Below are 226,524 nucleotides of genomic sequence, written 5' to 3'. Positions count from 1 at the left end.
CCGACTGGCCTGCCAGGGGCGCGGGCGCCGTGGGCGAGTGCTGCGTGGGCTTTGTTTGCGGCGCGGCCATGCTCTGGCGCATGGAGCGTTTTACCGACGTGGGCTGGTTTGACGAGCGCTTTTTTCTCTACTACGAAGACGATGACTTGTGCCTGCGCCTGAAGCAGGCCCGGCGGCCCATGATCATTGCGCCGCAGGTGCGGGCGCGCCACCGCTCGCGCGGCTCGGTGCGGGGCCAGCGCCCGTGGCGGGCCGAATATCTGCGCGGTTACCACCACGCACAGTCGAAACTCATTTTTTCGCGCCGCCACATGGGGCAGGCACAAGCTCTGCGCCTGCGCTGGCGGCTGCTGCTGGGCACGGCCCTTTCGCTGCCAGTGCGCCTGCTGCTGCCCAAGCCGGGCCTGGTGGCCCGCATGTGGGGCCGCCTGCGCGGCGCCTGGGACTGGCGCTGGCAGCGCGGCCTGCTGTCGCTTGCTGCTCCGGCGCAGCCTTCCAACCACGATCACGAATCCGACATGCCACAAGCCCTCACGCTGCATCGCAACCTGGCGCCAGACCAGGCATTTGTTCCGCAGGCGGATCACGTTCCCGATCGCGCAGCCTCCGCCTTTGACGCGTCGCGCTGGAGCGAGCCGCCGCTGGGCAAGGGCACGCTGTGCATTGCCGTGCTCACGCTCAATGAAGAGCGCCATATCGAAAACTGCCTGCGCAGCGCCGCCTTTGCCGACCAGGTGGTGGTGGTGGACAGCGGCTCTACCGACCAGACTTGCGCCATTGCCGAGCGCATGGGCGCGCAAATCGTGCACCGGCCCGACTGGCGCGGCTTTGGCCCCCAGCGCAACCACCAGATTGCCGCCTGCCAGGCCGAATACATCTTTTTTCTGGATGCCGACGAAGAAATCGGCCCCGATCTGCGCGCTGAAATCCAGGCCGTGGCCGCCAGCGGCGACGACGCCATTTGGGAAGTGCTGTGGGAGCAGGTGGCCTATGGGCGGCCGCTGACGCTGATGAAATCCACCGGCGGCGTGGTGCGCCTGTTCAAAACCGCCTCGCTGCTGCGCTATGAAGGCGCGGTGCACGAGCACGCCGTCACGCGCGCCGGCCTGCCGCACCGCCTGCTCAAGGCCAAGCTGCTGCACCACTCGCGCGAAACCGTGCGCGGCAGCCTGGAAAAGCTCACGCAATACGCCATGCTGGGCGCGGCCAAGCGCGCGCGCCAGGGCAAAAAGGGCGGCGTGCTGCGCGGGTTGGGATCGGCCTTGTCCATTTTCTTGCGCCTTTACGTGCTGCGGCGCGGCTTTCTGTGCGGCGGCGAAGGCTTTCTCTTTTGCTACATCGTGGCGCAGGAGTCGTTCTTCCGCTATGCCGCGCTCAAATACGATGCCGCGCACCTGACCGAGTGCGTGCGCCGCTGATGCCGCCCCTGCGCTGTGCCCTGGAAAAAGGCATTCCCGCCGGCATCCGGCTGGGCGCTTTCATGGTGCCGGGGCTGGCTTTGTGGCTGCCTTCGGGCTATTCGTGGGGCGCGGCATGGCTGCTGCTGCTGGCCTTGCTCACCTGGCCGCAGTGGCGGCGCGCCCGCGTGGCGGCCAGCACCTGGGCGCTGGCGGCGGCCATGTGCGGCATGGCCTGCTACTTTCTGGCTGAAACCGGCCTGCAAGGCAGTGCGGCGCTGGATCGCCCGGCCAAATACATCGCCGCGCTGCCGTGCCTGTTCATGCTGGCCTGGCGTGGCCCCAGCGTGGCGGCGCTGTGGAACGGCATGGCCGCCGGGGCCTGGGGCGCGGGCGGCATTGCCCTGTGGCAAACCTTTGTTCAGCGCCTGCCCCGCGCCACGGGCTACACCAACGCCATCCAGTATGGCGACCTCAGCCTGCTGGTGGGCCTGTTGTGTCTGCTGGGCCTGGCCGCGCTTTGGCAGACGTGGCCGCGCTGGCAGCGCGCCGCGCTGGCGGGCGGCGCTTTCATGGGGCTGCTGGCCTCGCTGCTGTCGCAAACGCGCGGCGGCTGGCTGGCACTGGCGCTGCTGCTGCCCGTGCTGGCCGCACTGATGGCGCGCCACCTGCCCGCGCGCGCGCTCAAGGCCAGCGCCGCTGCTTTGCTCGCGGGGCTGGCCGCCCTCGCGCTCACCCTGCAAACGCCTTTGCTGGAGCGCATGGAAACCGCTGCGCAGGAAACGCAGCAATTCATGGAAACCGAGCAGGCCGATACCTCCGTGGGCCATCGCTTTGCGCACTGGCAAATGGCCTGGCGCATGGGTCTGCAAAAGCCCCTGTCGGGCTGGGGCCGCGCGGGTTATGAACGGGAAAAGCAGGCCCTCGTCGAACGCGGCCAAGCCCCGCCTTCCGTGTTGCGCTTCAGCCATGCCCACAACGAAGTGCTGGATGCTTTCGTGCGCCGGGGGTTGGCGGGCGCGCTCGCCGTGCTGGCTTTCTACGCCGTGCCACTGGCCGTGTTCTGGCCCACCCGCGAGCGGCAGCAGGCCGCTCCTGCCGCCGCTCGCCGCCGCGCCTTTACCCTGCGGCTGGCGGGCGTCGCCCTCGTCATGGCTTACATGGGCTTTGGCCTGACACAGGTCTTTTTTTCGCATAACAGCGGCAATCTGTTCTATCTGTTCATGCTGGCCTTGCTGCACGGCGCGCTGCTGGAGCTGGCGCGGGCATCCAATCAGGTGCAGTCCAATGGTTGCCAGTGGCGCATGCAGCGCGCTTTGCCTGCTTGAGTCAGCCGCTCTGGCTGGATAGGGGCGCCCCAGCTTTGACAGAGAGGCATGCGCCAAGCGTGCCTGCTCAAGGCGCTGGTTTGAGCGTCAAGGCAGATGGTCTCTTGATGAAATCAGCGCCGCAAATCGCTTTTCAGAAGCCAGAACGATCCGTCTGTTGTCATGAGGCTATTCGGGATACACGCGTATTGAAACAGCAGGCTCCGTGCTAGACTTGCGCAAATGCAATTCATTTGCATTAAATGTCTTCTCTTCCTGATGGAGCCTGCGGCATGACTTCCACTCTTTTCGCACTGACTGGCGGCCTGGCGTTTGTGCTGGGATCGCTGGTGTGGGTGTTCAAGCGCTGAAAAGCCGTTTTTGGGGAGCAGAAGGCGCGCCTGCTGGCGGAACGAAATCAATATAATTTCTCGTTTACGTTTCAAAATCCGCGCTTTAGCCTGCTGCCGTTCTTGAAGCGATGAGCGGCGCGTCAAAGTGTGTTCAAGAGTGCGCAGCCGCACTCTTTTTTGTAGCTGCGCTTTTCCCTTTCTATGAGTGATTCCAATCCATTCGCACAGCCAATGGAGCTTGGCCGCGATTTGCTGGTGGCTGGCATTGTGGTGCTGGCGCACGGCGGTGCGCTTTGGGCCGTGCAGCGCGGCCTGGAGCGCCCGCCGCTGGAGCCGCCCAAGGTGCCGGTCATTGCCGCTGAGCTGATCACGGCGGCGGTGCCCATCATTGAGGAGGTGCCGCCTTCTCTGCCGGATCCGCCCGCGCCAACGCCGCCCAAGCCGCCGCCGCCTGCTCCCCCGCCGCCCGAGCCACCGCCGCCGAAGCCCCCCAAGCCCAAACCCAAACCGCCGAAAAAACAGCCCGCGCCGCCCAAGCCAGCGCCTGTGCCTGCGCCGTTGCCAGTGGCGGATGCCTCACCCACGGCCATGTCAGTGCCGCCTGCGCCTGCGGAAAACGTCCAGCCCGATCCGGAGCCAGCGCCGCCCGTTGCATATTCCGGGCCGCCGGGACCGCCTGGCCCGCCCTCCGGCACATCCGGCTCTGGCGAGCCGCATGTGACGCTGCCTTCCAGCAAGGCCTCCTACCTGAACAACCCGAGACCGCAATACCCCCCCATGAGCAAGCGGCTGGGCGAAACGGGAACGGTCATGCTGAAAGTGCTGGTCGGCGCCGATGGCACCGCCAAGGACGTCCTCATTCACAAATCCAGCGGCTTCGAGCGGCTGGATGTGGCAGCCCTGGAAGCCGTCCGCAAATGGCGTTTCGTGCCCGGCACCCGCTTGGGCGTGCCGGAAGACATGTGGTTCAACGTCCCGGTGAAATGGGTGCTGAACGATTGATCAATCTGAACAGTTTTATCTGGAGCAACAAGAAATGAATTCCGAATTTGGCCTGATGCACCTCTGGGCGCAGGGCGACATCGTCACCCGCATCGTGTTCGTCATTCTGGCATCCATGTCCGTGCTGTCATGGTGCGTCATCATCATCAAGGGGCTGGGCATTCTGCGCGTGCAAGGGCAGGCCAGGAAGGTGCCTGGTTTCTGGCACAACGCTGACCTGGATGCCGCCCTGGGCAGCCTGGGAAGCGGCGCGGGCAACCCGTTCAAGCTTGTGGCGGAAGAAGGCCGAGAAGCCGCAGCCCACTATCGCGCCACCACGCCTCAGCTGCATGATTCGCTCGACATCAATGACTGGATACGCAGCGCGCTCAACCACAGCATCGACAACATCACGGCCCGCCTGCAATCGGGCCTGGTCATCCTGGCCTCGGTCGGCTCTACAGCACCATTCGTGGGGCTGTTTGGCACGGTTTGGGGCATTTATCACGCGCTCATGAGCATTGGTCTGTCGGGGCAGGCCAGCATTGACAAGGTGGCCGGCCCCATTGGCGAGGCGCTCATCATGACCGGCTTTGGCCTGGCCGTGGCCATTCCCGCCGTGCTGGGCTACAACGTGCTGGTGCGCGGAAACAAGGCCATTCTGGGCCGCCTGCACCGCTTCGCGCATGACCTGCACGCTTTCTACATCACTGGCGCCCGGGTCACGGCCGCTTCGGTCGAAGGCAACATCATCCGCATGAAGAAAGCCTGAAGGAGAGCGCCGTGGCCGGACAAGTCAGCGACAACACCGATGAAGTCATGGGCGAGATCAACATGATCCCGTTCATTGATGTCATGCTGGTGCTGCTCATCGTGTTCATCATCACCGTTCCGGTGATGAAGCACTCCGTCACCATCGAGCTGCCCAAGGCCAGCAACGAGCCGGAAGACACCAAACCACAGACGCTCAGCCTGGCCGTGCAGGCAGATGGCGCGTATTTCATAGATGACGCTCCCGTGCCGGACGGCGAGCTTTCCAGCCTCTTTGCCAAGGCCGCCGCCAGAAATCCTCAGCCTGACTTGCACATTCGCGGCGATAAAGACGTGCGCTACGAGCGCGTGGCGAAGGCCATGGCTGCCGCCCAGCAGGCTGGCCTGAAAAAGATAGGTTTCATCACCGAGCCAGAGAAGCAGCCCTGAGGCTGCTGCCTGCCTTTCCCATCAGCCAAGGAGTCTTCAGCCATGTCCTCGCCTCATGCCAGCGCCGCCGCTGTTGCAGGCAAGCCAGCCTCCCAGCCATCTGCGCCCGCCGCCGCCCTGGCTGCCATTCGCAGCGAGCAGCTTCTCCAGGGTCGCAAGCAGGTCGAAATCATCCATAACGGCGCGGTGTACCGCCTCCAGGCCACCCGGCAGGGAAAGCTCATCCTGACCAAATAGGGCGAGGTTTTCGCCTTTCACTGCAAACGCCTCCTGCGGGAGGCGTTTTTCATATGAAGCGGGAATGCCTTTCCCGCCAGATTTCTGACGTCAAGAAGCGCGCTAGCCCTGAAAAGGATAGGACGGGCCGTCTTGCAGTGATTGACTTCGTTCAAAGCGCAGCCGCAATTGCGGCATGGCATGGATCGTCTTCTTGACCGCAGCCGTTCTGGACGATGAGCCATCCCGTTTTGTGTTCCGGCGCGCTGGCCAGCCATAGACCTTGCCAACGACATTGTTTTATGCAATTCAATTGACAGCAATTTGATTGCCAAAAATAATCCCCCTCATGACTTCCGCCTCCTCCGACGAAACACAGCTGCTGGATCAGCAGCTGTGTTTTGCCGTTTATGCCACCTCGCTGGCGCTCACGCGCCGCTACCAGCCGTTGCTCGGTGAGCTGGGGCTGACGTATCCGCAGTACATCACTCTCATGGCGCTGTGGGAGGAAGACGGCATCAGTGTTTCTGCTCTGGGTGAGCGCGTGGCGCTGGATTCAGGCACCCTCACGCCGCTACTCAAGCGCATGCAGGCCGCAGGCTGGTTGCAACGCCAGCGTGATGCGCAGGATGAGCGCCGCGTGCGCATTGTTTTGACCCCCGCAGGCCGGGCGCTGCGCGAGCGTGCGGCCCACGTGCCCGCCTGCATGCTGGCCGCCACCGGCCTGGCTCCATCCGAGGCGAGGGCGCTTGCTTCGCAATTGCACGCCCTGCGCCAGCAACTCGTTTCTTCAACCCCTGTCGAAAGGAAAACACCATGACCACTACCCTTGACAAAGTGCTCTACACCGCCCGCACGCACACCACCGGCGGCCGCGACGGCCAGGCACGCAGCGATGATGGCCGCCTGCAAGTCACCCTCAGCTCGCCTGGACAAGGCACGGGAACCAACCCCGAGCAAATGTTTGCAGCGGGCTATTCGGCCTGCTTCATTGGCGCCATCAAGGTCGTGGCGGGCAAGCAGAACGTCACTCTGCCCGCCGATCTGGCGGTGGATGCCGAAGTCGATCTCGGCCCTACCGTTCATGGCTTTGGCATTGCCGTGCGCCTGACGGTCAGCCTGCCCGGCATGGACCGCGCCGCTGCGCAGGCCCTGGTGGATGGCGCGCACCAGGTTTGCCCTTATTCCAATGCCACGCGCGGCAATATCCCCGTGGAAATCAAGCTGGCCTGATGCTTTTAGGAGCAAGTCGGAGCGGGTTCGTCTTGCTCTTTTACCAATAGCATGATTCCCAGATTCGACTAGGACATCAAGGGATTTTGGCTCCTCAAATTTGCTCCTGTTTCAAAAGCGGTCTTCCGATTGTTCCGGTTTGGCGCTGCCTGCAGCGCCATTGCCGTGTCCGCTAGAATCCGCCGCTTGCCCTTTGCGGAGAGATGGCAGAGTGGTCGAATGCGCCGGACTCGAAATCCGGTATGCGGTTCTCCCGTATCGAGGGTTCGAATCCCTCTCTCTCCGCCACTTGCCGCGCTCATGCGCCGAAACGCCCGCAAGGGCGTTTTTTTATGGCTGCGCGCCTGGCGTTGGGTCCGGCCCGTCTTCTGCAGCTGTCTGTCTGCGCTTGCTGCGGCGCAGCCAGCCGAACCACACGCATGCCAGCACGGGCGCGGCCAGGCAGGCAGAGGCGAGCCAGTCGCCAAAGCCGCCTTCGCTGAACAGGGCCGCCGTCAGGCCCGTGAGAGTGACAAAGGCCAGCGCCAGAGGCCATCCCCATAGACGCCAGAAGCCCTGACGGGCCGAAGCCTGTTTTTCGTGTGTCATGCCGCCTCCTGGATGTCTTTGCTATGGGCCGCTTTGCCGCTCTTTTTCTGCCACGAATCAGTCCGCTGCCTGGCACGATGATGGAGAGCGCGTTGAACAAGGCCCGTGGCGCTTGCATGGGCCAGCCGCCATCGTTGCCGAAGTGCTTGGGCGTCAGGACTGTTGGGCAGACAAAAACGCCGCCAGCGCCCGTGGATAGGGCGCTGGCAGCTATCGAAATTGCAGCGAACTGGCGGAAAGGCTGCCACGGGGCAGATGATCAGCGGATGAGCAGCACGGGCGTGCTGCAACTGGCCAGCACCTTGGTGCTGACAGAACCCATGACGAGCTTGCTCAAAGGGCTGTGGCCGCGCGCGCCCATGACGATGAGGTCGAATTGGCCCTGCTCGGCGTATTTGGCGATTTCTTCGCCCGCACTGCCAATGGCGGCCACGGTGGCGGGCGTTGCGCCATGCTGGGCCATGAATTTGGCAACGGGGTCAAGCACTTTGGCGGCCTCTTCGGCATAGTAGCCGTCCACCATTTCCTTGCTCAGGGCGGCGCGGGCGCGCGGGGGCAGGGCGGCCTGCACGGTGATGACGGTGTAGGCATGCCGGGCGCCGTTGCCCAGCAGTTCATCGTGCGCGGCCAGGTAGGCCAGCATTTTCTTGGTGTAGGGGCTGCCATCGACGGCGAGAAGGATTTTCATCATGTCGTGCTCTCCTGTCTGGATTTCAGAACCTGTTCGCGGCCTGGCCATTCAAAAAAGGAGCAAAAACGGCTCCAGTCCTTTGAATACGGGCGCGGGCAGCTATCAAAACAACAGCATCTTTCCGGGACTGGCCTTCAAGGTCTGGCGGCAGGGCCAGCCTGCATGCCCTTGAAAAAGTCAGAGGCCGCAGGGTCGATGACCAGAACGTCGCCCTGTTGGCCGACGCTGGCGCGCCAGGCGTCCAGGCTGCGCCAGAACTGGGCGAATTGCGGGTCTTTGCCAAAGGCTTCGGCGTAGGCGGCGTTGGCGGCGCTGTCGCCTTCGCCCTTGATTTTCTGGGCTTCGCGGTAGGCGTCGGCCAGGATGACTTCGCGCTGGCGGTCAGCTTCGGCGCGGATTTGCTCGCCTTCGGCGGCGCCCGTGGCGCGCAGCTCCTTGGCCACGCGCTCGCGTTCGGCTTCCATGCGGCGGTAGACGTCGCTGGTGATGGATTCGGCGTAGTCGATGCGGGTGATGCGCACGTCGGTGACGTCGATGCCCCAGGGCTTGCTGCCCCGCACGGCGCCGAGCACTTCTTTTTTGACGTCGGCCATCATTTCGTCGCGCCGGGAAGAAAGCAGCTCGCGCACGTTGCGGCGGTTGATTTCTTCCTGGAAGGCGTTGCGCACCACGCGGTTGAGCTGCTGCGCGCCCGCGCCTTCGCTGGTGCTGCCGAAGTTGCGCACGTAGGCTTGCGGGTCGGTGATGCGCCAGCGCGCGTACCAGTCGATGACGATGCGCTGTTTTTCCTTGGTGAGCAGCGGTTGCAGGTCCTGGCTGTCGAGGGTGAGCAGGCGCTTGTCGATGTAGGCGACGGTCTGGATGAGGGGAATCTTGCCGTACAGGCCCGGTTCGTTGATGACGCGCTGGATTTGGCCGAACTGGTAGACCACGCCGAACTGGCGCTGGTCCACCACGAACAGGCTGGAGGCCAGCGCGGCCAATGCGAGCAAGAGGCTGGCGCCGATGAATCCGGTTTTGTTCATGGAAGGCGGGTGGTCGGTGGGTTAGCGGTAGTCGCGGCTGCGGGCGTTGTCGCGCGCGCGGGTGTCGAATGTGGCGGAGGCGGCAGGCGCTTGCGCGGGCTGGGCGGCTTGGGCGTTCGCGGGGCTTGCGGCCTGGTTTGCGGCGGCGCTGCCGGCTTCGCCTGGTGCGCCGGTTTGCTGCATGAGCTTGTCCAGCGGCAGGTAAAGCAGGTTGCCGCCAGCGCGGCTGTCCACCAGCACTTTGCGGGCGCGGGCGTAGATGTCCTGCATGGCGTCCAGATACATGCGCTCGCGCGTGACTTGCGGCGCTTTCTGGTACTGGGCCAGGACGGCGGCAAAGCGCTGGGCGTCGCCTTCGGCTTGGGCGGTGATGCGGGCCTTGTAGCCTTCAGCTTCCTGCGTGAGGCGGGCGGCGGCGCCTTTGGCGCGGGGCACCACGTCGTTGGCGTAGGCTTGCGCCAGGTTTTTGGCGCGCTCGCGTTCCTGGTTGGCCTTGTTCACGTCGTCAAACGCGGCTTTCACCTGCTCGGGCGGCTGCGCGCCGCCTTGCTGCATGTTCACGGCGATGACTTCAATGCCGATGCGGTAGCGGTCCAGGATTTTCTGGGTCAGCTCGCGCACGCGGGGGGCGATCTGGTCGCGCTCTTCCGACAGGGCAGCGTCCATCTTCATGTTGCCCAGCACTTCGCGCACGGCGCTTTCGCTGGCCTGGCGAAGGGCGTCGTCGGGGAGCTTGCTTTCAAACAGGTAGGCGCGCGCGTCGCTCAGGCGGTATTGCACGGCGAACTTGACTTCAACGATGTTTTCGTCCGACGTGAGCATGGCCGAGGTGCGCAGGCCCGTGGCGGGGATGATGATGTCGCCGCCCACATCGACCGAGCGGATTTGCGTGACATTGACGGTTTCCTGCCGCTGAATGGGCCAGGGCAGCCGCCAGTGCAGGCCCGCGTCCATCACGGTGGAGTGGTACCGGCCGAACTGGGTGATGACGGCGTTTTGCCCTTCTTGCACGATGAAAAAGCCCGTGCCCAGCCACACGAGCGCGGCCGCGCCCGCCAGCAGGGCCAGGCCCGCGCCCGCGCTGCCGGGCGAAACCGGTGAAGAAGGCGAAGAGCGGCCACGGCGGCCAGGCGGCTGGCTGCCGCCGAAAAGGCCGCCGAGCTTGCGGCTGAAGTCGTTCCACAGCTCATCCAGATCAGGCGGCTGCTGGCCGCCGCCAGACGAATGCGGGCGGGGCAGCTCTGGCGGCTGCGGGCGCTGGGGGTCTTGCGGCTGGCCGCCTTCAGCGCCTTCGGGAGGCGGGCTGGCGTTGGACTCGTCAGGGCGGTCTTCATGGCCCCGGCCCCAGCGCGGGTCATTCAGGTTGAGCGTGGCGGCGGGGCGGCGGCCCGGGAGGCGGCCCGAGAGGCGGCCTAAAAGGGAAGAAAACAGGCTGGATGTCATGCGTCTGGCAAAAACCGGGGATCGCCGGGCGTGCAAGCGGAAGGGAAATGGGGTGGATTGTGCCCAAGCGTTTCAGATGCAGATTCAGACACAGGCTGGGCTTGCGGCAGCCGCGCCGTCTGGCCGTGCGGCCTGGCCCATTCGGACAAAGCCGCGCGCAACCCGGGCAGGCCCTCGCCGCTGCGGGCGCTGACGAACAGGCGCGGCAGGCGGCGGCCTTGCATTTCCATGCTGCCCGCCAGTTGTGCGGGGCGCTGGCTTTCGGGCAGCGCGTCGAGCTTGTTGAAGATGAGCCACTGCGGCACGTCAGCCGCGCCAATTTCGCCCAGCACGCGGCGCACTTCATCCATTTGCTCGAGGTGGCCGGGGTTGGAAGCATCCACCACATGCAGCAGCAAATCGGCATCGGCCGCCTCCTGCAAAGTGGCCTCGAAGGCTTCAATCAGGCCGTGCGGCAAATCGCGGATGAAGCCCACGGTGTCAGACAGGGAAACGACGCGCCCGGCCGCCCAGCCTGTTTCTGTGCCGGCTCCGTCTGCTCCGCTGGCTTCGTCCGCGCCCGCCAGATAGAGCTGGCGCGTGGTGGTGTCCAGCGTGGCGAAAAGCTGGTCGGCAGCGTAGGCGCGCGCCTTGGTCAGCGCATTGAACAAGGTGGACTTGCCGGCGTTGGTGTAGCCCACGAACGAGACGGAAAGCGTCTCGCGCCGCTGGCGCTGGCGGCGCTGCGTCTGGCGCTGGCGCTTGACTTTGGCCAGGCGCTCCTTGGTGCGCTTGATGGCCTCGCCAATCATGCGGCGGTCCAGCTCAATCTGCGTTTCGCCGGGGCCGCCGCGCGTGCCAATGCCGCCTTGCTGGCGCTCCAGGTGGCTCCAGCGGCGCACCAGGCGCGTGGCCAGGTATTGCAGGCGGGCCAGCTCCACTTGCAGCTTGCCCTCGTGGCTGCGGGCGCGCTGCGCGAAGATGTCCAGAATGATCAGCGTGCGGTCATTGACGGGCAGCCCGATGGCCTGTTCCAGATTGCGCTGCTGCACGGGCGAGAGCGCCTGATCGAACAGCACCTCCTTTGCGCCATGCTCAATGGCCAGCATGCGGATTTCCTCGGCCTTGCCGCTGCCCACGAACAAGGCGGCATCGGGCGCGCGCCGCTTGCAGGTGATGCGCGCCACGGGGTTCAGGCCCGCCGTGGCGGCCAGCAGGCCCAGCTCCTGCAAACCGGCATCGAAATGAGGCTCGCCAAAGTCCACGCCCACCAGCACGGCGGCTGGCGGCGCTTCAGCGGCGCGGGAGGAAGTGAAGGAAGAGGCGTTTGAAGTCAAGGTATCTGAAGAAAGAGGCTGGGGCCGCTGTGCGCAGGCTGTGTCATGAGACGGATTGCTACTGAAAGAGAAGCTGATTCAGGGGCCTTGAAAAGCCGTTTATCGCATGTATAGCGTGAAAGCTTGCTACGAATAAAGGAGCTGATTGAAGGTGTGCCTTTGCCTGTTTGCCTGAGCCGTGCGGAGCGGGCAGGCGAATGAGCCGCCAGAAACGGCAAACGCTCCTGGATCAGGAGCGTTTGAGGCGGTCATACCGGGCGCGGGAGGGCGGTTTTCACGGCGCTTCGGCGGCGGGCGTTTCGGCTGCCACGGAGAAGCTGACGGCGCGGCCCGGCACGATGGTGGAAATGGCGTGCTTGTAAACCATTTGCGTGACGGTGTTGCGCAGCAGCACGACGTATTGGTCAAACGACTCAATCTGCCCTTGCAGCTTGATGCCATTGACCAGGTAGATGGACACCGGCACGTGCTCGCGGCGCAGGGTGTTGAGGAAGGGGTCTTGGAGGAGTTGTCCTTTGTTGCTCACGATATTCTCCGTGTTCAAAAGTAATGGAAAGGAAGCTACACCATAGCACGGGGTTTCAGAGCCTGTCTGGCTCCGCGCGTGAAGCCCGCGCCAACGCGGCAGCCGCTGGCATCTGGGGATGCGGGCCGCCGCTTCAAGAGGGGCAGTGCGTCAGGGCGCCTTGTCCGCATAGGGGTTGCGGGCGCTTTTCAGCTCGATGCGCAGCGGCGTGCCTGTCAGATCGAACGCCTTGCGAAAGCGTCCTTCCAGGTAGCGCTTGTAGGCGTCGGTCACGCCTTCGAGCGAGTTGCCGTGAATGACGACGACGGGCGGGTTCATGCCGCCCTGGTGCGCGTAGCGCAGCTTGGGGCGGTACATGCCGCTGCGCTTGGGGGCCTGGAACTGCACGGCTTCATGCAGCAGGCGCGTGAGCTGCGGCGTGGGCAGCTTGCGCATGGCGGCCTGGCGGGCGCGGGCAATGGCACCCCACAGCGGGGCCAGGCCCTGGCGCTTTTGGGCAGAGATGAAATGCAGCTCGGCGAATTTCATGAAGGCCAGCCGCGCCTCGATGCTGCGCTGCACGAGCTGGCGCTGGTAGGCGTCCACCGCGTCCCACTTGTTCACGGCCAGCACCACGGCGCGGCCCGTTTCGTGGATGAAGCCGGCAATGTGCGCGTCCTGGTCGGTCACGCCTTGCGTGGCGTCCAGCAGCAAAAGAACGACGTTGGCCGATTCAATGGCCTGCAAGGTTTTGACGACGGAGAACTTTTCCACGGCCTCGAACACGCGGCCCTTGCGGCGCAGGCCCGCCGTGTCGATCAGCTCGAACATCTGGCCGCCGCGCTCGAAGGGCACGGTGATGGCGTCGCGCGTGGTGCCGGGCAGGTCAAAAGCCACCAGGCGCTCTTCGCCCAGCCAGGTGTTGATGAGCGTGGACTTGCCCACGTTGGGGCGGCCCGCCACGGCCAGGCGGATGGGGCTGTGATCGTCTTGCGCCGGCTGTTCGTCGTCAGGCTCGGGCAGGCCCAGCGCGTCCAGCGCGCGGTCGAGCATGGAGCGCACGCCTTGCCCGTGGGCGGCGGAGACGGCGATGACTTCGCCCAGCCCCAGCTCGTAGAACTCGGCCAGCTGCGCGCCTTCGCGCATGCCTTCGGCCTTGTTGGCCACCAGCAGACAGGGCTTGCCCAGGCGGCGCAGTTCATTGGCGATGTCGTGGTCTTGCCCGGCCAGGCCCGCGCGCGCGTCCACCACGAAGATGACGGCATCGGCCTCGGCAATGGCCTGCCGCGTCTGGCGGGCCATTTCGCGAAAGATGCTGCCTTCGCCCGCTTCCGGCTCGAAGCCGCCGGTGTCGATCACGATGTATTCGCGCTGCCCCATGCGGCCCGTGCCGTAGTGGCGGTCGCGCGTGAGGCCCGCAAAGTCGGCCACGATGGCGTCGCGGCTTTTGGTCAGGCGGTTGAACAGCGTGGACTTGCCCACATTGGGCCGCCCCACAAGGGCCAGAACGGGTTTCATCGCGCGCGCAGCCTGCAATCAGTCCATCAGTCGGGGCGGAAGGCGAACACGCCGCCGGAGCGGGTGACGGCCACCAGCGCGCCGCCTGCCGCCACGGGCGCGGCGGCAATGGGCGAGCCGTCGGTTTTCAGCCGGTTGACGGGGCTGCCGTCTTCGCGCGAGAGCATGTGCAGCCAGCCTTCTTCGTCGCCCACGATGATCGAGCGGCCCAGCGCCAGCGGCGCGGTCAGGCGCCGCCAGAGCAGCTCTTTGGTGCTCCAGATGCGCTCGCCAGTGGCGGCCTTCCAGGCCACCAGCTGGCCGTCGGACTCCGCGCCGAACAGGCTTTGCTCGTTGCCGCGCACGCCCGCATCGCCCTTGGCGGGCTTGCTCCACAGCAGCTTGCCGCTGGCTGCGTCCACGCAGCCCACGGCGGCCTGAAAGGCGCGGGCGCAAATGACGCTGCCTTGCCGGCTCACGGGGCCGACCAGATCGACGAGTTTTTCCACATCGTTCACGCCGCGCGCAGCGGCCAGCGGCACTTCCCAGCGGGAAGCGCCCGTGTCCGGGTCGACGCCCGCCAGGCGGCCCGACAGGCCCGCCACCAGCGTGTTGCCCACGGCCAGTAGCACGCCCGACTGGCGCAGCACCAGCGGCTCGGCCTGGCGGTCGGCGCGCCACAGGCGCGCGCCTGTGCGGCCATCCAGCGCCGTGAGCGAGCGGTCTGCGCCCAGCACGAACACGCGCCCGCCCGCCACCAGCGGCGCGGTGTAGCTTTGCGTGCCCAGCTTGTGTTTCCAGAGCACGCGGCCCTCGGCCAGCGCCACCACTTGGTTGCTGCGGGTGACCACGGCGCTGGTGTGGCCGTCGCTGCCCACGCCGGCGGTGAGCGCGTCGCCTGCGTTCGCGCTCCACAGGCGCTGGCCGTTGGCAGCGTCAAACTCGGCCACTGTGCCGTCATCGGCGGCCAGCACCACGCGATTGCCCAGCACCTGCGGCTGCAAGGGGAAATTGACCGTGCTGCCGAGCTTGGCCGCCCAGGCCTGGCTGACGTCAATCACGGGATCAATGGCTTGCAGCTTGGCCGGTTCAGGCCGGGGCGAGCCAGACGAGCACGCCGCCAGCAGCGCGGCGGCCAGCGCGGCGGCGCAGAGGGAAAAACGCGGGGCTTTCATTTCGCTTCTCCCGACTTTGCCGCCCCCGCTTCGGGGTCGATGCCCAGCGCCGTCAGTTTGACGCCCACCAGGCGGCCATATTCGCTGCGCGCTTGCGTCAGGCCCTGGTAGGCCTTGCCGTATTCGGCAATGGCCAGGTCTTTTTTGCCTTGCGCCAGCAGCACGTCGCCACGGCGGTCGGCCGCCAGCGGCGCGAAAGCGGGGTCGAAGCGGGCCGAGAGCTGTTGCAGCGCCTCGTCATACGCCTTGTCGGCGTACAGAAGGGAGGCCAGGCGCAGACGGGCTGTGGCTTGCAGCCCGCTGTCGGCCGCCTTCTCGGCCACCCAGGCCAGCGCCGCCTTGGCTTCGGCGGTTTTTTCTTTTTCCACCAGCGTTTTGGCGGCCAGCAGCGCGGCTTGCGCGGCGTATTCGGCACCGGGGTAGCTGGCCTGCATGTCAGCGAGCACGCGCGTGGTGCGCTCCACATCGCCGGCTTGCGTGGCCGCTTCCATCTGGTCATACAGGGCGGCGGCCTGCACGGCTTGCCGCTGCTGCCAGAAGTTCCAGCCGTTCCAGGCGGCGAACGCGCCAAGCACGGCAATGAGCGCCCAGGTAATGAGGTTGCCCCAGCGGTTCCAGAAGTGTTTGAGCTGGGCGAGCTGTTCCTGCTCTTCAAGGTCCAAGTGCTGTGTTGCCATGATGCGGTGTCTTGCGCGCGGCGCGGGGGTCAAATGAAGCGGCGCATTCTAGGGCGAGCCGCCACCGCCGCGCTCAGCGGGAAGCAGCTCAAAAAGAGGAGCGAATTAAAGAGGCTGAAAACGGCTTCAGCGCACTTTCCACTAGGACGTCATGCTCTTAATAAAGGAGCGAATAGGGCCTTCTTCTTGCCAGCTTGTCAAGCTCACGCCAGCAGCGCGCGGCTCCAGGCGGCCACGCCGTCCAGCGGCTGGCGCGTTTGCTCGCCCACGCCGTCGCGCAGGGCTTTGAGCGTGACCTGGCCGGCGGCCAGCTCGTCGGCGCCGAAGATGAGGGCAAAGCGCGCACCGCTGGCGTCGGCCCGTTTGAACTGGCTTTTCATGCTGCCCGGCGCTTCTTCGGCGCTGGCGTGCATTTGCACGGCCACGCCTTGTGCGCGCAGCGCGTGCAGACAGCGCATGGCCTGCGGCAGCGCGGCGGCGTCGGGGATGATGGCGTAGGCATCCGGCACGCTTTGCGGCGCGGCCACGCCTTCTTCTTTCAGCAGCTCTAGCACGCGCTCCGCGCCGATGGCCCAGCCCACGGCGGGGGCGGGCTTGCCGCCCATTTGGCCAATCAGATAGTCATAGCGGCCGCCGCCGCAGATGGTGCCTTGTGCGCCCAGGCTGTCGGTGATGAATTCAAAAACAGTGAGGTTGTAGTAATCCAGCCCGCGCACCAGGCGCGGGTTCACGCTCCAGGGCACGCCAGCCGCATCCAGCATGGCCTGCACGGCGTGAAAGTGAGCCAGCGAAGCCTCGCCCAGATAGTCCATGAGCCGTGGCGCGCCTTCCACCAGCGCCTGCATGGCGGGGTTTTTGGTGTCCAGAATGCGCAGCGGGTTGGCGTGCAGGCGGCGGCGGGCGTCTTCGTCCAGCTCGCTGGCGTGCGCTTCAAAGTAGGCGATGAGGGCGGCGCGGTGCTCGCGGCGCTCTTCGGGCTGGCCCAGGCTGTTGAGTTCCAGCCGCCAGCGGCTGATGCCCAGCTCGCGCCACAAGGCCACGGCCAGCAAAATCATTTCGGCATCCACCTGCGCGCCCGCAAAGCCCAGTGCTTCCGCGCCAATCTGGTGAAACTGCCGGTAGCGCCCGCGCTGGGGCCGCTCGCGCCGGAACATGGGGCCCATGTAATACAGACGCTGGCCGCCGCCATACAGCAAGTTGTGCTCAATGGCGGCGCGCACCACGCCGGCGGTGTTTTCAGGACGCAAGGTGAGGTGGTCGGCGTCGCCGTATTTGTCGTTGCGGTCCTGAAAGGAATACATCTCCTTTTCCACCACATCGGTGTTTTCGCCCAGCCCGCGCGCAAACAGCGCCGTGTGCTCCACGATGGGCGTGCGGATGTTGGCAAAGGCAAAGCGCCGCATGGTGCGCCGCACCACCTCTTCCAGCCACTCCCAGCGGGCGGAGTCGGGCGGCAGGATGTCGTTCATGCCTTTGATGGCGGCCAGGGAGGAGAGCATTTCAAAAATCCATCCAGTCAAAATGTGTCGCAGAAAAATTTATTGAAACAAGATATTTGTTTCAATGCACGAATAATCTGGCGATTATTGCCGTTTGGCATAGATCACTTGAAACAAATGTGAACTGCCGATAGGATGCGCTTCTTTTCATTTTCTTCATGTGGAATATTGATATGAAACAAACATGCGCGGATGCCGTGCGCTGCGCAAGGCTGCGCCTGGCTGCTGGCCTGTCTGTGCTGGCAGCGGCTTGCATGGCTTCGTCAGCTCATGCGGCCGTGAGCGACTTTGCGATGGGCATGGCCGCTTCCGGCTCGCTGCCGTTCGACGGCTCGGCAGGCGTGGGGCTGGACAACTCCCCTTCTGATGCCATCGTGCGCACCAATGACCAGGTGATGTACCGCGTGAGCTACACGCTCGCTCCCGAAGCGGCCAACAGCCTGGTTACGCTGGAGATGGGCGCCACCACGCTGCCTGCCGGCTACACCGGCCCGGCCAATCCGCGCATTGCGTACTTCCGCGTAACCGACATTCCTTCCGGCGCGGACGGTTGCCAGAACATTTCGGCCACGCCCGTGAGCGATCCGCCGCCTGCAGGCGTATCGGGCGTCACGGCCGACGGCCTCAAGCTCTTTTGCGCCCAGCCGCAGCTGCTCAGCGGCAGCAATCTGTCTTTCAGCTACACCGTCAGCGGTGATGCGCCCAACGGCGCCACCATTGCCGCCCCCACCGTCACGTATCAGTCCGACGGCAACCCGGCGCGCTCCAATCCCCGCACGCTCAATGAACCCTCGCACCCCAGCACGCCCACCTACGGCGCGCCCGTGGTCACGGTTTCCGCCGCGCCGCGCTGGAAGGTGAAGAAAACCCGTTCTTCAGGCGGCGGCGTGTTCATACCCCGCTCCGGCCCCAATGGCGAAGATGGCTACGTGATGGGCTACAACATCGGGATTTATGCCGAGGGCGCGCGCCGGGGACTGGAGGCGCTCAAGCCCGATTTCACGCTGGAAGACAACTTTGACAATGGCGCCAAGTTTCCGAACCTGCGTCTGGTTGATTGGAACATTGACGTGCCCGGTTTCGCCCGCGCGCTCATGGGCGCAGGCAAGCACGACGGTTGCGGCAACTGGGATTACTCCCTGACCCGCCTGGGCAACGGGTTTGACAACACCTATTTCGAAGTCAATGACACCGGTGCGGTTTCCACCGACAACACCACCGTGGCCAACGGCGGCGACTGCAAGGCCACCAGCGTGAATGTGGGTGCGAAGACGGCCACGCTGACGGTATCGGGCGTGGACTTCTCGCTTAAGCACTACCCCACGCGCAAGGGCACCGGTCCGGGCACCGTGGTCAATACGAGCAACCTGCTGGATTCGGCCAACCAGTGGTGGGTGGCCAGCAAGTCCGTGCTGCTGTGGGCTCCGGTGACTGATTTCACGCCCAACGTTTACGAAGAAGTCATCAACAAGGTCTCGCTTAACGGCACATCCGTTACCGGGCAGGCCAATCCGCCTTCCAGCGGCGAGGACAAGGCGCTTGTGCGCCGCACCACGGGCGGCTCGCTCAGCAAGCTGTATTCGCTGCGCCCCGGCGGCTCGCGCAAGGCGGGCGTGACCTACGCCATCGCAGACCCTTCCCTTTCGGACGATACCTACGTGCGGCAGGCTGGCCCCGGCCAGCACTTTGACGCGCGGCTGCACGTCATCAACGCCGGCACTGACGACATGCCTGCCGGCTACATCTGCGAGCGCATCGACAACACGCGCCTGAGCTTCGCCAACGCCTTGCCGTCCAGCGATTCCCGGGTGGACGTGAAAACGGGCATCCTGACCTTGCCGCAAGCAGGCTCGGCCGCCGTGACCTGGGAGCTGGGCGTGGGCGGCAATGGCATCTCCGCCAGCGGCACCTGGAACAGCTACAACACCACCACCACGGAATATCCCGACACGTGGCCTAGCGTGGCCTGGAGCGGCTCGGCCCAGTCCGACAGCACTTGCGGCGACTCGGACGGCGTGACCTGGTACGACTCCATCGCCTCGCTGCAGGCCGCAGGCAAGAGCCTGAAAGACATCACCCGCGTTCGCGGCTCCTACAGCACCTACGGTAAGGCGGTCAATACCCTCTACTACATCCCGTTGCAGGCCAATGCCACCTATGCCTTCTCCGGCACGGACAACGCGCCGGGCCGCGCCTTCGCGCAGGGCGACTCCACGCTGGGCGCCATCGCGCCCAACCAGGCCATGTGGCAAATAGCGCCAGGCAACATCAGGCAGGGCAGCGACGTGATGCGCATCCGCGAAACGGAATACATCGCCGTCAGCAAATCGGAAAACGACGCTTCACTGCTGGATGGCCGCGCCGTGGCCCCCGGCAGCCTGCTGGACTACAAGATCACCGTCAACGCCGCCAGCTCCACGGCTGACCACACCACCACCGTCACCGTGTGGGACGTACTGCCGCAACACATGAGCTACATGCCCGGCACCAGCACGCTGGGCGGCACGGCCATTGCCGATCCCGACTGCTCTGCCGCTGGCACAACGCCTTCCGGCGGCCCCTTTGACGCCAACTCGGTGCCCACAGGCTACACGGCGTGCAAGTGGACGCTGCCCAACCAGCCCGTCAAGCACACCGAGCTGGGCAGCGCGGCAGCCAATCTGCCGCCCCTGCGCTATCAGGCGCAGGTCAGCCTCTCGGCGCCCAATGGCGTGCAGCTGCTCAACTCCACTTTTGCCGACTCCACGGCCAATGGCCGCCTGAAGGCCATCTACCGTGGCGCCAACGGCTTTGTCTGCAAAAGCGGCCAGAGCTGCAGCTTCAGCAACTGGAAAGTGCGCACGCGCGCCGAAACCACCGTGCTGCTCAAAAAGAGCGTGAGCCACGCTGAAGTGCCGCTCAACACGGGCTTCACCTACACGCTGTACTATGCCGCCACCGGCACCCACCTGGACCAGCTGCGCATTCTTGACGTGCTGCCCTACGCCAGCGATGGCCGCAGCAGCAGCTACGCGGGCGCGCTCAAGCTCGCAGCGCCCATTGCCGCCCCCGTGGCCGGGCATGCGCTCACAGCCGACCCCGCGATGGTGGTGCTCTACACCAGCAACGCCCCGGCCCACATCAACCGCAACAGTCCCAACGACGCCAGCCACAACGTGCAGGGCACCGGCAGCAACAGCGCCAGCAGCACCAACTGGTGCACCGTGGCGCAATTCGGCTCGGCCAACTGCCCGGCCGCCATTGGCGATGCCACAGCCTTCATGGCCCTGGCCTATGGCCGCACCGGCACCGTGCCCATCAACACGGCGTATGAACTCATCGTCCCGGTCATTGCCAGCGGCAACAGCGACGGCAACCAGTACGTGAACGACTACCGCGCCGACTCCGCCACCCTGCTGGCGCGCAACCCTGGCTCCAACCGCGTGCTCACCAAAGTGAAGGACACGAGCACCTTCATCGCCGGCCGCGTCTACCGCGAAGCCAGCTCGCCCGCCAATACCACCGATGACGGCAACGCCACCGACCCTGGCATCAGCGGCGTGACCCTGACGCTGGCCTGCACCAACCCCGTGCACACCGCCACAACCACAACGGGCGCTGACGGCTCCTACCGCTTTGGCGGCCTGACCGCAGGCGCGCAATGCACCGTGGTGGAAACCCAGCCCACGGGCTACGCCAACGCCTACAACACGCGCGGCACGGCCGCCACGGGCGACACCGGCAGCAGCGGCACAGGCAACAGCACCATCACCATCGCCAACCTGCCTGCCACAGGCTCGACCGGCAACAACTTTGCTGAAACCCAGATCGGAGGCGGCTCCGGCGTGACGGTCTCCGGCCGCGTCTACCGCGAAGCCAGCTCGCCCGCCAACACCACCGACAACGGCAACGGCACTGACCCTGGCATCAGCGGCGTCACCGTGGCGCTGGCCTGCACCAGCCCGGCGCACAGCGCCACCACGACAACAGGAGCTGACGGCAGCTACAGCTTCGCCAACGTGCCCGCAGGCGCGAGTTGCACCATCACCGAAACACAGCCATCGGGCTACACCAACGCCTACAACACGCGCGGCGCGGGCGGCACGGCTGACACCGGCGGCAGCGGCACGGGCAACAGCACCATCACGCTCACGGTGCCTGCCACAGGCTCGACCGGCAACAACTTTGCTGAAACCCAGATCGGAGGCGGCTCCGGCGTGACGGTCTCCGGCCGCGTCTACCGCGAAGCCAGCTCGCCCGCCAACACCACCGACAACGGCAACGGCACTGACCCTGGCATCAGCGGCGTCACCGTGGCGCTGGCCTGCACCAGCCCGGCACACAGCGCCACCACGACAACAGGCGCTGACGGCAGCTACAGCTTCGCCAACGTGCCCGCAGGCGCGAGTTGCACCATCACCGAAACGCAGCCATCGGGCTACACCAACGCCTACAACACGCGCGGCGCGGGCGGCACGGCTGACACCGGCGGCAGCGGCACGGGCAACAGCACCATCACGCTCACGGTGCCCGCCACGGGATCTACCGGCAACAACTTTGCCGAAACCCAAAGCGGCCCGCCAACTCCGGGCGCTCCGGTTTCCGTGCCCACGCTGGGCTGGCCCATGCTGGCGGCGTTGTCAGCGCTGATGGCAGGCGTGGGCGGCTGGCGCCGCCGCCGCGCAGGCGCCTGACGCAGCTGTTTGCGTCCATGCCGAAAGGGCCGGTTTTCACCGGCCCTTTTTCATGAGTGAGGGCCGATTGCGTTGGGAGCGGAACATGCACCTGCCCCCGGTTTTGCCTGGCAGAAGGCGGAAAAAGCAAGGCCCCTCAAAGCCTGCTCACGGTTTGGCCGTGAGGCGAAAGAGCAGGGCAGGGCGCAGGTCAGGCATGCGCGAGGAATGGATGGCAATATTTAGCTCCCTTATCCATAGCATGAGGTCCTAGTGGACAAAGCGTGGAAGGGTATTTCAGGCCCCTTGAATTTGCTCCTGTTTTTTTGGTTATCTGGTCAGCGAAGGGCCATGCTGGAGGCGCTGATCCACTCATTGGCCGCTCGCCCGGGGGCCTGCTTGCGGGCGGGTCTCAAGCGGCTTTCCAGCGCGAGCTTTGCACGGGATGCGCCAGCACATCCACCCGGGCGGGGGGCAGATTGAACACAACGCGCTCTCTTGACAGCAATTGCAGCCCCGCCTGCTGCCAGGGCGAAGGCGCGCGCAGGGCGTAGGTGAACTGGATGAGCCGCCCCTGCGCGGGCAGCGCCTGCATGCCTGCGGCAAGAATGCGGCGGCGCGCGGGCAAGGGAATGGACAGCAGGGGCAGGCCGGAGACGATTTGCGCGATGGGCAGGGGCCGCCCCGCTTCGTCAGCGGGCCAGTCGCCGCCGCGCAGCATGCGGGGCAGGTCTGCGGCGTCACCGTGGATGACGCACACGCCTTCAAAGCGCTGGCGCAGGTGTTGCGCCAGGCTGGCCGAATGCTCAATGACGACCAGGCGGCTGGCGGGCAGCCCGCTGGCGCGCAAAGCGGCGGTGATGGCGCCCGTGCCGCCGCCCAGCTCGACGACGACGGAAGGGGCGTCCGGATGCGGGTCAATGTGCGAAGCCATGCAGGCGGCCAGGCGGCGGGAGCTGGCGCAGATAGCGCCCACGGAGCCGGGCCGCCGCACCAGTTCGCGCCACAGCAGGGCGTTTTGCTGTTGCTGGGCGCGGAAAACGGATGCCAAGTGTTTCATCAAGGGAAATATGGGTGGCGAGAGTTCGCCGGAAGCGGCGAATTGCATCACAAAAGCCCAGGGCTGACGCTGCACGCATTTCGAGACCCAAGAAAAGCAGCGTTCGCGCCCTTTCCATCAAGACATCTCGCTATGCCTTTTGAAGAGGTTGGCCTATGCCGAAGACAGCGGCAGCGCACGCAAGATGGCGGCCGGGCGGAAACCGCATAGCCGGGCCAGCAGGCTGGCCGGAAACTGACCGATGGCGCGGTTGTAGGTCAGCACGGAGGCGTTGAAAGACTCGCGCAGGGGCAGACTTTGGTGCAGCAGGTGTGTGCGGCGGTTGGCCAGGCGCGTGGCGTCAACGCCGGGCGTATCTGCTGCCAGGTATTCAAGCGCCCGCTGCCAGGCAGCGCCCAAAGTGTCATGAGCGGTGGCCAGTCCTTCCATCAGCTCAGGGGTATAGGGGTTGTGGCGGGTTTCAGCCAGCGCGGCAGCCAGTTGCTCGCAGGCTGCCCACAGGCGCACCAAGGCGGCATGGCTTTCATCTTGGAGTGTCAGCGGCGCAGGCATTGTGCCGCCGCGCATGGTATCGGGCAGGCAGCCTTGCACCCATACCAGTTCGCGCAGCATGAACGCATCCAACGCGGCAAACTGCTTTTTGACCTTGGCGCGCAGCCGCATGAGCCGGTTGTAGGCGCCAACAGCCCAGAAAAGCAGCACGGCACAGGCTATGCCGACAAGCAGGGGATGAGTCCAGGTCATGTCAAGAAGGAGTGAAGCAAGCAGGCGGCCGCAGGGCCTGCATTGTCCTGCCTCCGGCGAACCGGGGAAAGGGGTCTGGTTTGCCGCTTTAAGACGTCAAGAGCCTGTCAACGGTCTGACGTGCAGCAGGCGTATCGGCATGAAGCTGGGCTGAAAGCATGGGTTGTTTGCTCCTGCATCCATAGCATGATGTCTTGGTGGGAACTGCGCGAAACGGTATCCCTGTTCCCTATATTTGCTCTTGTTTTTGATTGGGAAGCGGGTTTTCGAAACGCTTTCCTGCGACTTTGAACAGGCTTAAAAGAAAACGCCCCGCCGGAGAACCGGCAGGGCGTTTGCATTTGGTGGCCTGGGGCGGGATCGAACCACCGACACAAGGATTTTCAGTCCTCTGCTCTACCAACTGAGCTACCGGGCCATAAAGAAGGCGGATTCTAGCACGGCTTTCAGGCGGCCTGGCTGTGCTTGCGGTTGCGGGAAAGGTCGATACCCAGCTGCTTGAGCTTGCGGTACAGGTGTGTGCGCTCCAGGCCGGTTTTTTCGGCCACCCGGGTCATGGAGCCGTTTTCCATGGCCAGATGGTATTCAAAATAGGTTTTTTCAAAGTGATCGCGGGCCTCGCGCAGGGGGCGGTCCAGATCGAAGCTTTGGCGGCTTTGAGGGCCTGTGGGCGCAGGGTCGGGCTGAACAGCGGGCGCTTGCGGGTGCCCTGCCAGGGGCATGGTGACGGCGGTCAGCGCGGGCGTGACCGGACGCGGGGCGCTGGCGAGCTTGGGCGCAGGGGGCGGGTCACGGTGCAGGGCCTGCTGCACGGCCTTGAGCAGTTTTTGCAGGGTGATGGGTTTTTCCAGGAAATCCTGCGCGCCGATGCGGGTGGCTTCGCTGGCAGTGTTCAGGGTGGCATGGCCGCTCATCATGATGACGGGCATGGTGAGCAGGCCGGCGGCGCGCCACTCTTTGAGCAGGGTCACGCCGTCGGTGTCAGGCATCCAGATGTCAAGCAGCACCAAGTCAGGCTGGGATTCCAGGCGGGCGGCGCGGGCGCTGGCGGCGTTTTCGGCCAGCTGCACGGTGTGGCCTTCGTCATTGAGGATTTCGGAGAGGAGATCCCGGATGCCCAGCTCGTCATCAACCACCAGAATATTTGCCATGGTTATTCGTGTTTTCTCAGATATCAAACGTCGCTTTTGAATGATAACGACACCAATGCGCCGCACGCCGCGCCGTTTTCGCAGCGGTTGGACAGGTCGATGCGCGCGCCGTGTTCGTCGGCGATTTTCTTGACGACAGCCAGCCCCAGCCCGGTGCCTTTGGCCTTGGTGGTGACGTAAGGCTCGAAGGCGCGCTGGAGAATGGCGTCGGCAAAGCCGTGGCCGCTGTCGGCGATGGTCATGCGCACGCGGTGCAGGCCGTCTTCGGCTTGCAGGGTTTGGGTGCGGATGATGACGGGGACGCTGCGTCCGGCCGCTTCCGTGGCGTCCTGCGCGTTTTGCAGCAGGTTGTGGATGACCTGGCGCAGCTGCTGCGCGTCGCCCAGGATGCGGGGGTTGGCCGCGTCCAGCTCGGCGCGCACGGGCACGCTGCGCGCGCCTTCGCCGGATTCGTAAAGCGCCAGCACGTCGGTGATGAGCGCGTTCAGATCCAGCGGCTTCAAATCGGCGCGGGGCAGGCGGGCGTAGTCGCGGAATTCATTGACCAGCCGCTTCATGGCTTGCACCTGATCGACGATGGTGGCCACGGCTTTGTCCAGCATCTGGCTTTCGGCCTCGGGCAGCTTGCCGGCCAGCTTGTGCGCCAGCCGCTCGGCCGAGAGCTGAATGGGCGTGAGCGGGTTTTTGATTTCGTGCGCCAGCCGCCGCGCCACTTCGCCCCAGGCGCGCGCGCGCTGGGCAGAAACGACTTCGGAGATGTCGTCAAACACCAGCAGCCGCAGCCCGCCGGGCAGGAGCGCGCCGCGCGCCACCAGGGTGATGGCGTTATCCGCCACGTCGCCTTCGGCGGCGTGCAGCTCGAAGGTGTGCTGCCAGTGCTTGAGGCTGCTGTGCTCGGCGCGGGCGGCCTCGAATTCGGCGAACTGCGCCTGCACGCCTTGCGCCAGCTCTTGCAGCGCGGGCAGCGTGGAAAGAGGCTTGCCCAGGCAGTAGTCGGCCAGCGGCAGGCCGAGGATGCGGTCGGCGCCGGGGTTGCCCGACTGCACGGCGCCAGCGGCGTCCAGCACGATGACGCCGGCGGTGAGGTTGTCCAGAATGGTTTGCAGGCGCGTGCGGTGCTGGTCGGCAGCGCGGCGGGCGTCGGCCAGCTGCTGCGTCATGTCTGAAAAAGAGCGGGTCAGGCCCACCAGTTCGTCTTTGCCCGCCAGCACCAGCTTGGGCGTGAGATCGCCTGCTGCCACCTGGCGCATGCCCTTGGCCAGCATCAGCAGCGGCGTGGCCAGCTGCTTGCCCAGCAGCACGGCCAGCAGCACCGCGCCGAACACGGCCAGAAACAGGCTGAGCGTGAGTGTGCCGATGTACATGCGGCGCAGCGCCCCCTGGCCGAGCGCGCGCTCCTGATATTCGCGGTTGGCTTCCTGCACGGCCAGCGCGTCGGCCACCAGCGCGCTGGGCAGCGGCTGCACGGCCTGCACGAAGCGCTGCTCATCCACCAGACTCACGCCGGGCGCGCTCACCAGCACTAGCGCCTTGATGCGGGCGCTGCCGCCAGGCTCGTCCAGCCCCTCCACTTGCGTGGCCACGCCTTGCGCGCGGGCCGTGCGCAGCTGCTGGGCGGCGGGGCGTTCGGGATTGATTTCAAAGTGCGCGCCGCCTGCGCTGCCCACCATGCGCAGCGGGCTTCCGCCCCACAGGGCGATGTCGGTCGCGCCGGTCTGCTCCTGAATGCGCTCCAGCGGCAGGGCCGTCAGCCCGTCTGGCGTTTGCGCCAGTTGCGTGGCGGCGGCGCGCAGCTGGTTGCCAAAATCACGCGCCTGCGTGTCCAGCGAGGTGCGGGCCAGGTTCAGCCCGGCTTCCAGCGCGCCTTCCACCTTCACGTCAAACCACGATTCGATAGAGCGCGAGACGAACTGATACGACACCACGTAAATCAGCAGCCCCGGCAGCACGCCCACCAGCGCGAAGATGGCCGCCAGCTTGGTCAGCAGCCGGCTGCCAAAGCGCCCGCGCCGCCACTGCCGCCACAGCCAGCTCACGCCCCAGCCAATGCCCAGCGCCAGCATGAGCGCTACCAGTGCATTCATGGCCACCAGCGGCGCGTAATAGTTCTGATAGAGCAGCAGATTGTTGGCGGCCTGCGCCAGCAGAAACAGCAGCATCAGCCCCACGGACAGCATGACGGCGGCGGCGGCCAGCAGCGCGCGGCGCTGCACGCGGTTCCACAGCCGGGCAAAGCGCGTGGCTGAAGGGGTGTTCAATGGCGTGGCGGGCGAAGAAGCGTCTGGCCTGCCGTTCATGCCGCGCCCTCCGGCGTCAGATCCATGTCGCGCTGCACCTCGATGCGCTCGGCCGCTTGCAGCGGGCGCGGCAGGCCCTCGTCTTGCAGCAGGTAGCGAAAGCGCAGCGTGTGGCGGCGGCCCGGCTCGAAGTGCGCGGCATTCATGATGCGCCAGTGGCTCACGCGCTGCACGGCGTCCAGCGCCTCATCCAGCGTGTCAAACAGGCGGGCCGTGGTGGTCTCGGATCTGGGCGCTTCCACGCCCGCCAGCGGCTGGCTGCTGATCAGCACGCGCCAGCGGCGCATCAGGGGCAGATAGGCCAGCCGCCAGTAGCACTGGCGCGCGGCCAGGCGGCGGTCGCGCCAGTACCAGCGGCTGCGCAGCACCACGGCTTCGGCCATGAAGTGCAGGGGCACGCCTTTGAGCAGCGCCTGCTCCAGCGCGGGCGCCAGCGCAAAGCGCACGCGCGCCGTCAAAAGCAGGCTGCCATCGGCTTCGCGCCGGGTGCGCAGCTCGGCCAGCGTGGCGGTGCTGGCAGGCTGCGCCGGGCTTTCGGGCAAGGCGCTTTCGGCTTCCTGGCTTTCGGATTGCCTGGCATCAGAGGGCCTGTTTTCCGTGCTCTCTGGGGTTGAAGCGCCAGCTTCCGCCCGCCCGGCCACTTTTGCGGCAGGCGCGGCGGGCGGGCGATCCGGCCCCGTCTCCACGCTCATCTCCGCTTCCATTCCTGCCCCCGTCTCAACGCCCATCTCCGGGCTTGTTTCCGGCTGCGCTTCATCCGCCTGCGCCCAAGCGGGCAGCGCAGACAGGCAGGCCAGGGCCGCGCCCGTGCGCAGCAAGGCGCGGCGGCGCGCGGCGGCAAGGCCCGTGAATTCAGGCAGCGCTTTTTTCAAACAGGGCATAGAAAAAGCCATCTTCCGTGCAAGGTTCGTGTGCGTCCGTATCTTCACCGCATTTTTCAGCCGGATTCCTGCCGGGCGCCAGCGCAGGCAGCAAGTGGCCCGGCGCGGGCAGCGCCAGCGCGTCAGGGTGGGCCGCGCGAAAGTGATCGGCCTGCTCCTGCCCCTCGGCGCGGAACACCGAGCAGGTGGCATACAGCAGCCGCCCGCCCGGGCGCAGCAGCGGCCACAGCGCCGCCAGCAGCCGGCGCTGCGTGGCCGCCAGCGCGGCAAGGTCGGATTCGCGCCGCAGCCAGCGCGCGTCCGGATGGCGGCGGCTGATGCCCGAGGCGCTGCACGGCGCATCCAGCAAGATGGCATCAAACGGCCGCCCGTCCCACCACTGCGCGGGCCGGGCGGCATCGGCGGCGCGCACCTCGGCGGCCAGCCCCAGGCGCGCCAGATTGCCGCGAATGCGCTCGCAGCGCGCGGCGTCCACATCCAGCGCCAGCACTTCAGCGCCGGGCCGCAGCTCCAGCAAATGCGCCGTCTTGCCGCCAGGCGCAGCGCAAGCGTCCAGCACGCGCAAAGCGGGCGCGCCGCCAGCGGGGGCCAGCCCCTGGAGCAACAGCGGCGCGGCCCGCTGCGCAGCGCCGTCCTGCACGGAAACGCGGCCCTGTGCGAAGCCCGGCAGCGCCTGCACCGGCGCGGGGCGCACCAGCACGATACCCGCCGGATGCGCCGGCCCCAGCGCGCGCGCCGCCAGCTGCGCCTGCGCCAGTTGCTGCAAATACGCCTCGCGGCTGCCCTGGCGCAGATTCACGCGCAGCGCCATCGGCGGCATCTCTTGCGCCTGCTCCAGCAGCGCCTGCCAGTGCGCCGGGTGATCGCGCTGCAAGCGCTGCACCCACCACAGCGGGTGATTCCAGCGCGCCACAGGGTCAGCCTGCACGGCGGCCAGCAGCGCCGCCCGCTCGCGGCCAAAGCGGCGCAGGCAGGCATTGAGAAAACCGGCTTGCGCCCGCAAACCGCGCTGGCGGCGCGCGGCTTCCACGGCCTGATCGGCCAGCGTGAAATCGCTATACGGCGGCGGCTCGCAGCAGGCCAGCGCCAGCGCGCAGCACAGCAGCGCATCCAGCGGCGGCGGCGGCGCGCGGCGCGCCAGCAGCTGGCGCAGCGCCTGCGCCCGCCCCCACTGCCGCAGCGCCTGCGAAGCCAGCGCCTGCACGCCCGGGCGCTGCGCGGCAGGCAGCGCCGCCAGCCAGGCCGTCAGCGACTGGCCCTGCCGCACCGCCTGCAAGGCGGCGGCCGTGGCCTGCAACTGCTGCCAAAGCGGCGTTTTCGGTTCATTCATGGCAATGACTTGGGGCAGAATTCATCAATAAAAGGAGCAAATTGAAGGGGGTGAAAATGCCGCCTTGCGCAATTTCCACTAGGACATCTTGCTATTGAAGGAGGAGCGAAATCTTTGCCCTTCTCATAGCCTTTCATGTGCCCCGCACGAAGGGGTTGTGCCGCCGCTCGTGGCCGAAAGTGCTGCCGGGGCCGTGGCCGGGCACAAAGGCGGTGTCATCACCCAAGGGCCAGAGCTGGCGGGTGATGCTGTCCATCAGCTGCGCGTGGCTGCCTTGCGGAAAGTCCGTGCGGCCCACGCTGCCCGCAAACAGCACGTCGCCCACAAAGGCCAGCCGGGCTTCGGGCGAGTGAAAGATGACGTGGCCCGGCGTGTGCCCCGGGCAGTGCCGCACCGCCAGCTCGCAGCGGCCCAGCTGCACGGTGTCGCCGTCATGCAGCCAGCGCGTGGGCGTGAAGGCGCGCGCGGGCGGCAGGCCAAACAGGCGGCTTTGCTCGGCCAGCGCGTCGATCCAGAACTGGTCGGCCGGATGCGGGCCGACGATGGGAATTTGCCAGCGCTCGGCCAGCTCCGCCGCGCCGCCCGCATGGTCGATGTGGCCGTGCGTGAGCCAGATTTGCCCGGGCTTCAAGCCCAGCGCCTGCGCGGCCTGTTCGATGCGCGGCAAATCGCCGCCGGGGTCAATCACGGCCGCCTCGCGCGTTGCATCGCACCACAGCAGCGAACAGTTTTGCGCAAAAGCCGTTACGGGAATGATTTGATAATGCAAAACGGACATGGCAATGGGCCTTGTTTCAGAATATCGCACGCCAAAAAATCAAGCCTGCATGGGAATATCACAGCGCCATTTCATATTCAATCGTCAGCGGCGCGTGGTCGGAAAAGCGCTGCTCCTTGTAAATGGCGCTGCGGCGGGCCAGCTGGCCGGTGGCCTCGGTGGCCAGGTGGTAATCAATGCGCCAGCCCACGTTGTTGGCCCAGGCCCGGCCCCGGTTGCTCCACCAGGTGTAGGCCTCGCCAGTGGCTTGCGGGTGCAGGCGGCGGTACACGTCCGTCAAGGGCACTTCGGCCAGCGCGCGGCTCATCCAGGCGCGCTCTTCGGGCAGAAAACCGCTGTTTTTCTGGTTGCCTTTCCAGTTTTTCAGGTCAATTTCCTGGTGCGCGATATTCAAATCGCCGCACAAAATGAATTCGCGCCCGCTCCTGAGTTGCTTCAAAAAAGGCAGGAAACCTTCCAGAAAACGGAATTTGGCCGCCTGCCGCTCTTCACCGGAAGAGCCGCTGGGAAAATAGCTGCTGATAATGGAAAATTTGCGCGCGGGCGTATCAAACCGCAATTCCACATAACGGCCTTCCGCATCGAATTCCTCGCTGCCGTAGCCTGCCAATACCTCGCTGGGTTCGTGGCGCGTATAGATGCCCACGCCGGAATAGCCCTTTTTTACGCTGGCCAGATGGAAATACCCGCGCATGCCCGCCAGCGTTTCAAAGCGGCCCGCCACGTCGGGCATTTGCGCCTTGACTTCCTGCACGCAAATACAATCGGGCCTTTGCGCCAGCAGCCATTCGCCCAGCCCCTTGCCGGCGGCCGAGCGTATGCCATTGAGATTGAGGCTGGTGAGTTTGAACAAAGTGAATCACTCCATGAATGCCCTGTTGAACAAGACTGAATGCGAAGAAAATGCGCTGGCGCAGGAATTCGTGCAATTTGCCATTGATTGCGGCGTGCTGCGTTTTGGCGAATTCAAAACCAAGGCCGGGCGGCTTTCGCCTTATTTTTTCAATGCCGGGCTGTTTGATGATGGCGCGCGCCTGGGGCGGCTGGCGCAATTTTACGCACGGGCCATTTTGGCCAGCGGCATTGAATTCGACATGATTTTCGGCCCCGCCTACAAGGGCATTCCGCTGGGCAGCGCCGTGGCCGTGGCGCTGGCCGCTGCCGGGCACAACAAGCCTTTTGCCTACAACCGCAAGGAGGCCAAGGACCACGGCGAGGGCGGCTCGCTGGTGGGCGCGCCGCTCAAGGGGCGCGTGCTCATCGTGGATGACGTGATGTCGGCCGGCACCGCCGTGCGCGAATCCATCGCCCTCATCCGCAGCGCGGGGGCCACGCCGCATGCGGTGGCCATTGCGCTGGACCGGCAGGAAAAAGCCACGGAAAACGGGCAGGACGCACCCTGGAGCGCCGTGCAATATGTGCGCGAGAAACTGGGGCTGAAGGTGTGCGCCATCGCCAGCCTGGCACAGCTTTTGCAGTATCTGGAGCAGGACCCGCAGTCCCTGCCATACTTCAAGGCCGTGGCGGCCTACCGCGAACGCTATGGCGCGGCCTGAGCCGCTGTTCTGAGAGCCACCCCAAGGGGGAAGCCGTATTTTTGCTCCTGTCTTCATAGCGTGAAGTCCTAGTGAAATGTGCGCAAAACGGAATTTCATCCCCTTGAATTCGCTCCTTTTTCTGATGCCAAAACCTGCCGCCTTGCACGATTGCTTGATGCCTGAACCCGCGTTTTCCATCTTCCGCCTGGGCCGCGCCGCTGGCGCGGTTGCCGCCGCGTGGCTGGCGACGGGCCTGGCCGGGACGGCGCTGGCCGCCGATCCGGGCAAGAGCGCGGGCGGCATCTATACCTGTGTGGATGCCTATGGCCGCCGCATCACTTCCGACCGGCCCATTCCCGAGTGCATGGACCGCGAGCAGCGCCAGCTGTCTTCCAGCGGCGTGACGCGCCGCGTGCTGCGCCCGGAGCCGACGGTGAGCCAGCTCAAGGAGCAAAAGGCCAAGGCCGAGCAGGCCAAGCAGCGGCTTCAAGAGCAGGAAAACCAGCGCCAGCGCGATATCGCCCTGGCCATCCGCTATCCCAATCTGGAAGCGCACGCCAAGGCGCGGCGCGACGCGCTTGAGCCTTCCCAGCTGCGCATGGGCCTGATAGAAAAGCGCCTGCAAGCCTTGCAGCAAGAGCGCGACGAGCTGCAAAAGCGTCTGGACAGCTTTGCCGACCCGAAGAAGATTCCGGCCTATATCAAGCGCAACGCGGAAACCAACCAGAAGAATCTGGAGGCGCAGGAGCGCGCGATGGCCAACGAGCAGGAGGAGCGCAGGCTGCTCAACGCCCGCTTTGATGACGAGCTGGCGCGGCTGAAAAACATCTGGCATGCCCAGGAAGACGCGCCTTGACGGCGCTGCGTGCGGCAGGGGCCGGGCAAAAGGGAGCTTGCATGCTCCTTTTTTTCATGCCTGCTGGCTGGGCAGCATCACGGCGCGCAACAGCTTTTCTTCGGGCAGACCCAATAGCTGCGCCACCTTGCGGGCTTTCCAGGCCAGGTAGGCCTGGCGGCCGGGGCTGTCGGGCGCGTCTTGCCAGGCGCGCACTTGCTGGCGGAATTCGTCGTCGAACACCTGCGGGCTGGGCCAGATTTGCACGGCGCGGCCCCGGTAGCTGATTTCAAAGACGAACTGCCCGCCCAGCGAAAACGGCGCGTGCGGGTGGCAGGTGACGGGCTGGCACAGGCAGCGGTTTTCGCGCACGGCGCGCGAGAGCAGCGTTAAATTACCTGCATTGGGGCATGTTTGCCCCTTTCCTTTAGTTGAAGCGAAAGAAACTATGGCAAAACCAAATAAAGGATATTGCTTAGAAATTGAGTTTGATTGTACTCAAACTACAGAAGCTATCCCTGCATGGGCTGCCGAGGAAGGCTATGAAGTGACAAATTATGAACAAATTGATGACGCCAAATGGACGATTACCGTGATGAAACAGACCTCAAAGTGCGGTCAAAAAACAAAATTTATGTAGCCGTAGCACAACGCTGAAATGACGACTTCTGAGCTTGTTGGCGTGTAAGTAAGGTTAGCGCCACACAAATAAGCTGGACGGCATTCTGTATTTCTTTTAGTATTACGCCTCTTTATTGATTTCGTGATGATTTATGACCCGAATCAATCTTGTCCCGCCGAGTGAATTGTGCGATCAACATTTGCTTGCCGAACACCGCGAACTTACCCGTATTCCCAACGCTGTTGCCAAAGGGAAATTTCACCTAAAAGGCCAACCGGCGGAATATAAACTGGGTGAGGGCCATGTGCGGTTTTTCTTTAATAAAATGGCCTTCTTGAAGAAACGTTATGATGCGCTTCATGCCGAATGCAGAGCGCGTGGTTTCAACGTGACATATATTTGGCCGCAAGAACTCAGCACCGATGCCGCATTATGGCTGGATTATACCCCCACTGAACAAGCCCTAGCCACCAATCGCCAACGGATTGAGGAAAGAATGCCGGCAAAGGCCAGATTTACAGACAGGAAGATTCTCTTGGAAAATGATTCGTAAATCACTGACTGTGATTTATTCCTCTAATCAAACGTGGAAATAATGCGGAGTACGAATGGTATAAGCAGAGGTGCTTTCCACTTCCACGCAATCCACCAGCCCGGGGCCGGGAAAGCCCAGCCGCCAGTACAGCTCGCGCCGCTGCACGGGTTCTTCGGGCGAGAGCAGGCGCAGGCCCAGGCCAGCCACGCGCGCCATGAGCGCGGCGGCAATGGCGTGGGCGTGGGAGGCGTACTTGATGAAATCGGCGGGGCCGATTTCGATCACGCCGTCTTGATCGGCCACCCGCACGATGTGCGAGCCGGCGGGGATGGGGGCGGGCGGGTTCATTGGGCGCTGGCGCCATCCAGCGCGGCGGGGGCGACGAGGGCGCGCACGTCCACGCGGTTGCGCATCATGCCGTTGTCCAGCATGAACTGCATGTCGGCTTCCAGGGCGCGGAAGTCGCTCTCGCTCAGGCGCTGGGTGAAGTGCGTCCAGTCGTAGAGCTGGCGGGCTTCTTGCTCGCTTACGTTTTGCAGGCGCGCGCCCAGGGCAATGGCCTCTTCGCGGTGCGCCTGAATCCACTGCCAGGCTTCGTCATGCGCGGCCACCACGACCTGCACGCAGTCGGGGGTGCGCTTTCAGGAATTTTTCGCTGGCGGTCATGGTCAGCAAGGGCGCGAGCAAATCGGTGGCGCGCGCCAGCACATGGGCGCCGTCTTTTTGCGCGTTGAGCACGAAATTGGCCGCCAGCAGCGCCGCGTCGGCCTTGCCGCTTTGCACGGCAGCAAAGGCCTGGGGCAGGTCCATCTGCACGAAATTGACTTGCTGCACGCTCATGCCCTCGCGCGCCAGCGCGGCGGCCAGCAGCTGGTGCAGCACGGTGCCCTTGGGGCCGGCGACGGTCTTGCCCTTCAGATCAGCCACCGCGTGCGGGCCGCCCTTGGCGGCCACGATGGCGAAAACGTCCGTCGGGCGCGCAACGCCCGCGATGATGCGCACAGGGTTGCCTTCGCCATTGGCTATCAGCACGGAGGCGGTGTTCATCACGCCGCCTATATCCAGATCGCCGCTGGCCAGCGCCTGCGCCTGCTTGGCGCCGGAGGTGATTTCAGGCCACTGCGCCTGCAGGCCCAACGGCTCCAGGTGCTTTTGCAAGATGCCCTTTTCCTTCATCACCATCAATTGCAGGTTGAAGGGCGCGCGCACGTAGCTGATGCGCAGCGGCTTGGGTTCCTGCCGGGCATGAGCCGCCGGGGCGATCAGCGCCGAAAGCAGGCACAGGGTGAAAAAGAAACGTCTTTTCATGAAATACAGCTCCTTTGTGAAAGCTCAGGGGAAAGAAACAGGAGAAACCGGAGCGGCCGCAGAGACGGAAAGGGCAGAAGCTGCGTCAGCGGCGCGCAGGGCCTGCACGATCTGGCTTCTGGCCTCGTCCGCGCGCCAGGGCGCGTTCCACTGCCGCGCCACGCGCCCGGCCTGCATCACGAACAGGCGGCGGCCCAGCGCAAGGGCCTCGTCCACGTCATGCGTGACGAACAGGCAGGTGGTTTGCCGCGTGGCGATGAGCTGGCGCAGGGCCGCCTGCAAGCTGCGCCGCGTGATGGCGTCCAGCGCGGCAAACGGCTCGTCCATCAGCAGCAGGCGCGGCTCGCGCAGTAGGGCGCGCGCAATGCCCACCCGCTGGGCCATGCCGCCCGAAAGCTCATGCGGAAACAGCACCTGCGCGCCCGCCAGCTGCACCACTTCCAGCGCCTGGCCGATGCGCTGCGCCTTCTGCGCCCGCTTCATGCCCCTGCGATGGGCCAGCGCCAGCCCCAGGTTCTCGCCCACCGTCAGCCAGCGCAACAGGCACGGGGCCTGAAACACCATTGCGCAATCCTGCGGCCGCGCCAGCACCTGGCCTGCATCCGGCGGCAGCAGACCGGCCGCCACGCGCAGCAGCGTGGACTTGCCGCAGCCCGAAGCCCCCAGCAGGCAATTGATGGCGCCAGCTTCCAGCGCCAGCGAGGCATCGCGCAGCACCTGCCGCCCGCCCAGGCGCAGGCTCACGCCCTCAAGCACGGCCTCGAGTGCGGCCCCGAGTGCGGCAACAGGCGCTTCGCTCACGCAGTCACCTCCGGAAAGCGCCGCCCCAGCAAAGCGGCGGCCGCGCGCTGAAAGGCCCAATCCATCGCCCAGCCCAGCAGGTCGATGACCAGGATGCCCACCATCACCACGTCCGTGCGCTGCAACTCCTGCGCATCAAGAATCAGATACCCCAGCCCGCTGCCCGCCGCAATCAGCTCCGCCGCAATCAGCGCCCGCCAGCTGTAGCCAAAACCCAGGCGCACTCCCGTCACCAGCGAAGGCACGGCCGCCGGCGCCGCAATGCACACCACATACGCCCAGCGCGGCAAATCCAGGCTGCGCGCCAGCTCGTCGTCTTGCGCCGTCACGCAGCGAAAGCCGCCCAGCGCATTCAGAAACACCGGAAAAAACGAAGCCAGCACGATGATGCTGATTTGCGTGGCATTGCCTATGCCCAGCCACAACACCAGCAGCGGCGTCAGCGCCAGCGGCGGAATCATGCGCAGCAGCGCCAGCGGCGCGGCTGTCAGGTCTTCCACCAGCCGGAACCGCGCCACCGCCCCCGCCAGCGCAATGCCCGCCGTGCAACTGATCAGAAACCCCACCCCAATGCGCGCCAGCGAAGCTGCGGCATGCGCCGCCAGCACCCCGCTCTGAAGCAGCCGCGCGCCCGTGGCCAGCACCGCCAGCGGCCCCGGCAGCAAATAGGCCGAAACCCAGCCGCTGCGCGCCACCAGCTCCCACAGCAGAACCAGCGCCGCCAGCGGCAGCGCCACGCGCAGATTGCGGCGCGCGGAAGAAAGACGCTGCGTCATGCCCGCTCCCGAACCGGCTCATCAGCACGCGGCAGGCGCGCGATGGACATTTGCCAGAGCCTGTTCACGGCCAGGCCGCGAAAAGCCAAGAAGCGCATCGGACCAGGAAAGGCATGAACAGGGAACGCACAGCGCCATTTCGCCCCGTGAGTCATGGCAAGACATCCAAAAGCCTGTCGTTACAAACTGCCGGATGATATGGCTTCGCATTCAGCTGCACGCTGCATTTGAGGTCATGGCGCAGCATCGCCGTGCGCTGCCGCGCTGCAAGCCCAAGACGAGCGCGGGCGCCTTTGAGCGAGCTTTGTTCATCTGGTTGAATCAATAAGAGGAGCAAATTTGAGTGGCAAGAAATGCCATTCAGCGCAGATTCCACTAGGACATATTGCTATCTATAAAGGAGCGAATAGGACTGGGCGGGCTGGGAGCGCGGGCTTTTAGCGCCTGCAGGCGGCGGCGCAGGCGGCCGTCAGGCCTTGGGCCAGGCGGTGCAGCGCGGGCCAGGGGGCGGCTGGCCAGCCGGGGGCTGGCAGGCCCTTGCAGATGCCGTCCACGAAGTGCGCGGCTTGCAGCAGGCTGGCCAGTTGCGCGGCGGGCAGGCCGGGCAGGGCGCGTTCGATGAGGCGCTCGCGCTGGCCCCACACGCGCGCTTCGCGCAGGGCCAGGGGCAGGGGGCGGCCAGCGGCGGTGGCGTCTTTCACGCGCTTGAGGGTGCGGATGTCTTCGGCAATGGCGTAGTGCACCAGCACTTCGGCTTCGCCTTCGGCTCGCAGGCCGTCGAGCATTTTTTGCGTGCGGGCGCGCTGGCCGGCCAGCATGGCTTCGGAGAGTTTGAAGACGTCGTAGCGGGCCACGTTGAGCACGGCGGCTTCAATTTGCGCGCGGCTGACTTCGCCTGGCGGGTAGAGCAGGGCGAGCTTGCTGATTTCCTGATGCGCGGCCAGCAGGTTGCCTTCCACGCGGTCAGCGAAAAAGCGCAGGGCCTGCTGGCCTTCTTCACCTGCGGGCACGCGCTGGCCCTGGCGCGCCATGCGTTCGGCTATCCACGCGGGCAGGCGGGCGCGGTCGATGGGGTCGGTCTGCACGCACACGCCCGCCGCTTCCAGCGCCGTGAACCACGGGCTGGTTTTGGCGGCTTTGTCCAGCCGGGGCAGGGTGATGAGGGTGAGCACGCCTGGGCCTGGCGCGTTGGGAGTGGCTTGTGCGGCCTGCCCGGCAATCTGCGCGGCCAGTTGCTGCAAGGCCGCGCTGCCTTCCTTGCCGGGCTTGCCGGACGGGATGCGGATTTCCACGATCTGCTTTTGCGCAAAGAGGCTGAGCGACTGCCCGGCGGCCAGCGGAGCGCTCCAGTCGAAGTGCGCGCCCATCACGGTGTGCACGCTGCGCTCGGCATGCCCGGCGGCGCGTGCGGCGGCGCGGATGGCGTCTTGCGCTTCCTGCGCCAGCAGCGGTTCATCGCCGTGCAGCACATACAGCGGGCGCAGCCCTTGGGTCAGGTGGGCGGGCAGTTGCGTGAGGGGCAGTTGCATGGGCGGCAAGGGGGTGGAAGAAGCGGGTGATTGTCTTTGTCTGGGCGCGGGCAGGCATTGGAGCGGCCAGCCGCACAGGCGTTGATTTGCTCTTGTATCAATAGCGTGATGTCCGCATGGACGGGCGCAAAAGGGTGTTTTCATGGGTGCCGATTTGCTCCTTTTTTTGATGAGAAAAATGGGCTTTCAGGCCGTCTGGGCGCTTGGCAGGGCTGCGGGGCGGGGCTGGCGCGCGCCAAGCCGCCGTGAACCCCGGTGACACAATCGCCGCCTTCGCTTTCCGCCCCCCTGCCGCTTCGCCATGCCCCGCCCTCTTTTGGCTACCGTTCATCACGCCGCGCTGCGGCACAACCTGGCGCGCGTGCGGCAGGCGGCGCCGGAGGCGCGGGTGTGGGCCGTGGTCAAGGCCAACGCCTACGGACATGGCATTGAGCGCGTGTTCGAGGCATTGCGCGGCGCCGATGGCTTTGCGCTGCTGGAGCTGGATGAAGCCGAGCGCCTGCGCGCCTTGGGCTGGCGCGGCCCCATCTTGCTGCTGGAAGGCGTGTTTGAGCCGCGCGATCTGGAAACCTGCTCGCGCCTGAATTTGTGGCACGCCGTGCATTGCGACGAGCAGATCGACTGGCTGGCCATGCACAAGACGCACCAGCCGCATCGCGTTTTTCTCAAGCTCAACAGCGGCATGAACCGCTTGGGCTTCGCGCCTGGCCGCTACCGCGCCGCCTACGCCCGGCTGGCGGCGCTGCCCCAGGTGGAGGAAATTTCGCACGCCACCCACTTTGCCGATGCCGATGGCGCGCGCGGCATTGCGCTGCAGCAGGCCGTGTTCACGCAAGCCACGCAGGGCCTGCCCGGCGAGCGCACGCTGTGCAACAGCGCCGCCTTGCTGCGCCACGCGGGCGATGCGTCTTCTGACTGGGTGCGCCCGGGCATTGCCCTTTACGGCAGCTCGCCCGACTACCCTGCGCATAGCGCCAGCGATTGGGGCCTGCAGCCCGCCATGTCGCTGACCTCGCGCCTGATCGGCGTGACTCACGTGCAGGCCGGGGAGCGCGTGGGCTACGGCGGCCTGTTCACGGCACAAGGCCCCATGCGCGTTGGCGTGGTGGCCTGCGGCTACGCCGATGGCTACCCGCGCGAAGCGCCCACCGGCACCCCCGTGCTGGTGGAGGGCGTGCGCACCCGCACCCTGGGGCGCGTGAGCATGGACATGCTGGCCGTTGATCTCGCTCCCGTGCCGCAGGCCGCTTTTGGCTCGCCTGTCACCCTTTGGGGGCAGGGGCTGTCCATTGATGAAGTGGCCCACGCCGCTGGCACCGTGGGCTACGTGCTGATGAGCGCCCTGGCTCCGCGCGTGCCCGCCGTGGTGGATGAGGCCTGAAGCCTTGCCGGAGGGCTTCAGGAATCTGCCTGCGGCCTGATGCGGCTTGAAGGCCTATCCAAAGCCGCCTTGCCGCCTTTGCCCCAGAGCCAGGCCCAGGCGTTGCAGAAAGCGGTCGCACTGTTCTAGTTGCTCAAGGGTGACGTACTCATCAGCCTTGTGAGCCTGCTCGATGCTGCCGGGGCCGCAAACGATGGCCGGGATGCCTGCTTGCTGGAACAGCCCTGCTTCCGTTACGTAGGCCACCTTGCGCGGCTGGCGCGCGGCCAGGGAGAGCACGAGCCTGGCAATGTCTGTTTGCGCGCAGCCATCCAGCGCAGGAACGCTGACGCCGGGCGTGATATCGATGCGGGCATCAGGGCATTCGGCCCGCATGCGGGGCAGCAGCGTGCTTTCCACATAGTGGCTGACGCGGGCCTGAATGCCAGCGGCAGGCGAGCCGGGCAGGTTGCGGATTTCGTAGCTGAATTCGCATTCGGCGGGGATGACGTTGAGCGCCATGCCGCCGCTGGCAAGGTTGGTGGAGAGGGTGGAAAAGGGGACGTCATAGCCCTCGTCAAACGGGCCGTGGGCTTTGCAGGCATCAGCCACATCGCGAATATGGCTGATGAGACGGGCGGCGTATTCAATGGCGTTGCAGCCCTGTGGCGTGAGCGAAGAGTGGGCAGCGCGGCCATGCACGCGGCAGTGATACAGGCTGATGCCCTTGTGCGCGATGACGGGCTGCATGGAAGTGGGTTCGCCCACGATGCAGCCATCGGCCCGGATGCCGCGCTGGACCACTTCGTGCAGCAAGGCGCGCGCGCCCAAACAGCCCACTTCTTCATCGTATGAAAGGGCCAGATGCACGGGTTTGCAGCCCGGGTTGGCCACGTAGCTGGGCGCCCAGGCGAGGACGGCGGCGATAAAGCCTTTCATGTCCGCGCTGCCCCGGCCGTACAGGCGGCCCTCGCGTTCGGTGAGGGTGAAAGGATTGCTGCGCCACGGCTGGCCATCAACGGGGACAACGTCGGTATGGCCCGACAGAATGATGCCGCCCTGGGTGCTGCCATCTCGCGCGGGCAGCGTGGCGAAAAGGTTGGCTTTGGGCTGAGTGGCGCTGGCGTTGAGCCAAGGGTCAATGCCGAGGCGGCGTAGCGCATCGCGCACGGTTTCAATCAGCCCCAGATTGGAGAGGCGGCTGGTGGTGTCCAGCGAAATCAGCGTGCGCAGCCAGGAATGGGTATCCATGAGAACTCCTCTGAAAGGGAATATGAAGAATTGTGAGCGCCGCTTGAAATCGGCTCTTTGGCCATCATCATCAGGCGTCGCATATTTTTTGAAAAGGAACTCATGAAACGCATTGCCCTCTTTCTGGCTACCAATATTGCAGTCATGGTAGTAATCGGCCTGATCACGAGCATATTTGGTCTGAACCGTTTCATAGGCCCCAACGGGGTCGATGTCGCCACTCTGATGGGATATTCGCTGGTGGTGGGATTTGCTGGAGCCACGATTTCGCTGCTGATGAGCAAGACAGTGGCGAAAACCAGCATGGGCGTGAAAATCATCAACCAGCCGCAAAATGCAGACGAAGCCTGGATTGTGTAAACCGTGCGCCGGTTTGCTGATAAAGCAGGCATTGATATGCCAGAAGTGGGCATTTACCAAGGCGAGCCTAACGCGTTTGCCACGGGGGCCTTCAAAAACAGCGCGCTGGTGGCCGTTTCCACAGGTCTTTTGCAGGGCATGACGCGCGAAGAAATCGAGGCCGTCATTGGCCACGAAATTGCTCACGTGGCCAATGGCGACATGGTGACCATGACGCTGATTCAAGGCGTGATGAATACCTTTGTGGTGTTTCTCAGCCGCCTGATCGGAACCCTGATCGATAGCGCGCTGCGCCGCAATGACGACAGCAACGGCGCTCCCGGCATTGGCTATTACGTCAGCACAGTGGTGCTTGATATTCTTTTCGGCTTTCTGGCAGGCATTATTGTTGCCTGGTTTTCCCGGCAGCGTGAATTCCGCGCCGATGCCGGTTCCGCCGAACTCATGGGCCAGTCGCAATCCATGACTCGCGCCTTGCAGCGCCTGGGCGGCATGCACGCTGGCGCTTTGCCAGAAAACATGCAGGCCATGGGGATCACGGGTCAGATTGGAAAGCTGTTTTCTTCGCACCCGCCTATTGAGGAGCGCATTGCCGCCTTGCAAGCGCGGCAGCAGATGCAGCGCTGAAACGGCCGCGACACAGTGCCGGACAGGCTTTCATGCCTGTCCGGTTTTTTTATGCCTGTAGCGAATCTGGAATCACCAACCGGTCAGCGAGACATGGCAGATGTCTAAATGGATCTGAATATTCAGTGTTTCAAAAAACACAATGGCTTGTTATCTGGTCATTGCCGCATGACAGAAAACTTCGCCTTCTGCTCCCGTCCAAATTAAGCGAATAGGCAAGATTGATGAAGGCGCTTTATTGTAAACGATGCGGCCGTGAATCGATCGGTCTTGTAAATATTGTTTATGTTCTATGGAAGGTATAGAACGTTTAGACGGTTGATGGCAGTTGTTGCAGATGAACCAAAACGGTGGTTAATATTCTAACTTGAGCAATAAAAAAGCCCCGGAATAAATCCGGGGCTTTTGGCGCCACTTACGCTGCGATTGGCAATTACTGCTGGGGAGCGTTGCGGGTGCCTACCACTTCGATTTCCACGCGGCGGTTCTGCGCACGGCCCGCTTTGGTCTTGTTGCTGGCCACAGGCTGCAACTCACCCTTGCCTTCAGTAGCAACGCGATCGCTCTCGATGCCCTTGGACACCAGATAAGCCTTCACGGCATTGGCGCGGCGCTCAGACAGGCGTTGGTTATAGGCTTCGGTGCCGATGGAGTCGGTGTGACCGATGGCAACCATTACTTCAAGGTTGATGCCTTGCACCTTTTCAACCAGCTCGTCCAGAATGCGGCGGCCTTCAGGTTTCAGGACAGATTTGTCAAAGTCAAACAGAGCTTCGGCGGAATAAGTGATTTTCTCGACAGCCACAGGCGCCGGAGTGGGTTCAGGCGTGGGAACTGGTTCAGCCGGAGAAGCCGGTTCAGCTGCAGGAGCGGCGGGAGCCAGAGCGCCATCGCAGGTGGCTGCGGCTGTCGCAGGCGTCCAGTAGGCATCACGCCAGCACAGTTCGTTCGTGCCGTTTTTCCAGACCAGTTCATTGTTGGCATTACGCCAGTTGTCAATGTCGCCAGCAGCGGCAAAGGCGGAGCCAGCCACGGTCAAAGCAGCCAGTGCAAGTGCAAATTTGTTCAGTTTCTTCATGGTTCTCCTCTTGGGGAAAAAATCCGCAGCAAACGGCTGCGACAGAATCAAACGCTTCGAGTGACCACCACCAAAACGCTTTTTTCATTGTGCCATATGCCTTGCAAAGAATGGGCGTTTCCCCCGGTGAACAAAGCTGATATGTTCCTGAAACGGCAGAATTTGTTGCTTGCAGGCAACGGGCGTTCATGATGGCTGTGCCCCTAAAATTGACTCCTTTTCCCGTCCCGGCGAAGGCTTGTTGCTGCCTCCATATATATGACTGAATTTGCCAAGGAAACCCTGCCGATTAGCCTGGAAGAGGAAATGCGGCGCAGCTATCTGGATTACGCCATGAGCGTGATCGTAGGCCGCGCCTTGCCGGATGCGCGCGACGGTCTCAAGCCCGTGCACCGGCGTGTGCTGTATTCCATGCACGAAGCCAACAACGTCTGGAACCGGCCTTATGTGAAATGCGCGCGCGTGGTGGGCGATGTGCTGGGACGTTTCCACCCGCACGGCGACTCGGCCACTTATGAGGCGCTGGTGCGCATGGCGCAGGATTTTTCCATGCGCTATCCGCTGATTGACGGGCAGGGCAACTTTGGCTCGGTGGATGGCGACCCGGCAGCTGCCTACCGGTACACGGAATGCCGGCTGGAGCGCATTTCTGGCGAAATCCTGGGCGAAATCGACAAGCAGACTGTCGATATGGCGCCCAACTATGACGGCAAGGAAATGGAGCCGACGGTGCTGCCCACGCGGCTGCCCAATCTGCTTGTTAATGGCTCCGGCGGCATTGCCGTGGGCATGGCCACCAACATTCCTCCGCACAACCTCAATGAAGTGGTGGATGCCTGCCTGCACCTGCTGCACAACCCGGAATCCACAGTCGAAGACTTAATGGAAATCGTGCCCGCGCCCGATTTCCCGACGGCGGGCATCATCTATGGCATTCAGGGCGTGCGGGAAGGCTACCGCACGGGGCGCGGCCGCGTGGTCATGCGGGCCAAGTGTCATTTTGAGGATATTGACAAGGGCCAGCGCCAGGCCATCGTGGTGGACGAGCTGCCTTATCAGGTCAACAAAAAAACCTTGCAGGAGCGCATGGCCGAGCTGGTGCACGAGAAGAAGCTCGAAGGCATCAGCCACATTCAAGACGAGTCGGACAAGTCCGGCATGCGTCTGGTCATTGAACTCAAGCGCGGCGAAGTGCCGGAGGTGGTGCTCAACAACCTCTACAAGCAAACGCAGCTGCAAGACACTTTCGGCATCAACATGGTGGCGCTGGTAGATGGTCAGCCGCGCCTGTGCAACCTGAAAGACCTGCTGGAAGTCTTCTTGCAGCACCGGCGCGAAGTGGTGACGCGCCGCACCATTTTTGACTTGCGCAAGGCGCGTGATCGCGGCCATGTGCTGGAAGGCCTGGCCGTAGCGCTGGCCAATATCGACGAATTCATCCGCATCATCCGCGAATCGCCCACGCCGCCTGTGGCCAAGACCGAGCTGATGGCGCGCACTTGGGACAGTCATCTGGTTCGTGAAATGCTGACCCGCACGCGCGAGGATGGCACAGAAGTGCGCGCTGATGACTACCGCCCGGAAGCTCTTCCACGCGAATTCGGCCTGCAAAAAGATGGCCTGTATCGCCTTTCAGACACGCAAGCGCAGGAAATTCTGCAAATGCGCCTGCAACGTCTCACGGGCCTTGAGCAAGACAAGATCGTGGCCGAATACAAGGAGGTCATGGCGCAGATTGAAGACTTGCTGGACATTCTGGCCCGCCCGGCGCGCGTCACGGCCATCATTGGCGACGAGCTGGCGGCGCTGAAAGCCGAATTTGGCCAGACGGCGGAAGGCGTGCGCCGCTCCACCATCGAACCCAATGCGCAGGACCTGGCCACGGAAGACCTCATCACCCCCACCGACATGGTGGTCACGCTCAGCCACACGGGTTACATCAAGAGCCAGCCGCTGAATGAATACCGCGCTCAAAAGCGCGGCGGCCGGGGCAAGCAGGCCACGACCACCAAGGAAGATGACTGGATTGACCAGATTTTCATTGCCAACACGCACGACTACATCCTGTGCTTTTCCAATCGCGGGAAGCTTTATTGGCTCAAGGTATGGGAAGCGCCATCCGGCTCGCGCGGTTCGCGCGGGCGGCCTATCGTCAACATGTTCCCGCTGGAAGAAGGCGAAAAAATCACGGTGGTGCTGCCGCTCACGGGCGAAATGCGCGCCTTCCCGGCCGACCGCTATGTGTTCATGGCCACGGCGGGCGGCACCGTGAAGAAAACCGCGCTGAATGAATTCAGCAACCCGCGCAAGGCCGGCATCATCGCCGTGGGGCTGGATGAGGGCGACTACCTCATTGGCGCGGCCCTGACGGACGGCAAGCACGACGTCATGCTGTTTTCTGACGGCGGCAAGGCCGTGCGCTTTGATGAAAACGACGTGCGCCACATGGGCCGCCAGGCCCGTGGCGTGCGCGGCATGAACCTGGAAGAAGGCCAGCGCGTGATTGCCATGCTCGTGGCGGAAGCCGAGGCCAGCGAAGCCGAATCCGCCCCCGGCGCGCGCAACAGCGTGCTCACCGCTACTGAAAACGGCTACGGCAAACGCACTCATATCAGCGAATACACGCGGCACGGGCGCGGCACCAAAGGCATGATCGCCATCCAGCAAAGCGAGCGCAACGGCAAGGTCGTTGCTGCCACGCTGGTCAATGCCGATGACGAAATCATGCTCATCACCGACAAGGGCGTGCTCGTGCGCACCCGCGTGGCTGAAATCCGCGAGATGGGCCGCGCCACGCAAGGCGTAACCCTCATCGCGCTAGACGACGGCGCCCGCCTGAGCGGCCTGCAACGCATCGTGGAAAACGATGCCAATGACGCGCCAGCCGACGGCGAAGACGGCAACGCAGACAACGCCGGAAGCGGCGATACCCCTCAACCATCCCCCACCACGGAGTAAATCAGTGAAACCCATGCTCAACAAAACCCTGGCCGCCCTCACTCTGGCCGTTTGCGCCCTGCCTTTCGCGGCGCATGCCCAAGACGCGAAAGCGGACGACGCCAAAAAGGCCCTGGCCGTGAAACTGGCCCAAATCCAGCAAAAAAACGACTCCGTCCAGCTTGCCCACCAGCTGGTGAATGCCGTTGCACAGCCCGTCATTGCCACCTGGTCACAGAACATTGATCAGAACGTGCCTGCCGACAAGCAAAAGGATGTGCGCGAGAAACTGGATGTCGAACTGAAAAAGCTGCTGGACGCCACAGGCAAAACCGTAGAGGCGCAGGCCGCCAAAACGGCTGAATCCGCTCTTGTGCCTGTCTATATGGAGAAATTGTCAGCCGACGAGCTGAAAACCATCGTCGCCTATCTGGAGTCGCCCGCCAGCGCCAAATTCCAGGAGGCGGGCGGTCAGGCTGCCAACGCTTGGGCCGCGCAAATCATCAATGCCACGGAATCCACCGTGGAAGGGCATCTCAAGAAATTTGATGAAGCCGCAGCCAAGATTGTGAAAGCGGCCACAGGCGCCAAGCCTGCTGCGGCAGCCAAGCCGGAAACCAAGACTGAAACAAAGGCCGCGCCCGCCTCTGCGTCTGATGGCGCATCCGGCGGCATCAAGACCAAAGTCGAGCGCGTCGAACAGAAGCAATAAGCCATGAGCGCAAGCTCTTCCTTGCCGCCACCCGCGCACTCCGCCTCTTTGGCGCAGCCTGTTCAGTCTGATGCCTTGGGGGTGTTGCGCGCGCAAATTGACGAGTTGGATGCCCAATTGCTTGCGCTGCTCAATCAGCGCGCGCGGGTGGCCGAACAGGTGGGAGAGCTCAAGCGCCAGGAAGGCACCCCCTTTTTCCGGCCCGACCGGGTAGCCCAAGTCATTCACAAAGTCCAGGCCAGCAACACGGGGCCGCTGCTCAACGACCATGTCGCCAGCATCTGGCGCGAGATCATGTCCGCCTGCCTTGCGCTGGAAGTGCCGCCGCGCGTGGCCGTGCTAGGCCCGCAGGGCACGTTTTGCGAACAGGCGGCCATTGAATACTTTGGCAGCGCCGTCAATCTGGTGTACTGCAACAGCTTTGATGAAGTCTTCCATGCCACGGCGGCTGGCACGGCGCAGTTCGGCGTGGTCGGCATGGAAAATTCCACCGAAGGCGTGGTGGCCCGTTCGTTCGATCTGTTCTTGCGCTCGCCAGTGCATGTGGTGGGCGAAGTCAGCCTGGCCGTGCGCCACAACCTGCTGCGCCAGCGCAACGACTTGGACGGCATCGAAGTCGTTCTGGCACACCCTCAGGCACTCATGCAATGCCAGGACTGGCTTGCGCAGCACCTGCCGCTGGCTGAGCGCCGCGCCGTCTCCAGCAATGCCGAAGGCGCGCGCCTGGCGGCGGAAAACCCGGCCTGGGCCGCATTGGCCAGCGAGCGCGCCGCCGCACAGTTCGGCCTGCACATCGTGGCCCATGCCGTGCAAGACCAGGCCAGCAACCGCACGCGCTTTGCCATCATCTGCCTGCCGCAGACCATGGGCATGCCCCGGCCTACAGGGCGCGACTGCACCAGCATCGTCGTCAGCGTGCCCAACCGTCCAGGGTCGGTTCATGACTTGCTCACGCCGCTGAAAAAGCATGGCGTGTCCATGACGCGCTTCGAATCCCGCCCCGCCAAATCCGGCCAGTGGGAATACTATTTTTATATCGACATCGCGGGCCACATTGAGCAACCGCACCTGGCCGCCGCGCTGGCCGAGCTTCAGGCCCTGTCGTCCTTTTACAAAGTGCTGGGGGCCTATCCCCTGGGGCAAGATGTTTGAACAACTGGGATTAATCGGCTGCGGCCTGATGGGCGGCTCCTTTGCCTTGGCGATGAAAAGGGCGGGGCTGGTCAAGCGCATCGTGGGCTACAGCAAATCGCCGTCCACCACCGAAAAAGCGCGCGAAATGGGCGTGATCGACGTGGAAGCGCCTTCCGCCCTGCTGGCTGTGTCGGGGGCCGATCTGGTCATGCTGGCCGTGCCTGTTTCGGCGACCGAGTCCACGCTCAAGGCCATCCGCCATCTCGTCAATCCGTCCATGCTGCTGATGGACATGGGGTCCACCAAGCGCGACGTGATTGATGCCGTGCGCCGTGTGCTCAAGCACGACGTCGGCTCCTTCGTGCCCTGCCACCCCATTGCCGGGCGCGAAGTCTCCGGCGTGGAAAACGCCGACCCCATGCTCTTTACGGGCAAGCAAATCATCATCACGCCCATGGAGCGCACGCAGACGGCCAAGCTCGAAAAAGCCACTGAAATGTGGCAGGCGCTGGGTTGCAGCGTGTCGCAGATGTCGGCTGAAGCGCACGATGCCGCCTTTGCCGCCGTCAGCCACCTGCCGCACATGCTGGCCTTTGCCATGATGAACGGCATTGCCAGCCAGCAGGAGCAGGCCGCCGTCTTCCTGTCGCTGGCCGGCCCGGGCTTTCGTGATTTCAGCCGCATTGCCGCCAGCGATCCGCAAGTCTGGCGCGACGTGCTCATCGCCAACCGCGAAGAACTCATCGCCCAGCTCCACCACTTCCAGCATGCCTTGGCCAAGCTGGAGCATGCCGTCACCAACAGCCAGGCGGACGATCTGGAGCGCCTGATCAACCAGGCCAGCCACATGCGCGCCAGCTGGCGCATGAACAGTTTGGCGAAATAGCCGACCGGATCAAGGCGGCGGCCGCCGCCCTTCGCTACCATGCCTTGCAAGCTTTTGTTCACCGCCTGCCCGTCAGCGAAAGAGCAAGGCTGCGCCATGCATTCACAGCGTCTGAGGTTCGCCTTGAAACATTCGCGCGCGGGGCTGAACAAGGTTCCCTGAAACAGACCATCAGGCCTGCTTCCTTTTTCATCAAAAAACGGAGAAATCAAAATGAGCATTCAAACAGTTGGCGTCGTTGGCGCAGGCACCATGGGCAGCGGCATCGCCCAGGCATGCGCTGTCAAGGGCATCCGCGTCATCCTCATCGACATCTCGCAGGCTGCCGTGGACAAAGGGCTGGCCGGCATCAGCAAAAGCCTGGACCGTCTGCTGGCCAAGGAAAAAATCACCGCCGCCCAGAAAGACGCCGCCCTGGCCTGCATCCAGACCGGCACCGACTACGCCGCGCTCAAGCCCGCCCAGCTCGTGATCGAAGCCGCCACGGAAAACCACGAAATCAAAAACAAAATCCTGGCCCAGCTGGATGCCCTGCTCGCGCCCGAAACCCTGCTGGCAACCAACACCTCTTCCATTTCCATCACCCAGCTGGCAGCCGCCACCAGCCGCCCCGACCGCTTTGTCGGCATGCACTTTTTCAACCCGGTGCCCATGATGGCGCTGGTCGAAATCATTCGCGGCCTGCAAACCAGCGACGCCACCCACGCCGCCGTCACCGAGCTGGCCACGGCGCTGGGCAAAACGCCCATCACCGTCCGCAACTCGTCCGGCTTCGTCGTCAATCGCATCCTGCTGCCCATGATCAACGAAGCCTTCTTTGTCCTCTCCGAGGGCGTCGCTTCGGCGGAAGACATCGATGCGGGCATGAAGCTGGGCTGCAACCACCCCATTGGCCCCCTGGCCCTGGCCGACATGATCGGGCTGGATGTGTGTCTGGCCATCATGGAAGTTCTCCATCAGCAGTTTGGCGACGGCAAATACCGCCCCAGCCCCCTGCTGCGCGAATACGTGGCCGCTGGCCGCCTGGGCCGCAAAACGGGGCAGGGCGTTTACAGCTACGCCAAGTAAGGCAGGCCGCGCCCACTTGCTTCTTCCTGCCGCCGCCGCGCCCTGCCGGCAGGCGCAAGCGGCGGCCTCTGGCGGCCAGACTGGATCTTCTGCCAGAGAGCCAGGGCCGCCCGGCATGAGCAAGGGCGGGGGCAGTTGCCGCATGGTGGAAATTTGCTCATTTATCCATAGCAGGATGTCCTAGTGGATATTGCGCAAGGCGGCATTTTCTGCCCTCAAATTTGCTCCTCTTTTTGTGCATCCTGACAGGTGAGGGGCGCCGGGCTGGCTGCCTCCATCAGCCGCCCCGCAGGCAGGCGGCGCGGGCGGGCCGTGAATTCAGTCAGGGGCAAATGCTGCGAAGCACGCCCGCGCAGGCGTCTTCGGCCAGATCGAGCACCTTTTCAAAGCCGGCAGCGCCGCCGTAGTAGGGGTCGGGCACTTCCTGCGCCGATCTGTGGCGCGTGCAAAAGTCCGTCAAGCGCCGCAGCTTGTGGCGCAGCGCGGGCGGGCACAGGGCGCGGGCGGCGCGCTCATTGGCGGCATCCATCACCAAAATGAGATCGAAGTTTTCAAAATCCTGCGCCGTCAGCTGGCGAGCGCGCTGCTGGCTGAGGTCATAGCCGCGCCAGAGGGCATGGCGTTGCGAGCGCGCATCCGGCGGCTCACCCGTGTGGTAGCCATGCGTGCCAGCCGAATCAACCTGAACGCGCGCGCCCTGCCCAGCCTCATCGGCCATTTTCCGCAGCACGCCATGCGCCGTAGGGCTGCGGCAGATGTTGCCCGTGCAGACCATGAGCACGCGGCAGGGGCAGGAGGGAGAAGCAGGCGAGGCGTTGGGGAAAAGATCGTCTTGCATGGCGCTTGGGGAGAAAGTTCTGCGGGCGGCCCACGTAGCGAAAGCGGCAGGCTCCGTTTGAGCGGGCACCGCATTCTGCTGCGCTGGCGCTGGCAAGCGCCGCCATCGGGCTGGCCCCGCCCGTCAGATAGTTTTAAAAAGAGGAGCGAATCAAAGGGGGCAAAACACTGGTTCGCGCAATCTCTACTAAGACCTCATGCTATGAATAAAAGAGCTAAATTGGCGCAGTGCTTTCAGCGCCGCCAACGCCAGCTGGCGCTTGCTTCGCTCGTGCCCGGGCCGCGAACGGGTTCCCGCAGAGGCGGCTTGAAATCCTGTGCTTTGAAAGAAGAACGCCTTGATTGCAACCAAGTGCTTGAAACCGGATGCAGGCAGGCTGTAAGCTATTGTTAGGGCATGGCTCGCGCCGGTTGCAGACGCTTGCCGTCGGGCGGGCATCTCCCTAGGGGTAAACCCTGCCTGCGCTGGCGGCCCGGGCAAACGCCCGGGCTTGTGTTGCCAGCGGCAGAGCGCTCCAATCGCGGCGTGTTCAACCGATGACAGGAGATCTCACATGAGCGTGGATGCCGCACTGAACCGCGTCAGAAACAATCTGAACGAAAACTGGCTGGACTGGGACGTTACGCAGTCCGAACTCAAGGACAACACGCAGGCGCTCAAGGAGTTGTCGCCTTCTGAGCGCAACGAGGCCATTGGCAAGCTCTCTGATGACGAACTCAAGCACTGGGCCGCTGAAACCAAGGGGCTGAACAGCCCGCTGAACGCCGATGACCGGCGCGACCTGCTCAACGTTTTCGCCAAAGACCTGGATGCCTCGCAGCTTGCCCGCGTGTCCAAGGCTTTCGGCGCAACGGACGTGGCCGCTTCCGTCGCCAGCCACACGCCCGCCGACCGCAAGGCCGAGTACATCCAGGCTCTGCAAGGCGATGCCGACGGCGCGGCAAAAATCGAAGCGGGCTTTGGCGTCTCCACCGCCACGGCGGGCAATGACAATGCCCGCGCCATCGCGCAGGTGCTGGGCAGCCTGAAAGACTCGCCCGCCCAGTTCGCCAGCGCCGCGCAGGGCCTGGAGCAGGCGGGCAAGCTTGATGACGTGATGAAGGCCGCTTCAGGCGAGCGGCTCACCACCGTCACATCGGGGCAACCCGGCGGCGCAACGACGACGATTTCCTTTGACGACAAGCAGTTGCAGGACATTCTCGCGGGCGCGGCCGCCTTGCCGCCTTCAGACCTTGCCACCCGCACGAGCCTGTTCAAGGCGGGCGCCCAGCCGCTGGCCCGCATGCAGCAATCCGCCGCGCGGGGCCTGGCCAATGACCCCAATGGCGAAGCCGCGCAGCGCACGGGCACGGCGCTGGGCAAAGTCCTCACGCGCGAGCAGGCCGAGGCCGCCGGCATCGTGGACAAGCAGACCATGCCGCCCGGCGTTTCAATGGACCAGAACATCAAGGAGTCCCATGCCCACTCCGTTCTGGATACGACGGGCTGGTTCAAATCCCAGGTGCAGAACAAGGGGCCGTGGGACTACAAGCAGCAGGGCGCGCAGTACCAGGACTTCGGCAACTTCAACTTTGGCCTGACCGCCGCCGCTACGGGCATCCCGGAGCAGGTGGCTCTGCGTGGCGCGGGCGATGCCCAGACAAAGGCAGGCACATCGCAGGACGGATGGGGCGGCCCTTGGGATTTGAATGGCGGCCCCTACGGCGACGATCCTGCCGACCAGGCGCAAATCAAAAAAGGCTACGAGTACTACAACTCCGGCCTGTGGCGCGTCTGGAGCGATTGAGTGGCCTGCCGCGTTGCCTGTGCAAGCCGCATGAGCCGTGTTCTCCGCGCAAGCGCCGCCTGTGCCGCCGCCTGGCTGGCCCTGAGCGGCTGCAATCCCGCACCGGCGGCCGCCTCGCGCGATGAAGTCGCGCGCCTGCCCGCCCCCGGCGGCGCGCGGCTGGACGCCGTGCTGGTGGAAATCAACACGGGCGCGACAGACGCCTTTCAGTACGAAGTGTTCGTGCTGCCCCAAGGCGCTGCCGCGCAGGGCCGGCCCGCCGCCCGCCTGATGGGCGCCACCCGCAACGAACAGGCCTGGGGTGCCAACCTCCGCTGGCAAGGCGCAGACCGCCTGCGCGTTGAATACTGGCAGGCCCGCGCACAGGAAGGCGCGGACAGCCCCGTGACCGTGGGCGGGCAAACCGTTCAGGTGGAGCTGGCCCCGGGCATCCTCGACCCTGCCGCCCCCGCTGGCGGCATGGAATACAACCTGCGCCAGGCAGGCGCACAGCGCTGAAAGCCGCGCCGTGGAGCGTTCGCTGCAGGGCGCTATTTCGCTCCTCTATCCATAGCAAGACGTCCTGGTGGAATCTGCGCGAAGCGGCATTTTGACCCCGCCAGATTTGCTCCTGTTTCTGGGGCGTCTGCCAGCCTTCAATACAACAGATACGCCGCGCGCTCCTGCTGCCAGGCGGCTTCGTCGGCGCGGGCCAGCGCGTCCAGATCGGCGCAGGGCGCTTGCGCGTCGTCCACCCATTCGCGCAGCAGGCTGCTGCCGTTGATGAGGTCAATGGCCAGGCGGCCGTGCTCGTATTCGTAGGCGAAGTCGCGCCACAGCGGCGCATCGGGCCATTGGCGGCGCAGGGCTTTCAGGGCCAAGGCCACCAGCCGCCAGGGGCGAAAGGCCGCGTGGCGGTAGCTGGCCGGGTCTTCGGTGTGAATTTGCAGGCCCGCGCACAGCTGCCCCTGGTGCTTGTGAAAAGTCGGCTCGAACCAGCACGGGCGCAGCAGGCAGCCGGCCAGCCAGTCCGGGGCCATTTCGCGCATGTCGGCCAGCAGGCGGGCGGCGCCCAGGCCAGGCGCGCCCAGCAGCTCCAGCGGGCGGGTGGTGCCCCGGCCTTCAGACAGCGTGCAGCCTTCGAGCATGACGGTGCCCGCGTAGGCGCGCGCCATGTTCAGGCTGGCGGCGTTGGGGCTGGGATTGACCCACGGCCCTTCGGGCCAGCCAAAGCCGGGGGCCGCTTCGGGCTGCCAGCCCTGCATTTCAATCACGCGGTAGTCCACGCGCAGGCCCAGCCAGTCCACAAACCAGCGCCCCAGCTCGCCCAGCGTGAGGCCGTGGCGCATGGGCAGCGGCCCCGCGCCCACAAAGCTCTCCCAGCCCGGGCGCAGGCGCAAGCCTTCCACGGGGCGGCCGGCGGGGTTGGGCCGGTCCAGCACCCACACGGCCTTGCCGTGGCGCGCAGCCGCTTCCAGCACGTAGCGCAGGGTGGTGATGAAGGTGTAGATGCGGCAGCCCAGGTCTTGCAAATCCACCAGCAGCACGTCAAAGCTTTGCATCATTTCGTCGGTGGGGCGGCGCACCGGGCCGTAGAGGCTGAAGACGGGAATGCCCAGGCGCGGATCGACGTAGTCGTCCGACTCCACCATGTTGTCCTGCTTGTCGCCGCGCAGGCCGTGCTGCGGGCCGAAGGCGGCGCTCAGCCGCACGTCAGGCAGCGCCGCCAGCGCGTCCAGCGCATGCGCCAGACCGCGCGTGACCGAGGCCGGATGCGCCAGCAGCGCCACGCGCGCGCCGTGCAGCGGGCGGCGCAGTCCGGGAGATTCAATGAAGCGTTCAAGGCCGGTTTTCATGGCGCAAGGCAAGGCAGAAAGCACAAAGAGGCAACCATCTCATGACGGCGGCAGGCGCAGCAAGCGGCCTGCAAAGTGGTGAAAGTCGGGGCGCGGCATGGGGTGGCGCAGCGCCCAGTAGCTCAGGGCGCCAGCAGCTTGCAGCACGGCGCACAGGCCCACGCGCCAGACGGCAGCGGCGGGCAGCGGCAGATCAGGCCAGAACGCTTCCAGCGCCAGGCAGGCCGCATCGCCTTGCCGCGAGCAGGCAAAGCGCGCGGGGCGCGCGCGCGCTTCCCATGCCTGCCAGGCGCTGGCCGTGTGGCGCACGCGTTCGGCGCAAAAGGCGTAGGCGGCCCAGCAGCCATCGGGCGAGAGGTTGAACTCGCAGTATTCGCCGCCGCCTTCGCCGCCCTCGCCTTCAGCCGCGCCCTCGTTGCCCGGTTGTTCGGCGGCCACGAAGGCTTCCAGACAGGTGCGCCGCCACAGGCCATCAGCGCGTGCGGCCAGATGGCGGGCAGGCGGCGGGCAGTCCAGCCAGCCGGCGGGCGCGCGCACTTCATGGCGCAGCCCCAGCCCGCCCGCTTCGCGCCAGGCGCAGGCCGCCACGCGCACGCCCGGCGGCACAGGACTGGCCGGGTGGCAAATGAGCGAAGCGCAGGAAGGCGAAGGCATTTCAAAAGCCAGGTTCAGGCATCAAACCGGCCGCAGGTCCTGGTGCAGACTGGATTGGCAGCTATGGTTCCGATAGCGGCTTCAGCGGCGACTGGCCCAGGCCCACATTCCCAGGCCAATGGCGATCATGGGCACGCACAGCCACTGGCCCATCGACAGACCCAGCCCCAGCAGGCCCAGATGGGCGTCCGGCTCGCGGAAAAACTCCACGGCAAAGCGCATCACGCCGTAGCCCACGAGAAAAGCGCCGCTGACCTGCCCCGTCTTGCGCGGCTGGCGCGCGTAGAGCCACAGCAGCACGAACAGCAGCACGCCTTCCAGCAGCGCCTGATAAATCTGCGAAGGATGGCGGGGTAGATCGCCCGCGCCGCGAAAAACCATGCCCCAGGGCAAATCGGGGCTGGCCACGCGGCCCCAGAGTTCGCCATTGATGAAGTTGCCCATGCGCCCGGCCGCCAGGCCCAGCGGCACGCAAGGGGCCACCAAGTCAGTCACTTGCAGCCACGGGCGCTGCTTTTTCCAGGCCCACAGCATCATGGCAAGAATCACGCCCAGCATGCCGCCGTGAAAGCTCATGCCGCCTTGCCAGATGGCAAAGATTTCCAGCGGGTGGCTGGCATACCAGACAGGCTTGTAAAACAGCACGTAGCCCAGCCGCCCGCCGAGGATGACGCCCAGCACGCCCCAAAACAGCAGGTCTTCCACATCGCGCATCGTCCACGGCGCGGGCTGGGTGACGCTGGCGAAAGGCTGGTGCTTCAGCCGCAGCCTGGCCAGCCCATAAAAAAGGGCGAAAGCGGCCAGGTAAGTCAGGCCGTACCAGTGCACGGAAAGCGGCCCCAGATGCAGGGCCACGGGATCAATCTGGGGATGCTGGAGCATGAGAAGCGCGAAATGGGCGGCAAGGAAAGCGGGGCGAAAGGCAAAAGAAAAGCCAGCGCCCGCCCTGCAGGCACTGGCTCCGCAAAACGGCGCTTACTTGAGGCGCGCGAGCGTCTTGGCAACGCGCTCGCCGTAGGTGCGGGCGGTGTCCAGATCGCCTTGCAGCATCTCTTGCGCGCTGACGTCAGCCGGCGTGGCGGCCAGTGCGCCCACGGAGCCGCCCAGGGCGTTCAGATCGGCGCGGGAAGCGTCTTTCTTGTTGGAAGGCAGCAGTCCCAGGCTCACCCACAGGCCACCGTGCTGCGAGGCCAGCGTTTGCAGGTATTGCACCGTCACCTGCTTGTCGCCGTTGAGGCTGGCGCTGTTGGTGAAGCCGCCAAACACCTTGTCTTGCCAGGCGCGGGCGGCCCAGGCCTTGCTCGAAGCATCGGCAAACTTCTTGAACTGCCAGCTGGGGCCGCCCATGTAAGTGGGCGTGCCAAAAATGATGGCGCCAGCGGCATTGAGCCGCTCCCACGCGCCTTCGGGCAGGTTGCCCTCGGCATCAATGGCGATCAGCTCGGCGCCCGCACCATCGGCCACGGCCTGCGCCATGCGCTGCGTGTGGCCATAGCCGGAGTGATAGACAACGATGATTTTGGACATGCAAAGCCTCCTTTGGCTTGGGGGTTGAAAGCCTTGCAGCATACCTTGCTGCGGCAAAACACTGCGCCCGGGCGGGTTGAGCGGGAAAGCCGCCACAATTCAACGCCAGCCTGCCATTACGGCCTGCCAGAAATGCACAGAAACACGCTGGCGCAGGCGCGGACAAAGCGGCCCGCGCCAGGAAAAATCAAGGGAAAACCCTTCAGGGAAAATACCGGCATTATTGGAAAACCGCCGCAAGGGTAATCCCGGTCGCAGCGCGCTCCAATTTCATATAGCATCTCTTTCACGTGCTGGCCAGCTGGCCAGCATGTTTTCATGCCGATTTCAAGCGAAGGATTGAATGATGAAAAAGAAACTGTTGGCCCTGGCGGCTTTTTCCATGCTGGCGGGCGCGGCCCTGGCGCAGAATGCTGACACGCTGGAAAAAATCAAATCCAGCGGCACGGTAAATCTGGGCGTGCGCGATTCTTCCGGGCTGGGCTACACGCTGGGCAACGGCAAATACGTGGGCTTTCACACTGAAATGGCCGAACGCATCGTGGATGATCTGGCAAAACAGGTGGGCAAGCCGCTGAAAATCAATTACCAGGTCATCACTTCGCAAAACCGCATTCCACTGATGCAAAACGGCACGATTGATTTTGAATGCGGCTCCACCACGAATAGCAAGGCGCGGCAAAAAGACGTGGATTTTGCCGTGACGACCTACGTGGAAGAAGTGCGCATTGCCGTCAAGGCCGATTCCGGCATCCAGAGCGTGGCCGACCTCAATGGCAAGACCGTGGCCGTGACCACGGGCACCACCAGCGTGCAGCATTTGCGCCGCCATGAGCGCGGCTCCAAGCTTGAATTCAAGGAAATCATGGGCAAGGACCACGCCGACAGTTTTCTGCTGCTGGAATCAGGCCGCGCCGATGCCTTCGTGATGGATGGCTCCATTTTGGCCAAGAATATCGCCACGTCCAAAAATCCGCAGGATTTCAAAATTGTCGGCGAAGTGCTGTCGGTAGAACCCATCGCCTGCATGCTGCGCAAGGGCGACGACAAATTCCGCGCAGCCATCGACGCCTCCATCAAGCGGCAAATTAACGACGGCTCGCTGCAAAAACTCTACGACAAATGGTTCATGCAGCCCATTCCGCCCACGAATGTTTCGCTGAACATGCCTGTTTCAGAAAGCACCAAACAAGCCTGGGCGCATCCCAATAGCAAGCCCATGGAAGATTACGCGAAGAAATAATCCCCCGCGCATTTTGGCGAGCGCCCGCCGCCCTCCATGGCGGCGGGCTTTTTCATGCGCGAAACCGGAAAGCAAGACAAAAGGTATCAGGGCCATGAATATGGAATGGTCGGTTTTCTGCCAGGACACGCTCACCAATGAGGCCGTGCCGGGCTGCTTTGGCAAAAATGGCGATGTCACGTATCTGGACTGGATGTTCAGCGCCTGGGGCTGGACGGTGTCCATCTCGCTGACGGCGCTGCTGCTGGCGCTGCTGGCGGGCGCAGCCGTCGGCATGGCGCGCACGCTGCCGCACAGCCCCTGGCTGGCGCGGCTGGCGCATGCGTGGGTGGAGGTTTTCCGCAATATTCCGCTGCTCGTGCAGATTTTTATCTGGTATTACGTATTTCCCGCACTGTTTCCGGCGCTCAAGGGCGCGCCTTCATTTGCGCTGGCGGTATTGGCGCTGGGGCTGTTTACTTCGGCGCGCATTGCGGAGCAGGTGCGGGCGGGCCTTCAGGCGCTGCCGCGCGGACAGCGCCTGGCGGGCATGGCGCTGGGGCTGACGACCGCCCAGTATTACCGCCTGGTTCTTCTGCCGCAGGCTGGCCGCATCATCATTCCGCCGCTGGCCAATGAATCAATGAACATTTTCAAGAATTCGGCAGTGGCTTTCGCGGTTTCCGTGCCGGAGCTGACGCAGTTCGCCATGCAGGCGGGCGAAGAAACCGCCCGGCCCGTGGAGGTTTATCTGGCGGTGACGGCGCTTTACGTCATTTCGGCGCTGGCGGTGAATGCGGTCATGGTTTTCATCGAGAAAAAGACGCGCGTGCCGGGGCTGATCGCCGCAGGCGCGGGCCGCTGAAAGGGAAAAAGCCATGATGAATCTGGATTTTTCCTTCGTGGACATGGCCTTGCTGCAAGGCTTCGTGTGGAAGGGCCTGCGCTTTAGCGTGATGCTGACGCTGGTGGCTACGCTGGGCGGCCTGGCGCTGGGCACACTGCTGGCGCTGATGCGCCTTTCGGGCCAGAAATGGCTGCAATGGCCCGCCGCCATCTATATCAGCGGCATGCGCAGCATTCCGCTGGTGATGGTGATTCTGTGGTTTTACCTGCTGGCGCCCTTCATTATTGGCAGGCCGATTGGCGCGGAATATTCGGCGGCGCTGACTTTCGTGGCGTTCGAGGCGGCCTATTTCAGTGAAATCATGCGCGCGGGCATTCAGTCCATTCCGCGCGGGCAGGTTTTCGCGGCCGAAGCGCTGGGCATGACTTATTTGCAGAACATGCGGCTGGTGATATTGCCGCAGGCCCTGCGCAACATGCTGCCGGTGCTGCTCACGCAGACCATTATTCTTTTTCAGGATACTTCGCTGGTTTACGCCATCGGAGCCTATGACCTGCTCAAGGGGCTGGATGTGGCGGGCAAAACCTATGGCCGCACGGTGGAGGCCTACCTGCTGGCGGCGGCGGTTTATTTCGTGATTTGCTTTTGCCTGTCATGGCTGGTCAGGCGCCTGCACGCGAAAATAACCATCATTCGATGAGGAATATGCAATGAGCGAACCCATGATCAAAATTGAAAACGTCTCCAAATGGTATGGGCCGGTGCAAGTGCTGCGCGACTGCTCGGTGAATATCGACAAAGGCGACGTGGCGGTGGTGTGCGGGCCGTCCGGATCAGGCAAGTCCACGCTGATCAAAACCGTCAATGGCCTGGAGCCGGTGCAAAAAGGCCGCATCACCGTGGATGGCACCGAAGTGACCAGCCCCATGACCAACCTGCCCCGGCTGCGCAGCCGTGTGGGCATGGTGTTTCAGCATTTCGAGCTGTTTCCGCATCTGGACGTGACGGAGAACCTGACCCTGGCGCAAGTGAAAGTGCTGGGCCGCAGCCAGGACGAAGCGCGCGCGCGCGGCCTGAAGATGCTGGACCGCGTGGGCCTGATGGCGCACAAGGACAAGTTCCCCGGCCAGCTCTCGGGCGGCCAGCAGCAGCGCGTGGCCATCGCGCGTGCCCTGAGCATGGACCCGGTGGTGATGCTGTTTGACGAACCAACCTCGGCGCTGGACCCCGAAATGGTGGGCGAAGTGCTGGACGTGATGGTGAAACTGGCCGCCGAGGGCATGACCATGATGGTGGTCACCCACGAAATGGGCTTTGCCCGCAAGGTGGCCAGCCGCGTCATCTTCATTGACGTGGGCGGGCGCATTCTGGAAGACTGCTCGAAGGACGAGTTCTTCGGCAACCCCGAAGGCCGCCAGCCGCGCACCAAAGAGTTTCTGGGCAAGATCCTGAACCACTGAGAGCGTGTTCTTCGCCGCCTGGCCGGAAGGCGTGGCCACGGCGGATCGCGGGCAGATCAGGGAGCAGGTTTATTTGCTCCTTGATCCATAGCATGATGTCCTAGTGGAAACTGCGCGGAGCGGCATTTTTTACCCTTTGAATTCGCTCCTCTTTCTGATGCAATCCAGCAGGCGGAGCAGCCTTGTGAATCCTTGCCCGGCCGCAAGACCCGGCTGCGCGCCGCGCTGCCTTTGGCGCTTTACTTTTCATCACCGTTTTTGGCGTGGGGCGCAAGGCGGGGCAGCCAGGCGGCCCATGACTCGGGCAGGCCTGCGCGCGATGAGTCAGACGCCGCCGCCATGATGCGGGTGATTTCTTCCTGCCACGCTTGCAGCGCCTGCTGAACTCCCTGGGTGAAGGCGGCCTGGTTTTGCAAGGCGATTTGCTGCGCTGTTTTGGCGTCGCTGGCGCGAAGCAGCCGCCAGAAGCTCTCCGTAGGCAGGGTGGCCAGCGTCTGCCAGCTGGCTGACTGCAACAGCCCTTCAATCTTGGCGGATGTTTCCGCCAGGCCCTCGGCGCTGGTTTGCTGCATGGATTGCAGCCAGTGATGGCCGCTTTCTTGCAGCAGCCGGGTCAGGCGCAATTGCAGCGCGGCATTGGCCTTGTACAGGTCCAGCGAAATGGTTTTGTCGGTCATGAACTGCTCTCCTTGAAAAAACCTGTGGGGCGAGATTTCGCCATGCGCGCGCTGCAATGGTTTTGCGAAAACGCCGCAGCGGCGCAAAGCCGCGCCAGCCCGGCGGCCGCAAGCAGGGGTGGCGTTACCCAATTTTTCATCATTGCATAGGCCGCCTGCGGGGCGTCTGCTTTTTCTGGAGGTTTTTGCGCCCGTTTTTCTGCTGATAGCCGGTTGGAGATGCGCCCGCCCTTTTAAAGGCAAGGGCGTTGAATTACCAAAAACAGGAGCAAATTTGATGGGTGTCAAAACGGCTCCAGCGCAATTTTCACTAGGACATCACGCTATGAATTCAGGAGCTGATTCAGGCTTTGCATGCGGGGCATGGAGGCAGAGCGTGAAAGCAAGGCGCGGGGGAGCGATGAAGCCCGCATGGCGCTTTCGCGGCGCTGGCCGCGCTGGCATGGGGCGGGCGGCCGCTGGGCGCTTTGCCGACGGTTTCATGATTCGCATCGGGGCCGTCCATGTTTCGCAGCGTCCTGCCATTGAAGGGCCTGCCGCTTTTGAAAGGGTTCAGGGCTGGCCAGGCGCGGCGGGTTCTTCTGGTTCTTCTTTTTGCTGCGGCTCCAGCAGGGCGTTGATGGGCAGCAGGTCTTCTTCTTGCAGCGTGCCGCTGGCTTGCCGCAGCCGCAGGGCGCCGGTGAGCACGGCGTAGCGGGCGCGGGCCAGGTCGCGCCGGGTTTGGTAGAGCTGGGTCTGGGCGTTGAGCACGTCCAGGCTGATGCGCACGCCCGCTTCCAGCCCCGTCTGGCTGGCTTGCAGCGCGGTGAGGCTGCTTTTTTCTGCCGCTTGCAGCGCCGCAACTTGCGCCAGGCCCGATTGCAGGCCGTAGAAGGCGCTGCGCACGGCCTGGGTGACGTTGCGGCGCGCGCCTTCCAGCTCGGCGCGGGCCTTGTCTTGCAGGGAAAGGGTTTCGCGCACGCGCTCTTGCACGGCAAAGCCGGCGAACAGGGGCACGTTCACGGCCACGCCCACGCTGGCGGCGCGGTGGCGGTAGGGGGCGTAGGGCATGGTGGAGACGCTGGGGTTGCCGTTGGGGTATTGCTGCCAGCCGTAGGCCGCTTGCAGGTCCACGGTGGGCAGGTGGCCGGTTTTGGCTTTGCGGGTTTCCAGCTCGGCCACTTCCAGCGCCAGGCGGGCCTGGGCGATGGCGGGGCTGCGCTCTTGCGCCAGTTGCGCCCAGGCGTCGGCGCTTTCATGGCTTTCGGCGCCGGTGAGCGGGGTTTTGAGCAGGCCCTCCGGCAGCTGCACGGGTTGCGCCAGCGGGCGCGGCGCGGGCGCGGGCAGGCCGGTGACTTGCTCCAGCGCCAGGCGGGCCACGCGCCATTCGTTTTCGGCGGCGATTTCCTGCGCGTGGGCCAGGTCGAACCGGGCTTGCGCCTCGCGGCTGTCGGTGATGGTGGCGTTGCCCACTTCAAAGTTCTGGCGCGCCGATTCCAGCTGCTGGCCCACGGCGGCCTTGAAGGCGCGCGCCAGCTCCAGGCTGTCGTGCGCGGCCAGCACGTCGAAATACGCCTGCGCCAGGCGCGTGATCAGCTCCTGGGCGGCAGCCTGCCATTGCATTTCGGCCAGCGCCATCTGGCGCTCGCCTTGCGTGGCGGTGATGCGGTTGGCCGGGCGGTACAGCGGCTGGCTGGCGTTGAGGTTGAGACTGCGCTGGGTGAGACTGCGGGCGTTGTCGATGGCGCCCAGGTGCACATCCAGATGCGAGCGCGTGATGTTGCCGCTCAGCCCCGCCTGCGGCAGCAGCCCCGCGCGCGCCTGCCCCGCCCGGGCGCGCGCCGCTTGCAGCTGCGCCTGGGCGGCCTGCAAGGCGGCGTCGTGCTGGCGCGCGGCATCGTGCAGGGCCATGAGTGATTGGGCAGCGGCAGGCTGGGCGACGAACGAGGCGGCAGGCAGCGCCAGGGCGGCGGCCATCAGGGCGTGGCGAAAGAGGGCGGGCATGGCAAAGGCCGGTATTTGGAAAACAGATGCGGGAATGCACGAATGCTATTCAACCCGCCCGCCCGCATGGCGCGGCGCGGCGAGGCGAGGCGAGGCGGCGGTTTCGCATCAGGCCGGCCCGCGCCGCCAGCCTGCCGCGTTCTTTACCTGGAGCAAAGCCACGGGCTGCTGCTTGCAAAATGGGCCTGGCGGATGGAACCTGCCCGCCGGTTTCCGCTCAGAACGCCGCTTTTTGTATTTGACTGTTTCTTTTTTCGCCATGTCTTTTGCTGCGCCGCTTTTGTCTCGCCTTCGTTTCATGCGCCATTGGCTGCCCGCCCTGCTGGCGGCGGCTTTTTCGGCGGCCGCGCCCGCGCAGGTGGCGGGGCTGAATGTGCTGGCCAGCGGCGCGCCTGGCGATGAGGTGGCCACGCCGCAGGTGCGCGCGCAGCTGCTGGCTTACGCGCCGCAGGGCGTGCCCGTGGGCGCGGAGGCGGCCGAAGCAGCGAACGCCGCCCGCCGCCCCGTGTGGCTGGGCTTGCGGCTGGAGCATCAGCCGCATTGGCATACCTACTGGAAGAACCCGGGCGATTCGGGCCTGCCCACCAAGCTGGAGTGGACGCTGCCGCCCGGCGTGCGCGCGGGCGAAATCCAGTGGCCGCTGCCGCAGCGCCTTCCGCTGGGGCCGCTGGTGAACTATGGCTACGAGGGCACGGTACTGCTGCCCGTGCCGCTGACCATCACGCCTGAATTCGAGCCAGGCCCGGCCGCCGAGGCGATGGAAGTGCGCCTGCACGCCTCCTGGCTGGTGTGCAAGCAAGAGTGCATTCCGCAAGAGGGCGATTTCGCCATTCGCCTGCCGCTGCGCGGCTCTTCGGCGCTCAATGGCGCGGCGTTCGAGCAGGCGCTGGGCCGCCTGCCGGCCGATTTGCCGTCTGGCGGGCAAACCGCCACGCTCAGCAGCGACGGCCAGCGCCTGCACATGCGCATCAGCGGCCTGCCCGCCAGCGTGCAGGGCCAGCCTTTGCAGTGGTTTCCTGAAACGGGCGACATCATCGCGGCGGCCGTGTCGCCCGCGCGCGAGGGCGCGGCTTTGACGCCCGCCACCTGGTCGCAAAAGTGGGAGGGCGATGTCTGGACGGCCAGCCTGCCCGTGGCCGACACCCGCCTTGAAAGCCCGGCGGCGCTGCCGCTGCTGCTGGCCGCCGCCGATGGGCAAAGCTGGCGCGCCCATGCCGAAGTGCAGGGCCAGTGGCCCGCCGTGCAGCCGCCGGGCGGCGTGTCGCCGCAAATGGCTGCCGCGCTGCAAGAAGGCGCTGCCGCGTCCGCTCCTGCGTCTGCTTCTTCGCCCGCCTCTTCGCCTGCTGGCGCAGCCGCCGTGCCGGCCCGCGTGTTTTTCTTTGCCCTGCTGGGCGCGCTGCTGGGAGGCATGGTGCTCAATCTCATGCCCTGCGTATTTCCGGTGCTGGCCATCAAGGTGATTGGCTTTGCCCGGCATGGCGACAACTTGCGCGCCCAGCGCGCCGGCGGGCTGGCTTACACGGCGGGCGTGGTGCTTTCTTTCGTGCTGCTGGGCGGACTGATGCTGGCGCTGCGCGCGGCCGGGGCGCAGCTGGGCTGGGGCTTTCAATTGCAGTCGCCGCTGGTCATCGCGCTGCTGGCGGCGCTGTTTGCCGTGCTGGGGCTGAACCTGGCGGGCGTTTTCGAGTTCGGCCAGTTTCTGCCCAGCCGCGTGGCCAGTTTGCAAGCCGAAAACCCCGTGATCGACAGCTTTCTCTCCGGCGTGCTGGCCGTGGCGGTGGCCTCGCCCTGCACGGCGCCTTTCATGGGCGCCTCGCTGGGGCTGGCCATTGGCCTGCCTGCGGCGCAAGCGCTGGCCATCTTCGCCGCGCTGGGGCTGGGCATGGCGCTGCCGTATCTGGCCGCCAGCTGGCTGCCCGCGCTGGCGCGCTGCCTGCCGCGCCCCGGCGCATGGATGGAGGTGTTCAAGAAATTCATGGCCTTTCCCATGTTCGCCACGGCCACGTGGCTGCTGTGGGTGCTGGGCCAGCAAAGCGGCATCAACGGCGCAGCCGCACTGCTGATGATTCTGGTGGCGCTGGCCATGCTGCTGTGGGCGCTGGGCCTGCAAGGGCGCGCCCGCATCGGCCTGGCCGCTTTTGCAGCGGCGGCCCTGATCGGCCTGCTGGCGGGCATTGGCCCCAACGTCACCCGCCTTGAGGAAAGCGCCGCTGCAACAACAGGCAACGCGGCCAGTGCGGGCAGCCGCTGGCAGCCCTGGTCTGACGCCGCCGTGCAGGCCGCGCTCAGCGAAGGCCACCCCGTTTTCATCGACTACACCGCCGCCTGGTGCGTGACGTGCCAATACAACAAGAAAACCACCCTCGCCAGCCAGCAGGTGCTCGATGCCTTTGACGCCGCCGGCGTGCGCACCTTCCGCGCCGACTGGACGCGGCGCGACCCCGTCATCAGCGCCCACCTGCAAAGCCTGGGCCGCAGCGGCGTGCCCACCTACGTGCTGCAAGCCAAGGGCCGCCAGCCCCAAATATTCAGCGAAGTCATTGGCGTCGATGAAATTCTGGCCGGCCTCAAGGCACTCGAAGCCGCGCCATGAAGCCGCTCAAAGCCCGGCCGCAGGCGCGCAGGAACGCAGGAGCGAAAACGCAGAAGCAGAGCAGGCCGCCAAAGCCGCAAATTAGCTCCCGAATCAATAGCGTGATGTCCTAGTGGAACGGGCGCAAAGCGGCATTTCAGCCTTCTGTATTTGCTTCTGTTTTTGCTTTGGCCTGGGCGGGCGCTCCAGCCGCCGCCAGCGTTCGCGCCAGATAGCGGCCCGTGTGGCTGGCGCAGCAGGCGGCCACGGCCTCGGGCCTGCCCTGAATGACCAGGCTGCCGCCGAGCGCGCCGCCTTCGGGGCCAAGGTCAATGAGCCAGTCGGCGGTCTTGATCACATCCAGGTTGTGCTCGATGACGACGACGGTGTTGCCCGCATCGCATAGCTGCTGGAGCACTTTGAGCAGCATCTCGATATCGGCAAAGTGCAGGCCGGTGGTGGGTTCGTCCAGCACATACAGGGTTTTGCCCGTGCCCCGGCGCGAAAGCTCCAGCGCGAGCTTGACGCGCTGCGCCTCGCCGCCCGATAGCGTGGTGGCGCTTTGGCCCAGGGTGATGTAGCCCAGGCCCACTTCCAGCAGAGTTTGCAGCTTGCGGGCGATGGCGGGCTGGTCCTTGAAAAAGGCGTGCGCCTCTTCCACGGTCATGTCCAGAATCTGCGCGATGTTGCGGCCCTTCCACTGCACTTGCAGGGTTTCGCGGTTGTATCGCTGGCCGTGGCAGATGTCGCAAGGCACATACACGTCGGGCAGAAAGTGCATTTCCACTTTCACCACGCCGTCGCCCTGGCAGGCTTCGCAGCGGCCGCCGCCGCTGGCTTGCGGCACGTTGAAGGAAAAGCGCCCGGGGCCGTAGCCGCGCTCGCGGGCGGTGGCCGTTTCGGCCATCAGCTCTCGGATGGGCGTCATCAGGCCGGTGTAGGTGGCCGGGTTGCTGCGCGGGGTGCGGCCAATGGGGCTTTGGTCCACGGCAATCACTTTGTCGAAGTACTCCAGCCCCTCGATGGCCTCGTGCGGGGCGGCTTCGGTCTGCGCGTGATTGAGCTGGTGCGCGGCCACGGCCAGCAGCGTTTCATTGACCAGGGTGCTTTTGCCCGAGCCTGAAACGCCGGTCACGCAAGTGAGCAGCCCAATGGGAATGCTGACGTTCACGCCTTTGAGGTTGTTGCCGCGCGCGCCGACGATGCGCAGCGCGCCCCGGTCGGCTTTTGCGGCTTTTGCAGTTTTCGCGGCCTGGCCGCCCGCCTGCGGGCTTGCTTCTTCGCCCGCCTCTTCGCGCAGGCAGGCCGGCAGGGCGCGCCGCCGGGGCACGGCGATGCGGCGCGCGCCGCTCAAGAACTGGCCGGTTACGGACTGCGGCTGCCGCGCCACTTCTTGCGCCGTGCCTTGCGCCATCACGCGGCCGCCGTGCACGCCCGCGCCCGGCCCCATGTCAATCACGCAATCGGCGGCGCGGATCATGTCTTCGTCGTGCTCGACCACCAGCACGCTGTTGCCCAGATCGCGCAAATGCTGGAGCGTGGCGATGAGGCGGTCGTTGTCGCGCTGGTGCAGCCCGATGGAAGGCTCATCGAGCACATACATCACGCCCGTGAGGCCACTGCCGATTTGCGAAGCCAGGCGAATGCGCTGCGCCTCGCCGCCAGAAAGCGTTTCGGCGCTGCGCTCCAGGCTCAAATAGCCCAAGCCCACGTCGTTGAGAAATTTCAGGCGGCTGCCGATTTCCCGCACCACCTTGTCCGCAATGTCCGCGCGCGCGCCTTGCAGGCGCAGCGCGGCAAACCACGCCTGCGCGCCGGCCAGCGTGGCGCGGCTGATTTCGTGAATGGCGCGGGCGTCCGCCCCCTCGCCCACCGTCACGCAGCGCGCCTCGGCGCGCAGGCGCGCGCCGCCGCATTCGGGGCACGTCTGGCGGCTGCGCAAGCGGGCCAGCTCCTCGCGCACCACGGCGGAGTCGGTCTCGCGCCAGCGGCGGGCCATGTTCGGAATCACGCCTTCAAACGGGTGCTTTTTGCGCGCCGTGCGCTGCGCCTGCTCCCCGGAAGCGAAGGTATAGCTGAAGTTGATGGCTTCTTCGCCCGAGCCGTGCAGCACCACCTGCTGCACGCGCGCAGGCAGCGCCTCAAACGGCGTGTCCACACTGAAGCCGTAATGCCGCGCCAGGCCCTCCAGCATGGCGAAGTAAAAGGCGTTGCGCCGGTCCCAGCCCTTGATGGCGCCGCCGGCCAGGCTCAGCGAAGGAAAGGCCACCACGCGCTGTGGGTCAAAAAAATCCGTGCAGCCCAGCCCGTCGCACGCCGGGCAGGCGCCCGTGGGCGAGTTGAAGGAAAACAGGCGCGGCTCCAGCTCCGCCAGCGCCCAGTTGCAGCGCGGGCAGGCAAAGCGGGTGTTGAACAGATGCTCGCGGCCGCCGTCCATCTCCAGCGCAATGGCGCGGCCATCGGCCAGGCGCAGCGCGGCCTCGAAACTCTCGGCCAGGCGCTGGCGCTGCTGGGCCAGCGCTTCGTCATCGCCCGCGCCGCGCACCTTGATGCGGTCGATCACCACGTCGATGTCGTGCTTTTCGGTCTTTTTCAGCGCGGGCACGTCCGCCGCCTCCAGCACCTGGCCGCCCACGCGAAAGCGCACGTAGCCCGCCGCCTGCATCTGCGCCAGCAAATCGGCGAACTCGCCTTTTTTGCCGCGCGCCACAGGCGCCAGCACCATCAGCTTCGTGCCTTCGGGCAGGGCCAGCACGGCATCCACCATCTGGCTGACGGTTTGCGCCTGCAAGGGCGTGCCGTGCTGCGGGCAGTGCGGCACACCCGCGCGGGCGTAGAGCAGGCGCAGGTAGTCGTGAATTTCCGTCACCGTGCCCACGGTGGAGCGCGGGTTGTGGCTGGTGGCCTTTTGCTCGATGGCAATGGCCGGCGCCAGGCCCTCGATCAAGTCCACATCCGGCTTGTCCATGCGCTGCAAAAACTGCCGCGCGTAGGCCGAAAGGCTTTCCACATAGCGCCGCTGCCCTTCGGCGTAGAGCGTGTCAAAGGCCAGGCTGGACTTGCCCGAGCCGCTCAGCCCCGTGATGACCACGAGCTGATCGCGCGGAATGTCCAGATCGATGTTTTTCAGGTTGTGCGTGCGCGCGCCGCGCACGTGCATGGCCCGCTGGCGCAAGGCGGCAGCCAGCGGCAGGCCGTCACCGGCGGGGGCAAAAGCAGGAGATTTCGGAGTCATCGGCGGCAAAAAAGCAACCGGCCATTATCCGGGGCGCGGGCCGCCGCACCCTTGGCGCAGCAGCAGGCGGCAAGCCGTGGCAAGCGGGCGCTTTCACATCAGAAACAGGAGCAGATTCAAGGGGCTTAAAAGCCGTGAAATCCTAGTGGAACCTGCGTAGCCCACTATTAAAGAAGGAGCAAATAAATACGCTGGCCGCTCACGGCATGAGCGCTGCCAGCTGCTCGGCCTCGCGGGCCGCTTGCAGGGCGTGCAGCACTTCGTCCAGGTCGCCTTCCATCACGGCGGTCAGTTTGTAGAGCGTGAGGTTGATGCGGTGGTCGCTCACGCGGCCTTGCGGAAAGTTGTAGGTGCGGATGCGGTCGCTGCGGTCGCCGCTGCCAATCAGGCCCTTGCGCGTGGCCGCTTCTTTGGCGGCGCGCTCGCTGCGCTCTTTTTCCTGCAGGCGCGCTTGCAGCACTTGCAGCGCGCGCGCCTTGTTGCTGTGCTGGCTGCGGCTGTCCTGGCATTCGGCCACCAGGCCCGTGGGCAGGTGCACCACGCGCACGGCGGAATCGGTTTTGTTGATGTGCTGGCCGCCCGCGCCGCTGGCGCGGAAGGTGTCGATGCGCAAATCGGCCGGGTTGAGCGTGACGGCGGCAGCCTCGTCCGGCTCGGGCATCACGGCCACGGTGGCGGCGCTGGTGTGGATGCGGCCTTGCGTTTCCGTCACGGGCACGCGCTGCACGCGGTGCCCGCCCGATTCGTAGCGCAGGCGGCCATACGCGCCTTCGCCCGCCACGCGCAGCACCACTTCCTTGTAGCCGCCCAGCTCGGCGGGCGATTCGCTCACCACTTCCACGCGCCAGCCCTGCGTTTCGGCGTAGCGGGTGTACATGCGGGCCAGATCGCCTGCGAACAGCGCCGATTCGTCGCCGCCCGTGCCCGCGCGGATTTCCACGAAGGCGTTGCGCTCGTCATCCGGGTCTTTGGGCAGCAGCAGGCGCTGCAACTCGCCCTCCAGCTGCGCCAGCTCGCTCTGGCAGGCGCTGATTTCTTCCTGCGCCATCTGCTGTATTTCCGCGTCTTGCGCGGCGTCTTGCAGCAGCGCCTGTGCGGCGGCCAGATCGGCTTCGCGCTGGCCGTAACGCTGCCAGCGCGAAACCACGGCGCCCACTTCGGTGTGCTCGCGCGACAGGCGCATGAACTGCGTCATGTCGGCCATGATGTCGGGCCGCGTGAGCAGAAAGTCGATTTCGGAGAGGCGCTCGGCGCGCCGCGCGAGCTGCTGGCGTATGGAGTCGTGCATGGGGCGCGGATTGTCGCCGGGCCAGGCGGACATGCCCATCAGGGATGAAGTAATCTTCCCGCCCGCATCTTTTCCGCGCCACGCCCCGCATCAATCTCCTCATGGACAAACTCCTCATTCGCGGCGGCCGCCGCCTGCAAGGCGAAGTCGTCATCTCCGGCGCAAAAAACGCCGCCCTGCCCGAAATGTGCGCCGCGCTGCTCACCACAGACCCCGTGCGCCTGACCAACGTGCCGCGCCTGCAAGACGTGGCCACCATGCGCCGCCTGCTGCAAAGCATGGGCATGGACGTGCAAACCGTGGGCGAGCGCGGCGGCATGCGCTTTCACTGCGCCGGCCCGCTGGAGCCGCGCGCGCCCTATGAGCTGGTCAAGACCATGCGCGCTTCCATTCTGGCGCTGGGGCCGCTTCTGGCGCGGCTGGGGCATGCCAGCGTGTCGCTGCCCGGCGGCTGCGCCATTGGGCAGCGGCCCGTGGATCAGCACATCAGCGGCCTGCGCGCGATGGGCGCCGAAATCGAAGTGGAGCACGGCTACATCCAGGCCCGCCTGCCCGCCGGACGCCAGCGCCTGCAAGGCGCGCGCATCACCACCGACATGATCACTGTCACCGGCACCGAAAACCTGCTCATGGCCGCCACGCTGGCCGAAGGCGAAACCGTGCTGGAAAACGCCGCGCAGGAACCGGAAGTGGCCGATCTGGCCGAAATGCTCATCCGCATGGGCGCGCGCATCGAAGGCCACGGCAGCAGCCGCATCCGCGTGCAGGGCGTGCAGCGCCTGCACGGCTGCGAGCACGCCGTGGTGGCCGACCGCATCGAGGCGGGCACCTTCGCCGTGGCCGTGGCCGCCACGGGCGGCGATGTGCTGCTGCGCCACGCCCGCGCCGAACACCTGGGCGCCGTGCTGGAAAAACTGCGCGAGGCGGGCGTGCGCGTGCAAGAAGAAAACACGCCCGAAGGCAGCGCCCTGCGCGTGCAAAGCGAAGGCGCGGCGCATCTGAAGGCGCAGAACTTCCGCACCAGCGAATACCCCGGCTTTCCCACCGACATGCAGGCGCAGTTCATGGCGCTCAATTGCGTGGCGCAAGGCCACAGCGCGGTGACGGAAACCATTTTTGAAAATCGCTTCATGCACGTGAACGAACTGGCCCGCCTGGGCGCGCGCATTCACGTGGAAGGCCGCACGGCCGATATAGACGGCGCGGCCAGCCTGACGGGCGCAACCGTCATGGCCACCGATTTGCGCGCCTCGGCCAGCCTGGTCATCGCCGCCCTGGTGGCCGAAGGACAAACGCGCGTGGACCGCATCTACCACCTGGACCGGGGCTACGACCAGATGGAAGAAAAGCTGCGCGCCATAGGCGCGGACATCGAGCGCGTGAGCGCCTGAGAGCCTGCTTTGAGGCGGCCCAGGCCCGGCGCTGGCGGCCCGTTTTTACCCGCTCCTCAATCGATAGCAAACTCTCCAGTCTCCACTAAGACCTCAGGCTATTTAGGCGGCCTGAATTTGCTCCTGTTTACAAAGCAAAACGGGCTGTCTGCACGCGACGGCCCGTTTTGACTTGGCAAGACTTCACACAATCACGCCTCTAAAATAAACAATTTTTAATGGGGCGTATCCGCGCCCCGCTTTTTTGCAGAGAAACCAGCATGGCCATTGAACGCACTCTTTCCATCATCAAGCCCGATGCCGTCGCCAAGAACGTCATCGGCCAGATTTACGCCCGTTTTGAAGGCGCCGGCCTGAAAGTCGTGGCCGCCCGCATGGCGCATCTCTCGCGCCGTGAAGCCGAGCAGTTCTACGCCGTGCACAAAGAGCGCCCCTTCTTCAAGGATCTGGTGGACTTCATGGTCTCCGGCCCCGTGATGATTCAGGTGCTCGAAGGCGAAGGCGCGATTGCCAAAAACCGCGAGCTGATGGGCGCAACCGACCCCAAGAAGGCCGAAAAAGGCACCATCCGCGCCGATTTCGCCGACAGCATTGACGCCAACGCCGTGCACGGCTCCGACGCGCCTGAAACTGCCGCCGTGGAAGTGGCCTTCTTCTTCCCCGGCATGCAAATCTTCTCCCGCTAAAAAAGCCTTGAACAGGCAAAGCGCAGCGGCTGGCCCCATGACTGAAGCAACCGTCAATCTGCTCGACTTTGACGCGCAAGGGCTGGCCGCCTTTTGCGAAACGCTGGGCGAAAAGCGCTTTCGCGCCACCCAGCTTTTCCGCTGGATTCACCAGCGCGGCGCCAGCGACTTTGCGCAAATGAGCGACCTGGCCAAATCGCTGCGCGACAAACTGGCGGGCCGCGCCAGCGTGACGGCGCTGCGCGCCATCAAGCAGCACGAATCGCGCGACGGCACAGTAAAGTGGCTGTTCGACGTGGGCGGCGGCAATGCGGTGGAAACCGTGTTCATCCCCGAAGACGACCGGGGCACGCTGTGCATTTCCTCGCAAGCGGGCTGCGCCGTGGGCTGCCGCTTTTGCTCCACCGGCCATCAGGGCTTCAGCCGCAACCTCACATCGGGCGAAATCGTGGCGCAACTGTGGTTTGCCGAGCATTTCCTGCGCCGCAAGCTGGCAACGGATCAGCGCGTGATTTCCAACGTGGTGATGATGGGCATGGGCGAGCCGCTGCAAAACTACGCCCGGCTGGTGCCCGCCCTGCGCACCATGCTGGACGACCACGCCTACGGCCTCTCGCGCCGCCGGCTCACGGTTTCCACCTCTGGCGTGGTGCCCATGATCGACCGGCTGGCCGCCGACTGCCCCGTGGCCCTGGCTGTTTCGCTGCACGCGCCCACGGATGAACTGCGCGATGCCCTCGTGCCGCTGAACCGCAAATACCCGCTGGCCGAGCTGCTGGCCGCCTGCACGCGCTACCTGGCGCATGCGCCGCGCGACTTCATCACTTTTGAATACTGCATGCTGGACGGCGTGAACGACCAGCCCTCGCATGCCAAGGCGCTGATCGCCCTGATGCGCGCCCACGCCGCCGACGGGCTGCGCTGCAAATTCAACCTGATTCCGTTCAATCCTTTCCCGCAATCGGGCCTGCTGCGCTCGCCAGCGGCCAGCGTGCAGGCGTTCGCGAAGATGCTCAATGACGCGGGCATCGTCACCACCGTGCGCAAAACGCGCGGCGACGACATTGACGCCGCCTGCGGCCAATTGGCGGGCGACGTGCGCGACCGCACCCGCGTGGCCGAGCGCATGGCGCGCCAGCACACCGTGGTGCTGCACCGCATGCCGCGCCTGACGCCTGCCGCCCCCTCCGCCGCCCAGCCTGCCGCCGCCCGGCGGGCGGCCTCAGCCGATTTCATCTGAAGGAGCCTCTGTCATGAATGCCATGCCCGCTTCCCCGCTTTTTCGCAGCCTGGCGCTGGCCGCCGCTGCGCTGGCGCTGGCCGCCGCCCTGGGCGGCTGCGCCACTTCAGGCAGCAAAACTGGCATGGACGACGCCGTTTCCGCCGGCCTGATCACGCCCGACAACGAAACCGACGCCCGGCGCCGCGCCCGCACGCGCCTGGCGCTGGCGGCCAGTTACTTTGAAAACGGGCAGACCGCCGTGGCGCTGAGCGAACTCAAGCAGGTGCTGCAAATCGACCCCACCTTCCCGGACGCCTACAACCTCTCGGGCCTCATTTACATGTCTCTGGGCGACATGCCCATGGCCAGCGCCCAGTTGCAGCGCGCCCTGTCGCTCAATCCGCGCGACAGCAACACCTTGCACAACCTGGGCTGGATGTACTGCCAGCAAAAAAATTACGAACAGGCCAGCCAGATGTTCGACCGCGCCGTCAGCAACCCGCTGTACCCGGAGCGCGCCAAGACCCTGATGACCAAGGGCATCTGCGAGGCCCGCGCGGGCGACCGCACCAAGGCCGAAGCCACGCTGCTGAAAGCCTACGAGCTGGACCCTGGCAACCCCATCACCGGCTACAACCTCTCGCAGCTGCTGTTCCTGCGCGGCGACCTGGAGCGCGCGCGCTTTTACATCCGCCGCCTGAACAACAGCGAACTGGGCAACGCCGAATCGCTATGGCTGGGCATCAAGATCGAGCGCCAGCTTGGCCACACGGAAGCCGTGCTGCAACTGGCCGACCAGCTGCGCCGCCGCTACCCCAGCTCAAGCCAGCTGGTGTCCTATGAGCGGGGACGCTTCAATGAGTGAGCTGGCACGGCAGGGCCGCGACAGCGCTCCGGCGCCGCTGCCTTTGCGCGAGCAGGCGACCGCGCCCGCCCCGCTGGAGACTGACGCGCCGGCCGCCAAGTCCGAGCCGCCCGATGCGCCCGCCGTGCGCGCGGGCGTGATGCTGCGCCAGGTGCGTGAAGCCGCTGGCATCGACGCCGACCTGCTCGCCAATGCCCTGAAAGTGCCGCTGTACCGCATCGAGGCGCTGGAAGCCGGGCGTCTGGAGCTGCTGCCTGACATCACCTTCGCCCGGGGCCTGGCCGCATCCATCTGCCGCCACCTGGGGGGCGATGCCGCCGCCGTGCTGGCCTGCATGCCCACCTCGCGCCACGGCCTGTACAGCCCCGCCAGCAACGCGGGCTATGCGCCGTTTCACCGCGCCAGCGACCGGCCCGCATCGCTGCTGTCGCACTTGTTCAGCCGCCCGGTGCTGATCATCCTGGCGCTGCTGGCGCTGGGCGCGGCGGCGCTGTCTTTGCTGCCCACGCTGCCCATCCGGCTCAACGCCCCGGCGGAAACCACGCAGGACGGCGCGCGCGAAGACGGCGCTCACGCCCCCGCGCCCGGCATGGTGGTGGAAGCCGTCAGCGAACACTCTGCCTCGCCGCTGGCGGCCCAGCCGCCTCTCCAGCCGGAGCCGCCGGCTTCTTCAACGCCCGCTCTTCTCGCGCCTGCCGCAGCGCCAGAAGCCACGCCCGCCGCCGCAGAAGCCGCGCCGGTTGCGCCCCAGCCCGCCGCCCCATTCATCGCCTTCGCCGCCACGCAGTCCACCTGGGTGAGCGTGCGCGACGCCAAAGGCAAAAACCTGCTGGACCGCACCCTCAAGGCGGGCGAGCAGGCCAGCGTGACCGAAGGCGAGCTGCCGCTGGCCGTGAAGATCGGCAAGGTTGATGGCGTCAGCGTCACCGTGCGCGGCGAGCCGTTTGACGCCAAAGCCCTGGCTCGCGGCAGTGTGGCCCGCTTTGAAGTGAAATAAGGCCCTTTTGCCGCTTTCACCGGCCAGAAGCGCACTGCCGCCAGGCCGGATTTCCACGATGCCTGAAACCGCCTTCGCCCAACCCATTGCCATCGTCCAGCCCGCCGCGCGCCGCTCGCGCCAGGCGCGCGTTTGCTGGGGCGCGCGCGTCGTCACTGTCGGCGGCGATGCGCCCGTGCGCGTGCAATCCATGACCAACACCGACACCGTGGATGCCATTGGCACCGCCATCCAGGTCAAGGAACTCGCGCAAGCCGGCAGCGAAATGGTGCGCCTGACGGTCAATACCCCCGAGGCCGCCGCCGAAGTGCCCCACATCCGCGAACAGCTCGACCGCATGGGCATCGACGTGCCGCTCATTGGCGACTTCCACTACAACGGCCACCGCCTGCTCACCGAATTTCCGGGCTGCGCCCAGGCCCTGTCCAAATACCGCATCAACCCCGGCAACGTCGGCAAAGGCGACAAAAAAGACAAGCAATTCGGCCAGATGATCGAAGCCGCCCTCAAGTGGGACAAGCCCGTGCGCATTGGCGTGAACTGGGGCAGCCTCGATCAAGACCTGCTGGCCGGCCTGATGGACGCCAACAACCGCCGCGCCCAGCCGTGGGAAGCGCGCCAGGTCATGTACGAGGCGCTCGTCACCTCCGCCATCGAATCGGCCGATCTGGCCGTGCGCCTGGGCATGGCGCCCGGGCAAGTCATCCTCAGCTGCAAAGTCAGCGGCGTGCAAGACCTCATCGCCGTCTATCGCGAACTGGCCCGCCGCTGCCGCTACCCCCTGCACCTGGGCCTGACCGAAGCGGGCATGGGCGCCAAAGGCACCGTCGCCTCGGCGGCCGCCCTGTCCATCCTGCTGCAAGAAGGCATCGGCGACACCATCCGCGTCAGCCTCACCCCCCAGCCCGGCGAAGCGCGCACGCAAGAAGTGCTGGTCGCCAGCGAAATCCTGCAAGCCATGGGCCTGCGCGCCTTCGTGCCCAGCGTCAGCGCCTGCCCCGGCTGCGGCCGCACCACCAGCACCACCTTCCAGGAGCTGGCCAAAGACATTGACGACTACCTGCGCGCCCAAATGCCCGTCTGGCGCGACCTGTACCCGGGCGTCGAGCGCCTGAAAGTCGCCGTCATGGGCTGCATCGTCAATGGCCCCGGCGAAAGCAAACACGCCGACATCGGCATCAGCCTGCCCGGCAACGGCGAATCGCCCGCCGCCCCCGTCTTCATTGACGGCGAAAAAGCCATGACCCTGCGCGGCGATCACATCGCGCAAGACTTCCAGCGCATCGTGGAAGACTACATCGCCGCCCGCTTCGGCAATGGCAACCCCGCTGCGGCAAAAGCTGCCTGAAGCGAAGGGCGTTATTTTGCTCCTTTATCAATAGCGTGACGTCCTAGTGGAAAGCGCGCAGAGCGGTATTTTTTACCCCTGAAATTTGCTCTTGTTTTTGACAAGAGATGCAGGTGCGGCGCAAAACGCAGGTGCACCTGAAGCCGCCGCTCGCGCCCAGGCCGCCGCAGATTTGACAACGGTAAAAAAATGGAGCGGCGGCGTCAATTTGCAGTGCTTCGGGGCAGGCAGAAACCACGGCAATCAGGCAAAACTCTTCCAGATAATCCAATACCGCCGAAACAACGGGCAGCGGCAGCAGCCGTTTTTTCAATATGGCCTGAAGGCGTTCCCGCCAACAGCAGGCCGGTCAGACGAAGATAGGTATAGCCGAACAGCGCGGGATAAACCATGTCGGCGGCCATCTGGCGGTACAGATAAAACCGCCTGCCCTCTGCCCCCAAGTTACCCAAATAGGTTTGCAGATAAACGCTGCCTTAATTGCACGGCAGCATATCGGGCAAAGTCAGGCCGTTTGAAAAACGGCTCAGTCCGGACTGTTTATAAAACAGCAACAACAAATAAACGGCGTTGGTAACTCCCAGCCAAAGCCAAACAAGATGCAGGTGTTTTTTCATCAAACCCCTGCTTTTATTTTTGGAAACTTTTCAATCCGCAGATGGGCCTTGCTGCCCGCTTGCGCCCGACAAAACGTTTGCAACGCCCAAGATCGCCCGAGGCCGCGCTTTTCGCGCCCACGGGCGTGGCTTGGCACAGGCTCTCAGGCTGCCATTACCAGATATCGGCCTGCGGCACGCGGCCTTTGAGCTGCGGGTGGGCCGCCAGCCGGAAAACCGGCTCTTTCGAGCCGGCGCGCAACTGCGCCGAATAGTCTTTGAGCAGCATGAACACCAGCGGGCACAGCAGCACGATGGCCACCAGGTTGATGAAGGACATGATGCCCATCGACAAATCGCCCATGTCCCACACCAGCCCCACTTTGGCCACCGCGCCGAAGTACACGAAGGCCAGCACCGCCATGCGGAAGATGGCCAGCGTCAGGCGATGGCTGTGCAGGTACTGCACGTTGGACTCGGCGTAGGCGTAGTTGCCAATCACCGAAGAAAACGCAAACATGAACAGCACCACCGCCAGGAAATACTGCCCGAAGCCCCCCACCTGGCTTTCCAGCGCCGATTGCGTGAGCTGAATGCCCGTGAGCGCGCCACCGGCAGGCATGTCAGACAGCAGCACGATGAAGGCCGTGCATGAGCACACCACGATGGTGTCCACGAACACGCCCAGCATCTGAATCATTCCTTGCGAGACCGGGTGCTTGACATCCGCTGCCGCTGCCGCATTGGGCGCCGAACCCATGCCCGCCTCGTTGGAAAACAGCCCGCGCTTGATGCCCAGCTGCATGGCCTTGGCCGCTGCGCTGCCTGCCAGCCCGCCTGCGGCGGAGCGGAAGTCGAACGCGTTGTCAAAAATCAGGGCGAACATCTGCGGCACCCTGTCCAGATTCATGGCAATCACATACAGCGCCATCAGCAAATAGGCCGTCGCCATGATGGGCACCAGCGCCTCTGAAATGCGCGACACGCGGCGAATGCCGCCAAAAATGATGGGCGCGGTGATGATGATGAGCACCGCGCCCAGCGCGTGGCGGTACACCTGCCAGTCTTGCTCACAAGCGCCGCTGCCGCTGGCGCAGCCCGCCGCCGATTTCACCGCCTCGATGATCGTGTTGGACTGAATGGCGTTGAACACAAAGCCAAAACACAAAATCATGCTGAGCGCAAACACCGTGCCCAGCCAGCGCTGGCGCAGGCCATGCGTGATGTAGTACGCCGGCCCGCCGCGAAACTGGCGGTTGCCGTGGTCGCGCACCTTGAAAAGCTGCGCCAGCGACGACTCGGCAAACGCCGAACTCATGCCCAGCAGCGCCGTCATCCACATCCAGAACACCGCGCCCGGCCCGCCCGTGGAAATGGCAATGGCCACCCCGGCGATGTTGCCCGTGCCCACGCGGCTGGCCAGCCCCGTCACGAACGCCTGAAAGGGCGTGATGCCGTGCCCGTGCGCATCATCGCCATCGCTGCGGCTGCCCAGCATCTCGCGCACGCTGCGCCCCAGCAGCCGCAACTGCACAAACCCCGTGCCCAGCGTGAACAGCACCCCCACGCCCAGCAGCATGTAAACCAGCCAGGTCCACAAAAAATCATTGCCCAGATTGATGCCGCATTGCAGCGCATCCAGCGCGCCGCCCCCATGCGGACTGGACGCCATGCACTGCTCAAAGGCCCCGGTCACGTCAGCCATATTGCTTCCTTTTGTTGGTGAAAGGGGGCGATGGTAGGGCCTGTTCAGAGTCCGCCCGGGGGTGTGAAAGTACAAATCGGTTTTTATAAATACCAAATTCAAATCGTCCAAGACGATTCATGAAAATTGATTTTCGTTATTCATTTCCATATACGGAATTTACGGAGAAATGATTTTTTCATATCAATTTCCTTTTCGGGATTTCAAAAGCTTTTCCACCGCCTGCCCCGTGTGCGTGCCTGCCTTCACCACATCTTCCGGCGTGCCGGCGGCGACCAGCTGGCCGCCGGCGTCGCCGCCTTCGGGGCCTAGGTCGATGATCCAGTCGGCTTCGGCGATGAGGTCCAGGTCGTGTTCGATGACGATGACGCTGTGGCCGGCGTCGACCAGGCGGTGCAGGACGTGGATGAGTTTTTCCACGTCTTGCATGTGCAGGCCGACGGTGGGTTCGTCGAGTACGTAGAGGGTGTGCGGGGCTTTGCGGCCCCGGCGGGTGAGGTCGTCGCGCACTTTGCTCAGTTCGGCAACGAGCTTGATGCGCTGGGCTTCGCCGCCGCTCAAGGTGGGGCTGGGCTGGCCGAGGGTGAGGTAGCCCAGGCCCACGTCGCGCAGCAGGTGCAGCGGGTGGCTGATGGCGGGCATGCTGGCGAAGAATTCGACGGCTTCGTCCACTTCCATTTGCAGCACTTCGCCGATGTTTTTGCCGCGCCAGGTGACGGCCAGGGTTTCGGGCGAAAAGCGCGCGCCGTGGCAGGTTTCGCAGGGCACTTTCACGTCGGGCAGGAAGGCCATTTCGATGGTGCGCATGCCCTGGCCTTCGCAGGCGGGGCAGCGGCCTTCGCCGGTGTTGAAGGAAAAGCGCCCGGGGCCCCAGCCGCGCGCGCGCGCTTCCAGGGTGTCGGCAAAGAGTTTGCGCACGCTGTCCCAAAAGCCAATGTAGGTGGCGGGGCACGAGCGCGGGGTTTTGCCGATGGGGGTTTGATCGACTTCGAGCACGCGGTCGATGCCGCCAAAGCCTTTGAGGTCGGCGCAGCCCGTGGCGCTGCCTGCGCTACTGTTTTGATAGCTGCCCGCGCTTGATTGGCGTGCGCTGGAGCGGGTTTTGGCCGTTGTTCCGGCGGCTGCCTTGCTGGCAAGCAGGCGCTGCACGCTGCTCAGGAGCACGTCGCGGGCGAAGGTGGATTTGCCGCTGCCGCTCACGCCGGTGACGGCGACCAGGCGCTTGAGGGGCAGGGCCGCGTTGATGTGGCGCAGGTTGTGCAGGCTGGCGTTTTGCAGCCAGAGCCAGCCGGGTTCGCTGCTGACGGGAAAGTCGCCCAGCGTTTGCAGGGCCTGGGCCATGCGGGCGGCGGCAGGCGGCTGGCCTTTGCCGGCGCCGCTGCGGATGGCCTGGCTGGCTTCTTGAACGCTGGCGGGCCAGTTCACTTCGCGGCGCGGGTGCAGGGGGTGGCGCATGGCCTGGCGCAGGTAGCGGCCCGTGGCGGATTCGGGCGCGGCGGCCAGGTCGGCCACGCTGCCCTGGGCGATGAGGCGGCCGCCGCGCACGCCCGCGCCGGGGCCGATGTCGATCAGGTGCTCGGCGCGGCGGATGGTGTCTTCGTCGTGCTCCACCACGACCAGCGTGTTGCCTTTGGCCGAGAGCTGGTGCAGCGCGTCCAGCAGGATGTGGTTGTCGCGCGCATGCAGGCCGATGGTGGGTTCGTCGAGCACGTAGCACACGCCTTGCAGGTTGCTGCCCAGCTGGGCGGCCAGGCGGATGCGCTGGGCTTCGCCGCCGCTGAGCGTGGGCGCGCCCCGGTCCAGCGTGAGGTAGCCCAGGCCCACTTGCTCCAGAAATTCAAGGCGGCTGCTGATTTCGGGCAGCAAATCGCGCGCAATCTCCGCTTCGCGCCCTTGCAGGCGCAGCGCGGCAAACCACTGGCGCAGCTGGCTGACGCTCATGCGGGCCAGTTCGGTGATGGCGATGCCGTCGTGGCTTCCGGGGCTTTCAAGGCTCTTTTCCGCTCCTTTTTTAGTAGCTGCCCGCGCTGATTTCACTAGGACCTCAGGCCGATTTGGCTCTGAATCAGAGGGCTTGCCAGAAGGCGCGCCGCTCCATTCCGCTGGCAGTAGCACGTGCCGCGCCACGGGGTTCAGGCGCGTGCCGTGGCAGGCGGGGCAGGGTTGGCCCGTCAGCCCCTCCACATCGGCTTCAGCAAAGCTTTGCTCGCGGCCTTTTGGGTCGCCCGCCAGCACGGAGTCATCCAGCGCCTGGCGCTGCTCGCGTGTGAGCAGCAAGCCGGTGCCCACGCATTCGGGGCACCAGCCGTGTTTGCTGTTGTAGGAAAACAGGCGCGGGTCTGGCTCGGCGTAGCTGGTGTCGCACACGGGGCAGGCGCGGCGGGTGGAAAAGACGGCCACCTGCCCCATGCCAGCCGTGGGCTGGCCCGCTTGCAGCGCGGCTGGCAGGCCGCTGGCGCCGTGCAGCACGTGAACGATGCCTTTGCCGTGCTCCAGCGCGCGCACCAGGCCGCTGCGCAAGGCGGCTTCGTTGCCGGGCGTCACGGGCAAGGTCAGCACGGGCAGCTCGATGGTGTGTTCCTTGAAGCGGTCGATGCGCGGGAAGGCGCTGGTGGGCAGAAATTCGCCATCCACGCGCAAGTGGGCGTAGCCGCGCGGGCGCGCCCATTCGGCCAGTTCGGTGTAAACGCCTTTGCGGCCCACCACCAGCGGGGCCATCAGGCAGATGGTTTGGCCCCGGTAGCGGGTGAGCAGCTGCGCGGCGATGCGTTCGGGCGTTTGCGGCTGCACGGGCGCGCCGTCGTGCACGCAGTGCTGCACGCCCAGCTTCACGTAGAGCAGGCGCAGAAAGTGCCAGACCTCGGTGATGGTGCCCACGGTGGATTTGCGCCCGCCGCGCGAGAGGCGCTGCTCGATGGCGACGGTGGGCGGTATGCCGTGCACGGCGTCCACATCCGGGCGGCCGGCGGGCTGCACGATGCTGCGGGCGTAGGCGTTCAGGCTTTCCAGATAGCGGCGCTGGCCTTCGCCAAAGAGGATGTCGAAGGCCAGCGTGGATTTGCCGCTGCCGCTCACGCCGGTGATGACGCTGAATTTGCCGCGCGGAATGCAAACGCTCAGGTTCTTCAGGTTGTGCTCGCGGGCGTGGACGATTTCAATCTCGGCCGGGGCGGGTGCGGCAGGCGCAGCGGGCGCGGCATAGGCGGCGCGCGCTTCAGCGACTTCAGTCACTTCAGCGGCGGCTTGATCGGCGGCTTCAGCCGCTTGCGCCATGCCCGCCGCCAGCGCGCGCTCGTATTCGCGCAGCGCCGCGCCGGTGTGCGAATGCGGGCAGGCCGCCACTTCGGCGGGCGCGCCTTGCGCCACGATGCGCCCGCCCGCCTCGCCGCCTTCGGGGCCGAGGTCAATCAGCCAGTCGCTGGCGCGCATCATGTCCAGGTTGTGTTCGATGACGATGATGGAGTGCCCCGCTTGCAGCAGCTTGCGCAGCGCGCGCATGAGCTTGGCGATGTCGTCAAAGTGCAGGCCGCTGGTTGGCTCGTCAAACAGAAACAGCGTGCCTTTTGTGGCCACGGGCTGGCGCGACCGGCTGGCTGTTTGCGCAGCTTCGGCCAGGTGGCCCGCCAGTTTCAGGCGCTGCGCCTCGCCGCCGCTGAGCGTGGGCACGGGCTGGCCCAGCTTCACGTAGTCCAGCCCCACATCCATCAGCGGTTGCAGGGCGCGGATAACGTCGCGGTCTTGCGCAAAAAGCTGCGCGGCTTCGGCCACGGTGAGTTCCAGCACGTCGGCCACGTTCAGCGCGCGGGCGGCGGGGGCAGGGTCGGGCCTGCCGCTGGCCACTTCGGCCAGGCGTTCGGCGGCGGCGTCCAGGTCGGCATCCGTGGCCAGGCTGCGCGCGGGGCGCTCTATCGTCACTTCCAGCACTTCGGGCCGCCAGCGGCGGCCGTTGCAGTCGGGGCAGCGCAGATACACGTCGCTCAGAAACTGCATTTCCACGTGCTCGAAGCCGCTGCCGCCGCAGGTGGGGCAGCGGCCGTCGCCGCTGTTGAAGCTGAATTTGGCGGCGGTGTAGCCGCGCTGGCGCGCCAGCGGCGCGGCGGCAAAGAGCTTGCGGATGGCGTCCCACGCGCCCACGTAGCTGGCCGGGTTGGAGCGCGCCGTTTTGCCGATGGGCGATTGATCGACGAACACCACGCCCGCCAGCTGTTCGGCGCCCAGCAGGCGCTCGTGCGCGCCGGGCGCTTCGGTGGCCTGGCCAAAGTGGCGCAGCAGCGCCGGGGCCAGCACGTTTTGAATCAGCGTGGATTTGCCCGAGCCGCTCACGCCCGTCACCGTCACCAGCCGTTGCAGGGGGAAGGCCACATCCAGCCCTTTGAGGTTGTGCTCGCGCGCGCCTTCCAGAATGAGCCGGGGCGTGCTGTCCTGCACGGGCCGCGCCTGCCCGGCGCTGATGCGCTTGCGCCCGCCCAGATACTGGCCGGTGAGCGTATCGGCCTGCCGCAATTGGGCGGGCGTGCCGTCAAACACGATGCGCCCGCCTGCCGCGCCGGGGCCGGGGCCAAAGTCCAGCACGCGGTCGGCGGCCAGCATCACGGCCGGGTCGTGCTCCACCACCACCAGCGTGTTGCCCACGCGCTTGAGGCGCTGCATGGCGCGGTTGATGCGCGCCATGTCGCGCGGGTGCAGGCCAATGCTCGGCTCGTCCAGCACAAACAGCGTGTTCACCAGCGAAGTGCCCAGCGCCGTGGTGAGGTTGATGCGCTGCACTTCGCCGCCGCTCAAGGTGCGGCTTTGCCGGTCCAGCGTGAGGTAGTCCAGCCCCACGTCCGTCAGGTATTGCAGGCGCGCGCGGATTTCGTCCAGGATGAGCTTGCGCGCCTGCGCATCGGCGCTGGCGGCCGATGACGCGGCGGCATCCGCCGCATCAGCGCGAGCGCCGGTTTCAGCTTCAGTTTCGGCATCAAACCGGCCGTTTGTCCTAGTGGAATCTGCGCTGGCAGCTATCTTTTTGGTAGTGATTTCAGGCCCCGCCAGCCGGTCTGCGAACACGCGCAGGCGCTCGATGGGCAGCTGCATCACGTCATGCAGGCTCAGGCCCGGCAGGCTTTCAAGCTGCTCGCGCGTCCAGGCCACGCCGTGCGGCATGAAGCGCTGCGCGGGCGCCAGCACGGCATCGGCGTCGGCCTTGCTGCCCACGCGCCACAAGAGCGATTCGTCTTTGAGGCGCGCGCCGCCGCACGCCTCGCACGGGGTGTAGCTGCGGTATTTGGACAGCAGCACGCGGATGTGCATCTTGTAGGCCTTGCTTTCCAGATACTGGAAAAAGCGCCGCATGCCGTACCACTGCCGGCTCCAGTTGCCCTCGCGGAAATTCGGCGCGCCTTCAATCACCCATTGCCGCTGCTGCGGCGTGAGCTGCGCCCAGGGCGTGTCGCGCGGAATGCCCGCCGCTGCGGCGTGGCGCATCAAATCTTGCTGGCACTCCTTCCACGCGGGCGTCTGAATCGGCTTGATGGCCCCGGCGCGCAAGCTCAGCCGCGCATCAGGCACGACCAGCCCCCAGTCCACGCCAATCACCCGCCCGAAGCCCCGGCACGCCTCGCACGCGCCCACTGGCGAGTTGAAGGAAAACATCGACGGCGACGGCTCGTGATAGCGCCGCCCGCTCTCCGGGCAATGCAGCCCCGTGGAAAAGCGCCAGAGCAGCGGCCCGCCGCTGTTTTCGCCGCTGTCTTGGCCGCTCAAGCCTTCTTTCTCGCCCTCATCCGCCAGCACATACGCCGCCATCTGCCCGCCGCCGCGCCGCAGCGCCACTTCAATGGCCTCCAGCGCCCGCGCGCGCTCGGCGCGCCCCAGGCGGAAGCGGTCGGCCACCACATCCAGCACCTTGCGCCCGCCCTCTTGCCGCTCGGCCTGCACCCGCGTGAAGCCGCTGGCCGATAGCCACTGCTGCACCTCGTCGGCACTGGCGCTGGCGGGCAGCTCCACGGCAAACGTGAGTGCCACGCGCGGATCGCCCGCCGCTTGGGCGCGGCGCAGCAGCTCGGCGTAAATGCTTTCGGCGCTGTCATGGCGCACCGGCAGCGCCGTTTGCGCGTCAAAAAGCTGCCCGGCGCGCGCAAACAGCAGCTTGATGTGGTCGTTCAGCTCCGTCATCGTGCCCACGGTGGAGCGCGAAGAGCGCACCGGATTGGTCTGGTCAATCGCAATCGCGGGCGGCACGCCTTCCACGCGGTCCACCGCCGGTTTGTCCATGCGGTCGAGAAACTGCCGCGCGTAGGCGCTGAAGGTTTCCACATAGCGCCGCTGCCCTTCGGCATACAGCGTGTCAAACACCAGGCTGGACTTGCCCGAGCCGCTCGGCCCCGTCACCACCGTCATCTCGCCCGTGCGAATGTCCACGTCCAGGTTTTTCAGGTTGTGCTGGCGCGCGCCGCGCAGGCGAATCAGCGGCGCGGCGGCGCGGGCAGCAGCCGGATCAGGCGCGGAATCAGGAACGGATGCGGAAACGGGGGCAGGCGTGCAAGCAGCGGTTTTCTTTTTTGGCATGCCCGCACAGATGCCCGCCAGCAGCAGGTTTTCAAGCAGCCCAGGCGCTGCCGCAAGGCGCGCCGCGCGCGAAGCCGCGCCAAAGGCTTTTCAGTACACCGGCGGCTCGCCTTCGGGCCGGGTTTTGAAGCGCTTGTGCACCCAGTAGTACTGCTCGGGCATGGCGTTGATCCACTCTTGCAGGCGCTCGTTCATGAGGGCCGTGTCGGCCTGCACGTCGTCCGTGGGATAGCCCTGCCAGGGGGCGTGCACCTGCACTTCGTAGCCAGCGGCGGTCATGCGGGTGATGACAGGGATGACGCGCGCGCGCCCCAGCCGGGCAAAGCGCGGCAGCGAAGGCACGGTGGCGGCGGGCACGCCGTAAAAGGGCACGAAGATGGACTCTTGCGGGCCGAAGTTCATGTCAGGCAGCAAATAGAGATAGCGGCCGCCGCGCAGGGCCTTGATGACGGGCTTGACGCCGTCTTCCCGGTTGAGCGGCTGCACGTCGCCAAAACGCTGGCGGCCCTGGCGCATCCAGGCGTCCAGCGCCGCATCGCGCTGGATGGTGTAGATGGTGCAGCCGCGCTGGATGAGCCGCTGCATGATGGCCGAGCCGCCCGCGTCCATGCCGTAAAAGTGCGGGGCGAAGAGCACGGCGGCTTCGGGGCGGCGCAGCTCATCGGCCTGGCCGGTGATGCGCACGCGCTCCAGCAGCAGGCGGGGCGCGCCGTGCCAGACCCAGGCGCGGTCCAGAAAAGCCTGAAAAAAGCAGATGAAGCTCTGGCGCGCCACCTGCCGGCGGCGCTTTTCGCTCCACTGCGGAAAGCACAGGCGCAAATTGACCAGGGCCACGTGGCGGCGGCCGCGCGCCAGCGGCCAGCACAGGCTGCCCAGCAGCCAGCCCGCGCCGCGCAGCACGGGCAGCGGCAGCGGGGCGATCAGGCGCATGAGGCGCACGACCAGGCGGCCCGTCCAGCGGCCCCGCGCCGGATCTGCTTTTGCCGCTTGGGCGCAAGGAGATTCGCCCATGGCCTTCAGCCTTGCGGGCGCGGGTGCTTGTAGCGCCCGTAGCCCCAGAGGTATTGCTGCGGGCACTGGCGGATGAGGCGCTCCATCTCGGCGTTGATGTGCGCCACGGCGGCGGACAGCTCTTGCGGCAGCGGGCTTGACAGCGGCTGCACGTGCAGGCAAAAGCCCCGCGCGGCGGGCAGGCGCTCGCCCCACACCAGCAGCGGCGTGGCGCCCGTTTGCAGCGCCAGGCGCGCCGCCAGCGTCATGGTGTAGGCGGGCTTGCCGAAAAAAGGCGTCCACTCGCCCAGCCCTTCGGGCGGCACCTGATCGGGCAGCAGGCCCACGGCATGGCCCGCGCGCAGGGCCTTGAGCATTTGCCGCACGCCCGCCAGCGTGGTGGGCGCGGTTTCCAGCCCCTCACGGCGGCGGGCGGTTTGCACCACTTCGGCCAGCGCCTTCTGGCGCGCGGGGCGGTAGAGCACCGTCAGCGGCCCGTATTGCGCCGAGTAGCGCGCGGCCAGTCCCTGCGCGGTGATCTCGAAGCAGCCCAGATGCGGCGTGAGAAACACGATGCCCCTGCCTGCCGCGTAGGCGGCATCGGCCGCTTCCCGCCCCTGCCACTGCACGGGCACGGGCGGGCCGAACCACAGGCGCGGCGTCTCGCACGCCATGCGGCCCGCGTGCGCCACGGCGGCGCGCACCTGCCCGAAGGCGTAGCCCGCCTGTGCGGCGTTTTGCGCAAAGCGCCTGCGATAGGTGGGAGAAAGCAGCCAGATCAGCCAGCCCAGCGCCGCACCCACGCCGTGCAACAACCCCAACGGCCATCCGGATACAAGGCGATACAGCAAAAGCATGAAAACGCAAATAGGTAGAATGCGCAACTTGTCGCCGAGTTAACCGGGCAACTTGCAGGGCGACATTAAAAAAATACTGCTAAAGCGTTCGCCAGGCTCCTTCCGGTTGCTTTGCAAAACGGTTTTGCAAACGCGGCGGCGACGCGCAACCCAAGGAGTTTATTCACATCATGGCGAGCGACTTTCTCTTCACATCCGAATCCGTTTCCGAAGGCCACCCCGACAAGGTGGCCGACCAGATTTCCGACAGCATCCTGGACGCCATCCTCGCGCAAGACCCGCGCGCGCGTGTGGCCGCCGAAACGCTGACCAACACCGGCCTGGTGGTGCTGGCCGGCGAAATCAGCGCCAATGCCAACGTGGACTACATCCAGGTGGCGCGCGACACCATCAAGCGCATCGGCTACGACAACACCGACTACGGCATTGATTACAAAGGCTGCGCCGTCATGGTCTGCTACGACCGGCAAAGCAACGACATCGCCCAGGGCGTGGATCAGGCCAGCGACGACCACCTGAACACCGGCGCGGGCGATCAGGGCCTGATGTTCGGCTACGCCTGCGACGAAACGCCCACCCTCATGCCCGCGCCCATCCACTACGCCCACCGCCTGGTCGAGCGCCAGGCCATGCTGCGCAAGGATGGCCGCCTGCCTTTTTTGCGCCCCGACGCCAAAAGCCAGGTCACGCTGCGCTACGTGGACGGCAAGCCCCACAGCATCGACACCGTGGTGCTCTCCACCCAGCACAGCCCTGACCAGAGCGAAAGCGCCACGAAGATGAAGGCCAGCTTCATCGAAGCCGTGATCGAGGAAATCATCAAGCCCGTGCTGCCCGCCGAGTGGCTTAAGGACACGCGCTTTCTCATCAACCCCACCGGGCGCTTCGTCGTCGGCGGCCCGCAAGGCGACTGCGGCCTGACGGGCCGCAAAATCATCGTGGACACCTACGGCGGCGCCTGCCCCCACGGCGGCGGCGCTTTCAGCGGCAAAGACCCCACCAAGGTGGACCGCAGCGCCGCCTACGCCGCCCGCTACGTGGCCAAGAACATCGTCGCCGCCGGGCTGGCGCGCCAGTGCCAAATCCAGGTGGCCTACGCCATCGGCGTGGCGCAGCCCATGAACATCACCGTCTACACCGAAGGCACCGGCAAGCTGCCTGACGAAAAACTGGCCCAGCTCGTGCGCGAACATTTCGATTTGCGCCCCAAAGGCATCATCGAAATGCTCAAGCTGCAACGCCCCATCTACGCCAAAACCGCCGCCTACGGCCACTTTGGCCGCAACGAGCCGGAATTCAGCTGGGAGCAGACCGACAAGGCCGAAGCCCTGCGCGCCGCCGCCGGTCTGTAAGGCACGCCGCAGCGATCACGGGCCATGCAAGTGACACGAGCCGCCTGGCTATCCGCCTGCCTGCTGGCGCTGGCTGCCTGCCTGCCCGGCTGCACGCCCACACGCGAGAGCGCGCCTTCAGCCGGGCAAGACACGGGGCAGGCCGCTTCCGGCGGCGCGCCCGCGCCTGGCGCAATCCGCCTCTGGGCCGACAGCGCCTTGCGCCCTGCCGTGCAGGCCATTGCCAGCCGCCACGAAGCGCGCACGGGCCAGCCCGTGGCGCTCACCTTCGGCCCTTCCGCCGCCTTGCGCCAGCGCATCAGCCAGGGGCAGGAAGCCGACGTTTTCGTGGCCGCCGGCTCCACCCAGCCGCAGCAGCTGGCATCTGGCGGGCAATGGCAGCCGCCTGCCGTCATTGCCAAAGACAGCCTGTGCCTGATGACCGCGCCGCGCCTGACCGTGGCGCCTGCCACGGCGCTGGGCGCGCTGCTGCGCGCCGATGTGCGCGTGGGCGCCTATCAGCCCGGCGCCGAGCCGCTGGGCGATGCGTTCTGGCAATTGGTGGACCGCGCCGACCAGCTCCAGTCCGGCGCGCATGCCACACTCACCGCCAAAGTTCATGTGCTCTCCGGCGGCCAGCCCCTGCGCGAAGAGCTGATGCAGGGCCGCATTGATGCCGCCGTGCAGGGCTGCATCGGCGCGGGCGCAGACGCGGCCTCCACCGCCCTGGGCATCACCCCGCTGCCCGCCGCGCTGGACACGGGCCTGCCCTACACCCTGACCTGGCGGCTCAAGGCTTCTGAAGCCGCCCGCCAACTGGCGCAGGCCATGCAGTCGCCCGAAGCGGCGCAGCAGTGGCGCGCCCTTGGCCTGCAAGCGCCCTGAAAGGCTGTTCAAGGTCCATCCGCAGGCGCAAGCGGCTTGCGGTTTGCGCTTGGCCGTTCATCCCGATGCCCAGGCCTTTGCCCTTCGCGGCCAGATTGCAAGCAGGCTCTGATGGATGTCGGCCCAATGGCCGCGCGCCCAGCCCGCGCCGGCCCCCAGCGCCGAAGGCCAAGCCCGTGCGCAGCCTGCCTGGAACGCAAGAAGGCGGCCCGGGCAAGGCAGGCGGCATGATTTCGCTCCCCTATCCATAGCTAGATGTCCTAGTGGAAATTGCGCGAAACGGCATTTTGATGCCCCTTGATTCGCTCTTCTTTTTGACATTCCCCGGCTGGCGAAAACTGGGCCTGGGGGCTGGTTCTAAGATACGTTTTTCATTTTTCACTCCCTAACTGTTTTCCACATGTCCACCATCTTGCAATCGCTTCCCACTGGCCAGAAAGTCGGCATCGCCTTTTCCGGCGGCCTGGACACTTCCGCCGCTCTGCTGTGGATGCGCCAGAAAGGCGCCGTGCCCTGCGCCTACACGGCCAATCTGGGCCAGCCTGACGAAACGGATTACGAGGCCATTCCGCGCAAGGCCCTGCAATACGGCGCCGAACTGGCGCGCCTGATTGACTGCCGCCGCCAGCTCGCGCACGAAGGCATCGCCGCCTTGCAATGCAGCGCCTTTCACATCAGCACGGCGGGCGTGACCTACTTCAACACCACGCCGCTGGGCCGCGCCGTCACGGGCACGATGCTGGTAAACGCCATGAAGGAAGACGACGTGAACATCTGGGGCGACGGCTCCACCTTCAAAGGCAACGACATCGAGCGCTTTTACCGCTACGGCCTGCTGGCCAACCCCGGCTTGCAAATCTACAAACCCTGGCTGGATCAGCGCTTCATCGACGAACTGGGCGGGCGCAAGGAAATGTCCGAGTTCCTGCGCGCATCAGGCTTTGACTACAAGATGAGCGCCGAAAAAGCCTACAGCACCGACAGCAACATGCTCGGCGCCACGCACGAGGCCAAAGACCTGGAAGAACTCTCCAGCGGCATCCGCATCGTCGAGCCGATCATGGGCGTGGCCTTCTGGCGCGCGGACGTGGACATCCGGCCCGAAGAAGTGCGCGTGCGCTTTGAAGAAGGCCAGCCCGTGGCGCTCAATGGCCAGACCTTTGACGACCCCGTGGCGCTCATGCTCAAGGCCAACGAAATCGGCGGCCGCCACGGGCTGGGCATGAGCGACCAGATTGAAAACCGCATCATCGAAGCCAAAAGCCGGGGCATTTACGAAGCGCCGGGCATGGCGCTGCTGCACGCGGCCTACGAGCGGCTGGTCACGGGCATTCACAACGAAGACACCATCGAGCAATACCGCATCAACGGCCTGAAGCTGGGCCGCCTGCTCTACCAGGGCCGCTGGTTTGACCCGCAGGCCATCATGCTGCGCGAGATGTCGCAGCGCTGGGTGGCGCGCGCCATCACGGGCGAAGTCACGCTGGAGCTGCGGCGCGGCAACGACTACAGCATTCTCAACACCGAAAGCCCCAACCTCACCTACGCGCCAGAGCGCCTGTCGATGGAAAAGGTGGAAAACGCCCCCTTCACGCCCGCCGACCGCATCGGGCAGCTGACCATGCGCAACCTCGACATCACCGACACGCGCGGCAAGCTCGGCGTGTATGCCCGCGCCGGACTGCTGCAACTGGGCCAAGACTCGGTGCTGCCGCAGCTTGGCCACACGCGCCAGCCGCAGTAAGCGCCTGCCCAGCGTCTGGCCGAAGGGGAAACAGGCGGATCAGGAGGGCGGATCGGGCCGGACTGCAAGGCGCAAGACGGCCCGAAGCCGCAGGCAGATGGCCAGCAGGCTCCGCCGGCTCCCGGGGCGTGACAGCAATACGGGCCGCCGCGCAATCGGGCAAATCCCAATAGGCAAGCGGCTTTTCCGCGCATACAGTTCCCTCCATCGCAGCGCCGCAGGGCCTGGCCAGGCGAGCTGCCGCGAGGGGACCGAAGGAGACAAACCGCCAAGGCCAGCCTCCGCAAGAGGCACAAAAACACAAACAGGCCGCGCCAGTTGCATGAAGCGACCCGCACGCCGGGTTTTTACGGGCATCGCAAGATGCCCGTTTTTCTTGGCCCTTTCTTCTCATCCGCCCCGGGCGCAAGCCTTGCGCCGCGCCTTGCATTCACCACTCACGGACAGGCCGCATGCTCGATCTGCTCATCGTCTCTTGCGCCTCGCTGCTGGCGGGGCTGATTGACGCCATCGTCGGCGGCGGCGGCCTGGTGCTGGTGCCCACGCTGTTTGCCGCCTACCCCGCCATGCCTCCGGCCACCTTGCTGGGCACCAACAAAAGCGCCTCGGTATGGGGCACGTTCATCGCCGCCGTGCAGTACAGCCGCCAGGCGCCCATGCGCTGGCCCGTGCTGCTGCCGGCCGCCGCCGCTGCGCTGCTGGGTTCGCTGGGCGGCGCGTGGACGGTCACGCAAGTCGAGCCAGACTTTTTGCGCCGCCTGCTGCCCCTCATCCTGATCGCCGTGCTGGCCTACACGCTGGCCCGCAAAGACCTGGGCCGCATCCACGCGCCGCGCTACGCCCTGCGCGGCGAGCAGCTGGCCGCCTCGCTCATCGGGCTGGGCATCGGCTGGTACGACGGCTTTTTCGGCCCCGGCACGGGCAGCTTCTTCATCTTTCTGTTCGTGCGGCTGCTGGGCTATGACTTTCTCAACGCCTCGGCGGCCGCCAAACTGCTGAACGTGGCCACCAATGTGGCCGCCATCGCCCTGTTCGCCGCCAAGGAGCATGTGTGGTGGCAGGCGGGCCTGGTCATGGCCGCTGCCAATGTGGCCGGCAGCCTGATCGGCACGCGGCTGGCGCTCAGGCACGGCGCGGGCTTTGTGCGCGGCGCGTTCATTCTGGTGGTCAGCGCGCTGATTCTGAAAACGGGCTACGACGCTTTCTTCAAGTAAAGGCGCATAAGCGCCTGATGCCGCTTCTTGCGCTCCCTGCCAGCAGGCCGCAAGCATCAGAAGCAGGATCAATTCGCTCCTGTATCAATAGCATGAGATCCTAGTGGGACGGGCGCTGAAGCCGCTTTTGATGGCCCTGGATTTGCTCCTTTTTCTGGTGTGCATTCAGGGCTGCGTTTGCTCCCGCATCACTTGCAGGGCCAGGCACAAGTCCTGCCAGGCGCGGGCCTTGTCGGGCGGGTTGCGCAGCAGGTAGGACGGGTGGTAGGTGACGATGACGGGCACGCCTGCGTACTGGTGCGCGCGCCCGCGCAGGCGGCCAATCGGCTCGCTGGTTTGCAGCAGCGACTGCACGGCAAAGCGCCCCATCGCCAGAATGACTTGCGGCTGCACCAGCGCCACCTGGCGGCGCAGGTAAGGCTCGCAGCGGGCCACTTCGTCCGGCTGCGGGTTGCGGTTGGCGGGAGGGCGGCACTTGAGCACGTTGGCGATGTACACGCCCTCGGCAGGCGGGCCGCCGGCCTGGCCTCCCTGGCCCGCCTGGCCCGCGCGTTTTTCCAGCGCGTCGATGGCGTCGTCCGCGTGGCGCGACAGGCCCATGGCCGCCAGCATGGCATCGAGCAGCTTGCCCGCCGGGCCGACGAAAGGCTGGCCCTGCCGGTCTTCCTGCTCGCCGGGGGCTTCGCCAACCACCATCCAGCGGGCCTGGCGCGCGCCCGCGCCAAACACGGTCTGGCGGCGGGTTTCGCACAAGCCGCAAGCCTGGCACTGGGCGACGGCGGTTTGCAGCGCAGGCCAGTCCATGTCCGCGACGGCCTGGGCGCTGGCGGCGGGCGCTTCGGGCCGGGCAGGCGCTTTGGGTGCTTCGGGCGTTCCGGGTGCTTCGGGCGTTCCGGGTGCTTCGGGCGTTCCGGGCGTTCTGGCCGGAGCCTTTGGCCCCGCAGGCGCCGCTTCTGCCCGCGCGGCAGCTGGCGGCGGCAAAACAGGCGCGGCGGCCCGCGCTTCAGGCGCTGCCGCATCGGGCTGGCACGGCCCTTTTTCTTTGGCGAGGCGGGCCTTGGCGCGGGGCAGCCAGTGGGTGCGGATGCCCATTTCGGCCAGCATGGCGCGCTGGCGCTCGCTCAGGGTGTCCCTCAAGGTGTCCATTTCGGCGGCTTTGGGGCAGGGTCAGAGATCCAGGCGCATGACGATGGCGTCTTCGCGCTGATTGTTGGCGCCCGGGTAGTAGCCGCGCCGCAGGCCCGCTTGCGCGAAGCCGCATCGGCGGTACGCGCGCAAGGCGCGCTCGTTGCTGGCGCGCGCTTCCAGCCAGACGCACGCCGCGCCCTGCCCGCGCGCCCAGAGCGCAAGCGCCCGCAGCAGCACGCCGGCCAGGCCCTGGCCCTGGCTTTCGGGCGCCACGGCCAGGTTGAGCAAGTGCGCTTCCTGCACGCCGGGCATGGCCACAAGGTAGCCCAGCAGCCGCTCTCCGGCCATCAGGCCCAGCAGGCAGTTGCCTGCGGCCAGCGCGCTGGCAAAGTGCCCGCGCGTCCACGGATGGGCCTGCGCGGCTTGCTCAATGGCCAGCACGGCGTCCAGATGCGACGCCGTCAGGGCCTGCAGACGCGGCGCGGGGGCTGTCACGCGCGGCCCTCCGTCCGGCCTTGCTCCGCCCGCTTCTGCTTCGCTGCTTCCGCCGCGCGGGCGGCCAGCCGCTCGGCGGTGGTTTGCGCCACTTTGTCGCGGATGTACAGGGGCAGCGCCTGCTCGGCGGGCAGGCCCTGCCCGGCGGCCAGCATGGGCGCGGCCAGCGCGAGCAAGGCCGTGGCAGCGGGCTGGGCGGGCAGGCGGGGCAGGCTGTCCAGCGCGGGCGGCAGGCGGCTGCCGCAGGCGCTGGCGGCGTTGCCCGCCAAGGCCCAGCCAGCGGCGGACTCACCAGCGGGCAGGGCCAGCTCCTCGGGCGCGCACACGCGCGCGGCGTCCAGGGCGCGCCAGGCATCTGCCTGCCAGATGAAAGGGGCGGCATAAACCTCGCCCATGCGGGCGTCCAGCCAGGCAAGCGCGCGCGTGAGGCCGTGGCGCTGGCGGGCGTTTTCGGCCACGGCCAGCAGGGTGTCGATGGGCAGCACGGGCACGCCCGCGCCCCAGGCCAGCCCCTGGGCCACGGCGCAGGCGGTGCGCAGGCCGGTGAAAGCGCCGGGGCCGCGCCCGAAGGCGATGGCGTGCAGGCCGGCCACGGCCAGCTGCGCCTGCTCCAGCAGCGCCAGCGCCTGCTCAATGAGCGTGGCGGAGGCTTGCGCGCCGCCGGCCGCCTCGTGCGCGAACACCTGCGGGCCGCGCTGCACGGCGATGGAGAGCGTTTCGGTGCTGGTGTCAAAGGCCAGAAGATTCATGGCGCGGGCGCGTCTTGGGTTTCAGTGTTCAGACGGAGCCTGGGCCTGCTTGCGCAGCGCCGAGGCAATGAGCGTTTGCGTGCCAAACCAGCCCCAGTAGATGCGGTGGCGCTGGATGAGGCGGCCTTGCAGCTCCATGAATTCGAGAATGTCGATTTGCTCGCCCTGCGGCGTGGCGCGGGGGTATTCCCACACGAGCAGGCCGCCTGCGCTCAGAAAACGCCCGTCGCGGTGCCAGCGCACGAGTTCGTTGGGGCGGCGGCGCGTGCCTTCTTCGAGGAATTCACGGATTTGCGCGTGCCCGCGCAGCACGCCGCTGGCGCGGTTCAGGATGACGGGCACAAGGGGCGACTCCAGCTCGGCGTCTTCGGCGTAGAGCGCCAGCAGCGCGGGCACGTCGCGGCTGCGGGCGGCTTCGTGCCAGCGGGCGTAGATGAATTCGGCATCGGTCATGGATGGACTCCTTCTGGCGGCTGAAAAGCGCGGCGCTCCGGCGCATGCCGGGGCGGGAAGGCAGGCGCTATTTCTGCTCCTTGTTCCATAGCAATACCTCCTGGATGAATAAGCGCAGATGCCATTTTCAGGCCCCTGAATTTCGCTCCTCTTTTTTGCTCTTCAGCCGCCAAACAGCTCGGCCAGCGCGCGGCCTGGCTCGCTGGCGCGCATGAAGGTTTCGCCCACGAGGAAGGCGTGCACGCCTGCCTGGCGCAGGCGCTGCACGTCAGCGCGGGTGGCGATGCCGCTTTCAGCCACGGGCAGGCGGCCGGCAGGCAGGGCGGGCAGCAGATCGAGCGTGGTTTGCAGCGTGGTGGCGAAGGTGCGCAAGTTGCGGTTGTTGATGCCGATGAGCGGGGTTTTCAGGCGCAGCGCGCGCTCCAGCTCGGCGGCGTCGTGCACTTCGGCCAGCACGGCCATGTCCAGGCTGTGGGCCAGGGCTTCCAGCTCGGCCATTTGCGCGTCTTGCAGGCAGGCGGCGATGAGCAAGATGGCGTCGGCGCCCATTGCGCGGGCTTCGTAAACCTGCCAGGGATCGATGATGAAGTCTTTGCGCAGCACGGGCAGGCCGCAGCTGGCGCGCGCTTGCTTGAGGTAGTCGGGGCAGCCCTGGAAGAACTGCCGGTCGGTGAGCACGGAAAGGCAGGCGGCGCGGGTAGCGCCGTCGCCCTGGGCATAGCTTTGGGCGATGTCGGCGGGCGCGAAGTCGGCGCGGATGACGCCCTTGCTGGGGCTGGCTTTCTTGACTTCGGCGATGACGGCGGCCTGCCCGGCGGCCACTTTGGCGCGCATGGCGGCGGTGAAGTCGCGCGTGAGCACGCGGCTTTCGGCGTCGGCGCGCATGGCGGGCAGGGGAATTTTTTTCTGGCCGGCGGCGATTTCCTCGCGCTTGACGGCGATGATTTTTTGCAGGATGTCGTTCATGGCTGGCGGGCGGTTTCAGCGGCGCTTTGTGCGGCAGCGGGCGCGCCGCCTGGTGTGCTGTTGGGCGTGTCGTTCTGTGCGCTGTTTGGCGCGCTGTTTGGCGCATTTCCGGGCGCGCCGCCTGCCGCGCTTTCTGTCTTGCTGCCCGTCTCGCCGCTTTCTTCATGAATGCCGCGCCGCAGGTTGCGGATGGTTTTGATGAGCATGAAGTAGGTCATCAAAGCGGCGATGACGATGACGATGGCGAGGGTGCCGAAGATTTTGAACAGCTCCGCCGTGGTGGGCATGTCGTGGTGGAACATGGGGCGCGCTCCTTTTCTTGCGTGTGGGCTGCCGGGGTGGCCTTGCGTGTTTCGTGCGGCTTCAGGCAGCGCGGCTGAAGGCTTGCACCTGCTCCAGCTTGGCTTGCGCCGCGCCGCTGGCAATGGCGGCGCGCGCCTGCTGCACGCCTTCGGCCAGGCTGGCGGCCACGCCGGCGACGTAGAGCGCGCCGCCCGCGTTCAGGGCCACGATGTCTTGCGCCTGGCCCGGCTGGCCTGCGAGCACGGCGCGCACGATGGCGACCGATTCGGCGGGCGTGGCCACGCGGATGCCTTGCGGCGGCTGGGTGTCGAGGCCGAAGTCTTCGGGGCGGATTTCGTATTCGCGGATTTGGCCGTTTTGCAGCTCGGCCACGAGGGTGGGCGCGCCCAGGCTGATTTCGTCCATGCCGTCCAGCCCGTGCACCACGAGGGCGTGCCGCGCGCCCAGGGCTTGCAGCACGCGCGCCTGGATGCCGACCAGATCCGGGTGGAACACGCCCATGAGGATGTTGGGCGCGTCAGCCGGGTTGGTCAGGGGGCCGAGCAGGTTGAACAGGGTTCTCACGCCCATTTCCTTGCGGATGGCGGCCACGTTTTTCATGGCCGGGTGGTGGTTGGGCGCGAACATGAAGCCCACGCCGGTTTCGGCCACGCATTGGGCGATTTGCTGCGGCGTGAGGTTCAGCTGGATGCCCAGCGCCTCCACGGCATCGGCGCTGCCCGACTGGCTGGAGACGCTGCGCCCGCCGTGTTTGGCCACGCGCGCGCCGGCGGCGGCGGCCACGAACATGGCGCAGGTGCTGATGTTGAAGGTGCGCGCGCCGTCGCCGCCGGTGCCTACCACATCGACCAAATGCGTTTTGTCGGCAATGGGCACGGGCGTGGCGAATTCGCGCATGACTTGCGCGGCGGCGGTGATTTCGCCCACAGTTTCCTTTTTCACGCGCAGCGCGGCGGTGATGGCCGCCACCATCAGCGGCGAAATCTCGCCGCGCATGATCAGCCGCATCAGGTGCAGCATTTCGTCCTGAAAGATTTCGCGGTGCTCAATGGCGCGCAGCAGCGCCTCTTGCGGGGTGATCGGCATGTTTCAGGTCTTTCGGGGAGAACTCGGGAATTCAGGGATTCGGAAACTCAAGGAGGCGGAGGCGGGCAGGCCAATGAAAAAGGCCGCCTGTCGCCCCTTCGCGTCAGGCGGCCCTGCGCCTTGCCTGAAGGCTGGATTGCTTCATTGACAGGAGCAAATTCAGGGCATCAAAAAGGCGCTTTGCGCAGTTTCCACCAGGAGCACACGCTATTGATCCAATAGCGAAAAACGCTGCTTTGCCTGGGGCGCCGCCCGCCAGCGCTCAGGCGCTCACCAGTGGTCGCGCAGGCTCGAATAGGCGTTGTTGCCGTAGCTGCTGCTGCCGTACAGGCGGTTGGCCAGGGGGGTGAAATACAGCTTGTCGGCAAACAGGTACTGCTCCACCTTGGCGCCGCTGACCAGCGTGTTGTTGGTGCAGGTGGTGGCATCGGGCGTGGTGCACACGGGGTCTTTCGCGTTGGCGAAAAGCGGATCCTTCGTTTCGTTCGCAATCAGGTTGTAGAACAGGCCGGGGTTGATGGCCAGGACGGTGCGGCCCCATTTCGTGTCCGCCAGCGACAGCAGCATGGCGTCGTTGAAAGCCACGGACAGATCGCGGATGGCGTTGGCCTTGGCTTCGCCCTGGGCGCGCGCCCAGGGCGACAGGCCCAGGTTGTACACGCCCGAAACCACCACGTGCTTGGCCCCCGCCTCGGACAGGCGCTTGGCCAGATCGCCCAGCGCCGTGCCGGCGGCCTTGACCGTGGCCGTGGTCGTGGCGGAAATGCCGGTTTCGTTCACGGCGGTCACGATGTCGGTGTGGCCGCCGGAGAGGATGATCACGTCGCTGTCTTCAAACTTGTTGTTCAGCCTGGCCAGCAGCGCGTCCACCTGCGCGGACAGGCTGGGCGCGCCGCCGCCCGTGGGATCGGCGGCGATGATGCGGGCATTGCCGCGCGCGTAGCTCAGGCCGCCCGTGGAGCTGTCAGCCAGGGTCAGGCCGAAATGGGAGGCCAGCTGCTGCGTCCACAGCATGGAGCCGTCGTTGATGGTGTAGCGCTTGCCGTCGTGGCCCAGATCAATCATGCCGTCGCCCACGGCCATGAAACGCGTGGGCGTGAGCTGCTGCACGGTGGAGCCGGAGCCGCAAGCGGCCAGCAGGCTGGCCGCCGCCACCAGCGCCACGGCGGCGGCGCGGGAGAACCAGGAAGTCTTCATGTGTCAGGTCTTTCCAGAAAAAAGGGGAAAAGAAGAAAAGGGCGGGGAAAAAATCGCGCCCGAGTTTAGAACCCCGGCAGGCAGCGGCCCGCGCGACCCTCTTGCGCCGCCTGGCCGCAGGCGGGCGCTTACAGCACCAGCGCCGCAACCCAGCCCGCCAGCAGCAGCGGAATGTTGTAGTGAATGAAAGTGGGAATGACGCTGTCTTTGACGTGGTTGTGCTGGCCGTCGGCATTGAAGCCCATTGTCGGGCCGAGGGTGGAGTCCGACGCGGGCGAGCCGGCATCGCCCAGCGCCCCGGCCGTGCCGATGATGGCCACCGTGGCCAGCGGAGAAAACCCCATGTGCACGCAAATCGGCACGTAAATGGCGGCAATGATCGGCAGCGTGGAAAACGAGCTGCCAATGCCCATCGTCACCAGCAGCCCCACCAGCAGCATGGCCAGCGAAACCAGCGCCTTGCTGTTGCCGAAAAAAGCCACGCTGTCACGCACCAGCGGCTCGATGCCGCCCGTGGCATTCATCACGGCGGCAAAACCATTGGCGGCAATCATGATGAAAGCGACCATGCTCATCATGCGAATGCCGCTATTGAAAACCGTATCGGCCTGCTGCCAGTGAATCACGCGCGAAACCATGAAAATGGCAAAACCCAGCAGGCCCGCAAGAATCAATGAGCCGGTATATTTCTGCGCCAGAAAGGCAATGCTCACGGCAATCACCGCGACAATAATATTTTCCCGTTTGACCGCCACCTGCTCCGCCGCCCCTTCAACCGGCAAATCCTGATAATGGCGCGGCTTGCGGTAGCTGAAGAAAATGGCCGCCGCCAGCCCCGCCAGCATGCCCAGCGCAGGAATGAACATGGCGTGGTAGATATTGACGCCGGATACATCCATGCCGAATTTGCTGATATTGCCGAGCAGGATTTTGTTCAGGAAAATGTCGCCAAAACCATAAGGCACGAACATGTAGGTGCAAACCAGCCCGAAGGTGATCACGCAGGCGAGCATGCGGCGGTCCAGCTGAAGGCGGTTCATCACCACCAGCAGCGGCGGCACCACCAGCGGAATGAAGGCGATGTGGATGGGGATGAGGTTTTGGCTCATGATGCTCATCAGCAAAAGCGCCGCTATCAGCAGCCATTTCACATAATGGCCGCTGCCTTGCGTGGCGCGCCTGACAATGACATTGGCCATGGCCTGCGACAGCCCCGAATAGGAAATGGCCACGGCAAAAGCGCCCAATACCGCGTAAGACAGCGCCGTGGTGGTGCCCGCCGTAATGCCTTCCTCAAAAACCTTGACCAGATACTTCAATTTCAGCACCAAGCCCGGTTCAGTCACGCCCGCAACGGCATCGGGCGGCAAGGCGGCCAAAATGGTGGCGGCCGGAATATCCGCCATCAGCCCGCCCGCAAAGGCGCTGATGATCAGGCTGAAAACCACATGCACGCGCGCCAGCGACAGCGCCAGCATCAGGCACACGGCAAAAACGACTGGATTCATTCCAAAACTCCAAATGAAAATACAAAAAGATAACCGGCCATTGATACGGAACCCATCTGCTGAACGCAAATCCGCGCGCCGCGCAAATCACGGCTTTCAGTCTTGCCGCGCTGGCGGCTCTTTGGGAGAAGCCGGGCTGTCCGGGGCCGCGTTTTCACCGTCAGCGGCGGCGGCTGTTTCCATTTCGGCTACCAGGCGCGCGTCGGACTTGCGCGGCAGGATGAAGCCCAGAGGGTGGCGCCACATGCGCCGCCAGACGGCGCGGTAGATGCGGTGCCGCTCCACGTTGGAGATGTTGTGCGCCGTCAGCGCCAGGCGAAAGGCGAAATGAAAGCTGAACGCCACGTTCATCAGCCCTGTGAGCAGCGCTCCGGCCACGGCCCACCAGAAAGCGCTCTCGTGCAGCACGGCCGGGCCGAGCCGATGCGCGGCGGCAGCCATCTGGCCCGCCACGAGGGTGACGTGCCGCACTTCAAAGTGGATGCCGAAGAACTGGAGCACGGGCGGCGCCAGCCCCAGCATCAGCCCCAGCGAGATATTGGCGGCATAGCCGGAGATGTGTTCGCGCCAGTAGCTGCCCCAGCGCCGCGCGCGTTCTTTGCCCAGCCAGCGCGTGCTGCGCGGGTTGTAGGCAATGGCCGAATCGAGCTTGTGAAAGACAAACCAGTTTTCCACCCACCCGGCCACCACGCTGGAGGCAAACAGCAGCACGCCCGTGATGGCGGCAAAAAGCGGCGTGGGGCCAAACAAATGGTGGTTGGCGATGACGTGGCGCGCGTGTCCGGCCGTCATCATGCGGGTGTCGCCCAGGGCCGCGAATGCCAGGCCCAGCAGCCAGGCCAGCGGGACCACCAGGACGAGATTGCCGGCGATGGCGGCAAATTGCGAGCGCAGCAGAAACATCACCTCGGTCACGAAGCCGTCTATGGCGCCCGGCGCGTTCAGGCTGCGCAGCTTGGCGGCCAGGGCTGGCGCCGTCATCGCGGGCTGCTTGGTGGCAATCGTCCAGTGCAGCAGCATCACCAGCACGAAAGCCAGCGAGTAGTTGATGCCCGCCGCCAGACCGCCCCAGAAGGCCGACAGCCCCAGCGTGTACAGAAACAGCTTGCCCCAGGTGGCCAGCGCCATCACCGCGCCGCCGCCCGCTGCGGCGCGCAGCATCTGGCGGTACTCCTTGCCGTTGCGCGTGATGTAGTGCTCGCCGCTTTCGGCATTGCGCTCGGTCACCTTGGCGGCCAGCAGCTGCGTGTTGCTGCGAATGAGCGCACGCACGCTGAGCGTGTCGCGGCTGACGCGCACCAGATGCGAGAGCATTTGCGCCGCCGCCAGCACCGGCTCGGCCGTCTCCAGGCACAGCAGCAGACCCTTGACGCGCAAGATGCGCTGGCGCATTTGCTGAATCTGGAACTCGATGTTCACCGAGATGCCGTGCTCCTGCAAATGCGCGTACACCGTGTTGGCGCTGGCGCGGCAGGCGTCCAGATGCTCACGAAACGCCGCAATGGCCTGCTGCGCGCCGGGCGACAAGCGCCCCTGCGTCTGCACGGCCGTGCGCAGGGCCTCGAACATTGCGGGCAAATCATGAAAGCGCCGCGCCTGGCGCGCCTCCATCGACATGCGGCTGCGAATGCCGGGCGACAGGCCAATGGCGCTGATCTGGCTGACGGCGTAGGTGAGCGCGTCCAGCAGCGCGCGCTCGGCGTAGTCGTATTGCACGGCGCTGCCGGGGCCAGGCGGCTCCTCGTCAAACAGCAGCTCGCCCATGCGGCGGGCCGTTTCCTTGTCCAGCGCGCGCAGCCAGCGCGCATCCAGCTCGCCCGGAAACAGCAGGTAAATCAGATCGGCCTGGTTGGTCGAATCGGGCGTGACCGGCAGCAGCTTCTTGCGCAGGCGGCGCGCCAGCTCGCTCAAGAAAGCCGCGCGCGGCGCAAAGCCCAAATCCGCCAGCAGCGGCGTCTCATCCGTGGTGGTGATGAACACCGCCCACCAGCGCCGCCAGCGCTGCCGCCAGTGCGGGCGCACCGCCACCGCGTCCAGCAGCGAACGCACGCGCGTGAGCACGGCCTGCACCTCGTCTTCGCTGGGGTTTTGCCAGTCGGCGCTGCCGCGCACCCAGTCCAGCAGGCCAATCAACCACAAATGCCGCTCCACGCGCGGCGCGCTGGCATCCAGCGCTTCCAGATGCCGCACCAGTTCAAGCTGCGAACGGGCCATTCATCCCCCCGCCAATTCATTTTTTGCCATGGGCAACGATGGTAGCGGCGCGACAATGCGCCCCTTTCACTGGCCCTTTCGGCCACGGTTTCACCCGCAGCCTCATCCGCCGCTTCCGCAACCCGCCCTGCTTCGCATGACCGCGCCCCGCCACTTCATCGCCCCTTCCATCCTCTCCGCCGACTTCGCCCGCCTGGGCGAAGAAGTGCGCAACGTGCTGGCCGCCGGCGCCGACTGGATTCACTTCGACGTCATGGACAACCACTACGTGCCCAATCTCACCTTCGGCCCCATGATCTGCGAAGCCCTGCGCCCCCACGCCCGCCTGCCAGACGGCCAAAGCGCCCCCATCGACGTGCATCTGATGGTGCAGCCCGTGGACGCGCTGGCCGCCGCCTTTGCCCGGGCGGGCGCGGCCACCATCAGCTTCCACCCCGAAGCCAGCGCCCACCCGCACCGCAGCGTGCAGGCCATCCGCGCCGCAGGCTGCCGCCCCGGCCTGGCCTTCAACCCCGCCACCCCGCTGGACGTGCTCGACTGGCTGATTGACGACATCGACCTCATCCTCATCATGAGCGTCAATCCCGGCTTTGGCGGCCAGAGCTTCATCGACAGCGCCCTGCGCAAAACCGAACAGGCGCGCCGCCGCATCGAGCAATCAGGCCGCGACATCCGCCTGCAAGTCGATGGCGGCATCAAGCCCGCCAACATCCGCCGTGTGGCCGACGCCGGGGCCGACACCTTCGTGGCCGGCAGCGCCATCTTCGGCCAGAGCGACTACGCCCAAACCATCGCCGCCATGCGCCAGGCACTGGCCTGAAAACCGGCCCAAAGCCTGCCCGTGAGTGCAAAAAGCGCGGCTCCGGGCGGCCTGCGCCTTGCAGCCTGTGCGGCCTTATTTCGCTCTTTTATTCATAGCATGAGGTCCTAGTGGAATCTGCGCAAGACGGCATTTCTGGCGGCCTGAATTTGCTCCTGTTTTGATATGGCCTGGCAGGCTCCTTCCTGTCGCGCGGGCGCGCCAGAGCGGGCCGCCGGAGCCGGAGCTGAAACCTTTGGGGCTGAAACGCGGCAAAGCGCCCGGAGCCGCGCTTTTTGCACTCACGGGCAGGCTTCGAGCCGGTTCTTATTCCTTGCGCCCGTCTTGCGCGAGAGGCCCCTGCGGGCAGCTTGGCAGGCGGCGGGCATGAAAAAGCGCCCCGGAGGGCGCTGGCGAAGAATGCGGCGGCCGCTCACGCCTTGGCCGTGGCGCTCTCGCTGCCAGGCAGCAGGGGCGTGGAGGCAGCGTTGGGAACGCGCATGGTGACGCTGCCCTGGTAGCGCGCGCCCGGGTCCACTTGCAGGGTTTCGGCTTCGATGTTGCCCTGAATTTGCGCGGTGGACTGCAAATGCAGGCGGCCTGCGTGAACGTTGCCTTCGAGCCGGCCCAGCACCAGCAGATCGGAGGCATAGACATCGCCTTTGACCAGCCCCGTCTCGCCAATGACGGCGCTGCCCTCGCAGCGCAGCGTGCCGTGGATGCGGCCATCGAGCTTGATGGAGTTTTGCGCCGTGAGATCGCCTTCGAGCGTGCACTGCTCGGCAATCACGGTGTCAATCTGCTTGCTGGCGCTGAAAGGCGCGGGGGTGTTTTTGTCTTTGCCGGAACCGAACATGATGCTGCTGCCTTGCTTGGGAGAAAAAAGGAAAGGGCGGGAAAAACAGACTGGGATGAGCGGCTGGAAAAAGGCGGGGCCGCCGCTTCAGGGCACGGCCTCGGAGGCGGGCTTTTCAAGCTGCTTTCTGACGGGCGCGTTGAGCGAGAGGAACTGCTCCGGGTCAATGCGCTGGCCCTTGCTCTGCACCTCGTAATGCAGGTGCGGGCCGGTGGAGCGGCCTGTGGAACCCAGCTGGCCGATGACGCTGCCCGCTTCCACGTGCTGCCCGGCTTTCACGCCGATTTTGGAAAGGTGGGCATAAACCGTGCTGTAGCCGTGCGCATGGTCCACCATCACGACATTGCCGTAGCCGGACTGCACGCCCGCGAAGTGGACCTTGCCTTTGGCCGTGACGCGGATGGGCTGGCCCGTGCTGCCCTTCAGGTCCAGCCCGCCGTGGAATTCGCTGCCTTTTCCCGTGAAAGGGTTGGAGCGGTTGCCGAAACGCGAGCTGATGGGGCCGTTGTGCGGCATGCCCAGCGGCACGGATTGCAGCACTTGCAGCAAGTCGCCCGCGTCTTCCACCGCCGCCTGGCGGCCAGGGGCCTGGCGCACTTCGCGGCTTGAAACGGGGCCGCCCGCCGCCTTGTTGGGCTTGCCCCTGGGCGGCTCGACGGAGACGGGCTTGACGTTCACGCCGCGCGCTTTCAGGTATTCGCGCAGTTCGGCCAGCATGTGCTCGGACTTTTTCAGCTCGGCCAGCTTGGCGTCCACCTCGGCGGCCTTGGCGGCCATTTCGGCGGACTGGGTGTCCCGCGCCTGCTCCAGCTGCTGGCGCAGCGCCTCGATTTCGCGGGCGCGTTCTTCCAGCAACTGCTGATGTTCAACCTGCGCCTGCTGATGGCGCTCGCTTTGCGCCTGCCGCTGGCCCCAGTAGCCCCAGCCGATGGCGGCCAGCGCGCCCAGCAAGGCCACGATGACGGCGCCCAGCCCCATCAGCAGCGGACGCATGGACAGCAGCAGGCGCGTATTGACTTCCACCGAGCGCGTCTGCTCGGGGGTGACGATGAGAACCGTGGAGCGATGAGTCATGGCCTGTAACGTTCAACAATGGATTGCCCGCCTTCATGGCAATCCGCAATCAATTCCTGGTCGCAAGCGGCCAAGTGTACCTTGTGTGACAAATGGTTTTACAGCACATAAAACCGTGTCAGCGCACATGAAAAGAGCCGGGCGGCCCGCTCTTGCGCGTGCATCTGGGCATCTTGCATGCGCATGGAGCCTGCCCGCCGCCTCCGGCATGGTCAGCCGCGCCCTTGCAGCACCGCCTGCGCCGCCTGCGCGAAGCCCGCGCCGCGCTCGCCCTGCGCCACGTAGCGCGGCAAGTGCTCCATGTGCGGCGCAAAGCGCGCCACGTTGGCCACGCCCACGCTGTTGGGAAAGTGCTGGAACATGCGCTGGTCGTTCGTGGAATCGCCCACGTACACCCAGTGCGCCATTTCATCCGCCAGGCGGCGGCCCAGCAGCAGCTGCACGATCCAGTGCGCCCCGGCCAGCTTGTCATGCCCGCCAATCCAGCCATTGATGTGAATGCTGCTGACCGTGGCCGTCAGCCCCTCGGCCCGCATCAGCGCGGCGGCCTGCTCAATGGCGGCGGGCGGCAGATGCGTGAACTCGCCGTGGTCAATGGCAATGTCCGTCTCGCGCCCCGCGCTGTCTTGCGCCAGCCGCGCCAGCGGCACTTCGCGCAGCACGCGCGCGGCCACCGCTTGCAGGCGCGCATAGTTGGCCTGGCGGCGCGCGGCATCCGGCTCGAAATACCACTTGCGCAGTGCGCCGCCCTGCCGCGCCAGCGCCACCGCGCCGTTTTCCGCCACGATGGCGCTCAGCGGCCACGTGCGCGCGAACGGCTCGCTCCAGCCCGCCGGGCGGCCCGTGATGGCGATGACCGGCAGCCCCGCCGCACGCAGCGCCTCAAGCGCAGCCAGCGCATCGGGCGTGATGGCGCCATCGGTCGTCAGCGTGTCGTCAATATCGGTCAGCACGCCCCGCACGTGGCGCCACGCGCCGGGGGGCAGCTGGTTCAGGGCAATCATCATGGGCAAGGGCCAGGCGGCAAAAGGCGCGCAGCATATCGCCAGCGTGTAAATGGGCGCAGATTGCTTCTGAAACAGGAGCGGATTCAAGGCGCTCAAATCAGCTGATGTCCTGACAGAGTCTTGAAAGGCTGCTCTTTTTATAGAAGCAGAAACAGGCCGCCCGGCAGCCTGAATAGGGAGCGCCGGACGGCCTGCAAAGCAGCCGGGCTGCGCGTCAGAAGCGGGTGCTCAAGCCCACATAGATATTGCGGCCCTTGCCCACGCGCTGGGATGTTTCAGCAACAAAGGCGTTCATGTAGGAAGCATCAAACACGTTCTTGATGCCGAACGTCACTTCCATGTCGCGCCCGAAGGGGCCGCTTGCCCAGGGGCGCGGCTGCCAGCGCGCATCCAGATCGACAACGGTGAACGCCTTGCGCACATACCAGTAGCGCCGGCCTTGCGACACGAAGGATTCCGGGTTCTGCTTGGGCTTGAACCAATGGTTCACATTCAGGCCCAGCAGCAGGCCCGGCGCCGCCTGCCAGTGGCCGTGCAGGTTGAGCTTGTCAGCGAAAGTGCCAGGCACGTTGCGCCCCGTGGCGCGGTCGGTCTGGCGGATGCGCGAATAGCCCAGCCCCACATTGCCCCAGGCTTGTTGATATGTGCCTGTCCATTCAAGGCCGTGTCGCTTGACGCTGTCTGTATTCAGATACATGGCATACGACTCGCTTTCCGGCGGCTTTTCATTCGGGCGCACGAGTTCCAGCGAAATCAGGTTCTTGACGCGGCCGCTGAACAGCATCAGCTTGGTTTCCAGCGAATCATTTGCCGCCCAAAGGCCATTTTTCGTCCATGAAAAACCGATTTCGGTTTCGCGCGCGGTTTCCGGCTTCAGTCCGGTGTTGGGAATAAGGTAATGATGCGGATTAATGGCCCCGGCCGAGTGCGTTTCATGCGGCGTAGGCGCGCGAAAAGCTTCAGACCAGTTGCCCAGCAAATACAGTCCATCAGCCACGCGCACGCTCAGACCCACGCGCGGAGAAAAATGTGATTTCTTGGCCGAATAGTCGTATTTGTCTACCTTGCGTTCATAGCGGTCATAACGCCCGCCCACTTGCAAGGTCAAGCCGCCATTCATGAATGAAGATTCAAGATGCCCGTAGATGCCCGAATCAATATAAGTATTGGGCATGGAACCGAACTCATCCGTCACGCCATTGCGCACGAAAAGGGCATTCTCATTGCGTTTTTCATAATCCACGCCCAGCAGCAGGCGATGCCCGACGCGGCCGGTCTCGAAATGGGAGATGTTCTTGAAGCGAAATCCATGACGCTGGTCTTCATTTTTGTAGCGGCTGGGGGTGATGGTGAAATGCCGGTCATAGCTGCCCCTGGAATGAAAGGCCGTAGCTGTCAAATCAATCCACGGGTTGGCGGCGGGCTTGAATGTGTATTTCGCTATCCAGTCCTGCTGTTTGAGCTTCCCGATCACCGGGCCAGTCGTGCTGTTCGGACTGGTGTGATACAGGTTTTGCCAGACGGTTTCTACATCCATTCCGTAATCAAAATAGGAAAGCGAAATTTTCTGCTCCGGCGTGATTTTGAAGCCGCCTTGCAGATAGGCCACCGTTGTGTCTTCGTCCGTGGGCACCTTGCGGGCGGGCTGACCGTTGATATGGCCCCAAACACGCGACATTTCCTGATCGCCGCGCCTGCCTTTCTTGCCATAGGCCATGAATTCAAAAGGCTGGTCCTTGGGCGCGAAAGCTCCGGCCAAATAGCCCTCGCGGTAATTGTTGTGCTCATAACGCAACTTGGCGGCAAAACCCCTGTCCTTGCCTTCCTGCACAAAATCTTCGGCGGTTTTCATGCCCATGTCCACCACGCCGCCAATCGCGCCGCCGCCATATTGAATGGACGAAGCGCCTTTAACCACTTCCACGCGCTTGAGCAAATCAGGATCGGAGCGGAAAGAGGAAATATGGTTGGAATACATGCTCAGCGAGCGCCGCACGCCGTCTTGCATGATGATGATGCGGCTTTCCGACTGGTAGCCAAAGCCGCGAATATAAAAAGATTCACCCAGACCACGCCCCATGTCATTGCCAACGGAAACGCCCGGCATATTGCGCAGAACGCTGATTACTGTGCTGGACGTGCTTAATTGCTGCGGCGTCACGACGGAAACGGAACCGGGATAAGTCTGCAAATCCGTCGCCATGCTGGTGCCCGTGACGGTGACTTCAGGCAGGTTCGGGACTTTTTCTTTGTCTTTTTCCTGCGCCCGCTGCGCCTGCTGCGCAGCAGCCTGGCCCAACAAAAGAAAAATGCCGCAGGCTAGGGCGGAAAAACGCCAGAAAGGAGAATGGAGGGAACGCATCAGAAATCCACCAATGAAAAAACGGCCCCATGAAACGCAGGGGCCTGACGCGGTTTTCATCGTGGACGGCCGCTCGGCTGGCAGCTTTTTGACGCAATTGTAAAGAATTGCCTCGCAGCCGGATTGATAAACATCAAGCCAATGGGGCCGCGTGAGCGGCAGCCCGAAAGCGGCGGATAAATAGCGGCGGATAAATAACGACGGATGAATGGCAGATTTTCGGCGCGGCTATTCCGGATTTTCAGTTTTCAGGCATGGCGCCGACCGAAATGGGCCTTTCAAGGATTGCAACGCCCACGAACGCCCGAGACTGCGCTTTTGCGGGATGGGCGCTGCAACAGCAAACCGCTGCGCGCATCGCTTTCCGAAGCCGGGGTCTGACGCGGTTTTTGCGGTTGCTGCCGTTTCTGGAATTCCGTCCCATATCCCATCATCGCCCCAAGCCTTGGCGCAAAGAGTGCGAACACGGGTTGCCGCTGTGCCGCATTTCCTGCAGTTTGGGGCCGTGGAAAGAGAAAGAGCAGGCAGTGAGAGGTGCTGCATTGAATAAGCGGCGAGGAGAGGCTTCTATAGCTCTTTTATTCATAGCGCACTGTCCTAGTGAAATAAGCGCAGAGCAGGTATTCTGACTGCTTGAATTTGCTCCTGTTTTTGAGGCAGCCGGGCAGGCTTTGCTCAGCTGAAAGACTTGTTTGAGCCGTCCGGCCCGCGCCTGGCGGCAATCAGCCGCCCGCTGCGTTTCGCGCTCATGACGGCTTGTTGCCTGGCCATTGCCCGCCGCTGCATCGCTCGATGCCTGCCAGGTCGCGGCGCGATTGCACGCGGGCAAAGCCTGCGGCGGCCAGCAGCGCGCGCACGGCGGGGGCCTGGTTGTGGCCGTGCTCCAGCAGCAGCCAGCCGCCGGGGCGCAGATGGGCGCGCGCGGGCGCGGCGCGGGCGATGGCGTGGATGATGGCGCGGATGGCGTCCAGCCCATCCGCGCCGCTGGTCAGGGCCAGGCGCGGCTCGTGCGCCAGCGCGGGCAGGTGGGCGTCGCCCTCGGCGATGTAGGGGGGGTTGCTGACGATGAGGTCAAACGCGGGCGCGTCGGCCACGGCGCGCAGCCAGTCGCCTTGCCGCAGGTTCAGGCGCAGGGCCAGGCGCTGGGCGTTGGCGGCGGCCACGGCCAAAGCGTCAGCGCTGGCGTCGCTGGCCCAGATGTCGGCTTGCGGGCGCTGGCTGGCCAGGGCCAGGGCGATGGCGCCGCTGCCCGTGCCCAGGTCCAGCGCGCGCAAGGGGCGGGAAGGGGCTTGGGCTGGCAGGAGCGAAAGCGCCCAGTCCACCAGCGTTTCGGTGTCGTCACGCGGGTCGAGAACGCGTGCGTCCACTTGCAGCTCAAGCCCGTAGAACGCTTTGCGGCCCGTGAGGTAGGCCACTGGCTCGCCCGCCGCGCGGCGCTGGCACAGGCTGGCGAAGCGGCGGGCCTGCTCTGCGGGCAGCGCGTCACTGTCGTGCGCCAGCAGCCAGGCGCGCTCGTGCGCGGGGCGGCCCAGCGCGTGCAGCAGCAGCATGTGCGCTTCCAGGCGCGGCAGGCCGCTGGCGGCGGCTTGGGCCAGGGCCTGGGCCAGTGTGGCGGGAGGTGGAGTGGGCATGGGCGTGGATGATGCGGTGGGGCGGCCCGCTGTACTCGCCAGCCGCCGCATGGTTTGCGGAGCGATTGTTCTTGGCCGAACCCGGCGCGGCAATCAGCACGGCATCCAACGCGTGCGCTTGCTCAGGAGGATCAGCCCAAGTCAGTCCGTTTCATGGTTTCGATTCTTGCTCTGCACACTGGCTCTGCTTTTGCTCTGCTATGGCCCCTTGGCAAGCAGCAGCACAAGGTTTTGTGACGTCTCGAAATAGGCTTTGCACAGCCATGTTCCATGTGTGAAAAGTCCGTCAAGCTCCGGCGATGTCTGATAGCGCCCTTCAGGGATCAGGCGCTGGATGGCCGGGTGCGTATCACCCGGCGGCTGTGCATGGGCAAGGCCTTCCAGTTGGCCGATTTTTTCAAGCAATCCAGCGTCTGGCCGGATCACTGCATCTATCCAGTAAAGGGATGGCCCCGGCATGGCCGGATCTCCCATTACCCCGCTTGTCCATTGGATGGATTTTGCGTTTTTCAGCATGGGAAAACGCGCGGCGATGGGGGTAAGCTCATTTCGAACCTTTCCATCGCCGGTTTTTGCCGCTTTTATTTCGGCGCTTCCAGGATTGGTTTCCATATTCGTCATGTCACAGCCATGCAACCCCATAAGGCAGAAAGCCATGACCATGCATCTTCTGGTTGTCATCTGTCCGTCCTGTTTTCTTCGCTCCGTTGATATTGCCCGCCAAGTCCTGCCCATAATCGTAAAGCTCTGGCCTTCACGGTTGGCGGCTATTTTCAACCGCTGCACGGATTATTTTCTGGTTGATATTGGAGGCAATATTGGTGCTTTCTGCTATGGCCTTTTCGTCATCAAAAAAATGGGCTTCTCCGGTATTTTCTCTGTCGTGTGAACAAAAATCCAGGGCATCGTCCAAGTTCGGCCTTGTCCGTTTCGCACCATAAAGCATTGCACACCATTTCCAGGCAGGCTGGCCGGCGCCAGATTCAGGATTGCCGGTGATGAGAGACTGATTGCAGAGAATCTACAGAAAGAGGAGCAGAAAAAAGGCCCTTCAAACGGGCCTTGTCGCAGCATTTACGGGAAAGTTTGCTATGAATCAAGGAGCAAATTCTGCCCCTTGATTTTTCGCCGCCTGCGGGTTCAGAACTTGATGTCCAGCCGCACCCAGAAGGAGCGGCCGGGTTCGTTGATGCGGGTGGTGGAGCCGGCGTTGGGGTTCAGGCCCAGGCCGTTGTAGAACTCGGGCGTTTGCACGGCTTTGGTGAGGTGCTCGGCGTAGGTGCGGTCAAAGATGTTGTCGATGCCGAAGTTCAGCCGGGCGTGCTGGTTGAAACGCCAGTGGCCGTGCACGCCAAAGACGGCAAAGCCGGGGGTGGGAGCGATGTCCACGCCATTGACGTTGCCGTCGCCCACGCTGACGCGGTTTTGCCGTGCGGCGGCGCGCATCACGCCGATGAGCGATGCCTGCTGGGTTTCGTAGCCGGCGCGCAGGCGCAGCTCCAGCGGGGGGATTTGCCCCAGGGGGCGGTGGTCGGTCTGGTTGCGGCCCCAGGTCCAGGCCAGGTCGCCGCCCACTTTGAAGTTGGCGGGCAGCGCGTAGTCGGCGCTGGCTTCAAAGCCGTAGCGCATGGCGCTGATGTTGCGTGCAAAGGAATTGGCCGCCAGGTCGTTGAGGCGCGGGTTGTTCTTGTAGATGAGGATGTAGTCGTTGATGCGGTTGATGAAGGCCGAGCCGCTCAGGCGCAAGTTGCCTTCGGTATAGCGGGTGCCCACATCAAGCTGGAGGCTTTTCTCGGGCTTGATGTCGCGGTTGCGGTTGCGTTCCCAGAAGTCGGGGGCGCGCTGGGTGTAGCCCAGGCCCACGTAGTGATGCCAGGGGCGCGGGCCGAATTCAAAGCGGGTGAAGGCGGCCGTGAGGTTGTAGCGGTTTTTGCGCTGTTTGGCGTTTGGCCCGTACCAGAAGCCGGGGTAGGTGGTGGCGCGGGTGCGGTCGCGGCGCAGGCCGGCGACCCAGGCGCGGTCTTCGCCCAGGTTCATGCGGTTTTCAAGGAAGACGCCGATGTTGCTGGAGGTTTCGCTGCGGCTGCGGGCCAGGTTGGTGTAGGCGCGGCGGGCGCGGTGCTCGTCGGCGTACCAGTCCAGGCCGGTCGTGGTGCGGTTGGCGCCCCAGGCGAGTTCGGCGCTGGCCTTGGCGTTGCGGGTGATGCGGTCCGGATTGCCGCCCGCCAGCAGGCCCCGGAACTGGCGGCCCATGATGATGTCCTGGTGGCTGTAGCCGGTTTCGAAACTGAGCTTTTGCAGCAGGGGGTTGATGTCGCTGATTTCGGCTTTGGCGCCGTAGGAGTTGCGGTCGGTTTTGCCCGAGTCCAGTTGCAGGCTGGCGAATTTGGCCTTGCTGCGGTTGGCGTCTGCAAAGAGTTCAAAGCGCAAATGGCGGGTGGGCGTGACGGCCAGGTTGAGCGAGCCGCTCTTGCGCGTGTACCAGGAGCGCACTTCGTTGCCGTCGCCGTCTTTGTAGTCGTCGCTTCTGCCCCGCGTGGCGATGGCGCGCAGGGAAACGAGGGGGTTGCCTGCAGCGAAGTCGCCAAAAGCGTCTACATAGCCAAAGCTGCCCAGCGACAGGGCGCCGTCGAACTCGGTGCTGAATTTGTCGTACACGCGCGGGTGGCGCACGAATTCCACCGCGCCAGCCACCAGGCCGGGGCCTTTGAGCACGGTTTGCGGGCCTTTGGTGACGACGAGTTCGTCATACGCCTGCGGGTTGATGTAGGAAGTGGGCGTATCCATGCGGATGCCGCAGCCGCCGTAGAGGAACTGGTCATTGGCGGTGATGGCTAGGCGCGAGCCGCCCAGGCCGCGAAAGACCGGATCGCCCGCCTGCTGGCCCTTGCGCACCACGCTCATGTTGGGAATTTCCTTGAGCAGCGAAGCGCCATCGGTCATGCGCGGGGCCACGGCGGGAGCGCGCGTGTCCACGCTGACCTGGCCGGCGATGGTCTCCTGCTTGTCCGTGACGAGCACGGCTGGCAGCGCGGGGTCTGCCTTGTCTTTCTTGGGCGCGCTGGAAGCGGATGTTTGCGCGGCGGCGCTGGTGCACAGCGCGGCCAGGGCCAGCGCCGAGGCGGCAGCCAAGGCGTGCGGGTGTGGGATGAAAGGTTTCATGACAGCTCTCATGACAGCTATTGGGCGGAAAAAAGGCCGCCCGTCCTGATAAGGAGGGCAGCCGGAAGAACGAAAGGAAGAAACGAATGGCGTGTGAAACAGCGGGAAATGCGCCTGCTGGCTCAGTGCTCGCTCTTGTCGGCGCTGCCCTTGGGCTTGATCACGGTGATTTGCAGCACCACGGGGTCTTTGCCCGTTTTGGCGAAGTGCAGCTGCCCGGCCGGGTGGGTGAAGATGCTGCCGGGCGGCAGGGTTTTGAGCTTGGCCTCGTCATACGTCTTGCCAAAGCCCAGCTCCAGCGTGCCGCTGATGACGGTCACGAAGAAATAGCCTTCTTTCGGTCCGTGCGGCTCCAGCTTCTTGTTCGGCTCGATGGTGACGCGGATGGTTTTGGTGGTGAATTCGCTGTTGTCGTCCAGCACGGCGCGGCCGTCCTTGAACGCCATTTCATTCGGGGTGAGCGCCACATCCGCCGCTTGCGCGGCTGCGCCGAAAGCCAGCAGAGCCGCCAGGCCGATGGATTGGGCAATGGTCTGAAAAGGTTTCATCTTGCAACTCCTCTATAAGAGATGAGCTGTGAATGGTATTGCAAACCAGATTTCTTCTTGTTGCGTTTCGTCAATGCCAGAAATCCGATTCGCCGCTTGCGCCCGTGGTTGCTGGATTCGTTGCTATCGAAACAATAGAAACCCTGCCGCCGTATTAACCGTTTGCAAACATGGTTTCAAGGCATGCCGAACCGCCAGGCAGGCCCGCGAATGCGGCGGTACACTCCGCGCCCTTTCAAACCGGCCCTTGTGCATCCAATGTCCCTCATCCCCGCCACCATCCTCACCGGCTTTCTCGGCTCCGGCAAAACCACGCTGCTGCGGCGCGTGCTGACCGAGGCGCACGGGCAGAAGATTGCCGTCATCGAAAACGAGTTTGGCGAGGAGAACATCGACAACGACATTCTGGTGAGCGACGACAAAGAGCAGATCGTGCAAATGAACAACGGCTGCGTGTGCTGCACCATCCGCGAAGACTTGCGCGCCACCCTGGCCGATCTGGCCGCCCGCAAGCGCAGCGGCGCGCTCGACTTCGAACGCGTGATCATCGAAACCACCGGCCTGGCCGACCCTGGCCCCGTGGCGCAGACTTTTTTCATGGACGACGAAGTGGCCGAGCAATATCTGCTGGACGCCATCGTGACTCTGGTCGATGCCAAGCATGCCATGCAGCAGCTCGATGAGCGCCAGGAAGCGCGCCGCCAGGTGGGCTTTGCCGACCAGATCTTCATCAGCAAGGCCGATCTGGTGTCCGGCGACGAGCTGGCTGCGCTGCAACACCGTCTGGCGCACATGAATCCGCGCGCGGGGCAGCACGTCACGCACTTCGGGCAGGCGCCGCTTAAAAGCGTGCTGGATCTGCGCGGCTTCAACCTGAACGCGCGGCTGGACATTGACCCGGACTTTCTCAAGGAAGAAGAGCACGGCCACGCCCATGAACACGGTCACGGCCACCATGACCATGGTCACGAGGGCTGCGACCACGCGCATGGCCACTGCCAGCACGGGCATCACAGCCACCACCACGCGCATGACGACGACGTGAAAAGCTTCGTCTTCCGCACCGAACGCGCCTTTGACCCGGCCCGGCTGGAAGACTTTCTGGGCGCCATCGTCAATATCTACGGCCCCAAGATGCTGCGCTACAAGGGCGTGCTGTGGATGAAGGACGTGCAGCGCAAAGTCATCTTCCAGGGCGTGCACCAGCTCATGGGCAGCGACCTGGGTCCGGCCTGGGCTGAAGGCGAAAAGCGCGTCAGCAAGATGGTGTTCATCGGCATTGACCTGCCGCGCGACATCTTTGAACAAGGGCTGTCGCAATGCCTGGTCTGAACCCGGCTTCGGGGCCAGACACGCTCTATACAATCGCCCGCCTATTTTTTTCGCCCGGCCCCTGCGCCAGGCTCCAACCAAGGGAGAAGTGCCTCATGAGAACCACGGCTGGAAAAACTGCTTCCAAGACCGCCAGCACCCGGCAAACGCCGCCCGCGCAGGCAACGGTCAAGTCCAGGGCCAAAACGTCCACGGCCCACAAAAAGACATTGCCTCCCCCCGCTGCCAAACCTGCCGCCGCGGCCCTGATCAAGAAAGATCCGCGCCTGGCCGACAACTGGAAAAACAAGCCCGCTCAAGAGCTGACCGACGCCGAGGTGCTTGCCATGCCCGATGACGAGTACATGAACGAAGCGCAGATGGCCTTTTTCCGCCACAAGCTTGTTGGCTTGAGAAACGGCATCCTGGAAAACGCCGACGAAACCACTGAGCACCTGCGCGAAGACACCATTGTTGTGCCCGACCCGGCCGATCGGGCCACCATCGAGGAAGAACACGCCCTGGAGCTGCGCACGCGCGACCGCGAGCGCAAGCTGCTCAAAAAAATCGAGCAGTCCATTGCCCGCATTGACATGGGCGAATACGGTTATTGCGATGAAACCGGCGAGCCTATCGGCGTGGGCCGCCTGTTGGCGCGCCCCACGGCCACACTCTCACTGGAAGCGCAGCAGCGGCGCGAACTCAAGCAAAAAATGTTTGGCGAGTAAGCGTCCGGCTGGCCGCCCGCCTGTGCCCGTTCGCATAATGCGCCCATGAGCAAGAACACCTCTCCCAGCGGCCTGCTCTCGCGGATGGCCAAGTTCGTCAAGAACTCGGCCACCGGCTGGTCAGATCTGGACCAGCTGGATTCCCGGCAAGATGCGTCCGACACGCGGCAGGCGCTCAAGGACATGATCGAGCGCAAGCGCCGCAACGACGCCTCGCGCCGCGACGAGTTCGAAACGCTGCGCAAAATCCGCCGTGGCGAAGTGGCCAAAAACAAGAGCTCCAGTTCAGACGCAGGCCCATCCAGCTACCTGAACAGCGCTCCTCCTGACGCCGTCCGGCCTCACCGCGCCCGCACGCTGGAAAGAAAGATCGACCAGATCGAAGAACAGATGGCGCAGGCCTGGTTCAAGAAACCCCGCAACGACGCTGCGCCCGAACCCCAGGCGCCTCCTCCCGAACCCGCGCCCCATGCTCCGCCCGCCGTCGAAAACACGGCTTTCGCCGCCACCATGCCCATGTCCCATTTGCCGGAAGGCGTGGTCGAAGTGGTTCCACCTTCAATGGAAGATGAGCACGACACCCTGGTGGACGCCCCCGCCACCAAAGCGGAAGAGCCGCCCACCCATGCCGACGCTCCTCACGAGCACGTTCCGCACGCCACAGGAGAAGATCGCGACGCCTACACCTTCGGCATCATGGGCGACTTCAACGTGGAAGTCTCCGCCGAGATGCCGCAAGACGCGGAGCTGGAAGAAAGCGCCATCCGCTTCGCCAATGGTGACGCCGCCGGAGCCGAAGAAAGCCTGCGCGCGCTGATTGCCGAAGGCGGCCCACGTCAGGATCATGAAGACACTTGGCTATGCCTGTTCGACCTCTACCGCGCCACGGCGCAGCAAGCCAAATTCGACGAAACCGCCATTGAATTTGCCAGCCGCTTTGGCCGCTCGGCCCCGCAGTGGGGCATGCTCACGCCTGAAAAGCTGGCGCAAATGGCCCGCCATGCCGCCAGTCCGAAAAACGCGCGCGCGGCGCTGGCCCAATGGGCCGCGCCCGCCACGCTCAGCGTGCAATCCATGGCCGCGCTGGCAGGCGTCATCAAGCGCAACACGCCGCCTTGGCGCATCGACTGGCGCTCGCTCAAAAGCATCAACCCTGATGCCCTGCCAGCCCTGACAGAGCAGCTGCACCGCTGGGCCGACAGCGGCGACCGCATCAAATTCCTCGGCGCGGAAGCACTGCTGGACATCCTGGCCGAAAAAACCCCCAACGAAGACCGCAACACCGACACGCAGTGGTGGACAGCGCGCCTGGCTCTGCTGCGCCTGATGGGCGAAATGGATGAATTCGACCTTGTGGCGCTCAATTACTGCGTTACCTACGAAGTCTCCCCGCCTGCCTGGCAAGCCCCTCGCTGCCACTACACGGCCATGACGCCCGAAGGCGAAACCATCCTGGCCGAGCTGGGCGGAGAACCTGCCGCAGCCGCGCAGGACACGCACGCCCCGCAAGAAGACGTGCAGCTCATCGAAGGCCACCTGCGCGCCCAGCTCAGCGGCGAAATCCTGGACGACCCCACGGCCATCCTCGCCCCCATCCGCGAGCGCCTCGGCGATGCCCGCTACGTCGAGCTGAACTGCCGCTTCGTGCTGCGCGTGGATTTCGCCGCCGCCGGCATGCTGCTCAACTGGGCGGCCGATCTTCAGGCACAGGAAAAAAAAGTTGCCTTCACCAACCTCAACCGCCTGATCGCCCTGTTTTTTGGCGTGGTCGGCATTCCCGAAGTCGCCCGCGTTTCACCCCGGCAGGACTGAAAACCTGTTTGGTCTCCGCCAGCAAGGCGCAAAAAAGCTGGCCGGAATGGGCGCTTCGCAGGGTTCAGCGCTCTGCGTCATTTTGCTCCTTTATTCATAGCATGATGTCCTAGTGGAAACTGCGCCAGGCGGCACTTTTCACCCTCCAGATTTGCTCTTTTTTTTGATGTGATCTGACGGGCGGGAGCCGTCTGGAACCTGTTTGCCCTCTGCCCGGGGGCACAAAAGCGCGGACTCGGGTACTCGTGGGCCTTGCAAGTTCTCAGCGGGCCGCAAGCTCCGTTTTCAGTTTGCGCTTTGCTGCCCCATTCCGATTTCTGCGCTTTCGCCTCTCACGGCCAGATAGCGGACGGCATCTGAAGGCATCGCAATGCCCATCAGCCACAACCGGATTCACGCGGCCTGCGGCTCGAATACGCGGGCAATCAGCGCGCCATCGGCCGGGCCGTCCATCGGAATCCACACGCGCAAGGGGTTGCCGCTGGCCACTTGCAGGCTCTGGCCTTCGGCGTTTTTCATGGCCGCCAGGCGGCAGATGCGGTTGCCGGCGGGGTGGATGATTTCGATCAGGTCGCCCACGGCGAAGCGGTTTTTGGTTTCCACTTCGGCCCAGCCGTCCGCGCAGGCGCGCACTTCGCCCACGAACTGGCTGCGGGTAGAGGTGGAGTGGCCGGTTTCGTAGTTCTGGTAGCTCTGAATGGGGTGGCGCTCCAGAAAGCCGCTGGTGTAGCCCCGGTTGGCCAGGCCCTCCAGCTCGGTGATGAGGGCGGGGTTGAAGGGGCGGCCCGCCACGGCGTCGTCAATGGCGCGGCGGTACACCTGCGCGGTGCGGGCCACGTAATACAGGCTTTTGGTGCGGCCTTCGATCTTGAGCGAGTCCACGCCAATGCGGCACAGGCGCTCTACCAGTTCAACCGCGCGCAAGTCCTTGCTGTTCATGATGTAGGTACCGTGCTCGTCTTCCATGATGGGCATGAGCTGGCCGGGGCGGCCTTCTTCTTCGATGAGATAGACCTTGTCGGCTTTGGGATGGCGCTGCTGGCCGGTGGCGCTTGGCATGGCGCCGTCATGCACGGCTTCATGCGCAGCTTTTTCGGCGCGCTCTTGCTCGCTGGCGAAGCTGAAATCCGCCAGGCGCGCGCCTTGCGCCAGGGCTTCGCCGGTGTTGGGGTCCACGTCGGCCTCGTGCGTGGCGTAGTTCCAGCGGCAGGCGTTGGTGCAGGTGCCCTGGTTGGGGTCGCGCCGGTTGAAGTAGCCCGAAAGCAGGCAGCGGCCCGAGTAGGCCATGCACAGCGCGCCGTGCACAAACACTTCCAGCTCCATGTCGGGGCAGGCCTGGCGAATCTGCTCCACTTCTTTCAGGCTGAGTTCGCGCGAGAGGATGATGCGCGCCACGCCCACGCTTTGCCAAAAGCGCACGGCGGCCCAGTTGGTGGTGTTGGCCTGCACGCTCAAATGGATGGGCACGTGCGGCCACTTTTCGCGCACCTGCATGATCAGGCCGGGGTCGGCCATGATGAGCGCGTCCGGCCCCAGCGCAATCACAGGCTCCAGATCGCGCAGGTAGCTGCGCACCTTGTCGTTGTGCGCATAAAGGTTGCTGGTGACAAAGAATTTTTTGCCGCGCGCGTGCGCCTCGGCGATGCCCTGGGCCAGCTGTTCCAGCCGGAATTCGTTGTTGCGTGCGCGCAAGCTGTAGCGCGGCTGGCCGGCATAAACGGCGTCGGCGCCAAAGTCATAGGCGGCGCGCATTTTTTCAAGGCTGCCGGCGGGCAGCAGCAGTTCTGGGTTTTTCATGCGGGGGATTGTCTGAGGGAGGCGGGACGGCCTCTTCAAAGCTGGCTTGCTATTAAACAGGAAGCAAATTCAGGCAGCCAAAAATGGGGATTGCGCTTTATCTGCGCCGAGATATTGCTATTGATCAAGAAGCAAAAAGGCAAATAAATTCTGCTTCGTTTGCTCCGCTCATCTGCCGCACAGGCAGCCGTCATCTGCAAAAACAAACCGCCTGCGAGAGGCGGTTGGCATGCAAGCGCGGGCGCTTTGAACAGGTGCTGAACAGGCGCTCAATTGCAGTCGTTGCGCATGACTTCTTCGATGCGCTTGGTTTCGGCGGCGCGCTGTTCGGGACTCATGAAGGAGCGCCCGCCTTTTCCGTCTGATTGCATGATGCGCTGGCCTGAATCCAGCAGGGCTTTGGCCGAGATGGCGCGCTTGCAGTTTTCGGCCTTCTGGGCGGCCAGCCGGTCGGCTTCCGCCTTCTTCTTGGCGGCTTCTTCGGCTTCGGCTTTTTTCAGCTTTTCCTGTAGCGCCTTGTCTTGCGCTGTTGGCGCAGCGGCCTGGGGTGTGGATGCCTGGGGCGCAGCGGCTGGGGCGGCCGTGCTGTCGGCGGCGCTGCTTTCGGCTTCGTCCGCCGCCGGGGCGGGCGCAGCGGGGCGGGCGGCGGGCTGCTTGAGTATGTTTTTCTGCGGCGTGCCGGGCGGCGGCGGCTGGTCGCTGAAAACGCGGCGGCCGCTGCCGTCAATCCACTGGTATTGGGCATGGGCCGGAAGGCTGGCCGCCACGGCAAGGGCAGCGAAGGAGGCGGCGGCAAGGGCGCGGACGGTGAGTTTCATGGGGCTGCAAGGCTCTGGGTCAATGAAGGCGCTTATTGTGCGTCGCGCCTGGCCGCGCGCCAATGCCCGTTTGGCGGGGCAAATGTGCCGTAATGCTCAGAAACGGGCTGAATCTGGCGGCATGCGCGTGCTGCATGCGTGTGCTGTATGCGTGTGCTTGGAGGCCGCAAGTAGAATTCATTTTTTGCGGAGCCATACCCCATGCGCCTGATCGGCAATGCGCTCACCTTCGACGATGTGTTGTTGGTGCCAGCTTTCTCCCAGGTCCTGCCCAAGGACGCCAATCTCTCCACCCAGCTCACCCGCAACATCCGCCTGAATCTGCCGCTGCTGTCCGCCGCGATGGATACGGTGACGGAAGCGCGCCTGGCCATTGCCATGGCGCAAGAAGGCGGCATGGGCATCGTTCACAAAAACCTCACGGCGCAGGAGCAAGCCGCGCAAGTGGCCAAAGTCAAGCGCCATGAATCGGGCGTGCTGCGCGATCCGGTGGTCATCACGCCCGAGCACACCGTGCGGCAAGTCAGCGATCTGTCGCACGAGCTGGGCGTGAGCGGCTTTCCGGTGGTGGACCACGGCAAGGTCGTGGGCATCGTCACCGGGCGCGATTTGCGCTTTGAAACCCGCTACGACATGCCCGTGCGCGAGATCATGACGCCGCGCGAGCGCCTCATCACCGTGCGCGAAGGCGCCACGCTGGAAGAGGCCAAGCAGCTGCTCAACAAGCACCGCCTGGAACGCCTGCTGGTGGTCAATGACGCCTTTGAACTCAAGGGCCTGATCACCGTCAAGGACATCACCAAGCAAACCACCTTCCCCAATGCCGCGCGTGATGCTTCGGGCCGCCTGCGCGTGGGCGCCGCCGTAGGCGTGGGCGCAGGCACCGAAGAGCGTGTGGAAGCGCTGGTCAAAGCCGGCGTGGACGCCATCGTGGTCGATACCGCCCACGGCCACAGCAAGGGCGTGATCGAGCGCGTGCGCTGGGTCAAGAACAACTGGCCGCAAGTCGATGTGATTGGCGGCAACATCGCCACCGGCGCCGCCGCCCGCGCGCTGGCCGAGGCGGGCGCGGATGGCGTGAAAGTCGGCATCGGCCCGGGCAGCATCTGCACCACGCGCGTGATTGCGGGCGTGGGCGTGCCGCAAATCACGGCCATCGACAGCGTGGCCACGGCGCTCAAAGGCACGGGCGTGCCCCTCATCGCCGATGGCGGCGTGCGCTACAGCGGCGACATCGCCAAGGCCCTGGCCGCCGGCGCGCATGCCGTGATGATGGGCGGCGTGTTCGCCGGCACCGAAGAAGCGCCGGGCGAAATCGTGCTCTTTCAGGGCCGCAGCTATAAAAGCTACCGGGGCATGGGCAGCATTGGCGCCATGCAGCAAGGCAGCGCCGACCGCTACTTTCAGGAAAGCAGCACCGGCAACCCCAACGCCGACAAGCTCGTGCCCGAAGGCATTGAAGGCCGCGTGCCCTACAAAGGCAGCGTGGTCGCCATCATTTACCAAATGGCCGGCGGCCTGCGCGCCAGCATGGGCTACTGCGGCTGCGCCACCATTGAGGAAATGCGCGAAAAGGCCGAATTCGTGCAAATCACCGCCGCCGGCATTCGCGAATCGCACGTGCATGACGTGCAAATCACCAAGGAAGCGCCGAATTACCGCGCTGAATAATCCGCAGGGAAAATATTCATTCAAGGCCGGGAATGTGAATTTCCCGGCCTTGGTTTTTCTGGCTCATTCCAAACCATAAACCCGGCAAATCCCCAAAAGAGATGAAAACCAAACCAAGCTCCATGATCCGTATTGGCATTTTTTACGACGGCACCTTTTTCTGGCGCATCAGCAACCATTACAAACACCGCCACGAGCGCAGCAGCTACCTTTCGATAGACGGACTGCACGACTTCATTCGCGCGCGCGTGGCTAGGCTGGAAACGGACGGCAACGCCGACCTTTGCAAAATCACCGAAGCACACTTTTTCAGGGGCCGCTTTTCGCTCAAATCCGTGCAGGCCATGAAAGACCCGGTCAAGCAACTGGAAGTGGACCGCTTTCAGGACCAGATCCTGATGCACTCCAGCATCGTGGCGCACTATCACCCCATGAACGAGGCGCTGGATCCGCCCGAAGAAAAAGGCATCGACGTCTGGATGGCGCTGGAAGCCTATGACCTGGCCGCGCACAAGAACCTGGATGTGGTGGTGCTCGTCTCGGGCGATTCGGACTTCGTGCCGCTCATTCGCAAGCTCAACGGCTTGGGCACACGCGTGATGGTGGTGGCCGTGAACCTGGAAGGCTCCGCCAAAACCTCGCAAAAGCTCATGGACGAGGCGTCCTACACCCTCATGCTCTCCGAAGAAATCGACGTGCAGACCGATCCCAGGGTGGAAGGGCTGTTCCGCTGACTTGCGGCGCGCAAGAGCTTGCTCAAAGTCCGTCCGTGGGCGCGAAAAGCGCTGCTTCGGGCGCTTCGAATCAATGCAGAAAAAGAGAGCAAATTGAGCAGCCCGAAAATAGGCACCTGCGCTCATTCCACTAGGACCTGATGCTATGGATACAAGAGCGAATTCGACCCGGTCCTTCTCTTCTGCCAGCCCTTGGCTCTTTGCATCCCGGCCCCTGTTCAGCGTCTGGCCATGAGCAGGGCAGGGGGCTGCCGCCGGTGTGCTAGAGTCCGCCGCCTATGACTTTCAGCCGCGCTTTCTGGTTTTGGTTCTGGTTTTCTCTGTCCCCGGCGGACGAGAGGCTGGCCTGTTGCTGAAAGCGCGCCGCAAAGCTTCCCGATCACATTCACCCGAAACCGCCGGAGCCTCACAAGCCCGGCGGTTTTTTCATGTCCATTTCATCCATTCACGTTTTGCAAGGAGAACCACGATGCCCCGCAATGCCCCGTCCTGGCGTTTGCCCTACGAGAAAACCGGCCCGACTGACGACGAACGCATCAAGGACATTGCCATGCTGCCCCCGCCCGAACACCTGATCCGCTTTTTCCCCATCAACGGCACGCACGCCGAAACCCTGGTGGCCGCTACGCGCGAGCGCACGAGCCGCATCATGCGGGGCGCGGATGACCGGCTGCTCGTGGTCATCGGCCCCTGCTCCATTCACGACCCCGCCGCCGCGCTGGACTACGCCCGCCGCCTCCAGCCGCTGCGCGAGCGCCACGCTGGCGCGCTGGAAATCGTGATGCGCGTGTACTTTGAAAAGCCGCGCACCACCGTCGGCTGGAAAGGGCTGATCAACGACCCGTATCTGGACGAGAGCTGCCGCATCGACGAGGGCCTGCGCATTGCGCGCCAGCTGCTGCTGGACATCAACCGCCTGGGCATGCCCGCCGCCAGCGAGTTCCTGGACGTGATTTCGCCGCAATACATTGGCGATCTCATCAGCTGGGGCGCCATTGGCGCGCGCACCACCGAAAGCCAGGTGCACCGCGAGCTGGCCAGCGGCCTTTCGGCGCCCATCGGCTTCAAGAACGGCACTGACGGCAACGTGAAAATCGCCATCGACGCCGTGCAGGCCGCCTCGCGCGGGCACCACTTTCTCTCCGTAGGCAAGAGCGGGCAGGTCGCCATCGTGCACACCCAGGGCAACCCCGACTGCCACCTCATCCTGCGCGGCGGCAAGCAGCCCAACTACGACGACGCCAGCGTGCAGGCCGCCTGCCAGCAGCTGGCCGCCGCCGGCCTGCCCGAAACGCTCATGGTCGATTGCAGCCACGCCAACAGCAGCAAGCAGTACGAAAAGCAGCTGGATGTGGCGCACGACCTGGCCCGCCAGATCAGCGCAGGCTCGCGCCGCATCAGCGGCGTGATGCTGGAAAGCAACCTGCGCGCCGGCGCGCAGAAATTCATTCCCGGCCAGGACGACCCCGCCACCCTCGAATACGGCCAGAGCATCACCGACGCCTGCCTGGGCTGGGACGATTCCGAGGCGCTCATCAACGTGCTGGCCGAAGCCGTGCAGGCGCGGCGCGCGCGGGCCTGAGGGCTTTGTTTGCGGCCGCTGTCCGTGAGGTTTGAAAAGTGCAGCCCCGGACGCGCACGGAAGCTGCTGCGGCAAGACGGCTCAAAAGATGGCCGCTACGCTGCACTCTGGCGCGCCCAGCAAAGCGTCAGGCAGTAGCGGGCATGGCCCGCTGGATGGCCTCGATTCGCTCCTGTATCCATAGCATGAGGTCCTACAGGAATGTGCGCGAGGCAGGTTTAAAGCCCACCTGAATTTGCTCCTGTTTTCGTCGCTGTCTGGCTGGTGAAATCCGCTCCCGGCCCCGCTTGCAGCCAGCGGCGCATGGCCTGTCCGGCCACGTGGCCGCTGGCCAGGCAGGCGGTGAGCAGGTAGCCGCCGGTGGGCGCTTCCCAGTCCAGCATTTCGCCCGCGCAGAAAAGGCCCGGCCAGCGGCGCAGCATGAGGCCGTCTGTCAGGTGCTCCAGCCGCACGCCGCCAGCGGTGCTGATGGCTTCCTGCACGGGGCGGGGGGCGGTCAGGCGCACGGGCAGGGCCTTGATGGCGGCGGCCAGCCCGGCGGCTTCGCTTTCGCTGCCCGTCCGCAGGGCGGCGCGGGGCAGCAGCTCGTGCAGCAAGGCGGTTTTGATGGCGTCCAGCCGGAGTTTTTTGCGCAGGTGGCTGGCCAGGCTCTGGCTGCCGCGCGGCGCGAGCAGGGCAGCCTGCACCTGGGCGGCGCTGCGGGCGGGCAGCAGATCCAGCCAGAAGACGGCGTGGCCGTGGGCGGCGATGGTTTCGCGCAGCAGGGCGCTGGCGGCGTAGATGAGGCTGCCTTCCACGCCGGTGGCAGTGACCACGAATTCGCCCTGACGCTCAAACAGCGCCGCGCCTTGCGGGCCTGCGCCGGGGGCCGTGACGCGCAGGGCCACGGATTTGAGCGGCTGGCCCGCAAAGCGCTGCGCGAAATAGGGCGACCAGCCGGAGCCGCCGGGGCCTGCCGCGTCAAATCCGCAGTTGGCCGGGCGCAGGGGGGCGATGAGATCCGTCACGCCGGGCATGGCCAGCCAGCGTGTCCACGCGCCGTCCGATCCCAGGCGCGGCCAGCTCGCGCCGCCCAGCGCCAGCAGGCCCGCGCTGGCTTGCACGCAGCGCGCGCCCTCTGGCGTTTCCAGGCGGAAGATGACGCCCGCGCCCGCCTGGCCAGGCGCTTCCGGCGCGGCGGGCCGCGCGCCCACGCAGCGGTGGCGCATGTGCAGGCGCACGGGCGCGCCGCCGCTGGCGGGCTGGCGCAGGCGGCGCAGCCAGGCGCGCAGCAGGGGGGCGGCTTTCATCTCTTGCGGAAAAACGCGGCCCGATGTGCCCACGAAGGTGGCCACGCCCAGCGCCGCCGCCCACTCGCGCACGGCCTGCGGGCCGAAGGCTTGCAGCCAGGCGGCTGCTTCGGCCTGCCGCGCGCCGTAGCGGCGGATGAAGGCGGGCAGCGGCTCGCTGTGCGTGAGGTTCAGCCCGCCTTTGCCCGCCAGCAGGAATTTGCGGCCAGCGGAGGGCATGGCGTCAAACACGTCCACAGGCACGCCCGCCTGCGACAGCACTTGCGCCGCCATCAGCCCCGCCGGGCCGGCGCCGATGATGGCGGCGGTCACGCGGGCGGCGGGCGCGGCGGCGTCAGGCGCGCCGGTCATGGGCGGTTTTCACTTTCATGGCGATGGCGAGGGGGTTGCGGGCGAGTGGTTTTCATCAGAAAAAGGAGCGAATTTAGAGGGCTTCCAAACGGCGTTTGCGCAGATTCCACTAGGACCTCGTGCTATTGGTTCGGTAGCAGATTCAAGCCTTTTACCCTTCCTTTTCCGGGCCTGCGCGGGCGCGCTGGCTTGCGGGCGCTTCAGGCTTTCGCTTTTGGCTTTCTCTGGCCGCTTTTCCCCTGCGGGAGAAGCTCGGGAAAAGGGAGGGACAGCCTCTTTGGAACAGCGCTGGCGCCGCGCATGGCGTGCTCTTGCGGCCAGATTTTGAACAGGCTCTCGAAAACAGGAGCGGATTCAATGGCCTGAAAACGGCTCCAGCGCCCATTCCGCCGGGACTTCATGCTACGAATCGAGGAGCAAGATAAACGCTTTTTCAGGTGGCGCTGCTCTGGTCAGCCAGAGCCGGGCGCCCATGACGGCTGCGGTCTGTGCGGCGGCGCGTTCAGACGCGCCGCGCCAGCTCCTCGGCCTTGCCGGTGTAGCGGGCGGGGGTGAGGGCGAGCAGGCGCGCTTTTTCGGCGGCGGGAATGGCCAGTTCGTTGATGAGTGCGTGCAGCGCCTCGCGCGTGACGTGCTGGCCGCGCGTGGCGGCCTTGAGCTTTTCATACGCGCCGGGCACGCCAAAGCGGCGCATCACGGTCTGGATGGGTTCGGCCAGCACTTCCCAGGCAGCGTCCAGATCGGCCTCCAGCGCGGGGGCGTTCAGCTCCAGCTTGTTCAGGCCCGCAAGCAGCGACTGGCAGGCCAGCACGGCGTAGCCCAAGGCCACGCCCATGTTGCGCAGCACGGTGGAATCGGTCAGATCGCGCTGCCAGCGGCTGATGGGCAGCTTTTCGGCCAGGTGGCGCAGCAGCGCGTTGGCCAGGCCCAGGTTGCCTTCGGCGTTTTCAAAGTCGATGGGATTGACTTTGTGCGGCATGGTGCTGGAGCCGATTTCGCCCGCCTTGAGCTTTTGCTTGAAGTAGCCCAGGCTGATGTAGCCCCAGATGTCGCGGCAGGCGTCGATCAGGATGGTGTTGGCGCGCGCCACGGCGTCGAACAGCTCGGCCATGTAGTCGTGCGGCTCGATCTGGATGCTGTAGGGCTGAAACGCCAGGCCCAGGCCTTGCGGGGCGGGCTGCTCGATCACGCGGCGGCTGAAGGCTTCCCAGTCGAAATCAGGCCAGGCGGCCAGGTGCGCGTTGTAGTTGCCCACGGCCCCGTTCATTTTGGCCAGCAGCCGCACGCCGGCCACGCGTTCGCGCGCGGCGGCCAGGCGGGCGGCGATGTTCGCCAGCTCCTTGCCCACGGTGGTGGGGCTGGCCGTTTGCCCGTGCGTGCGGCTGAGCATGGGCTGCGCCGCGTGCTCATGCGCCAGATCGCGCAGGCGCGCCAGCACGGCATCCAGCCCTTGCAGCCAGATGTCGCGCCCGGCCTGCAATTGCAGCGCGTGGCTGGTGTTGTTGATGTCTTCGCTGGTGCAGGCAAAGTGAACGAATTCGGCCGCCGCCAGCAGCGCGGGGCGGCCCGCGAAGCGGCTTTTGATCCAGTATTCGACGGCTTTGACGTCGTGGTTGGTTTCTTTTTCCTTGTCTTTGATGGCTTGCGCGTCGGCTTCGCTGAAGTTGCGCACGAGCGCCAGCAAAAAGGCGCGGTCGTCAGCGGGCAGCGGGGCGAATTCGGCAAAGCCTGCGTCCGAGAGGGCGATGAACCACGTCAGCTCCACTTGCACGCGGCGCTGCATGTAGCCAAATTCGCTCATCACAGGCCGCAGCGCGGCCAGTTTGGCGGCGTAGCGGCCATCCAGCGGAGAAAGGGCGGTGAGGGAAGAAAGGGCGTTTTGCATGGGGCGCGGATTGTAGGAGCCGCCCCCTGAAGACAAGGCCAGGCAAAAACCGCCCCGGAAACCGCCCAGACCGGGGCGGCGCAAAAAAAAGAGAAAAGAGAAAAGGCTGCCAGGCGACTCGGAGCGAAAGGAGGAGGGAGGAGGAAATGCCACTCCGGGTTTGCAGCGCCCCTCGGAGGAAACGCCGTGCGGGCCTGGCAGCTTGAAAAGCGAAGCAAAAGCGCGAAGCAAAAGTGCAATGGGCCTAGCTCAGGATTTGTCCACGCCATCCAGACCCGCGAGTATCGGCCCAAAAAGCGGCGCGGGCGTGAGAAAGAGTAAACGGCTCAATGCTTTATGCAGAAGGCAATTTGCAGCCTGGCGTTTATATGAGCGCCATTCATATTCACGCAAAAATGCCATCCGGCCCGGCTGTTTGGGCCGGTTTATTTGGCATGACGGCATTTATGCAAACGCCTGCCGCAAGCGTTTCAATGCCTCGAAAAGCCGCTCTTTTTCGCAGCAGGCGCCCAAGGGAAAATCTCGTATCATGCCCGGCCTCGATTTTTTGGGGCCGGCTGGCCGCTGCTTTCGCCCGCAGGCTTTCTGGCTCTTTGCCAGGCGGCATTCCTCATGCCTTGCGCGGAATGCCTTTTTCGCCCTTTCCCTGTCTCTCGCCTTCACCTGCCCATGCCAGAAACCTCTGAAACGCCCCAGGCCGCCAGCGGCGCGCTGGTGGAGCTGCGCGATGTGGTGTTCGGTTATGGCCAGCGCGTGGTGCTCGACGGCATGTCGCTGACCGTGCCGCGCGGCAAGGTAACGGCGCTCATGGGCGCTTCCGGCGGCGGCAAGACGACGGTGCTGCGCCTGATTGGCGGGCAGCAGCGCGCGCAGTCGGGCCAGGTGCTGTTTGATGGGCGCGATGTGGGCGGCATGGGCCAGGCGCGGCTTTACGCCACGCGGCGGCGCATGGGCATGCTGTTTCAGTTCGGGGCGCTGTTCACGGATTTGTCGGTGTTTGAAAACGTGGCCTTCCCCTTGCGCGAGCACACCGATTTGCCGCCCGCGCTGATTCGCGACATCGTGCTGATGAAGCTGGATGCCGTGGGCCTGCGCGGCGCGCGCGATTTGATGCCCGCCGAAATTTCCGGCGGCATGGCGCGGCGCGTGGCGCTGGCGCGCGCCATCGCGCTGGACCCGGAGCTGGTGATGTATGACGAGCCGTTTGCCGGGCTGGACCCGATCTCGCTGGGCACGGCAGCGCGCCTGATTCGCCAGCTCAATGACGCGCTGGGCATCACCAGCCTCGTCGTCTCGCACGATGTGGACGAAACCTTTCGCATTGCCGACCGCGTGCTCATTCTGGCCAATGGCCGCGTGGCCGCCGAAGGCACGCCCGATGAAGTGCGCGGCAGCGCCGATCCGCTGGTGCGCCAGTTCATCCGCGCTGAGCCTGATGGCCCTGTGCATTTTCACTACCCCGGCCCCAGCGCCGAGCAAGACTACGGAGCGCTGGCATGAAGGGGCTGCATCCCGCCCGCGTGGGCTACGCCGCGCGCCGCCTGCTGGCCGATCTGGGCCGTGCGGCGCGCCTGTTTTGGCGGCTGCTAGCGCTGGCCGGGCCGGCGCTGCGGCGCTTCGCGCTGGTGCGCGACCAGATTCACTTTCTGGGCAACCACTCGCTGGCCATCATCGCCGTCTCGGGCCTGTTCGTGGGCTTTGTGCTGGCGCTTCAGGGCTACAACATCCTCCAGCGCTACGGCTCGGCAGAGGCCGTGGGGCTGATGGTGGCGCTGTCGCTTGTGCGCGAACTGGGGCCGGTGGTGACGGCGCTGCTGTTTGCCGGGCGCGCGGGCACCTCGCTCACGGCAGAAATCGGGCTGATGAAGGCGGGCGAGCAGCTTTCGGCGATGGAGATGATGGCCATTGACCCCGTGCGCCGCATCCTCGCGCCGCGCTTTTGGGCGGGCGTCATCGTCATGCCGCTGCTGGCGGCCGTGTTCAATGCCGTCGGCATTCTGGGCGGCTGGGTGGTGAGCGTGCCCATGATTGGCGTGGACCCCGGCATGTTCTGGAGCCAGATGCAAGGCGGCGTGAGCGTGTGGGCGGACCTGGGCAACGGCATCGTCAAAAGCGTGGTATTCGGCGTGACCGTCACCTTCGTGGCCCTGCTGCAAGGCTACGCCGCCCGCCCCACGGCCGAAGGCGTGGCCCGCGCCACCACGCGCACCGTCGTCATGGCCTCGCTGCTGGTGCTGGGGCTGGACTTCGTGCTCACCGCATTCATGTTCAGTCTTTGAGAAAAAAGGAAAAACGCCTCATGGAGCGCTCCAAAAACGATGTCTGGGTGGGCCTGTTCGTGCTCATCGGCGCGGCCGCCCTCGTCTTTCTGGCCCTGCAATCGGCCAATTTGCTGAGCCTGAACTGGCAGCCCACCTACCGCGTCACCGCGCTGTTTGACAACATCGGCGGCCTCAAACCCAAGGCCGCCGTGCGCAGCGCGGGCGTGCTCGTGGGCCGCGTGGCCGACATCCGCTTTGACGACCAGCGCTTTCAGGCGCAAGTCACGCTGGAGATGGACACGCGCTACCACTTTCCCAAAGACAGCTCGCTGAAAGTGCTCACCAGCGGCCTGCTGGGCGAGCAATACATCGGCGTGGAAGCGGGCGCTTCGGAAGAAAACCTGGCAGCGGGCGACGTGGTCAAGTCCACCCAAAGCGCCGTCGTGCTTGAAAACGTCATCAGCCAGTTCCTCTACAACAGCGCCGCCGACGGCGGCGACAAAAAGTAAAACGCCCATGAAGACCCACGCCCGCACCCTGTGCAAGCTGGCCGCAGCCAGCGTGGCCCTGGCCTTGTCGGCCTGCGCCAGCGCCCCCGGCGGCAACCCGCACGATCCCTGGGAAAACTACAACCGCTCCATGACGCGCTTTAACACCGCTGTGGACGATGCCGTCATGCGCCCCGTGACCACGGCCTACCAGAAGGCCATGCCGCAGCCCGTGCGCACCGGGGTTGGCAACTTCTTCGACAACCTCTCCGACGTCTGGTCCTTCGTCAATAACGTGCTGCAAGCCAAGCCGGAGCGGGCGCTGCACTCCTTCCGGCGCGTCATCGTCAATACCACCATCGGCCTGGGCGGCGTGCTCGACCCCGCCAGCGAAATGCGCATCCGCCGCTACCGCGAAGACTTCGGACAGACCCTGGCCTGGTGGGGCGTGCCGCCCGGCCCCTACTTCGTGGTGCCGCTGCTTGGCCCCTCCACCCTGCGCGACGCGCTCAGCATGCCCGCCGACTACTACGGCAACCCGCGCACCCACGTCCACAGCATCCGCTTGCGCAACAGCCTGGCTGCGCTGAGCTTCGTGGATGCGCGCTCGCGCCTGCTCGGCGTGGAAGACGTGCTCAGCGGCGCATCCATTGACGACTACGCCTTCACTCGCGACGCCTGGCTGCAAAAGCGCCGCAACGACGTGTACGACGGCAACCCGCCCGCCGAACCGGGCCAGGATGACGGCTACCCCGACTACGACAACCCTGACGCTACCCCCGCAGCCCAGCCCGATGCCGCCCCAGCCAGCCAGGCGGATGGCGGCGCGCCGTAAACCGGCTGCTGGATGGAGCCGCCCCAAACCACCCTGTCCGCGTCTGCAAGAGGCCAGCGAAAAGACGGCAGAAAGCGGCAGATTTCGCTCCTTAATCAATAGCATTAGGTCCTAGAAAAGCTTGCGCAACCACTGTTTTTCGCCTGCCTGAATTTGCTCCTTTTTTGATAAGCCCCCGCACCTTCGTATCCCTTGCCAGAGAACCTGCTTGCAGCCTGTTCGCAGGCGCGAAAGTGCGGAGAGCCGGGTGGTCTTGGGCCATGCTGCCCGTCCCGATTCGCCGCCCCTTGCGGCCGACGGCAAACAAGCGTTGCGCCCGCGTCCGTCTGCGATCCGGATGGCTGTTCTGAAGCCATGACGCCCGCGCGGCTCCTGGCGGCTGCCGGCCACTTCTTTCGCAGACACTTTGTAACCGGCTGCGCCAGCGCGCGCCGCCAATCTGCATTCCAATACGCCCCCTGCCCGCCGCCCTTCTGGCGGCGCACCATGAAACGAAGGGAACCCTCATGCAAAACAACACCCCGCTCTCCGCCCTGCCGCGCCGCGCCCTGCTGCTGGGCGCGCCCGCCCTGGCCGCCACGCTGGCGCTGGGCCTGCCCGCCGCCCGCGCCGCTGGCGAAACGCCGGATGCCTGGATTGGCCGCCTCTCGCAGGAAGTGCTGCAAACCATCAAGGCCGACAAGGCCATGCAGGCAGGCGACATAGACCGTCTCATGCAGCTGGTGGACGAAAAAATCATGCCCAACATCAACTTCCGCCGCATGACGGCTTCTGCCGTCGGCCCCGGCTGGCGGCAGGCCAGCGAGGCGCAGCGCAAGCGGCTGGAGCAGGAATTCAAGATGCTGCTGGTGCGCACCTACGCGGGCGCGCTCAAGAAGGTGAAGGACCAGACCTTCGACATCCGCCCCATGCCCTCCAAGGCTGCGGGAGACGATGAAATCACCGTGCGCACCCTGATCCAAAGCAGCGGCGGCAGCGAGCCAGTGCAGCTGGACTACCGCCTTGAAAAGGCCCCCGGCAGCAGCTCCGGCTGGAAGATTTACGACCTCAACATCATGGGCGTATGGCTCATCGCCAACTACCGGCCCCAGTTCTCGCAGCAGGTCAATCAAAGCGGCATCGACGGCCTGATCGCCTCGCTCGTCGAGCGCAACAAGAGCAACGCCGCCAAGTGAGCGCTGACATGCTGGTGCTGCCCGCCGAACTCACCCACAAGCAGGCCGCCGCCTGCCTTGTGATGCTGCGCCAGGCCACCCACACCGCTGGTGAGCAGACCGTGGTGGCCGACGCCTCAGCCCTCACGCAGTTTGACTCTTCAGCCCTGGCCGTGCTGCTCGAATGCCGCCGCAGCTGCCTGCTGGAAGGCAAGCGCTTCGCCGTCCACGGCATGCCCGCCCGCCTGGCCGAGCTGGCCCGCCTGTACGGCGTGGCCGCCCTGTTGCCGCCCGCCGCCGCCTGAGAACCTGTTCAAAATCTGTCTTCGCGAGAGGTTTTGAACAGGCTCAGAGCCGCGCATTGCTCTTGTTCTGATAGTGGCCAGCGCCCGTATTCAAAGGGCTGGAGCCGGATTGGGCGGCATGGCAGGCGGGCGGGCCGCCGCCTCTGCGCTGGTTTTTGCGTCTGCTTTGGGCGCGGCGGCGGGCGCGTATTCGATGAACTGGCGCACGTGGCTGGCCAGCCGCCTCTGGCCGGGCAGGGCCAGGTGGATGCCGTCGGCGTGGCGCACGCGGGTGAGCTTGCCTTCCAGGCGGATGCTGTCGGCGTAGCTTGGCGTGCCGTCGCCCAGCAGCTCTTCGGTGGGCAGCCAGAGCGCGGCGGCGTCCAGGTTTTGCGCCAGCACGGCGTTCAGGCGGCGGATGCGCTGTCCGTAGTCATTGGCGCGCATCAGCGGCAGGCCAATCCAGATGACGGACGCGCCCGCCTGGCGCGCGGCGCGGGTGATGCGCAAGGCGCGCGCGGCGTAGGCTTCATCCCACTCGGGCGTGCCAAAGCGTTTGCGGCTGCGGCTTTCAAAAAAATCCCAAGGGTCGTTCGCGCCCAGAAACACGACGACCAGGCGCGTGTCCGGGTGCTGGCGCAAGGCCGCTTCCACCGCCTGTGGCCAGTTGAAGTAGGCGGCGTTGGTCAGGCCCGTGCTGTGGCGGCTCAGGTTGATGGAGCGGATGCCGCCTTCGCGCAGCAGCGTCCGCTGGAGCAAAGGGGCGATGCTTTGCATCATGGAGTCGCCCACGAACAGCACTTTGTCTGCCGCAGCCAGGCGTATGACGGGCGGCGCGGCGTTTTCTTGCGGCGCATCAGGTGTCTGAGGCGCTTCAGGCGCGGGCGGCACGGGCGGCAATTCAGGGATGCCGGGCGCTTCGGGCGAGACTTCATTTGCCGCGCTATCAGCGGCCAGGCCCGCCGCCACGGCTTGTTCCATAGAAGCGGGGCCGTCATGCCAGGCTTGCAGGCGGGCGCGCAGGGCCGCTGCGCTGCGCCACTGCGGCCAGGCGTTCAGGCGCTCCAGCGGGCTGCGCTGATGCCAGGTTTGCAGCCACCAGGCGTTGAATGAGTCTTGCCCGAACCACAGCGTGAGCGCGCCGGTGAGCGCCAGCGCCGCAAACAGCCCTGCCGCGCCCACGCGCCGGCCCGCGTGCGCGTTCATCGCCCCTTCAGAACCCCGCATAAATGAACCCCGGCACACCCGGCGGCGCCACGATGATGAGCAAGCCCATGAGCGCACTGGCGGGCAGCGCCCACGCCAGCACGGGCAGGCGCTGCATCAGCGCCACGCAGGCGGCAAAGGCGGCGGCCAGCGGGCGGCACAGCAGCCAGGCGGCGGCCAGCAGCGCCAGCCAGGCCAGCGCGCGCGGCGGCGGCAGCGTGGCCCAGGGCGTATCGGGCGCGGCCAGCGCCTGCCACACGGCGGCCAGGCTTTCCGCATCGGTCACGCGAAACACCACGAAGGCCAGGCACACGAAATGCGCCGTGGCCAGCCGCCCCGCAAAGCGCCCCGCCGCCGTGCCCGCCAGCGCGTTGCGCCGCCCGGCCAGCGCATCGCCCGCATTCAGCAGCACAAGGCCCGCGCCGTGCGCCAGCCCCCAGAGCAAAAAATTCCAGCCTTGCCCGTGCCACGCGCCCGACAGCCCCAGCGCCAGCAGCAAATTCAGCTGCGTGCGCGCAAAACCGTGGCGGCTGCCGCCCAGCGGGATATAGATGTAATCGCGTATCCAGGTGGAAAGGCTGATATGCCAGCGGTTCCAGAATTCGCGCAAATTGTGCGCCGCCAGCGGCTGCATGAAATTGAGCGGAATATGAAAACCCAGCAGCATGGCCAGGCCAATCACCAAATCAGAATAACCCGAAAAATCAAAAAAAAGCTGCGCCGTATAGCCGTAAATGGCCGTCAATACCGTCAGCGGCGCGTGCTGCATGGGATTGTCAAAAACCGGGTCCACCAATTGTTCGGCCAGCGCGCCGGCCAGAAACCATTTTTTGGTAATGCCCAGCAAAATCAGGCACACCGCCAGCGCCGGGTTCAGCAGGCGGCGCGGCCGCCGCGTCTGAATCTGAATGGCCGCGCCCGCGTGCAGCCCCTCCACGCTTTTTTGCAGCCCCGCGCGGAAAATGGGGCCGCTGGTCACCGTGGGGAAAAAGCCCAGGTGCAAAACCAGCTCATGCCATTTCAGCGCCAGACTGGCCGGGCGCTGGCGCAGCCAGTCCAGATACGCAATGGCCTGAAATGAATACCACGAAAGCCCCAGCGGAAAAATCAGCGCCGCCACCGGCTCTTGCAAAGGCGCGGGAAAATGGGCCGCGAAAAAATCGTGATATTTGAAAAAACCCAGATTGGCCGCAATCAGGGCCGCGCCTGCGCCCAGCCAGCGCTTTTTTGCCTTTTCATGGCGGGATTGGGCAATGCCGCGCGCCACGCCGAAAACGCCCGTGGCAAAAACCAGCAGCGCCGCTGCGAAATACGGATTGGCCAGCCACAGCATGAACAGGCTGGCCGCCAGCAGCAGCGCGTTTTGCGCCCCCGGCCACGGGCGCAGCGCCCAGTAGGCCGGAAACAGCAGCATGAAAAACGCCGCGAACTCGATGGACAGCAGGCTCATGCCGCGCAGACGCCTGACGCCAGCGGCCAGCCGCTGGTGGGGCCGGCTGGAAGGCTTATTTCGCTACGGTATCCATAGCATGATGTCCTAGTGGAAAGTGCGCGAAAGCCACTTTTGACCCCCTTGAATCCGCTCCTGTTTCTGATGCTTCCGGGCGCGGACGGGCAGGGGCCGGGCGCATGGGCGGGGCGGTGCGGCACGGGGCGGCTCATTGGCCTTGCGGCGCCGGCCGGCTCCAGTCGCCGTCAATGCGCTTGACGCTGGCGATGCCGTATTTGGCGATTTCCGCGAACAGCCCGGCTGCGGCGGCGGCCGATGCGTTGTCGGCGTCGATCAGGACGGCCAGCTTGTGGGGCGCGGCGGGTGGGTTCATGCGCCGCTTTGCTCCAGCCGCTCGCTTTTCCAGTACACGTCGTCGCCCGCGCTGCCGTCGGGGCGGTGGCGGTTGAGCACGCGGGCGAGCACGAACATCAGGTCAGAGAGGCGGTTGAGGTACTGGCGCGGGGCGGGGCGCAGGTTTTCGGCTTCGCAGACGGCCACGACGGCGCGTTCGGCGCGGCGCGCCACGGTGCGGCACACGTGCGATTGCGCGGCGGCGCGCGTGCCGGCGGGCAGGATGAATTCCTGAAGGCGCGGCAGCGCGGCGTTGTAGCGCTCAAGGGCGGCGTCCAGCTGCGCCAGCGCGTCGTCCTTGAGCAGCTCAAAGCCCGGAATGGAGATTTCGCCGCCCAGGTTGAAGAGCTGGTGCTGGATGTCGATGAGCAGCTCGCGCACGTCGGCGGGCAGGTCTTCGCACAGCAGCAGGCCGATATGGCTGTTGAGTTCGTCCACATCGCCCATGGCGTGCGGGCGCAGGCTGTTTTTGGACACGCGGGTGTTGTTGCCCAGGCCGGTGGTGCCGTCGTCGCCGGTGCGGGTGGCGATCTGGGTGAGGCGTTTGCCCATGGCTTGTCTCCTTTCAGGTTGCGGGATGGTCAGCGTGGATGCCGGGCACAGGGGCCGAAGGCGGCCGCCGCGCGCAGCGCCAGCAGGTACGAATCCGCGCCGAAGCCGCAGATTTGCCCACGCGCGACGTGGGCAATGTGCGAGTGGTGCCGGAACGGCTCGCGGGCATGGATGTTGGACAGGTGCACTTCCACCACGGGGCAGCGCAGGATGGCCAGCGCGTCGCTGATGGCCACGCTGGTGTGCGACCACGCGCCGGCGTTGATGAGCACGGCGTCCACGCCTTCGCGGTGCGCCTGGTGAATGCGCTCGCACATCTGGCCTTCGTGGTTGGTTTGAAAGCAGGTCAGCCGCACGCCCAGCTCGTCAGCCAGGCGCTGCATGGCGGCGTCAATATCGGCCAGCGTGACCGTGCCGTAGTGGGCCGGGTCGCGCTGGCCGAGCATGTTCAGATTGATGCCGTGCAAGGCGAGGATGTGCATGGTGCGGTCTCCAAAAAAAGCAGGGAAGGGCGCCTTTCAGCGCCCGTCAAATTCCACCAGCGTGAACAGCGGCAGGCCGCTTTCGCGCAGGCGCGCGGAGCCGCCCAGCTCCGGCAAATCGACGATGGCCGCGCCTTCGGTGACTTCGGCGCCCAGGCGCTCCAGCAGGCGGCGGCCCGCCATCATGGTGCCGCCGGTGGCAATCAGGTCGTCAATCAGCAGCACGCGGTCGCCTGGCTTGACGGCATCGGCGTGCAGCTCCACCGTGGCGCTGCCGTATTCCAGCTCGTAGGTTTCTTCCACCGTGGTGAAGGGCAGCTTGCCCTTTTTGCGGATGGGCACAAAGCCCACGTTCAGCTCGTAGGCCACCACGCTGCCCAGGATGAAGCCGCGCGCGTCCAGCCCCGCCACCACGTCCGGGCGCAGGGCGGGCGTCATGTAGCGGTGCACGAAGGCGTCAATCAGCACGCGGAAAACGCGCGGGTTTTGCAGCAGCGGCGTGATGTCGCGAAACTGCACGCCCGGCGCGGGCCAGTCGGGCACGGTGCGGATGTGGCTGCGCAGGTATTCCGTGATGGCGGCGGGCGGCGAGGCAGAGGCGGAAAGCATGGCGTCTGTTTCAAAGTGTGTGGAACGCTTTATTTTGCGCTGTGCAAACGCGGTTTTCCGCTCGCGGCCAGTCTTTCGCGGCGGCGCGCCGGCAGGCCTGCCCCCGCAGGCATACTTGCGCGCCTCATGAGCATTCATACAGACGATTTCGCCCCGGCCGCTGGCGCTGCGCGGCGCGTGGTTTCAGCCGCGCCCGCCTCGCCCAACGAAGAAGCGCTGGAGCGCGCCTTGCGCCCGAAGCTGCTGGACGAATACGTGGGCCAGGCCAAGGCGCGCGAGCAGCTTGAAATCTTCATCGGCGCGGCCCGCAAGCGCCAGGAAGCGCTCGATCACGTGCTGCTTTTTGGCCCGCCCGGGCTGGGCAAAACCACGCTCAGCCACATCATCGCGCACGAGCTGGGCGTGCAACTGCGCCAAACCAGCGGGCCGGTGCTGGAAAAGCCCAAAGACCTGGCGGCGCTGCTCACCAACCTGGAGCGCAACGATGTGCTTTTCATCGACGAAATCCACCGCTTAAGCCCCGTGGTGGAAGAAATCCTCTACCCCGCGCTGGAGGACTACCAGATCGACATCATGATTGGCGAAGGGCCGGCCGCGCGCAGCATCAAGCTCGACTTGCAGCCCTTCACCCTGGTGGGCGCCACCACGCGCGCGGGCATGCTCACCAACCCCTTGCGCGACCGTTTCGGCATCGTGGCGCGGCTGGAGTTCTACACGCCTGACGAGCTGGCGCGCATCGTCACGCGCTCGGCGGCGCTGCTGAATGTGCCGGCCGACGCCGACGGCGCCATGGAAATCGCCCGCCGCAGCCGGGGCACGCCGCGCATTGCCAACCGCCTGCTGCGCCGCGTGCGCGACTATGCCGACGTGAAAGGGCAGGGCCGCATCACGCAAGAAATGGCCCGCCGGGCGCTGGCCATGCTCGACGTGGACCCGCAAGGCTTTGACCTGATGGACCGCAAGCTGCTGGAAGCCGTGATTCACCGCTTTGACGGCGGCCCCGTGGGCCTGGACAACGTGGCCGCCGCCATTGGCGAAGAGCCAGGCACCATTGAAGATGTGATTGAGCCTTATCTCATCCAGCAGGGCTATTTGCAACGCACCCCGCGCGGACGCGTGGCCACACAAGCCGCCTGGCGGCATTTGGGGCTGGCCGCGCCGCAGCGCGAAGGCGGCGGGCTGTTTTGAAAAACAGGCTGATCAGCAGAGTTTGGGCTTTCCTGATCCTGGACCATGTGTCCGGCCAACATCTGTCGCAGCTCATCTGTCATGTCACTTTGGGCATGACTGGAATTTGATGCAAGAAAAGAGCGATAACGGCTTTTCGCGGCCCGTTTTCGGCGGCAGGCGGGTTGATCAGCAGCCCGGAGGCTCGCCCTACTTGCCAATGCAAAAGCGCGAGAAGATGACGCCCAGCAAGTCGTCGGGCGTGAATTCGCCGGTGATCTCGCCCAGCGCCTGCTGGGCCAGGCGCAGTTCTTCGGCCAGCAGGTCGATGGCGGGCGGGCTGGCGTGCAGCCAGTTGTGCGCGGCTTGCAGGCATTGCTCCGTGCGGCGCAGGGCGGCCAGGTGGCGTTCGCGGGCGATGATGGGGCTTTCGCCCGCCGTGGTCTGCCAGCCGGCCGTGCGCAGCAGGCGCTGGCGCAAGGCGTCCAGCCCCTGGCCGGTGCGGGCCGAGATCAGCAGGGCGTCTGGCGGCAGGGCGGGCGTTTCTTGCGGGGGCAGGGCGTCGGCTTTGTTCCAGATGTGAATCAGGGGCGCGGCGGGCGCGTCAGCGGCGATGCGCCCGGCGATGCGTGCGTCTTCGGCTGCGTGGGCGGCGTCGGCTTGGCGCGTGGCGTCGTGCAGCAGCAGCACGGCGTCAGCTTGGCCGATGTGTTGCCAGGCGCGGGCGATGCCGATGCGCTCGGCTTCGTCGCTGCTGTCGCGCAGGCCTGCTGTGTCGAGCACGTGCAGGGGCACGCCTTCGATTTGGATGGTTTGCTGGACGATGTCGCGCGTGGTGCCGGCTTGCGCGGTGACGATGGCCAGTTCCGCCCCGGCCAGGGCGTTGAGCAGGGAGCTTTTGCCGGCGTTGGGCTGTCCGGCAATGACGACTTTGATGCCTTCGCGCAGCAGCGCGCCTTGCTGGGCGCTGGCGAGCACATCATGAAGTTGCTGGCGCAGGGCGGCGAGTTGGCCGCTGGCGCCGGCCTGGGTGAGGAAGTCGATTTCTTCTTCGGGGAAGTCCAGCGTGGCTTCGGTGAGCATGCGCAGCTGGATCAGCCCTTGCAGCAGGGTTTGGATGCGCGCGGAGAAAGCGCCTGCCAGTGAGCGGCTGGCGCTGCGGGCGGCGGCGGCGGTGCTGGCGTCGATCAGGTCGGCCACGGCTTCGGCTTGCGCCAGGTCGAGCTTGCCGTTCAGAAAGGCGCGTTCGGTGAATTCGCCAGGCCGCGCCAGACGCAGACCGGGCAGCAGCTTTTCACCCGCTTGCAGGCAGCGCGCCAGCAGCAGTTGCAGCACGACGGGGCCGCCATGGGCTTGCAGCTCCAGCACGTCTTCGCCGGTGTAGGAGTGCGGCGCGGGGAAAAAGAGCGCCAGTCCGTGGTCGATGGGGCTGCCGTCTGCGTCCAGAAACGGCAGGTAGGTGGCTTGCCGCGCTTGCAGCGTTCGCCCGCATAGCGCTTGCGCCAGCGGCATCAGGCGCGGCCCCGAAACGCGCACGATGCCCACGGCGCCGCGCCCGGGCGCGGTGGCAATGGCGGCAATGGGATCGTCAGGGGTGGATAGCGCGGTCACGGCAAGATGAGGAGGAAACGAAACGGCCCCGCATGATAGGAGGAGAGAGCAGGCGCAAAAGCGGGTATGCCAGCTTGTTTTTTCAATACCCAATTGGCTTTGGGTCTTGGTGCAGGCTGGACAGGCTGCTATGTTTTTTGCGGCTTGAACACACTTGATTGCAGCAAGCCAGACAAAAACGGCTGCCGCCGCTGGTGTGCGGGGCAGCCGTTCAGGGCTTTTGATGCCTTGCGGTTTATCTGGAGCGCCTGGTTTTGCCGCGCTTGGGGGCGGTTTGCGGGGTGTAGGTTTGCGAGGGCGCAGCGGCGCCATCCACCGTCAGGCGGCCGCCGCCGCCCAGGCCCTGGCCTTGCACGGACTGGGCCTTGTAGCTGCGCAGGGCGCGAACCATTTGGTTGTAGGCATCCATGAAAGCAGCGGTGATGACCTTGCCTTGCGGAGTGCGCTGGTAGCCGCCGAGGCCCGCGCCTGCGCTGCCGCCAAAGAGCGCGCCAAAGCCGCCAAAGTCCATTTTGGAAGCGCTGCCTTCGGAGGCGGCTATTTGCACGCCGGAGCGGTTGTCCACCAGGGTGAGCATGGTAGACGCCTGGCGGGTTTTCGTGCCCGCCGCCAAGGCGCCCGCGACGGCGCCTGCGTTGCCGAAGAGGCCGCCAATGCTTGCCAGCGCACCGCCTGTGTTGTCTTCACTGAAGATGATTTCAGGCGAGAGGCCGTAGTCGGAAGCGACCATCTGGCCACGGCCAAAGTTGCTGCCCTGGCGCATTTCGCCCGATTGCATCAGCTCGCGCTCGCGGCTCATGGCGCGCATGCCAGCAGCGCCGCGCTCCACCACGACGAAGCAGTTGGATTGCTGGATCAGCAGGCGCAGCAGGTTGGAAGTGGGGGGCAGTTTGTACTCGTTGCGCAAGATGGTGTACCAGCCTGCGTCCTGGTTTTCCACCAGCGAGATGGTGCCCAAGGGAGAGCTGCATTTTTCAAGCTCGGAGCTTTCGCCAGTGGCTGCGCCGCCTGCTGCGCTGCCGGTGGCAACGGTCTTGGCATCTTGCGAACCCATTTTCATGTCGGTGCTGACGCAGCCCGTCAGCAGCATGAGCGAGCCAGCCGCAGCAGCCAGGGCCAGTTTTCGGGTGAACATTGATATTGACTCCATCAAAAGTGAGAGAAAACAGCCGCCTTGCGAGCGCAAATGGACGCTGCCGCTGGCGGGGTGTTACTGAAAAATTAAAAAGGCACGCAATGTGCGGGCCTTTGTATGTGTTTGCATGCAAACGCTTGCAAATATACCGTGATGAATGGATTCAGGCCGCACCAGCAAAAACCCGCCTTGCGGCGGGTTCTGGAACTGGCGCGCTGACCAAAAGGGCGTTTCAGGCGGCCGATTGCCAGTAGGCGCTGAAAGGGTTGCTCATGCGCAGCGCTTCGGCGGTGATGTCCACCAGTTTTTCGGCGTCTTCCTCGAAAGCTTCGCCTTCATGGGCCTCATTGGCCCGTTCTGCCTGGCCGGGTTGCGCAGAACGGGCTACAGAAAAGAATAGAAGCAGCGGAAGGGGATGCGCCGGTCGCCCCAGTAATCAGCGGCTTCGCGGAAGGTGTCGAGCAGTTGCTCGCGGGCGTCCTTGTCGAATTTGGGCGTGGCGGGAATTTGCTCCAGCAGCACCACGAAGCCGGGCTGCGGGCCGCTTTTGTGCAGCGGGTCGGTCATGCAGTCATACAGGGCATCAAAGTTCTTGCCGAAGTGGGGCGGAAAGCAGAACTGCTCGGCAATGGATTCCAGCACGTCCTGCTTGGTATGGGCGTGCGCCAGGTTGGCATAGAGAAAGTGCTGGCCCAGTTGCGCGGCGATGTCCTGGAGTTCATGCGCATGAAAGGCGCGGATGGATTGCACGATGTTGGGTCGCACGCGCTTGAAGGGCGATTCCTGGATTTGGGGAGGCAAATTCATTTGAGTTGCTTGGTGAAGGTTGTTCAGGGCTGAATCCGGCGGAAGCTGCTGTAGTGATCGGCGCTGTAGTAGCAGGTGTCAGGCGCCACGGGCTGCCATCCGCCGCAGACGATGCGCCGCCCGCCACGGTGGCGCACGCCTGGTGTGCGCACGGTGTATTCGCGGTAGTAACCACGCCTTTGCACAGGCAGAAGGCGCTCGCGGTTGCCGAAAACCGTGCCGTCTTTCTCGAAGGGGAAAGGGCCGCCAGCAAGAATGAGCCAATAGGTGTGCTGGCCCTGCGCGGGCAAATCAGCCAAGGCCACTGCCGCTGAAGCCGGAGCTTCGGGCGCAGGTCCGCGAGCGTGAAGTGCGCTTGCCGACGCCAGCAGGCAGGCAGCCAAGGTGAGCGCGCGGATGATGCTGGCTTTCATCTTCATGGCGGGAAAACAGCTCGCGAGTGTGCCGCAAGGGGTATCAAAAAGCAAGCGCTCCATCTGGAGCGCGGTGCGGCTTTCGGAACCTGCTCAGCATCTGGCCGGAGGGACGAAAGAGCGGATTGGGATGGGTTGCAAGGCGCAATCCCGCAGACGGACCTTGTAGCCCTGCGAGGCGTTTGCAACGCCCTCGAGCGCCCGAGTCCGCGTTTCCCGCATTCACGGACAGACTTTGAGCAGGTTTTTGAGAGCTGCCTCTTTTCTCTCATTCGTGAGCGGCGTTGGCGTCGGCCACGGCCAGTGCAGTCATGTTCACGATGCGGCGCACGGTGGTGCTGGGCGTGAGGATGTGCACGGGCCGCGCGGCGCCCAACAGCATGGGGCCGATGGCGATGTTGCCGCCAGCGGCGACCTTGAGCAGGTTGTAGGCGATGTTGGCGGCGTCGATGCCGGGCAACACGAGCAAGTTGGCGTCTCCAGTGAGGGGGCTGTCGGGCATGAGGGTTTTGCGCAGGGCGCTGTCGAGTGCGGCGTCGCCGTGCATTTCGCCATCGGCTTGCAGCCAGGGGGCCTGCTCTTGCAGCAGGGCCAGGGCCTGGCGCATTTTCACGGCGCTGGGCTGGCTGGATGAGCCAAAGCTGGAGTGCGACAGCAAGGCGGCTTTGGGCTTGAGGCCAAAGCGCATCATTTCTTCAGCGGCCATGATGGTGATTTCGGCCAGCTGCTCCGCGCTGGGGTCGTAGTTGATGTGCGTGTCCACCATGAAGACCTGGCGGCCCGGCAGCATCAGCCCGTTCATGGCGGCGTAGGTGCGCGCGCCGGGTTTTTTGCCGATGACCTGGTCGATGTATCTCAGGTGCGCGGCATGCACGCCCCAGGTGCCGCAGATCAGGCCGTCTACGTCGCCGGCGCGCAGCAACATGCAGCCAATGAGCGAGAAGCGGCGGCGCATTTCGATTTTGGCCATGGGCGCGGTGACGCCACGGCGTTTGGCCAGTTCGTAGTACTGCTGCCAAAAGTGCGTGTAGCGATCGTCTTGCTCTACGTTCACTACGTCGTAGTGCACGCCTTGCTGCAGGCGCAGGCCGAATTTTTCGATGCGCTGGGCGATGATGGCCGGGCGGCCAATGAGTGTGGGCCGGGCCAGCCCGTCATCGACCACGATTTGGGCGGCGCGCAGCACGCGTTCTTCTTCGCCTTCGGCGTAGGCCACGCGCTTGCGTCCGGGCGCGGCTGCGCGGGCGGCAGCGAAGATGGGCTTCATGGTGGTGCCCGAGGCATAGACGAAGTGCTGGAGCCGCTCGATGTAGGCGGCCATGTCTTCGATGGGGCGGCTGGCCACGCCGGAGGCGGCAGCGGCTTGCGCCACGGCGGGCGCGATTTTCATCATCAGGCGCGGATCGAAGGGCTTGGGGATCAGGTATTCCGGCCCGAAGCTGAGTTTTTCGCCCACGTAGGCGCGTGCGACCACTTCGCTTTGCTCGGCCTGCGCCAGGTCGGCAATGGCGTGCACGGCGGCGAGTTTCATCTCGTCGGTGATGGTGGTGGCCCCGCAGTCCAGCGCGCCACGGAAGATGTAGGGAAAGCACAGCACGTTGTTGACCTGGTTGGGGTAGTCCGTGCGGCCCGTGGCGATGAGCGCGTCATCGCGCACGGCCTTGATTTCTTCCGGCATGATTTCCGGCGTGGGGTTGGCCAGCGCCAGCACGAGCGGGCGGGGGGCCATGCGCCGCACCATGTCTTGCTTGAGCACGCCGCCAGCGGACAGGCCCAGGAAGATGTCTGCGCCGTCAATCACTTCAGCCAGCGTGCGCAGGCTGGTTTTTTGCGCATAGATGGCTTTGTCGGCATCCATCAGTTCGGTGCGGCCTTCATAGACCAGGCCCTTGATGTCGGTGACCCACACGTTTTCGCGCCGGATGCCCAGTTTGACGAGCAGGCCCGTGCAGGCCAGCGCCGCAGCGCCTGCGCCGCTAACCACCAGCTTCACGTCTTGCAGCCGCTTGCCCACCACTTTCAGCCCGTTCATCACGGCAGCGCCCACCACGATGGCGGTGCCGTGCTGGTCGTCGTGAAAAACGGGAATCTTCATGCGTTCGCGCAGCTTGCGCTCCACATGAAAGCAGTCGGGCGCCTTGATGTCTTCCAGGTTGATGCCGCCAAACGTAGGCTCCAGCGCGGCGATGATGTCCACCAGCCGGTCGGGGTCGTTCTCGTTGATTTCAATGTCGAACACGTCGATGCCCGAGAACTTCTTGAACAAAACGGCCTTGCCTTCCATGACCGGTTTGCCCGCCAGCGGGCCGATGTCGCCCAGCCCCAGCACCGCCGTGCCGTTGGTGACCACACCCACCAGATTGCCGCGCGCCGTGTAGCGGAAAGCCGCCGCCGGATCGGCCTTGATTTCTTCGCAGGGCGCGGCCACGCCAGGGCTGTAGGCCAGCGCCAGCTCGTACTGGTTGACCAGTTGCTTGGTGGGCGCAATGGCGATCTTGCCCGGCACGGGTTTCTCGTGGTATTCCAGCGCGGCCTGGCGCAGCAGCTCGCGCTTTTCTGCGCTGGTGGGCTTTGGGGCGGCATGCGAGGAAGAAGTGGACATGTGTTTTGATAGGAAAGGGTGAGAAAGACCCGCAAACGGGCCAGCCAAAGAAAAATTCTAGAAATAGAAAGCAGGCTGGCAATGCCGTTTTTCCCTGATTGGCGCCACGGCCCGCAACAGCGCCCGGCGTGCAGCTATGAAATCAGAAGCAAATTCAGGCCGCCTGAAATTGCTTTTGTCGCCTGTTTGGCGAGAGGTGGCGCTATTGTTCTGGGAGCTAATCTGCCTTGGCCAGCGCGGTTCAATAGGGAGCGCAGACGCGCCCTCACTTCAGCCAGCCGCGCCGCCTGAAATACAGCATGGGCAGCGCCGCGCTGGCAATCATCAGAAGAATGCCCCAGGCGTAGCCGTATTTCCAGCCCAGCTCGGGCATGTGCTGGAAGTTCATGCCATAGACGCTGGCCACCAGCGTGGGCGGCAGCAGGGCCACGCTGGCCACGGAAAAGAGCTTGATGATCTTGTTTTGATTGATGTTGATGAAGCCGACGGTGGCGTCCATCAGAAAGTTGATCTTGTCAAACAAGAAAGTGGTGTGACCATCCAGCGAGTCGATATCGCGCAGGATCTGGCGCGCTTCTTCGAACTGCTCGGCATCCAGCATCTTGCTGCGCATGAGAAAGCTGACGGCGCGGCGCGTGTCCATCATGTTGCGGCGAATGCGCCCGTTCATGTCTTCCTGCCGGGCGATGGCCGCCAGCACTTCGCTGGCGACCTCATCGCCCACGTTGCCGTCCAGCACCTTCTTGCTGGCCGCTTCCAGATCGTCATAAATGCCTTCGAGCGTGTCGGCGCAGTATTCGGCATCGGCGTCAAAGAGCTTGAGCAGCACTTCGCGCGCGTCGGTCAGCAGGCCGGGCATGCGGCGCGCGCGCAGGCGCAGCAGCCGGAAGGCGGGCACGGTTTCGTCGTGAATGGAAAACAGCACGCCGTGGCTGCGCAGCTGCTCGTTGGCCTGATTGACGATGAAGGCCACGCGCACCTGGCGCGGCTCGTCAAAATCAGCCACCAGAAAATCGCTGCGGATGTGCAAATCGCCGTTGTCTTCTTCGTAGAAGCGGGCCGATTCCTCGATGTCGTCGTCCATCGCGTCTTCTGGAATTGACAGACCGTAGTGCTGGCGCACCCAGCGTTTTTCTTCCGGCGTGGGCGTTTCCAGATCAACCCAGATGGGGCGGAACTGCTCCAGCTCCTGTAGCGACTCGATTTCTTCCTGGAACAGGCGCCCGTTTGAAAGTGTGAAGACATTGAGCATGGAGCGGCTTTCCGGCTGGGTGTTGCGGGGAAGGTGTTGCGCGCTCTGCCTTTGTCTGCCTTGTTTGCGCGCGCAAAAGCGCCGGATTATGTCAGCGCGCACTGAATCGCGCCTGTTTCGCGCTCTTGCACGCGATTTCGGCTGGAATTGGTGTAAATTCGGCCCGATAGTGCAATAAAAAGCAAAAGGCTATAGGCTCCATCCAAACTTAAGCCGCACCGGGCACTCCCAGGGCGGTTTTTTTTCGGCCCGCAACCAGATTCCTGCGCCTCATGCAACCACTGAACCGTCTTGCCGCCATCCTTCCGGTCTCACGCGTGCTCGTGGGCGCGGATGTCACCAGCAAAAAACGCGCCTTTGAGGAGGCGGGCCTGCTGTTCGAGAGCCTGCATGGCCTCTCGCGCGCGCTGATCACCGACAGCCTTTTTGCCCGCGAGCGCCTGGGTTCCACAGGCCTGGGGCACGGCGTGGCCATTCCTCACGGACGCATCAAAGGCTTGCAAGCGCCCATGGCAGCCGTGCTGCAGCTGGCGCGCCCCATCGGCTTTGATGCGCCGGATGACCAGCCGGTCACGCTGCTCATTTTTCTGCTGGTGCCGGAAACGGCCACGCAAAAGCATCTTGAAATCCTCTCGGAGATCGCCGAGCTGCTCAGCGACAGCGCGCAGCGCGAAAAACTCAAGACTGCTGCCAGCGCAGACGAGCTGCACAGTCTGATTGATCGCTGGCAGCCTGCCGCGCCAGCGCCGGAAAACTGAGCGCGCTTGCGGCATGAAGCCTACTGCCATCAGCGCCGACGAGCTGTTCGAAGACCGTCTCGCCATCTTGCGCTGGCAATGGATTGCCGGGCGCAACGCGCCGGAGCGCCGCTTTGATGAAGAGGCCGTGCGCGAGGCCCACTCCGGCGCCGATCTGGTGGGGCATCTCAACTACGTCCACCCCTATCGCGTGCAAATTGTCGGTGCGCGTGAAATCAGCTATCTCACCCGTGGCACGCCCGAAGACTGCGCCCGGCGCGTGGCCCGCATCGTCACGCTCCAGCCGCCCGTGCTGGTGCTGTGCGATGGGCAAACGGCTCCGCCCGCGCTGGTCACCCTCTGCGAGGAAGCCAAGATTCCCCTTTTTGCCACGGACCAGCCCGCCGGCTTCGTGGTGGATGTGCTGCGCTCCTACCTGTCCAAGCACTTTGCCGACCGCACCACCATGCACGGCGTGTTCATGGACATCCTGGGGCTGGGCGTGCTCATCACCGGCGAATCCGGCCAAGGCAAAAGCGAGCTGGGGCTGGAGCTGGTTTCTCGCGGCCACGGCCTGGTGGCTGACGATGCGGTGGATTTGGCCCGCATCAATGAAAACACCATTGAAGGCCGTTGCCCCGAGCTGCTGCAAAACCTGCTGGAAGTGCGCGGCATCGGCCTGCTGGATATTCGCGCCATCTTTGGCGAATCCGCCGTGCGCCGCCGCATGCGGCTGCGCCTGATCGTGCACCTGGTGCGCAGTGAAACCCTGGAGCGCGATTACGAGCGTCTGCCGCACGAACCCCTGTCGCAAGACGTGCTGGGCGTGCCCGTGCGCAAAGCCATCATCCCCGTGGTGGCGGGCCGCAACATTGCCGTGCTGGTTGAAGCCGCCGTGCGCAACACCATCTTGCAGCTGCGCGGCATTCACACTTATCAGGAATTCCTGGAGCGCCACCGCAAGGCCATGCTGCAAGGCGAGGCCTGAGAACCTGCTTGAAGTCTCTGTTCATGAGCGCGAAAAACGCGGACGGGATGTAAACAGTGAATGCGCCGGGATGATCTAGCTATTACATTCATAGCTATACATCCTAGTGAAAACTGCGCAGAACGGCATTTTCATGCCGTTTAATTTGCTCCTCTTTTTGATATGGATTGATATTGTCTGGCGGATGGAAGCGGACGGGAGCGCCGCCAGAGCTTCAACAAAAAATGCGCCAGCCCTTTGCAGAGCTGGCGCATCCAATGTGGGTTCAAGCGCAGAAACGGCGCCAGGAGAGCGGCTGAGCGCTTTCAGTGTTTGCTTTCGCCTGCGCCCTGACGTTCCTCGCGGTGCTCGCAGGCATTTTTGGTGCAGCGTCCATACAGGCTCAAGGCATGCTCGCTGAGCGAGAAACCGTGCTTTTTGGCGACTGAATTCTGGCGGCGCTCGATTTCGGGATCGAAAAACTCCTCCACCCGGCCGCAGTCCAGGCAGACCAAATGGTCGTGATGCTGCTCGCCGCGCAGCTCGTAGATGGCCTTGGTCGCCTCGAAATGACTGCGCGTGAGAATGCCTGCCTGTTCAAACTGCATGAGCACGCGATATACCGTGGCCAAGCCAATGTCGGCGTTTTCCGCCAGCAGGTGGCGGTAGACATCTTCGGCGGCCATGTGGCGCTGCCCGCTTTTCTGGAAGATTTCCAGAATTTTCATGCGCGGTTGTGTGGCCTTCAGACCCGTGCTTTTGATTTCCTCAATCGTGTCCATGATGACGCTCCGTTGATGCAGTGTTGGGCGGGAAAATGCGTGTAATAAGAATCGCGCCAAGCGGCCTTACAGAGCCAATCTGGGGCCAAATGCTGCAACTACAATGGCGCGCCTCCATTGTGCATGAGCTTTTCCATGTTTGTATTCACGCCGTCGCAAAGACGTATCGTTTCCTTGTCTTTGGTCATGCTGGCGTTGCCAGCATTTTTCATGCTGGCCGGGTGCAGCCGCTTCAATCGCGCCACGCAGAGCATGGCTGGCGCGCTGACCATGTACAAGCCTGAAGTGGTGCAAGGCAACTTCATCTCCAGCGAGCAGGTGCAGGCATTGCGCCCCGGCATGACGCGCGTGCAGGTTCGCGACACGCTGGGCACGCCGCTGACCACCAGCATTTTTCATGCGGACCGCTGGGATTACGTGTTCACCATGAAACGAGTGAGGGTCGAGCCGCAGAAATACCGCCTCACCGTTTTTTTCAAGGGCGATGAGCTGGACCGCTACGAGGGCGATGAGATGCCCAGCGAAACCGAATTCGTGAACCGCATCAGCCCAAAGCGCACGCTGAAGGTTCCTCATCTTGAAGCGTCCGAGGAGCAGCTGGCCCGCTTCGCCCCGGCCGAAGGCGCTGCCGCGCCAGCTGATGCCGAAACCGAAGCGCCAGCGTCCGCCGCCAGCAGCTATCCGCCGCTGGAAAGCGCTGCTCCCTGAAGTCTGATTTCGAGTCCGCGCATGACTGATACTGCCTTGCCTATCGCCATTGCTGGCGCCACTGGCCGCATGGGCCAAATGCTGATCGCCGCCGTCAGGGCCGCGCCCGATTGCTGTCTGAGCGGCGCGCTGGATCGCGCGGGCAGCCCCGCTCTGGGGCAGGACGCAGGTGCCAGCGCAGGCCAGCCTGTGGGCGTGGCCATTACCGCCGATCTGACCGCCGGCCTGGCGGGCGCGCGGGTGCTGATTGATTTCACGCGCCCCGAAGCCACCATGCGGCACTTGGCCGCCTGCCGCGCACAAGGCGTGGCGCTGGTCATCGGCACCACGGGCTTTTCAGAAGCGCAAAAGGCCGATATCGCTGCGGCGGCGCGGCACATTCCCATCGTCATGTCACCCAACATGAGCGTGGGCGTGAACGTGACCTTCAAGCTTCTGGAAATGGCCGCCAAGGCGCTTTCCACGGGCTATGACATCGAGATCATTGAGGCGCACCACCGCCACAAGGTGGACGCGCCCAGCGGCACGGCCCTGAAAATGGGCGAAGTCATTGCCGCAGCCCTGGGCCGCAATTTGCAGGAGTGCGCCGTATTCGAGCGCCACGGCCACACTGGCGAGCGCCAGCCGCAGCAAATTGGCTTTGCCACCATACGCGGGGGCGATATCGTGGGCGACCACACTGCTCTTTTCGCGGGTGAAGGCGAGCGTATTGAAATCAGCCACAAATCCAGCAGCCGGGCGGGCTATGCGCAGGGCAGCTTGCATGCCGCCCGCTTCCTGGCCGGGCGCTCCAGCGGCCTGTTCGATATGTTCGACGTGCTGGGCTTGCGCTGAGACGTTTTTCTGTTGCTCCCCGCTCCCGAAACCATCGCTGCAAATCCAGGCTGCGCCAGCGCTTGCGGCCGATTGGCTCCCAAGGCTGGGCATTCTTTTTTCCAGGCAGCTCCTGCCGCTTGCGCGCCTGTGGCGCAGCGCCAGTTTGCGGCGGCTTGCCGCCAAGGGATTCCGGCGGGCATTTCGCTCCATGTTCATCAAGAAAAATCCGAACGCCATCGTCGCCCGCTTCAATAGCGCTTTTCTGGTGCTGTCGTGGGCGCTCATGGGTTTTGCCGCCACGTTTGCCGTGCCGCTGGGCTTTTCGCTGATGGACGAGTCGGCGCCATTCGCCCATGTCTGGACAGGCTGCATGCTGTTTACCTGGGTCAGCGGGGCGCTGCTGTGGCGCAAGACGCGCAACCGCCGCCGCGAACTGACGATCAAGGACGGTTTTCTGCTGGTCACCTTGGTGTGGCTGGTGCTGCCCGCCTATGCGGCGCTGCCGTTCATGTTCACCGTGCATGGCATGAGCTGGTTTGACGCCTACTTTGAAGCCATGAGCGGCCTGACGGCCACGGGCGCCACGGCGCTGGCGGGGCTGGATCTGCTGGCCACCCCCGTGAACGTGTGGCGCTGCTTTTTGCAGCTCATTGGCGGGCTGGGCATCATGCTGCTGGTGGTGGCCGTGCTGCCGTTTCTGGGGCTGGGCGGCACGCAGCTGTACAAGGCCGAAACGCCGGGGCCGATGAAAGACACGCGCCTGACGCCGCGCATCGCCGAAACGGCGCGGGGCCTGTGGGGCGTGTATTTCGTGCTGTCAGCCGCCTGCATGTGGGCCTACCACGCCTGCGGCATGAGCTGGGCCGATGCCTTCATGCACATGTGCACCACGGTCGGGCTGGGCGGCTTTTCGTCGCATGACAAGAGCTTTGGCTACTGGGACATTCCGGCGCTGGAATGGACGGCCACGCTATTCATGCTGCTCTCGGGCGTGAGCTTTGCGCTGTATTTCAGGGCCTGGCAGCGCCGCTCGCTGCGCCCCATTGCGCAAGATGTGGAAGTGCGCGCCTACGTGCAAATCTTGCTGGTGTGCACGGCCATTGTGGCGGGCATGCTGATGTATGGCGGCATCTACAGCGAAAGCGATGAGGCCGTGCGTCAAGCCGCCTTTCAAGTTGTTTCACTGGCCACCACCACCGGCTATGCCGCCACCGATTACCTGCTGTGGCCCACCTTTGTGCCGGTTCTGATGCTGTTTCTGGGCTGCTTTGTCTCGTGCGCAGGCTCCACGGGCGGGGGCATCAAGCTGGTGCGCATGCTGGTGCTGGTGCGACTGGCGCGGCGCGAGCTGGTGCGCATCATTCACCCGCGCGTGGTTCACCACGTCACGCTGGGGCGCGGCGGCGCGGTCTCGCCTGATGTCATCTGGGCCATCATGGCCTTCATGCTCATCTATGGCGGCGCCATGACGGCGCTGACGCTGCTCATGCTCGCTTCCGGGCTGGATGTGGTGACCGCCTTTTCCGCCGTCATCGCCTGCCTGAACAACATCGGCCCCGGCATGGGCAAGATAGGCCCGGCGGGCAACTTCGGCGTGCTCAATGACTTTCAAATCACCATTTGCACCTTTGCCATGCTGCTGGGCCGGCTGGAGCTGCTGTCGGTGCTGGTGCTGCTGACGCCGCAGTTCTGGCGCAGCTGACGGCCCGCGCGGCATCTGCCTGCCCGCTTATTTTTTTCCGCCTGCCTGCGCCCACGCTTGCCCCACGGCTTGAAGGCCCGCCAGGGCAAAGCGGTACATGTGCTCGGCAATGACTTCATGCGGCATTTCGCGCACGGCCTGCGCGGGGCCGGGAATGCCGATGGCGCTGACGGTGAGCATGATGAGCGGCGCCACCGTGCTCACAGCGCAGCGCAGCAAAGCTGGCTCGTGCGGCGGAATGCCGGAAACCTCGCTGAGAATGCGCAGCACCGGGCGCGCCTTCTGCGGCACCTGGGATTGCAGCATTTGCAGCAGCTGGGGCGAAGGGTTGCCCAGCTCGCGCGCCAGCGCGCGGCCATGCCAGCTGGAGGCATTGACGCAGTTTTTGGCCAGCAAAGCCAGCAGCGCGCGCAGTTTTTCGGAAGCGGGCTGCGCGCCGTCGGCCAGCGCCCGCAACTCTTCCTCGCTGATGAAGTGGCGGTGCGCTTCGGCCAGCGTGGCCTGGAGCAGTCCCTCGCGGCCGCCAAAGTGGTAGTTGATGGAGGCCAGATCCACTGCGGCCAGCGCGGCAATGGCCTTGCTGGGCGTGGCGGCGAAGCCGCTTTGGGCCATGAGCGTGCCTGCGGCTTGCAGGATGCGGGCGCGAGTGGCTTCGCCATCGGTGCGGAGCAGGCGTTGGGTCATGAGGGGCGATTTTGCAGGCGGGCCGCAGCGCGGAGGGGAGCAGCGAAAAAGTGGATTTCCTTCCTGCGCGGCTTTCTTGACGCACTGACGCTGCTGCCGTCCCTCTCGCATCCATCGCCGCTGGCCTATGGTGGCGATGACGGGGCGGCTAGCCTTTGTTGGAAAGAGCGTATTTAGCTCCTGATTTGATAGGGGGCTGCGCAGGTTTCACTAGGACTCCAACACTTTTCATGGCCTTGGATTTGCTCCTTTTTTGATGGCGCTGCACGGCCGCTCGTGGGCTGCTCATGGGCCGCCCAAGGGCCGGCCGTTGTACTGGTTGCCTCGCATGGTGGCGGTGACGCGGTTCAGTCTCAGCCAGTAGTCGGGCGGGCTGGAGGCGTCAGCGAGGATGGTGTTGCCTTCCAGCTCCAGGCTGCCAGCGGCGTTGGCGGCGCTGGCAATGCGCAGGTAGGGGTTGTCCAGCGGGCCGCGCAGCTCGAAGGTGTTGTTCTTGAGGGTGATGCGGGCGGCGTTGGTGCTGATGTCTGCCGCTTCGGTATAGCTCAGGTTGTTTTCGGTAATGCGGAAGGTGTTGCCTTGCACGGTCACGCTGCCGCGCTGGTTGCCGTCGGAGCCGTTTTCCGTGATGCCGAGGGGCACGCCTTTTTGTAGCGGGGTGCTGCGCACGGTGGCGGTGTTGTTCAGCACGCGGATGTCGCCGGAGCCTTTGCCGGGACCTTTGCGGCCTGAGCGGGGCTGGTAGCTGGTGTCGTTGAAGATGCCGATGAGCCAGGCGGCGGATTCGCCGCTGATTTCGTTGTTGGCGATGGTGAGCGTGTAGTCGATGGCTTGCTCGTGGTTGCGGCATTCGATGCCGTAGGTTCTGGCTTCGCCTTTGTGGGCGGCCAGCCCGGTGATTTTGTTGTTGATGATTTCATAGACGCCGGGGCCTTCGCTGCGCAGGTCAAAGAAGGCGGAGTTGGCGTCAAGATGGATGCCAGCCACGCCAAAGTAGGCGTTGTCGCCCCCGCTGGCGGGCATGCGAAAGTCTGGGTCAAGTGCGATGGTGTTGTTCGCAATGCGCACGCGCGTCATGGAAAACTGGCGGTTGTAGACGGAGATGCCGTAGAGCCGGTCGCCATTGGCCTGGTTGTTTTCAATGACGATGTCGTTGCCGTCGTGCACGTCCAGCCCCTTGCGGTAGTTGTGGTCGGTGACGTTGCGCGAGAAGTTCACGCCGAAGTTGTAGCTGCCCGCTTCGGTGGCGATGCCATAGCCGGTGCCGCCGTCGTTTTCATGACCGTTGCGCGCCAGTAGGTTGCCGGTGGCGGTGAAGTTTTCCTGGAAGGCCACGAGCGCGCCTGCCACGCGGTTGTGGTGCAGATGGCTGTTGACAAGGCGGTTGTTGCGGCTCACGGGCACTTGACTGCGGCCAATGCGGCCAATGTGGTAGAGCGTTTTGTAGCTGACGTCCACCGCCCGCTCCCTGGGGTTGGTTCCCGGGTAACGGCTGTGCGCCTTGGCCGAGGTGAAGAGCACGCCCGCGCGATTGGTGCCGCTGACTTCAACGGCGTCGATGGTGGTGTTGTCGGCGTCGCTGACCAGAATGCCGCTCACTTTGCCAAAGTAGGTGTCGCCCTTGCGGTAGAAGAAGTCGGCGTTGGTGTATCTGACGGCGAGGTTGGCAATGGTTTTGCCGCTGAGACCGTCGATGAGCACGCCTGCGTGGTCGCGGATGTCGTCTGCGTTGAAGTTGGAATCGAACGGCTTGCCCGTCTGCGGCCAGCCGAAGAGGATTTCGGTTCGGTCCGGGCCATCGCCAAAGAGGGCGGTGACGTTCTTGTTGCTTTCGTCCAGCTTGATCTGCTGGCTGATGAGCAGTTTGCCGCTCAGGCGCAGAGCGGCCTTTTCCTGATGTGCAGCGGCCAGCGCCTTGCGGATGGCCTCAATGCTGTCGCGCTGGCCGCTGGCGTCAGCGCCGAAATCAGCCACATCCAAATACCTGCCAAAGCGCGCATGCGTATGCACCGTGTAGCCGCCGGGGTTGAGCTGGGGCGCGGCGGCGGCCACTTGCGAGGTGGGCGCGCTTTCCACCTGCTCTGCGTAGCCTGCCTGGTCGGTATAGGCGGCGCGCACCGTGAGTGTTTTGCCGATGTCGTCTTGCCGCACCGTGTAACTGGCGGACTGGGCGGCGGCAATGAGCGAGCCGCTGGCAAGCCATTGATACGCCACGCCCTGGGCGGGCACACCGTTGCCGTCCGACAGCTGCGCCGTCAGCGTTTGGCCCACGATGGCATGGCCTTCAATGCGCACGGAGCCTTGCAGATTGCTGGAGAGCACCGCTTCCGTGGGCGCGCTGCGCAAATTTTCCGCGTGGCCGCGCAAATCGGTATAGCTGGCCTGCACATGCACGGCCCGGCCCGTGTCGCTGGCTTCCAGGCGGTAGTTGTCCGCAATGGCGCTGTCTATGGGCTGGCCGTCTGAATACCACTGGTAGGCCACGGCGGAAGGCACGCCGTCTTCATCCGCTAGCGTGGCGGTGAGCATCTGGCCGACGACTGCCTTGCCGCTGATGCCCAACTGGCCCGCGCGATTTGGCTCGGGCGCGGGCGTGACTGTAGGCGCTGGGCTGGGCGTGACCGTAGGCGCGGAAGTGGGAGTGGCCGTGGGCGATGGCGTGGATGGGCGGCTTGGCGCGGGAGTTGGTGTGGGTAAGGGCGGTGTGGGCGAGGGCGCCGGCAGAGGCACACCAGGAGAAGCGGGCGGCGGAGAAGGCGTGGAAGGAGACGCGGCTTCGCCATCATCTCCGCCGCCGCAGCCTAGCATCAGCACGGCTGCTGCGGCTGCCACTGTCCATAGCCGGATGGCACGAAAAACAGGCAACGGCGTGCGCATACACATCCCCTTTCAGTTTTTGCAAGGAGCTTAGAGTATGTCACCAAACCATCCAAATCACGGCAGCAGCCAAGTGGATAGCCCCCAAGAAGTTGCTTGCCGTCTTGTCGTAGCGCGTGGCAATAGCCCGATACTGCTTGAGCTTGGCAAAGCAGTTCTCGATAACATGGCGCGCCATGTACAGCACAGCGTCATATCCACTCTGGCGCTTGTTGGTGCGGCGTGATGGAATCACCTCTGCTTTGTTTGCCCACAGCCAGCAGTGGCTCAATGCCCCGCTGCTGCGCGTCATAGCCCTTGTCGGCAATAACCGGTATGGATCTGCAGCTGGGGCAGCAATGCATCAGCGCCCTGAAGATCAGGCGCTTGCCCTGCCATCAGATGAAAGCCTGTGGGCTTGCCCAAAGCATCCACGCTGGCGTGAATCCTGCTGCTCAAGTCACCCCGGCTGCGCCCGATGGCCTGTGCGCCTTGCTTTTTTGCTCCAGCGCGAATGACGAAGGTGAATCACACGAAAGTCACCCAAGCGTTCGGGCAAGTCGCGCCAAGGTATGCCCGCGCGGTAGCGGTACCGCACTTTCGGGTCAATCACGGCAGCAACGAATTCGTCAAGGGCTGCAGACACGTCAACGGCATCGAGCCTTTTTGGAGCCATACCAAACTGAAGTGTTTGCTTCCTAAGTGTCACATCCCGGGTGATTGCATAGACTCAAAACGCTATCCTCTTTTCATGGCCCGGGCTTGTTCTGCAAGAGTTGCTAGAGTCCATGTCATCCACTTCGGGAGCCAGGCCATGCTGATTTCCTTGCACAAGAACGCACGCACCACGCCTGCCGTGCGTGCCGAGATTGCTGCCAGCCAAGAGTCCGCCAGCATCCTATCCTGGCACAGCGCTACTGTCTGTATTACCGAGCAAACTGTGTACAAGTGGAAGAAGCGCTAGTCCTTTGACGATCGCTCCCACGCTGCACATCGCCTGCAGACTATCCTGACTCCTGCCCAGGAGGCGATTGTGGTGCATCTGTGGCGCAGCTTGCTGCTGCCGCTGGATGACCTGCTGGCGGTCACCAGGGAGTTCATCTGCCCCCGTGTGTCGCGCTCGGGGCTGGACCGCTGCCTGCGCCGCCACGCCGTGGGTAATCCAAACGCCCTAAAACCCTCGTTCCCGCAGCCAGCACACCAGGTGTTCAAGAGCTATGAGCCCGGCTATGTGCACGTAGATGTCAAATACCTGCGCCAGATGCAGGACGAGAGCAGCCGGCGCTATTTGTTTGTGGCCATCGACAGGGCCACGCGCTGGGTGTTCGTGTAACTGAAGACACACAAAAGATGGCAGCCAGTGCGCAGGCCTTTCTGCGGGCATTGCACAAGGCCTGTCCGATCCGGATTACAAGGTGTTAACCGACAACGGCAAGGAGTTCACCGACAGGCTCTTTGCCGGCCATGCATCGATACCAGTAGCTTTGTGTGCTCTTTTCTTGCAGCATAAGTGCACTCTTGTACTTCTCTTGTGGGAAAGGGAAAGCAACCGTCATGCATACCATTGACTCTTCTTCTATTTCTTCCAGTGTCCGTCAGCGGGCTTTGACGACCGACATCGTGTCTCGGCCGGCGCCGGCTCATGTAGACACTTTGCGCTGGAATTTGTCCAATGCCCAAGAACGCTTGCAACTACTCGGCTTAGATACGGATTCCCAATTGGGTTCATCTTCTTCACCCGATCCGTCGCCCAGTTCCATTGGAGGCATCGTGCGGGGAACGAGCCATGGGCTAGTTGGAGAGGGCAACAGACTTCTTTCACGTGCGACGGACGGTGCCCGGTATGGTCGGCACTTGCTGGATCGGAGTGCGGACATTTTCAGACAATACCCAGCACGTTATATTCAGAATTGGGGATTTTCAGTTTCACCAGTTACTGGTAAGGGAGGAGCATCAGGCTCATTGGGCCAATTTTGAACGCGGCAGGCATTCAGCACAACGGACAAACTCCACACCCCTCGCATGCAGGCTCAGTCGCTAATGCCGCACAAACGCAAGCTGTCGGCGTACCAGCTAAGCAAACCAACAACTACAACGGCGATATAGCTGAAAAAGCCATAGCTGACCGGCTGGAATCCCAAGGCTATACCGTAAAGAGAAATGTCGAAATAAATACGCCTCTTGGCAAGCGGGATGTTGATATTCTTGCTACTAAGCACCAAGGACATCCAACGCTGTCAGAAGAAATCCACATCGAATCAAAGGTGGGACGAAAGAGCCTGCCTAGCACAGCCCAAGGTTCTAATGTGCGCATGCAAATAGATAAAGACGCTGCGGTTTTGGCACAACAAAAGAGCCTTGGTCCTGCGGCACAAGTGCGAGGCCGCCAGTTATATGACCAAGGTACTACAGCACTGAAAAAAAGCAGTACTTTCGCAAAGGCGGGCAAGGCTGTCAAATTTGCAGGCAAAGTGGCTCGTCCCATTGGAATAGCTATCAGTGCATTGGAAATTGGCAGCGCTTTTCAAGCCGATGGCAACAGAATAGGTATCAACATGGCAGGTAAAGTAACCAGCCTTGCAGGAGGAGCAGGTGGCGCTTGGGCCGGAGCGGCAGCCGGAGCAGCCTTGGGCTCAGTAGTGCCTGGAGTGGGTACAGTCATTGGCGGCATAGTCGGTGGTATCGTGGGCGGTTTGGCAGGAGAAAATGTGGCCACCAAGGCATTCAATGCCGTCAAAGGGTGGTTTTCTTAAGCAATGACTTTGGCGTCGTGCCATGCTTGAAAAGCTGAAAAACTGGCTGTGGCGCTCTTCCACTGCCGAGCTTGGCAACCAGCCGGCGCCTGATGCCAGGCAGGCTTTCAGGCAAGCGCTCGCCGAATATCCGGCGCACATGCCGCCGTACCGGGGCCTGGGGCGGCAAATTGCGCTGGAGCAGGCGCAGCAAAACCTGGACTGGTTCATGCAGACGCTGCCGCAGCGGCTGGCTGCCTTGCGTGCGCTGGCAGCCGCAACGGGGCTGGCCTTAGGCGAGGAGCCGCCCCGGTCGTGGGACGAAGCGGCTGATCTCCTGGCGCGGCTGATTGACTGGACGCGCGCCTGCTGGCCGGATGCGCCTTATCGCCCCGAACACCGGCAGGATGAATATTGGGCGGCCAGCGACCGCACGGGCGACGACGCCATCTTCAGCGTGGCACTGGACGTAGCCACCCTGCTGGGTCAGACCGTGCGGGCCGGGTGCTCCGCGTGGCGCTGGGGGCTGGACTTGTCCCGCGACAGCCTGCGCCATGACATGTTCAGTGCGCGCCGGGTGGTGCTGATGCCGCCGCCCGGTGCGCGGGCGGGCCTGCTGGACATGGAAGCCGTGGTGCGGGCGCGCTACCTGAACCCGCAGGCATCGTGGTTCAGGGGCCCGCCGCCTCATGACCTGTGGTGGGAATACGTGCACGATGGCTATACGGGGCAGTCACTCGCTCAGGGACTGGATCAGGGCCGGGCCGGCATTAGGGATGCGCCTGATTCAGCTCCTTGATCAATAGCAATCTATTCCCGTATACACAGCGACATGACCGTTTCTATGGGTTCTGAATTTGCTCCTCTTTTTGATGCAAGAAGCCTTGCCTGATCTGGTCCCGCTGGCGCACGCCGGGCATCGGGGGCGTCCAGCGGGCTGATAGCAATAGAACTGACCGCCGAGTGCCTCGGCATGGCTGCGGCAAAACTGCGTCACGCGGGCCGTCAGGGCTTTGCCGCAGGTGACGCAAACGGGTTTGACAAGGGGTTCCGCTGAAACGGGCGACGGCTAAATGGACGCGGCCGCCTGCATTTGCGGCTTCATGGAATCAGGCAATTCCAGCAAATCGGCCGGCCGGTGCTGACGTTTGCTTTTCTCGGTCCATTCGCGAATGGTTTCTCCGCTGCGGAAAGCATTGATACCCCAGACCAGGGTTTTGACAATGGAAAGCTGGCGTTCCATGAATTGGTTGTGCCAAGTGCGTAGTGCATCGGCCTTGATAATATTGGATGTGTCGAGCTTTTTGGCATCGGGCCTTTTGATGATGGATTTGTGCCAAAAGAGAACGATGTGTTCCACTTTCAACGGTGTGCCGCTGAAAGTGCGAATATCCAGCCGCTCCAGCAGTTTCAAAAATATTCTTTCATGCCCGCAGCTTTGCTCCAGCGGCGAAGGAGTGCTTATTTGCTTGCCGTTGGGATATTTGACGGAAAATTCGCCATGTTCGTTGATGGTGACGTTGCCGTTGAAATTCCTGGTTTCCACCAGAAAAACGAAAAACCGCCCGATCAGCACGTGATCGATTTGCGCCGTTTCGCCGTCTATTGATATACGAAAATCATTTAATACGGCATGTATCCTTATCGTCTGTATAACTGGGTTAATATAAAAGTCCGCGTCTTTTCAACCCCGTATGTCATGGCATATATTGTGCAATTCTTCGGCCAGGCAATCTTTTGGGTGCGCATTCGACGAGGGGGATTTTTGTAACTCTTCCAGCAATTCCAGCTTGCTGGTTTTGTCGTCTACCTTCTTGATAATCAAGATTTTCGCCTTGCAATATTCATTTCAGCCGCATTTGCGCCGCCCTGGCGTGGGCCTGCAAGCCTTCGCCGTGGGCCAGCACGCTGGCGATGCGGCCCAGCTTTTGCGCGCCGGCTTCGCTCACTTCAATCAGGCTGCTGCGCTTTTGAAAGTCGTACACCGACAGCGGCGACGAAAAACGCGCCGTGCCGCTGGTGGGCAGCACGTGGTTGGGGCCGGCGCAGTAGTCGCCCAGCGATTCGCTGGTGTATGCGCCCAGGAAGATGGCCCCGGCATGGCGCAGCAGCGGCTCCCAGCGGTGCGGCTCGCGGCTGGAGATTTCCAGATGCTCGGGCGCAATGCGGTTGGCGATTTCGCAGGCCTCTTGCATGCTGCGGGTGTGAATGAACGCGCCGCGCCCGGCTAGGCTTTTGGCGATGATGGCCGCGCGCGGCAAGGCAGGCAGCAGGCGCTGCATGGCCTCATGCACTTGCCGCATGTAGCTTTCATCCGGGGCAAGAAGAATGCTTTGCGCCAGCTCATCGTGCTCGGCCTGACTGAACAAGTCCATCGCCACCCAGTCCGGCGGCGTCGTGCCGTCGGCCAGCACGAGGATTTCGCTGGGGCCGGCAATCATGTCGATGCCCACTTGCCCGAACACGTGCTTTTTGGCGCTGGCCACGTAGGCGTTGCCGGGGCCGGTGATCTTGTCCACGCGCGGCACGCAGGCCGTGCCGTAAGCGAGCGCGGCAATGGCCTGCGCGCCGCCAATGGTGAAAGCGCGGCTCACGCCCGCCACGTGCGCGGCGGCCAGCACCAGCGCATTGCGCTCGCCGCCCGGCGTGGGCACGACCATGATGATTTCGCCCACGCCCGCCACGTGCGCGGGCACGGCGTTCATCAGCACGCTGGAAGGGTAGGCCGCCTTGCCGCCGGGCACGTAAATGCCCACGCGGTCCAGCGGCGTGACTTTCTGGCCCAGCAAAGTGCCGTCCTCGTCGCGGTACGAAGCGGTTTCGCCGCCCTGCTTTTTCTGCCACTCGTGATAGCGGCGAATGCGCGCGGCCGCTGCATCGGTGAAATCAGCATCCGCACGCTTCTTCTGCGTCGAAACCCGCCGCTGGCGGGCAAATTTTTGCCGCGTGAAGTTGCTTTGCGCCTGGCTGGTGAAGGCAGGCAAAAAAATGCCGCCGTGCGGAGCAGCGGCGGCATGGTTTCGGAAAGTGCTCTGGCGGTCAGACGGCGCCGTTTTTGTCTTGGCGGCGCGCCTGCCGCTGCCGCGCGGCCAAGCCTGCCACACCAAGGCCCGCCAGCAATAGCGCCCAAGGCGCGTCAGCGGGCACGGCCTGCACGGTGCTGGCGGACGCGGCGTTGCAATTGGCGGTGACGGTCACGGTAGCGTAAATGCCCATCGGGGTTGTTGGGTCCAGCGTAGCTTCAGCGTTCTTGACCTCGAAAATGAGTTGGTTGGCCCCGTGGGTCCAGGCCAGCGCCGGGGTGAATGCGGCGCTCAGCGCGCCAAAACCAGACTGCGCGGTGGTAACGAAAGCGCCGCCGGGATTGGCTGTGTTGGACACGCCCGTTCGCAGCAGGTCGTTATCCACGGATACCTGAATGGAAGTCTGGATGCTGCTCAGGTCAATGCGGTTGTTCACCTGAATGCTTGGCGAGCGGAAAGGAATGGGGTTGGTGGTGTCGAACGTTGGGTTGGTGGCCGGGTCGGCGGGCGATAGCCACGCCGTCCCTGCGGGAGGCGTACTGCCGGATGGGTACCAGGCGCTGTTCTTGTATGTAGTAGTGGCAGCAGCCCATGAGCCGCTGTGCTGCCGCTCCCAGCCGGCTCCTGTGGCAAACGTCAGGGGCGTGGCCGGGCCTGCTGCGGCTGTGGGGCAGGTGAGTGAAAGCGCAGACTGGCCGTGGGCCGCGCTGGCCAGGGCCGCCAGGGCAACAGCGCCAGCGAAATGGCGCAAAACAGTCACAGTACGATGAACCATGTTTTCTCCTTAAGTTGAATTCGCACAAAGCTTGCATGACACAAGAACAGAATTACGCGTTTTTACGTCTATCAAGTGAAATTGGCAATGATTGTTCCAAATGGATGCATCAAATACAGGGAGTACCGATTGTTGCCTACGTAATACGCAAGCGCCGGACTGCCACGTGAGCGGCGCAGAGCAGGGCGAAGCGCTTGTTCTGCTTGCGTCCCGCACGGTCGCGCCGCCTAGAATCCTGCGCTTTGCCTGCTTCATCCGTTCAATGGCGCTTGCACGCGCCTGATGTCACCATGCTCAGCTTCCAGCAAATCATCCTTACCCTCCAGAAATACTGGGCCGATCAGGGCTGCGCCCTTTTGCAGCCGTATGACATGGAAGTGGGCGCGGGCACCAGCCACACGGCCACCTTTTTGCGCGCCATCGGCCCGGAGCCGTGGAAAGCCGCCTACGTGCAGCCCAGCCGCCGCCCAAAAGATGGCCGCTACGGCGACAACCCCAACCGCCTTCAGCACTACTACCAGTACCAGGTGGTGCTCAAGCCCGCGCCGGACAACATCCTGGATTTGTACCTGGGCAGCCTGCGCGCGCTGGGTTTTGACCTGAAGAAAAACGACGTGCGCTTTGTGGAAGACGACTGGGAAAACCCCACGCTCGGCGCCTGGGGCCTGGGCTGGGAGGTGTGGCTCAATGGCATGGAGGTCACGCAGTTCACCTACTTCCAGCAAGTCGGCGGCATTGACTGCCGCCCCGCCACGGGCGAAATCACCTACGGGCTGGAGCGCCTGGCCATGTACCTGCAAGGCGTGGACAACGTCTACAAGCTGCTGTGGACCGAGGGGCTGACCTACGGCGACGTCTATCACCAAAACGAAGTGGAGCAATCGGCCTACAACTTCGAGCACAGCGATGCCGATTTTTTGTTCGCCGCCTTTGCCGCGCACGAGAAAAAAGCGCTGGAACTCATTGAAGAAAAACTGGCCTTGCCCGCCTACGAACAAGTGCTCAAGGCCGCCCACACCTTCAACTTGCTGGACGCGCGCGGGGCCATCTCCGTGACCGAGCGCGCTGCCTATATTGGCCGCATCCGCACCCTGGCGCGCGCCGTGGCCCAAAGCTACTACGACAGCCGTGAGCGCCTGGGCTTTCCGCTGGCGCCGCGCGAGTGGGTGGCGCAAATCACGCCGAAAAAGGCAGATTGAGGTTTTGCCGCAGGCCGCTCGCGCCCGGCGGCCTGCCTGGGCCAGCCGTTTTCCTGCTTTCCCGATCAGCCTTTGCCCTGAGCTTGCCAGAGTGCATCAAAAACAGGAGCGAATTTGAGGGGCATAAATACCGGTTTGCACCCTTTTCACTAGGACCTATTGCTATGGATAAAGGAGCTATATCGAAGCATGCTCCGCATCCATTCCCTGCCAGCGCGTTTCGTGCGCCGTGCGCACGCATGGGGCTGTTTCAAGAAACCGGCCGCCAGTTGGGCGCTGAAGCGGCGGCCAGAAAAATGGCTGACGGGCAAACCCGTCAGCCATGAGGGAAAAGCTTGAACCCAGTCGCAAGCCGTTTGCGCGATGGGCGTAGCGGCTTTTATGTCAGAACCTGTTTAAAGCCTGGCCGCGATGGGGGTGGACCGGAATGGGCCGCCAACCGCAGATGGGCCTTGCAGCCCAGCGGGAATTTGGCCCCGAGTCTGCGCTTTTGCATCCACGGACAGGCTCCGAACGGTCTCAATTGGCCGGTTCGGGCTGACGCACCTTGAATTGGCGGCATTCGGCTGCGTCCCAGCGTTTGTTGCAGTGCTTCCAGCCGCAGGCGTTGCGCTTGAACGGATTGTTGCCAGCCTGGCGCAGACACTGGCCCAAGGGCGTGCGGGCGCTGTTGCCTTGGTGCGAGAGGAGATCGCCGCCTTCCGGGCACTGGCCCTTGCCCCAGCGGCCCTGGCAGTGCTGGCGCATGCAGCGGCTGCGCGCTACGGGATTGATGCCAACGTGATCCAGGCAGCTTTTGAGGCTGAGATTTGGATTGGCGCGCGGGTTGGCGCCAGAGCTGAAGGGGCGTGGGCGGTTTTGCGTTTCCTCCGCTTCTTCGGCATCAGGCGCGGCACGGCGCGCCGGACTGCGGGCCTGCCGGGCGCGGCTGGGGCCAACGCGCTCGGGTTCAGGGTATTCGCCGCGCGCCTTGGCTTCACGATATTGGCGCAGGGATTCAGCGGCCTGGGGCGAGTTGCCGCTGGCGTGGACGGGCCAGGCCGCCAGCCAGGCGGTCAGCGCCAGCAGGCAGGCCATGAACGCGCGGACGGCGTTGATGCGATGAAAGTGCAACGGCATTTCAAGCTCCTTTCAGAAGAAAAATGTTGCTGAATGCGCTCACCTTAACAGTGCCGGGCCGCAGTCTTGTTGCGGACTGTTTCGTCCGGCTTTATTCGCAGCAGGGCGGCTTCGCCGCTTCACTTGTTCACGGCCTGCCTTGCGGGCGCGGGAAAAAGAGCTGGAGTGGAGCAGGGCGCGGGTGGCAGACCGGGCGAGACGCGCCAAGAAGTTTCCGGTTTGCGGATGCCAGCGGCCACTCATCAACCGGTTCGCGCTGGCGTGGCGCTTGCGAGATAGCCGCCCGCATGTTCAGCCGCTCGTTTTCCATTCAGCCGATAGGGCGATGGGGGCGGTTTGGCAGCGCGCTCGTGACAAGGCGCACACTACGGGCATGAACGACGAAAACACTTCCCTTCACAGTCTGGACTTGGGCGTGGGCGGCATGACCTGCGCCAGTTGCGTGGCGCGCGTGGAGCGGGCGCTGAAAAAAGTGCCAGGCGTGCAGCAGGCGGCGGTGAATCTGGCGACCGAAAGCGCGCGCGTGACATATGCCGCCAGCGCAGACGCGGCCAGCATGCCGGCGCTGCTGCGCCGCGCCGTGCGCGACGCGGGCTACGAGCCGCGCGCCGCCGATGCCGCGCTGGCCGCGCCCGAAGGCGGCCCGTGGGCGGGCTTTGCGCCCGTGGGGCTGGGGCTGCTTTTGTGCGCGCCGCTGGTGCTGCCCATGCTGCTGATGCCGCTGGGCGTGGCGTGGATGCCGCCCGCGTGGGTGCAGTTCGCGCTGGCCACGCCGGTGCAATTTGTGCTGGGCGCGCGTTTTTACAAATCGGCCTGGCACGCGCTGAAAAACGGCAGCGGCAACATGGAGCTGCTGGTGTCGGTGGGCACCACGGCGGCCTGGCTGCTTTCGGTGTGGATGTGGCTGTTTTCAGCGCCGGGCAGCGGGCACGCGCACGGCGCGGACGCTGGCGCTTCCGCGCATCTGTACTTTGAAAGCGCCGCCGTGGTGGTGACGCTGGTGCGGCTGGGCAAGTGGCTGGAAGAGCGCGCCAAGCGGCAAACCACATCGGCCATACGCGCGCTGCACGCGCTGCGGCCCGAGGTGGCGCATTTGATTGACTGGGACGGCAGCGAAAAGGACATTCCCGTCGATGAGCTGCGCGCGGGCGACATGCTGGCCGTGCGCCCCGGCGAGCGCATTCCGGCCGATGGCGTGGTGGCCGAAGGCAGCACGCAAGTGGATGAATCCATGCTCACCGGCGAGCCGCTGCCCGTGCCCAAGGCGGCGGGCGACAAGCTCACGGGCGGCGCCATCAACGGCGAAGGCCGCGTGCGCCTGCAAGTGACGGCGGCGGGCAGCGAAAGCGTGCTGGCGCACATCATCCGTCTGGTGCAAGACGCGCAAGCCGTCAAGGCCCCCGTGCAGCGGCTGGTCGATCAGGTGGCCGCCGTGTTCGTGCCCGTGGTGCTGGGGCTGGCGCTGCTGACTTTTGCGGGCTGGTGGCTGGCCGGGCTGGGCGTGGAAGGGGCGGTGATTCGCGCCGTGGCCGTGCTCGTCATCGCCTGCCCGTGCGCGCTGGGGCTGGCCACGCCCACGGCCATCATGGCGGGCACGGGCGTGGCCGCGCGCCACGGCATTTTGGTGAAAGACGCCGTGGCGCTGGAGACCGCGCACAAAGTGCGCACAGTGGCTTTCGACAAAACCGGCACGCTCACCGTCGGCCAGCCGCGCCTGCTGCGCCTGCTGCCCGCGCCCGGCGTGCAGGAAGCGGGCGCGCTGCAACAAGCCGCCAGCCTGCAATCGGGCAGCGAACACCCGCTGGCGCGCGCCGTGCTGGCCGCCGCGCAGCAGCAAGGCATCAAGACCGAAGCGCCGCAAGACGCGCGCGCCGTGCCCGGGCGCGGCACGCAAGGCGTGGTGCAGGGGCAGGCCGTGCTCATCGGCAGCCTGCGCTGGATGCAGGAGCTGGGCGTGGACTTGTCGCCCTTTGCCGCCGCCTTGCAAGAGCAGCAGGCGCAAGGAGCCACGGTGTCCGTCATGGCCGTGCGGCCAGGCGATGCGGGCGGCGATGAAGGCAGCGATGAAGGCAGCGATGCGCCGCCGCAAGCCGTGGCGCTGCTGGCCTTTGGCGACGAAGCCAAGCCCGGCGCGCGCCAGGCCATTGAAACGCTGCACCGGCAGGGCATACGCGCCGTGATGATTTCCGGCGACAACCGCAGCGCCGCCGAGGGCATGGCGCGCCGCCTGGGCCTGAAGCCCGAGGCGGGCGAAGTGCTGGCCGACGTGCTGCCCGGCGGCAAGGCCGAGGCCATCGCCCGGCTCAAGGCCGCAGGCGGCGCGGTGGCGATGGTGGGCGACGGCGTGAACGACGCCCCCGCGCTGGCTGCCGCCGATGTGGGGCTGGCCATGGGCAGCGGCGCCGACGTGGCCATGCACGCCGCCGGCATCACCCTGATGCGCGGCGACATCGCGCTTGTGCCCGCCGCGCTGGACATCTCGCGCCGCACGGTCGCCAAGATTCGCCAGAACCTGTTCTGGGCCTTCATCTACAACACGGCGGGCATCCCGCTGGCCGCCTTTGGCCTGCTCAGCCCCGTGCTGGCAGGCGCGGCCATGGCGCTGTCGTCGGTGAGCGTGATGAGCAACGCGCTGCTGCTGCGGCGCTGGAAGCCGTGAGGCAAAAGGGCTGCGCCAACAGCGCCGATGCAGCGCGCAGAACCTGTTCAAAGCCCGGTCATGAACCGGTCTTTGCAGTCCCCCGGTAATCGCTTATTTCGCTACTTGTTTAATAGCATCAAATCCCGTTAAACCATGCGGGAGAGGCATTTTCTTGGCCTTGGATTTGCTCTTCAGAATGAAGCAAGAAGTGCAAGGCTGTGGACACGCCTTGCCGCTCATTCCGATCCGTCCTTTCGTCCCTCGCGGATCGCGCGGACTGCACAGGCCGGCAGGCTGGGTGAGGGAGACAAACCGCCTTGGCCCTGCCGAAAGATCGCTCTGGCAATCGTGAAGTCATGACCATGCGGGCCGAATCCCATTGGTCAGGCATTGAAGTGAGAGGATGGCGCCGCCTGGGCTGCTTGAGTCTGGAAAAGAAAGCCCTCCATCAGATAACGGCGCTCCATTCACCAAACTGGCGCGGGTCCACTGCGGACAGGGCCGCCAGTGCGCTCAGGCATGAGGCACGGCTTCAGTAAAGGAAAGGGGGGTGCTTTTCCGCTCCTCTTCACTCAGCAGGATCACCGGGTATGCCAAGGCAGTGCGGGGCCAATAGATCCTAAAAAGAGAGCGAATTTAATGGGGTAAAAACATCGCTCTGCGCACTTTCCACTAGGACCTGATGCTATGAATAGAGGAGCGGAATAACGCCTTTCGCTTTCCGTCTGCGTCTGTCTGCTGTTTCCGCTCCGCTGGCCAGGCCCAAGGTCTTCAGGCGTCGATGTTCATGGCGCGCAGGGCGTTGGTTTCGATGAATTCGCGGCGCGGTTCGACTTCGTCGCCCATGAGGGTGGTGAAAACGCGGTCGGCTTCGATGGCGTCGTCAATTTGCACGCGCAGCAGGCGGCGGACGGCGGGGTCCATGGTGGTTTCCCAGAGTTGCTCGGGGTTCATTTCGCCCAGGCCCTTGTAGCGCTGGCGGGCGGTGGTGCGTTCGGCTTCGCTGATGAGCCAGTTCATGGCCTGGTGAAAGCTGGTGATGGCGGCCTCGCGCATTTTTTCGCCTTCGCCGCGCGTGACTTTGGCGCCGGCGCCCAGCAGCTGGCCGAAGGTGAGGGCGGCGTCGTGCAGGGCGGCGTAGTCGGCGCCGCGCATGAAGTCTTGCGTGATGACGCTGCTTTTGGTGTTGCCGTGCTTGCGGCGGCTGATGCGCAGCAGGGGCGCGCCGGTGCGAGGGTCGGTTTCGTGGGTGACGCGCACGGCGTTGCCGTTGATTTGGTCGGCTTGCAGGCGGCGGGCCAGGGCTTCGGCGCTGGCGCTCAGGTTGTCTACATCGAGCGTGACGCCGCCGGCGATGGCGCGCAGGGCGTCGGCGTCCATGAAGTGGCTCAGGCGCTCGATGATGTGTTCGGTGACCTGGAATTTGTGGGCCAGATCGGCCAGCGGCTCGCCGGAAAGGGCGCGCGGTTGTTCGCCGCCGGTGTGCAAGGTGGCGTCGCGCAGGGCGATGCGGGTGAGAAAGGATTCCAGCGCGTTGGCGTCTTTCAGGTACAGCTCTTCTTTGCCGGCCTTGACTTTGTAGAGCGGCGGCTGGGCGATGTAGATGTGGCCGCGCTCGACGATTTCGGGCATTTGCCGGTAGAAGAAGGTGAGCAGCAGGGTGCGGATGTGGGCGCCGTCCACGTCGGCGTCGGTCATGATGATGACGCGGTGGTAGCGCAGCTTGTCGATGTTGAAGTCGTCCTGGCTGCCTTTGCCCGATTCGGGGTCGGTTTTGCCGATGCCGGTGCCCAGCGCCGTGATGAGGGTGACGATTTCCTGGCTGGACAGGAGTTTTTCGTAGCGGGCGCGTTCGACGTTGAGAATCTTGCCGCGCAGGGGCAGGATGGCCTGGAACTTGCGGTCGCGCCCCTGCTTGGCGCTGCCGCCGGCGGAGTCGCCCTCGACGATGTAGATCTCGCACAGGGCGGGGTCTTTTTCCTGGCAGTCGGCGAGCTTGCCGGGCAGGCCCATGCCGTCGAGCACGCCTTTTCGGCGGGTCATTTCGCGGGCCTTGCGGGCGGCTTCGCGGGCGCGGGCGGCGTCGATGATCTTGCCGCACAAGATTTTGGCGTCGGCCGGGTTTTCTTCGAGGAAGTCGGTGAGCGCGCGGGCGACGATGTCTTCCACCGGCGCGCGCACTTCGCTGGAGACGAGTTTGTCCTTGGTCTGGCTGGAGAACTTGGGTTCGGGCACTTTCACCGAGAGCACGGCGCACAGGCCCTCGCGCATGTCGTCGCCGGAGACTTCCACTTTGGCTTTCTTGGCCAGTTCGTTGTCGGCGATGTATTTGCCGATGACGCGGGTCATGGCCGCGCGCAGGCCCGTGAGGTGCGTGCCGCCGTCGCGCTGGGGGATGTTGTTGGTAAAGCACAGCACTTGTTCGCTGTAGCCGTCGTTCCACTGCATGGCGACTTCCACGCCGATTTCGGTGCCGGCGATGCCGCCGTAGCTTTCGGCGGGGCGGCTGCCGCTGGCGTAAAACGTGGTGGGGTGCAGCACGCGCCGCGCGCCGTTGATGAAGGCGACAAAGCCTTTGACGCCGCCGCTGCCGGCGAAGTCGTCTTCTTTGCCGGTGCGCTCGTCGATCAGGCGGATGCGCACGCCGTTGTTCAGAAAGCTCAGCTCGCGCAGGCGCTTGGCGAGGATGTCGTACTGGAAGGTGTGGTTCTCGCGGAAGATGTCGGTGTCAGGCAGGAAGCGCACTTCGGTGCCGCGCTGATCGGTGTCGCCAGTGATGCGCATGGGCGAGACTTCAACGCCGTCCACCTTTTCCAGCAGGGGGTTTTGCACGATGCCGCGCGAGAACTGGAGTTCGTGCACCTTGCCTTCGCGGCGCACCACCAGCCGCAGCCACTGGCTCAGGGCATTGACGCAGGACACGCCCACGCCGTGCAGGCCGCCGGAGACTTTGTAGCTGTTTTGGTTGAATTTGCCGCCCGCGTGCAGTTCGGTGAGGGCGATTTGCGCGGCGCTGCGGCGCGGCTCGTGCTTGTCGTCCATCTTCACGCCGGTGGGAATGCCCCGGCCGTTGTCTGCCACGCTCACGGAGTTGTCGCCGTGGATGGTGATGAGGATGTCGTCGCAAAAACCGGCCAGCGCCTCGTCGATGGAGTTGTCCACCACTTCAAACACGAGGTGATGCAGGCCCGTGCCGTCGCTGGTGTCGCCGATGTACATGCCGGGGCGTTTGCGCACGGCTTCCAGCCCTTCAAGAATCTGGATGGCGCCTTCGCCGTAGCCGCCGCCGTCTGCGGGCGGCAGGGCGTCGGGCGCGGGGGTGTTTTCTTCGGTCATGGGAATGATCCTTTCAGAGGGGCCTGGGCTGTGGCCCGTGGCGCAAGAGCGCGCGCGGGCTGCTTTTGAAAAGCCGAAACCCGCCGTGCGGGGCGGGTTGGGCGAGGCGGTTTACATCAAGAAAAAGAGCGAATTCGAGGTGCCTGAAAAGGCCTTCTGCGCACGTTTCACTAGGACTTGTTGCTATTGAATCAGGAGCTATTTCAGGGGCTGACTGAGGCATGGGGGAGAAGCGGGCGCGAGGGCCGCCGCCCGCTTTGTGCGCCCTGGCTCAGATGCGCATGGGCATGACGACGTATTTGAAGTTGTCATCGCCCGGCAAGGTGATGAGCGCGGAGCTGTTGGCGTCTTGCAGGCCGATGGTGATCATCTCTTGCTGCTTGAGGGTGGAGAGCACGTCCATCAGGTAGGTGACGTTGAAGCCGATTTCGATGGCGTCGCCGCCGTAGTCAATGTCCAGCTCATCCACCGCCTCTTCCTGCTCGGCGTTGCTGGAGGCGATGCGCAGCGTGCCCGGCTCCAGGTTCAGGCGCACGCCCTTGAATTTGTCGCTGGTCATGATGGCGGTGCGTTGCAGGCACGCCAGCAGCACGGCGCGGCCCAGCGTGACGCTGTTCTTCGGGCTTTGCGGGATGACGCGGTTGTAGTCAGGGAATTTGCCCTCCACCAGCTTGGTGACGAACTCCATGCCGCCAAAGCTGAATTTGGCCTGGTTGGCGGCGAACTGCATTTCAATCATGGGCGCTTGCTCGCCTTCGGGCGCGGCGGCGTCAGACAGCAGGCGCTCCAGCTCGATGACGGTTTTGCGCGGCAGGATGACTTGCTGTCGGGGCACTTCCACATCCAGCGTGGCGCTGGTGAAGGCCAGGCGGTGGCCGTCAGTGGCCACCAGGCTCAGGCGCTTGCCGTCGGTCTCGAACAAGATGCCGTTGAGGTAGTAGCGGATGTCGTGCACGGCCATGGAAAACGACACCTGCCCCAGCAAATCCTTCAGCGTTTTCTGCGGCACGCTGAAGGCAGGGCCAAAGCCGGGCGCTTCCTGCACGAGCGGGAAGTCTTCGGCGGGCAGGGTTTGCAGGGTGAAACGGCTTTTGCCGCCCTTGAGCAGGAGCTTTTCCTGCTGCGACTCCAGGCTCACGGTCTGGTCGGCGGGCATGGTGCGCAAAATGTCGATGAGCTTGCGCACGCCCACGGTGGTGGCAAAGCTGCCTTCGTCGCCGCCCAGCTCGGCATGGGTGCGAATCTGGATTTCCAGATCGCTGGTGGTGAGCTGGATGCTGCCGCCTTCCTTTTTCAGCAGCACGTTGGCCAGCACGGGCAGCGTGTGGCGGCGCTCCACGATGCCCGCCACCGATTGCAGGGCGGACAGGAGCTGGTCTTGCGAGGTTTTCAGGACGATCATGTGGTTTTCCCGGGAAATCTGGCGGCGTATTGTGACTTTGGAAATGCTATTGATAAGAGCGCGATGAAACGGGCCTGAATCCGTCTTTTGTCCTACAGGAATATGGGGGTTCAGCTATTGATTCGTGAGCGAATGCAGCCTGGACGCTTCATCCCTTGATGGTTTGCTCCAGCACATGCAGCTGCTGGTTCAGTTCGGTGTCTTGCTTGCGGTCAGCGCCGATCTTGCGCACGGCGTGCAGCACGGTGGTGTGATCGCGCCCGCCGAAGGACTCGCCAATTTCAGGCAGGCTTTTTTGCGTCAGCTCCTTGGCCAGGTACATGGCGATCTGGCGCGGCTTGGCAATGGCGGCAGGGCGGCGCTTGCTGTACATGTCAGCCACTTTGATTTTGTAGAAGTCGGCCACGGCCTTCTGGATGTTTTCCACGCTGATCTGGCGGTTCTTGATGGACAGCAGATCGCGCAGCGCCTCTTTGGCCATCTGGATGGAGAGCTTTTCGCCATTGAAGCGCGAGTAGGCCAGCACCTTGTGCAGCGCGCCTTCCAGCTCGCGCACGTTGGAATGCACGCCCTTGGCGATGAAAAAGGCCACTTCTTCGGGCAGCTCCACGTCCACGGCGGCGGCCTTGTTCATCAGAATGGCCACGCGCATCTCGAACTCCGGCGGCTCCAGCGCCACCGTCAAGCCCGAATCAAAGCGCGAGACCAGGCGCTCGTGAATGTTGGTCAGCCCTTTGGGATAGGTGTCGCTGGTCATCACCACGTGGCTTTTCTTGGCCAGCAGCGCCTCGAAGGTGTTGAAGAACTCTTCTTGCGTTTTTTCCTTGTTGCCGGTGAAAAACTGCACGTCGTCGATCAGCAGCAAGTCCAGCGAGTGGTACTTCTCGCGAATGGACTCGAAATTCTTGTTCATGGAGGCGCGCACCACATCCGAGACGAACTGCTCGGCGTGGATGTAGAGCACGCGCGCTTGCGGATTGAGCTGCTGCAAACGGTTGCCCGTGGCGTGCATCAAGTGCGTTTTGCCCAGGCCCACGCCGCCATAAATGAACAGCGGGTTGTAGAGCTTGCCAGGCGCGCTGGCCACGTGCAGCGCGGCAGCGTGCGCCATGCGGTTGGCGGTGCCTTCCACCATCGTCTCGAAGGTCAGGGACGGATTGAGCTGGCTGCGCGGACGCTCGGCGAGCGCGGGCGTGTCTGCTTGTTGAGGCTCTTGCCGGGCGGTTTGGATGGTTTGGGCGGCTTGTGCCGGCGCCGGGCGTGCGGCGGCCGCTTTGGGCCGGGCTGCGGGCGCGGCGGCCACGGCCAGGCGCACCTGCACGGGCGCGCCACAGACTTCTTCCAGCACGGCGGCGATGTGGCCCGCGTATTTCTCGCGCACGAAGTCCAGCTTGAAACGGTTGGGAGCGAACACGGTGACGCTGGCGCCTTCATCATCCATCTGCGCCGTCAGCGGCTTGATCCAGAGGTCAAACAGCTTCTGGTCGATTTGCTGCGACAGGGCTTCGACGCAAGCGGGCCAGGGCGAAGCGGCGTGCGGGAAGGAAGCAACTGGAGAAGAAGCAGAGGGCGGGCGGGCGGCGCTGGGCATGGAGAGACGGGCGGAAAGCAGCAAACGAAAAACAGAAGGGCGGCAGATGAAGCAGCAGGCCAAAGCGGCGGGTGGCGCCCGGGCGGCGCTGAGCGCAGGGCGCGGAAAGCGCGGCGGCGGGCCAAGCCTGCGGCGCTTGCGCATTCCCATGACAGCGAAAAGGAAACAGGGGTCGAAGCGCGCGGAAAACGGAGCCGGGCAAAAATTCTATCCACAGGCTGCGGCTTGACACAATCCCGCTCCTGATGGCAGGCAATTGCCCGTGCCCGCTGATGATGGCGGAATTTGTGATAATCCGCCGTTTACCTGCGCTGCGGCGCAGCTGCTTTTTTCCGACTCTCGTACTGCAAAAAGGACAAGCATCATGGCCATGAAACGCACTTATCAGCCCTCCAAGATCCGCCGCGCCCGCACGCACGGCTTTTTGGTGCGCATGAAAACGCGCGGCGGCCGCGCCGTCATCAACGCCCGCCGCGCCAAAGGCCGCAAACGCCTGGCCGTCTGAGCCGTCGCGGCGGCTTCAAAAGGCACATGAGCGCAGGGGCAGCAGGCGAACCAGACGCGGCGGGCCGCGCGCTTTCAGCCGCAGCGTCCCGCTCCTGGCTGCGGCTGAAAACGCGCGCCCAATATCAGGCCGTGCTCAAAAATCCGCCAGCAGCCCGCACGGCGCATTTCGCGCTGCACCGTCTGGCGTGGAGCGGCAGCGCCGCCGTAACGCCTGCCGAAAGGCAAAAACCGGTCTTCACGCCCGCCAGCGGCGTGTGGCTGGGCGCGATGGCGCCCAAGCGCTGGGCGCGCCGCGCCGTCACGCGCAACGCCATCCGGCGCCAGATTTATGCGCTGGGGCAGCAAAAGGCGGGCGGCTGGCCCGCTGGCGCCTGGCTGGTGCGTTTGCGCGCCGGCTTTGACCGCAGCCAGTTTCCCAGCGCTTCATCCACTGCCCTCAAACGCGCCGTTCGCAGTGAGCTGGAGCGGCTTTTCGCGCGCGCCTTGCCGTCTGCAAATACAAAGCCCGCAGCGGATTCACTGCCGCCCGGCCTTTCCTAACCGCCCAATCGCTTCCCGGATTGCCTTTCTTTTCTCGCCATGCGCAAGCTGCTCATTGCCCTGGTTCGCGGCTACCGCCTGTTGCTGTCGCCCTGGCTGGGATCGGCCTGCCGCTTTGAGCCGACTTGCTCTCTTTACGCCATTGAAGCGCTGGAGCGCCACGGTGCGCTGGCAGGCAGCTACCTCACGCTGCGGCGGCTGGGCCGCTGTGGCCCCTGGTGTGCAGGCGGCCATGATCCCGTGCCTGACGCGCCGCCGCGCCTCTGCCGTCTTTTCACTTCGCCGCCGGCTGCTTCACGCCGCCCGCCAGCGTCCGCTTCCCCAACCGAACCAACTCCATGAACGACATTCGCCGCACCATCCTGTGGGTCGTTTTTGCCCTCTCCAGCATCTTGCTGTGGGACAAATGGCAGGTCCACAACGGCCGCCCGGCCACGTTCTTTCCCAGCCCGGCGGCCACAGCCCAGGGGCCGCAAGGCGCGGGCGCTGCGCCTTCAGCCGTGCCTGCGGCCACGGGCGCATCCGGCGCTTCTGCGCTTTTGCCCGGCCAGGCCGCGCCAGCCGCCCTGCAACCGGCCAGCGAGCGCATCGAAGTCACCACCGACGTGATGAAGCTCGTGTTCGATACCCGGGGCGGCTCCATCATCCACAGCGAATTTCTGGCGTATGACGAGGCGGGCCGCCCCGGCAAACCCTTCGTGCTGCTGGACGACAGCCGCGAGCGCATCTACCAGGCCCAGTCCGGCCTGGCCAACCCGCAAGGCGCGCCTTTGCCCACGCACGAAACCGTCATGCAGTTCAGCGGCGAGCGCGCGCTCAAGGACGGCGAAAACACCCTCACCCTGCGCTTTGAATCGCCCGAAATTGGCGGCGTCAGGCTTGTAAAAACCTACACGCTGGAGCGCGGCTCCTACGTCATCCACACTGCGCACGAAATCATCAACGGCGGCCAGCAGCCCGTTTCGCCCCAGCTCTACGTTCAGCTGGTGCGCGATGGCGGCAAGGAAGCGGGCGAGACCGGCTTTTATTCCACCTTCACCGGCCCGGCCTTCTACACGCCCGAAAAGAAATACCAGAAGGTTGAATTCAAAGACATCGCCAAAGGCGACGCCAGCTACCAGAAAACATCGCCAAACGGCGGCTACGTTGCCATGGTGCAGCACTACTTCGCCAGCGCCTGGGCTTTCGATGAACAAACCGCGCTGGAAAACTCCGCCCGCCAGGTGTCGCCCAACCTGTATGCAGCCACCATGCTCACGCAACCCAGGCTGGTAGCGCCCGGCGCAAGCGAAACGCTCAATGCGCGCCTGTTCATCGGCCCGCAAATCGAAACCATGCTGGAGCGTGTGGCCCCCGGCCTGGAACTGGTCAAGGACTATGGCTGGTTCACCATCCTCTCCAAGCCGCTGTATGCCCTGCTCAACTGGCTGCACAGCCTGCTGGGCAACTGGGGCTGGGCCATCGTCGCCCTGGTCGTGTTGCTGAAAATCGCCTTCTACTGGCTCAACGCCAAGGCCTACGCCAGCATGGCGAAGATGAAAGCCATCAGCCCGCGCATCACGGCCCTGCGCGAGCGCTACAAGGACAAGCCGCAAGACATGCAGCGCGAGATGATGCGCATCTACCGCGAAGAAAAAGTGAACCCTCTGGGCGGCTGCCTGCCCATCCTGATCCAGATTCCGGTGTTCATTGCCCTGTACTGGGTGCTGCTGTCCAGCGTGGAAATGCGCGGCGCGCCCTGGATTCTGTGGGTCACTGACCTGTCGGTGAAAGACCCCTACTACATCCTGCCGCTGGTCATGGCGCTCACCACCCTGTTTCAAACGGCGCTCAACCCGTTGCCGCCCGATCCCATGCAGGCCAAGATGATGTGGATCATGCCGCTCGTGTTCAGCGTCATGTTCTTCTTCTTCCCTGCGGGCCTGGTGCTCTACTGGATCACCAACAACATCCTCACCATCGCCCAGCAGTGGATCATCAACACGCGCCTGGGCGTGCCGCCGCAGTTCAACCTGCCCAAGTTCAAGTAAGACGAAAAAGCCCGCAATTGCGGGCTTTCTTGCGTCTGGCCGCGTACCGTTTTTTGAAATGCGTTGCGGAGGGCGGCGACGCTTCAACGCAGATGCATCCGCTTCCGCCAGCGGTTTCCCGCCTTGTGGCAGCCCTTCACGACAATGCAGAGTTCAGGCGTTGGACAAACGCGCTGGTCACGTGTCCTATCGCCCGCAAATTTTCAGAGCGTGTTCACAATCTGCCCGGAATGGCGAAAAGCGCAAGCTCAGACGGGCTTGCGGGCGATTGGCCGCTGTGCGCCCCTGAGGGATGGCACCTGCCAAATGGCATCAAAAACAGGAGCGAATTTGGGAGGCATGAAACACTGCTTTGCGCAATCCCTACTAGGACATCATGCTATTGATAAAGTAGCAAATTATTGCCCGCCCGCTTTTTCGAGGTGAGGCCAAAAGCAGATTCAAAGGCACTCTTGAAGGCACAGGCAACAGGTGGCAGATGCTGGATGCACCTCTGTCATGCTTGTCTATTCATAGCTGAATGTCCTCGTGAAATATGCGCGAAACGGCGGTTTCTGCCCCGTAAGTTCGCTCCTATCTTTGAGGCAATATGACAAGCTGGTTTTGCTGTTTGACAAAACCTTGGTGCATGGCGAACCTTTCGGAGGCGCCTTTGGCATCTATGCACGGATTGCGGGCGGTTTTCTACCAAGCTTTGGCCAGCTGGCCAAAACCTGCTGGGGCCTGCTGCTCGTCTGCGAAGCTCACGATTTCATAAGCGTCGGGCTGCGCCAGCAGTGCGCGCAGCAGCTGGTTGTTCAACGCATGGCCAGAGCGGAAAGCGCTGTAGGCTGCCAGCATGGCGTGGCCTATGCAATAGAGGTCGCCGATGGCATCCAGGATCTTGTGCTTGGCAAATTCTTCGTCGTAGCGCAGACCATCGGGGTTGAGCACTTTCACGTCGTCCATCACGATGGCGTTGTCCAGTCCGCCGCCCAGCGCCAGGCCATGTGAGCGCATGGCTTCGACATCGCGGCTGAAGGCGAAGGTGCGCGCGCGCGCGATGTCACGGCTGTAGCGGCCTGATCCCAGATCAAACGTCACGCGTTGCGTGGTCGCGTCCACGGCGGGGTGGCTGAATTCGATTTCAAAGCTCAGTGTGAAGCCGTGCAGCGGCTCCAGCCGCGCCCATTTGAGCTGAGACCCTTCGCCTTCGCGCACTTCCACTGGCCGCTTGACGCGCACGAACCGCTTGGGCGCGGGCTGGATCTCGATGCCCGCGCTTTGAAGGAGATAGACGAAAGCGGAGGCGGAGCCGTCCAGAATGGGAACTTCTTCCGCCGTGATGTCGATGTAGAGGTTGTCGATGCCCACGCCTGCGCAGGCCGACATCAGGTGTTCGATGGTGCGTACGCGCACGTCGCCCTGAGTCAAGGTGGTGGCCAGGCGCGTGTCATTGACCGAATCGGCGCACACGGCGATGGTGACGGGCGCGGCCAGGTCGGTGCGCCGGAACACGATGCCCGTGTTCACGGGCGCAGGGCGCAGCGTCAGCTCAACGCGCTTGCCGCCGTGCAGGCCAACGCCTGCGGCGTGGACGATGGATTTGAGGGTGCGTTGCGCAAGCATGGTTTCAGGTGATCGGAGCGCGTCAGCAAAAAAGCCGGTGACGCAAGCGGCAAAAGGCTGGATGGCTTTTTGCACAGCCATCCAGCCTCTTGGGGGCAGGGCGCCTGGAACGTGCGCGAAATTCAGTCTGCCTGTTTGCGCAAAAAGGCAGGAATATCGTAGTTATCCACTCCGCTGCTGGCGGCCGGGCGCGCGGCGGGCGCGCCGGGGCGGGCGGTGCCTGCGCGCGCAGGCGAGGCGCGAAACGCCGAGGAAGACAGGCCCAAGTGACCGAAGTCGGAGGTCTGGAAGCCATTGCCTGCGGCGGGCGTGGACAGCATCACGTTGTCCGTGCCCGTGCGCAAGCCGCCTTGCAGCACCGACATGGGCTGGCGCATGGCGTTGGGGTTGGACAGGCCCGTGGCTACCACGGTCACGCGGATTTCATCGCCGAGCGCATCGTCATAAGCCGCGCCATAGATGGTTTGCGCTTCAGGCGAGGCATAGTGGCGAATGGCCTCCATGGCCGTTTTGGATTCGTTCAGCTTGAGTGAACCGCGCGCCGCCGTGATGAGCACCAGCACGCCACGCGCGCCGGAGAGATCAATGCCTTCCAGCAAGGGGCAGGCCACGGCTTTCTCTGCGGCAATGCGGGCGCGATCGGGGCCGCTGGCCGTCGCCGTTCCCATCATGGCTTTGCCGGGTTCGCTCATGACGGTGCGCACGTCTTCAAAGTCCACGTTCACGAAGCCATAGTCGTTGATGATTTCAGCGATGCCGCCCACGGCGTTTTTCAGCACATCGTTGGCTTCGGCGAAGGCGTCTTCCTGCGTGATGTCGTCGCCCAGCACGTCAAGCAGTTTTTCATTGAGCACCACGACCAGCGAATCGACGTTGGCCTCCAGCTCCTGCAAGCCCGCCTCGGCATTGGCCATGCGGCGTCCGCCTTCCCATTCAAACGGCTTGGTGACCACGCCCACGGTCAGAATGCCCATGTCCTTGGCAATACGCGCAACCACGGGGGCTGCGCCGGTGCCCGTGCCGCCGCCCATGCCTGCCGTGATGAACAGCATGTGCGCGCCGCGGATGGCCTGGCGGATTTCGTCGGCGGCGGCTTCAGCGGCTTCGCGGCCCTTGTCAGGCTTGCTGCCAGCGCCCAAGCCGCTGGTGCCCAGCTGAATGGCCTGACCCGCGCGGGTACGGCCCAATGCCTGCGCATCCGTATTGGCACTAATGAATTCGACGCCTTGCACATTGCGGTTAATCATGTGATCTACGGCGTTGCTGCCGCCGCCGCCTACGCCGATGACCTTGATGCGTGTTCCTGTATTGAAGCCGCTGGCATCGGTGTCGATCATTTCAATGGGCATTTTTCTGTCCTTTATTTGGTTTTCTGCGCTGTCACAGAGGGAAAGTCAATGAAATCTTTTGCTACAACCCCGGATGATCCGGAGAATGAATAAACCAAGGCATTATTTTGCAGGAAATATGGTGTTCATGTCATAGATTCCCTATAAAAAAGTCCCTGATACGGCTGAACATCAATTTGATGCCGCCCGCTTCTGCGGCTTTGAAGCCACGCATGCGCGCCAGGCGCGCTTCTTCCAGCAAACCCATGACCGTGGCCACCCGAGGGTGCGCCAGCATGTCGGACATTTCCTGCGCGCGCCTGGGCACGGCCACGCGCACGGGTTTGAGAAAAATGTCTTCGCCCAGATCAACCATGCCCGGCATGGAGGCGCTGCCGCCTGTCAGCACGATGCCTGCGGATTGCATCTGCTCTTCCAGGCCGGACTCGTGAATGACTTGCTGAACGAGGGAGAAGATTTCAACCACGCGCGGCTCGATCACGCCCGCCAGCGCCTGCTTGCTGATCTGGCGCAAGTCCTGCTCGCCCATGCCGCTCACGTCCACATCCACTTCGCGGGGCGCCAGCATCTGCTTGGCCACGCCATGCTCCACCTTGGTGTGCTCGGCGTTTTCCATGGTGGTGTGCAGGCCGATGGCGATGTCGCTGGTCATCAGCTCGCCCGCGATGGGAATGACGGCCGTGTGGCGTATGGCGCCGCCAAAGAAGATGGACACATCGGTCGTGCCCGCGCCAATATCCACGCAGACGGCGCCCAGCTCGCGCTCGTCGTCCGTCAGCACGGCCAGGCCCGAAGCCAGCGGGTTGAGCATGATCTGGTCCACCTCCAGGCCGCAGCGGCGCACGCACTTGAGCACGTTTTCGGCCGCGCTTTGCGCGCCGGTGACGATGTGCGCGCGCGTTTGCAGCCGTTTGCCGCTCATGCCCACGGGTTCGCGCACCAGATTGCCGTCGATGATGAATTCCTGCGGCTCCACTAGCAGCAGGCGCTGGTCGGCCGCCGTATTGACGGTCTTGGCCGAATCCACCGCGCGCGCCACGTCCTGCACGGTGACTTCCTTGCCCTTGACCATCACCATGCCGCTGGTGTTGAGGCTGCGGATATGGCTGCCTGTCAGGCCCGTGTGAACGCGGCTGATGTTGCAGCCCGCCGTCTGCTCGGCCTCCTTGATGGCCTGGTCAATGCTGCCTACCGTGGCTTCAATGTCCACCACCACGCCGCGCTTGATGCCCTTGCTGGCCGCTGTGCCCAGCCCTACCAGGCGCAGCTGGCCGTCGGGCTGCACTTCGCAAGTCACGGCCATGACTTTGGCGGTGCCTATGTCCAGGCCGGTGATCAGATTCTTGTGTTCTTTCGCCATAACGTTTCTCTTGTGCGTCCTTTCTCCTGAAGTCAGGGCTGTGCGTGAGTGGTGCTGATGCCGTGCAGCCGCAAGGCGTAGCCGCCGGAGTGGCGCAAGTCCGCCGAGGCAATGGCTTGCGGCTGGCGCTGGTGGCGCGCCGCCACTTCGCCCGCCGTGGCCGCGAACTGCGCCAGGCGCGTGGTCAGCTCGTCCGCCGTGCCGCCGCCCAGCTCCAGCGTGGCGTTCTGGTTCAGGCGGGCGCGCCAGTTGCCGCGCTCAAGCAAGGTCAGCTCCTGCATGCGCAGGCCAAGAGGCGCGAGCAGGGGCGCCAGCCGCTGATACATGGCCAGCACTTCGGCCGCCTGATCCGGCGGCCCATCCAGCCGGGGCATGGAAGACATGGATCCGGATGCAGCCGTTTCGCTTTCCGGCGCCAGACCGTCAGGATCGGCGCTGCCGTCGTCGTCTCCATCCTGCCCGTCAAAGATTTCGCCTTGGGCATTGAGCAGCTGCTTGCCCTCTTCTCCCCAGTAGGCCACGGGCACGTGCTCCTGCAAGGTCACATGCAGCAGATTCGGGAACTCCCGCCGCACCACGGCCCGCCGCACCCAGGGGGCGGATTCAAAAGCCGCTTGCGCCTGCGCCATTTGCAGGGTGATGAAGTTGCCCTGCAGCAGCGGCACGATGTTGGCTTGCAGGCTGCTTGCGCTGTTGTGCTCCACATCGCCATCCACGGTGATGCGCCCTATGGCGAACACGGGCTGGCGCAGCGCCCACCATGCGGCAGCGGCCACGCACGCCAGCGCCACGCCGGCCAGCAGCAATCTGGCGGCGAAGTCCATCAGGCGCACGTCCCACGACGCCATGGCGGGCGCGCCGCTCATGCGCGGCCCTCCGCGTAGTCCAGCGTGGCCTCGGCCAGCAGGCGCAGACACAAGTCCTCGTAGTCCAGGCCCGTGGCGCGGGCGGCCATGGGCGCGAGGGAGTGGCTGGTCATGCCGGGCGAGGTGTTGATCTCCAGCAGCCAGGGCTGGCGCGTGGCGCGGTCAATCATCACGTCCAGCCGCCCCCAGCCACGGCAGCCGATCACGCGATAGGCGCGCTCGGCCAGGGCATGCAGCCGGGCTTCTTCCTGCGGCGGCAGGCCGCTGGGCACGTGGTAGCGCGTGTCGTTGCTGAGGTATTTGTGCTCGTAGTCGTAGTTGCCGCCTGGCGCTTCAATGCGCACGGTGGCCTGCGCTTGCGCCGTCTCGCCCGCGCCCAGCACCAGGCAGGTTACTTCCTCGCCGTCTATGAACTGCTCGCACAGCACGTCGGCGTCCAGGCGGGCAGCGGCTTCAACGGCGGCGGCCAGCTCGCCGGCCTGCATGACTTTGGTCAGCCCCAGCGAGGAGCCTTCGCGCGCGGGCTTGACGATGAGCGGCAGCCCCAGCGCCTGCGTCACTTCTTGCAACTTCTGCGGGTCATGGCCGCCCTGGCGCAAAAAGACGTGGCGCGGCGTGGGCAGCCCTTCGGCCAGCCACACGCGCTTGGTCATGATTTTGTCGATGGCAATGCTGCAAGCCTGCACGCCCGCGCCGGTGTAGGGCAGGCCCAGCAGCTCCAGCGCGCCCTGCACGGTGCCGTCTTCGCCGTAGCGGCCATGCAGGGCGATGAAGCAGCGGGCAAAGCCTTCGCGCCGCAGCTCGCCCATGTCGCGCTCTGCGGGGTCGAAAGGGTGGGCGTCCACGCCGCGCGCGCGCAGCGCCTGCAAAACGCCCTGTCCCGATTGCAACGAGATTTCGCGCTCCGACGAGCGCCCGCCCATGAGAACGGCCACTTTGCCAAACGGCTTGTCTTGCACGGTCATGCTGTTTTCTTCCAATGAATCATCAGGCTGCAATTTTGATAGCAGGCCGGGCCTGCTCCAGCACTTTGGCGGGCACGCCGCCAATGGAGCCCGCGCCCATGCACATCACCACGTCGCCCGCGCGCGCGTGGGTCAGGATGGCTTGCGGCATGTCGGCAATGTCATCCACGAACACCGGCTCCACCTGGCCTGCCACGCGCAGCGCGCGCGCCAGCGTGCGGCCATCGGCGTGGGCCACAGGCTCTTCGCCGGCGGCATACACCTCGGCCAGCAGCACAGCGTCGGCGCTGCCGATGACTTTCACGAAATCCTCGAAGCAGTCGCGCGTGCGGCTGTAGCGGTGCGGCTGGAAGGCCAGCACCAGCCGCCGCCCCGGAAACGCGCCGCGCGCCGCCGCCAGCGTGGCCGCCATTTCCACGGGGTGGTGGCCGTAGTCGTCTATCAGCGTGAAGCGCCCGCCTCCGGCGGCCTGCACTTCGCCGTAGCGCTGGAAGCGCCGGCCCACGCCGTTGAATTCGGCCAGGGCTTTTTGCACGGCCGCGTCAGGCAGGTTCAGCTCGGTGGCAATGGCAATGGCGGCCAGCGCGTTGAGCACGTTGTGCTCGCCCGCCAGATTGAGCGTGACGGGCATGTCCGGCAGGCGTATGCCATTGGCGCGCTGCACCGTGAACTGCATCTGGCCGCCAGCAGCGCGCACGTCCACGGCGCGCACTTGCGCGTCCTGGCCAAAGCCGTAGGTCGTCACGGGGCAGTTCACCTCTTGCAGGATTTCGCGCACCGCCGGGCTTTCCACGCACAGCACGGCCACGCCGTAAAAGGGCATGCGGTGCAGGAAATCGACAAAGGCTTTTTTCAGCCGCGCGAAGTCGTGGCCGTAGGTTTCCATGTGGTCGGCGTCGATGTTGGTGACGGCCGCCATCACGGGCATGAGGTTGAGAAACGACGCGTCCGATTCATCCGCCTCGGCCACGATGTATTCGCCCGCGCCCAGCCGCGCATTGACGCCGGCGCTGTTGAGCCGCCCGCCAATCACGAACGTAGGGTCCAGCCCCGCCTCGGCCAGCACGCTGGCCACCAGACTGGTGGTGGTGGTTTTGCCGTGCGTGCCCGCAATGGCGATGCCCTTGCGCAGGCGCATCAGCTCGGCCAGCATCACGGCGCGCGGCACCACGGGAATGCGCTTTTCGCGCGCGGCCAGCACCTCCGGGTTGTCGGGCTTGACGGCGGTGGAAGTCACCACGGCGTCAGCGCCCTCGATGTGCGCGGCCTCGTGCCCCACGAAGGCGCGTATGCCCAGCTGCTGCAAGCGCCGCAGCGTGGCGCTGTCGGCCAGGTCCGAGCCGCTGATGACGTAGCCCAGGTTGTGCAGCACTTCGGCGATGCCGCTCATGCCGGCGCCGCCCATGCCGACGAAGTGAATGCGGCGTATGGCTTGTTTCATGGTGTCAGGTCTTTCAAGATGTCCAGGGCCTCTGTCTGCGCGTCTGCACAACCGGATGATTTGCTTCTTTTTCCATAGCATGATGTCCTAGTGAAACGTGCGCAGCAGGCGTTTTCGATGCCTTTGATTCGCTCCTGATTTCGGAGTAACTTGGTGGAATGGCGCAGGCGTGCCTTCCAGCCTGCTCCGGGCCGTCCGGCCTGATGGAACGAGGGCCTTGCGCTCTCATCCCGGCAGCAAGGGGCGAGACTGGGGCGTTCATGGCTGGCACAGCTCCTGGCAGGCGTCGGCCACGGCCTGCGCCGCGCCGGTTTTCTGTTTCTCCCGGGCCGCCTGCGCCTGCTTGAGCAGCGCACTGCGGCTGGCGCTGCCCAGCAGGCGCGCGAGCTTTTGCGGCGTGAGATCGGCCTGCTGAATCAGCTGGCCCGCGCCGGCATCGGTCAGAAAGCGCGCGTTGGCGCTCTGGTGGTCGTCCACGGCGTAGGGAAAAGGCACGAACAGCGCGGCCGCGCCCACGGCGGCCAGCTCCGTCACCGTGGCCGCGCCCGCGCGGCAAATCACCCAGTCGGCATCGGCAAACGCCTGCGCCATGTCGTCAATGAAGGGCACGGCTTCGGCCTGCACGCCAGCGGCGGCGTAGGCGGCCTTGAGCGCATCAATCTGCTTGGCGCCGCTTTGGTGCAGCACCTGCGGGCGCTCGCCTTCAGGCAGCAGGGCCAGCGCCTGCGGCACGATGTCATTGAGCGCCTTCGCGCCCAGGCTGCCGCCCACCACCAGCAGGCGCAGCGGGCCGCTGCGGCCCGCAAAGCGTTCGGCAGGCGGCGGCACCTGCAAAAAGGCGGGGCGCAGCGGGTTGCCCACCCATTCGCCGCGCGGCAGCGCGCCCGGAAAGGCGGTGAACACGCGCCGCGCCAGCCGCGCCAGCAGCCGGTTGGACAGGCCCGCCACCGAGTTCTGCTCGTGCAGCACCAGCGGCTTGCCGCACAAGACGCCTGCCAGCGCGCCCGGCACGGTCACGTAGCCGCCCATGCCAATCAGCACGTCGGGCCGCACGCGGCGCACCACGGCGCGCGCCTGGCGCAAAGCGCGCCACAGCCGCCAGGGCAGCGCCAGCAGCGCGCGCCAGCCCTTGCCGCGCACGCCGCCAAATTCAATGGCCTCAAAGGCAAAGCTGTGCGGCGGCGCCAGCTGCTCTTCCATGCTGCCGGGCGTGCCCAGCCAGTGTACGCGCCAGCCGCGCGCGCGCAGCTCTTCGGCCACGGCCAGGCCGGGGAAGATGTGGCCGCCGGTGCCGCCGGCCATCATCAGGGCGCAAGGCGGCGGGTTCTGGCTTGTCTGGTTTGCCTGGCTCATGCGCGCGCTCCATAGCCGTACATCAGCTGGCGGTTTTCCGCGTCCACGCGCAGCACGATGGCCAGCGCCACCAGATTGACCACCAGCGCCGAGCCGCCGTAGCTCATGAGCGGCAGCGTCAGCCCCTTGGTGGGCAGCGCGCCCAGATTCACGCCGATGTGAATGAACGCCTGAAAGCCCAGCCACAGGCCGATGCCCTGCGCCACCAGCCCCGAATACACGCGGTCAATGGCAATGGCCTGCCGCCCGATGAGCAGGATGCGGCGCGTCAGCCACATGAAGGCCAACGTCACGCACACCACGCCCGCCAGGCCCAGCTCTTCGCCGATGACGGCCAGCAGAAAGTCGGTGTACGGCTCGGGCAGCCAGTGCAGCTTTTCCACGCTCGCGCCCAGCCCCACGCCCCACAGCTCGCCGCGCCCCAGCGCGATGAGCGCTTGCGTGAGCTGGTAGCCCTTGTTGCGGGCGATTTCCGGATCCCAGGGGTTCATGAAGGCCAGCATGCGGGCGCGCCGCATGTCCGAGAAGTACAGGATGAGCGCCATCACCGCCGCCGTGAGCGCCAGCACGATCAGGAAGATGCGCCAGTTCACCCCGCCCAGCCACAAAATGCCCAGCGCGATGATGGCGATCACGATGAAAGTGCCCATGTCGGGCTGCTTCATCAGCAAGATGCCCAGCAGGCCCACAATGCCCACCAGCGGAAACACCGTGCGCACGAAGCCGTCGCCGCTCTCAATGCGCCGCACCATGTAGCCCGCCACGTAAAGCGGCGTGACGACTTTCAGCAGCTCCGCTGGCTGAAAAGTGAACACGCCAAAGTTGATCCAGCGCCGTGCGTTGTTGTAGACCACGCCCACGCCCGGCAGCAGCACGGCGATCAGCAGCGTCAGCATGACCACGAAAATCCAGGATGAATACCGCTCCCACCACAGCATGGGCACCTGAAAGGCCAGCGCGGCGGCAATCAGGCCGATGACCATCCACTTGAGCTGCCCCAGCAGAAAGTTGTAGGGCGACAGGTGCGCAAAGCGCGGGCTGTCGGGCAGCGCGATGGTGGCCGAAAACACCATGACCAGCCCCAGCGCGAGCAGGCACGCGGCCACCCAGATCAGCGCCTGATCCATCTCCGGCACGCGCGTGGGCGTGCTGGCCACACGCACGTATTGCGCGCCGCCAATGCGCACGGGCAAATCGTCCACCGCCGCACGGGCCGGGCGCGCGGCCCAGCCCGCGCCAAACAGGGATGCAAACAACTGCCTCACGGCGCGGCCTCCAGCAGCGCGCCCGCTTCGGCGGCCTGCGCCTGCACAGCTTGCGCGAAGGCTTCGGCGCGGTGCGCGTAGTCGCGGAACATGTCCATGCTGGCGCAGGCGGGCGAGAGCAGCACGGCGTCGCCCGGCTGCGCGGCGCGGCGGCACAGGGCCACGGCCTCGTCCATGCTGGCGGCCTCGTGCAGGCTGACGCCAGTGCCAGCCAGCGCCTGGCGGATTTGCGGCGCATCGCGCCCGATCAGCACCACCGCGCGGACGCAGCGCGCCACGGGCGCGGCCAGCGGCGAAAAATCCTGCCCCTTGCCCAGCCCGCCCAGAATGACAACCAGCTTGCGGCCGGCCCCCAGCCCTTGCAGGGCCGCCACGGTGGCGCCCACGTTCGTGCCCTTGCTGTCGTCAAAGTATTCAACCCCGTCAAAGCAGCCTATGGATTGCACGCGGTGCGGCTCGCCCCGGTATTCACGCAGGCCGTAGAGCATGGGCGCCAGCGGGCAGCCTGCCGCGTGCGCCAGCGCCAGCGCCGCCAGCGCGTTGAGCGCGTTGTGGCGGCCATGAATGCGCAGAGCGTCTGCGGGCATGAGGCGCTGCAAGTGCAGCGCATCGTCCGCGCCCCTTGGGCCTTCGGCCTCGTGCGCGCGCACCAGCCAGGTCATGCCATGAACCGTTTCCAGCCCGTAATCGCCTGGCTGCGCGGGCAGGCCGCTGCCAAAAGTGATGACCGTGCGCGGCGCGGGCCGGGGCGCTCCTTTGGTCGATCCTTTGGCTGTTTTCGCCGCCACGGGCGCGGGGCGCATGGCGGCCACCCATTCGTCATCGCGGTTGAGCACCATCGCGCCAGCTGCGCCAAACACGCGCGCCTTGGCCGCCGCGTAAGCCTGCATGCTGCCGTGCCAGTCCAGATGGTCTTGCGTGACGTTGAGCACGGTGGCCGCCGCCGGCTCGAAGGCATGCGCGGCGTCCAGCTGAAAGCTGGACAGCTCCAGCACCCAGACATCGGGCAGGGCATCGGCCTGCAGCCTTTCGGTGAGCGTGTCCAGCAGCGTGGGGCCGATGTTGCCGGCCACGGCCACTGTTTTGCCCGCGCGCTCTGCGAGCTGGCCCGTGAGCGCCGTCACGGTGGTCTTGCCATTGGTGCCCGTGATGGCGATGACGGCGGGCGCGTAGCCGCGCTGCGCCTTCAGATCGGCCAGCGCCTGGCTGAACAAGTCCAGCTCGCCCGCCACGGTCACGCCGCGCCGCGCTGCTTCGTCCAGCACGGGCTGCAACTGGGCCGGGGCCAGGCCGGGGCTGCGCAGCACGCAGGTCACGGTTTCATCCACCAGGCTGGCGGTCAGTGCGCCGCCCGCAAAGCGCACGCCTTCAGGCAGGCTGGCGCGCTGCGGCGGAGCCTCGCGCGTGTCGGCCACCGTCACCTGGTCGCCCTGGCGCAAGCGCCAGCGCGCCATCGCCAGCCCCGAAAGGCCCAGACCCAGAATCAGCACGTGTGCGCCCATCGCCTTACCTCAGCTTCAGCGTTGCCAGCCCGGCCATGCACAGCAGCATGGTGATGATCCAGAAGCGGATGACCACTTGCGTTTCGGCCCAGCCCTGTTTTTCAAAGTGATGGTGCAGCGGCGCCATCTTCAGCAGCCGCCGGCCTTCGCCGTAGCGGCGTCTGGTGTATTTGAAATAGGCCACTTGCGCGACGACCGACAGCACCTCGGCCACGAACACGCCGCCCATGATGGCCAGCACGATTTCCTGGCGCACCACCACGGCCACCGCGCCCAGCGCGCCGCCCAGCGCCAGCGCGCCCACATCGCCCATGAACACGCGCGCCGGCGGCGCGTTGAACCACAAAAAGGCCAGGCCCGCGCCCATCATGGCGGCGCAAAACACCAGCACTTCTCCCGCGCCGGGAATGAAGGGAAACAGCAGGTATTTCGAGAACACCGCGCTGCCGCTCACGTAGGCGAAGATGCCCAGCGAGGAGCCGACCATGATGACCGGCATGATGGCCAGCCCGTCCAGCCCGTCGGTGAAGTTCACGGCGTTGCTGGAGCCGACGATGACGCAAAAGCTCAGCGCCACAAAACCCAGCACGCCCGCCGGGTAGCCGATTTCCTTGAAAAACGGCACCAGCAGCGTCAGCCGCGCGGCGTTTTCGGGCGCGAAATCCAGCGGCAGGCCCGCCGCCACCCATTGCGTGAACAGCGCCCAGGCTTCCTGCGTGGAATTGCCCAGCAGGCTGAAGGCCAGCAGCAGCACGGCCAGCAGGCCCACCAGCGTCTGCCACATGAATTTCTCGCGCGAGCGCATGCCCTCCGGGTCTTTGCGCACCACCTTGCGCCAGTCGTCCACCCAGCCGATGGCGCCAAAGCCAAAAGTCACCAGCAGCACGATCCACACGAAGCGGTTGGAGAGGTCAAACCACAGCAGCGTGGCCACCGCAATGGCCAGCAGCACCAGCACGCCGCCCATCGTGGGCGTGCCGTTTTTGGCCAGGTGCGTCTGCATGGCGTAAGTGCGCACGGGCTGGCCGATCTTCAGCTCCGTCAGGCGGCGGATGACCCAGGGGCCAAAGGCAATGCCGATCAGCAGCGCCGTCATGGCGGCCATGACGGCGCGGAAGGTGATGTACTGAAAGATGCGCAGGAAACCCCACTCGGGCATCACGCCTTGCAGCCACGCGGCCAGATTAAGCAGCACCGCTTGCTCCCTGTTGTTCCAGTGTCCGCACGAGCCGCTCCATCTGCATGAAGCGCGAGCCCTTGACGGCGATGCAGCCCGCTTGCGGCAGCAGCGCCAGCGCCGCCGCTTGCAGGGCCTCCATGTTTTCAAAATGACGGCCGCCCGCGCCAAAGGCCCGCACGGCGTGCGGCGTCAGCCCGCCCAGCGCCAGCAAATGCGTGACGCCCCGGCTGCGGGCATACGCGCCCGCTTCGGCATGAAAAGCCGCGCCCTGGCGGCCCACTTCGCCCATGTCGCCCAGCGCCAGCACGCGCGGGGCGGGCATGCCCGCCAGCACGTCAATGAGCGCCAGCACAGAGTCGGGGTTGGCGTTGTAGGTGTCGTCAATCAGCGTGACGGCGCGGCCCGCCACGTGCAGCAGCGCCGCGCGCGAGCGGCCCGCCACGGGGCGAAAGGCTGTCAGCCCTGCCGCCATTGCCTCAACCGGCGTGCCCGCCGCCACGGCACAGGCCAGCGCGGCCAGCGCGTTGAGCAGGTTGTGGCGGCCTGCGGCGTGCAGGCTGAAAGCCACTTCGCCCACGGGCGTGACGGCGCTGGCGCGCCAGCTTTCGCCTTGCCAGAGCGCCTCGCGCGCGAACACGCCTGCGCCTGCGGCCTGCTCTCCAAATGTGAGCAGGCGGTGCGGCCCCGCAAGCGAGGCCCACAGCTTTTCATGGGCATCGCCCGCCGGAAAAATGGCCGTGCCGCCTGCTTGCAGGCAGGCAAAGACACTGCCGTTTTCCCGCGCCACGGCCTCCACGCCCGGCATGAATTCCTGGTGCTCGCGCTGCGCGTTGTTCACCAGCGCCACGGCAGGCGCGGCCATGCGGGCCAGCACGGCGATTTCGCCGGGGTGGTTCATGCCCAGCTCCACCACGGCCACGCGGTGTGCGGGGCGCAGGCGCAGCAGGGTCAGCGGCACGCCCACGTCGTTGTTCAGGTTGCCTTGCGTGGCCAGCGCGGCGCTGCCGTGCCAGGCGCGGAAGATGGCGGCCAGCATTTGCGTGACAGTGGTTTTGCCGTTGCTGCCCGTCACGGCCACCAGCGGCCCGGCAAAGCAGCGGCGGCGCCAGCCAGCGGCCATTTGCCCCAGCGCGCGGCGGGCATCGGGCGCGGCCAGGCCGGGCAGGCCGCTGGCTTGCAGCTGTGGCCAGCTGGCGGCATCCACCAGCGCGCAGGCCGCGCCTTTGCGCGCGGCTTCGGGCAGAAAGGCGGCGGCGTTGAAGCGCTCGCCGCGCAGCGCCACGAACAAGTCGCCCGGCGCGAGCGTGCGCGTGTCGGTGTGCACGCGGGCCACGGGCGTGGCTGCATCGCCTGCCAGCTGCGCGCCTTCCACCCATTGCGCCACTTCGCCCAGCGTCAGGCCCATGCCTTGCGCCGCCGGGTCGTTTCCAGAGGCTGGTTTGCTATTGCTTTGATAGCTGGAAGCGCGCGTATTTGAAGGACCTGCGCCGGTTTTGGCTCTGTTTTGGGCCAAGGCGCGGCGGGCTTCGGCCTGATCCGAGAAGGGGCGGCGCTCGCCCTTGATTTCCTGATAGTCCTCATGGCCCTTGCCAGCGATTAGCACCACGTCCGCCGGCTGGGCCGCCTGCAAGGCCAGGGCGATGGCGCGGGCGCGGTCAGGCTCGGCGCGCGGCTGGCTGCCGGGCGGCAGGCCGCGCAGCACGTCGGCCATGATGGTTTGCGGGTCTTCGCCGCGCGGGTTGTCGCTGGTGACGAGCACTTCATCGGCCAGCCGCGCGGCGGCCGCGCCCATCAGCGGGCGCTTGCTTTTGTCGCGGTTGCCGCCGCAGCCGAACACGGCCCAGAGCCGCCCGCCGCGCGCCGCCGCCAGCGGGCGCAAGGCTTGCAGGGCTTTTTCCAGCGCGTCGGGCGTGTGGGCGTAGTCCACCACGGCCAGCGGCTGGCCGGCAGCGGCAATCTGCTCCATGCGGCCCGGCACGGCGGGCAGGCGGCTGCACGCACGCGCGGCGGCGGCGGCCAGCGGCACGCCCAGCGCGCGCATGGCGGCCATCACGCCCAGCACATTGCTGACGTTGTAGACGCCCACCAGCTCTGTTTGCAGCGCGTGGGCCGCGCCGCCTGCTTCATGCACGGTGAAGGCCAGCCCTTGCGGGCGCTGCTCCAGCCCGCTGGCCCACAGGCGCGCGCCAGCGGCAGGCGCTGCGCCGCCCTGGCACAGCGCGTAGCCCCACACGTCCACGCCGCGCTGGCCGGTGGCTTCGGCCAGCGCGGGGCCTTGCGGGTCGTCCAGGTTGATGACGGCCGCTTGCAGGCCGGGCCAGGCAAACAGCGCGGCCTTGGCCTGCCAGTAAGCCTGCATGCTGCCGTGCCAGTCCAGATGGTCTTGCGTGAAATTGGTGAACACGGCCACGCGCACAGCCAGCCCGGCCATGCGGCGCTCGGCCAGGCCGATGGAAGAGGCCTCCATCGCGCACGAGCGCGCGCCTTCGTCCAGCATGCGGCGCAGCCCGGCTTGCAGCTGCACGGGGTCGGGCGTGGTCAGGCCCGTGGCCTGCAAGCGGCCCGGCAGGCCCATGCCCAAAGTGCCCGCAAAGCCGCATGGATTCAGCGCAGGCAGCTCCTGATCTGATAGCAAACCGGGATGCGAGAGCGCCGCCGCCAGCCACCAGGCGCTGGAGGTTTTGCCATTGGTGCCCGTGATGGCGATGACGGGCATGCGCTGCGAAGGGTGGCCGTAGAACGCGGCGGCCACCCGGCCGGCCTGCGCTTTCAGGCCGGGCAGGCAGGCCACGGGCGCGCCAGCGGGCAGGCCGGCCAGCGCAGCCTGCGCTTCTTCGGGCGAGGCGGGCGGCTCCATCAGGCAGGCCGCAGCGCCTTGCGCCAGCGCGGCGGCCATGAAGCGCCGCCCGTCGGCCGCCGCGCCGGGCCAGGCGATGAAGCCGTCTCCCGCCTGCACCTGGCGGCTGTCGGTGCGCAGCTGGCCGCGCACGCGCTGGCGCAGCCACTGGGCGGCTTCTTCGGGCGTGCGCAAGTGCGCGATGGGGGCGTCAGTCAGGGGCATCACATGGACTCCTCTGCCGCGTCGCTCACGATTTGCGGCTTGACTTTCAGGTCGGGCTGCACGCCCAGCGTGCGCAGCGCCTGCTCGGTGACCAGGCTGAACAGGGGCGCGGCCACCAGGCCGCCGTAGTAGCCGCCGCTGCTTGGCTCGTCAATCATCACGACGATGACCAGCTTCGGGTCGCTGACGGGCGCCATGCCCACGAACCACGAGCGGTATTTGCCATCGCCATAAGAGCGGCCCACCAGCTTGCGGGCCGTGCCGGATTTGCCGCCCACGGAGTAGCTGTCAGTCTGCGCCTGCTGCCCCGTGCCGCCTGGGCCGGTGGCCATTTGCAGCATCTTGCGGATGGCGCCGGCCGTCTTGGCGGTGAACACCCGCGCGCCCTGCTCCAGCGGGTGGTTTTCGTCCACGCGGTTCAGGCGCAGGCGCGTGACATGCCCGTCTCCGGCAAAGGCCGAATAGGCGCGCGCCAGCTGCACCAGGGAGGCCGAGAGGCCGTAGCCGTACGACATGGTGGCCTTTTCCGTGGGCCGCCACTGCTTCCAGGGGCGCAAGCGGCCCAGCGCCGCGCCCTTGAGGCCGATTTCGGGCCGCTGGCCGAAGCCCAGCGCGGTGTAGCTGTCCCACATTTGCTGGGGCTGGAGCTTTTGCGAAATCTTGAGCGAGCCGACGTTGCTGGACTTCTTGATCACGCCTTCCACCGTGAGCGTGCCGTAGTTATGCACGTCGCGGATGGTGAAGCGGTCCAGCTGGTAGTAGCCGGGCGCGGTGTTGATGAGCGTCTGCGGCGTCACTTGCCCGGCGTCCAGCGCCATGGCCACCGTCACGGGCTTCATGCTGGAGCCAGGCTCGAACGCTTCGGCCAGCGCCATGTTGCGAAAGCGCTCCTGCCCGGCCTTTTTCCACTTCTCGCGGTTCGGCCACTCTTCCGGCTCGTAGCTGGGGTAATTGACCATGGCGATGATTTCGCCCGTCAGCGCATCCAGCGCCACCACGCTGCCGGCGCGCGCCTTGTGCTGCATGACGGCATCGCGCAGCTTGCGGTAGGCGTAGGCCTGGATGCGCGCGTCAATGGACAGATACACATCCTGCCCGTCCACCGGCGGCTCTTCTTCGCCCACCACCTCGATCACGTGGCCCAGCTGGTCACGGATGACGCGGCGCGAGCCGGGACGGCCCGCCAGCTCCTTTTCATACAGGCGCTCGGCGCCTTCCAGCCCCACATTGCTGTCTCCCGCAAACCCCACCACGTGGGCGGCGGCAGCGCCTTCGGGGTATTTGCGGAAGAAGTCGCGCTGCACTTCCAGCCCCTTCATCTTGAGCGCGGCCACTTCGGCGGCCACCGAGGCGTCCAGATAGCGCTTCAGCCAGACGAAGTTCTTGCTCACGTCGTCGAGCTTGCGGTCCAGCTCGGCCTGCGGCACGTCCAGAATTTTTGCCAGCTGCGCGCGCTTGATGCCGTCTTCCTCGCGCACCTGGCGCGGGCGCGCCGCCACGCTCACGGTCACGATGGAAGAGGCCAGGATTTGCCCATTGCGGTCCAGAATGCGCCCGCGCGTGGCAGGCAGGCTCATCGTGGTGACCAAGTGCACCTCGCCTTTTTGCTGGAGAAATTCCTTGCTCAGCACCTGCACATGAATGGCGCGCCCGACCAGCCCCAGAAAGACCAGGGCCAGGCCGGCCATGATGAAGCGGCTGCGCCACACGGGCGTTTTCATGTCCAGCAGCGGGCTTTGGGCGTAGCGGATGTCGTTCACGGCGCCTCCCCGCTTTGCGCCGCTGCGGGCGCAGCCTTGAGCTTCACGCGCTCCGTGATGGATGGCGTGGCCAGACGCATGCCCAGCCTCTGCATGGCCACCTCCTCCACGCGCAGGGAAGTGGCCAGCGCGCGCTTTTGCACTTCCAGCCGCGCCCGCTCCGAATCCAGGCGGCGCTCTTCGGCCATGGCCACATCCAGCTCGGCAAACAGGCGGCGCGCCTCGTGCTGCACGCGCACCATGTGCAGCGCGCTCATCACCACGGCCACCAGCAGGCAAAAAGCCAGTTTGTTCATGCCGCCTCCCCGCTCCAGGGCGCGGCCGTGCGCTCGGCCACGCGCAAGATGGCGCTGCGCGCGCGCGGATTGGCCGCCACCTCGCGCTCGCCGGGGCGCGTGCGGCCCAGCAGGCGCAAGGGCAGCGCCTGCGGCGCGGCAAACGGCGCGCGGCGGTCCACCACTTCACGCGAGTGGCGGGCCATGAACTGCTTGACGATGCGGTCTTCCAGCGAGTGAAAGCTGATGACGGCCAGCCGCCCGCCTTCGGCCAGCACGCCCAGGCTGGCCCGCAAGGCGGCGGCCAGATCGTCCAGCTCGCCATTGATGAAGATGCGCAGCGCCTGAAAGGTGCGCGTGGCCGGGTGCTGGCCCGGCTCGCGCGTTTTCACCGCGCCGGCCACCAGCTGCGCCAGCTCTGCCGTGCCCGTCAGCGGCTTTTGCTGGCGGCGCGCGGCGATGGCGCGGGCAATGGCACGGGCAAAGCGCTCCTCGCCAAAGTCGCGGATCACGCGGGCGATGTCTTCTTCCGCCGCTTCGGCCAGCCACTGGGCGGCGCTTGCCCCGCGCGTGGGGTCCATGCGCATGTCCAGCGGGCCATCGGCGCGCAAGGAAAAGCCGCGCGCCGGGTTGTCAATCTGCGGGGAGCTCACGCCCAAATCCATCAGCACGCCGTCCACGCTGGCGGGCGCCAGCGCGCCCAGCGCCGTAAAGCTCGCGTGGCGGCATTCAAAGCGCGCGTCGCCCATGCGCGCGGCCTCGTCCATCGCCTCCGGATCCTTGTCAAAAGCAATCAGCCGCCCGGCAGGCCCCAGGCGCTCCAGAATGGCGCGGCTGTGCCCGCCCCGGCCAAAAGTGGCGTCCACATAGCAGCCTGCGGGGCGGGTGACGAGCGCGTCCACCGCCTCCGCCAGCAAAACCGTGGTGTGTGTCCAAGCCTGCACGCCAGCGCCCTCACAAGCAGATGTCCGCCAGCGCATCGGGCATGGGCGCCTGCATGCTCTGCGCCTCTTTGGCGCGGTAAGTGGCCCGGTCCCACAGCTCCAGATGGCTGAGCATGCCCAGCAAGATGGCCTCGCGCGAAATGCCCGCCGCCTCGCGCAGCTCCGGCGCAATCAGCACGCGGCCCGCGCCGTCCATCTCCACATCCACGGCATGGCCCAGATAAATGCGCTTCCACCACTGCGCCGACATGGGCAGCGCCGCCACGCGCTCGCGGAACTTCTCCCACTCGGGCCGGGGAAACAGCAGCAGGCAGCCTTCCGGATGGCGCGTGAGCGTGAGCTGGCTGCCGCAGCACTCGCGCAGGGCGTCACGATGCCGGGTCGGCATGGAAAGCCTCCCTTTGGCATCAAGAACGATGGACGACGGCCCCTGGAACAACGCGCACCCTTTCAAAAGGCCCGAAATCCAGTCAGAACACCACTTGCTGACTGCTTTTTGACCCCTTCAACCCACTTTTTTGCAAGGCCGGGAATGTAGCAAGGAAAGCCTTTTTCCGCCGATGGGAGCTACAAACTCTTTCAAAGGAATCAATGGTTTGGCTGTATTTGTATTCAGGTGTTTTCAGGCCGTCCGGCGGGTACAGACCTGGCGGCAAAGCCTGAAATCCGCTCCTGTATCAATAGCGTGATGTCCTAGTGAAATCAGCGTAGAAGCCATTTTTACGCCTGTATATCTGCTCCTTTTTCTGATTGAAAAGCGGCAAAGTCCGCCAAGGCGTGCGCCACAATGCCCGCGCCGCCGGCCTTCCCGCCCCCGGCCTTTTTCCGCTTTGCCATGACTTCATATCTCGCCCCCTGGGCCAGCCGCCCCGGCCTCTCGCGCGGCAGGCGCTACCCGCAGCCGCCCGCGCCCACGCGCAGCGAGTTCCAGCGCGACCGCGACCGCATCGTTCACTCCTCGGCCTTCCGGCGGCTGGTTTACAAAACGCAGGTGTTCGTGAACCACGAAGGCGACATGTTCCGCACGCGCCTCACGCACAGCCTGGAAGTGGCGCAGCTGGCCCGCGCCATCGCCCGCGCGCTGAATCTGGAAGAAGACCTGGCGGAAGCCATCGCCCTCGCGCACGATCTGGGCCACACCCCTTTTGGCCACGCCGGGCAAGACGCGCTCAACGCCTGCATGGCCGCGCACGGCGGCTTTGAGCACAACCTGCAAAGCCTGCGCGTGGTCGATGTGCTGGAGCAGCGCTATCCCGATTACGACGGCCTGAACCTCTGCTTTGAAACCCGCGAAGGCATCCTCAAGCACTGCTCGCCATCCAACGCCCGCCGCATCGAACAGGCCGAGCCGGGCGGCGTGGCCCGCCGCTTTCTGGACGGCACGCAGCCCTCTCTGGAAGCGCAGCTGACCAACCTGGCCGACGAAATCGCCTACAACGCGCATGACCTGGACGACGGCGTGCGCTCCGGCCTGCTCACGCTGGAACAGGTGGCCGCCGAGCCGCTGGCGGCCCGCTTTCACGCCCAGGCGCTGGCCGAACACCCCAGACTGCAAGGCCGCCGCCTGCTCTACGAAACCATTCGCCGCATGCTCAGCGAGCAGGTATACGACGTGATCCGCCACACCCGCGCCGCCCTGGCCGAAGCCGCCCCAGCCAGCGCCGACGCCGCGCGCGCCGCCCCCGCGCCGCTGGTGCGCTTTGGCAGCGACATGCGCGCGCAATCCACCGCGCTCAAACGCTTTCTCTTCGCCAACCTCTACCGCCACCCGCAAGTGGAAGCAACCATGCAGGCCGCCCGCCAGATCGTGCGGGAGCTGTTTGCCGCCTACTGCGCCGACCCCGCGCAGATGCCCGCCAGCTTCGCCGCCCGCGCGGAACGCGAGCGCGCCGTGGCCGATTTCATCGCCGGCATGACCGACCGCTTCGCCATCAGCGAGCACGAGCGCCTCACAGGCCGCCGGCTCATGCCCCGGTAGGCGAGGCGGCGCCCCAAAGCTCCGGCGCCAGCCCACGGCCCGCCAGCGAACGCCAAAAGGCGGATCGAAACGAGCCTGACGCAGGCAGCAGCCCGGCGCTATTTCGCTCTTCTATCCATAGCATGAGGTCTTAGTGCATATTGCGCCGAAGGGCATATGTAGCCCCTCAAATTTGCTCCTGTTTTTATTAGAAACAGCGCGCCAGCCCTTGATGAAAACGGGCAGATGGAGGCCATCAGCAGATGGCCCAGCAGCCATGCGCCCGCGCTTTTCGCCCGTGCTTTTTGCGCCCACGGTCAGGTTTTGAACAGCTTTTTAGAATCCCGCCTCTTTTCCCCGCCCGCCCCGTCTTTAGCCCATGCCCCAAGTTCTGAGGCCGCTCAAATGGCTGCTGAAAGCCGCGCTGTTTCTGCTTTTGTTCGCCTTTGCGCTCAACAACCAGCATGAGGCCGTTTTGCGTTTTGCCTTCGGGCTGTACTGGCAGGCTCCCATGGCGCTGATCGTGCTGCTGGCCTTCGCAGCGGGGCTGGCGGCGGGCGTGGCGGGCATGCTGCCCGCCTGGCGCAGGCGGCAGGCGGCAGGCGGCGGCAATGGCAGCGGCAACGCGCGCCAGGAGTGAGAGGCGTCATGGAATTCGATCTGAGCTGGGTTCTGCTGGGCTTTCCCTTCGTGTTTGCGCTGGGCTGGTGGGCCTCGCGCATTGACTGGCGGCAGTGGCGGCTGGAAAACAGCCAGGCGCCCCGGGCCTATTTCAAGGGCCTGAACTTTCTGCTCAACGAGCAGCAGGATCAGGCCATAGACGCCTTCATCGAAGCCGTGCAGAAAGACCCCGAAACCAGCGATCTGCACTTTGCGCTGGGCAGCCTCTTTCGCCGCCGGGGCGAATTTGACCGCGCCATTCGCGTGCACGAGCACCTGCTCTCGCGCGCCGACCTGCCTCGCGACGACCGCGAGCGCGCCCGCCACGAGCTGGCGCTGGACTTCATGAAAGCGGGCCTGTATGACCGCGCCGAAGCCGCCTGGGCCGAGCTGGAGCGCACCGCTTACGCGCAAGAGGCCGCGCTGGGCCAGCTGGTCATTTGCGAGCGCTGGCATGACTGGCCGCGCGCCGCCGCGCTGGCGCAAAAGCTGCTGGCAGGCCAGGGCCAGATGCCGCTGACGCACGATCTGGCGCGCAACCTCGCCCACAACCTGGCCCATTACCTGTGCGAGCAAGCTGCCGCCGCGCAAGAGCCGGGCGAAAAACTCGCCCTGCTGGAGCAGGCGCAAGCGCGCGCGCCCGACGCCGCCCGCCCCCGCGTGGAGCGCGCCCGCCTGCTGGCCGCCCAGGGCCAGCCGCAAGCCGCGCTGCAAGCGCTGGCCGAGCTGCCCGCGCACGCCCCGCAAGCGCTGCCGCTGGTGGCCTGCGAGATGGTGGCGCTGGCCGCCCAGTGCCAGGCGCTGCCGCAAACCCGCGCCCTGCTGGAGCAAAGCTACGCGCAAGCGCCCGCGCTGGATGTGGCCGAAGCCCTGGCGCAAGCCTGCCGCGCCAGCGGCGCCAGCGATACCGGCGACGCCAGCCAGCAGCAGGCGCGCCAGATTTACGTGCGCCATCTGGAGCAAGCCCCCTCGCTCAACGCCGCCGCCCGCTGGCTGGCGGGCGCGCCCATCGCCCCGCCCGAAACGCACGCCGCCGTGCAGCGCGCCGTGGAGCGCGCCGCCCGGCCGCTGGCCTGCTACCGCTGCGCGGCCTGCGGCTTTACCGCCAAAACCCACTTCTGGCAATGCCCCGGCTGCCAGGCATGGGACACCATGCCCCCGCGCCGCGTGGAAGAGCTGGACAAATAGGCCGCCGCACCCCGCCATTTCCAGCCCCGTCCCGCCGCGCGCCGCCCTGAAGCCGCCGCGCCTTTCTTCCCGTTCCCCCGCCTTTCGCAGACTTTTTCATGTTCAAAAACCTCATCCTCTACCGCATCCAGCCCGGCTGGCAGCCCGATGCCGCCCGGCTGGAGCAGGCGCTGGCCGCCGAGCCTTTTGCCGAATGCAGCGCCACCCAGCAAAAGTCCGCCGGCTGGCTGCCCCCGCGCGGCCACGCGCACGGCGCGCTGCTGGAAACCGTGGACGGCCAGTGGCTCATGCGCTTTGCCATCGAAACCAAATCCGTGCCTTCGGACGCCATCCGCCGCAAAGTGGAAGAAGAAGCCGCCCGCATCGAAGCCGCGCAAGGCCGCAAACCCGGCAAAAAAGAGCTGCGCGACATGAAAGACGACGCCCTGCTGGCCCTGCTGCCGCAAGCCTTCGCCCGCCGCGCCGCCTGCTGGGTGTGGATCGACCCGCAAGCGCGCCTGCTCGCCATTGACGCAGGCAGCCAGGGCCGGGCCGACGAAATCACCACCAGCCTCATGCGCACAGCTGGCGGCGGCCCGGGCGCGCTGGCGCTGGCGCTGCTGCAAACACGCACGGCCCCGCAGGCGGCCATGGCCGCGTGGCTGGCCAGCGAAGATGGCGCTGCGCTGCACCCCGAATTCAGCATCGAGCGCGAATGCGAACTCAAAGGCAGCGGCGAAGAGCCGGCCGTCGTGCGCTTTGCCCGCCATCCGCTGGAAACGCCCGAAGTGCGCCAGCACATTCAGGAAGGCAAGCTGCCCACCCGCCTGGCGCTGGGCTGGGCCGGCCGCATGAGCTTTGTGCTCACGCAAGCGCTGCAACTGAAAAAACTGCGCTACGCCGACGGCCTGTTTGACAAAGACGGCCCAAGCGACAACCGCGACGAGCGCTTTGACGCCGACGCGGCCCTGGCCACGGGCGAACTCTCACGCCTCATCCCCGATTTGATCGAGGCGCTGGGCGGCGAAATGAACGAAATGGGCGAACCCGGCAGCGCCGCGCCCGCCGCCACGCCCGCCGTCGCTGCCGTCCAGGCTGGCGAAGACGCGGGGCCGCCATTTTGAAAACCTGCCTGTCATCTGCCATGCGCATGGCCATGAACAGGCAGAGTTGAAAACACGCCTTTTTTGCTTCTTTATCCATAGCGTGATGTCCTAGTGAAAAGGGCGCAAAGCGGCATTCAGGCCCCCTTTGATTCGCTCCTTTTTTTGATGCATCCAGTCAGGCGCTCTCCCTTTTCATGAAGCGGGCGGGCAGGCGGGTTCATTGGTCCCGCCCGGCTCGTCCGCTGACTGGAACATGCTGCGCGCCAGTTCGATGAAGCCGCGCAGGCAGGCGGCGGCCTGATCGCCTTGCAAGTCGTCCGCCCGTGCGCCCAGGTGAATTTGCTTGGCGATGCCGCGCGCGCCCAGGCGCGCCGTGACCAGGGGCAGCTGGCGGGCGTAGTCCTGCGCCAGCCAGCGCGGCAGGGCCGTGACGCCACGGCCGCTGGCCACCATTTGCAACATGATGCCGGTGTCTTCCAGGGTTTTGTGGCGCAGCGGCTCCACGCCGGCGGGCGCGAGAAAACGGGTGTAGATGTCCAGCCGCTGCCGCTGCACGGGGTAGGTGATGAGCGTTTCGCCCGCCAGTTGCTGCGGGCGCACGCAGCGCACGTTCGCCAGGGGGTGCTGGCGGCTGACGACCAGCACTTGCTCATAGTCAAACACCGGCTCGAAGCGCAGGCCGGGGCGCGGCAGCGGATCGGGCGTGACGAGCAGGTCAATCTCATGGTCAAAGAGCGCGCCGATGCCGCCGAACTGGAATTTCTGCTTCACGTCCACATCCACGCCGGGCCAGGCGGCCAGGTAAGGCGCCACCACTTTCAGCAGCCAGCGGTAGCAGGGTGGCATTTCATGCCGATGCGCAGCGTGCCCGCTTCACCGCAGGCCAGCTGGCGCAGGCGCTCTTCGGCCTGCTCCAGCTGCGGCAGCACGCGCTGGGCCATGGCCAGCAGGTGCCGGCCCGCTTGCGTCAGCCGCAGGCGGCGGCCTTCGCGCTGCCACAGGGGCGCGCCCACTTGCGGCCTGGCAGGCCGGGCTGGACTGGGCACCCGTGGGCGACTTCTCTTTTTATGACCACGTGCTGGACATGAGCTTCACGCTGGGCAACGTGCTCGAGCGTGCGCGGCGCCACGCAGGCTCTGCGCTGGAGCAGCTGTTTCGCGTGGCCCGGGGCCGCGCGCGCGATGCGGGCGCAGACGCTGGCGCGCATGAGGGCCATGCCGCATGCGGCCACGCGCATGGCGCGCAGAAAGGCGCGCAAGAAGGTGAAGTGGCCGCAGGCGAAATGAGCAAGTGGTTTGACACGAACTGCCACTACATCGTGCCGGAGCTGCACGCGGACACGGCCTTCAGCCTGGACGCCTCGCGCCTGCTGGCGCAGCTGGCCGAGGCGAAAGAGCAGGGCGTGAAGGCGCGCCCCGTCATCATCGGCCCCGTGACCTATCTGGCGCTGGGCAAAACGCATGACGGCAGCGACCGGCTCGCCTTGCTGCCGCGCCTGCTGCCCGTGTATGCCCAGCTGCTGGAGCGCCTGCACGAAGCGGGCGCCGAATGGGTGCAGGTGGACGAGCCGCTGCTGGTCACCGACCTGGACGAAGCCTGGCGGCACGCCTTCAACACGGCCTGCCGCCACCTCAAGGGCAGCAGTGCGAAGCTGCTGCTGGCCACCTACTTTGGCGCGCTGGGCGACAACCGCTGCCTGGCCGCCCACCTGCCCGTGGCGGGCCTGCACGTGGACGCCGTGGCGGGCCGCGAAGACGTGCAGCCGCTGCTGGGCCTGCTGCCTGCGCACTGCGTGCTCTCGCTGGGCGTCATCCATGGCCGCAACGTGTGAAGCGACTTGACGGCCTGGCTGGACTGGCTGGAGCCGCTGGCCGAGCGCCTAGGCGAGCGCCTGTGGCTGGCGCCTTCGTGCCCGCTGCTGCACGTGCCGGTGGACCTGGCGCAGGAAGACCGGCTGGACGCGGGCATTCGCGACTGGCTGGCCTTTGCCCAGCGCGCCGCCAGGCAGGCCGCCTGGCTGAAGCTGCCCGCCTGGCCCACCACCACCATAGGCTCATTTCCGCAGACGGCGCAGGTGCGCCATGCCCGCAGCGAATACAAGGCCGCCCGGCTGGACGAGGCCGCCTACCGGCAGGCCATGCGGGCTGAAATCGAGCGCGCCATCCGCGAGCAGGAAGCGCTGGGGCTGGACGTGCTGGTGCACGGCGAAGCCGAGCGCAATGACATGGTCGAATACTTTGGCGAGCAGCTTGAAGGCTATGCCTTCACGCGCTTTGGCTGGGTGCAGTCCTACGGTTCGCGCTGCGTCAAGCCGCCCATCCTCTTTGGCGACATCCGCCGCCCGCATGCCATGACGCTGGAATGGGCCACGTGGGCGCAGTCGCTCACGCCGCGCCCCGTCAAGGGCATGCTCACCGGCCCCGTCACCCTGCTCAACTGGTCTTTCGTGCGCGACGACCAGCCGCGCCCGCTCACCTGCCAGCAGCTGGCGCTGGCCATCCGCGAAGAAGTGCTGAATCTGGAAAAGGCGGGCATTGGCGTCATCCAGATTGACGAGCCGGCCCTGCGCGAGGGCCTGCCCCTGCGCCGCCAGCAGTGGCCGGCGTATCTGGACTGGGCCATTGCGTGCTTTCGCCTGGCCGCCAACGGCGTGCGCGACGAAACGCAAATCCACACCCACATGTGCTACTCGGAGTTCAACGACATCATCAGCGCCATCGCGCAGATGGACGCCGACGTCATCACCATCGAAGCCTCGCGCTCGGACATGGAACTGCTGGACGCCTTTGTGGACTTTCACTGCCCCAACGACATCGGCCCCGGCGTGTACGACATCCACTCGCCCAACCTGCCCACGCAAGAGCAGATCGTGCAGCGCCTGCGGCAGGCCGCCCGCCGCATTCCGCCCGAACGCCTGTGGGTCAATCCGGACTGCGGCCTGAAAACCCGCCAGTGGCCCGAAGTCATTGGTGCGCTGACCCGCATGGTGGCCGCCGCCCGGCAGCTGCGGCAGGAGACGGCGCAAAAGACGGCGCCAGCAAAGGCGTGACGGCGGCGGGGCGGGGCAGGGCGCGGCCTTGGGCCGGATGAAGGCCGGATGGGGTTCTGATTCAATCGCGGCTTCGTTTTTTCACCCGCACGGCTCATGCCCCACGCTCCGCTCATCATCGACATCGCAGGCGCCGCCCTCACGGCGGACGACCGCCGCCGCATCGCCCATCCGCTGACGGGCGGCGTCATTTTGTTCACGCGCAACTGGCAAAGCCGCCAGCAGATTGTGGCGCTGACGGCGGCCATCCGCGCCATCCGGCCTGATGCGCTCATTGCCATCGACCACGAAGGCGGCCGCGTGCAGCGCTTTCGCGAAGGGGGCTTCACGCCTCTGCCGCCCATGCGCGCCCTGGGCCGCCTGTGGGAGGAAGACGCCCTGCAGGCGCTGGCCGCCGCCACCGCCTGCGGCTACGTGCTCGCCGCCGAGCTGCGCGCCTGCGGCATTGATCTTTCGTTCACCCCTGTGCTCGATTTGGACTGGGGCCGCAGCGCCGTGATTGGCGACCGCGCCCTGCACCCGCAGCCGCAAGCGGCGGCCCAGCTGGCCAAAAGCCTGCTGCACGGCCTGCTGCTGGCGGGCATGAAAGGCTGCGGCAAGCACTTTCCCGGCCACGGCTACACGCAGGCCGATTCGCACACGCACCTGCCGCAAGACGGGCGGCCGCTGGCCGAGCTGCTTCAGGCCGATGCCGCGCCCTACGGCTGGCTGGGCCTGGCGCTGCCCGCCGTCATGCCCGCGCACGTCATCTACCCGCAAGTGGACGAGCGCCCCGCCGGTTTTTCGCCCTACTGGCTGCAAGACGTGCTGCGCGGCCTGCTGGGTTTTGACGGCGCCATCGTCAGCGACGATTTGGGCATGGCCGCCGCGCGCCAGATGCAGGGCCGCCAGCTCACCCACGCCGAAGCCGCCTGCGCGGCGCTGAACGCGGGGTGCGACCTGGCGCTGCTGTGCAACCAGTGTCTCGACGGCGGCGCGGCGCTGGATGCCGCGCTGGAGGGGCTGCAAGCCGCCCGGGGCGTGCACTGGCAGCCCCGGCCTGCCAGCGAGGCCCGCCGCCGCGCGCTGCTGCCCGCTTTTGATGCGCCAGACTGGGCCGCCCTCATGGCCCAGCCCGCCTACCAGCAGGCGCTGTCGCTCGTTGAAAAACTCGCCGCGCGCCGGGGCTGAAAAGCGGTTCAGAGCGCGCTGCCCACGGCCTTCTCAGCAGAGCGCCCGGCAGCCAGCCGGATGGCATCAAAAACAGGAGCGGATTCAGGGGCCTCAAAACGGCTTCTGCGCTTTTTCCACTAGGACGTCATGCTATGAATGAAGGAGCGAAAACAGGCTTTCCGCAGCTTGTGCCTGCCGCCCGTTTTGCCTGAGGCTGCGGCCTACTGCGCCATGCGGATGGCGCTTTCCATGTCCACGGCGACGATGCGCGAGACGCCTTGCTCCTGCATGGTCACGCCGATGAGCTGCTCGGCCATTTCCATCGCAATCTTGTTGTGGCTGATGAAAAGAAACTGCGTGCCCTGGCCGCTCATGGCCGTGACCAGGCGCGCGTAGCGCTCGGTATTGGCGTCGTCCAGCGGAGCGTCCACTTCGTCGAGCAGGCAAAAGGGCGCGGGGTTGAGCTGGAAGATGGCAAAGACCAGGGCAATGGCCGTCAGCGCCTTTTCGCCGCCGGAGAGCAGGTGAATGGTCTGGTTTTTCTTGCCCGGCGGCTGGGCCATGACTTGCACGCCCGCGTCCAGGATTTCGTCGCCGGTCATCACCAGGCGCGCCTGGCCGCCGCCGAACAGTTCGGGAAACATGCGGCCAAAGTGCTCATTGACGGTGTGGAAGGTGTGGCCCAGCAGCTCGCGCGTTTCCTGGTCAATCTTGCGGATGGCGTCTTCCAGCGTGTTCATGGCCTCGGTGAGGTCGTGGCTTTGCGCGTCGAGAAACTGCTTGCGCTCGCGGGCGGCGGCCAGCTCTTGCAGGGCGGCCAGATTGACGGCGCCCAGCGCCGCAATGCTGCGGTGCAGGCGGTCGATTTCGCCTTGCAGGCCGTGCAGGCGCACGCCGTTTTCTTCGATGGACTGGGCCACGGCGGCCAGGTCGGCGCCTGCGTCGGCCAGCAGCTGGGTGTATTGCTCGGCGCCCAGGCGTGCGGCCTGCTCCTTGAGCTGCAGTTCGGTGATGCGCTGGCGCAGCGGCTCCAGCTCGCGCTCGAGCTGCATGCGGCGCTCGTCGCTGGCGCGCAGGCGCTGGGTGAGGTCGTCATAGCGGCTGCGCTGGGCGGCCAGGGCCTGCTCGCGTTCGAGCTTGGTCGCCAGGGCCTGTTGCAGGCCGCCCTGGGCGGCGGATTCGTTCAGGCGGGCCAGTTCTTCTTCGGCACGGGCCGCTTCGCCTTGCAGGCTGGCGGTTTGCGCGGCGGCGGTGTCGATGGCGCGGGCCAGTTCGGCGCGGCGCGCTTGCAGGCTGCGGCGGGCGAACTGGGCTTCTTGCGCCTGGCGCTCCAGGCCGCGCTGCTGCTCGCGGGCGGCTTGCAGCTGGCGGTCGGCCTGCATCACGCGGCTTTCAAGCTGGGCGTGGCGCTCTTGCTGGTCGGCCAGCTGCATGTCCAGCTCTTCAAAGCGGGCTTCGGCGCTGGCCTGGCGCTCTTGCAGCTCATCGAGCGCGGCGCGGGTTTCGGCCAGGTCGGCATCCAGCTGGCGGCTGCGCGCTTGCGCCTGGTCGGCCAGCTGGGTCAGGCGCAGGTTTTGCACTTGCAGCTCGTGCGCGCGGTTTTGCGCTTCGGCGCGCTCGCGCTGGGCGGCGTCCAGGCGCTGGGCGGCGTCGGCGCAGGCGGCTTCGGCCTTGTGCAGGGCGGCCTGGGTTTCTTCGGCAATGAGCGTTTGGGCGCGCAGCTGCTTTTGCAGGTTTTCGATTTCTTGCGCGCGGGCCAGCAGGCCGGCCTGTTCCGAGTCGGGCGCGTAAAAGCTCACGCCGTGCGCGGTGACGCTGTGGCCGCCGGGCACATAGACCGTCTGGCCGGGCGCGAGCTGCGCGCGCAGGGCCAGGGCTTCGGGCAGGGCGCTGGCGCAAAAGCAGCCGGCCAGCCAGTGGGCAAGCAGGGCGTGCAAGGCGGCGTCGTGCAGGCGCAGGCGGCTGGCCAGGGGCTGAAGGCCCGCCGCCTGCCCGGCAGGGCCTGCCGCCGATGGCGTGGGCAGCGCGTAGAAGGCCAGGCGCGCGGGCGGGGCGTCTGGCGCGAAGGCGGCGGCCTGCTCCAGGCGGCTGATTTCCAGCGCGCCCAGGCGCTCGCGCAGGGCGGCTTCGAGCGCGCTTTCCCAGCCCGGCTCGGCTTGCAGGCGGCTCCACAGGCCGGGCAGGGCGTGCAGGCCATGTTTTTGCAGCCAGGGCTGGAGCTTGCCGCCGGTTTTCACTTTTTCCTGCAAGGCTTGCAGGGCGCTGAGGCTGGCGGCCAGTTCGGTTTGGCGGGCGGCTTCGGCGCCAGCGGCCTGCTGGCGCGCGCGGCGCTCTTCTTCCAGCGCGGGGGCCTGCTCTTGCAGCGCTTGCAGGCGGGCTTGCAGCGCCTGGGCGGCGGCGGCGGCTTGCGCCAGTTCGGCTTGCAGGGCCGCCAGGCGCTGGGCGTCGGGCGCGGCCAGGGCACGGCGCTCGGCTTGCAGGCGCTCGTGGCGCTGCTGCTGCTGGCGGGTTTGCTCGGCCAGGCCGCGCTGCTCGGCGGCCAGCACCTGGATTTGCTGCTGCACCTGCGCCACGGCGGCGGCCTGCTGGCTGGCGGCGGCTTGTGCAGCGCGGTGGGCGTCTTCCAGGCCGGGCAGGGCGTGCTGCTGCTCTTCGAGCTGCGCGGCAAGGCATTCGGCCTGCTCTTCGGCCTGCGCGTCTTGCTCTGCCAGCTCTTCGGTTTGCGCCTGGGCTTCGGCCTGGCGGCCCGCCCATTCGGCGGCCTGCTCTTTCAGCTGCGCCAGGCGCTGGGCGGCGCGCTCGCGGTTTTCCAGCACGAAGCGGATTTCGGCTTCCAGCTTGCCCACTTCGGCGCTGGCCTCATACAGCAGGCCCTGGGCCTGATTGACTTCGCTGCCCGCTTCGTAGTGGACCTGGCGCACGGCTTCCAGATCGGCCTCCACGCGGCGCAAGTCGGCGCTGCGCGATTCCAGATCGTTGCGGGCCTGGTCGGTGTCGGCCTTCAGGTGGCTTTGCCCCTGTTCGGCCTCGCTGCGCTTGAGAAACCACTGCTGGTGCTGGCGCAAGGTGGCGGCCTCTTGCAGCTCGTTGTATTGGCGCGCGACTTCGGCCTGCTGCTCCAGCTTTTCAAGGTTGGCGTTCAGCTCGCGCAGGATGTCTTGCACGCGGGTGATGTTCTCGCGCGTGTCTTCCAGGCGGCCCTGGGTTTCGCGGCGGCGCTCCTTGTATTTGCTCACGCCCGCCGCTTCTTCCAGAAACAGGCGCAGCTCTTCGGGGCGCGATTCGATGATGCGGCTGATGGTGCCCTGTCCGATGATGGCGTAGGCGCGCGGCCCCAGGCCCGTGCCGAGAAACACGTCTTGCACGTCGCGCCGCCGCACGGGCTGGTTGTTGATGAAGTAGCTGCTCGCGCCCTCGCGCGTGAGCACGCGGCGCACGGCGATTTCGGTGAACTGGCCCCACTGGCCGCCCGCGCGGTGGTCGCTGTTGTCAAACGTGAGTTCAACCGAGGAGCGGCTGGCCGCCTTGCGCGTGGTGGTGCCGTTGAAGATCACGTCCTGCATGGACTCGCCGCGCAGCTCGCTGGCCCGGGACTCGCCCAGCACCCAGCGCACCGCGTCCATGATGTTGGACTTGCCGCAGCCGTTCGGCCCCACCACGCCCACCAGCTGCCCGGGCAGCATGAACTGGGTGGGTTCGGCAAACGACTTGAAGCCCGAGAGCTTGATGGAATTCAGACGCACGGCGCAGGCGGAAAGTAAAGGCGCAAAAAAGCGGCGGATGATAGGCCGCCGCCGCCACGCAGGCCAGCCGCGCCGCGCGCCCGAAGCGGCAGACGAGAAGCGGCCCGTGCTTTAGAAACAGGAGCTGATTTGAGGGGGTGAAAATCAGCCTCTGCGCAGGTTCCACTAGGACGTCATGCTATTGATGAAGGAGCGAAAAGGCTGGTTGCACGCCTTGCGAGCCGGGGCACACGAAGCGTCTGGCGTGGAATGGGGCTGGCCCAGGCAGCGCCTGCTGGCATTGTTCATTCGCCCTCCGACACCCGTCCCGCTTCCACCACCAGCCGCCGCTCGCACAGCGCGGCCAGGGCGCGGTCGTGGGTGACGAGCACGAGCGTGGTGCCCAGCTCGCGGTTCATCTCCAGCATCAGCTGCATCACGCGCTCGCCGGTGGCGAAGTCCAGGCTGCCCGTCGGCTCATCGGCCAGCAAGGCGGCGGGGCGCATGACGAAGGCGCGCGCCAGCGCCACGCGCTGCTGCTCGCCGCCAGAAAGCAGTTTGGGGTAATGCCCCAGGCGCGCGGCCAGGCCCACGCGCGCCAGCATCTCGCTGGCCTGCTGGCGTGCGCGTGGCGCGCCGGCCAGCTCCAGCGGCAGCATCACGTTTTCCAGCGCCGTCATGCCGCCCACGAGCTGGAAGTTCTGGAACACAAAGCCCAGCCGCCGGGCGCGGATGGCGGCGCGCGCGTCTTCATCCACCGCAAACAAATCCTGCCCGGCAATGCGCACCGTGCCGCTGCTGGGCACGTCCAGCCCCGCAATCAGCGACAGCAGCGTGCTTTTGCCGGAGCCGGAAGCGCCGACGATGGCCGCCGTCTGCCGCTGCGCCAGCGCAAAGCTCACGTCACGCAAAATGGGCAGCTCGCCCGTGGCGTCGCGCACGGTTTTGCACAGGCGCTGCACCTCGATCAGGGGCGGCGCTTCATTCACTGGTTCTCCACTCATGTCCATTCAGGGCCTCAAACGCCGCAACTTTATCTGCCAGCTTGCCGCCGCACTCGCGCTGCCTGCCGGGGCACGGGCGCAAGAACAAGCGCAAAGGCCCGCCATCCTCGTGGTGGGCGATTCGCTTTCAGCCGAATACGGCCTGCCGCGCGGCACGGGCTGGGTGGCGCTGCTGGAGCAAAAGCTCGCCGCTGAGAAGCAGGGCCAGCAAAGAGACTGGCGCGTGCTCAATGCCAGCATCTCGGGCGACACCACCGCTGGCGGCCGCGCGCGCCTGCCCGGCCTGCTCAAAAAGCATCAACCCGCCATCGTCATCATCGAGCTGGGCGGCAACGACGCCCTGCGCGGCCTGCCGCTGGATGCCACCGAAGCCAACCTGCTGGCCATGACGCAGGCGGCCCAAAAAACCGGCGCGCGCGTGCTGCTTGCCGGCATGCAGGCCCCGCCCAACTACGGCGCGGACTACACCCGGCGCTTTGCCGGCATCTACCCCCGCATCGCCCGGCAGACAGGCGCCGCCCTCGCGCCCTTTTTGCTCGCTGGCGTGGCCGACCAGCCCGACGCCCTGGCGCACTTTCAGCCCGACCGCATCCACCCCAAGGCCGAGGCGCATCCGGCCATTCTGAACAACGTGTGGGAGCCGCTGCAAAAGCTGCTGCATGGCGGGCGTGAGTAGCGGGCGTGAATAGCGGGCGGGGCGCGCCCGCAATGCATTTTCATCGCTCACCGGAAGCGCATGGTTTTCATGTTTTCCGCTCCAAATGGCTCCAGGATGCTGCCGGATATTTGAAGCGCCATCCGCAATTCAATGGCAATAAGGGCCTCGCCGTGAAAGGCGCATCGTGCCGCCATTTTCATGAAATCTGAGAAATAAGCGCTTTGCGTACCGGCGGATGAAAAGCACATTCTGCATTTCATCCGGCCATTGCTCTTCTGGCAAAAATGCAGGGTATTGGCGCTTTTCAGCCTGACGCAGCGGATTTTGCAGGGCGAGGCGATTCATTTTTTTCAAGCCGAATATGCGCAAGACTGCCATTTGTTTTGCGGGCGGAGTGATGCGCCATTTCGAAAGCGGTTTTCTGTTTGCATATTCACCCATTTGCGTCAACGCGCATGCGCCCGGCCCGTTTTTGCGCTCTTTTTTGCGCTCTTGCCTGAAAGCGAATCGCATCTGCGGGCTTTCAGCGCCCTTGAATCCTGTGGCGCAACGCTAGGATTGGCCGGATGAAGTCTTCCGCCGTCTCGTGGGTTGAAGTGGTCCGGCTGCGGACGCTGCCCGCAGCCATTGCGCCCGTTTTGCTTGGCACGGGCGTTGCCTTTGCGTTGGGCGCGGCCTCGTGGGCGCGCGCGCTGCTGGCGGCGGGCGTGGCGCTGGCCCTGCAAATTGGCTGCAACATCGCCAACGACTATTTCGACGGCCTGCGCGGCGTGGATGACGTGCGCTGCGGCCCGCCACGGCTGACGGCTTCGGGCGCCGTTGCGCCCGCTGCGGTGATGGCGCTGGCCCTGGCCAGCTTCGCCGTGGCCGTGGCGCTGGGGCTGGCGCTGCTGGCGCTGTGCGGGCAGTGGTGGATGCTGGGCCTGGGGGCGGCGGCCATCGCGGCGGCGTGGTTCTACACGGGCGGCCCGCGCCCTTACGGCTATCGCGGGCTGGGCGAGGTGTTCGTGTTTCTTTTTTTCGGGCTGATGGCCACTTGCGGCACCACGTACGTGCAGGCCGGGCGCGTGCCGCTGTGGGGCTGGGTGGCTGGCGCGGGCGTGGGGCTGATTGCCTGTGCGCTGCTGATGGTGAACAACCTGCGCGATATCCACACCGACCCCGTTCACGGCAAGATCACGCTGGCCGTGCGCCTGGGCGAGCGGCGCGCGCGGCAGGCGTTCATGATTTTGCTGATTGCCCCGTGTCTGCTGGGCTTGCTGGCCCTGGCGGGCGCTGGCGCGGAGGTGGCGCCTTTTTTTCCGCGCCCCGGCATGGCGCTGCTCATGGCGGCGCTGCTGGCGCTGTGGGGGCTGATGGTGCGCCGCGCGGGCCGGCCGGTGCTGCGCCTGGCCATTGGGCGCGATCTGGCGCCTTCGCTGCGCGATGCCGGTCTGTACGAGCTGCTCTACAGCCTGAGCCTGACGGGCGCGCTGGTGGCGCTGGTGGCGCTGGTTTGAGGCGGGCCGCCTGGAGCGCCGAAAGCTTTCTTGCGGCAGTGATGGCTGCGCCTGCCGCGCTGTTCTTTCCAGCCGGGGAGCCGTGCGGATGGGGCAGGGCCTGCGGGCCGCCCCAGCCTGCTGGTGCGCATCAGAGTGGTTCGTAAAAAAAGGAGCGGATTCAGGGGGCCGAAAACCCGCTTTGCGCTGGTTCCACTAGGACGTATTGCTATGAATAGAGTAGCTAAAAAGGCTACTCCGTCCGCCGCTTGCCTGCTTGGCTAACGCGTCTTGGCCTGCGCGCGGCGCACTCTGCCGGGGCGCGAGCTTGCAGGCGCGGCTTCGGGGGAGCCAGGTGTGCAATCCGTCACAATCCACATGCAAGCGGCGCGCGTTTTGTGTCGCCATTTTTTTCAGGAGTTCAAGCAATGGAGAAACAAGGTTTCATCGCCCGGCTGGACCGGCTGGGGCTGGTGATGCAGATCGTCATCGGCCTGGCGGCGGGCGTTTTGGTGGGCGCTGTGGCGCACAACGCCCTGCCGGCCGATCCGGACGTGGCTCCGCCGCAGTTCGTGACCCTGGTGGGCGAGCTGGGCAAGCTGCTGGGCGGGCTGTTCGTGGGCGCGCTCAAGGCGGCGGCGCCGGTGATGGTGTTTGTGCTGGTGCTCTCGGCGGTGTCGCAGCACCGCAAGGGCAATCCGACCAACATCCGCCCCATTCTGGCGCTGTATCTGGTGGGCACGTTCGCGGCCGCGCTGGTGGCCGTGGCGGCCAGTTTCGCCTTTCCGTCCACGCTTTCGTTCAAGGGCGTGGAGGCGGCCCAGAAGGTGGCGCCCGGCGGCATTGCCGAGGTGCTGCGCAACCTGCTGATGAACCTGGTGGCCAACCCGGTGCAGGCGGTTTCTTCGGGCAACTACATCGGCATTCTGGGCTGGGCCGTGCTGCTGGGCATTTCGCTGCGCCATGCCACAGACGGCACGCGGGCCATGTTGGCCGATCTGGCCGAGGCCGTCTCCAGCGTGGTGCGCTGGATCATCCGCTTCGCGCCGCTGGGCATCTTCGGGCTGGTGCTCACCACCATCGTGGTGGAAGGTTTCAAGGGCATTTACCAATACATCCACCTGCTGGCCGTGCTGCTGGGGGCAATGGCCGTGGTGGCGCTGGTGGTCAATCCGCTGCTGGTGTTTTCGCAAACGCGGCGCAACCCCTTCCCGCTGGTGTTCACCTGCCTGCGCGAAAGCGGCGTGACGGCTTTTTTTACCCGCAGCTCGGCGGCCAATATTCCGGTGAACATGGCGCTGTGCAAAAAGCTCGGCCTGCATGAAGACACCTACTCCGTCTCCATTCCCCTGGGCGCGACCATCAACATGGCAGGCGCGGCCATCACCATCACGGTGCTGACGATGGCGGCCGTGCACACGCTGGGCGGGCAGGTTGATTTCTGGACCGCGCTGGTGCTGAGCGTGGTGGCCTCGCTGGGCGCTTGCGGCGCTTCGGGCGTGGCTGGCGGCTCGCTGCTGCTGATTCCGATGGCGTGCAGCCTGTTTGCCATTGACAACGACACGGCCATGCAGGTGGTGGGCGTGGGTTTCATCATTGGCGTCATTCAGGATTCGGCCGAAACGGCGCTGAACTCTTCGACCGACGTGCTGTTTACCGCTGCCGTGGACGACGCGCACAAGTCGCCCCAATGAACGCGCTGTAACCTGCCATGAGCGCGCCGCGGCAAGCGGCCGCCCGTTTCTGACACGTTTCTGACGCCGATGGCCGCTCACGCGGCCATCTTTTTTGGGGCTGCGCGGGCGCGCCTCACGGCTTTTCGCGGCCCCGCGCCCGCCCGCAGCTTCAGGAAAGAGAAAGAAGCCGCAAGGGCCGCTGGCTCTACCCGGCCGCCGTTTTCTTTGCGGCGGGCTTGCGCGGCGCGGCAGCTTTGCGGGCGGCGGGCCGGGCGGGCGTTTCAGGCGGGGCACTTGGCCCGGCGGCGGCCCTGGCGCGCGCGGCGGCGGCTTTTTCGGCGGCGGTCTTGAGGCGCACGGGCTTGCCGCCCCAGATTTCTTCCAGCTTGTAGTACTGCCGGAAGGCCGGCTGCATGATGTGGGCGACGGCGGGGCCGCAGTCCACGATGATCCATTCGCCGTTGTCTTCGCCTTCGGTCAGGGGCTTGCCCAGGCCGCTTTCGCGCACCTTGTCGCGCACGCTGGCGGCCAGCGCCTTGGTCTGGCGGTTGCTGGCGCCGCTGGCGATGATCACGCGCTCGAACAGCGGCGAGAGCGCTTCGGTGTTGAAAACGCGGATGTCCTGCGCCTTCACGTCTTCCAGCGCATCGACGATGGCGCGCTGGAGTTTCTGGATTTTTTTCTGGGCGGTGGTGTCGCTCATGAGCTTGCCGGGTGTGTGTAGAGATGGTGGCGGGCAATATACCGCGCCACTGAAGGCGGCACGCAGCCTTGCAGGGGCAGGCCCTGGGCGGCGAGCTGGCGCGCCTGCGTGGAGCTGTGGGGCATGGCCGGCAGGCGCAACACGTGGATGCGGGCGGCCGCCTGCAAGGCGGGCGGCAGGCCCGGCAGCGGGCAAAGCGGATCGAAAGGCGCATGCCCCTGGCCGTCCTGACCCGCGCGGATGGCAATGGAAAGCGCGGCCATTTCAAGAATGCGCGCCGCGTCTTTCCAGGTGTGAAAGGCGGCGGCCTGGTCGGCGCCGATTTGCAGATAGAGCGCCGCGCCCGGGTACTCGGCTTGCAGCGCGGCCAGCGTGTCGATGGTGTAGCTGGGGCCGTCGCGGCGCGTCTCGCGCCCGTCCACCACGCAGCGCGGCTCATGGGCGAAGGCCAGGCGGCACATGGCCAGCCGCTGCGCGGCGGGGGTGAGCGGGCGGCTTTTGTGCCAGGCCTGGCCGGTGGGGGTGACGTGCAGGCGGCTCAGGCCCAGCTGGCGCACGGCGGCGCGCGCCAGGGCCATGTGGGCGTAGTGAGGCGGATCGAACGCGCCGCCGAACAGGCCGATGCGCGGCGGGCCGGGGGGCCGGGAGGCGTTTTCGGGCACTTCAATTCGCTCCTTGTTCGATAGCGCAGGGTCTTCGCCAACAGCGCGCAAGCTGCCTTTTCATGAGGCTGAATCCGCTCCGCTTTCAATAGCGTGACAAGCCAGGACGCGGCCCGCCTGGCTCAAACCCAGTCCCGTGGCTGAAGGTAGAAGTCCGTCAGCTTCGCTTCCGGCGTGCCCGGTTCGGGCTGGCGCTGCCAGGCCCAGCGCGCCAGCGGCGGCATCGACAGCAGGATGGACTCGGCGCGCCCGCCCGATTGCAGGCCGAAGTGCGTGCCCCGGTCCCACACCAGGTTGAATTCCACGTAGCGCCCCCGGCGGTAGAGCTGGTGCTGGCGCTCGCGCTCGCCCCAGGGCATGCCCTGGCGGCGTTGCACGATGGGCAAATACGCAGGCAAAAAGGCATTGCCCACGGCCTGCATCAACGCAAAGCCGCCATCCAGGCCGCCTTCGGCGTAATCGTCAAAAAAAATGCCGCCAATGCCGCGCTGCTCGCCGCGATGGTGGTTGCGGAAATATTCATCGCACCACTTCTTGAAGCGCGGATATTTGTCTGCGCCAAAGGGCGCCACGGCATCGCGGCAGGCGGCGTGAAAGCTGGCGCAGTCTTCATCAAAGCCGTAATGCGGCGTCAAATCCATGCCGCCGCCAAACCAGCAGGTTTTTGCATCGCTTTGGCCTGCCGAAATCATGCGCACATTCATGTGCACCGTGGGCGCGTAGGGATTGAGCGGGTGAAAGACCAGCGAAACGCCCAGGGCCTCGAACGGCGCGCCCGCCAGCTCCGGCCGGCGCTGCGTGGCCGAAGGCGGCAGGCCGGGGCCGCGCACGTGTGAAAAGCCAATGCCCGCGCGCTCGAACACCGCGCCGCCTTCCATGATTTGCGTGACGCCCTCGCCTTGCAGCGCCTCGCCCGGCGCTTTTTGCCAAGGCTCGCGCGCAAAGCGCCCGCGCCCGTCCGCCTGCTCAATGGCGGCGGCGATGCGCGATTGCAGATCGAGAAGATAGGAGCGGAGGGTTTCGGTCATGGCTGTGGCGGCTGATGGCAGCCGGTGGCGGCAAAACGCCGTTTGTAAGGCCAGGCGCGCCAGGCCAGACGCGAAAGCGGGCAAAAGCAGTAGGCGCGAAGGGCTTTTGCCCGGCGGCCCCAAGACCGGTTCAAGGCCTGGCCGTGAAGGCGGCGGATCGGCATGAGCCGCAAGGCGCCAACGGGCCTGCCAGCGGCGGCCCGGCGGAGACGGGCAAGGCCCGCAAGCGCGCAAGGCCGCGCTTTTTTGGCTTGCACGGACGGAATCCTGGTCTCTGCCCGCAGCCTGCCGTGCAAGCGCAAGCCAGGAAAAGGGAAGGGGGAAGGCGCTGGCGGTCTTTATTTCGCTCTTTTATCCATAGCATGATGTCCTAGTGGAATCTGCGCAAGACGGCATTTCTACCCCCTCAAATTTGCTCCTGTTCCTGATGCCCTCCCAGCAGGCAGCGCCTGCGGCGCGGAGACGCCGGAACAGGCTCTCAGACCCGCAGCGCGCGCGCCAGGCGCGCCACGCCTTCGCGGATGTCGTCCTCGCCTGCCGTGGCAAAAGAAAGGCGCAGCGTGGCGGCGTCGGGATGGGTGGCGAAAAAAGGCGCGCCGGGCACGAAGGCCACGCCTTGGGCAATGGCCTTGGGTGCGAGCGCCGCGCCATCGGCCAGCGCGCCGCCAGCGCCCGTCAGCCGCGCCCAGATGAACAGGCCGCCCTGGGGCGGGGTGAAGGCGATGGCCTGGCCCAGCTGCTCGTGCAGCGCCTGGCCCATGACGCGCGCGCGGCGGGCATAGACGCGGCGCGCGTTTTCCAGCGTCTGCTCCAGATGGCCGGCGGCCAGGTAGCTGGCGGCCACGGCCTGGGCGAAGGTGCTGGTGTTGGCGTCGCTGAACTGTTTGCACATCACGGCCTGGGCCAGCAGCGGCGCGGGCGCAGTCATCCAGCCCAGCCGCAGGCCGGGCGAAAGGATTTTGGAGAGGCTGCCGCAGTGAATGAGCCAGTCGCGGCTGCCCGGCACTTCGGACGTGAGGGCAAGCAGGCTGGGCGGCGGCGGCGCGTCAAACCACAGCTGGCCGTAGGGGTCGTCTTCGATGATCAAGGTTTGATGCCGCACCGCCAGCTCCAGCACGCGGCGGCGGCGCTCCAGCGTGAGCGTGGCCCCGCCGGGGTTGCCGAAGGTGGGAATGAGATAGACAAAGCGCGGGCGGTGCTCTTCCATGAGCCGCTCCAGCGCATCGGGCTGCACGCCGTGGGCATCGGCCGGGGCGCTGATGACTTGCGCGCCGTAGAGGCGAAAGCACTGAATGGCGGCCAGAAAAGTAGGGCCTTCGACAATGACTTTGCAGCCCGGCTCGACCAGTGTTTTGCCCACCAGGTCCAGCGCCTGCTGGCTGCCGGTGGTGACGATGAGCTGCTGGGCCTGCACATCGGCCCCGCGCGATTGCATGAGCGCGGCCAGCTGCTCGCGCAGGGGCATGAAGCCTTCGGTCGCGCCGTATTGCAGCGCCTGCGCGGCCTGCTGCGCCAGCGCCTGGCGGGCGGCTTCTTCGATGTGCGCCACATCAAACAGGGCGCTGTCGGGAAAGCCGCCTGCAAAACTGATGATGCCGGGCCGGCCCAGCAGCTTGAACACTTCGCGGATGGCGGAGGTTTCCACATGGCCCAGGCGCTGGGCGAAGGGGTAGGAGGGGGCTGGCTGCATGGATGAACCGCTTGGAGAAACAAAGGGAACAAAGAAAAGCCACCCGCCGGGGGGTGGCTTGAAGTGGTGCCTGAGGCCGGAATCGAACCGGCACGCCTTGCGGCCAGGGATTTTCTTCCCGCTTCGGCTTTCGCCGCCGGCGGCTTTTCGCGCAGGAAAAGCCGCCGTTCGTGGGCTGGAGCACGCCTTCGCCCTGGCCTTGCGGCTTTAGGCGCCCGCCGTCTGCTCTCTACACCTTCCTGCGCTGGCAGGCTTGGCTCGGCGTTGGCCGGGCACGGGGCCGGGGGCGTTCGCCGAATTTGACGGGTTTCACTCCGGGCGTTTCCGCGCGGAGGCTCAAATTGTTTCAAGTCCCTTGTGTCTACCGATTTCACCACTCAGGCTTTTTTTCCTGGAATCTGCCGCACATCCGTCTGAAAGGGCGTTTTTTCGCTCCTTCATTCATAGCACGATCTCGCGTGGATACGGCGAGGACGGGCCTTTTCATGGGCTTGAATCTGCTCTTGTTATCAAAGCAGGTTTCGCTGTTTCCACGGCGGCGGCGCGGGCTGGCTGGCCGCGCGCCGGGTTCCGGAAAGGTGCAGATTGTCGCAGAGGCGGCGAATGCCTTTCGCATAATTTGCCGCATGCGCACGCCAGAAATGCCTGAAGTTGCAGCCGCTGCGCCCGTTTTCCGGGCGCAAGGGCTGACCAAGACCTATCACATGGGCGATGTGCAGGTGCGCGCGCTGCGCGGGGTGGATCTGGCGCTGGAGCGCGGCGAGCTGGTGGTGGTGCTGGGGCCTTCGGGCAGCGGCAAGTCCACCTTGCTGAACATTCTGGGCGGGCTGGATGTGCCCAGCAGCGGGCAGGTGTTTTATGGCGGCGAGGATTTGAGCCGCGCCGATGACGCGGCGCTCACGCGCTTTCGGCGCGAGCACGTGGGCTTCGTGTTCCAGTTCTACAACCTGATTGCGAGCCTGACGGCGCGCGAGAACGTGGCGGTGGTCACGGAAATCGCCCGCCATCCGCTCGCGCCCGAAGAGGCGCTGGCGCTGGTGGGGCTGACGGCGCGGCTGGACCACTTTCCCGCGCAGCTTTCGGGCGGCGAGCAGCAGCGCGTGGCCATTGCGCGCGCCATTGCCAAGCGCCCTGCGGTGTTGCTGTGCGACGAGCCGACGGGCGCGTTGGATTCGGCCACGGGCGTGCGCGTGCTCCAGGCGCTGGAGCAGGTAAACGCCGAAATGGGCGCCACCACGGTCATCATCACCCACAACGCCGACATCGCCCGCATGGCCAGCCGCGTGCTGTGGATGCAAGACGGCCAGATCGTGCGCGAGCAGCGCAATGCCACTCGCCAGCAGGCGGCCAGCCTGCAATGGTGAGCCGCTGAAGGAAAAGGCCAGGCATGCCGGTATCTGCCCTGACCCGCAAGGCGCTGCGCGATTTGTGGCTGATGCGCGGGCAGGCGCTGGCCATTGCGCTGGTGATTGCGGCGGGCATTGCCATGCTGGTGATGTCGCAATCCACGCTGGACTCGCTGCGCACCACGCGCGACATGCTGTATGCCCAGCAGCGCTTTGCGCACGTGTGGGCGCACCTCAAGCGCGCGCCCAGCGCGGTGGAGCGGCAAATTGCCGATCTGCCCGGCGTGGCCGAAACGGAAACCCGCATCGTCTCGTTCGCCAAGATGGAAGTGCCCGGCTTTGCCGACCCCGTGCAGGCGCTCATGCAGTCGCTGCCTGACGACGGCCAGCCGCGCCTCAACCGCGTGCACCTGCGCACGGGCCGCATGCTGGCGCCGGGCGCGCAAGACGAAATCCTGATCAGCGACGGCTTCGCCAAGGCGCACCGGCTCAAGCCGGGCGACCGCCTGCGCCTGACGGTGCACGGGCGCACGCAGTGGTTCCGCCTGGCGGGCATTGCCGTGTCCGCCGAGCATCTGAACCAGATCAAGCACGGCGGCATGTTTCCCGACTACGAGCGCTACGCCATCGTCTGGGCGCCGCGCCGGGCGATGGAAGCGGCGATGGACATGAAAGGCGCGTTCAACCAGATCGTGATCCGCCTGGCGCACGCCGGCACGGCCAGCGCGCGCCTTCAGCAAGAGCAGCAGGTCATCCGCGCCACCGACCGCATCCTGCAACGCTACGGCGGCATCGGCGCCACGGGCCGCATGGAGCAGATGTCGTTTCGCTTCCTGCATGAAGAACTCAAGCAGCTGGCCACCAACGTGTGGCTGTTTCCGGCCATCTTCCTGGGCGTGGCGGCGTTTTTGCTCAATGTGGTGTTCAAGCGCCTCATCGGCATGCAGCGCGACCAGGTGGCCACGCTCAAGGCCTTTGGCTATGGCACCTGGCAAGTGGCGCTGCACTACGGGCAAATCGTCACTTTCATTTGCCTGATTGGCGCGGTCATTGGCACGCTGGCCGGCGCGTGGCTGGGCACACTTTTGGCCGGGCTGTACCAGCAAAACTTCCGCTTCCCCTATCTGGTGTTCAGCACGGATGCCCAGGTGGTGGCCATTGGCGCGGCCATCAGCCTGCTGGCCGCGCTGGCGGGTACGGGCCACGCCGTATTCGCCGCCGCCAGCGAGCCGGTGGCGCAGGCCATGCGCCCGCCTGCGCCCGAAAGCTTTCGCCCCACGTTCATCGAGCGGCTGGGGCTGACGCGCTGGCTCTCGCAGCCCACGCGCATGATCCTGCGGCAGCTGGAGCGCCGCCCCTTCAAGGCGCTGATGACCGTCATTGGCCTGGCGCTGGCTGGCGGCATCGTCATGATGTCGGACTTCCAGATCGCCGCCATCAACCACCTGCTGGCCGTCGAATTCGGCCTGGCGCGGCATTACGACGTGGCCGCCTCCTTCACCGAAGCCGCGCCGCGCCGCGCCCTGCATGAGCTGCGCGCCCTGCCCGGCGTGCGCGCCGTGGAAGGCACGCGCATGGTTTCCGTGCGCATCGGGCATCTGAACCATCAAGTGCTCACCGCCATCGAGGGCCTGCCTGAAAACGCCCGCATGCGCCGCCCTTTCAGCGCCGGCTTGCAGCGCATGCAGCTGCCGCCCGCCGGCCTGGTGCTGGGCACGTGGCTGGCCCGCCGCCTGGGCGTGCAGCCCGGCGACACCGTGTGGGTGGAAGTGATGGAAGGCCGCCAGCCGCGCCTGACCCTGCCCGTGGCGCAACTGCTGGATGAATCCCTGGGCATGAACGCCTACATGAGCCTGCCCGCCCTCAACCGCGCCCTGGGCGATGACGATCTGGCCAGCAGCGCCTTCCTGCTGGTGGACAAGGGCATGGAAACCAGCGTGCTGCGCGAGCTGGATCGCCGCCCGCTGGTCTCCAGCGCCGAATCACAAGCCGCCTCGCTGCGCAACTACCGCAGCACCATCTCCACCTTCACCCGCATCTTCACCCTCATGGCCACCCTCATGGGCGCCATCATCAATTTCGGCGTGGTCTACAACTCGGCGCGCATGTCGCTGTCAGAGCGCACGCGCGAGCTGGCCAGCCTGCGCGTGCTGGGCTTCACGCGCGGCGAAGTCAGCTACATCCTGCTGGGCGAGCTGGCGCTTTTGGTGCTGCTGTCGCTGCCCGTGGCCGCCGCCGTGGGCTACGCCCTGTCGGCCTTCGTGGCGCATGGCATGAGCACGGAGCTGTTTCGCGTGCCCCTCATCGTGCGGCCTTCCACCTTCGCCTTTCCCTCGTTCGTGACCTGCGTGAGCGCCATCATCTCGGCCCTGGCCGTGAACTGGCGCGTGCGCCGCCTTGACCTGATCGAGGCGCTCAAAACCCGCGAATAAAGCCCCTTTGCCACCTCCGAGCCGCCCATGACCCTTCCGCGCAAAGCCCTCTACTTCGTTCTGGCCGCCAGCTTCATCGGCGCGCTGGCCTTTCTCACCTGGCGCGAGCCGCGCCAGCTGGCCGCCACCGGCGCCGTCACGCAAGGCCCCCTGCAGGAAACCTTCACCGAAGAAGCCAAAACGCGGCTGAAACAGCGCTACGCCATCGCCGCCCCCGTCTCCGGCACGCTCCAGCGCATCACCCTGGAGCCGGGCGACGCCGTGCAGGAAGGCCAGCCCGTGGCCTACATCGCCCCCGCCGCCAGCACCTTGCTCGACGACCGCAGCCGCGCTCAGGCCGAAGCCGACGTGAAAAGCGGCCAAAGCCAGCAAGCCGCCGCCAGCCAGCGCATCGCCGCCGCGCGCGCCGCCCACCAGCTCGCGCAAGCCAGCCTCAAGCGCGCCCGCGCCCTGGCCGCCGGCCAGGCCGCCTCGCAAGAAGCGCTGGACCAGGCCCAGGCCGCCGCCACGCGCGCCGCCGCCGAACTGGCCGCCGCCCAGGCCGACGAGCAAGCCGCCATCGCCCGCGTGGCCGCCGCCCGCGCCACGCTCGCCCATGAAGGCGCGGCAGGTGAAAGCGGCGCCCGCGCGCCCCAGCCCGTGCTCTCGCCCGTCAGCGGCGTGGTGCTGCGCCGCAGCCTGCAAAGCGCCACCCCCGTGGCCGCCGGCCAAAGCCTGATGGAAGTGGGCGACACCGCCCAGCTTGAAATCGAAGCCGAAGTCCTGTCCACCGACGCCGTTCGCCTGGCCCCCGGCATGGCCGCCCGCGTGCTGCGCTGGGGCGGCGAAGGCGCGCTGCAAGCGCGCGTGACCCGCGTGGAACCCGGCGGCTTCACCAAAGTCTCCGCCCTGGGCGTGCAAGAGCAGCGCACCCGCGTCATCCTGGAACTCACCAGCCCCCGCGCCGACTGGGCAGCCCTGGGCGACGCCTGGCGCGTTGAAACCGAATTCATCACCCGCCAGGAAGAAAACGCCGTGCAAGTGCCCGCCAGCGCCCTTTTCCGCACCGCCGCCACCGAAAGCGGCGCGGGCAGCACAGGCGGCTGGGCGCTGTATGTCGTGGAAAACGGCCGCGCGCGCCTGACCCCCGTGCGCGTCGGCCTGCGCTCGGACGCCGCCGCGCAAATCCTCGAAGGCGCGGCCCCCGGCCAGACCGTCATCCTCCAGCCTGACGACCGCATCCACGACGGCGTGCGCATCCAGCCCGCCTGAACGCCCCGGGAACGCCTGATTACGCTCCTTTATCTGTAGCGTTAGGTCCTAGTGGAATGGGCGCAGAAGCCATTTTTAATGCCCGCATATTTGCTCCTGTTTCTGATGTCCACGGGCGAACCTTGAACGGGTTCCGAGGGCCATCAGGCGGCGCGGCCCGCTTCACTTGCCCTTGCGCCGCGCGGCCATTTCGGCGCCCATTTCGGCCAGCGGCTGCGGCTCCAGCAGGGCCTGGGCGGCGGGGTAGGCCAGGGTTTCTTCCAAAGGAATGTGGGTGGCGTAGATGCCGGTGAAGCGGCGCACCAGGGCGCGGTCTTCATCGGTGAGCGCGGGGGCATCGGGCGCCTGCCAGGCTTGCAGGCGCGGGCGCAGGGCGGCCCAGAGTTCGGCCATGCGCACGTGATCGGCCTTCAGGGTGGCCACGGCCTGGCGCAGCCGTGCGTCGGGCGAGTGCTCGAGCAGGGGAAAGACGTGGCGCTCTTCGTCTTCGTGATGGTGGGGGGCGGCCATGTTGAAGTAGCGCAGCACGTCTTGCACGGCCGAGCGCGACTGCGCGTCGTGGCCGTTTTCGTCGATGTGGCGGACGATGCGCTCCAGCAGATCGAGGCTGCGCTGCACACGGTCGTGGCAGGCTTCCATCATTTCAAAGGGCTGGTCAAAAGAGGCGGCGGGGGCGGAAAAACCGGGCAGGCTGCGGCTCATGGGTTTCATCCTTGATGGGCAAAGGTGGCAAAAGGCGGGGCGTTCGGTTGAATGTCCGGGCATTCGGGCTTTCGGGCGCCGCCGGACTCGCAAAAACCCCTGAACGGCAAATAGTTGGCATTTGCGGCGGGCTTCGGGGCGGGGGGCTGCTTTTACACTTCCGCCCCGATGCGCCTGCCCGATTGTTCCCCCAAGAAGCGGCCACGCCTGGACGTGGCGGCAATGACCCTGCTGACAGGCTTGTCAGCGGCCCTGATGCCCTGCGCGGCGGCGCGGGCGGATGATGCCCCGGCCGCCGCCAGCGCGTCCGCCGCCGAATCCGCCCCGGACGCCGCCGGAAACACCGCTGAAAAGCCCGCCTTCACCATTGAAGTGCAAACGGCCAATGAAGAGCTGAAAACGCTGCTGGAGCGCCATAACGATTTGCGCCGCTACCAGTCCGTGCCCGATCTGGACGCCGCCGAGCTGGACCGCCTGATGGCGCTGGCCGAAAGCGGGCTGAAGGGCCTGCTGGCCGCGCAGGGCTATTTCTCGCCGCAGATCACGCTCACGCGGCAAGCCGCCGCACAGCCGCCCGTGGTGCGTATTGCCGTGGAGCCAGGCGAGCAGGCGATGGTGGAGGCGGCGGACATCGCCTTTGCGGGCGACATCGCGCACTCCGCCGACCCGGCCGCCGCAGAGCAGCAAAAAGCCATCCGCGAAGACTGGGCGCTGGGCGCGGGCAAGGGCTTCACGCAAGAGGCGTGGAGCAGCGCCAAATCCGGCGCGCTGCGCCAGCTCATTGCCAAGCGCTATCCGGCAGGCCGCATGGGCCGCAGCCAGGCCGATGTGGATGAGGCCGCGCGCAGCGTGAAGCTGGGCGTGACGCTGGACTCCGGCCCGCTGTACCGCCTCGGCCCCGTGCAAGTCACGGGCAACCGGCGCTACCCCGCCTTTTTGCCCGGGCGGCTAGCGCAGCTGGCCGTGGGCGAGCCGTATGACCAGGCGCGCCTGGCCGACGCGCAGCAGCGCCTGATCAGCAGCGGCTATTACGACGCGGCCTACGTCTCCGTCGATCCGCAAGAGCGCAGCGAAAGCGAGGGCCAGGACGAAAACGCCGCCCCCGCCGCCCCCGCCGCCGTTACCGCCCCCGTGCAAATGCAGGTGACCGAAGCGCCGCTGAAAAAAGCCACGCTGGGCCTGGGCTTCACCACCGACGGCGGCCCGCGCATCACGCTGGAGCACCGCCACAACCGCGTGCCCTGGCTCGGCTGGCGCGCCGTGAGCAAGGCGCAGCTGGAAGCGGCCAACACCTTCATAGAAAGCGACCTGCTTTCCATGCCCGCCGCCAGCGGCTGGCGCTGGGGCGCGCTGGCCAAACTCAGCCGCGTCAAGGACGACGACCTGACCACCTACAACCGCCAGCTGCGCTTTGGCCGCTCGCAAAGCCGCGAGCGCTCCGAACGCAACTTCTACGTGCAATACGACCTCTCGCGCGTCAAGGGCGCCGACGGCCAGTACGTGACCGACGAGATGACGGGCGACGGCTCCGCGCTCTCGTTCAACTTCATATGGACCACGCGGCGCTTCAACCATTTGTCTGACCCCACCGGCGGCTGGGGCCTGGGCTTTGAGCTGGGCGGCGGCATCACCATCAACGGCAAGCGCCAACCCTTCACGCGCGGCGTGGCGCGCTGGCTGGGCTACATCCCCTTGGGCCACAGCGCCGCCAGCAGCCGCCTGGCCGTGCGCGCCGAAGCGGGCGCGGTCATCAGCCCCGACGGCGCGCGCGTGCCCAGCGCCCTGCTCTTTCGCGCCGGCGGCGACAACAGCGTGCGCGGCTACGGCTGGCGCGACATCGGCATTGCGCGCGGCGGCATCACCGCCCCCGGCCACTACATGATGACCGCCAGCCTGGAGTGGCAGCGCCCCATCCTCAACAGCGAAGGGCGGCCCAGCGGCATCGAATACATCGCCTTCATCGACGCGGGCGACGTGGCCGAAAACCCCGGCGCGCTCACCCCGCGTCTGGGCATCGGCACAGGCGCACGCGTGAAAACGCCCGTCGGCCCCATGACCGCCGCCATCGCCTACGGCGCCAAGACACGCAAATTCAGGCTGCACCTGTCGGTGGGCTTCGTGTTCTGAAGCGGCTTGCAGGGCCTTTATTTGCTCCTTGTTCCATAGCATGAGGTCCCCGCTGATATTGCGACAACCGCGTTTTTCGGCACCCTGAATTTGCTCCTGTTTCTGATGCGGCTTTGCCAGCCGCCGCTGACCCTTTCCGCCCTCTTTCGCCATGAGCACCGCTCCTTCATCCGCCACCCCCCTGCCCGAAGCGCCTGCCGCCGCGCCCCCGCGCTCCCAGCGCCCCCGGCGCCGCTGGCCGCGCCGCCTGGCCTGGCTGCTGCTGGCGCTGCTTGCGGCTGCGCTGCTGGCGCTCATCGTGCTGTGGCGCTGGGCGGCTTCGCCCGGCTCGCTGGAGCAGGCGCTCGCCTGGGCGCAGCCCTACATGCCGGCCGCCCTGCAAATCGAAGGGCTGCAAGGCTCCGTGCTGCACGGCGGCCAGGCCGCGAAAGTGCGCTGGAGCGAGGGCGGCCTGACCGTGGAGGCGGACGAAGCCCAGGCGCGCTGGCATCTGCTTTCCTTGCTGCGCGGCAAGCTGCGCCTGGACGAGCTGGGCGCGGCCCGCATCCGCGTGGACGACGCCCGGCCGCCCAGCGACGAAGCGCCCGCCGCCGGGCCGCCCGCGCCGCTGGAGCTGCCGCTGCGCGTGGAGGTGAACGCCTTTCACGCCGGGGCCGTGGAGCTGGCCCAGCCCGGCCTGCGCATCACTGGCATTGCGGGCAGCTACCACTTCAACCAGCTCATGCACCTGCTGCGGCTGGACAGCGCCAGCCTGATGGGCGGCCGCTACAGCGCCAGCGCGCGCCTGCGCAACGACGCCAGCGCGCGTCTGAACGTTTCGCTGCGCGGCGAATTCAGCCTGCAAGCCTTGCAGCAGGCGCTGCCGCAAAGCGCGCCGCCTGCTGAAACACCTGCTGAAACGCCCGCCGCTGACGCCCCTGCCGCCGATGCCTCGCCCCGCCTGCTGCTGCGCGCCCACTTGAGCGGCCCCATGAGCGACATGCGCCTTGCGGCCCGCCTGCGCGAGCAGCATCCCGCTGACAAAAACGCGCTGGACACGGCGCAAGAGCGCGACATCGACGCACTGGGCGAGCGCCTGCTGCATGGCGATGAAGAAGCCGCCAACGCCTTGCCTGACGCCCCGCCTGCGCCGCATGCACAAGGCGCAGCCAGCGATGCGCAAAACGAAGCGCAAAACGAAGCGCAAAACGATGTGCAAGGCGATGTGGAAAACGGCCCGCAAGCGCCGCGCGCCGATCTGGCCGCGCGCATCACGCCCTGGGCCGCCCAGCCCGTGGCCCAGGCGCAGGCCCGCTTCGCCTGGCTGGACCTGGCCCCCTTCTGGCCCGCTGCGCCGCAAACGCGCCTGTCCGGCCAGGTGCGCATCGACCCCGCCGATGCCGCCCCCAACGAAGCCAGCGCCGCCGCGCCGCAGTGGAACGTGCAAGCCAGCCTCTCCAACGCGCGCCCCGGCCCGTGGGACGCGCACCGCCTGCCGCTGCAAAAGCTTCAGGCCCGCCTGAGCCTTCAATCCGGCCCGCAAGGCCTGGGCGTGCGCGTTCAGCAACTGAGCGCCGATCTGGCGGGCGGCACGCTGCAAGCAGACGGCCACTGGCTGCCTTCAGAAACCCATTCAGAAGCCCAAACGCCGCAAGCCCCCGTGGCATCAGCGCCGCCCGCTATCGAAAACAAAGCAAATGACGCAACGAGTGCCAGCCCGCAGCCCTTGGGCGGCTGGCGCGTGAACGCCACGCTCGAAAGCATCCGCCCCGCCGCGCTGCACACGGCGCTGGCGGCGCAGCCCCTGTTCGGCCACGTGCGGGCCAGCGCCCCGGCGCAAGGCGGCACGCAGACGGCCCAGACGGCCCAGACGGCCCAGACGGATGCCGCCGATGCCGCCCCCGCGCCCATCACCTTCGATGTGGATTTGCAAGCCTCTGACGCCGCCAGCGCCGCCCAGCCCGCCGCCAGCGCCCCGACCACGCCCGCGCAGGAAATCGCACAAGAAGTGGCCCGCTTGCGTCT

191 protein-coding genes, 2 tRNA genes and 7 pseudogenes (2 of these 200 cut by a window edge) are annotated in these 226,524 nt (G+C 65.4%); 88 read left to right on the top strand and 112 right to left on the bottom strand.

Going from position 1 to position 226,524, the window contains the following annotated elements:
- The 9 genes from ADJ79_RS15685 to ADJ79_RS04740 all read left to right on the top strand — a co-directional run.
- Positions 1–1,418, top strand: partial view of a glycosyltransferase gene (locus ADJ79_RS15685; RefSeq protein ID WP_371256922.1) — the 3' portion only. 451 nt of this gene lie to the left of the window's left edge; the window shows 1,418 of its 1,869 coding nt (coding positions 452–1,869); its start codon lies off the left edge, out of view; the stop codon is at positions 1,416–1,418.
- On the top strand, positions 1,418–2,725 hold the full coding sequence (locus ADJ79_RS04775; RefSeq protein ID WP_050716414.1) for an O-antigen ligase: 1,308 nt from the start codon (positions 1,418–1,420) through the stop codon (positions 2,723–2,725). The genes ADJ79_RS15685 and ADJ79_RS04775 overlap by 1 nt, the downstream gene beginning before the upstream one ends.
- A 563-nt stretch (positions 2,726–3,288) precedes the next feature.
- Entirely contained in the window at positions 3,289–4,059 is a 771-nt protein-coding gene (locus ADJ79_RS04770) for an energy transducer TonB (RefSeq protein ID WP_050715011.1), read from the top strand.
- 34 nt (positions 4,060–4,093) lie between these two features.
- On the top strand, positions 4,094–4,810 hold the full coding sequence (locus tag ADJ79_RS04765) for a MotA/TolQ/ExbB proton channel family protein (protein WP_050715010.1): 717 nt from the start codon (positions 4,094–4,096) through the stop codon (positions 4,808–4,810).
- An 11-nt stretch (positions 4,811–4,821) separates the two neighbouring features.
- Positions 4,822–5,238, top strand: a complete 417-nt coding sequence (locus ADJ79_RS04760) for an ExbD/TolR family protein (RefSeq protein ID WP_371256920.1) — start codon at positions 4,822–4,824, stop codon at positions 5,236–5,238.
- A 42-nt stretch (positions 5,239–5,280) separates the two neighbouring features.
- Positions 5,281–5,475 (top strand): hemin uptake protein HemP, encoded by a 195-nt coding sequence (gene hemP / locus ADJ79_RS04755; protein ID WP_050715009.1) that lies wholly within the window; start codon positions 5,281–5,283, stop codon positions 5,473–5,475.
- A 328-nt stretch (positions 5,476–5,803) separates the two neighbouring features.
- Entirely contained in the window at positions 5,804–6,274 is a 471-nt protein-coding gene (locus ADJ79_RS04750; RefSeq protein WP_050715008.1) for a MarR family winged helix-turn-helix transcriptional regulator, read from the top strand.
- On the top strand, positions 6,271–6,687 hold the full coding sequence (locus ADJ79_RS04745; RefSeq protein WP_050715007.1) for an organic hydroperoxide resistance protein: 417 nt from the start codon (positions 6,271–6,273) through the stop codon (positions 6,685–6,687). Before ADJ79_RS04750 ends, ADJ79_RS04745 begins: the two co-directional genes overlap by 4 nt.
- A 197-nt stretch (positions 6,688–6,884) precedes the next feature.
- Positions 6,885–6,975: transfer RNA gene (locus ADJ79_RS04740), tRNA-Ser, on the top strand.
- A gap of 42 nt (positions 6,976–7,017) precedes the next feature.
- Here the strand turns inward: ADJ79_RS04740 and ADJ79_RS04735 are convergent.
- From ADJ79_RS04735 to hisS, 10 genes are all read right to left on the bottom strand, one after another.
- Positions 7,018–7,275, bottom strand: a complete 258-nt coding sequence (locus ADJ79_RS04735) for a hypothetical protein (RefSeq protein WP_050715006.1) — start codon at positions 7,273–7,275, stop codon at positions 7,018–7,020.
- Between the two features lie 259 nt (positions 7,276–7,534).
- Positions 7,535–7,963, bottom strand: a complete 429-nt coding sequence (locus ADJ79_RS04730) for a universal stress protein (protein ID WP_050716412.1) — start codon at positions 7,961–7,963, stop codon at positions 7,535–7,537.
- 137 nt (positions 7,964–8,100) lie between these two features.
- Entirely contained in the window at positions 8,101–8,991 is an 891-nt protein-coding gene (gene hflC / locus ADJ79_RS04725; RefSeq protein WP_050715005.1) for a protease modulator HflC, read from the bottom strand.
- A gap of 21 nt (positions 8,992–9,012) precedes the next feature.
- On the bottom strand, positions 9,013–10,434 hold the full coding sequence (hflK, locus tag ADJ79_RS04720) for an FtsH protease activity modulator HflK (RefSeq protein WP_050715004.1): 1,422 nt from the start codon (positions 10,432–10,434) through the stop codon (positions 9,013–9,015).
- Positions 10,431–11,750, bottom strand: coding sequence for a GTPase HflX (hflX, locus tag ADJ79_RS04715; protein WP_371256916.1), 1,320 nt, complete (start codon positions 11,748–11,750; stop codon positions 10,431–10,433). The genes hflK and hflX overlap by 4 nt, the downstream gene beginning before the upstream one ends.
- 274 nt (positions 11,751–12,024) lie before the next feature.
- On the bottom strand, positions 12,025–12,294 hold the full coding sequence (gene hfq / locus ADJ79_RS04710) for an RNA chaperone Hfq (RefSeq protein ID WP_082202994.1): 270 nt from the start codon (positions 12,292–12,294) through the stop codon (positions 12,025–12,027).
- Between the two features lie 132 nt (positions 12,295–12,426).
- Positions 12,427–13,773 (bottom strand): ribosome biogenesis GTPase Der, encoded by a 1,347-nt coding sequence (gene der / locus ADJ79_RS04705; RefSeq protein WP_050716410.1) that lies wholly within the window; start codon positions 13,771–13,773, stop codon positions 12,427–12,429.
- Positions 13,774–13,799: 26 nt separating this feature from the next.
- On the bottom strand, positions 13,800–14,927 hold the full coding sequence (bamB, locus tag ADJ79_RS04700; RefSeq protein WP_050715003.1) for an outer membrane protein assembly factor BamB: 1,128 nt from the start codon (positions 14,925–14,927) through the stop codon (positions 13,800–13,802).
- On the bottom strand, positions 14,924–15,604 hold the full coding sequence (locus ADJ79_RS04695; RefSeq protein ID WP_050715002.1) for a tetratricopeptide repeat protein: 681 nt from the start codon (positions 15,602–15,604) through the stop codon (positions 14,924–14,926). The genes bamB and ADJ79_RS04695 overlap by 4 nt, the downstream gene beginning before the upstream one ends.
- Before the next feature lie 203 nt (positions 15,605–15,807).
- Positions 15,808–17,103 (bottom strand): histidine--tRNA ligase, encoded by a 1,296-nt coding sequence (gene hisS, locus ADJ79_RS04690; protein ID WP_050715001.1) that lies wholly within the window; start codon positions 17,101–17,103, stop codon positions 15,808–15,810.
- A gap of 173 nt (positions 17,104–17,276) precedes the next feature.
- On the opposite strand from hisS, the gene ADJ79_RS04685 reads away from it, so the two are divergent.
- Positions 17,277–21,776 carry an SdrD B-like domain-containing protein gene (locus tag ADJ79_RS04685; protein WP_050715000.1) on the top strand — a complete coding sequence of 1,500 codons (4,500 nt, stop codon included), beginning with the start codon at positions 17,277–17,279 and terminating at the stop codon, positions 21,774–21,776.
- A 391-nt stretch (positions 21,777–22,167) separates the two neighbouring features.
- Here ADJ79_RS04685 and ADJ79_RS04680 read toward each other — a convergent pair whose 3' ends face one another.
- The 9 genes from ADJ79_RS04680 to ADJ79_RS04640 form a co-directional block, all read right to left on the bottom strand.
- On the bottom strand, positions 22,168–22,815 hold the full coding sequence (locus ADJ79_RS04680; RefSeq protein ID WP_156304028.1) for a class I SAM-dependent methyltransferase: 648 nt from the start codon (positions 22,813–22,815) through the stop codon (positions 22,168–22,170).
- A gap of 153 nt (positions 22,816–22,968) precedes the next feature.
- On the bottom strand, positions 22,969–23,559 hold the full coding sequence (locus ADJ79_RS04675; RefSeq protein WP_082202991.1) for a hypothetical protein: 591 nt from the start codon (positions 23,557–23,559) through the stop codon (positions 22,969–22,971).
- 342 nt (positions 23,560–23,901) lie between these two features.
- Positions 23,902–23,977, bottom strand: a tRNA-Phe gene (locus ADJ79_RS04670).
- Between the two features lie 28 nt (positions 23,978–24,005).
- Complete coding sequence (locus ADJ79_RS04665) at positions 24,006–24,710, bottom strand: response regulator (protein WP_050714997.1); 705 nt, start codon at positions 24,708–24,710, stop codon at positions 24,006–24,008.
- Positions 24,711–24,733: 23 nt separating this feature from the next.
- Positions 24,734–27,007, bottom strand: coding sequence for an ATP-binding protein (locus ADJ79_RS04660; RefSeq protein ID WP_082202989.1), 2,274 nt, complete (start codon positions 27,005–27,007; stop codon positions 24,734–24,736).
- The gene (locus ADJ79_RS04655) at positions 27,004–27,888 is read right to left on the bottom strand and encodes a DUF4390 domain-containing protein (RefSeq protein WP_172674026.1); all 885 of its coding nucleotides are present in this window, start codon (positions 27,886–27,888) and stop codon (positions 27,004–27,006) included. Before ADJ79_RS04655 ends, ADJ79_RS04660 begins: the two co-directional genes overlap by 4 nt.
- A complete protein-coding gene (rsmB, locus tag ADJ79_RS04650) occupies positions 27,860–29,218 on the bottom strand; it encodes a 16S rRNA (cytosine(967)-C(5))-methyltransferase RsmB (RefSeq protein ID WP_050714995.1) in 1,359 nt (452 codons plus the stop codon). The genes ADJ79_RS04655 and rsmB overlap by 29 nt, the downstream gene beginning before the upstream one ends.
- 133 nt (positions 29,219–29,351) lie before the next feature.
- Positions 29,352–29,996, bottom strand: coding sequence for an MBL fold metallo-hydrolase (locus tag ADJ79_RS04645; protein ID WP_050714994.1), 645 nt, complete (start codon positions 29,994–29,996; stop codon positions 29,352–29,354).
- Between the two features lie 58 nt (positions 29,997–30,054).
- On the bottom strand, positions 30,055–30,849 hold the full coding sequence (locus ADJ79_RS04640; protein WP_050714993.1) for an exodeoxyribonuclease III: 795 nt from the start codon (positions 30,847–30,849) through the stop codon (positions 30,055–30,057).
- Positions 30,850–30,862: 13 nt separating this feature from the next.
- On the opposite strand from ADJ79_RS04640, the gene pyrE reads away from it, so the two are divergent.
- Positions 30,863–31,552, top strand: coding sequence for an orotate phosphoribosyltransferase (gene pyrE, locus ADJ79_RS04635; protein WP_050714992.1), 690 nt, complete (start codon positions 30,863–30,865; stop codon positions 31,550–31,552).
- Between the two features lie 157 nt (positions 31,553–31,709).
- The gene (locus ADJ79_RS04630; RefSeq protein ID WP_172674025.1) at positions 31,710–32,390 is read left to right on the top strand and encodes a DUF4124 domain-containing protein; all 681 of its coding nucleotides are present in this window, start codon (positions 31,710–31,712) and stop codon (positions 32,388–32,390) included.
- Between the two features lie 54 nt (positions 32,391–32,444).
- Here the strand turns inward: ADJ79_RS04630 and ADJ79_RS04625 are convergent, their stop codons facing one another.
- Complete coding sequence (locus tag ADJ79_RS04625; protein ID WP_050714990.1) at positions 32,445–32,741, bottom strand: hypothetical protein; 297 nt, start codon at positions 32,739–32,741, stop codon at positions 32,445–32,447.
- Between ADJ79_RS04625 and ADJ79_RS15570 the strand changes: the two genes are divergently transcribed.
- Positions 32,707–33,009 (top strand): sulfurtransferase TusA family protein, encoded by a 303-nt coding sequence (locus ADJ79_RS15570; protein ID WP_082202986.1) that lies wholly within the window; start codon positions 32,707–32,709, stop codon positions 33,007–33,009. The two genes, ADJ79_RS04625 and ADJ79_RS15570, sit on opposite strands and share 35 nt — an antisense overlap.
- A 133-nt stretch (positions 33,010–33,142) precedes the next feature.
- The gene (locus tag ADJ79_RS13050; RefSeq protein ID WP_082202984.1) at positions 33,143–33,544 is read left to right on the top strand and encodes a pyrimidine dimer DNA glycosylase/endonuclease V; all 402 of its coding nucleotides are present in this window, start codon (positions 33,143–33,145) and stop codon (positions 33,542–33,544) included.
- 27 nt (positions 33,545–33,571) lie between these two features.
- Here the strand turns inward: ADJ79_RS13050 and ADJ79_RS04620 are convergent, their stop codons facing one another.
- The 6 genes from ADJ79_RS04620 to holA form a co-directional block, all read right to left on the bottom strand.
- The gene (locus ADJ79_RS04620; RefSeq protein WP_050714989.1) at positions 33,572–33,874 is read right to left on the bottom strand and encodes a hypothetical protein; all 303 of its coding nucleotides are present in this window, start codon (positions 33,872–33,874) and stop codon (positions 33,572–33,574) included.
- Positions 33,871–34,140, bottom strand: coding sequence for a hypothetical protein (locus ADJ79_RS15155; protein WP_216597152.1), 270 nt, complete (start codon positions 34,138–34,140; stop codon positions 33,871–33,873). The genes ADJ79_RS04620 and ADJ79_RS15155 overlap by 4 nt, the downstream gene beginning before the upstream one ends.
- The gene (locus ADJ79_RS04615) at positions 34,124–34,834 is read right to left on the bottom strand and encodes an ABC transporter substrate-binding protein (RefSeq protein WP_216597151.1); all 711 of its coding nucleotides are present in this window, start codon (positions 34,832–34,834) and stop codon (positions 34,124–34,126) included. The genes ADJ79_RS15155 and ADJ79_RS04615 overlap by 17 nt, the downstream gene beginning before the upstream one ends.
- A gap of 24 nt (positions 34,835–34,858) precedes the next feature.
- Positions 34,859–35,635: an ABC transporter ATP-binding protein gene (locus ADJ79_RS04610; protein WP_050714988.1), complete on the bottom strand. Its 777-nt coding sequence runs from the start codon at positions 35,633–35,635 to the stop codon at positions 34,859–34,861.
- Positions 35,632–36,411 carry an ABC transporter permease gene (locus tag ADJ79_RS15405; RefSeq protein ID WP_050714987.1) on the bottom strand — a complete coding sequence of 260 codons (780 nt, stop codon included), beginning with the start codon at positions 36,409–36,411 and terminating at the stop codon, positions 35,632–35,634. The genes ADJ79_RS04610 and ADJ79_RS15405 overlap by 4 nt, the downstream gene beginning before the upstream one ends.
- 437 nt (positions 36,412–36,848) lie before the next feature.
- Positions 36,849–37,940 carry a DNA polymerase III subunit delta gene (gene holA / locus ADJ79_RS04600; protein WP_050714986.1) on the bottom strand — a complete coding sequence of 364 codons (1,092 nt, stop codon included), beginning with the start codon at positions 37,938–37,940 and terminating at the stop codon, positions 36,849–36,851.
- A 301-nt stretch (positions 37,941–38,241) separates the two neighbouring features.
- Between holA and alr the strand changes: the two genes are divergently transcribed.
- A complete protein-coding gene (gene alr / locus ADJ79_RS04595; protein ID WP_050714985.1) occupies positions 38,242–39,321 on the top strand; it encodes an alanine racemase in 1,080 nt (359 codons plus the stop codon).
- Between the two features lie 54 nt (positions 39,322–39,375).
- On the opposite strand, the gene argE is transcribed toward alr, so the two are convergent.
- On the bottom strand, positions 39,376–40,551 hold the full coding sequence (argE, locus tag ADJ79_RS04590) for an acetylornithine deacetylase (protein ID WP_050714984.1): 1,176 nt from the start codon (positions 40,549–40,551) through the stop codon (positions 39,376–39,378).
- Positions 40,552–40,653: 102 nt separating this feature from the next.
- Here argE and htpX point away from each other — a divergent pair.
- Positions 40,654–41,538: pseudogene (gene htpX, locus ADJ79_RS04585) on the top strand (protease HtpX).
- Between the two features lie 433 nt (positions 41,539–41,971).
- Here htpX and ompA read toward each other — a convergent pair.
- A complete protein-coding gene (ompA, locus tag ADJ79_RS04580) occupies positions 41,972–42,616 on the bottom strand; it encodes an outer membrane protein OmpA (RefSeq protein WP_050714983.1) in 645 nt (214 codons plus the stop codon).
- 60 nt (positions 42,617–42,676) lie between these two features.
- On the opposite strand from ompA, the gene ADJ79_RS15565 reads away from it, so the two are divergent.
- The 6 genes from ADJ79_RS15565 to ADJ79_RS04555 all read left to right on the top strand — a co-directional run bounded on the left by ADJ79_RS15565 (position 42,677) and on the right by ADJ79_RS04555 (position 49,353).
- Entirely contained in the window at positions 42,677–42,808 is a 132-nt protein-coding gene (locus ADJ79_RS15565) for a hypothetical protein (RefSeq protein ID WP_256381508.1), read from the top strand.
- Between the two features lie 66 nt (positions 42,809–42,874).
- On the top strand, positions 42,875–45,574 hold the full coding sequence (gene gyrA, locus ADJ79_RS04575) for a DNA gyrase subunit A (RefSeq protein ID WP_050714982.1): 2,700 nt from the start codon (positions 42,875–42,877) through the stop codon (positions 45,572–45,574).
- A gap of 13 nt (positions 45,575–45,587) precedes the next feature.
- The gene (locus ADJ79_RS04570) at positions 45,588–46,265 is read left to right on the top strand and encodes a hypothetical protein (RefSeq protein ID WP_050714981.1); all 678 of its coding nucleotides are present in this window, start codon (positions 45,588–45,590) and stop codon (positions 46,263–46,265) included.
- 3 nt (positions 46,266–46,268) lie between these two features.
- Positions 46,269–47,417: a prephenate dehydratase gene (pheA, locus tag ADJ79_RS04565; protein ID WP_050714980.1), complete on the top strand. Its 1,149-nt coding sequence runs from the start codon at positions 46,269–46,271 to the stop codon at positions 47,415–47,417.
- Entirely contained in the window at positions 47,410–48,285 is an 876-nt protein-coding gene (locus tag ADJ79_RS04560; protein ID WP_050714979.1) for a prephenate dehydrogenase/arogenate dehydrogenase family protein, read from the top strand. Before pheA ends, ADJ79_RS04560 begins: the two co-directional genes overlap by 8 nt.
- Before the next feature lie 213 nt (positions 48,286–48,498).
- Positions 48,499–49,353, top strand: coding sequence for a 3-hydroxybutyryl-CoA dehydrogenase (locus ADJ79_RS04555; protein ID WP_050714978.1), 855 nt, complete (start codon positions 48,499–48,501; stop codon positions 49,351–49,353).
- A gap of 322 nt (positions 49,354–49,675) precedes the next feature.
- Here the strand turns inward: ADJ79_RS04555 and ADJ79_RS04550 are convergent, their stop codons facing one another.
- Positions 49,676–50,128 (bottom strand): low molecular weight protein-tyrosine-phosphatase, encoded by a 453-nt coding sequence (locus ADJ79_RS04550; RefSeq protein WP_050716408.1) that lies wholly within the window; start codon positions 50,126–50,128, stop codon positions 49,676–49,678.
- A 616-nt stretch (positions 50,129–50,744) separates the two neighbouring features.
- Here ADJ79_RS04550 and ADJ79_RS15395 point away from each other — a divergent pair.
- A complete protein-coding gene (locus ADJ79_RS15395) occupies positions 50,745–51,977 on the top strand; it encodes a polymorphic toxin type 44 domain-containing protein (RefSeq protein ID WP_253273867.1) in 1,233 nt (410 codons plus the stop codon).
- A gap of 30 nt (positions 51,978–52,007) precedes the next feature.
- Entirely contained in the window at positions 52,008–52,475 is a 468-nt protein-coding gene (locus ADJ79_RS04540) for a hypothetical protein (protein WP_050714977.1), read from the top strand.
- Positions 52,476–52,612: 137 nt separating this feature from the next.
- Here the strand turns inward: ADJ79_RS04540 and ADJ79_RS04535 are convergent, their stop codons facing one another.
- The 4 genes from ADJ79_RS04535 to ADJ79_RS04520 form a co-directional block, all read right to left on the bottom strand.
- Positions 52,613–53,812 carry an exo-beta-N-acetylmuramidase NamZ domain-containing protein gene (locus tag ADJ79_RS04535; protein ID WP_050714976.1) on the bottom strand — a complete coding sequence of 400 codons (1,200 nt, stop codon included), beginning with the start codon at positions 53,810–53,812 and terminating at the stop codon, positions 52,613–52,615.
- Positions 53,813–53,851: 39 nt separating this feature from the next.
- Positions 53,852–54,466, bottom strand: coding sequence for a hypothetical protein (locus ADJ79_RS04530; protein ID WP_050714975.1), 615 nt, complete (start codon positions 54,464–54,466; stop codon positions 53,852–53,854).
- Between the two features lie 81 nt (positions 54,467–54,547).
- Positions 54,548–55,348, bottom strand: a complete 801-nt coding sequence (gene lgt / locus ADJ79_RS04525; protein WP_050714974.1) for a prolipoprotein diacylglyceryl transferase — start codon at positions 55,346–55,348, stop codon at positions 54,548–54,550.
- Between the two features lie 93 nt (positions 55,349–55,441).
- Positions 55,442–55,993, bottom strand: coding sequence for a flavodoxin family protein (locus ADJ79_RS04520; RefSeq protein ID WP_050714973.1), 552 nt, complete (start codon positions 55,991–55,993; stop codon positions 55,442–55,444).
- Between the two features lie 33 nt (positions 55,994–56,026).
- On the opposite strand from ADJ79_RS04520, the gene ADJ79_RS14950 reads away from it, so the two are divergent.
- From ADJ79_RS14950 to ADJ79_RS04500, 5 genes are all read left to right on the top strand, one after another.
- The gene (locus ADJ79_RS14950; protein WP_172674024.1) at positions 56,027–56,239 is read left to right on the top strand and encodes a hypothetical protein; all 213 of its coding nucleotides are present in this window, start codon (positions 56,027–56,029) and stop codon (positions 56,237–56,239) included.
- A gap of 100 nt (positions 56,240–56,339) precedes the next feature.
- Complete coding sequence (locus ADJ79_RS04515) at positions 56,340–57,236, top strand: amino acid ABC transporter substrate-binding protein (RefSeq protein ID WP_050716406.1); 897 nt, start codon at positions 56,340–56,342, stop codon at positions 57,234–57,236.
- Between the two features lie 94 nt (positions 57,237–57,330).
- Positions 57,331–58,080 (top strand): amino acid ABC transporter permease, encoded by a 750-nt coding sequence (locus ADJ79_RS04510; protein WP_050714972.1) that lies wholly within the window; start codon positions 57,331–57,333, stop codon positions 58,078–58,080.
- 16 nt (positions 58,081–58,096) lie between these two features.
- Positions 58,097–58,762: an amino acid ABC transporter permease gene (locus ADJ79_RS04505; RefSeq protein WP_050714971.1), complete on the top strand. Its 666-nt coding sequence runs from the start codon at positions 58,097–58,099 to the stop codon at positions 58,760–58,762.
- A gap of 22 nt (positions 58,763–58,784) precedes the next feature.
- Positions 58,785–59,522, top strand: coding sequence for an amino acid ABC transporter ATP-binding protein (locus ADJ79_RS04500; protein WP_050716405.1), 738 nt, complete (start codon positions 58,785–58,787; stop codon positions 59,520–59,522).
- Between the two features lie 239 nt (positions 59,523–59,761).
- On the opposite strand, the gene ADJ79_RS04495 is transcribed toward ADJ79_RS04500, so the two are convergent.
- Positions 59,762–60,199, bottom strand: coding sequence for a hypothetical protein (locus tag ADJ79_RS04495; RefSeq protein ID WP_050714970.1), 438 nt, complete (start codon positions 60,197–60,199; stop codon positions 59,762–59,764).
- Between the two features lie 552 nt (positions 60,200–60,751).
- Complete coding sequence (locus ADJ79_RS04490; protein WP_050714969.1) at positions 60,752–62,182, bottom strand: TolC family outer membrane protein; 1,431 nt, start codon at positions 62,180–62,182, stop codon at positions 60,752–60,754.
- 298 nt (positions 62,183–62,480) lie between these two features.
- On the opposite strand from ADJ79_RS04490, the gene ADJ79_RS04485 reads away from it, so the two are divergent.
- Positions 62,481–64,775 (top strand): protein-disulfide reductase DsbD, encoded by a 2,295-nt coding sequence (locus ADJ79_RS04485; protein WP_082203358.1) that lies wholly within the window; start codon positions 62,481–62,483, stop codon positions 64,773–64,775.
- A gap of 136 nt (positions 64,776–64,911) precedes the next feature.
- On the opposite strand, the gene uvrA is transcribed toward ADJ79_RS04485, so the two are convergent.
- Both uvrA and prfA read right to left on the bottom strand, forming a co-directional pair.
- Complete coding sequence (gene uvrA, locus ADJ79_RS04480) at positions 64,912–67,989, bottom strand: excinuclease ABC subunit UvrA (protein ID WP_050714968.1); 3,078 nt, start codon at positions 67,987–67,989, stop codon at positions 64,912–64,914.
- A gap of 199 nt (positions 67,990–68,188) precedes the next feature.
- Positions 68,189–69,277, bottom strand: coding sequence for a peptide chain release factor 1 (prfA, locus tag ADJ79_RS04475; protein WP_050716403.1), 1,089 nt, complete (start codon positions 69,275–69,277; stop codon positions 68,189–68,191).
- Between the two features lie 101 nt (positions 69,278–69,378).
- Between prfA and murA the strand changes: the two genes are divergently transcribed.
- The 6 genes from murA to ispG all read left to right on the top strand — a co-directional run bounded on the left by murA (position 69,379) and on the right by ispG (position 75,786).
- The gene (murA, locus tag ADJ79_RS04470; protein ID WP_050714967.1) at positions 69,379–70,668 is read left to right on the top strand and encodes a UDP-N-acetylglucosamine 1-carboxyvinyltransferase; all 1,290 of its coding nucleotides are present in this window, start codon (positions 69,379–69,381) and stop codon (positions 70,666–70,668) included.
- A 260-nt stretch (positions 70,669–70,928) separates the two neighbouring features.
- The gene (gene ndk, locus ADJ79_RS04465) at positions 70,929–71,354 is read left to right on the top strand and encodes a nucleoside-diphosphate kinase (protein ID WP_050714966.1); all 426 of its coding nucleotides are present in this window, start codon (positions 70,929–70,931) and stop codon (positions 71,352–71,354) included.
- Between the two features lie 37 nt (positions 71,355–71,391).
- Positions 71,392–72,594 (top strand): 23S rRNA (adenine(2503)-C(2))-methyltransferase RlmN, encoded by a 1,203-nt coding sequence (rlmN, locus tag ADJ79_RS04460; RefSeq protein WP_050714965.1) that lies wholly within the window; start codon positions 71,392–71,394, stop codon positions 72,592–72,594.
- A gap of 13 nt (positions 72,595–72,607) precedes the next feature.
- A complete protein-coding gene (gene pilW / locus ADJ79_RS04455) occupies positions 72,608–73,441 on the top strand; it encodes a type IV pilus biogenesis/stability protein PilW (protein ID WP_156304024.1) in 834 nt (277 codons plus the stop codon).
- Positions 73,434–74,438, top strand: a complete 1,005-nt coding sequence (locus ADJ79_RS04450) for a helix-turn-helix domain-containing protein (RefSeq protein WP_050714964.1) — start codon at positions 73,434–73,436, stop codon at positions 74,436–74,438. The genes pilW and ADJ79_RS04450 overlap by 8 nt, the downstream gene beginning before the upstream one ends.
- A gap of 58 nt (positions 74,439–74,496) precedes the next feature.
- Positions 74,497–75,786, top strand: a complete 1,290-nt coding sequence (gene ispG / locus ADJ79_RS04445; protein ID WP_050714963.1) for a flavodoxin-dependent (E)-4-hydroxy-3-methylbut-2-enyl-diphosphate synthase — start codon at positions 74,497–74,499, stop codon at positions 75,784–75,786.
- A 43-nt stretch (positions 75,787–75,829) separates the two neighbouring features.
- On the opposite strand, the gene ADJ79_RS04440 is transcribed toward ispG, so the two are convergent.
- The 6 genes from ADJ79_RS04440 to ADJ79_RS04420 all read right to left on the bottom strand — a co-directional run bounded on the left by ADJ79_RS04440 (position 75,830) and on the right by ADJ79_RS04420 (position 86,483).
- Entirely contained in the window at positions 75,830–76,099 is a 270-nt protein-coding gene (locus ADJ79_RS04440) for a hypothetical protein (protein ID WP_050714962.1), read from the bottom strand.
- Between the two features lie 163 nt (positions 76,100–76,262).
- Complete coding sequence (locus ADJ79_RS14945) at positions 76,263–76,403, bottom strand: hypothetical protein (RefSeq protein ID WP_172674023.1); 141 nt, start codon at positions 76,401–76,403, stop codon at positions 76,263–76,265.
- A gap of 154 nt (positions 76,404–76,557) precedes the next feature.
- Positions 76,558–78,087 (bottom strand): sodium:alanine symporter family protein, encoded by a 1,530-nt coding sequence (locus ADJ79_RS04435; RefSeq protein WP_082202979.1) that lies wholly within the window; start codon positions 78,085–78,087, stop codon positions 76,558–76,560.
- 183 nt (positions 78,088–78,270) lie between these two features.
- Positions 78,271–84,468, bottom strand: a complete 6,198-nt coding sequence (locus ADJ79_RS04430; protein WP_371256945.1) for an excinuclease ABC subunit UvrA — start codon at positions 84,466–84,468, stop codon at positions 78,271–78,273.
- 258 nt (positions 84,469–84,726) lie between these two features.
- Complete coding sequence (locus tag ADJ79_RS04425; protein WP_082202977.1) at positions 84,727–85,647, bottom strand: lysophospholipid acyltransferase family protein; 921 nt, start codon at positions 85,645–85,647, stop codon at positions 84,727–84,729.
- 5 nt (positions 85,648–85,652) lie between these two features.
- Positions 85,653–86,483 (bottom strand): lysophospholipid acyltransferase family protein, encoded by an 831-nt coding sequence (locus ADJ79_RS04420; protein WP_050714961.1) that lies wholly within the window; start codon positions 86,481–86,483, stop codon positions 85,653–85,655.
- Between the two features lie 170 nt (positions 86,484–86,653).
- On the opposite strand from ADJ79_RS04420, the gene metK reads away from it, so the two are divergent.
- The 4 genes from metK (at position 86,654) to ADJ79_RS04400 (ending at position 91,657) form a co-directional block, all read left to right on the top strand.
- Positions 86,654–87,835, top strand: coding sequence for a methionine adenosyltransferase (gene metK / locus ADJ79_RS04415; RefSeq protein WP_050714960.1), 1,182 nt, complete (start codon positions 86,654–86,656; stop codon positions 87,833–87,835).
- 24 nt (positions 87,836–87,859) lie between these two features.
- Positions 87,860–88,699 (top strand): substrate-binding domain-containing protein, encoded by an 840-nt coding sequence (locus ADJ79_RS04410; protein WP_050714959.1) that lies wholly within the window; start codon positions 87,860–87,862, stop codon positions 88,697–88,699.
- A gap of 400 nt (positions 88,700–89,099) precedes the next feature.
- Positions 89,100–90,443 carry an argininosuccinate synthase gene (argG, locus tag ADJ79_RS04405; protein WP_050714958.1) on the top strand — a complete coding sequence of 448 codons (1,344 nt, stop codon included), beginning with the start codon at positions 89,100–89,102 and terminating at the stop codon, positions 90,441–90,443.
- A 452-nt stretch (positions 90,444–90,895) separates the two neighbouring features.
- Positions 90,896–91,657 carry a TSUP family transporter gene (locus ADJ79_RS04400; protein ID WP_050714957.1) on the top strand — a complete coding sequence of 254 codons (762 nt, stop codon included), beginning with the start codon at positions 90,896–90,898 and terminating at the stop codon, positions 91,655–91,657.
- Between the two features lie 165 nt (positions 91,658–91,822).
- Here ADJ79_RS04400 and ADJ79_RS04395 read toward each other — a convergent pair whose 3' ends face one another.
- The 10 genes from ADJ79_RS04395 to ADJ79_RS04350 all read right to left on the bottom strand — a co-directional run bounded on the left by ADJ79_RS04395 (position 91,823) and on the right by ADJ79_RS04350 (position 101,756).
- Positions 91,823–92,803 carry a uracil-DNA glycosylase family protein gene (locus ADJ79_RS04395; protein ID WP_050714956.1) on the bottom strand — a complete coding sequence of 327 codons (981 nt, stop codon included), beginning with the start codon at positions 92,801–92,803 and terminating at the stop codon, positions 91,823–91,825.
- A gap of 21 nt (positions 92,804–92,824) precedes the next feature.
- Positions 92,825–93,280, bottom strand: coding sequence for a ribosomal protein S18-alanine N-acetyltransferase (gene rimI / locus ADJ79_RS04390; protein WP_050714955.1), 456 nt, complete (start codon positions 93,278–93,280; stop codon positions 92,825–92,827).
- Positions 93,277–94,029, bottom strand: coding sequence for a tRNA (adenosine(37)-N6)-threonylcarbamoyltransferase complex dimerization subunit type 1 TsaB (gene tsaB / locus ADJ79_RS04385; RefSeq protein WP_050714954.1), 753 nt, complete (start codon positions 94,027–94,029; stop codon positions 93,277–93,279). The genes rimI and tsaB overlap by 4 nt, the downstream gene beginning before the upstream one ends.
- A gap of 21 nt (positions 94,030–94,050) precedes the next feature.
- Entirely contained in the window at positions 94,051–94,482 is a 432-nt protein-coding gene (locus ADJ79_RS04380; RefSeq protein ID WP_050714953.1) for a nuclear transport factor 2 family protein, read from the bottom strand.
- 162 nt (positions 94,483–94,644) lie between these two features.
- Positions 94,645–95,448: an indole-3-glycerol phosphate synthase TrpC gene (gene trpC, locus ADJ79_RS04375; protein ID WP_050714952.1), complete on the bottom strand. Its 804-nt coding sequence runs from the start codon at positions 95,446–95,448 to the stop codon at positions 94,645–94,647.
- Positions 95,445–95,750 carry a hypothetical protein gene (locus tag ADJ79_RS04370; protein WP_156304023.1) on the bottom strand — a complete coding sequence of 102 codons (306 nt, stop codon included), beginning with the start codon at positions 95,748–95,750 and terminating at the stop codon, positions 95,445–95,447. The genes trpC and ADJ79_RS04370 overlap by 4 nt, the downstream gene beginning before the upstream one ends.
- A gap of 61 nt (positions 95,751–95,811) precedes the next feature.
- Positions 95,812–96,837, bottom strand: a complete 1,026-nt coding sequence (gene trpD, locus ADJ79_RS04365) for an anthranilate phosphoribosyltransferase (protein ID WP_050714950.1) — start codon at positions 96,835–96,837, stop codon at positions 95,812–95,814.
- 270 nt (positions 96,838–97,107) lie between these two features.
- Complete coding sequence (locus tag ADJ79_RS04360; RefSeq protein WP_050714949.1) at positions 97,108–98,034, bottom strand: SGNH/GDSL hydrolase family protein; 927 nt, start codon at positions 98,032–98,034, stop codon at positions 97,108–97,110.
- 128 nt (positions 98,035–98,162) lie between these two features.
- A complete protein-coding gene (locus ADJ79_RS04355) occupies positions 98,163–99,542 on the bottom strand; it encodes a Na+/H+ antiporter family protein (RefSeq protein WP_050714948.1) in 1,380 nt (459 codons plus the stop codon).
- A gap of 96 nt (positions 99,543–99,638) precedes the next feature.
- A complete protein-coding gene (locus ADJ79_RS04350) occupies positions 99,639–101,756 on the bottom strand; it encodes a site-specific recombinase (protein WP_082202976.1) in 2,118 nt (705 codons plus the stop codon).
- Between the two features lie 136 nt (positions 101,757–101,892).
- On the opposite strand from ADJ79_RS04350, the gene rpe reads away from it, so the two are divergent.
- A complete protein-coding gene (gene rpe / locus ADJ79_RS04345) occupies positions 101,893–102,576 on the top strand; it encodes a ribulose-phosphate 3-epimerase (protein WP_050716398.1) in 684 nt (227 codons plus the stop codon).
- A gap of 412 nt (positions 102,577–102,988) precedes the next feature.
- Here the strand turns inward: rpe and ADJ79_RS04340 are convergent, their stop codons facing one another.
- The 6 genes from ADJ79_RS04340 to ADJ79_RS14030 form a co-directional block, all read right to left on the bottom strand.
- Positions 102,989–103,411, bottom strand: a complete 423-nt coding sequence (locus ADJ79_RS04340) for a polymer-forming cytoskeletal protein (protein ID WP_050714947.1) — start codon at positions 103,409–103,411, stop codon at positions 102,989–102,991.
- Between the two features lie 87 nt (positions 103,412–103,498).
- Positions 103,499–104,485, bottom strand: a complete 987-nt coding sequence (locus tag ADJ79_RS04335; protein WP_050714946.1) for a M23 family metallopeptidase — start codon at positions 104,483–104,485, stop codon at positions 103,499–103,501.
- Between the two features lie 212 nt (positions 104,486–104,697).
- Positions 104,698–105,489: an HAD-IIB family hydrolase gene (locus ADJ79_RS04330; protein ID WP_050716397.1), complete on the bottom strand. Its 792-nt coding sequence runs from the start codon at positions 105,487–105,489 to the stop codon at positions 104,698–104,700.
- A 217-nt stretch (positions 105,490–105,706) separates the two neighbouring features.
- The gene (locus ADJ79_RS04325; protein WP_050714945.1) at positions 105,707–107,854 is read right to left on the bottom strand and encodes a TonB-dependent receptor domain-containing protein; all 2,148 of its coding nucleotides are present in this window, start codon (positions 107,852–107,854) and stop codon (positions 105,707–105,709) included.
- A gap of 746 nt (positions 107,855–108,600) precedes the next feature.
- A complete protein-coding gene (gene prmC / locus ADJ79_RS04320; RefSeq protein ID WP_050714944.1) occupies positions 108,601–109,485 on the bottom strand; it encodes a peptide chain release factor N(5)-glutamine methyltransferase in 885 nt (294 codons plus the stop codon).
- Between the two features lie 198 nt (positions 109,486–109,683).
- Positions 109,684–110,106 (bottom strand): hypothetical protein, encoded by a 423-nt coding sequence (locus ADJ79_RS14030; protein ID WP_156304022.1) that lies wholly within the window; start codon positions 110,104–110,106, stop codon positions 109,684–109,686.
- Positions 110,107–110,140: 34 nt separating this feature from the next.
- Here ADJ79_RS14030 and ADJ79_RS04315 point away from each other — a divergent pair, with 34 nt between their 5' ends.
- Positions 110,141–110,374, top strand: coding sequence for a hypothetical protein (locus ADJ79_RS04315; protein WP_156304021.1), 234 nt, complete (start codon positions 110,141–110,143; stop codon positions 110,372–110,374).
- 251 nt (positions 110,375–110,625) lie between these two features.
- On the opposite strand, the gene ADJ79_RS04310 is transcribed toward ADJ79_RS04315, so the two are convergent.
- Positions 110,626–112,647 carry a TonB-dependent receptor domain-containing protein gene (locus tag ADJ79_RS04310; RefSeq protein ID WP_050714942.1) on the bottom strand — a complete coding sequence of 674 codons (2,022 nt, stop codon included), beginning with the start codon at positions 112,645–112,647 and terminating at the stop codon, positions 110,626–110,628.
- 122 nt (positions 112,648–112,769) lie between these two features.
- The gene (locus ADJ79_RS04305) at positions 112,770–113,195 is read right to left on the bottom strand and encodes a cupin domain-containing protein (RefSeq protein WP_050714941.1); all 426 of its coding nucleotides are present in this window, start codon (positions 113,193–113,195) and stop codon (positions 112,770–112,772) included.
- A 258-nt stretch (positions 113,196–113,453) separates the two neighbouring features.
- On the opposite strand from ADJ79_RS04305, the gene ADJ79_RS04300 reads away from it, so the two are divergent.
- The 3 genes from ADJ79_RS04300 (at position 113,454) to ADJ79_RS04290 (ending at position 117,046) form a co-directional block, all read left to right on the top strand.
- Positions 113,454–114,527 (top strand): GTP-binding protein, encoded by a 1,074-nt coding sequence (locus ADJ79_RS04300; protein ID WP_050714940.1) that lies wholly within the window; start codon positions 113,454–113,456, stop codon positions 114,525–114,527.
- Between the two features lie 95 nt (positions 114,528–114,622).
- Positions 114,623–115,234 carry an RNA polymerase-binding protein DksA gene (gene dksA / locus ADJ79_RS04295; RefSeq protein ID WP_082202971.1) on the top strand — a complete coding sequence of 204 codons (612 nt, stop codon included), beginning with the start codon at positions 114,623–114,625 and terminating at the stop codon, positions 115,232–115,234.
- Positions 115,235–115,279: 45 nt separating this feature from the next.
- Positions 115,280–117,046, top strand: a complete 1,767-nt coding sequence (locus tag ADJ79_RS04290; protein ID WP_050714939.1) for an STAS domain-containing protein — start codon at positions 115,280–115,282, stop codon at positions 117,044–117,046.
- 393 nt (positions 117,047–117,439) lie between these two features.
- Here the strand turns inward: ADJ79_RS04290 and yegQ are convergent, their stop codons facing one another.
- Together yegQ and ADJ79_RS04280 are read right to left on the bottom strand one after the other, a co-directional pair.
- Positions 117,440–118,843 carry a tRNA 5-hydroxyuridine modification protein YegQ gene (yegQ, locus tag ADJ79_RS04285; RefSeq protein WP_050714938.1) on the bottom strand — a complete coding sequence of 468 codons (1,404 nt, stop codon included), beginning with the start codon at positions 118,841–118,843 and terminating at the stop codon, positions 117,440–117,442.
- A gap of 269 nt (positions 118,844–119,112) precedes the next feature.
- The gene (locus ADJ79_RS04280) at positions 119,113–119,661 is read right to left on the bottom strand and encodes a DUF4124 domain-containing protein (protein ID WP_050714937.1); all 549 of its coding nucleotides are present in this window, start codon (positions 119,659–119,661) and stop codon (positions 119,113–119,115) included.
- A 201-nt stretch (positions 119,662–119,862) separates the two neighbouring features.
- Here ADJ79_RS04280 and guaB point away from each other — a divergent pair, with 201 nt between their 5' ends.
- The 3 genes from guaB to ADJ79_RS04265 all read left to right on the top strand — a co-directional run bounded on the left by guaB (position 119,863) and on the right by ADJ79_RS04265 (position 123,648).
- Positions 119,863–121,332 (top strand): IMP dehydrogenase, encoded by a 1,470-nt coding sequence (guaB, locus tag ADJ79_RS04275; protein ID WP_050714936.1) that lies wholly within the window; start codon positions 119,863–119,865, stop codon positions 121,330–121,332.
- Between the two features lie 101 nt (positions 121,333–121,433).
- Positions 121,434–122,066 (top strand): NYN domain-containing protein, encoded by a 633-nt coding sequence (locus ADJ79_RS04270; protein WP_050714935.1) that lies wholly within the window; start codon positions 121,434–121,436, stop codon positions 122,064–122,066.
- Between the two features lie 469 nt (positions 122,067–122,535).
- Positions 122,536–123,648 (top strand): 3-deoxy-7-phosphoheptulonate synthase, encoded by a 1,113-nt coding sequence (locus tag ADJ79_RS04265; protein WP_050714934.1) that lies wholly within the window; start codon positions 122,536–122,538, stop codon positions 123,646–123,648.
- Positions 123,649–123,866: 218 nt separating this feature from the next.
- On the opposite strand, the gene ADJ79_RS04260 is transcribed toward ADJ79_RS04265, so the two are convergent.
- Positions 123,867–125,288 (bottom strand): TIGR03862 family flavoprotein, encoded by a 1,422-nt coding sequence (locus ADJ79_RS04260; RefSeq protein ID WP_082202969.1) that lies wholly within the window; start codon positions 125,286–125,288, stop codon positions 123,867–123,869.
- Between ADJ79_RS04260 and ADJ79_RS14025 the strand changes: the two genes are divergently transcribed.
- Complete coding sequence (locus tag ADJ79_RS14025) at positions 125,287–125,616, top strand: hypothetical protein (RefSeq protein ID WP_156304020.1); 330 nt, start codon at positions 125,287–125,289, stop codon at positions 125,614–125,616. The two genes, ADJ79_RS04260 and ADJ79_RS14025, sit on opposite strands and share 2 nt — an antisense overlap.
- A 174-nt stretch (positions 125,617–125,790) precedes the next feature.
- On the opposite strand, the gene purB is transcribed toward ADJ79_RS14025, so the two are convergent.
- Positions 125,791–127,173, bottom strand: a complete 1,383-nt coding sequence (gene purB, locus ADJ79_RS04255) for an adenylosuccinate lyase (RefSeq protein ID WP_050714933.1) — start codon at positions 127,171–127,173, stop codon at positions 125,791–125,793.
- Positions 127,174–127,502: 329 nt separating this feature from the next.
- Between purB and ADJ79_RS14020 the strand changes: the two genes are divergently transcribed.
- The 7 genes from ADJ79_RS14020 to ADJ79_RS04225 all read left to right on the top strand — a co-directional run bounded on the left by ADJ79_RS14020 (position 127,503) and on the right by ADJ79_RS04225 (position 132,216).
- Positions 127,503–127,859 (top strand): hypothetical protein, encoded by a 357-nt coding sequence (locus tag ADJ79_RS14020; protein WP_156304019.1) that lies wholly within the window; start codon positions 127,503–127,505, stop codon positions 127,857–127,859.
- Positions 127,843–128,673: an ABC transporter ATP-binding protein gene (locus ADJ79_RS04250; RefSeq protein ID WP_050714932.1), complete on the top strand. Its 831-nt coding sequence runs from the start codon at positions 127,843–127,845 to the stop codon at positions 128,671–128,673. The genes ADJ79_RS14020 and ADJ79_RS04250 overlap by 17 nt, the downstream gene beginning before the upstream one ends.
- Complete coding sequence (mlaE, locus tag ADJ79_RS04245) at positions 128,670–129,452, top strand: lipid asymmetry maintenance ABC transporter permease subunit MlaE (RefSeq protein ID WP_050714931.1); 783 nt, start codon at positions 128,670–128,672, stop codon at positions 129,450–129,452. The genes ADJ79_RS04250 and mlaE overlap by 4 nt, the downstream gene beginning before the upstream one ends.
- Before the next feature lie 20 nt (positions 129,453–129,472).
- On the top strand, positions 129,473–129,943 hold the full coding sequence (gene mlaD, locus ADJ79_RS04240) for an outer membrane lipid asymmetry maintenance protein MlaD (protein WP_050714930.1): 471 nt from the start codon (positions 129,473–129,475) through the stop codon (positions 129,941–129,943).
- A gap of 7 nt (positions 129,944–129,950) precedes the next feature.
- Complete coding sequence (locus ADJ79_RS04235; RefSeq protein ID WP_050714929.1) at positions 129,951–130,757, top strand: VacJ family lipoprotein; 807 nt, start codon at positions 129,951–129,953, stop codon at positions 130,755–130,757.
- A 506-nt stretch (positions 130,758–131,263) separates the two neighbouring features.
- Positions 131,264–131,932: a phospholipid-binding protein MlaC gene (locus tag ADJ79_RS04230; RefSeq protein WP_050714928.1), complete on the top strand. Its 669-nt coding sequence runs from the start codon at positions 131,264–131,266 to the stop codon at positions 131,930–131,932.
- A gap of 8 nt (positions 131,933–131,940) precedes the next feature.
- Positions 131,941–132,216 carry a lipid asymmetry maintenance protein MlaB gene (locus ADJ79_RS04225; protein ID WP_050716395.1) on the top strand — a complete coding sequence of 92 codons (276 nt, stop codon included), beginning with the start codon at positions 131,941–131,943 and terminating at the stop codon, positions 132,214–132,216.
- Between the two features lie 90 nt (positions 132,217–132,306).
- Here the strand turns inward: ADJ79_RS04225 and ADJ79_RS04220 are convergent, their stop codons facing one another.
- The 6 genes from ADJ79_RS04220 to ADJ79_RS04200 all read right to left on the bottom strand — a co-directional run bounded on the left by ADJ79_RS04220 (position 132,307) and on the right by ADJ79_RS04200 (position 136,887).
- The gene (locus tag ADJ79_RS04220; protein ID WP_050714927.1) at positions 132,307–133,401 is read right to left on the bottom strand and encodes a DUF459 domain-containing protein; all 1,095 of its coding nucleotides are present in this window, start codon (positions 133,399–133,401) and stop codon (positions 132,307–132,309) included.
- Positions 133,402–133,408: 7 nt separating this feature from the next.
- On the bottom strand, positions 133,409–134,851 hold the full coding sequence (locus tag ADJ79_RS04215; protein ID WP_050714926.1) for an MBOAT family protein: 1,443 nt from the start codon (positions 134,849–134,851) through the stop codon (positions 133,409–133,411).
- Between the two features lie 208 nt (positions 134,852–135,059).
- Positions 135,060–135,224, bottom strand: a complete 165-nt coding sequence (locus tag ADJ79_RS14015; protein WP_216597169.1) for a hypothetical protein — start codon at positions 135,222–135,224, stop codon at positions 135,060–135,062.
- A complete protein-coding gene (locus ADJ79_RS04210) occupies positions 135,221–135,796 on the bottom strand; it encodes a cob(I)yrinic acid a,c-diamide adenosyltransferase (protein ID WP_050714925.1) in 576 nt (191 codons plus the stop codon). The genes ADJ79_RS14015 and ADJ79_RS04210 overlap by 4 nt, the downstream gene beginning before the upstream one ends.
- Before the next feature lie 29 nt (positions 135,797–135,825).
- On the bottom strand, positions 135,826–136,278 hold the full coding sequence (aroQ, locus tag ADJ79_RS04205; RefSeq protein WP_050714924.1) for a type II 3-dehydroquinate dehydratase: 453 nt from the start codon (positions 136,276–136,278) through the stop codon (positions 135,826–135,828).
- Positions 136,279–136,314: 36 nt separating this feature from the next.
- The gene (locus ADJ79_RS04200; RefSeq protein ID WP_050714923.1) at positions 136,315–136,887 is read right to left on the bottom strand and encodes an adenine phosphoribosyltransferase; all 573 of its coding nucleotides are present in this window, start codon (positions 136,885–136,887) and stop codon (positions 136,315–136,317) included.
- Between the two features lie 126 nt (positions 136,888–137,013).
- Between ADJ79_RS04200 and ruvB the strand changes: the two genes are divergently transcribed.
- On the top strand, positions 137,014–138,075 hold the full coding sequence (gene ruvB, locus ADJ79_RS04195) for a Holliday junction branch migration DNA helicase RuvB (RefSeq protein WP_050714922.1): 1,062 nt from the start codon (positions 137,014–137,016) through the stop codon (positions 138,073–138,075).
- A 189-nt stretch (positions 138,076–138,264) separates the two neighbouring features.
- Here the strand turns inward: ruvB and mnmE are convergent, their stop codons facing one another.
- Both mnmE and ADJ79_RS04185 read right to left on the bottom strand, forming a co-directional pair.
- Complete coding sequence (mnmE, locus tag ADJ79_RS04190; protein ID WP_050714921.1) at positions 138,265–139,665, bottom strand: tRNA uridine-5-carboxymethylaminomethyl(34) synthesis GTPase MnmE; 1,401 nt, start codon at positions 139,663–139,665, stop codon at positions 138,265–138,267.
- A gap of 235 nt (positions 139,666–139,900) precedes the next feature.
- A complete protein-coding gene (locus ADJ79_RS04185; protein ID WP_050714920.1) occupies positions 139,901–140,800 on the bottom strand; it encodes a CsgG/HfaB family protein in 900 nt (299 codons plus the stop codon).
- A 157-nt stretch (positions 140,801–140,957) separates the two neighbouring features.
- Here ADJ79_RS04185 and ADJ79_RS04180 point away from each other — a divergent pair, with 157 nt between their 5' ends.
- The gene (locus tag ADJ79_RS04180) at positions 140,958–141,200 is read left to right on the top strand and encodes a hypothetical protein (protein WP_050714919.1); all 243 of its coding nucleotides are present in this window, start codon (positions 140,958–140,960) and stop codon (positions 141,198–141,200) included.
- Here ADJ79_RS04180 and ADJ79_RS04175 read toward each other — a convergent pair.
- The 4 genes from ADJ79_RS04175 to corA all read right to left on the bottom strand — a co-directional run bounded on the left by ADJ79_RS04175 (position 141,185) and on the right by corA (position 145,874).
- Positions 141,185–141,607, bottom strand: coding sequence for a barstar family protein (locus ADJ79_RS04175; protein ID WP_050714918.1), 423 nt, complete (start codon positions 141,605–141,607; stop codon positions 141,185–141,187). The genes ADJ79_RS04180 and ADJ79_RS04175 overlap by 16 nt on opposite strands.
- 23 nt (positions 141,608–141,630) lie before the next feature.
- Positions 141,631–142,026: a ribonuclease domain-containing protein gene (locus ADJ79_RS04170; RefSeq protein WP_050714917.1), complete on the bottom strand. Its 396-nt coding sequence runs from the start codon at positions 142,024–142,026 to the stop codon at positions 141,631–141,633.
- Between the two features lie 262 nt (positions 142,027–142,288).
- On the bottom strand, positions 142,289–144,622 hold the full coding sequence (locus ADJ79_RS04165; RefSeq protein WP_050714916.1) for an NADP-dependent malic enzyme: 2,334 nt from the start codon (positions 144,620–144,622) through the stop codon (positions 142,289–142,291).
- A gap of 265 nt (positions 144,623–144,887) precedes the next feature.
- Positions 144,888–145,874 carry a magnesium/cobalt transporter CorA gene (corA, locus tag ADJ79_RS04160; RefSeq protein WP_050714915.1) on the bottom strand — a complete coding sequence of 329 codons (987 nt, stop codon included), beginning with the start codon at positions 145,872–145,874 and terminating at the stop codon, positions 144,888–144,890.
- A 281-nt stretch (positions 145,875–146,155) separates the two neighbouring features.
- Between corA and ADJ79_RS04155 the strand changes: the two genes are divergently transcribed.
- Together ADJ79_RS04155 and hprK are read left to right on the top strand one after the other, a co-directional pair.
- Entirely contained in the window at positions 146,156–146,632 is a 477-nt protein-coding gene (locus ADJ79_RS04155) for a PTS sugar transporter subunit IIA (RefSeq protein ID WP_050716394.1), read from the top strand.
- Between the two features lie 13 nt (positions 146,633–146,645).
- Positions 146,646–147,599 (top strand): HPr(Ser) kinase/phosphatase, encoded by a 954-nt coding sequence (gene hprK, locus ADJ79_RS04150; protein ID WP_050714914.1) that lies wholly within the window; start codon positions 146,646–146,648, stop codon positions 147,597–147,599.
- A 305-nt stretch (positions 147,600–147,904) separates the two neighbouring features.
- Here the strand turns inward: hprK and fur are convergent, their stop codons facing one another.
- Positions 147,905–148,360, bottom strand: a complete 456-nt coding sequence (gene fur, locus ADJ79_RS04145; protein ID WP_050714913.1) for a ferric iron uptake transcriptional regulator — start codon at positions 148,358–148,360, stop codon at positions 147,905–147,907.
- Between the two features lie 186 nt (positions 148,361–148,546).
- Between fur and ADJ79_RS04140 the strand changes: the two genes are divergently transcribed.
- The 3 genes from ADJ79_RS04140 (at position 148,547) to ADJ79_RS04130 (ending at position 151,586) form a co-directional block, all read left to right on the top strand.
- A complete protein-coding gene (locus ADJ79_RS04140) occupies positions 148,547–149,068 on the top strand; it encodes an outer membrane protein assembly factor BamE (RefSeq protein WP_050714912.1) in 522 nt (173 codons plus the stop codon).
- Between the two features lie 21 nt (positions 149,069–149,089).
- Positions 149,090–149,902 carry a 4-hydroxy-tetrahydrodipicolinate reductase gene (gene dapB / locus ADJ79_RS04135; protein WP_050714911.1) on the top strand — a complete coding sequence of 271 codons (813 nt, stop codon included), beginning with the start codon at positions 149,090–149,092 and terminating at the stop codon, positions 149,900–149,902.
- A gap of 190 nt (positions 149,903–150,092) precedes the next feature.
- On the top strand, positions 150,093–151,586 hold the full coding sequence (locus ADJ79_RS04130) for a TrkH family potassium uptake protein (protein WP_050714910.1): 1,494 nt from the start codon (positions 150,093–150,095) through the stop codon (positions 151,584–151,586).
- A gap of 27 nt (positions 151,587–151,613) precedes the next feature.
- Here ADJ79_RS04130 and ADJ79_RS04125 read toward each other — a convergent pair whose 3' ends face one another.
- From ADJ79_RS04125 to ADJ79_RS15150, 3 genes are all read right to left on the bottom strand, one after another.
- Complete coding sequence (locus ADJ79_RS04125) at positions 151,614–152,270, bottom strand: TetR/AcrR family transcriptional regulator (RefSeq protein ID WP_050714909.1); 657 nt, start codon at positions 152,268–152,270, stop codon at positions 151,614–151,616.
- Positions 152,271–152,555: 285 nt separating this feature from the next.
- Positions 152,556–155,078, bottom strand: a complete 2,523-nt coding sequence (locus tag ADJ79_RS04120) for a right-handed parallel beta-helix repeat-containing protein (RefSeq protein WP_253273889.1) — start codon at positions 155,076–155,078, stop codon at positions 152,556–152,558.
- A gap of 109 nt (positions 155,079–155,187) precedes the next feature.
- Positions 155,188–155,439: a transposase gene (locus ADJ79_RS15150; RefSeq protein WP_082202895.1), complete on the bottom strand. Its 252-nt coding sequence runs from the start codon at positions 155,437–155,439 to the stop codon at positions 155,188–155,190.
- Positions 155,440–155,721: 282 nt separating this feature from the next.
- On the opposite strand from ADJ79_RS15150, the pseudogene ADJ79_RS14005 reads away from it, so the two are divergent.
- The 4 genes and pseudogenes from ADJ79_RS14005 to ADJ79_RS04100 form a co-directional block, all read left to right on the top strand.
- Positions 155,722–155,808: pseudogene (locus tag ADJ79_RS14005) on the top strand (IS1595 family transposase); the annotation flags it as partial.
- A 132-nt stretch (positions 155,809–155,940) separates the two neighbouring features.
- Positions 155,941–156,583 (top strand): annotated as a pseudogene (locus tag ADJ79_RS04110) (DDE-type integrase/transposase/recombinase); the annotation flags it as partial.
- A gap of 516 nt (positions 156,584–157,099) precedes the next feature.
- Entirely contained in the window at positions 157,100–157,879 is a 780-nt protein-coding gene (locus ADJ79_RS15390; RefSeq protein ID WP_156304016.1) for a glycine zipper domain-containing protein, read from the top strand.
- Positions 157,880–157,901: 22 nt separating this feature from the next.
- Positions 157,902–158,657, top strand: a complete 756-nt coding sequence (locus ADJ79_RS04100; RefSeq protein ID WP_050714906.1) for a hypothetical protein — start codon at positions 157,902–157,904, stop codon at positions 158,655–158,657.
- Positions 158,658–158,927: 270 nt separating this feature from the next.
- Here the strand turns inward: ADJ79_RS04100 and ADJ79_RS04095 are convergent, their stop codons facing one another.
- The 3 genes and pseudogenes from ADJ79_RS04095 to ADJ79_RS13995 all read right to left on the bottom strand — a co-directional run bounded on the left by ADJ79_RS04095 (position 158,928) and on the right by ADJ79_RS13995 (position 161,656).
- Complete coding sequence (locus ADJ79_RS04095) at positions 158,928–159,497, bottom strand: nuclease-related domain-containing protein (protein ID WP_256381515.1); 570 nt, start codon at positions 159,495–159,497, stop codon at positions 158,928–158,930.
- A gap of 205 nt (positions 159,498–159,702) precedes the next feature.
- A pseudogene (gene hisD / locus ADJ79_RS04090) lies at positions 159,703–160,746 on the bottom strand (histidinol dehydrogenase); the annotation flags it as partial.
- A gap of 151 nt (positions 160,747–160,897) precedes the next feature.
- Positions 160,898–161,656, bottom strand: a complete 759-nt coding sequence (locus ADJ79_RS13995) for a hypothetical protein (protein WP_156304015.1) — start codon at positions 161,654–161,656, stop codon at positions 160,898–160,900.
- A 290-nt stretch (positions 161,657–161,946) separates the two neighbouring features.
- Here ADJ79_RS13995 and glyQ point away from each other — a divergent pair, with 290 nt between their 5' ends.
- On the top strand, positions 161,947–162,855 hold the full coding sequence (gene glyQ / locus ADJ79_RS04080) for a glycine--tRNA ligase subunit alpha (protein ID WP_050716393.1): 909 nt from the start codon (positions 161,947–161,949) through the stop codon (positions 162,853–162,855).
- A 189-nt stretch (positions 162,856–163,044) separates the two neighbouring features.
- Complete coding sequence (locus ADJ79_RS13990) at positions 163,045–163,194, top strand: hypothetical protein (protein ID WP_156304014.1); 150 nt, start codon at positions 163,045–163,047, stop codon at positions 163,192–163,194.
- A 180-nt stretch (positions 163,195–163,374) separates the two neighbouring features.
- On the opposite strand, the gene ADJ79_RS04075 is transcribed toward ADJ79_RS13990, so the two are convergent.
- The gene (locus ADJ79_RS04075) at positions 163,375–163,974 is read right to left on the bottom strand and encodes a hypothetical protein (RefSeq protein ID WP_050714903.1); all 600 of its coding nucleotides are present in this window, start codon (positions 163,972–163,974) and stop codon (positions 163,375–163,377) included.
- 373 nt (positions 163,975–164,347) lie between these two features.
- Here ADJ79_RS04075 and ADJ79_RS04070 point away from each other — a divergent pair, with 373 nt between their 5' ends.
- Positions 164,348–166,633, top strand: coding sequence for a cation-translocating P-type ATPase (locus ADJ79_RS04070; protein ID WP_050714902.1), 2,286 nt, complete (start codon positions 164,348–164,350; stop codon positions 166,631–166,633).
- A 753-nt stretch (positions 166,634–167,386) separates the two neighbouring features.
- Here ADJ79_RS04070 and gyrB read toward each other — a convergent pair.
- The 3 genes from gyrB to dnaA all read right to left on the bottom strand — a co-directional run bounded on the left by gyrB (position 167,387) and on the right by dnaA (position 172,944).
- The gene (gene gyrB, locus ADJ79_RS04065) at positions 167,387–169,951 is read right to left on the bottom strand and encodes a DNA topoisomerase (ATP-hydrolyzing) subunit B (protein WP_050714901.1); all 2,565 of its coding nucleotides are present in this window, start codon (positions 169,949–169,951) and stop codon (positions 167,387–167,389) included.
- A gap of 271 nt (positions 169,952–170,222) precedes the next feature.
- On the bottom strand, positions 170,223–171,353 hold the full coding sequence (gene dnaN / locus ADJ79_RS04055) for a DNA polymerase III subunit beta (RefSeq protein WP_050714899.1): 1,131 nt from the start codon (positions 171,351–171,353) through the stop codon (positions 170,223–170,225).
- 148 nt (positions 171,354–171,501) lie between these two features.
- Positions 171,502–172,944, bottom strand: a complete 1,443-nt coding sequence (dnaA, locus tag ADJ79_RS04050; RefSeq protein ID WP_082203355.1) for a chromosomal replication initiator protein DnaA — start codon at positions 172,942–172,944, stop codon at positions 171,502–171,504.
- A gap of 370 nt (positions 172,945–173,314) precedes the next feature.
- Between dnaA and rpmH the strand changes: the two genes are divergently transcribed.
- Genes rpmH through yidC form a run of 4 tightly spaced genes read left to right on the top strand, consistent with a single transcriptional unit; the run spans position 173,315 to position 176,021 of the window.
- Positions 173,315–173,449, top strand: a complete 135-nt coding sequence (gene rpmH / locus ADJ79_RS04045) for a 50S ribosomal protein L34 (RefSeq protein ID WP_006299042.1) — start codon at positions 173,315–173,317, stop codon at positions 173,447–173,449.
- A gap of 26 nt (positions 173,450–173,475) precedes the next feature.
- Positions 173,476–173,991 (top strand): ribonuclease P protein component, encoded by a 516-nt coding sequence (locus ADJ79_RS04040; protein WP_082202892.1) that lies wholly within the window; start codon positions 173,476–173,478, stop codon positions 173,989–173,991.
- A gap of 39 nt (positions 173,992–174,030) precedes the next feature.
- Entirely contained in the window at positions 174,031–174,333 is a 303-nt protein-coding gene (gene yidD, locus ADJ79_RS04035; protein WP_050714898.1) for a membrane protein insertion efficiency factor YidD, read from the top strand.
- On the top strand, positions 174,330–176,021 hold the full coding sequence (gene yidC, locus ADJ79_RS04030; RefSeq protein WP_050714897.1) for a membrane protein insertase YidC: 1,692 nt from the start codon (positions 174,330–174,332) through the stop codon (positions 176,019–176,021). The genes yidD and yidC overlap by 4 nt, the downstream gene beginning before the upstream one ends.
- A gap of 684 nt (positions 176,022–176,705) precedes the next feature.
- Here the strand turns inward: yidC and lpxC are convergent.
- From lpxC to mraZ, 15 genes are all read right to left on the bottom strand, one after another.
- On the bottom strand, positions 176,706–177,629 hold the full coding sequence (gene lpxC / locus ADJ79_RS04025; RefSeq protein ID WP_050716390.1) for a UDP-3-O-acyl-N-acetylglucosamine deacetylase: 924 nt from the start codon (positions 177,627–177,629) through the stop codon (positions 176,706–176,708).
- Between the two features lie 122 nt (positions 177,630–177,751).
- Positions 177,752–178,978, bottom strand: coding sequence for a cell division protein FtsZ (gene ftsZ, locus ADJ79_RS04020; protein ID WP_050714896.1), 1,227 nt, complete (start codon positions 178,976–178,978; stop codon positions 177,752–177,754).
- 130 nt (positions 178,979–179,108) lie between these two features.
- Complete coding sequence (gene ftsA, locus ADJ79_RS04015) at positions 179,109–180,338, bottom strand: cell division protein FtsA (RefSeq protein ID WP_050714895.1); 1,230 nt, start codon at positions 180,336–180,338, stop codon at positions 179,109–179,111.
- A 32-nt stretch (positions 180,339–180,370) separates the two neighbouring features.
- Positions 180,371–181,204: a cell division protein FtsQ/DivIB gene (locus tag ADJ79_RS04010; protein ID WP_156304013.1), complete on the bottom strand. Its 834-nt coding sequence runs from the start codon at positions 181,202–181,204 to the stop codon at positions 180,371–180,373.
- Positions 181,201–182,169, bottom strand: a complete 969-nt coding sequence (locus ADJ79_RS04005; RefSeq protein WP_050716388.1) for a D-alanine--D-alanine ligase — start codon at positions 182,167–182,169, stop codon at positions 181,201–181,203. The genes ADJ79_RS04010 and ADJ79_RS04005 overlap by 4 nt, the downstream gene beginning before the upstream one ends.
- A 22-nt stretch (positions 182,170–182,191) precedes the next feature.
- Positions 182,192–183,610: a UDP-N-acetylmuramate--L-alanine ligase gene (gene murC, locus ADJ79_RS04000; RefSeq protein ID WP_050714894.1), complete on the bottom strand. Its 1,419-nt coding sequence runs from the start codon at positions 183,608–183,610 to the stop codon at positions 182,192–182,194.
- Between the two features lie 258 nt (positions 183,611–183,868).
- Positions 183,869–184,963, bottom strand: a complete 1,095-nt coding sequence (gene murG, locus ADJ79_RS03995) for an undecaprenyldiphospho-muramoylpentapeptide beta-N-acetylglucosaminyltransferase (protein ID WP_050714893.1) — start codon at positions 184,961–184,963, stop codon at positions 183,869–183,871.
- A complete protein-coding gene (gene ftsW / locus ADJ79_RS03990) occupies positions 184,960–186,228 on the bottom strand; it encodes a putative lipid II flippase FtsW (RefSeq protein WP_050714892.1) in 1,269 nt (422 codons plus the stop codon). The genes murG and ftsW overlap by 4 nt, the downstream gene beginning before the upstream one ends.
- Positions 186,225–187,730: a UDP-N-acetylmuramoyl-L-alanine--D-glutamate ligase gene (gene murD / locus ADJ79_RS03985; RefSeq protein WP_050714891.1), complete on the bottom strand. Its 1,506-nt coding sequence runs from the start codon at positions 187,728–187,730 to the stop codon at positions 186,225–186,227. The genes ftsW and murD overlap by 4 nt, the downstream gene beginning before the upstream one ends.
- 4 nt (positions 187,731–187,734) lie before the next feature.
- Positions 187,735–188,925 (bottom strand): phospho-N-acetylmuramoyl-pentapeptide-transferase, encoded by a 1,191-nt coding sequence (gene mraY / locus ADJ79_RS03980; protein WP_050714890.1) that lies wholly within the window; start codon positions 188,923–188,925, stop codon positions 187,735–187,737.
- Positions 188,915–191,971: a bifunctional UDP-N-acetylmuramoyl-L-alanyl-D-glutamate--2,6-diaminopimelate ligase MurE/UDP-N-acetylmuramoyl-tripeptide--D-alanyl-D-alanine ligase MurF gene (gene murF / locus ADJ79_RS13035; protein WP_082202890.1), complete on the bottom strand. Its 3,057-nt coding sequence runs from the start codon at positions 191,969–191,971 to the stop codon at positions 188,915–188,917. The genes mraY and murF overlap by 11 nt, the downstream gene beginning before the upstream one ends.
- Entirely contained in the window at positions 191,971–193,692 is a 1,722-nt protein-coding gene (locus tag ADJ79_RS03970; RefSeq protein ID WP_050716387.1) for a penicillin-binding protein 2, read from the bottom strand. Before ADJ79_RS03970 ends, murF begins: the two co-directional genes overlap by 1 nt.
- Before the next feature lie 35 nt (positions 193,693–193,727).
- A complete protein-coding gene (gene ftsL / locus ADJ79_RS03965; RefSeq protein WP_050714889.1) occupies positions 193,728–194,027 on the bottom strand; it encodes a cell division protein FtsL in 300 nt (99 codons plus the stop codon).
- The gene (rsmH, locus tag ADJ79_RS03960; protein ID WP_050714888.1) at positions 194,024–194,986 is read right to left on the bottom strand and encodes a 16S rRNA (cytosine(1402)-N(4))-methyltransferase RsmH; all 963 of its coding nucleotides are present in this window, start codon (positions 194,984–194,986) and stop codon (positions 194,024–194,026) included. Before rsmH ends, ftsL begins: the two co-directional genes overlap by 4 nt.
- Positions 194,961–195,389 (bottom strand): division/cell wall cluster transcriptional repressor MraZ, encoded by a 429-nt coding sequence (gene mraZ, locus ADJ79_RS03955; protein WP_050714887.1) that lies wholly within the window; start codon positions 195,387–195,389, stop codon positions 194,961–194,963. Before mraZ ends, rsmH begins: the two co-directional genes overlap by 26 nt.
- Positions 195,390–195,737: 348 nt before the next feature.
- Between mraZ and ADJ79_RS03950 the strand changes: the two genes are divergently transcribed.
- The 4 genes from ADJ79_RS03950 (at position 195,738) to ADJ79_RS03935 (ending at position 199,858) form a co-directional block, all read left to right on the top strand.
- The gene (locus ADJ79_RS03950; RefSeq protein ID WP_172674020.1) at positions 195,738–196,928 is read left to right on the top strand and encodes a deoxyguanosinetriphosphate triphosphohydrolase; all 1,191 of its coding nucleotides are present in this window, start codon (positions 195,738–195,740) and stop codon (positions 196,926–196,928) included.
- A 358-nt stretch (positions 196,929–197,286) separates the two neighbouring features.
- Entirely contained in the window at positions 197,287–197,547 is a 261-nt protein-coding gene (locus tag ADJ79_RS03945) for a lipopolysaccharide assembly protein LapA domain-containing protein (RefSeq protein WP_050714886.1), read from the top strand.
- A gap of 8 nt (positions 197,548–197,555) precedes the next feature.
- Positions 197,556–198,755, top strand: coding sequence for a lipopolysaccharide assembly protein LapB (locus tag ADJ79_RS03940; protein WP_050714885.1), 1,200 nt, complete (start codon positions 197,556–197,558; stop codon positions 198,753–198,755).
- Positions 198,756–198,853: 98 nt separating this feature from the next.
- Positions 198,854–199,858 carry a recombination-associated protein RdgC gene (locus tag ADJ79_RS03935; protein ID WP_050714884.1) on the top strand — a complete coding sequence of 335 codons (1,005 nt, stop codon included), beginning with the start codon at positions 198,854–198,856 and terminating at the stop codon, positions 199,856–199,858.
- A gap of 174 nt (positions 199,859–200,032) precedes the next feature.
- On the opposite strand, the pseudogene ADJ79_RS03930 reads toward ADJ79_RS03935, so the two are convergent.
- Positions 200,033–200,856 (bottom strand): annotated as a pseudogene (locus tag ADJ79_RS03930) (LysR substrate-binding domain-containing protein); the annotation flags it as partial.
- On the opposite strand from ADJ79_RS03930, the pseudogene metE reads away from it, so the two are divergent.
- Both metE and nagZ read left to right on the top strand, forming a co-directional pair.
- Positions 200,820–202,889, top strand: a pseudogene (gene metE, locus ADJ79_RS13030) (5-methyltetrahydropteroyltriglutamate--homocysteine S-methyltransferase); the annotation flags it as partial. The pseudogenes ADJ79_RS03930 and metE sit on opposite strands and share 37 nt — an antisense overlap.
- Positions 202,890–202,985: 96 nt before the next feature.
- Entirely contained in the window at positions 202,986–204,059 is a 1,074-nt protein-coding gene (gene nagZ / locus ADJ79_RS03915) for a beta-N-acetylhexosaminidase (RefSeq protein WP_050714881.1), read from the top strand.
- Positions 204,060–204,262: 203 nt separating this feature from the next.
- Here nagZ and smc read toward each other — a convergent pair whose 3' ends face one another.
- Together smc and ADJ79_RS03905 are read right to left on the bottom strand one after the other, a co-directional pair.
- Positions 204,263–207,784 (bottom strand): chromosome segregation protein SMC, encoded by a 3,522-nt coding sequence (smc, locus tag ADJ79_RS03910; protein ID WP_050714880.1) that lies wholly within the window; start codon positions 207,782–207,784, stop codon positions 204,263–204,265.
- Between the two features lie 284 nt (positions 207,785–208,068).
- Entirely contained in the window at positions 208,069–208,767 is a 699-nt protein-coding gene (locus tag ADJ79_RS03905; RefSeq protein WP_050714879.1) for an ABC transporter ATP-binding protein, read from the bottom strand.
- Here ADJ79_RS03905 and ADJ79_RS03900 point away from each other — a divergent pair.
- A complete protein-coding gene (locus tag ADJ79_RS03900) occupies positions 208,766–209,443 on the top strand; it encodes an arylesterase (protein ID WP_050714878.1) in 678 nt (225 codons plus the stop codon). The two genes, ADJ79_RS03905 and ADJ79_RS03900, sit on opposite strands and share 2 nt — an antisense overlap.
- A gap of 129 nt (positions 209,444–209,572) precedes the next feature.
- On the opposite strand, the gene ADJ79_RS13985 is transcribed toward ADJ79_RS03900, so the two are convergent.
- Positions 209,573–209,938, bottom strand: coding sequence for a hypothetical protein (locus ADJ79_RS13985; protein WP_156304012.1), 366 nt, complete (start codon positions 209,936–209,938; stop codon positions 209,573–209,575).
- Positions 209,939–209,991: 53 nt separating this feature from the next.
- Here ADJ79_RS13985 and ADJ79_RS03885 point away from each other — a divergent pair, with 53 nt between their 5' ends.
- Both ADJ79_RS03885 and sstT read left to right on the top strand, forming a co-directional pair.
- Complete coding sequence (locus ADJ79_RS03885; protein ID WP_050714875.1) at positions 209,992–210,924, top strand: 1,4-dihydroxy-2-naphthoate polyprenyltransferase; 933 nt, start codon at positions 209,992–209,994, stop codon at positions 210,922–210,924.
- A gap of 407 nt (positions 210,925–211,331) precedes the next feature.
- A complete protein-coding gene (gene sstT, locus ADJ79_RS03880; protein ID WP_050714874.1) occupies positions 211,332–212,597 on the top strand; it encodes a serine/threonine transporter SstT in 1,266 nt (421 codons plus the stop codon).
- 190 nt (positions 212,598–212,787) lie between these two features.
- On the opposite strand, the pseudogene rsfS reads toward sstT, so the two are convergent.
- The 4 genes and pseudogenes from rsfS to ADJ79_RS03860 all read right to left on the bottom strand — a co-directional run.
- Positions 212,788–213,282, bottom strand: a pseudogene (gene rsfS, locus ADJ79_RS03875) (ribosome silencing factor); the annotation flags it as partial.
- Positions 213,279–213,995 (bottom strand): nicotinate (nicotinamide) nucleotide adenylyltransferase, encoded by a 717-nt coding sequence (nadD, locus tag ADJ79_RS03870; RefSeq protein WP_371256906.1) that lies wholly within the window; start codon positions 213,993–213,995, stop codon positions 213,279–213,281. The gene nadD and the pseudogene rsfS, both read right to left, overlap by 4 nt.
- Positions 213,996–214,066: 71 nt before the next feature.
- Positions 214,067–214,972 carry an oxygen-dependent coproporphyrinogen oxidase gene (gene hemF, locus ADJ79_RS03865; RefSeq protein WP_050716385.1) on the bottom strand — a complete coding sequence of 302 codons (906 nt, stop codon included), beginning with the start codon at positions 214,970–214,972 and terminating at the stop codon, positions 214,067–214,069.
- A 478-nt stretch (positions 214,973–215,450) separates the two neighbouring features.
- Positions 215,451–216,662, bottom strand: a complete 1,212-nt coding sequence (locus ADJ79_RS03860) for a PLP-dependent aminotransferase family protein (RefSeq protein WP_050714871.1) — start codon at positions 216,660–216,662, stop codon at positions 215,451–215,453.
- A 641-nt stretch (positions 216,663–217,303) separates the two neighbouring features.
- Between ADJ79_RS03860 and ADJ79_RS03855 the strand changes: the two genes are divergently transcribed.
- The 3 genes from ADJ79_RS03855 to ADJ79_RS03845 are packed head-to-tail and all read left to right on the top strand — an operon-like array spanning position 217,304 to position 221,691.
- Positions 217,304–218,026, top strand: coding sequence for an ABC transporter ATP-binding protein (locus ADJ79_RS03855; RefSeq protein WP_050716384.1), 723 nt, complete (start codon positions 217,304–217,306; stop codon positions 218,024–218,026).
- A gap of 23 nt (positions 218,027–218,049) precedes the next feature.
- Positions 218,050–220,440 carry an ABC transporter permease gene (locus ADJ79_RS03850; protein WP_050714870.1) on the top strand — a complete coding sequence of 797 codons (2,391 nt, stop codon included), beginning with the start codon at positions 218,050–218,052 and terminating at the stop codon, positions 220,438–220,440.
- A gap of 27 nt (positions 220,441–220,467) precedes the next feature.
- Positions 220,468–221,691 carry an efflux RND transporter periplasmic adaptor subunit gene (locus tag ADJ79_RS03845; RefSeq protein ID WP_050714869.1) on the top strand — a complete coding sequence of 408 codons (1,224 nt, stop codon included), beginning with the start codon at positions 220,468–220,470 and terminating at the stop codon, positions 221,689–221,691.
- A gap of 162 nt (positions 221,692–221,853) precedes the next feature.
- On the opposite strand, the gene ADJ79_RS03840 is transcribed toward ADJ79_RS03845, so the two are convergent.
- A complete protein-coding gene (locus tag ADJ79_RS03840) occupies positions 221,854–222,393 on the bottom strand; it encodes a hemerythrin domain-containing protein (protein ID WP_050714868.1) in 540 nt (179 codons plus the stop codon).
- A 222-nt stretch (positions 222,394–222,615) separates the two neighbouring features.
- On the opposite strand from ADJ79_RS03840, the gene ADJ79_RS03835 reads away from it, so the two are divergent.
- Both ADJ79_RS03835 and ADJ79_RS15560 read left to right on the top strand, forming a co-directional pair.
- Positions 222,616–224,520, top strand: a complete 1,905-nt coding sequence (locus ADJ79_RS03835) for an autotransporter assembly complex family protein (protein ID WP_172674017.1) — start codon at positions 222,616–222,618, stop codon at positions 224,518–224,520.
- Positions 224,521–224,671: 151 nt separating this feature from the next.
- A protein-coding gene (locus ADJ79_RS15560; RefSeq protein WP_050714866.1) for a translocation/assembly module TamB domain-containing protein crosses the window boundary here: on the top strand, positions 224,672–226,524 show its beginning. Its footprint extends 2,650 nt past the window's final position; the window shows 1,853 of its 4,503 coding nt (coding positions 1–1,853); the start codon lies at positions 224,672–224,674; its stop codon lies beyond the right edge, outside the window.

This window comes from Ottowia sp. oral taxon 894 (assembly GCF_001262075.1).
GTDB classification, from domain to species: Bacteria; Pseudomonadota; Gammaproteobacteria; order Burkholderiales; family Burkholderiaceae_C; genus Ottowia; species Ottowia massiliensis.
This window is presented reverse-complemented; position numbering and strand designations above follow the sequence as displayed.

Bases quoted from the DNA above. Each gene is read 5' to 3' on its own strand.
- ADJ79_RS04775 (WP_050716414.1), top strand. From the start codon at position 1,418: ATGCCGCCCCTGCGCTGTGCCCTGGAAAAAGGCATTCCCGCCGGCATC.
- ADJ79_RS04770 (WP_050715011.1), top strand. From the start codon at position 3,289: ATGGAGCTTGGCCGCGATTTGCTGGTGGCTGGCATTGTGGTGCTGGCG.
- ADJ79_RS04765 (WP_050715010.1), top strand. From the start codon at position 4,094: ATGAATTCCGAATTTGGCCTGATGCACCTCTGGGCGCAGGGCGACATC.
- hemP (WP_050715009.1), top strand. From the start codon at position 5,281: ATGTCCTCGCCTCATGCCAGCGCCGCCGCTGTTGCAGGCAAGCCAGCC.
- ADJ79_RS04750 (WP_050715008.1), top strand. From the start codon at position 5,804: ATGACTTCCGCCTCCTCCGACGAAACACAGCTGCTGGATCAGCAGCTG.
- ADJ79_RS04745 (WP_050715007.1), top strand. From the start codon at position 6,271: ATGACCACTACCCTTGACAAAGTGCTCTACACCGCCCGCACGCACACC.
- ADJ79_RS04735 (WP_050715006.1), bottom strand. From the start codon at position 7,275: ATGACACACGAAAAACAGGCTTCGGCCCGTCAGGGCTTCTGGCGTCTA.
- ADJ79_RS04730 (WP_050716412.1), bottom strand. From the start codon at position 7,963: ATGAAAATCCTTCTCGCCGTCGATGGCAGCCCCTACACCAAGAAAATG.
- hflC (WP_050715005.1), bottom strand. From the start codon at position 8,991: ATGAACAAAACCGGATTCATCGGCGCCAGCCTCTTGCTCGCATTGGCC.
- hflK (WP_050715004.1), bottom strand. From the start codon at position 10,434: ATGACATCCAGCCTGTTTTCTTCCCTTTTAGGCCGCCTCTCGGGCCGC.
- der (WP_050716410.1), bottom strand. From the start codon at position 13,773: ATGAAACCCGTTCTGGCCCTTGTGGGGCGGCCCAATGTGGGCAAGTCC.
- bamB (WP_050715003.1), bottom strand. From the start codon at position 14,927: ATGAAAGCCCCGCGTTTTTCCCTCTGCGCCGCCGCGCTGGCCGCCGCG.
- ADJ79_RS04695 (WP_050715002.1), bottom strand. From the start codon at position 15,604: ATGGCAACACAGCACTTGGACCTTGAAGAGCAGGAACAGCTCGCCCAG.
- hisS (WP_050715001.1), bottom strand. From the start codon at position 17,103: ATGCTCTCCTCCCTGGCCGCCATCAAAGGCATGAACGACATCCTGCCG.
- ADJ79_RS04685 (WP_050715000.1), top strand. From the start codon at position 17,277: ATGAAACAAACATGCGCGGATGCCGTGCGCTGCGCAAGGCTGCGCCTG.
- ADJ79_RS04680 (WP_156304028.1), bottom strand. From the start codon at position 22,815: ATGAAACACTTGGCATCCGTTTTCCGCGCCCAGCAACAGCAAAACGCC.
- ADJ79_RS04675 (WP_082202991.1), bottom strand. From the start codon at position 23,559: ATGACCTGGACTCATCCCCTGCTTGTCGGCATAGCCTGTGCCGTGCTG.
- ADJ79_RS04665 (WP_050714997.1), bottom strand. From the start codon at position 24,710: ATGGCAAATATTCTGGTGGTTGATGACGAGCTGGGCATCCGGGATCTC.
- ADJ79_RS04660 (WP_082202989.1), bottom strand. From the start codon at position 27,007: ATGAACGGCAGGCCAGACGCTTCTTCGCCCGCCACGCCATTGAACACC.
- ADJ79_RS04655 (WP_172674026.1), bottom strand. From the start codon at position 27,888: ATGCCCTGTTTGAAAAAAGCGCTGCCTGAATTCACGGGCCTTGCCGCC.
- rsmB (WP_050714995.1), bottom strand. From the start codon at position 29,218: ATGAATGAACCGAAAACGCCGCTTTGGCAGCAGTTGCAGGCCACGGCC.
- ADJ79_RS04645 (WP_050714994.1), bottom strand. From the start codon at position 29,996: ATGTCCGTTTTGCATTATCAAATCATTCCCGTAACGGCTTTTGCGCAA.
- pyrE (WP_050714992.1), top strand. From the start codon at position 30,863: ATGAATGCCCTGTTGAACAAGACTGAATGCGAAGAAAATGCGCTGGCG.
- ADJ79_RS04630 (WP_172674025.1), top strand. From the start codon at position 31,710: ATGCCTGAACCCGCGTTTTCCATCTTCCGCCTGGGCCGCGCCGCTGGC.
- ADJ79_RS13050 (WP_082202984.1), top strand. From the start codon at position 33,143: ATGACCCGAATCAATCTTGTCCCGCCGAGTGAATTGTGCGATCAACAT.
- ADJ79_RS04620 (WP_050714989.1), bottom strand. From the start codon at position 33,874: ATGAACCCGCCCGCCCCCATCCCCGCCGGCTCGCACATCGTGCGGGTG.
- ADJ79_RS04615 (WP_216597151.1), bottom strand. From the start codon at position 34,834: ATGAAAAGACGTTTCTTTTTCACCCTGTGCCTGCTTTCGGCGCTGATC.
- ADJ79_RS15405 (WP_050714987.1), bottom strand. From the start codon at position 36,411: ATGACGCAGCGTCTTTCTTCCGCGCGCCGCAATCTGCGCGTGGCGCTG.
- holA (WP_050714986.1), bottom strand. From the start codon at position 37,940: ATGCAACTGCCCCTCACGCAACTGCCCGCCCACCTGACCCAAGGGCTG.
- alr (WP_050714985.1), top strand. From the start codon at position 38,242: ATGCCCCGCCCTCTTTTGGCTACCGTTCATCACGCCGCGCTGCGGCAC.
- argE (WP_050714984.1), bottom strand. From the start codon at position 40,551: ATGGATACCCATTCCTGGCTGCGCACGCTGATTTCGCTGGACACCACC.
- ompA (WP_050714983.1), bottom strand. From the start codon at position 42,616: ATGAAGAAACTGAACAAATTTGCACTTGCACTGGCTGCTTTGACCGTG.
- gyrA (WP_050714982.1), top strand. From the start codon at position 42,875: ATGACTGAATTTGCCAAGGAAACCCTGCCGATTAGCCTGGAAGAGGAA.
- ADJ79_RS04570 (WP_050714981.1), top strand. From the start codon at position 45,588: ATGCTCAACAAAACCCTGGCCGCCCTCACTCTGGCCGTTTGCGCCCTG.
- pheA (WP_050714980.1), top strand. From the start codon at position 46,269: ATGAGCGCAAGCTCTTCCTTGCCGCCACCCGCGCACTCCGCCTCTTTG.
- ADJ79_RS04560 (WP_050714979.1), top strand. From the start codon at position 47,410: ATGTTTGAACAACTGGGATTAATCGGCTGCGGCCTGATGGGCGGCTCC.
- ADJ79_RS04555 (WP_050714978.1), top strand. From the start codon at position 48,499: ATGAGCATTCAAACAGTTGGCGTCGTTGGCGCAGGCACCATGGGCAGC.
- ADJ79_RS04550 (WP_050716408.1), bottom strand. From the start codon at position 50,128: ATGGTCTGCACGGGCAACATCTGCCGCAGCCCTACGGCGCATGGCGTG.
- ADJ79_RS15395 (WP_253273867.1), top strand. From the start codon at position 50,745: ATGAGCGTGGATGCCGCACTGAACCGCGTCAGAAACAATCTGAACGAA.
- ADJ79_RS04540 (WP_050714977.1), top strand. From the start codon at position 52,008: ATGAGCCGTGTTCTCCGCGCAAGCGCCGCCTGTGCCGCCGCCTGGCTG.
- ADJ79_RS04535 (WP_050714976.1), bottom strand. From the start codon at position 53,812: ATGAAAACCGGCCTTGAACGCTTCATTGAATCTCCCGGACTGCGCCGC.
- ADJ79_RS04530 (WP_050714975.1), bottom strand. From the start codon at position 54,466: ATGCCTTCGCCTTCCTGCGCTTCGCTCATTTGCCACCCGGCCAGTCCT.
- lgt (WP_050714974.1), bottom strand. From the start codon at position 55,348: ATGCTCCAGCATCCCCAGATTGATCCCGTGGCCCTGCATCTGGGGCCG.
- ADJ79_RS04520 (WP_050714973.1), bottom strand. From the start codon at position 55,993: ATGTCCAAAATCATCGTTGTCTATCACTCCGGCTATGGCCACACGCAG.
- ADJ79_RS04515 (WP_050716406.1), top strand. From the start codon at position 56,340: ATGAAAAAGAAACTGTTGGCCCTGGCGGCTTTTTCCATGCTGGCGGGC.
- ADJ79_RS04510 (WP_050714972.1), top strand. From the start codon at position 57,331: ATGAATATGGAATGGTCGGTTTTCTGCCAGGACACGCTCACCAATGAG.
- ADJ79_RS04505 (WP_050714971.1), top strand. From the start codon at position 58,097: ATGAATCTGGATTTTTCCTTCGTGGACATGGCCTTGCTGCAAGGCTTC.
- ADJ79_RS04500 (WP_050716405.1), top strand. From the start codon at position 58,785: ATGATCAAAATTGAAAACGTCTCCAAATGGTATGGGCCGGTGCAAGTG.
- ADJ79_RS04495 (WP_050714970.1), bottom strand. From the start codon at position 60,199: ATGACCGACAAAACCATTTCGCTGGACCTGTACAAGGCCAATGCCGCG.
- ADJ79_RS04490 (WP_050714969.1), bottom strand. From the start codon at position 62,182: ATGCCCGCCCTCTTTCGCCACGCCCTGATGGCCGCCGCCCTGGCGCTG.
- ADJ79_RS04485 (WP_082203358.1), top strand. From the start codon at position 62,481: ATGCGCCATTGGCTGCCCGCCCTGCTGGCGGCGGCTTTTTCGGCGGCC.
- uvrA (WP_050714968.1), bottom strand. From the start codon at position 67,989: ATGACTCCGAAATCTCCTGCTTTTGCCCCCGCCGGTGACGGCCTGCCG.
- prfA (WP_050716403.1), bottom strand. From the start codon at position 69,277: ATGCACGACTCCATACGCCAGCAGCTCGCGCGGCGCGCCGAGCGCCTC.
- murA (WP_050714967.1), top strand. From the start codon at position 69,379: ATGGACAAACTCCTCATTCGCGGCGGCCGCCGCCTGCAAGGCGAAGTC.
- ndk (WP_050714966.1), top strand. From the start codon at position 70,929: ATGGCCATTGAACGCACTCTTTCCATCATCAAGCCCGATGCCGTCGCC.
- rlmN (WP_050714965.1), top strand. From the start codon at position 71,392: ATGACTGAAGCAACCGTCAATCTGCTCGACTTTGACGCGCAAGGGCTG.
- pilW (WP_156304024.1), top strand. From the start codon at position 72,608: ATGAATGCCATGCCCGCTTCCCCGCTTTTTCGCAGCCTGGCGCTGGCC.
- ADJ79_RS04450 (WP_050714964.1), top strand. From the start codon at position 73,434: ATGAGTGAGCTGGCACGGCAGGGCCGCGACAGCGCTCCGGCGCCGCTG.
- ispG (WP_050714963.1), top strand. From the start codon at position 74,497: ATGCCTGAAACCGCCTTCGCCCAACCCATTGCCATCGTCCAGCCCGCC.
- ADJ79_RS14945 (WP_172674023.1), bottom strand. From the start codon at position 76,403: ATGAAAAAACACCTGCATCTTGTTTGGCTTTGGCTGGGAGTTACCAAC.
- ADJ79_RS04435 (WP_082202979.1), bottom strand. From the start codon at position 78,087: ATGGCTGACGTGACCGGGGCCTTTGAGCAGTGCATGGCGTCCAGTCCG.
- ADJ79_RS04430 (WP_371256945.1), bottom strand. From the start codon at position 84,468: ATGACGGTGGTGACGGGGCCGAGCGGCTCGGGCAAGTCCAGCCTGGTG.
- ADJ79_RS04425 (WP_082202977.1), bottom strand. From the start codon at position 85,647: ATGGGCGAATCTCCTTGCGCCCAAGCGGCAAAAGCAGATCCGGCGCGG.
- ADJ79_RS04420 (WP_050714961.1), bottom strand. From the start codon at position 86,483: ATGCTTTTGCTGTATCGCCTTGTATCCGGATGGCCGTTGGGGTTGTTG.
- metK (WP_050714960.1), top strand. From the start codon at position 86,654: ATGGCGAGCGACTTTCTCTTCACATCCGAATCCGTTTCCGAAGGCCAC.
- ADJ79_RS04410 (WP_050714959.1), top strand. From the start codon at position 87,860: ATGCAAGTGACACGAGCCGCCTGGCTATCCGCCTGCCTGCTGGCGCTG.
- argG (WP_050714958.1), top strand. From the start codon at position 89,100: ATGTCCACCATCTTGCAATCGCTTCCCACTGGCCAGAAAGTCGGCATC.
- ADJ79_RS04400 (WP_050714957.1), top strand. From the start codon at position 90,896: ATGCTCGATCTGCTCATCGTCTCTTGCGCCTCGCTGCTGGCGGGGCTG.
- ADJ79_RS04395 (WP_050714956.1), bottom strand. From the start codon at position 92,803: ATGGACACCTTGAGGGACACCCTGAGCGAGCGCCAGCGCGCCATGCTG.
- tsaB (WP_050714954.1), bottom strand. From the start codon at position 94,029: ATGAATCTTCTGGCCTTTGACACCAGCACCGAAACGCTCTCCATCGCC.
- ADJ79_RS04380 (WP_050714953.1), bottom strand. From the start codon at position 94,482: ATGACCGATGCCGAATTCATCTACGCCCGCTGGCACGAAGCCGCCCGC.
- trpC (WP_050714952.1), bottom strand. From the start codon at position 95,448: ATGAACGACATCCTGCAAAAAATCATCGCCGTCAAGCGCGAGGAAATC.
- ADJ79_RS04370 (WP_156304023.1), bottom strand. From the start codon at position 95,750: ATGTTCCACCACGACATGCCCACCACGGCGGAGCTGTTCAAAATCTTC.
- trpD (WP_050714950.1), bottom strand. From the start codon at position 96,837: ATGCCGATCACCCCGCAAGAGGCGCTGCTGCGCGCCATTGAGCACCGC.
- ADJ79_RS04360 (WP_050714949.1), bottom strand. From the start codon at position 98,034: ATGAAGACTTCCTGGTTCTCCCGCGCCGCCGCCGTGGCGCTGGTGGCG.
- ADJ79_RS04355 (WP_050714948.1), bottom strand. From the start codon at position 99,542: ATGAATCCAGTCGTTTTTGCCGTGTGCCTGATGCTGGCGCTGTCGCTG.
- ADJ79_RS04350 (WP_082202976.1), bottom strand. From the start codon at position 101,756: ATGGCCCGTTCGCAGCTTGAACTGGTGCGGCATCTGGAAGCGCTGGAT.
- rpe (WP_050716398.1), top strand. From the start codon at position 101,893: ATGACCGCGCCCCGCCACTTCATCGCCCCTTCCATCCTCTCCGCCGAC.
- ADJ79_RS04340 (WP_050714947.1), bottom strand. From the start codon at position 103,411: ATGTTCGGTTCCGGCAAAGACAAAAACACCCCCGCGCCTTTCAGCGCC.
- ADJ79_RS04335 (WP_050714946.1), bottom strand. From the start codon at position 104,485: ATGACTCATCGCTCCACGGTTCTCATCGTCACCCCCGAGCAGACGCGC.
- ADJ79_RS04330 (WP_050716397.1), bottom strand. From the start codon at position 105,489: ATGATTGCCCTGAACCAGCTGCCCCCCGGCGCGTGGCGCCACGTGCGG.
- ADJ79_RS04325 (WP_050714945.1), bottom strand. From the start codon at position 107,854: ATGCGTTCCCTCCATTCTCCTTTCTGGCGTTTTTCCGCCCTAGCCTGC.
- prmC (WP_050714944.1), bottom strand. From the start codon at position 109,485: ATGCCCACTCCACCTCCCGCCACACTGGCCCAGGCCCTGGCCCAAGCC.
- ADJ79_RS14030 (WP_156304022.1), bottom strand. From the start codon at position 110,106: ATGACGAATATGGAAACCAATCCTGGAAGCGCCGAAATAAAAGCGGCA.
- ADJ79_RS04315 (WP_156304021.1), top strand. From the start codon at position 110,141: ATGACCATGCATCTTCTGGTTGTCATCTGTCCGTCCTGTTTTCTTCGC.
- ADJ79_RS04310 (WP_050714942.1), bottom strand. From the start codon at position 112,647: ATGAAACCTTTCATCCCACACCCGCACGCCTTGGCTGCCGCCTCGGCG.
- ADJ79_RS04305 (WP_050714941.1), bottom strand. From the start codon at position 113,195: ATGAAACCTTTTCAGACCATTGCCCAATCCATCGGCCTGGCGGCTCTG.
- ADJ79_RS04300 (WP_050714940.1), top strand. From the start codon at position 113,454: ATGTCCCTCATCCCCGCCACCATCCTCACCGGCTTTCTCGGCTCCGGC.
- dksA (WP_082202971.1), top strand. From the start codon at position 114,623: ATGAGAACCACGGCTGGAAAAACTGCTTCCAAGACCGCCAGCACCCGG.
- ADJ79_RS04290 (WP_050714939.1), top strand. From the start codon at position 115,280: ATGAGCAAGAACACCTCTCCCAGCGGCCTGCTCTCGCGGATGGCCAAG.
- yegQ (WP_050714938.1), bottom strand. From the start codon at position 118,843: ATGAAAAACCCAGAACTGCTGCTGCCCGCCGGCAGCCTTGAAAAAATG.
- ADJ79_RS04280 (WP_050714937.1), bottom strand. From the start codon at position 119,661: ATGAAACTCACCGTCCGCGCCCTTGCCGCCGCCTCCTTCGCTGCCCTT.
- guaB (WP_050714936.1), top strand. From the start codon at position 119,863: ATGCGCCTGATCGGCAATGCGCTCACCTTCGACGATGTGTTGTTGGTG.
- ADJ79_RS04270 (WP_050714935.1), top strand. From the start codon at position 121,434: ATGAAAACCAAACCAAGCTCCATGATCCGTATTGGCATTTTTTACGAC.
- ADJ79_RS04265 (WP_050714934.1), top strand. From the start codon at position 122,536: ATGCCCCGCAATGCCCCGTCCTGGCGTTTGCCCTACGAGAAAACCGGC.
- ADJ79_RS14025 (WP_156304020.1), top strand. From the start codon at position 125,287: ATGGGCGGTTTTCACTTTCATGGCGATGGCGAGGGGGTTGCGGGCGAG.
- ADJ79_RS04260 (WP_082202969.1), bottom strand. From the start codon at position 125,288: ATGACCGGCGCGCCTGACGCCGCCGCGCCCGCCGCCCGCGTGACCGCC.
- purB (WP_050714933.1), bottom strand. From the start codon at position 127,173: ATGCAAAACGCCCTTTCTTCCCTCACCGCCCTTTCTCCGCTGGATGGC.
- ADJ79_RS14020 (WP_156304019.1), top strand. From the start codon at position 127,503: ATGCTTTATGCAGAAGGCAATTTGCAGCCTGGCGTTTATATGAGCGCC.
- ADJ79_RS04250 (WP_050714932.1), top strand. From the start codon at position 127,843: ATGCCAGAAACCTCTGAAACGCCCCAGGCCGCCAGCGGCGCGCTGGTG.
- mlaE (WP_050714931.1), top strand. From the start codon at position 128,670: ATGAAGGGGCTGCATCCCGCCCGCGTGGGCTACGCCGCGCGCCGCCTG.
- mlaD (WP_050714930.1), top strand. From the start codon at position 129,473: ATGGAGCGCTCCAAAAACGATGTCTGGGTGGGCCTGTTCGTGCTCATC.
- ADJ79_RS04235 (WP_050714929.1), top strand. From the start codon at position 129,951: ATGAAGACCCACGCCCGCACCCTGTGCAAGCTGGCCGCAGCCAGCGTG.
- ADJ79_RS04230 (WP_050714928.1), top strand. From the start codon at position 131,264: ATGCAAAACAACACCCCGCTCTCCGCCCTGCCGCGCCGCGCCCTGCTG.
- ADJ79_RS04225 (WP_050716395.1), top strand. From the start codon at position 131,941: ATGCTGGTGCTGCCCGCCGAACTCACCCACAAGCAGGCCGCCGCCTGC.
- ADJ79_RS04220 (WP_050714927.1), bottom strand. From the start codon at position 133,401: ATGAACGCGCACGCGGGCCGGCGCGTGGGCGCGGCAGGGCTGTTTGCG.
- ADJ79_RS04215 (WP_050714926.1), bottom strand. From the start codon at position 134,851: ATGAGCCTGCTGTCCATCGAGTTCGCGGCGTTTTTCATGCTGCTGTTT.
- ADJ79_RS14015 (WP_216597169.1), bottom strand. From the start codon at position 135,224: ATGAACCCACCCGCCGCGCCCCACAAGCTGGCCGTCCTGATCGACGCC.
- ADJ79_RS04210 (WP_050714925.1), bottom strand. From the start codon at position 135,796: ATGGGCAAACGCCTCACCCAGATCGCCACCCGCACCGGCGACGACGGC.
- aroQ (WP_050714924.1), bottom strand. From the start codon at position 136,278: ATGCACATCCTCGCCTTGCACGGCATCAATCTGAACATGCTCGGCCAG.
- ADJ79_RS04200 (WP_050714923.1), bottom strand. From the start codon at position 136,887: ATGCTTTCCGCCTCTGCCTCGCCGCCCGCCGCCATCACGGAATACCTG.
- ruvB (WP_050714922.1), top strand. From the start codon at position 137,014: ATGAGCATTCATACAGACGATTTCGCCCCGGCCGCTGGCGCTGCGCGG.
- ADJ79_RS04185 (WP_050714920.1), bottom strand. From the start codon at position 140,800: ATGTTCACCCGAAAACTGGCCCTGGCTGCTGCGGCTGGCTCGCTCATG.
- ADJ79_RS04180 (WP_050714919.1), top strand. From the start codon at position 140,958: ATGGATTCAGGCCGCACCAGCAAAAACCCGCCTTGCGGCGGGTTCTGG.
- ADJ79_RS04175 (WP_050714918.1), bottom strand. From the start codon at position 141,607: ATGAATTTGCCTCCCCAAATCCAGGAATCGCCCTTCAAGCGCGTGCGA.
- ADJ79_RS04170 (WP_050714917.1), bottom strand. From the start codon at position 142,026: ATGAAGATGAAAGCCAGCATCATCCGCGCGCTCACCTTGGCTGCCTGC.
- ADJ79_RS04165 (WP_050714916.1), bottom strand. From the start codon at position 144,622: ATGTCCACTTCTTCCTCGCATGCCGCCCCAAAGCCCACCAGCGCAGAA.
- corA (WP_050714915.1), bottom strand. From the start codon at position 145,874: ATGCTCAATGTCTTCACACTTTCAAACGGGCGCCTGTTCCAGGAAGAA.
- hprK (WP_050714914.1), top strand. From the start codon at position 146,646: ATGAAGCCTACTGCCATCAGCGCCGACGAGCTGTTCGAAGACCGTCTC.
- fur (WP_050714913.1), bottom strand. From the start codon at position 148,360: ATGGACACGATTGAGGAAATCAAAAGCACGGGTCTGAAGGCCACACAA.
- ADJ79_RS04140 (WP_050714912.1), top strand. From the start codon at position 148,547: ATGCTGGCGTTGCCAGCATTTTTCATGCTGGCCGGGTGCAGCCGCTTC.
- dapB (WP_050714911.1), top strand. From the start codon at position 149,090: ATGACTGATACTGCCTTGCCTATCGCCATTGCTGGCGCCACTGGCCGC.
- ADJ79_RS04130 (WP_050714910.1), top strand. From the start codon at position 150,093: ATGTTCATCAAGAAAAATCCGAACGCCATCGTCGCCCGCTTCAATAGC.
- ADJ79_RS04125 (WP_050714909.1), bottom strand. From the start codon at position 152,270: ATGACCCAACGCCTGCTCCGCACCGATGGCGAAGCCACTCGCGCCCGC.
- ADJ79_RS04120 (WP_253273889.1), bottom strand. From the start codon at position 155,078: ATGCTAGGCTGCGGCGGCGGAGATGATGGCGAAGCCGCGTCTCCTTCC.
- ADJ79_RS15150 (WP_082202895.1), bottom strand. From the start codon at position 155,439: ATGACGCGCAGCAGCGGGGCATTGAGCCACTGCTGGCTGTGGGCAAAC.
- ADJ79_RS04100 (WP_050714906.1), top strand. From the start codon at position 157,902: ATGCTTGAAAAGCTGAAAAACTGGCTGTGGCGCTCTTCCACTGCCGAG.
- ADJ79_RS13995 (WP_156304015.1), bottom strand. From the start codon at position 161,656: ATGGTTCATCGTACTGTGACTGTTTTGCGCCATTTCGCTGGCGCTGTT.
- glyQ (WP_050716393.1), top strand. From the start codon at position 161,947: ATGCTCAGCTTCCAGCAAATCATCCTTACCCTCCAGAAATACTGGGCC.
- ADJ79_RS13990 (WP_156304014.1), top strand. From the start codon at position 163,045: ATGCTCCGCATCCATTCCCTGCCAGCGCGTTTCGTGCGCCGTGCGCAC.
- ADJ79_RS04075 (WP_050714903.1), bottom strand. From the start codon at position 163,974: ATGCCGTTGCACTTTCATCGCATCAACGCCGTCCGCGCGTTCATGGCC.
- ADJ79_RS04070 (WP_050714902.1), top strand. From the start codon at position 164,348: ATGAACGACGAAAACACTTCCCTTCACAGTCTGGACTTGGGCGTGGGC.
- gyrB (WP_050714901.1), bottom strand. From the start codon at position 169,951: ATGACCGAAGAAAACACCCCCGCGCCCGACGCCCTGCCGCCCGCAGAC.
- dnaN (WP_050714899.1), bottom strand. From the start codon at position 171,353: ATGATCGTCCTGAAAACCTCGCAAGACCAGCTCCTGTCCGCCCTGCAA.
- dnaA (WP_082203355.1), bottom strand. From the start codon at position 172,944: ATGCCCAGCGCCGCCCGCCCGCCCTCTGCTTCTTCTCCAGTTGCTTCC.
- rpmH (WP_006299042.1), top strand. From the start codon at position 173,315: ATGAAACGCACTTATCAGCCCTCCAAGATCCGCCGCGCCCGCACGCAC.
- ADJ79_RS04040 (WP_082202892.1), top strand. From the start codon at position 173,476: ATGAGCGCAGGGGCAGCAGGCGAACCAGACGCGGCGGGCCGCGCGCTT.
- yidD (WP_050714898.1), top strand. From the start codon at position 174,031: ATGCGCAAGCTGCTCATTGCCCTGGTTCGCGGCTACCGCCTGTTGCTG.
- yidC (WP_050714897.1), top strand. From the start codon at position 174,330: ATGAACGACATTCGCCGCACCATCCTGTGGGTCGTTTTTGCCCTCTCC.
- lpxC (WP_050716390.1), bottom strand. From the start codon at position 177,629: ATGCTTGCGCAACGCACCCTCAAATCCATCGTCCACGCCGCAGGCGTT.
- ftsZ (WP_050714896.1), bottom strand. From the start codon at position 178,978: ATGCCCATTGAAATGATCGACACCGATGCCAGCGGCTTCAATACAGGA.
- ftsA (WP_050714895.1), bottom strand. From the start codon at position 180,338: ATGGCGAAAGAACACAAGAATCTGATCACCGGCCTGGACATAGGCACC.
- ADJ79_RS04010 (WP_156304013.1), bottom strand. From the start codon at position 181,204: ATGAGCGGCGCGCCCGCCATGGCGTCGTGGGACGTGCGCCTGATGGAC.
- ADJ79_RS04005 (WP_050716388.1), bottom strand. From the start codon at position 182,169: ATGACCGTGCAAGACAAGCCGTTTGGCAAAGTGGCCGTTCTCATGGGC.
- murC (WP_050714894.1), bottom strand. From the start codon at position 183,610: ATGAAACAAGCCATACGCCGCATTCACTTCGTCGGCATGGGCGGCGCC.
- murG (WP_050714893.1), bottom strand. From the start codon at position 184,963: ATGAGCCAGGCAAACCAGACAAGCCAGAACCCGCCGCCTTGCGCCCTG.
- murD (WP_050714891.1), bottom strand. From the start codon at position 187,730: ATGGGCGCACACGTGCTGATTCTGGGTCTGGGCCTTTCGGGGCTGGCG.
- murF (WP_082202890.1), bottom strand. From the start codon at position 191,971: ATGCCCCTGACTGACGCCCCCATCGCGCACTTGCGCACGCCCGAAGAA.
- ADJ79_RS03970 (WP_050716387.1), bottom strand. From the start codon at position 193,692: ATGAAAACGCCCGTGTGGCGCAGCCGCTTCATCATGGCCGGCCTGGCC.
- ftsL (WP_050714889.1), bottom strand. From the start codon at position 194,027: ATGAACAAACTGGCTTTTTGCCTGCTGGTGGCCGTGGTGATGAGCGCG.
- rsmH (WP_050714888.1), bottom strand. From the start codon at position 194,986: ATGCGCTGGCGGACATCTGCTTGTGAGGGCGCTGGCGTGCAGGCTTGG.
- ADJ79_RS03950 (WP_172674020.1), top strand. From the start codon at position 195,738: ATGCCCGCGCCGCCGGCCTTCCCGCCCCCGGCCTTTTTCCGCTTTGCC.
- ADJ79_RS03945 (WP_050714886.1), top strand. From the start codon at position 197,287: ATGCCCCAAGTTCTGAGGCCGCTCAAATGGCTGCTGAAAGCCGCGCTG.
- ADJ79_RS03940 (WP_050714885.1), top strand. From the start codon at position 197,556: ATGGAATTCGATCTGAGCTGGGTTCTGCTGGGCTTTCCCTTCGTGTTT.
- ADJ79_RS03935 (WP_050714884.1), top strand. From the start codon at position 198,854: ATGTTCAAAAACCTCATCCTCTACCGCATCCAGCCCGGCTGGCAGCCC.
- nagZ (WP_050714881.1), top strand. From the start codon at position 202,986: ATGCCCCACGCTCCGCTCATCATCGACATCGCAGGCGCCGCCCTCACG.
- ADJ79_RS03900 (WP_050714878.1), top strand. From the start codon at position 208,766: ATGTCCATTCAGGGCCTCAAACGCCGCAACTTTATCTGCCAGCTTGCC.
- ADJ79_RS03905 (WP_050714879.1), bottom strand. From the start codon at position 208,767: ATGAGTGGAGAACCAGTGAATGAAGCGCCGCCCCTGATCGAGGTGCAG.
- ADJ79_RS13985 (WP_156304012.1), bottom strand. From the start codon at position 209,938: ATGCGATTCGCTTTCAGGCAAGAGCGCAAAAAAGAGCGCAAAAACGGG.
- ADJ79_RS03885 (WP_050714875.1), top strand. From the start codon at position 209,992: ATGAAGTCTTCCGCCGTCTCGTGGGTTGAAGTGGTCCGGCTGCGGACG.
- sstT (WP_050714874.1), top strand. From the start codon at position 211,332: ATGGAGAAACAAGGTTTCATCGCCCGGCTGGACCGGCTGGGGCTGGTG.
- hemF (WP_050716385.1), bottom strand. From the start codon at position 214,972: ATGACCGAAACCCTCCGCTCCTATCTTCTCGATCTGCAATCGCGCATC.
- ADJ79_RS03860 (WP_050714871.1), bottom strand. From the start codon at position 216,662: ATGCAGCCAGCCCCCTCCTACCCCTTCGCCCAGCGCCTGGGCCATGTG.
- ADJ79_RS03855 (WP_050716384.1), top strand. From the start codon at position 217,304: ATGCCTGAAGTTGCAGCCGCTGCGCCCGTTTTCCGGGCGCAAGGGCTG.
- ADJ79_RS03850 (WP_050714870.1), top strand. From the start codon at position 218,050: ATGCCGGTATCTGCCCTGACCCGCAAGGCGCTGCGCGATTTGTGGCTG.
- ADJ79_RS03845 (WP_050714869.1), top strand. From the start codon at position 220,468: ATGACCCTTCCGCGCAAAGCCCTCTACTTCGTTCTGGCCGCCAGCTTC.
- ADJ79_RS03840 (WP_050714868.1), bottom strand. From the start codon at position 222,393: ATGAGCCGCAGCCTGCCCGGTTTTTCCGCCCCCGCCGCCTCTTTTGAC.
- ADJ79_RS03835 (WP_172674017.1), top strand. From the start codon at position 222,616: ATGACCCTGCTGACAGGCTTGTCAGCGGCCCTGATGCCCTGCGCGGCG.